The 208,820-nt window shown below is 66.6% G+C and carries 187 protein-coding genes, 2 tRNA genes and 5 pseudogenes; 84 read left to right on the top strand and 110 right to left on the bottom strand.

The genetic code is table 11. The features are described from left to right. From K309_RS42875 to K309_RS0108105, 4 genes and pseudogenes are all read left to right on the top strand, one after another. Nucleotides 1–290: pseudogene (locus K309_RS42875) on the top strand (IS4 family transposase); the annotation flags it as partial. A 27-nt stretch (nucleotides 291–317) separates the two neighbouring features. Continuing rightward, nucleotides 318–1,043: pseudogene (locus K309_RS36160) on the top strand (cyclase family protein); the annotation flags it as partial. A gap of 7 nt (nucleotides 1,044–1,050) precedes the next feature. Continuing rightward, a complete protein-coding gene (gene fahA / locus K309_RS0108110; protein ID WP_029045957.1) occupies nucleotides 1,051–2,364 on the top strand; it encodes a fumarylacetoacetase in 1,314 nt (437 codons plus the stop codon). A 61-nt stretch (nucleotides 2,365–2,425) separates the two neighbouring features. Beyond that, nucleotides 2,426–4,138, top strand: coding sequence for a CocE/NonD family hydrolase (locus K309_RS0108105; RefSeq protein WP_029045956.1), 1,713 nt, complete (start codon nucleotides 2,426–2,428; stop codon nucleotides 4,136–4,138). 18 nt (nucleotides 4,139–4,156) lie between these two features. On the opposite strand, the gene K309_RS0108100 is transcribed toward K309_RS0108105, so the two are convergent. Continuing rightward, nucleotides 4,157–4,402 carry a hypothetical protein gene (locus K309_RS0108100; protein WP_029045955.1) on the bottom strand — a complete coding sequence of 82 codons (246 nt, stop codon included), beginning with the start codon at nucleotides 4,400–4,402 and terminating at the stop codon, nucleotides 4,157–4,159. Nucleotides 4,403–4,492: 90 nt separating this feature from the next. Between K309_RS0108100 and K309_RS0108095 the strand changes: the two genes are divergently transcribed. Further along, nucleotides 4,493–5,362, top strand: a complete 870-nt coding sequence (locus tag K309_RS0108095) for a DUF72 domain-containing protein (RefSeq protein WP_029045954.1) — start codon at nucleotides 4,493–4,495, stop codon at nucleotides 5,360–5,362. Between the two features lie 16 nt (nucleotides 5,363–5,378). Here K309_RS0108095 and K309_RS0108090 read toward each other — a convergent pair whose 3' ends face one another. From K309_RS0108090 to K309_RS0108065, 6 genes are read right to left on the bottom strand one after another with little or no spacing between them, the layout of a single operon-like run. Further along, a complete protein-coding gene (locus K309_RS0108090; protein ID WP_029045953.1) occupies nucleotides 5,379–5,723 on the bottom strand; it encodes a Na+/H+ antiporter subunit G in 345 nt (114 codons plus the stop codon). A gap of 12 nt (nucleotides 5,724–5,735) precedes the next feature. Beyond that, on the bottom strand, nucleotides 5,736–6,008 hold the full coding sequence (locus tag K309_RS0108085; RefSeq protein WP_029045952.1) for a K+/H+ antiporter subunit F: 273 nt from the start codon (nucleotides 6,006–6,008) through the stop codon (nucleotides 5,736–5,738). Further along, nucleotides 5,993–6,496 carry a Na+/H+ antiporter subunit E gene (locus K309_RS0108080; protein ID WP_029045951.1) on the bottom strand — a complete coding sequence of 168 codons (504 nt, stop codon included), beginning with the start codon at nucleotides 6,494–6,496 and terminating at the stop codon, nucleotides 5,993–5,995. Before K309_RS0108080 ends, K309_RS0108085 begins: the two co-directional genes overlap by 16 nt. A gap of 3 nt (nucleotides 6,497–6,499) precedes the next feature. Continuing rightward, on the bottom strand, nucleotides 6,500–8,038 hold the full coding sequence (locus K309_RS0108075) for a monovalent cation/H+ antiporter subunit D (RefSeq protein WP_029045950.1): 1,539 nt from the start codon (nucleotides 8,036–8,038) through the stop codon (nucleotides 6,500–6,502). Then, nucleotides 8,035–8,418, bottom strand: coding sequence for a Na+/H+ antiporter subunit C (locus tag K309_RS36155; protein ID WP_051320382.1), 384 nt, complete (start codon nucleotides 8,416–8,418; stop codon nucleotides 8,035–8,037). Before K309_RS36155 ends, K309_RS0108075 begins: the two co-directional genes overlap by 4 nt. Beyond that, nucleotides 8,418–11,225 carry a monovalent cation/H+ antiporter subunit A gene (locus K309_RS0108065; protein ID WP_029045949.1) on the bottom strand — a complete coding sequence of 936 codons (2,808 nt, stop codon included), beginning with the start codon at nucleotides 11,223–11,225 and terminating at the stop codon, nucleotides 8,418–8,420. Before K309_RS0108065 ends, K309_RS36155 begins: the two co-directional genes overlap by 1 nt. 456 nt (nucleotides 11,226–11,681) lie before the next feature. On the opposite strand from K309_RS0108065, the gene K309_RS0108060 reads away from it, so the two are divergent. Further along, complete coding sequence (locus tag K309_RS0108060; RefSeq protein WP_029045948.1) at nucleotides 11,682–12,479, top strand: crotonase/enoyl-CoA hydratase family protein; 798 nt, start codon at nucleotides 11,682–11,684, stop codon at nucleotides 12,477–12,479. Here the strand turns inward: K309_RS0108060 and K309_RS42405 are convergent. Together K309_RS42405 and K309_RS0108050 are read right to left on the bottom strand one after the other, a co-directional pair. Then, nucleotides 12,466–12,912 carry an acyl-CoA-binding protein gene (locus tag K309_RS42405; protein WP_029045947.1) on the bottom strand — a complete coding sequence of 149 codons (447 nt, stop codon included), beginning with the start codon at nucleotides 12,910–12,912 and terminating at the stop codon, nucleotides 12,466–12,468. The genes K309_RS0108060 and K309_RS42405 overlap by 14 nt on opposite strands. A gap of 129 nt (nucleotides 12,913–13,041) precedes the next feature. Beyond that, nucleotides 13,042–13,857: an IclR family transcriptional regulator gene (locus K309_RS0108050; RefSeq protein WP_029045946.1), complete on the bottom strand. Its 816-nt coding sequence runs from the start codon at nucleotides 13,855–13,857 to the stop codon at nucleotides 13,042–13,044. Between the two features lie 217 nt (nucleotides 13,858–14,074). Between K309_RS0108050 and K309_RS0108045 the strand changes: the two genes are divergently transcribed. From K309_RS0108045 to K309_RS0108020, 6 genes are all read left to right on the top strand, one after another. Continuing rightward, entirely contained in the window at nucleotides 14,075–15,253 is a 1,179-nt protein-coding gene (locus tag K309_RS0108045) for a thiolase family protein (RefSeq protein WP_029045945.1), read from the top strand. Between the two features lie 72 nt (nucleotides 15,254–15,325). Continuing rightward, nucleotides 15,326–16,090: an SDR family NAD(P)-dependent oxidoreductase gene (locus tag K309_RS0108040; protein WP_029045944.1), complete on the top strand. Its 765-nt coding sequence runs from the start codon at nucleotides 15,326–15,328 to the stop codon at nucleotides 16,088–16,090. Nucleotides 16,091–16,147: 57 nt separating this feature from the next. Next, nucleotides 16,148–16,912, top strand: coding sequence for a crotonase/enoyl-CoA hydratase family protein (locus K309_RS0108035; protein ID WP_029045943.1), 765 nt, complete (start codon nucleotides 16,148–16,150; stop codon nucleotides 16,910–16,912). Nucleotides 16,913–17,023: 111 nt separating this feature from the next. Continuing rightward, complete coding sequence (locus K309_RS0108030; RefSeq protein ID WP_029045942.1) at nucleotides 17,024–18,028, top strand: Bug family tripartite tricarboxylate transporter substrate binding protein; 1,005 nt, start codon at nucleotides 17,024–17,026, stop codon at nucleotides 18,026–18,028. A 177-nt stretch (nucleotides 18,029–18,205) separates the two neighbouring features. After that, nucleotides 18,206–19,450: an MFS transporter gene (locus tag K309_RS0108025; protein ID WP_084402377.1), complete on the top strand. Its 1,245-nt coding sequence runs from the start codon at nucleotides 18,206–18,208 to the stop codon at nucleotides 19,448–19,450. A gap of 71 nt (nucleotides 19,451–19,521) precedes the next feature. After that, the gene (locus K309_RS0108020; RefSeq protein WP_029045940.1) at nucleotides 19,522–19,854 is read left to right on the top strand and encodes a YnfA family protein; all 333 of its coding nucleotides are present in this window, start codon (nucleotides 19,522–19,524) and stop codon (nucleotides 19,852–19,854) included. A 317-nt stretch (nucleotides 19,855–20,171) separates the two neighbouring features. Here K309_RS0108020 and K309_RS0108015 read toward each other — a convergent pair whose 3' ends face one another. After that, on the bottom strand, nucleotides 20,172–21,152 hold the full coding sequence (locus K309_RS0108015; protein ID WP_029045939.1) for an SDR family oxidoreductase: 981 nt from the start codon (nucleotides 21,150–21,152) through the stop codon (nucleotides 20,172–20,174). Between the two features lie 168 nt (nucleotides 21,153–21,320). Between K309_RS0108015 and K309_RS0108005 the strand changes: the two genes are divergently transcribed. Then, nucleotides 21,321–21,800, top strand: coding sequence for a hypothetical protein (locus K309_RS0108005; RefSeq protein ID WP_029045937.1), 480 nt, complete (start codon nucleotides 21,321–21,323; stop codon nucleotides 21,798–21,800). Nucleotides 21,801–21,871: 71 nt separating this feature from the next. After that, nucleotides 21,872–23,077 (top strand): formate-dependent phosphoribosylglycinamide formyltransferase, encoded by a 1,206-nt coding sequence (gene purT, locus K309_RS0108000; protein ID WP_029045936.1) that lies wholly within the window; start codon nucleotides 21,872–21,874, stop codon nucleotides 23,075–23,077. Nucleotides 23,078–23,089: 12 nt separating this feature from the next. Here purT and K309_RS0107995 read toward each other — a convergent pair whose 3' ends face one another. Together K309_RS0107995 and K309_RS0107990 are read right to left on the bottom strand one after the other, a co-directional pair. Next, on the bottom strand, nucleotides 23,090–24,415 hold the full coding sequence (locus tag K309_RS0107995) for a mechanosensitive ion channel family protein (protein ID WP_029045935.1): 1,326 nt from the start codon (nucleotides 24,413–24,415) through the stop codon (nucleotides 23,090–23,092). Between the two features lie 107 nt (nucleotides 24,416–24,522). Further along, nucleotides 24,523–24,840, bottom strand: a complete 318-nt coding sequence (locus K309_RS0107990; protein ID WP_029045934.1) for a DMT family transporter — start codon at nucleotides 24,838–24,840, stop codon at nucleotides 24,523–24,525. Nucleotides 24,841–24,955: 115 nt separating this feature from the next. Between K309_RS0107990 and K309_RS36145 the strand changes: the two genes are divergently transcribed. Continuing rightward, entirely contained in the window at nucleotides 24,956–25,915 is a 960-nt protein-coding gene (locus K309_RS36145; protein ID WP_064737430.1) for a LysR family transcriptional regulator, read from the top strand. Here the strand turns inward: K309_RS36145 and K309_RS0107980 are convergent. Then, nucleotides 25,910–27,133, bottom strand: a complete 1,224-nt coding sequence (locus tag K309_RS0107980; protein ID WP_029045933.1) for an HD-GYP domain-containing protein — start codon at nucleotides 27,131–27,133, stop codon at nucleotides 25,910–25,912. The genes K309_RS36145 and K309_RS0107980 overlap by 6 nt on opposite strands. Before the next feature lie 227 nt (nucleotides 27,134–27,360). Between K309_RS0107980 and K309_RS0107975 the strand changes: the two genes are divergently transcribed. Beyond that, complete coding sequence (locus K309_RS0107975; protein WP_029045932.1) at nucleotides 27,361–27,654, top strand: putative quinol monooxygenase; 294 nt, start codon at nucleotides 27,361–27,363, stop codon at nucleotides 27,652–27,654. 176 nt (nucleotides 27,655–27,830) lie between these two features. Continuing rightward, nucleotides 27,831–28,832 carry a cysteine synthase A gene (locus tag K309_RS0107970; protein ID WP_029045931.1) on the top strand — a complete coding sequence of 334 codons (1,002 nt, stop codon included), beginning with the start codon at nucleotides 27,831–27,833 and terminating at the stop codon, nucleotides 28,830–28,832. 13 nt (nucleotides 28,833–28,845) lie between these two features. On the opposite strand, the gene prpR is transcribed toward K309_RS0107970, so the two are convergent. Continuing rightward, entirely contained in the window at nucleotides 28,846–30,822 is a 1,977-nt protein-coding gene (gene prpR, locus K309_RS0107965; protein WP_084402376.1) for a propionate catabolism operon regulatory protein PrpR, read from the bottom strand. A 295-nt stretch (nucleotides 30,823–31,117) separates the two neighbouring features. Here prpR and prpB point away from each other — a divergent pair, with 295 nt between their 5' ends. The 6 genes from prpB (at nucleotide 31,118) to K309_RS0107935 (ending at nucleotide 40,244) form a co-directional block, all read left to right on the top strand. Then, a complete protein-coding gene (gene prpB / locus K309_RS0107960) occupies nucleotides 31,118–32,026 on the top strand; it encodes a methylisocitrate lyase (protein WP_029045929.1) in 909 nt (302 codons plus the stop codon). A 115-nt stretch (nucleotides 32,027–32,141) separates the two neighbouring features. After that, complete coding sequence (gene prpC, locus K309_RS0107955; protein WP_029045928.1) at nucleotides 32,142–33,299, top strand: bifunctional 2-methylcitrate synthase/citrate synthase; 1,158 nt, start codon at nucleotides 32,142–32,144, stop codon at nucleotides 33,297–33,299. Nucleotides 33,300–33,419: 120 nt separating this feature from the next. After that, nucleotides 33,420–36,032 carry a Fe/S-dependent 2-methylisocitrate dehydratase AcnD gene (gene acnD / locus K309_RS0107950; RefSeq protein WP_029045927.1) on the top strand — a complete coding sequence of 871 codons (2,613 nt, stop codon included), beginning with the start codon at nucleotides 33,420–33,422 and terminating at the stop codon, nucleotides 36,030–36,032. Between the two features lie 209 nt (nucleotides 36,033–36,241). Next, entirely contained in the window at nucleotides 36,242–37,432 is a 1,191-nt protein-coding gene (gene prpF, locus K309_RS0107945) for a 2-methylaconitate cis-trans isomerase PrpF (RefSeq protein WP_029045926.1), read from the top strand. A 25-nt stretch (nucleotides 37,433–37,457) separates the two neighbouring features. Then, nucleotides 37,458–38,912 carry a bifunctional 2-methylcitrate dehydratase/aconitate hydratase gene (locus K309_RS0107940; RefSeq protein WP_029045925.1) on the top strand — a complete coding sequence of 485 codons (1,455 nt, stop codon included), beginning with the start codon at nucleotides 37,458–37,460 and terminating at the stop codon, nucleotides 38,910–38,912. A gap of 207 nt (nucleotides 38,913–39,119) precedes the next feature. After that, nucleotides 39,120–40,244: an asparaginase gene (locus K309_RS0107935; RefSeq protein ID WP_029045924.1), complete on the top strand. Its 1,125-nt coding sequence runs from the start codon at nucleotides 39,120–39,122 to the stop codon at nucleotides 40,242–40,244. 243 nt (nucleotides 40,245–40,487) lie between these two features. Here the strand turns inward: K309_RS0107935 and K309_RS0107930 are convergent, their stop codons facing one another. Beyond that, on the bottom strand, nucleotides 40,488–40,955 hold the full coding sequence (locus K309_RS0107930; RefSeq protein WP_051320381.1) for a PaaI family thioesterase: 468 nt from the start codon (nucleotides 40,953–40,955) through the stop codon (nucleotides 40,488–40,490). Between the two features lie 172 nt (nucleotides 40,956–41,127). Between K309_RS0107930 and K309_RS0107925 the strand changes: the two genes are divergently transcribed. Next, nucleotides 41,128–41,379, top strand: a complete 252-nt coding sequence (locus K309_RS0107925; RefSeq protein WP_029045922.1) for a DUF1289 domain-containing protein — start codon at nucleotides 41,128–41,130, stop codon at nucleotides 41,377–41,379. A gap of 24 nt (nucleotides 41,380–41,403) precedes the next feature. Here K309_RS0107925 and K309_RS0107920 read toward each other — a convergent pair whose 3' ends face one another. From K309_RS0107920 to K309_RS0107905, 4 genes are all read right to left on the bottom strand, one after another. Continuing rightward, nucleotides 41,404–42,144: an MOSC domain-containing protein gene (locus tag K309_RS0107920; protein ID WP_369796399.1), complete on the bottom strand. Its 741-nt coding sequence runs from the start codon at nucleotides 42,142–42,144 to the stop codon at nucleotides 41,404–41,406. Then, on the bottom strand, nucleotides 42,141–42,848 hold the full coding sequence (locus K309_RS0107915; protein ID WP_029045920.1) for a glutamine amidotransferase: 708 nt from the start codon (nucleotides 42,846–42,848) through the stop codon (nucleotides 42,141–42,143). Before K309_RS0107915 ends, K309_RS0107920 begins: the two co-directional genes overlap by 4 nt. A gap of 122 nt (nucleotides 42,849–42,970) precedes the next feature. Next, nucleotides 42,971–45,418, bottom strand: a complete 2,448-nt coding sequence (locus tag K309_RS0107910) for a penicillin acylase family protein (protein WP_029045919.1) — start codon at nucleotides 45,416–45,418, stop codon at nucleotides 42,971–42,973. Nucleotides 45,419–45,533: 115 nt separating this feature from the next. Further along, entirely contained in the window at nucleotides 45,534–46,967 is a 1,434-nt protein-coding gene (locus K309_RS0107905; RefSeq protein ID WP_029045918.1) for an aldehyde dehydrogenase family protein, read from the bottom strand. Between the two features lie 216 nt (nucleotides 46,968–47,183). On the opposite strand from K309_RS0107905, the gene K309_RS0107900 reads away from it, so the two are divergent. Next, entirely contained in the window at nucleotides 47,184–47,795 is a 612-nt protein-coding gene (locus K309_RS0107900) for a hypothetical protein (protein WP_029045917.1), read from the top strand. A gap of 72 nt (nucleotides 47,796–47,867) precedes the next feature. Here K309_RS0107900 and K309_RS0107895 read toward each other — a convergent pair whose 3' ends face one another. The 5 genes from K309_RS0107895 to queE form a co-directional block, all read right to left on the bottom strand. After that, the gene (locus K309_RS0107895) at nucleotides 47,868–49,490 is read right to left on the bottom strand and encodes an ABC-F family ATPase (RefSeq protein WP_029045916.1); all 1,623 of its coding nucleotides are present in this window, start codon (nucleotides 49,488–49,490) and stop codon (nucleotides 47,868–47,870) included. 314 nt (nucleotides 49,491–49,804) lie between these two features. Beyond that, nucleotides 49,805–50,764: a muramoyltetrapeptide carboxypeptidase gene (gene ldcA / locus K309_RS0107885; RefSeq protein ID WP_029045915.1), complete on the bottom strand. Its 960-nt coding sequence runs from the start codon at nucleotides 50,762–50,764 to the stop codon at nucleotides 49,805–49,807. Next, a complete protein-coding gene (gene tadA, locus K309_RS36135; protein WP_232232334.1) occupies nucleotides 50,761–51,447 on the bottom strand; it encodes a tRNA adenosine(34) deaminase TadA in 687 nt (228 codons plus the stop codon). The genes ldcA and tadA overlap by 4 nt, the downstream gene beginning before the upstream one ends. An 8-nt stretch (nucleotides 51,448–51,455) precedes the next feature. Beyond that, the gene (locus tag K309_RS0107875; protein ID WP_010809539.1) at nucleotides 51,456–51,932 is read right to left on the bottom strand and encodes a 6-pyruvoyl trahydropterin synthase family protein; all 477 of its coding nucleotides are present in this window, start codon (nucleotides 51,930–51,932) and stop codon (nucleotides 51,456–51,458) included. A 117-nt stretch (nucleotides 51,933–52,049) separates the two neighbouring features. Beyond that, entirely contained in the window at nucleotides 52,050–52,685 is a 636-nt protein-coding gene (gene queE, locus K309_RS0107870; RefSeq protein ID WP_029045914.1) for a 7-carboxy-7-deazaguanine synthase, read from the bottom strand. A 430-nt stretch (nucleotides 52,686–53,115) separates the two neighbouring features. On the opposite strand from queE, the gene K309_RS0107865 reads away from it, so the two are divergent. Continuing rightward, complete coding sequence (locus K309_RS0107865) at nucleotides 53,116–53,517, top strand: hypothetical protein (protein ID WP_029045913.1); 402 nt, start codon at nucleotides 53,116–53,118, stop codon at nucleotides 53,515–53,517. A 78-nt stretch (nucleotides 53,518–53,595) separates the two neighbouring features. Here K309_RS0107865 and K309_RS0107860 read toward each other — a convergent pair whose 3' ends face one another. Together K309_RS0107860 and K309_RS0107855 are read right to left on the bottom strand one after the other, a co-directional pair. Next, nucleotides 53,596–54,345, bottom strand: a complete 750-nt coding sequence (locus K309_RS0107860; RefSeq protein ID WP_029045912.1) for a creatininase family protein — start codon at nucleotides 54,343–54,345, stop codon at nucleotides 53,596–53,598. 44 nt (nucleotides 54,346–54,389) lie between these two features. Continuing rightward, nucleotides 54,390–55,697 carry an MFS transporter gene (locus K309_RS0107855; protein ID WP_029045911.1) on the bottom strand — a complete coding sequence of 436 codons (1,308 nt, stop codon included), beginning with the start codon at nucleotides 55,695–55,697 and terminating at the stop codon, nucleotides 54,390–54,392. Nucleotides 55,698–55,912: 215 nt separating this feature from the next. Between K309_RS0107855 and K309_RS0107850 the strand changes: the two genes are divergently transcribed. From K309_RS0107850 to K309_RS0107840, 3 genes are all read left to right on the top strand, one after another. Beyond that, nucleotides 55,913–56,842 carry a LysR family transcriptional regulator gene (locus K309_RS0107850; RefSeq protein ID WP_029045910.1) on the top strand — a complete coding sequence of 310 codons (930 nt, stop codon included), beginning with the start codon at nucleotides 55,913–55,915 and terminating at the stop codon, nucleotides 56,840–56,842. Between the two features lie 398 nt (nucleotides 56,843–57,240). Beyond that, a complete protein-coding gene (locus tag K309_RS0107845) occupies nucleotides 57,241–57,654 on the top strand; it encodes an organic hydroperoxide resistance protein (protein ID WP_029045909.1) in 414 nt (137 codons plus the stop codon). Nucleotides 57,655–57,739: 85 nt separating this feature from the next. Further along, complete coding sequence (locus K309_RS0107840) at nucleotides 57,740–58,201, top strand: DUF6130 family protein (RefSeq protein ID WP_029045908.1); 462 nt, start codon at nucleotides 57,740–57,742, stop codon at nucleotides 58,199–58,201. Nucleotides 58,202–58,335: 134 nt separating this feature from the next. Here K309_RS0107840 and K309_RS0107835 read toward each other — a convergent pair whose 3' ends face one another. The 6 genes from K309_RS0107835 to K309_RS36130 form a co-directional block, all read right to left on the bottom strand. After that, complete coding sequence (locus K309_RS0107835; protein WP_029045907.1) at nucleotides 58,336–59,838, bottom strand: fumarate hydratase; 1,503 nt, start codon at nucleotides 59,836–59,838, stop codon at nucleotides 58,336–58,338. A 14-nt stretch (nucleotides 59,839–59,852) separates the two neighbouring features. Beyond that, nucleotides 59,853–60,896 carry a gentisate 1,2-dioxygenase gene (gene gtdA, locus K309_RS0107830; RefSeq protein WP_029045906.1) on the bottom strand — a complete coding sequence of 348 codons (1,044 nt, stop codon included), beginning with the start codon at nucleotides 60,894–60,896 and terminating at the stop codon, nucleotides 59,853–59,855. 24 nt (nucleotides 60,897–60,920) lie between these two features. Further along, nucleotides 60,921–61,559: a maleylacetoacetate isomerase gene (maiA, locus tag K309_RS0107825; RefSeq protein ID WP_029045905.1), complete on the bottom strand. Its 639-nt coding sequence runs from the start codon at nucleotides 61,557–61,559 to the stop codon at nucleotides 60,921–60,923. 13 nt (nucleotides 61,560–61,572) lie between these two features. After that, on the bottom strand, nucleotides 61,573–62,271 hold the full coding sequence (locus K309_RS0107820) for a fumarylacetoacetate hydrolase family protein (RefSeq protein WP_029045904.1): 699 nt from the start codon (nucleotides 62,269–62,271) through the stop codon (nucleotides 61,573–61,575). Nucleotides 62,272–62,340: 69 nt separating this feature from the next. Next, nucleotides 62,341–63,540, bottom strand: a complete 1,200-nt coding sequence (locus K309_RS0107815; protein ID WP_035877004.1) for a 3-hydroxybenzoate 6-monooxygenase — start codon at nucleotides 63,538–63,540, stop codon at nucleotides 62,341–62,343. A gap of 87 nt (nucleotides 63,541–63,627) precedes the next feature. Beyond that, the gene (locus K309_RS36130) at nucleotides 63,628–65,007 is read right to left on the bottom strand and encodes an MFS transporter (protein ID WP_051320380.1); all 1,380 of its coding nucleotides are present in this window, start codon (nucleotides 65,005–65,007) and stop codon (nucleotides 63,628–63,630) included. Between the two features lie 127 nt (nucleotides 65,008–65,134). Here K309_RS36130 and K309_RS43880 point away from each other — a divergent pair, with 127 nt between their 5' ends. After that, nucleotides 65,135–66,064 carry a LysR family transcriptional regulator gene (locus K309_RS43880; RefSeq protein ID WP_084402375.1) on the top strand — a complete coding sequence of 310 codons (930 nt, stop codon included), beginning with the start codon at nucleotides 65,135–65,137 and terminating at the stop codon, nucleotides 66,062–66,064. An 89-nt stretch (nucleotides 66,065–66,153) separates the two neighbouring features. On the opposite strand, the gene K309_RS0107800 is transcribed toward K309_RS43880, so the two are convergent. The 4 genes from K309_RS0107800 to K309_RS0107785 form a co-directional block, all read right to left on the bottom strand. Next, nucleotides 66,154–66,591: a carboxymuconolactone decarboxylase family protein gene (locus K309_RS0107800; protein WP_029045901.1), complete on the bottom strand. Its 438-nt coding sequence runs from the start codon at nucleotides 66,589–66,591 to the stop codon at nucleotides 66,154–66,156. Beyond that, a complete protein-coding gene (locus tag K309_RS0107795; protein ID WP_029045900.1) occupies nucleotides 66,588–67,013 on the bottom strand; it encodes a cupin domain-containing protein in 426 nt (141 codons plus the stop codon). The genes K309_RS0107800 and K309_RS0107795 overlap by 4 nt, the downstream gene beginning before the upstream one ends. A gap of 446 nt (nucleotides 67,014–67,459) precedes the next feature. Then, complete coding sequence (locus K309_RS0107790; RefSeq protein WP_035877003.1) at nucleotides 67,460–68,002, bottom strand: thioredoxin family protein; 543 nt, start codon at nucleotides 68,000–68,002, stop codon at nucleotides 67,460–67,462. A 130-nt stretch (nucleotides 68,003–68,132) separates the two neighbouring features. Beyond that, complete coding sequence (locus K309_RS0107785) at nucleotides 68,133–68,459, bottom strand: hypothetical protein (RefSeq protein WP_035877041.1); 327 nt, start codon at nucleotides 68,457–68,459, stop codon at nucleotides 68,133–68,135. A gap of 425 nt (nucleotides 68,460–68,884) precedes the next feature. Between K309_RS0107785 and K309_RS0107780 the strand changes: the two genes are divergently transcribed. Beyond that, complete coding sequence (locus K309_RS0107780; RefSeq protein WP_029045897.1) at nucleotides 68,885–70,678, top strand: cytochrome c biogenesis protein DipZ; 1,794 nt, start codon at nucleotides 68,885–68,887, stop codon at nucleotides 70,676–70,678. 26 nt (nucleotides 70,679–70,704) lie between these two features. Here K309_RS0107780 and K309_RS0107775 read toward each other — a convergent pair whose 3' ends face one another. Further along, complete coding sequence (locus tag K309_RS0107775) at nucleotides 70,705–72,075, bottom strand: FAD-containing oxidoreductase (protein ID WP_029045896.1); 1,371 nt, start codon at nucleotides 72,073–72,075, stop codon at nucleotides 70,705–70,707. Between the two features lie 255 nt (nucleotides 72,076–72,330). Then, nucleotides 72,331–74,466, bottom strand: a complete 2,136-nt coding sequence (gene ppk1 / locus K309_RS0107770; RefSeq protein WP_029045895.1) for a polyphosphate kinase 1 — start codon at nucleotides 74,464–74,466, stop codon at nucleotides 72,331–72,333. Between the two features lie 146 nt (nucleotides 74,467–74,612). Between ppk1 and K309_RS0107765 the strand changes: the two genes are divergently transcribed. After that, the gene (locus tag K309_RS0107765; protein ID WP_232232333.1) at nucleotides 74,613–74,936 is read left to right on the top strand and encodes a hypothetical protein; all 324 of its coding nucleotides are present in this window, start codon (nucleotides 74,613–74,615) and stop codon (nucleotides 74,934–74,936) included. A 93-nt stretch (nucleotides 74,937–75,029) separates the two neighbouring features. Here K309_RS0107765 and K309_RS0107760 read toward each other — a convergent pair whose 3' ends face one another. From K309_RS0107760 to K309_RS0107750, 3 genes are all read right to left on the bottom strand, one after another. Beyond that, nucleotides 75,030–75,494, bottom strand: a complete 465-nt coding sequence (locus K309_RS0107760) for a MaoC family dehydratase (protein WP_029045893.1) — start codon at nucleotides 75,492–75,494, stop codon at nucleotides 75,030–75,032. A 131-nt stretch (nucleotides 75,495–75,625) separates the two neighbouring features. Then, nucleotides 75,626–76,927 carry an ATP-binding protein gene (locus K309_RS0107755; protein ID WP_029045892.1) on the bottom strand — a complete coding sequence of 434 codons (1,302 nt, stop codon included), beginning with the start codon at nucleotides 76,925–76,927 and terminating at the stop codon, nucleotides 75,626–75,628. Beyond that, a complete protein-coding gene (locus tag K309_RS0107750; RefSeq protein ID WP_029045891.1) occupies nucleotides 76,924–77,667 on the bottom strand; it encodes a response regulator in 744 nt (247 codons plus the stop codon). Before K309_RS0107750 ends, K309_RS0107755 begins: the two co-directional genes overlap by 4 nt. Before the next feature lie 256 nt (nucleotides 77,668–77,923). Between K309_RS0107750 and K309_RS0107745 the strand changes: the two genes are divergently transcribed. Further along, complete coding sequence (locus K309_RS0107745; RefSeq protein ID WP_029045890.1) at nucleotides 77,924–78,727, top strand: SDR family NAD(P)-dependent oxidoreductase; 804 nt, start codon at nucleotides 77,924–77,926, stop codon at nucleotides 78,725–78,727. Nucleotides 78,728–78,858: 131 nt separating this feature from the next. On the opposite strand, the gene K309_RS0107740 is transcribed toward K309_RS0107745, so the two are convergent. The 5 genes from K309_RS0107740 to K309_RS0107725 form a co-directional block, all read right to left on the bottom strand. After that, complete coding sequence (locus K309_RS0107740) at nucleotides 78,859–79,260, bottom strand: cupin domain-containing protein (RefSeq protein ID WP_029045889.1); 402 nt, start codon at nucleotides 79,258–79,260, stop codon at nucleotides 78,859–78,861. A 403-nt stretch (nucleotides 79,261–79,663) separates the two neighbouring features. Continuing rightward, the gene (locus K309_RS0107735; RefSeq protein WP_029045888.1) at nucleotides 79,664–80,725 is read right to left on the bottom strand and encodes a VWA domain-containing protein; all 1,062 of its coding nucleotides are present in this window, start codon (nucleotides 80,723–80,725) and stop codon (nucleotides 79,664–79,666) included. Between the two features lie 304 nt (nucleotides 80,726–81,029). Further along, nucleotides 81,030–81,695, bottom strand: coding sequence for a hypothetical protein (locus K309_RS42855; protein ID WP_232232332.1), 666 nt, complete (start codon nucleotides 81,693–81,695; stop codon nucleotides 81,030–81,032). 11 nt (nucleotides 81,696–81,706) lie between these two features. After that, nucleotides 81,707–82,129 carry a metal-dependent hydrolase gene (locus tag K309_RS42850; RefSeq protein WP_232232331.1) on the bottom strand — a complete coding sequence of 141 codons (423 nt, stop codon included), beginning with the start codon at nucleotides 82,127–82,129 and terminating at the stop codon, nucleotides 81,707–81,709. Continuing rightward, nucleotides 82,105–82,737 (bottom strand): TetR/AcrR family transcriptional regulator, encoded by a 633-nt coding sequence (locus tag K309_RS0107725; protein ID WP_232232330.1) that lies wholly within the window; start codon nucleotides 82,735–82,737, stop codon nucleotides 82,105–82,107. The genes K309_RS42850 and K309_RS0107725 overlap by 25 nt, the downstream gene beginning before the upstream one ends. Before the next feature lie 182 nt (nucleotides 82,738–82,919). On the opposite strand from K309_RS0107725, the gene K309_RS0107720 reads away from it, so the two are divergent. Beyond that, nucleotides 82,920–83,996 carry an AI-2E family transporter gene (locus K309_RS0107720; protein WP_029045886.1) on the top strand — a complete coding sequence of 359 codons (1,077 nt, stop codon included), beginning with the start codon at nucleotides 82,920–82,922 and terminating at the stop codon, nucleotides 83,994–83,996. A 65-nt stretch (nucleotides 83,997–84,061) separates the two neighbouring features. On the opposite strand, the gene K309_RS0107715 is transcribed toward K309_RS0107720, so the two are convergent. The 4 genes from K309_RS0107715 to senA form a co-directional block, all read right to left on the bottom strand. Continuing rightward, nucleotides 84,062–84,388 (bottom strand): hypothetical protein, encoded by a 327-nt coding sequence (locus K309_RS0107715; protein WP_029045885.1) that lies wholly within the window; start codon nucleotides 84,386–84,388, stop codon nucleotides 84,062–84,064. Between the two features lie 210 nt (nucleotides 84,389–84,598). Beyond that, the gene (locus K309_RS36120) at nucleotides 84,599–85,039 is read right to left on the bottom strand and encodes a hypothetical protein (protein ID WP_035876998.1); all 441 of its coding nucleotides are present in this window, start codon (nucleotides 85,037–85,039) and stop codon (nucleotides 84,599–84,601) included. Between the two features lie 155 nt (nucleotides 85,040–85,194). After that, nucleotides 85,195–85,773, bottom strand: a complete 579-nt coding sequence (locus K309_RS0107705; protein ID WP_029045884.1) for an elongation factor P — start codon at nucleotides 85,771–85,773, stop codon at nucleotides 85,195–85,197. A 142-nt stretch (nucleotides 85,774–85,915) separates the two neighbouring features. Further along, nucleotides 85,916–87,121: a selenoneine synthase SenA gene (gene senA / locus K309_RS0107700; protein ID WP_029045883.1), complete on the bottom strand. Its 1,206-nt coding sequence runs from the start codon at nucleotides 87,119–87,121 to the stop codon at nucleotides 85,916–85,918. On the opposite strand from senA, the gene senB reads away from it, so the two are divergent. The 6 genes from senB to phnE are packed head-to-tail and all read left to right on the top strand — an operon-like array spanning nucleotide 87,120 to nucleotide 92,486. Beyond that, complete coding sequence (senB, locus tag K309_RS0107695; protein WP_029045882.1) at nucleotides 87,120–88,115, top strand: selenoneine biosynthesis selenosugar synthase SenB; 996 nt, start codon at nucleotides 87,120–87,122, stop codon at nucleotides 88,113–88,115. The genes senA and senB overlap by 2 nt on opposite strands. Continuing rightward, nucleotides 88,112–89,185 carry a selenide, water dikinase SelD gene (selD, locus tag K309_RS0107690; protein ID WP_198030799.1) on the top strand — a complete coding sequence of 358 codons (1,074 nt, stop codon included), beginning with the start codon at nucleotides 88,112–88,114 and terminating at the stop codon, nucleotides 89,183–89,185. The genes senB and selD overlap by 4 nt, the downstream gene beginning before the upstream one ends. Beyond that, on the top strand, nucleotides 89,169–90,020 hold the full coding sequence (locus tag K309_RS0107685) for a putative selenate ABC transporter substrate-binding protein (protein ID WP_029045880.1): 852 nt from the start codon (nucleotides 89,169–89,171) through the stop codon (nucleotides 90,018–90,020). Before selD ends, K309_RS0107685 begins: the two co-directional genes overlap by 17 nt. A gap of 10 nt (nucleotides 90,021–90,030) precedes the next feature. Beyond that, complete coding sequence (locus K309_RS0107680) at nucleotides 90,031–90,873, top strand: phosphonate ABC transporter ATP-binding protein (RefSeq protein ID WP_029045879.1); 843 nt, start codon at nucleotides 90,031–90,033, stop codon at nucleotides 90,871–90,873. Beyond that, nucleotides 90,870–91,691, top strand: a complete 822-nt coding sequence (locus K309_RS42845; protein ID WP_029045878.1) for a PhnE/PtxC family ABC transporter permease — start codon at nucleotides 90,870–90,872, stop codon at nucleotides 91,689–91,691. Before K309_RS0107680 ends, K309_RS42845 begins: the two co-directional genes overlap by 4 nt. Before the next feature lie 3 nt (nucleotides 91,692–91,694). Then, nucleotides 91,695–92,486, top strand: coding sequence for a phosphonate ABC transporter, permease protein PhnE (phnE, locus tag K309_RS42840; protein WP_051320379.1), 792 nt, complete (start codon nucleotides 91,695–91,697; stop codon nucleotides 92,484–92,486). A 215-nt stretch (nucleotides 92,487–92,701) separates the two neighbouring features. Here the strand turns inward: phnE and guaA are convergent, their stop codons facing one another. The 3 genes from guaA to guaB form a co-directional block, all read right to left on the bottom strand. After that, nucleotides 92,702–94,321 carry a glutamine-hydrolyzing GMP synthase gene (gene guaA / locus K309_RS0107665; RefSeq protein ID WP_029045876.1) on the bottom strand — a complete coding sequence of 540 codons (1,620 nt, stop codon included), beginning with the start codon at nucleotides 94,319–94,321 and terminating at the stop codon, nucleotides 92,702–92,704. Then, the gene (locus K309_RS0107660) at nucleotides 94,296–94,907 is read right to left on the bottom strand and encodes a hypothetical protein (RefSeq protein WP_029045875.1); all 612 of its coding nucleotides are present in this window, start codon (nucleotides 94,905–94,907) and stop codon (nucleotides 94,296–94,298) included. Before K309_RS0107660 ends, guaA begins: the two co-directional genes overlap by 26 nt. A gap of 213 nt (nucleotides 94,908–95,120) precedes the next feature. Then, nucleotides 95,121–96,584: an IMP dehydrogenase gene (gene guaB / locus K309_RS0107655; RefSeq protein WP_029045874.1), complete on the bottom strand. Its 1,464-nt coding sequence runs from the start codon at nucleotides 96,582–96,584 to the stop codon at nucleotides 95,121–95,123. Nucleotides 96,585–96,705: 121 nt separating this feature from the next. On the opposite strand from guaB, the gene K309_RS0107650 reads away from it, so the two are divergent. Both K309_RS0107650 and K309_RS0107645 read left to right on the top strand, forming a co-directional pair. Further along, nucleotides 96,706–97,665, top strand: a complete 960-nt coding sequence (locus K309_RS0107650; RefSeq protein ID WP_029045873.1) for a DMT family transporter — start codon at nucleotides 96,706–96,708, stop codon at nucleotides 97,663–97,665. A gap of 191 nt (nucleotides 97,666–97,856) precedes the next feature. Then, nucleotides 97,857–98,390, top strand: a complete 534-nt coding sequence (locus K309_RS0107645; RefSeq protein ID WP_029045872.1) for a DUF4124 domain-containing protein — start codon at nucleotides 97,857–97,859, stop codon at nucleotides 98,388–98,390. Nucleotides 98,391–98,450: 60 nt separating this feature from the next. On the opposite strand, the gene K309_RS0107640 is transcribed toward K309_RS0107645, so the two are convergent. Both K309_RS0107640 and K309_RS0107635 read right to left on the bottom strand, forming a co-directional pair. Further along, on the bottom strand, nucleotides 98,451–98,795 hold the full coding sequence (locus K309_RS0107640; RefSeq protein WP_029045871.1) for an RnfH family protein: 345 nt from the start codon (nucleotides 98,793–98,795) through the stop codon (nucleotides 98,451–98,453). After that, entirely contained in the window at nucleotides 98,782–99,219 is a 438-nt protein-coding gene (locus K309_RS0107635; RefSeq protein WP_029045870.1) for a type II toxin-antitoxin system RatA family toxin, read from the bottom strand. The genes K309_RS0107640 and K309_RS0107635 overlap by 14 nt, the downstream gene beginning before the upstream one ends. 177 nt (nucleotides 99,220–99,396) lie before the next feature. Here K309_RS0107635 and smpB point away from each other — a divergent pair, with 177 nt between their 5' ends. Beyond that, nucleotides 99,397–99,849 (top strand): SsrA-binding protein SmpB, encoded by a 453-nt coding sequence (gene smpB / locus K309_RS0107630; RefSeq protein ID WP_029045869.1) that lies wholly within the window; start codon nucleotides 99,397–99,399, stop codon nucleotides 99,847–99,849. Between the two features lie 24 nt (nucleotides 99,850–99,873). Here smpB and K309_RS0107625 read toward each other — a convergent pair whose 3' ends face one another. From K309_RS0107625 to ppsA, 3 genes are all read right to left on the bottom strand, one after another. After that, nucleotides 99,874–100,806 carry an SPFH domain-containing protein gene (locus K309_RS0107625; protein WP_029045868.1) on the bottom strand — a complete coding sequence of 311 codons (933 nt, stop codon included), beginning with the start codon at nucleotides 100,804–100,806 and terminating at the stop codon, nucleotides 99,874–99,876. 98 nt (nucleotides 100,807–100,904) lie between these two features. Continuing rightward, a complete protein-coding gene (locus K309_RS0107620; RefSeq protein ID WP_029045867.1) occupies nucleotides 100,905–101,327 on the bottom strand; it encodes an NfeD family protein in 423 nt (140 codons plus the stop codon). A gap of 150 nt (nucleotides 101,328–101,477) precedes the next feature. Next, nucleotides 101,478–103,862, bottom strand: coding sequence for a phosphoenolpyruvate synthase (gene ppsA / locus K309_RS0107615; RefSeq protein WP_029045866.1), 2,385 nt, complete (start codon nucleotides 103,860–103,862; stop codon nucleotides 101,478–101,480). Nucleotides 103,863–104,253: 391 nt separating this feature from the next. Here ppsA and ppsR point away from each other — a divergent pair, with 391 nt between their 5' ends. Then, nucleotides 104,254–105,093, top strand: a complete 840-nt coding sequence (gene ppsR, locus K309_RS0107610; protein WP_156914320.1) for a posphoenolpyruvate synthetase regulatory kinase/phosphorylase PpsR — start codon at nucleotides 104,254–104,256, stop codon at nucleotides 105,091–105,093. Nucleotides 105,094–105,119: 26 nt separating this feature from the next. Here ppsR and K309_RS0107605 read toward each other — a convergent pair whose 3' ends face one another. The 16 genes from K309_RS0107605 to rpsB form a co-directional block, all read right to left on the bottom strand. Continuing rightward, nucleotides 105,120–105,896 carry a TrmH family RNA methyltransferase gene (locus tag K309_RS0107605; protein ID WP_029045864.1) on the bottom strand — a complete coding sequence of 259 codons (777 nt, stop codon included), beginning with the start codon at nucleotides 105,894–105,896 and terminating at the stop codon, nucleotides 105,120–105,122. After that, nucleotides 105,893–106,669 carry a ribonuclease HII gene (rnhB, locus tag K309_RS0107600; RefSeq protein ID WP_029045863.1) on the bottom strand — a complete coding sequence of 259 codons (777 nt, stop codon included), beginning with the start codon at nucleotides 106,667–106,669 and terminating at the stop codon, nucleotides 105,893–105,895. Before rnhB ends, K309_RS0107605 begins: the two co-directional genes overlap by 4 nt. Further along, on the bottom strand, nucleotides 106,669–107,877 hold the full coding sequence (gene lpxB / locus K309_RS0107595; RefSeq protein ID WP_029045862.1) for a lipid-A-disaccharide synthase: 1,209 nt from the start codon (nucleotides 107,875–107,877) through the stop codon (nucleotides 106,669–106,671). The genes rnhB and lpxB overlap by 1 nt, the downstream gene beginning before the upstream one ends. A gap of 13 nt (nucleotides 107,878–107,890) precedes the next feature. Continuing rightward, complete coding sequence (gene lpxA, locus K309_RS0107590; RefSeq protein WP_029045861.1) at nucleotides 107,891–108,694, bottom strand: acyl-ACP--UDP-N-acetylglucosamine O-acyltransferase; 804 nt, start codon at nucleotides 108,692–108,694, stop codon at nucleotides 107,891–107,893. A 100-nt stretch (nucleotides 108,695–108,794) separates the two neighbouring features. Continuing rightward, nucleotides 108,795–109,244 (bottom strand): 3-hydroxyacyl-ACP dehydratase FabZ, encoded by a 450-nt coding sequence (gene fabZ / locus K309_RS0107585; protein WP_010809590.1) that lies wholly within the window; start codon nucleotides 109,242–109,244, stop codon nucleotides 108,795–108,797. Nucleotides 109,245–109,256: 12 nt separating this feature from the next. Then, nucleotides 109,257–110,348 carry a UDP-3-O-(3-hydroxymyristoyl)glucosamine N-acyltransferase gene (gene lpxD / locus K309_RS0107580; protein ID WP_029045860.1) on the bottom strand — a complete coding sequence of 364 codons (1,092 nt, stop codon included), beginning with the start codon at nucleotides 110,346–110,348 and terminating at the stop codon, nucleotides 109,257–109,259. A 55-nt stretch (nucleotides 110,349–110,403) separates the two neighbouring features. Beyond that, complete coding sequence (locus tag K309_RS0107575) at nucleotides 110,404–110,931, bottom strand: OmpH/Skp family outer membrane protein (protein ID WP_029045859.1); 528 nt, start codon at nucleotides 110,929–110,931, stop codon at nucleotides 110,404–110,406. Between the two features lie 22 nt (nucleotides 110,932–110,953). Further along, nucleotides 110,954–113,287: an outer membrane protein assembly factor BamA gene (gene bamA / locus K309_RS0107570; protein WP_232232328.1), complete on the bottom strand. Its 2,334-nt coding sequence runs from the start codon at nucleotides 113,285–113,287 to the stop codon at nucleotides 110,954–110,956. A gap of 96 nt (nucleotides 113,288–113,383) precedes the next feature. Further along, a complete protein-coding gene (rseP, locus tag K309_RS0107565) occupies nucleotides 113,384–114,787 on the bottom strand; it encodes an RIP metalloprotease RseP (RefSeq protein WP_029045857.1) in 1,404 nt (467 codons plus the stop codon). Between the two features lie 114 nt (nucleotides 114,788–114,901). Further along, the gene (gene ispC, locus K309_RS0107560) at nucleotides 114,902–116,083 is read right to left on the bottom strand and encodes a 1-deoxy-D-xylulose-5-phosphate reductoisomerase (protein ID WP_029045856.1); all 1,182 of its coding nucleotides are present in this window, start codon (nucleotides 116,081–116,083) and stop codon (nucleotides 114,902–114,904) included. A 23-nt stretch (nucleotides 116,084–116,106) separates the two neighbouring features. Then, complete coding sequence (locus tag K309_RS0107555) at nucleotides 116,107–116,928, bottom strand: phosphatidate cytidylyltransferase (protein ID WP_029045855.1); 822 nt, start codon at nucleotides 116,926–116,928, stop codon at nucleotides 116,107–116,109. Between the two features lie 53 nt (nucleotides 116,929–116,981). Further along, nucleotides 116,982–117,752, bottom strand: coding sequence for an undecaprenyl pyrophosphate synthase (gene uppS / locus K309_RS0107550; RefSeq protein ID WP_029045854.1), 771 nt, complete (start codon nucleotides 117,750–117,752; stop codon nucleotides 116,982–116,984). A gap of 45 nt (nucleotides 117,753–117,797) precedes the next feature. After that, nucleotides 117,798–118,358: a ribosome recycling factor gene (frr, locus tag K309_RS0107545; protein WP_029045853.1), complete on the bottom strand. Its 561-nt coding sequence runs from the start codon at nucleotides 118,356–118,358 to the stop codon at nucleotides 117,798–117,800. Between the two features lie 117 nt (nucleotides 118,359–118,475). Continuing rightward, complete coding sequence (gene pyrH, locus K309_RS0107540) at nucleotides 118,476–119,186, bottom strand: UMP kinase (RefSeq protein WP_029045852.1); 711 nt, start codon at nucleotides 119,184–119,186, stop codon at nucleotides 118,476–118,478. Nucleotides 119,187–119,478: 292 nt separating this feature from the next. Beyond that, nucleotides 119,479–120,357: a translation elongation factor Ts gene (gene tsf, locus K309_RS0107535; RefSeq protein WP_029045851.1), complete on the bottom strand. Its 879-nt coding sequence runs from the start codon at nucleotides 120,355–120,357 to the stop codon at nucleotides 119,479–119,481. Nucleotides 120,358–120,643: 286 nt separating this feature from the next. Next, nucleotides 120,644–121,387, bottom strand: coding sequence for a 30S ribosomal protein S2 (gene rpsB / locus K309_RS0107530; protein ID WP_029045850.1), 744 nt, complete (start codon nucleotides 121,385–121,387; stop codon nucleotides 120,644–120,646). Nucleotides 121,388–121,733: 346 nt separating this feature from the next. On the opposite strand from rpsB, the gene map reads away from it, so the two are divergent. From map to K309_RS0107515, 3 genes are all read left to right on the top strand, one after another. Beyond that, nucleotides 121,734–122,552, top strand: a complete 819-nt coding sequence (gene map / locus K309_RS0107525) for a type I methionyl aminopeptidase (protein ID WP_029045849.1) — start codon at nucleotides 121,734–121,736, stop codon at nucleotides 122,550–122,552. Between the two features lie 76 nt (nucleotides 122,553–122,628). Then, a complete protein-coding gene (locus K309_RS0107520) occupies nucleotides 122,629–125,220 on the top strand; it encodes a [protein-PII] uridylyltransferase (RefSeq protein ID WP_029045848.1) in 2,592 nt (863 codons plus the stop codon). Between the two features lie 21 nt (nucleotides 125,221–125,241). Next, nucleotides 125,242–126,843: a pseudouridine synthase gene (locus K309_RS0107515; protein ID WP_029045847.1), complete on the top strand. Its 1,602-nt coding sequence runs from the start codon at nucleotides 125,242–125,244 to the stop codon at nucleotides 126,841–126,843. A 122-nt stretch (nucleotides 126,844–126,965) separates the two neighbouring features. Here K309_RS0107515 and def read toward each other — a convergent pair whose 3' ends face one another. The 4 genes from def to smc form a co-directional block, all read right to left on the bottom strand. Beyond that, complete coding sequence (gene def / locus K309_RS0107510) at nucleotides 126,966–127,499, bottom strand: peptide deformylase (RefSeq protein WP_029045846.1); 534 nt, start codon at nucleotides 127,497–127,499, stop codon at nucleotides 126,966–126,968. Between the two features lie 16 nt (nucleotides 127,500–127,515). After that, nucleotides 127,516–129,645: an NAD-dependent DNA ligase LigA gene (gene ligA, locus K309_RS0107505; protein WP_035876990.1), complete on the bottom strand. Its 2,130-nt coding sequence runs from the start codon at nucleotides 129,643–129,645 to the stop codon at nucleotides 127,516–127,518. 12 nt (nucleotides 129,646–129,657) lie between these two features. After that, nucleotides 129,658–131,028 carry a cell division protein ZipA C-terminal FtsZ-binding domain-containing protein gene (locus K309_RS0107500; protein ID WP_029045844.1) on the bottom strand — a complete coding sequence of 457 codons (1,371 nt, stop codon included), beginning with the start codon at nucleotides 131,026–131,028 and terminating at the stop codon, nucleotides 129,658–129,660. A gap of 216 nt (nucleotides 131,029–131,244) precedes the next feature. Continuing rightward, nucleotides 131,245–134,760 (bottom strand): chromosome segregation protein SMC, encoded by a 3,516-nt coding sequence (smc, locus tag K309_RS0107495; protein ID WP_029045843.1) that lies wholly within the window; start codon nucleotides 134,758–134,760, stop codon nucleotides 131,245–131,247. Nucleotides 134,761–135,218: 458 nt separating this feature from the next. Here smc and K309_RS0107490 point away from each other — a divergent pair, with 458 nt between their 5' ends. Then, nucleotides 135,219–136,049 carry a ferritin family protein gene (locus K309_RS0107490; protein WP_029045842.1) on the top strand — a complete coding sequence of 277 codons (831 nt, stop codon included), beginning with the start codon at nucleotides 135,219–135,221 and terminating at the stop codon, nucleotides 136,047–136,049. A 16-nt stretch (nucleotides 136,050–136,065) separates the two neighbouring features. Here K309_RS0107490 and K309_RS39140 read toward each other — a convergent pair. After that, nucleotides 136,066–136,393, bottom strand: a pseudogene (locus K309_RS39140) (ketopantoate reductase C-terminal domain-containing protein); the annotation flags it as partial. A gap of 5 nt (nucleotides 136,394–136,398) precedes the next feature. Here K309_RS39140 and K309_RS39800 point away from each other — a divergent pair. The 3 genes from K309_RS39800 to K309_RS36100 are packed head-to-tail and all read left to right on the top strand — an operon-like array spanning nucleotide 136,399 to nucleotide 140,050. Beyond that, nucleotides 136,399–137,286, top strand: coding sequence for a cbb3-type cytochrome c oxidase subunit I (locus tag K309_RS39800; RefSeq protein ID WP_084402373.1), 888 nt, complete (start codon nucleotides 136,399–136,401; stop codon nucleotides 137,284–137,286). Between the two features lie 11 nt (nucleotides 137,287–137,297). After that, nucleotides 137,298–139,466 carry a heavy metal translocating P-type ATPase gene (locus K309_RS36105; RefSeq protein ID WP_051320378.1) on the top strand — a complete coding sequence of 723 codons (2,169 nt, stop codon included), beginning with the start codon at nucleotides 137,298–137,300 and terminating at the stop codon, nucleotides 139,464–139,466. After that, the gene (locus tag K309_RS36100; protein ID WP_035876988.1) at nucleotides 139,463–140,050 is read left to right on the top strand and encodes an SCO family protein; all 588 of its coding nucleotides are present in this window, start codon (nucleotides 139,463–139,465) and stop codon (nucleotides 140,048–140,050) included. The genes K309_RS36105 and K309_RS36100 overlap by 4 nt, the downstream gene beginning before the upstream one ends. Before the next feature lie 22 nt (nucleotides 140,051–140,072). Here the strand turns inward: K309_RS36100 and K309_RS0107470 are convergent, their stop codons facing one another. Further along, nucleotides 140,073–141,038 (bottom strand): DMT family transporter, encoded by a 966-nt coding sequence (locus K309_RS0107470; RefSeq protein WP_029045840.1) that lies wholly within the window; start codon nucleotides 141,036–141,038, stop codon nucleotides 140,073–140,075. 194 nt (nucleotides 141,039–141,232) lie between these two features. On the opposite strand from K309_RS0107470, the gene dapC reads away from it, so the two are divergent. The 10 genes from dapC to K309_RS0107420 all read left to right on the top strand — a co-directional run bounded on the left by dapC (nucleotide 141,233) and on the right by K309_RS0107420 (nucleotide 150,770). Further along, nucleotides 141,233–142,432 (top strand): succinyldiaminopimelate transaminase, encoded by a 1,200-nt coding sequence (gene dapC / locus K309_RS0107465; RefSeq protein ID WP_029045839.1) that lies wholly within the window; start codon nucleotides 141,233–141,235, stop codon nucleotides 142,430–142,432. A 65-nt stretch (nucleotides 142,433–142,497) separates the two neighbouring features. Next, nucleotides 142,498–143,322, top strand: coding sequence for a 2,3,4,5-tetrahydropyridine-2,6-dicarboxylate N-succinyltransferase (dapD, locus tag K309_RS0107460; RefSeq protein WP_029045838.1), 825 nt, complete (start codon nucleotides 142,498–142,500; stop codon nucleotides 143,320–143,322). 154 nt (nucleotides 143,323–143,476) lie between these two features. Further along, entirely contained in the window at nucleotides 143,477–143,836 is a 360-nt protein-coding gene (locus tag K309_RS0107455) for a hypothetical protein (protein ID WP_232232327.1), read from the top strand. A gap of 25 nt (nucleotides 143,837–143,861) precedes the next feature. Then, nucleotides 143,862–144,209, top strand: a complete 348-nt coding sequence (locus K309_RS0107450; RefSeq protein ID WP_029045836.1) for an ArsC family reductase — start codon at nucleotides 143,862–143,864, stop codon at nucleotides 144,207–144,209. A 38-nt stretch (nucleotides 144,210–144,247) separates the two neighbouring features. Then, nucleotides 144,248–145,399 carry a succinyl-diaminopimelate desuccinylase gene (gene dapE / locus K309_RS0107445; protein WP_029045835.1) on the top strand — a complete coding sequence of 384 codons (1,152 nt, stop codon included), beginning with the start codon at nucleotides 144,248–144,250 and terminating at the stop codon, nucleotides 145,397–145,399. 23 nt (nucleotides 145,400–145,422) lie between these two features. Then, nucleotides 145,423–146,316 carry a 50S ribosomal protein L3 N(5)-glutamine methyltransferase gene (gene prmB, locus K309_RS0107440; protein WP_029045834.1) on the top strand — a complete coding sequence of 298 codons (894 nt, stop codon included), beginning with the start codon at nucleotides 145,423–145,425 and terminating at the stop codon, nucleotides 146,314–146,316. 182 nt (nucleotides 146,317–146,498) lie between these two features. Further along, nucleotides 146,499–147,767: an MFS transporter gene (locus K309_RS0107435; protein WP_029045833.1), complete on the top strand. Its 1,269-nt coding sequence runs from the start codon at nucleotides 146,499–146,501 to the stop codon at nucleotides 147,765–147,767. Between the two features lie 186 nt (nucleotides 147,768–147,953). Continuing rightward, nucleotides 147,954–148,961 carry a tripartite tricarboxylate transporter substrate binding protein gene (locus tag K309_RS0107430; protein ID WP_029045832.1) on the top strand — a complete coding sequence of 336 codons (1,008 nt, stop codon included), beginning with the start codon at nucleotides 147,954–147,956 and terminating at the stop codon, nucleotides 148,959–148,961. A gap of 64 nt (nucleotides 148,962–149,025) precedes the next feature. Beyond that, nucleotides 149,026–150,588, top strand: a complete 1,563-nt coding sequence (locus tag K309_RS0107425; protein ID WP_029045831.1) for a class I adenylate-forming enzyme family protein — start codon at nucleotides 149,026–149,028, stop codon at nucleotides 150,586–150,588. Nucleotides 150,589–150,693: 105 nt separating this feature from the next. Next, nucleotides 150,694–150,770: transfer RNA gene (locus tag K309_RS0107420), tRNA-Val, on the top strand. 65 nt (nucleotides 150,771–150,835) lie between these two features. Here K309_RS0107420 and K309_RS0107415 read toward each other — a convergent pair. Genes K309_RS0107415 through K309_RS0107405 form a run of 3 tightly spaced genes read right to left on the bottom strand, consistent with a single transcriptional unit; the run spans nucleotide 150,836 to nucleotide 154,038 of the window. Beyond that, nucleotides 150,836–151,975 carry a CaiB/BaiF CoA transferase family protein gene (locus tag K309_RS0107415; RefSeq protein ID WP_029045830.1) on the bottom strand — a complete coding sequence of 380 codons (1,140 nt, stop codon included), beginning with the start codon at nucleotides 151,973–151,975 and terminating at the stop codon, nucleotides 150,836–150,838. Between the two features lie 15 nt (nucleotides 151,976–151,990). Next, on the bottom strand, nucleotides 151,991–153,004 hold the full coding sequence (locus K309_RS0107410; protein ID WP_029045829.1) for an NADPH:quinone oxidoreductase family protein: 1,014 nt from the start codon (nucleotides 153,002–153,004) through the stop codon (nucleotides 151,991–151,993). A gap of 11 nt (nucleotides 153,005–153,015) precedes the next feature. After that, nucleotides 153,016–154,038 (bottom strand): tripartite tricarboxylate transporter substrate binding protein, encoded by a 1,023-nt coding sequence (locus tag K309_RS0107405; RefSeq protein WP_029045828.1) that lies wholly within the window; start codon nucleotides 154,036–154,038, stop codon nucleotides 153,016–153,018. A gap of 244 nt (nucleotides 154,039–154,282) precedes the next feature. On the opposite strand from K309_RS0107405, the gene K309_RS0107400 reads away from it, so the two are divergent. Then, complete coding sequence (locus K309_RS0107400) at nucleotides 154,283–155,182, top strand: LysR family transcriptional regulator (protein ID WP_029045827.1); 900 nt, start codon at nucleotides 154,283–154,285, stop codon at nucleotides 155,180–155,182. 12 nt (nucleotides 155,183–155,194) lie between these two features. Here the strand turns inward: K309_RS0107400 and K309_RS0107395 are convergent, their stop codons facing one another. The 16 genes from K309_RS0107395 to K309_RS0107320 form a co-directional block, all read right to left on the bottom strand. Beyond that, nucleotides 155,195–156,166, bottom strand: a complete 972-nt coding sequence (locus K309_RS0107395; RefSeq protein ID WP_051320384.1) for a phosphatidate cytidylyltransferase — start codon at nucleotides 156,164–156,166, stop codon at nucleotides 155,195–155,197. A gap of 27 nt (nucleotides 156,167–156,193) precedes the next feature. After that, the gene (locus tag K309_RS0107390; RefSeq protein ID WP_029045825.1) at nucleotides 156,194–156,820 is read right to left on the bottom strand and encodes a lysophospholipid acyltransferase family protein; all 627 of its coding nucleotides are present in this window, start codon (nucleotides 156,818–156,820) and stop codon (nucleotides 156,194–156,196) included. Between the two features lie 8 nt (nucleotides 156,821–156,828). Next, nucleotides 156,829–157,269: a hypothetical protein gene (locus tag K309_RS0107385; RefSeq protein ID WP_029045824.1), complete on the bottom strand. Its 441-nt coding sequence runs from the start codon at nucleotides 157,267–157,269 to the stop codon at nucleotides 156,829–156,831. After that, nucleotides 157,259–158,638 carry a phosphatase PAP2/dual specificity phosphatase family protein gene (locus tag K309_RS0107380; protein ID WP_029045823.1) on the bottom strand — a complete coding sequence of 460 codons (1,380 nt, stop codon included), beginning with the start codon at nucleotides 158,636–158,638 and terminating at the stop codon, nucleotides 157,259–157,261. Before K309_RS0107380 ends, K309_RS0107385 begins: the two co-directional genes overlap by 11 nt. Beyond that, on the bottom strand, nucleotides 158,635–160,404 hold the full coding sequence (locus K309_RS0107375) for a bifunctional alpha/beta hydrolase/class I SAM-dependent methyltransferase (protein ID WP_029045822.1): 1,770 nt from the start codon (nucleotides 160,402–160,404) through the stop codon (nucleotides 158,635–158,637). The genes K309_RS0107380 and K309_RS0107375 overlap by 4 nt, the downstream gene beginning before the upstream one ends. Nucleotides 160,405–160,408: 4 nt before the next feature. Next, the gene (locus tag K309_RS0107370; RefSeq protein ID WP_029045821.1) at nucleotides 160,409–161,035 is read right to left on the bottom strand and encodes a CDP-alcohol phosphatidyltransferase family protein; all 627 of its coding nucleotides are present in this window, start codon (nucleotides 161,033–161,035) and stop codon (nucleotides 160,409–160,411) included. A 291-nt stretch (nucleotides 161,036–161,326) separates the two neighbouring features. After that, the gene (locus K309_RS0107365; RefSeq protein ID WP_029045820.1) at nucleotides 161,327–162,397 is read right to left on the bottom strand and encodes a M14 family metallopeptidase; all 1,071 of its coding nucleotides are present in this window, start codon (nucleotides 162,395–162,397) and stop codon (nucleotides 161,327–161,329) included. Between the two features lie 76 nt (nucleotides 162,398–162,473). Continuing rightward, nucleotides 162,474–163,265, bottom strand: coding sequence for a hypothetical protein (locus K309_RS0107360; RefSeq protein ID WP_029045819.1), 792 nt, complete (start codon nucleotides 163,263–163,265; stop codon nucleotides 162,474–162,476). Nucleotides 163,266–163,347: 82 nt separating this feature from the next. Next, nucleotides 163,348–164,166, bottom strand: coding sequence for a M55 family metallopeptidase (locus K309_RS0107355; protein WP_029045818.1), 819 nt, complete (start codon nucleotides 164,164–164,166; stop codon nucleotides 163,348–163,350). Then, nucleotides 164,166–165,221: a DmpA family aminopeptidase gene (locus K309_RS0107350; protein WP_029045817.1), complete on the bottom strand. Its 1,056-nt coding sequence runs from the start codon at nucleotides 165,219–165,221 to the stop codon at nucleotides 164,166–164,168. The genes K309_RS0107355 and K309_RS0107350 overlap by 1 nt, the downstream gene beginning before the upstream one ends. 3 nt (nucleotides 165,222–165,224) lie before the next feature. After that, nucleotides 165,225–166,139, bottom strand: coding sequence for a glutathione ABC transporter permease GsiD (gsiD, locus tag K309_RS0107345; protein WP_029045816.1), 915 nt, complete (start codon nucleotides 166,137–166,139; stop codon nucleotides 165,225–165,227). A gap of 7 nt (nucleotides 166,140–166,146) precedes the next feature. Beyond that, nucleotides 166,147–167,067 (bottom strand): glutathione ABC transporter permease GsiC, encoded by a 921-nt coding sequence (gsiC, locus tag K309_RS0107340; protein ID WP_029045815.1) that lies wholly within the window; start codon nucleotides 167,065–167,067, stop codon nucleotides 166,147–166,149. Nucleotides 167,068–167,368: 301 nt separating this feature from the next. After that, complete coding sequence (gene gsiB / locus K309_RS0107335) at nucleotides 167,369–168,925, bottom strand: glutathione ABC transporter substrate-binding protein GsiB (RefSeq protein WP_029045814.1); 1,557 nt, start codon at nucleotides 168,923–168,925, stop codon at nucleotides 167,369–167,371. Between the two features lie 28 nt (nucleotides 168,926–168,953). Continuing rightward, the gene (locus K309_RS0107330) at nucleotides 168,954–170,858 is read right to left on the bottom strand and encodes a dipeptide ABC transporter ATP-binding protein (RefSeq protein ID WP_198030798.1); all 1,905 of its coding nucleotides are present in this window, start codon (nucleotides 170,856–170,858) and stop codon (nucleotides 168,954–168,956) included. A gap of 49 nt (nucleotides 170,859–170,907) precedes the next feature. Beyond that, the gene (locus K309_RS0107325) at nucleotides 170,908–171,876 is read right to left on the bottom strand and encodes an isoaspartyl peptidase/L-asparaginase family protein (RefSeq protein WP_029045812.1); all 969 of its coding nucleotides are present in this window, start codon (nucleotides 171,874–171,876) and stop codon (nucleotides 170,908–170,910) included. 8 nt (nucleotides 171,877–171,884) lie between these two features. Then, entirely contained in the window at nucleotides 171,885–172,850 is a 966-nt protein-coding gene (locus K309_RS0107320) for a MurR/RpiR family transcriptional regulator (RefSeq protein WP_029045811.1), read from the bottom strand. Nucleotides 172,851–173,154: 304 nt separating this feature from the next. Here K309_RS0107320 and K309_RS0107315 point away from each other — a divergent pair, with 304 nt between their 5' ends. Then, nucleotides 173,155–175,086, top strand: a complete 1,932-nt coding sequence (locus K309_RS0107315) for an ATP-binding cassette domain-containing protein (RefSeq protein WP_029045810.1) — start codon at nucleotides 173,155–173,157, stop codon at nucleotides 175,084–175,086. Nucleotides 175,087–175,153: 67 nt separating this feature from the next. On the opposite strand, the gene K309_RS0107310 is transcribed toward K309_RS0107315, so the two are convergent. The 4 genes from K309_RS0107310 to alr all read right to left on the bottom strand — a co-directional run bounded on the left by K309_RS0107310 (nucleotide 175,154) and on the right by alr (nucleotide 178,957). Beyond that, nucleotides 175,154–175,639 (bottom strand): disulfide bond formation protein B, encoded by a 486-nt coding sequence (locus K309_RS0107310; protein WP_029045809.1) that lies wholly within the window; start codon nucleotides 175,637–175,639, stop codon nucleotides 175,154–175,156. A gap of 154 nt (nucleotides 175,640–175,793) precedes the next feature. Continuing rightward, the gene (locus tag K309_RS0107305; protein WP_029045808.1) at nucleotides 175,794–176,360 is read right to left on the bottom strand and encodes a GNAT family N-acetyltransferase; all 567 of its coding nucleotides are present in this window, start codon (nucleotides 176,358–176,360) and stop codon (nucleotides 175,794–175,796) included. A gap of 3 nt (nucleotides 176,361–176,363) precedes the next feature. After that, on the bottom strand, nucleotides 176,364–177,725 hold the full coding sequence (gene radA, locus K309_RS0107300) for a DNA repair protein RadA (protein ID WP_029045807.1): 1,362 nt from the start codon (nucleotides 177,723–177,725) through the stop codon (nucleotides 176,364–176,366). A 110-nt stretch (nucleotides 177,726–177,835) separates the two neighbouring features. Beyond that, the gene (gene alr / locus K309_RS0107295; protein ID WP_029045806.1) at nucleotides 177,836–178,957 is read right to left on the bottom strand and encodes an alanine racemase; all 1,122 of its coding nucleotides are present in this window, start codon (nucleotides 178,955–178,957) and stop codon (nucleotides 177,836–177,838) included. A 609-nt stretch (nucleotides 178,958–179,566) separates the two neighbouring features. On the opposite strand from alr, the gene lplT reads away from it, so the two are divergent. After that, nucleotides 179,567–180,886 carry a lysophospholipid transporter LplT gene (gene lplT / locus K309_RS0107290; RefSeq protein ID WP_029045805.1) on the top strand — a complete coding sequence of 440 codons (1,320 nt, stop codon included), beginning with the start codon at nucleotides 179,567–179,569 and terminating at the stop codon, nucleotides 180,884–180,886. Nucleotides 180,887–180,909: 23 nt separating this feature from the next. Here the strand turns inward: lplT and K309_RS0107285 are convergent, their stop codons facing one another. The 4 genes from K309_RS0107285 to tsaB are packed head-to-tail and all read right to left on the bottom strand — an operon-like array spanning nucleotide 180,910 to nucleotide 184,253. Then, nucleotides 180,910–182,055, bottom strand: coding sequence for a DUF1853 family protein (locus tag K309_RS0107285; protein WP_029045804.1), 1,146 nt, complete (start codon nucleotides 182,053–182,055; stop codon nucleotides 180,910–180,912). Then, nucleotides 182,030–182,926, bottom strand: a complete 897-nt coding sequence (locus K309_RS0107280) for a uracil-DNA glycosylase (RefSeq protein ID WP_029045803.1) — start codon at nucleotides 182,924–182,926, stop codon at nucleotides 182,030–182,032. The genes K309_RS0107285 and K309_RS0107280 overlap by 26 nt, the downstream gene beginning before the upstream one ends. Beyond that, the gene (gene rimI / locus K309_RS0107275; protein ID WP_029045802.1) at nucleotides 182,923–183,498 is read right to left on the bottom strand and encodes a ribosomal protein S18-alanine N-acetyltransferase; all 576 of its coding nucleotides are present in this window, start codon (nucleotides 183,496–183,498) and stop codon (nucleotides 182,923–182,925) included. Before rimI ends, K309_RS0107280 begins: the two co-directional genes overlap by 4 nt. Further along, a complete protein-coding gene (gene tsaB, locus K309_RS0107270; protein ID WP_029045801.1) occupies nucleotides 183,495–184,253 on the bottom strand; it encodes a tRNA (adenosine(37)-N6)-threonylcarbamoyltransferase complex dimerization subunit type 1 TsaB in 759 nt (252 codons plus the stop codon). The genes rimI and tsaB overlap by 4 nt, the downstream gene beginning before the upstream one ends. 119 nt (nucleotides 184,254–184,372) lie before the next feature. On the opposite strand from tsaB, the gene K309_RS0107265 reads away from it, so the two are divergent. Then, on the top strand, nucleotides 184,373–184,642 hold the full coding sequence (locus K309_RS0107265; RefSeq protein ID WP_029045800.1) for an acyl-CoA-binding protein: 270 nt from the start codon (nucleotides 184,373–184,375) through the stop codon (nucleotides 184,640–184,642). Nucleotides 184,643–184,669: 27 nt separating this feature from the next. Here K309_RS0107265 and K309_RS0107260 read toward each other — a convergent pair whose 3' ends face one another. Continuing rightward, entirely contained in the window at nucleotides 184,670–186,151 is a 1,482-nt protein-coding gene (locus tag K309_RS0107260; RefSeq protein ID WP_029045799.1) for a DHA2 family efflux MFS transporter permease subunit, read from the bottom strand. Continuing rightward, nucleotides 186,148–186,618, bottom strand: a complete 471-nt coding sequence (locus K309_RS0107255; protein WP_029045798.1) for an SRPBCC family protein — start codon at nucleotides 186,616–186,618, stop codon at nucleotides 186,148–186,150. The genes K309_RS0107260 and K309_RS0107255 overlap by 4 nt, the downstream gene beginning before the upstream one ends. A 142-nt stretch (nucleotides 186,619–186,760) precedes the next feature. Between K309_RS0107255 and K309_RS0107250 the strand changes: the two genes are divergently transcribed. The 12 genes from K309_RS0107250 to K309_RS0107200 all read left to right on the top strand — a co-directional run bounded on the left by K309_RS0107250 (nucleotide 186,761) and on the right by K309_RS0107200 (nucleotide 203,035). Then, nucleotides 186,761–187,435: an SGNH/GDSL hydrolase family protein gene (locus tag K309_RS0107250; protein WP_029045797.1), complete on the top strand. Its 675-nt coding sequence runs from the start codon at nucleotides 186,761–186,763 to the stop codon at nucleotides 187,433–187,435. A gap of 118 nt (nucleotides 187,436–187,553) precedes the next feature. Then, complete coding sequence (locus tag K309_RS0107245) at nucleotides 187,554–187,967, top strand: VOC family protein (RefSeq protein WP_029045796.1); 414 nt, start codon at nucleotides 187,554–187,556, stop codon at nucleotides 187,965–187,967. A 443-nt stretch (nucleotides 187,968–188,410) separates the two neighbouring features. Next, nucleotides 188,411–190,732 (top strand): type VI secretion system Vgr family protein, encoded by a 2,322-nt coding sequence (locus K309_RS36095; protein WP_051320377.1) that lies wholly within the window; start codon nucleotides 188,411–188,413, stop codon nucleotides 190,730–190,732. 8 nt (nucleotides 190,733–190,740) lie between these two features. Next, nucleotides 190,741–193,242: a glycoside hydrolase family 19 protein gene (locus K309_RS0107235; RefSeq protein WP_029045795.1), complete on the top strand. Its 2,502-nt coding sequence runs from the start codon at nucleotides 190,741–190,743 to the stop codon at nucleotides 193,240–193,242. Nucleotides 193,243–193,260: 18 nt separating this feature from the next. Then, nucleotides 193,261–193,446 (top strand): hypothetical protein, encoded by a 186-nt coding sequence (locus K309_RS41595; RefSeq protein ID WP_156914317.1) that lies wholly within the window; start codon nucleotides 193,261–193,263, stop codon nucleotides 193,444–193,446. Nucleotides 193,447–193,894: 448 nt separating this feature from the next. Next, nucleotides 193,895–194,152 (top strand): PAAR domain-containing protein, encoded by a 258-nt coding sequence (locus K309_RS0107230; protein ID WP_029045794.1) that lies wholly within the window; start codon nucleotides 193,895–193,897, stop codon nucleotides 194,150–194,152. Then, nucleotides 194,153–195,385, top strand: coding sequence for a KPHS_23130 family T6SS system protein (locus tag K309_RS41590; RefSeq protein ID WP_029045793.1), 1,233 nt, complete (start codon nucleotides 194,153–194,155; stop codon nucleotides 195,383–195,385). Next, nucleotides 195,382–198,876, top strand: coding sequence for an ImcF-related family protein (locus tag K309_RS36090; protein ID WP_084402371.1), 3,495 nt, complete (start codon nucleotides 195,382–195,384; stop codon nucleotides 198,874–198,876). Before K309_RS41590 ends, K309_RS36090 begins: the two co-directional genes overlap by 4 nt. A 253-nt stretch (nucleotides 198,877–199,129) precedes the next feature. Further along, nucleotides 199,130–199,942 (top strand): MetQ/NlpA family ABC transporter substrate-binding protein, encoded by an 813-nt coding sequence (locus tag K309_RS0107215; protein WP_029045792.1) that lies wholly within the window; start codon nucleotides 199,130–199,132, stop codon nucleotides 199,940–199,942. Between the two features lie 70 nt (nucleotides 199,943–200,012). Further along, nucleotides 200,013–200,099: transfer RNA gene (locus K309_RS0107210), tRNA-Leu, on the top strand. A 331-nt stretch (nucleotides 200,100–200,430) separates the two neighbouring features. After that, entirely contained in the window at nucleotides 200,431–201,978 is a 1,548-nt protein-coding gene (locus K309_RS0107205; protein WP_029045791.1) for a serine hydrolase, read from the top strand. A 181-nt stretch (nucleotides 201,979–202,159) separates the two neighbouring features. Next, complete coding sequence (locus tag K309_RS0107200) at nucleotides 202,160–203,035, top strand: metal-dependent hydrolase (RefSeq protein ID WP_029045790.1); 876 nt, start codon at nucleotides 202,160–202,162, stop codon at nucleotides 203,033–203,035. A 35-nt stretch (nucleotides 203,036–203,070) separates the two neighbouring features. Here K309_RS0107200 and K309_RS0107195 read toward each other — a convergent pair whose 3' ends face one another. Further along, nucleotides 203,071–204,162, bottom strand: coding sequence for a mechanosensitive ion channel family protein (locus K309_RS0107195; protein WP_029045789.1), 1,092 nt, complete (start codon nucleotides 204,160–204,162; stop codon nucleotides 203,071–203,073). Nucleotides 204,163–204,450: 288 nt separating this feature from the next. Between K309_RS0107195 and K309_RS36085 the strand changes: the two genes are divergently transcribed. The 7 genes and pseudogenes from K309_RS36085 to K309_RS0107170 form a co-directional block, all read left to right on the top strand. Next, entirely contained in the window at nucleotides 204,451–204,651 is a 201-nt protein-coding gene (locus K309_RS36085) for a hypothetical protein (RefSeq protein ID WP_035876984.1), read from the top strand. A 154-nt stretch (nucleotides 204,652–204,805) separates the two neighbouring features. Continuing rightward, nucleotides 204,806–205,513 (top strand): HAD-IA family hydrolase, encoded by a 708-nt coding sequence (locus K309_RS0107185; protein WP_029045788.1) that lies wholly within the window; start codon nucleotides 204,806–204,808, stop codon nucleotides 205,511–205,513. Between the two features lie 241 nt (nucleotides 205,514–205,754). After that, nucleotides 205,755–206,726 carry a Bug family tripartite tricarboxylate transporter substrate binding protein gene (locus K309_RS0107180; protein WP_029045787.1) on the top strand — a complete coding sequence of 324 codons (972 nt, stop codon included), beginning with the start codon at nucleotides 205,755–205,757 and terminating at the stop codon, nucleotides 206,724–206,726. Nucleotides 206,727–207,113: 387 nt separating this feature from the next. Further along, nucleotides 207,114–207,236 (top strand): annotated as a pseudogene (locus tag K309_RS44290) (NAD(P)-dependent alcohol dehydrogenase); the annotation flags it as partial. Continuing rightward, the gene (locus K309_RS36080) at nucleotides 207,219–207,875 is read left to right on the top strand and encodes a zinc-binding dehydrogenase (protein ID WP_500784370.1); all 657 of its coding nucleotides are present in this window, start codon (nucleotides 207,219–207,221) and stop codon (nucleotides 207,873–207,875) included. The pseudogene K309_RS44290 and the gene K309_RS36080, both read left to right, overlap by 18 nt. A 420-nt stretch (nucleotides 207,876–208,295) precedes the next feature. Then, on the top strand, nucleotides 208,296–208,583 hold the full coding sequence (locus K309_RS41585; RefSeq protein WP_156914316.1) for a hypothetical protein: 288 nt from the start codon (nucleotides 208,296–208,298) through the stop codon (nucleotides 208,581–208,583). Nucleotides 208,584–208,615: 32 nt separating this feature from the next. After that, a pseudogene (locus K309_RS0107170) lies at nucleotides 208,616–208,820 on the top strand (IS5/IS1182 family transposase); the annotation flags it as partial.

Here is a 208,820-nt window from a genome sequence, read left to right as displayed (position 1 = left end):
AGGACTTCGGCGCCAAAATCCTCAGCGACAACTTGCACGCCCTATGCTGCCTCAGCGCCGCGCAGGAACATGAGATTGACTCGGACCGTCGTATCAACCGAACCTTCGCCATCACGGCTCTCAAACCTGTCCTGTCAGCGGCGCTGCTCGGCTTGCGCTGGGCCAAGGCTGCCCTGAATGAGACCTTGGCTTTGATCGCAACACGTGCCCATCGCGTGCGACCGGATCGCAACAAACCTCGTCCGCCTCGCCCAAAGCCTCATCGACATGCCGCTTATAAGGCTTGTTGATGCTTACAGTAACTTGGGTGGATTGGGATCGAATACCTCTCGCACCGTGCCACCGCCGGGCAGGTCACGGCTTTCTTTCCGGGACTGAAGCCGTCCGACCTGCCGGACAGTGAAGGCTGGGCGATCGAGCGCGTCCAGCTCAATACGCACAATGGCACCCACCTGGATGCGCCCTATCACTTCCACAGCACCATGAACGAGTCATTGGGGCAGCGCGAGCGCGCCATCACCATTGACGAAGTGCCGCTGGAGTGGTGCTTCCAGCCAGGCGTGAAGCTCGACTTCACCGGGCTGGACGACGGCTATGTGGTGACCGCTAACGACGTTGATGCCGAACTCGACAGAATCGGGCACGTGCTCAAGCCGCTGGAGATCGTGGTGGTCAACACGCGTGCGGGCAAGCGCTACGGCCAGCCTGACTACGTCTCGTCCGGCTGCGGCATCGGGTTCGACGCCACCATGTACCTGCTTGAACGTGGCGTGCGGCTGACCGGTACCGACGCGTGGAGTTGGGACGCGCCGTTCGTGCACACGGCCCGCAAGTATGCCGAGACACAGGACGCCTCGCTGATCTGGGAAGGCCACAAGGCGGGCCGCAACATCGGCTACTGCCACCTGGAGAAGCTGCACAACCTGGAGGCGCTGCCGCCGGATGGCTTCTACATCTCCTGCTTCCCGCACAAGATTCGCGGGGCTTCGGCCGGCTGGACCCGCGCCGTTGCCATCTTCGACGATGCCCTGAATGCCGCCTGATCCCACCATGGAACTGAACCACACCCATGATGCCTGCCGCCGCAGCTGGCTGGACTCGGCCAATGCGTCAGGCTGCGATTTTCCGCTGCAGAATCTTCCGCTCGGAATATTCCGTCGGACTGGCAGCGGCGAGGCCTGGCGTGGCGGCGTAGCGATCGGCGACCAGATCCTCGACCTGGCCGCGTTGCATGACACAGGCTGCCTGCGAGACCTGGCCGCCGAGGCTACGCGGGCCGCCGCGGCGCCGACGCTGAATGCACTGCTGGACCTGGGTCCGAGCGCCTGGCGGGCATTGCGCCACGGCGTCTTTGCGCTGCTGGAGGCAGGAGGTGTGCATGAGCGTCAAGTACGCGGAACGCTGGTGCCGCAGGCGGCGGCCGAGTTTGCGGTCCCGGTACGCATCGGCGACTACACGGATTTCTATACTTCGCTCGACCATGCCGTGAACTGCTGTCGCCAGTTCGGGCTGGAGGTGAATCCCAACTTTGACTGGCTGCCGGTCGCGTATCACGGCCGCGTGTCTTCCATCGGCGTCAGCGGCCAGCAGGTCTATCGGCCGATGGGGCAGTACCGTCCCGATCCCGGCGGAGCACCCGTGCACGGACCGTGCCAGCGTCTCGACTACGAACTGGAAGTGGGCGCGGTGATTGGCATCGGCAATGAACGTGGCACGCCTATCCCGCTGGCAAGGGCACAGCAGCACATCTTCGGGCTCTGCCTGCTCAACGATTGGTCCGCGCGCGATATCCAGGCCTGGGAGATGCAACCGCTCGGGCCGTTTCTCGCCAAGAACTTCGCAACCACGCTATCGCCCTGGATCGTCACGCTCGAAGCGCTGCTGCCTTACCGCGCGAGCTGGACACGCGCCCCGGAGCGCCCACAGCCGCTTGACTACCTTCGTTCGGCGCAGAATGAGGCGGCCGGTGCCTTTGACATCCAGCTGGGGGTTTCGATACGCAGCGCGCGTCAGTTGGCACAGGACCTGCAACCACGCACGCTGACCCGCACCAGTTTTCGCCACCAGCACTGGACGCTGGGCCAGATGATTGCTCACCACACCATGGGAGGTTGCAATCTCCAGGGCGGCGACCTGCTGGGCAGCGGCACGATCTCGGGTCCCTCGCCTGGCGAGGCCGGCGCGCTGATCGAACTCACAGTATCCGGGACGCAACCGGTCGATATCGGCAACGGCGAGCAACGCGGCTTCCTTGAGGACGGCGACACCGTCGTATTCCGCGGCTGGTGTGAGCGCCAGGACTACGCCCGGATTGGTTTCGGCGTCAACCATGCGACCGTGCTGCCGGCCCCCACGTGTGCCTGACGGTCTCTTACCCATACCGGGGCGCGCCACTCTTGCAAGACAAACCGATCAGGAGACAGACATGCAAATCGATTGGGACGTTGAAATTCCCATGGACGATGGTTTGGTAGTTCGGGCCGACGTCTTTCGCCCGAAAGAGGAAGGACGCTACCCCGTGTTGATGTCCTACGGACCGTACGCCAAGGGCCTGCCATTCCAGGTGGGATTCGCTGCGCAATGGCAATCGCTCACGACCAGGCACCCGGAAGTCCTGAAGGGAAGCAGCGGCAAGCACGCAAACTGGGAAACCGCGGATCCGGAGAGATGGGTGCCGCTGGGTTATATCTGCATTCGCGTGGACTCGCGCGGCGCTGGCCGGTCGCCGGGCGTCATCGATTGCTTCTCCCCGCGTGAGGCACAGGACTTCTACGACTGCATTGAATGGGCAGCGAAACAACCGTGGAGCAACGGGAAGATCGGCCTGGCCGGCGTTTCCTACTACGGCGCCACCCAATGGCTGGTGGCGGCGAAGCGTCCTCCGCATCTGGCCGCGATCTGCCCGTTCGAGGGGTTTTCGGACTACTATCGCGACGCCTGCCGGCACGGCGGCATCCTCAATACGTTCATGCTAGCCTGGTATCCGAAGCAGGTGGAAGCCGTGCAGCACGGTCTGGGGCGGCGCGCGGGAGTGAACCCCAACAACGGGCTGCCGATCTCCGGACCGGCAGAGCTCAGCGACGGGGAATTGCTCGCCAATCGCGTCGATATCAACGCGATGCAGTCGAACGCCGAACTCATCACTGACAGCTACTTCGACGGCCGCCGTGCGGACCTGGCTGCGATCGACGTACCGGTGCTTTCCTGCGGCAACTGGGGTGGCCATGGCCTGCACCTGCGCGGCAATGTCCAAGGCTACCTGGAGGCCGGCTCGAAGCAGAAGTGGCTCGAGTTGCACGGACTCGAGCATTGGACGGAGTTCTATACGGATTACGGCGTTGCGCTTCAGAAGCGGTTCTTCGACCACTTCCTCAAGGGCGAGGACAACGGCTGGGATCGGCAACCGCCCATCAAGATGCAGGTGCGCCACGTCGATCGTTTCGTGGAACGCGACGAGCATGAATGGCCATTGGCGCGCACGGCCTGGACGCCCCTGTACCTGGACGCTGGCGCACAGGCCCTGCGCTCGGAGCCGGCCGGGACAGATTCTTGCCTCTCGTTTGACGGCATGGCAGGCAAGGTGAGCTTCAGCACCGTACCCTTCGAGCACGACACCGAGGTGACCGGCCCGCTGGCGGCCACGCTCTGGATCTCCACGACCGCCCGGGATGCGGACCTGTTCCTCACGCTGCGGGCTTTTGCTCCGGACGGGAAGGAGCACCTGATCGTGGGGGCGGTAGAACCCAACGCACCTCTCGGGCAAGGCTGGCTCAGAGCGTCGCACCGAACGCTGGATCTTCAAGCCTCCAGGCCGTATCAGCCCGTGCACACGCACGAGGAGATCCAGCTTCTCGAACCGAATGAGATCTACGAACTGCAGGTCGAGATCTGGCCGATGTGCTTCGTCTTCCCGAAGGGCTACCGGCTGGTGTTGACTGTCGGCAGCTCGGACTTCGAGCACGACCTGCCCGGTCCCTATCCGCAGATTTATGGCAAGTCGATGCGCGGGTCGTCAGTGTTGCTGCACGATCACCCGGAGGACCGCAGGCCTGAACGATTCGCCGGTCAGACCACCGTTTACACGGGCGCGGAGTACCCGTCGTTCCTGCTTCTGCCCGTCATTCCCGCAACACGCTGACCGAAGGCATGAGTGGCCTCAGGGCCGCCCCAGTGCCCGCGCCTCCTTCATCTGTGCGTTGGCAAATTCGAGCATACGCAGCACTTCGTCAAATACCCTCAGCGCCTGTTCCCGGTCAGGCACCTGCGGCATGCCAGCGCGGTCGGCGGCAACGCCGTCGATCAGGTCGTCCAGAAAGCCGGGCTGGCTGACTTCGACGCGCTGCAGCAGCAGGTGCAGCAGATAGGCGCAGGCGTCAAGGCGCGAAACTTGCATGGCGGTCATGGAGCTATCCCCCTGTAACGTTGGGCACGGAGCGTGCACCGCGCGTGGTGCGCGTCATTGCAAAAGTACAGGGCACACACGGGCAAGGCAATGATCCGGATCGGTATCTCGGGCTGGCGCTACGACGGGTGGCGCGGCGTGTTCTATCCCAAGGGGCTGGCGCAGCGGCGCGAGCTGGAGTTCGCCTCGCGGGCGGTCGATTCGATCGAGATCAACGGCTCCCACTATGCGCTGCAGACGCTGCGCAGCTATCGCGCGTGGTACGAGGCCACGCCCGAGGATTTTGTCTTCAGCGTCAAGGGATCGCGCTACCTGACGCACATGCTGCGCGTGCGTGACGACAAGACCCGCACGGCCATGGCCAACTTCCTGGCGTCCGGCGTGCTGGCGCTGGAGGAGAAGCTGGGCCCGCTGCTGTGGCAGTTCCCGCCAAACTTCGCCTTCGATCCCGAGCGGATGGAGCGCTTCCTCGCCCTGCTGCCGCACGACACCCACAGCGCGCGCGAACTGGCGCGCGAGCATGACAGCCGGGTCAAGCAGCCCTGGTGCGAGACGCGGCGCCGGCGCCGGATCCGGCACGCCGTGGAAATCCGGCACGACAGCTTCTGCACGCCGGATTTCCCCGCGCTGCTACGGCGCCATCGCGTCGCGCTGGTGATCTCCGACGCCGTGGCGGACTGGCCTTACGCCGAAGACGTCACCAGCGATTTCCTTTACTTGCGGCTGCATGGCAGCCAGACGCTGTACGGTGGCAGCTACTCCGACAAGGCGCTGCACCGCTGGGCGGCGCGGCTGGGCAAATGGGCGAGCGGCCACGAACCGGCCGATGCGCAGCGGATCTCGCCCCGGCGCCCGCGCAAGGCGGCGCACCGCGACGTCTACTGCTATTTCGATAACGACCAGAAGGTCAAGGCGCCGTTCGATGCGCAGCGCCTGATGCGCATGCTGCGGAAGGAATGAGGAATTGAGGCTGGCCTCAGTCGCGGATGCGCGGCATCCAGCCGCTGCCGCGCGTGCGCGGGTCCACCGGCAGCTGGCGCTGCAACGCGGCCTTGGACAGCATATGGGCACTGATCGGCGCGGTCAGGAACAGAAACGCGACCACCAGCAGCTCATGCAGGCTGGCATCGCCGCGGAAGCTGAAATACGCCACCGACGCCAGCACTACACCACCCACGCCCAGCGTGGTCGACTTGGTGGGCCCGTGCAGGCGCATGAAGAAATCCGGCAGGCGGAACAGCCCGATCGCCCCCACCAGCATGAATACGCTGCCGATCAAAAGCAACGCGCAGACAACGAATTCCGCGACGGGATGCAGCATGGCCGTGGCTCCCTAGTATTCGATGATGTCGCCGCGCTGCAGGTACTTGGACAGCGCCACCGTGCCGACAAAGCCCATTACGGCGATCAAGAGCGCAGCCTCGAAGAACATCGCCGAATCCAGGCTGATGCCCACCAGCACGATCAGCGCGATGGCGTTGATATTGAGCGTATCGAGCGCCACGATGCGGTCCGGCAGGCTGGGCCCGCGCAGCAGCCGGGCAAAGGTCAGCAGGAAGGCCAGCCCGAGGATGACCAGGCACACCGGTATCACGATGGCAAGCATTGGAAGATCTCCTTCAATGGGACTTCATAGCGCGACTTGATGCGTTCGACCAGGGCCGCCTCTTCTTCGAGGTCCAGCACGTGCACCAGCAGCGCGCGCCGGTCGTCGCTCAGTTCGGCGCACAGCGTGCCGGGGCTCAGCGAGACGATGCTGATCAGCGCGGTGGTGGCCAGTTCGTGCTCCACGTCCAGCGGCACCACGATAAAGGCCGGCCGCAGCCGCGCCGTGCGGCCCAGCACCAGGACGGCTACTTCGATATTGGCCATGACGATATCGACCAGCACATGGATGCCCAGGCGCAGGATCAGGTCGGGACGCGACAGCCGGAACGCGCCCAGCACGAGCCAGCGGTCGGCCAGGCGGCCAATGGCCCAGCCGAGCATCGCGCCCAGCAGCAAGTGGCCGGGCGCGATGCTGTTGGTCAGCATCAGCCACATGAGCAGCAGGATCAGGCTGAGCCAGGGATGCGGCAGCAGGCGATGCAGCATGGCCTACTCCTTCTGCGCGGGCAGCACGGCCCGCAGGTAGGCCGCGCGGTCCAGCAGTTGCGCGGCGGCGTCCGCCATATATTCGGTGGCCGGCCGCGCATACACGGTCAGCGCGACGTTGCCCGCCAGCAGCAGCGCGCAGCAGGCCAGCTTGCGCGGATCCGGCCGCATGCGGGAGCGCGCGGCAAAGGGATGGCCCTCGTCGAGATACTCGGCGCCTTCCGGTACTTGCGCTGCCTCGTGCGGCAGGCGCCACAGCAGCCGCGTGCCGGTGCGCGACGCCGCGATCAGCAGCAGCAGGCTCGACACCAGCACCACCGGCCACAGCGCAGGCATCCACGGCACCGGGGTCGCGCGCAGGATCATGGCCTTGCCCAGGAAGCCCGACAACGGCGGCAAGCCCACCGCCGCGAGCACGCCGACCAGGTACAGCACGCCGGCCAGCCGCGAGGCCACTGGCGGCGCGCCATCGCGCGCGGGATCCGGCTCCAGCGCATCGGCCAGCAGGAACAGCCCGGCCGTGCACAGCGTGGTGCTGGGCAGGTAGTACAGCGCGGCGGCCCAGCCGGCCTGCGTCTGCATCGCCACGCACGCCGACAGCAAGCCCACCGATGCCACCACCAGGTAGCTTGTCATCGCGCGCAGCGTGCGGGCGGCCACCGCGCCGATGCCGCCGATCGCCAGCGTCACCAGCGCCAGCGGAAACACCCAGTCATGCAGGAACGGCCCCAGCAAGCCCTGCTCGCCGCCGAACAGCAGCGCGGCACAGCGCAACATGGCGTAGATGCCGACCTTGGTCATGATGGCGAACAGCGCGGCGACCGGGCCGGTGGCACTGGCATAGGCGCGCGGCAGCCAGAAATACAGCGGGAACAGCGCCGCCTTGAGCCCGAACACCAGCATCAGCATGACGCCGGCGGCCACAACGAGCGGCAGGTCCTGCGCCGGCAGGCCGGCCAGCCGCAAGCCCAGGTGCGCCATGTTGAGCGTGCCGCTGAGCCCGTACAGTACCCCGATCGCCACCAGGAAGAACGACGACGCGACCAGGTTCAGGATCACGTAATGGAGCCCGGCGCCGATGCGCGCGCGGCCGGCGCCATGCACCAGCAGCGCATAGGACGCGATCAGCAGGATCTCGAAGAAGACGAACAGGTTGAACAGGTCGCCGGCCAGGAACGCGCCGTTCAGGCCCATCAACTGGAACTGGAACAGCGCATGGAAATGCCGCCCCTGGCGTGCGGTGCCATCACCTGCCGCGGCGAGCGCCGCGAGCGCCAGCACCGCGGCCAGCACCAGCATCATGGCGCCGGCGCGGTCCAGCTGCAGCACGATGCCGAACGGCGCGGCCCAGTTGCCCATCGCATAGACGTCGAGGGCGCCCGTTGCCGCATGCTGCATCAGCATGACGGCCACCGGCAGCAGTAACAGCGTCGCTACCGCGGACACTGCACGCTGCGCGCGCAGGGCCTGCGCCGGCATCGCCGTCAGCAGCGCGCCCGCGAACATCGGCAGCAGGATGGGAAGCAGCACGGCGTGGCTCATGGCCGTGGCCCTCGCGCTTCATCGTCGCCATCCGGGTCAGGCACCGTGGCGCCGTCCGGCTCGCCGGCGGCATCGACATGGTCGCTGCCGGTCAGTCCCAGCGAACGCAGCGCCAGCACCACGGCAAACGCCGTCATGCCGAACGCGATCACGATGGCGGTCAGCACCAGCGCCTGCGGCAGCGGATCGGCGTAGCTGGCGCCGGGCACGATCACCGGCGGCTTGCCGATCGACAGCCGGCCCATGCCGAGCAGGAACAGGCTGACCGCATACGACAGCAGCGTCAGGCCCAGCACCACGGTGAAGACGCGCTCGCGCAGCAGCAGGTAGATGCCGCAGGCAGCCAGGATGCCGATGGTCACGGCGTAGAGGGCGGCCATCAGTCGTCCTCCGTCGCGCGCGCCGGCGGCAGGTTGCGCACGCCAAGATGCGAGATGATGACCAGCGTGGTCCCGGTCACGGTGCAGAACACCCCGAGGTCAAAGATCATGGCCGTGGCCAGCTCGATTTCGCCGATGCCCGGCAGGTGGAAGTGCCCGAACGCCGTGGTCAGGAACGGGTAGCCGAAGGCCAGGCTGCCGAGACCGGTCAGTCCCGCCAGCAGGATGCCGGCGCCGGCAATGGCGCGGTAGTCCGGCGCGATGCGCGCCTCTGTCCAGCGCACGCCGTTGGCCACGTACTGCAGCAGCAGCGCCACCGACGTGATCAGCGCCGCGATAAAGCCGCCGCCGGGCAGGTTGTGCCCGCGCAGCAGGATATACACCGCCACCAGCAGCGTCAGCGGCAGCATCAGCCGCGCCAGCATGGCCAGCAGCAGCGGATGCGCCTGGCTGGTCCAAGGCAGCCCGTCCGGCGCGGCCGACGGCGTCGGCAGGCGCATGCCCTTGAGCAGCGCCTGCACCCCCAGGCCGGCGATCAGCAGCACGCAGATCTCGCCCATGGTGTCGAAGCCGCGGAAGTCGACCAGAAGCACGTTGACCACGTTGTGGCCGCCGCCGCCCGGCACCGCCTGCTCGATATAGAAGGCCGACACGGGCTCGTACGGGCGCGTCATTACCGCGTAGGCGGCCACAGCAAGCAGCGTGCCTCCGCCCAGCGCCAGCACCACATCGCGGGTGCGGCGCGCAGGCCTGCCTTGCCCGGCCATCTCGCGCGGCAGGTAGAACAGCGCCAGCACCAGCAGCAGCACCGTCACCACTTCCACCGACAGCTGAGTCAGCGCCAGGTCCGGTGCCGAGAAGCGCAGGAATACCAGCGACACCATCAGCCCGCAGCCGCTGAGCAGCACCAGCGCCGCCAGCCGTTGCCCGTGCGCGACCACCACCGCGATTGCCAGCACCGACAGCAGCACCAGAGCGGCAGTGCCCATCGGGTCGAGCGCGCCGGCCGGGACGGTGCCCGCGAGCGTATCGAGGTCTGCCAGGAACCAGGCCGGCAGCGCCAGCATTGCCAGCAGCATCCAGGCGATATAGCCCGGCAGCGAGCCGCGCTCCAGCGTGCGCGTGATCGCGGTGGCCATGCGCTCGAGCGCGCGCATGGCACTCTCGAACGAGCGGCGCGCATTCAGGTGCTCGAGCGACTGCTGCCAGCGGCGCAACGCATCGCGGCGCAGGAAGAACAGCGCCGCGCCGCCTGTCATGGACAGCAGGCTCATCACCAGCGGCAGGTTGACGCCATGCCACAGGTTCAGGCTGTATGGGGGCAGCGGCGCGCGCAGCGTGGCCAGCGACGCCGCCGCCAGCAGGGTGCCAACCGTGTAGGCAGGCACCAGCCCTACCACCAGGCAGATCACCACCAGGAATTCCACCGGCACCTTCATGAAGCGCGGCGGCTCGTGCGGCGGATAGTTGGGGACGTCGGGCTGCCTGCCGCCGAAGAACACGCCGTAGATGAAGCGCAGCGAATACGCCATCGTGAGCGCGCCGGCCATGGTTGCCGCCGCCGGGATGACCCAGTTGAAGTCGCCCAGCAGGCCCTGCGCCAGCGTCTCGCCAAAGAACATTTCCTTGCTGAGGAAGCCGTTGAACAGCGGCACGCCCGCCATCGACAGCGACGCCACGATCGCCAGTACCGCCGTATGCGGCATGTAGTGCGCCAGCCCGTGCAGGCGGTCCAGGTCGCGCGTGCCGGTCTCGTGGTCGATGATGCCGGCGGCCATGAACAGCGACGCCTTGAACACGGCGTGGTTGATGATGTGGAAGATCGCCGCCACCGTGCTGAGCTGGGTATCGAGCCCGAACAGCAGCGTGATCAGCCCCAGGTGGCTGATGGTGGAATACGCCAGCAGCCCCTTGAGGTCGCGCTGCAGCAGCGCCATCGCCGCGCCGAAGATCAGCGTGGCCAGCCCGGTCATGCTGACCAGGTAGAACCAGCCGTTGGTGCCGTCCAGCACCGGGTACAGCCGCGCCAGCAGGAACACGCCGGCCTTGACCATGGTGGCGGAGTGCAGGTACGCGGATACCGGCGTGGGTGCGGCCATCGCCTGCGGCAGCCAGAAGCTGAACGGGAACTGCGCCGACTTGGTAAACACCGCCAGCAGGATCAGCACCAGCATCGGCATGTAGAGCGGATGGTGCTGCACGCTGCCGGCCTGCGCCAGCACCGCCGACAGCTCGAAACTGCCGCAGATATGGCCCAGCAGCAGCACCCCGGCCAGCAGCGCCAGACCGCCGCCGCCGGTGACGGCCAGGGCCATGCGCGCGCCCTGGCGGGCATCGCCGCGCCACGACCAGAAGCCGATCAGCAGGAACGACAGGATGCTGGTCAGCTCCCAGAACACCGCCAGCAACAGCAGGTTGCCGGCCAGCACCACGCCCAGCATGGCCGCCATGAACAGCAGCAGCAGGCAGAAGAAACGCACGGCCGATTCATTGCGCGCGAGATAGTAGCGCGCGTACAGGATCACCAGCAGGCCCACGCCCACCACCAGCAGCGCAAACAGGTAGGCCAGGCCGTCCAGGCGCAGCGACAGGTCGAGTCCCAGCGCAGGCAGCCAGCTCACGCGCCAGGCCAGGCCGTCCCCGGGCTGGTCGAAGACCGCCCCACGCAACTGCAGCAGCAGCAGCAGCAGCGCGGCCAGCGGCAGGCCGACGATGACGGGCGCCACCAGCCGCGGCGCGCGCATGCCGATCACCCAGGTCAGTCCCGCGGCAAGCAGCGGCAACGCGAGCAGCAGCGGCAGTTCCATGGGCGCCGCCTCAGGCCGCGGCCGGCGCGCGCGGCGGGCCGGGTCTGCCCCGCACCGGCGAGGCATGGGCAACATGCACGGACACGGGCCGGGCCAGCGGCGGGCGACTGGCCTGGCGGCGGGCGGCGGCAACGCTGTCGGACGATCCGTCCATCGCGAGTACGGCGACTGTCATGGGCAAAGATCCAGGCTTGGCAATGCAGCGGGCAGGCGTGCCCCCTACTTTCCGGATTCCGGGGGTATTGCGCAAGTCATGCCTGCCCTGCCAGTGGCTGCACGAAAGAATTCATCGCCCTGCATAACTTGCTGAATGCGCACTGCCGAGCAAGAGAACCGGCCCGGCAATCGATACATGACCGCTATCGCCCGCCAACAAATGAATATTGGACGCGGCCGGCCCGCCTGCCTTAGCCTTGGCGCCAGCAACCGAACCCGATGCCCCCGGAGACCCCCATCATGAGCAACTTCCTCCTCTACGAGCAGGACGGCCACATCGTCACGCTGACGATGAACGAGCCCGAGCGCCGCAACCCGCTGACCGGCAACACCGCGGTGCCGGAGTTCCTGGCCGCGATCGAGCGCATCCATGCGGACCGCAGCGTGCGCGCCGTGGTCATCACCGGCGCCGGCACGGCGTTCTCGTCGGGCGGCAACATCAATGACATGGAACGCCAGGCCTCCGGCCAGGTGCCGGGCATGGAGATCCGGCAGGACTACCGCTGCGGCATCCAGCGCCTGCCGCTGGCGCTGTTCAACCTGGAAGTGCCGGTGATCGCCGCGGTCAACGGCGCCGCCATGGGCGCGGGGCTGGACCTGACCTGCATGTGCGATATCCGCATCGCCTCCGAGCGTGCGCAGTTTGCCGAGTCGTTCGTCAAGCTGGGCATCATCCCCGGCGATGGCGGCGCCTGGCTGCTGCCGCGCGTGATCGGACTGTCGCGAGCCGCCGAGATGACCTTTACCGGCCAGGCGATCGATGCGAAGACCGCGCTGGAATGGAACCTGGTGTCGCGCGTGGTGGCGCCCGAGGCACTGCTGCCGACCGCATACGAGCTGGCCGGGCGCATCGCCGCCAACCCGCCGCACGCGGTGCGGCTGGCCAAGCGGCTGATGCGCGAGGCCATGCACACCCGCCTCGACACGCTGCTGGAATTGTCGGCCGGCTTCCAGGCCCTGTCGCACCAGACCGCCGACCACCGCGAGGCGGTGCAGGCGTTCCTGGACAAGCGCGCGCCGGTGTTCAGCGGCAACTGACCCGACTGGCAGCCCAGCCAGCTTCAGGCGGATTGCGTTTCCGCCGCCTTGAGCTGGTTGACCAGCGCCACGTAATCGCGCATGGCCTGCTCGCGCGGCAGGCCACGCCGGGCAGCCCAGCGTCGTACTTGGCGCGCCCGACCATGTCCATCATGAGCGCATAGAGCGACAGCAAGGTATCGTTGTCGGGTGCCTGGCGCAGCGTCTTCGACAACGCGGCGGCCTCGAAGGCCTCAATCGTTTTCAAGGCCGGGCCCGGTCCCTGCACCGCCGGCGTGCCGCCGAAACGCGCATCTTCCAGCGCGACTTCGTCCGGGAACCACCGCGCCTCCAGCAGCTTGCCATCGCGCAGCGCAAAGGCCAGCACGCCCTGCGAGGCCAGCGTGCCGCTGCGCAAGGTCGCGGGCACCACGGCCATGCCGGTGTTGAGCACCGGCGCGCCGAGGGCGGCGAACGCCAGCCCCGCATCCGCCCACTCGCGCAGCCGCGCCAGGCCACGATCGCCACGGTAGACCCCGCTGGTCCGGTTGGCGCCCGCCGGCCAGGCCGGGGCTCCCGCACGTCAGCCGGATACTCCCAGCGCGCCCTCCACGTTGCGCACCAGGCTGACCAGGCGCGGACCGATGTCTTCCTCGATCTGCTTGCTCTGCGGGCTGAACACCGGCACCGACGCGGCAAAGATCCACGCTTCCCCATCGCGCCGCGCGCGCATCGGTACGGCAACGGATTCCACCTCGCGATGCAGGTCGCGATGGCCGCGGCAGAAGCCGTGCTCCTGCAGGTCGCGCGCGGCATCGGCCAGGCGCTGCTGCAGCCAGTCGGCGCGCGCGGGATCGGCGGCGCGCAGCTGGGCGAGGTACGCTTCGCGCTCGGGCTCCGGCATCAGCAACAGGTAGCCGCGGCCCGAGCCGGTGCGGGAGATCGATACCCGGGTGCCGACCTCTGGCCGGAACACGTGGCTGCCCACGCCCTGGGCGATTTCGACGTAGGTCATTGCATTGCCGTTGCCGACGATCAGTTCGACCTGTCCGGCGATATGGTCGGCAAGCTCCTGCATGGCCGGCCGCGCCAGCTGGCGCACCGTCATCCGCGCCAGTGCGGGCGCGGCGAGATTGACCAGCCCGACCCCCGGCACATAGCGCGACAGGCGCTCCGAGTAGTGCAGCAGGCCCAGCTCGCACAAGGTATCGAGCAGGCGGAACAGCGTCGGCTTGGCCAGCCCGGTGCGCTCCATCAGCTCGCGGCTGCTCAGCTCCTGCACCGTCGGCGAGAAGCAGTTGAGGATCGAAACGCCCCGCGCCAGCGCGCTGACAAGGCGCGACTCGCCATCGGCATCGGTGGACGGCGGGGTCAGGGAGGCACGTGCTTCATTCGTCATAAACGGCTCTTCATCTGGATTTTTTTGATACCAGCGTCTCAAAAGCCAGATGTTGCCCTTCGTTGATTCCGAAGTCAAACGTGGGATTTTGAGTTTACATAGCGAGTTTCCGACGCGAGAATTCCGATTCATCGTATTGGACGATCACTTTCTGAAACCGACGTCTCAATATCCCGAACCAACGACTCGCAACCGCTCAGCATCAGGAGACACCCCCATGCAACAAGCCGTCATCGTCGACGCCATCCGCAGCCCGATGGGCCGCTCCAAGCCGGGATCGGCCTTTACCGAGCTGCACGCCACCGAACTGCTGGCGCAGGTGCTCAAGGGCCTGTTCGAACGCAACAAGCTCGACCCCGGCCTGGTCGACGACGTCATCACCGGTTGCGTGACGCAGGCCGGCGAGCAGTCCGCGGGTCCTGGCCGCGTCGCCTGGCTGGCGGCAGGCTTTCCTGACCATGTCCCCGCCACCACCATCGACCGCAAGTGCGGTTCGAGCCAGCAGGCGGTGCACTTCGCCGCGCAGGGCATCATGGCCGGCGCCTACGACATCGTCATCGCCTGCGGCATCGAGTCGATGAGCCGCGTGCCGATGGGCTCGGCGCGCATCGGCCAGAACCCGTACGGCCCGTCGATGGAAGCGCGCTACGCGCCGGGGCTGGTGTCGCAGGGCGTGGCGGCCGAGCTGGTGGCGGCCAAATATGAGCTGTCGCGCCAGGACATGGACAGCTACTCGGCCCGCTCGCACGAGCTGGCCGCCGCGGCGCGCGAAAGCGGCGCCTTCCGCCGCGAAATCCTGCCGATCAGCACCCCCAACGGCGTGGTGGAGCAAGACGAAACCATTCGCCCCGGCACCTCGGTGGAAAAGCTGGGCACGCTGCAGGCCTCGTTCCGCAACGACGAACTGAGCGCGCGCTTCCCGCAGATCGGCTGGAACGTCACCGCCGGCAACGCCTCGCAGATCAGTGACGGCGCCTCGGCCATGCTGCTGATGAGCGAAGCCATGGCGCAGCGCCTGGGCCTGAAGCCGCGCGCGCGCTTTGTCGCGTTCGATGTCTGCGGCGACGATCCGGTGATGATGCTGACCGCCCCGATCGCGGCCAGCCAGCGCGCCATCAGGAAGAGCGGCCTGGCGCTGGAGCAGATCGACCACTACGAAATCAACGAAGCCTTTGCCTGCGTGCCGCTGGCATGGCAGAAGGCGCTGGGCGCAGACCCGGCGCGCCTGAACCCGCGCGGCGGCGCGATCGCGCTGGGCCATCCGCTGGGTGCGTCGGGCGTGCGCCTGATGACCACCATGCTGCATGCGCTGGAAGACAGCGGCCAGCGCTACGGCCTGCAGTCGATGTGCGAGGCCGGCGGCATGGCCAACGCCACCATCATCGAGCGCCTGTAAGCGCCTGTAGACAACACCTCTGCCATTCCCGCCGTCGCGGGAACCTGGCGATTCCTTTCCTAGGAGACACCCATGAAACTCGAAAACATGTCCGCCGTCGTCACCGGCGGTGCTTCCGGCCTGGGCCTGGCCTGCACGCGTCGCCTGGTGGAGCGCGGCGTCGGCGTGGTCATCGCCGACCTGAACGAAGAGCGCGGCAACGCGGTGGTGGACGAGTTCGGCGGCAAGGTCCGCTTCGTCAAGGCCGACGTCACCGATACCGACCAGATGAACGCCGTCTACGACGCCGCCGAGGCCATCGCCCCGCTGCGCGCGCTGATCCACTGCGCCGGCCTGGGCGCGCCGGTGCGCGTGGTCGAGAAGGACGGCTCGCCGGGTTCGCTGGAGAAGTACGAGTCGGTGGTGCGCATCAACCTGATCGGCACGTTCAACGCGCTGCGCCTGGGTGCGGCGCGCATGGCCAAGAACGAAATGGTGGACGGCGAACGCGGCGCCTGCGTGCTGACCGCCTCGGTGGCCGCCTACGAAGGCCAGATCGGCCAGATCCCCTACAGCTCGGCCAAGGCCGGCATCGTCGGCATGACGCTGGTGGCCGCGCGCGACCTGGCGCAGCGCGCCATCCGCGTGTGCACCATCGCCCCGGGCCTGTTCGACACGCCGCTGCTGGCAAAGCTGCCGGAGAACGTGCGCACCTCGCTGGGCGCCATGGTGCCGCACCCGGCGCGCCTGGGCGCGCCGGACGAGTACGCCTCGACCGCGCTGCACATCCTGGAGAACCCGATGCTCAACGGCGAGACCATCCGCCTGGACGGCGCCATCCGCATGGCCCCGCGCTGATCCGCCATCGATCAACATCCGGCAATCCCCTATGGCCTTCTTGACCAGGACTTCTGCATGAGCGACACGCTGCAACTAGAGACCCGCGGCAATACGCTGCTGATCACCATGAACCGGCCCCAGGCGCGCAACGCCATGGACTTCGAGACCGCGACCGCCCTGGCCGCCGCGATCGACCAGCTGGAAAGCCGCGACGACCTCGCTGTCGCCATCCTGACCGGCGCCGGCGGCACCTTCTGCTCCGGCATGGACCTGAAGGGCTTCCTGGAAGGCAAGCGCCCCAGCCTGCCCGGCCGTGGCTTCGGCGGGCTGACCGAGAAGCCGCCGCGCAAGGTGCTGATCGCCGCGGTGGAAGGCTATGCGCTGGCGGGCGGCTTTGAGCTGGCGCTGGCGTGCGACCTGATCGTCTCGTCAAAGGCGGCCAGGTTCGGCCTGCCCGAAGTCAAGCGCGGGCTGGTCGCCGCTGCCGGCGGCCTGATGCGCCTGCCGCGCCGCGTGCCCTACCACATCGCCATGGAATACGCGCTGACCGGCAATATGCTCGGTGCCGAGCAGGCCCATGCCTACGGCCTGATCAACCGCCTGACCGAACCGGGCGAAGCGCTGCAGGGCGCGCTGGCGCTGGCCGACGAGATCGGCGCCAACGGCCCGCTGGCGGTGGCGGTCAGCAAGCAGATCGTGGCCGAGTCCGCGGACTGGAGCAACGAGGAGATGTTCGAGCGCCAGCGCCCGCTGATGGCGCCGGTGTTCACCTCGGCCGATGCGCGCGAAGGCGCCGCGGCCTTTGCGGAAAAGCGCAAGCCGGTATGGACCGGCAAGTAAAGCGGGACAGGTAATGCCGTAGTCGCGCTTATTTTCGCCTGGACGGCCGGCCGCAAGCCGGCCGTTTGCACATGGAACCGCAGCACTGACATCACAACATGGAGGAGACCCATGCACACCAAGCTGCCGCAATCGCTGTGCCCTTCCCTTTCCCTTGGCGCCGCCAGCCTGATGGCCATCACCGCCGCCACGCTGCCGACAGTCGTTCACGCCGCCCCCGCATGGCCCGACAAGCCGATCACCATCATCGTCCCCGGCGCGCCCGGCGGCACCACCGACATCCCGACCCGCCTGGTCGCGCAGAAGCTGTCGGCCATCCTCGGCCAGCCCGTGGTGGTCGACAACAAGCCCGGCAGCGGCGGCATCATCGGGACGCAGGCACTGTTGCGCACCGCGCCTGACGGCTACACGCTGCTGGTCGGCAACACCGGCTCGCATGCCATCAACTACAGCGCCTACAAGCAGCTGGCCTACCAGCCGCAGGACTTCATGCCGCTGACAGACATGATTTCCTTCCCCAACGTGCTGGTGGTCAACGCGCAGGCGCCGGTGCGCAGCGTGGCCGAACTGGTGGCGCAGCTGAAGCAGTCGCCGGGCAAGTATTCGTATGCCTCGGCGGGCATCGGCCAGACCACGCACCTGACCGCCGAGCTGTTCCGGCTGCGCACCGCCACCGAGGTGCTGCACGTGCCGTACAAGGGCTCGACGCCGGCCACCACGTCGGTGCTTGCCGGCGAAACCACCTTCATGTTCGACAACCTGACGCAGGCGCTGCCGCATATCCGCGCCGGCAAGCTGCGCGCGCTGGCGGTGACCGGCGCCGAGCGGCTGCCGTCGCTGCCGGACGTGCCGACCATGGAGCAGGCCGGCGTGAAGGATTTCGTGGTGATGGGCTGGCTCGGGGTGTTCGCGCCCGCGAAGACGCCGCCAGCCGTCGCCGCCGTGCTGCAGGATGCGCTGTCCCGGGCCATGCGCGATCCCGACGTGGTGGCGAAATTCCGCGACATGGGCGGCATCCCCGGCGGCGAACCTCAGCCCCGCTTCGCCGCGCTGGTCAGCGGTGACATCAAGCGCTGGGGCGACACCATCCGCGCTTCCAGGGTCAGCCTGGACTAGCGCGCGCGCCGGCACCCGCCTTCGGCAAAGCGGAAGGCGGGCCGGCCCAAAGCCAAATTGACACGGTGCCGGCCACCGCTTACGCTCGCCCTACCCTGCGGTATATTCAGCGTGTGCTTAATATGCCAGGCGCCGCCGCGGGCACAACCACAACGACAATCCCGCGAGACGACCACCGTGCCGACCCCCACCGCGCCTTCCCGCCTGGAAGGCCTGCGCCCCGCCCTGCCGATCCTGCTTGGCGCCTCCCTGATGCTCAGCCTGGCCATGGGCCTGCGCCAGAGCCTGGGCATCTTCATGCCGCCGCTGACGCGGGACATCGGCATCTCGGTCTCCGACTTCACGGTGGCCATTGCCGTGCAAAACCTGGCCTGGGGCCTGCTGCAGCCGCTGGCGGGCGCGTGGGCGACGCGGATCGGCTTCCGCCCGCTGATGCTGGCCGGCTCGCTGTCGTATGTGGTTGGGCTGGTGCTGCTGGCGACCGCGCAAGGAATGATCGGCGTCACGCTGGGCGCTGGCGTGGCGATCGGTGCTTCGATGGCCTGCACCGGCAGCGCGCTGGCGATGGCGGTGGCGGCACGGCCGGTGCCGGCGGCGCTGCGTAGTACGGTGCTGGGGCTGGTGTCGGGAGCCGGCTCGCTCGGGGCGCTGCTGGCGGCGCCGATCGGGCAGATGGTGACGCAGACTTACGGCTGGCGCGCCGGGCTTGCCGCCTTCGTGCTGCTGGCGCTGGTGATGCTGCCGGCGGCATGGATGGCGGGGCGCGTGGACAAGCTGCCGTTGCCGGCATTCGTCGGTGCCGACCAGAGCAATGCGCGGCAGGCGCTGGGCACGGCATTGCGGCACGCGCCGTTCATCGTCATGGCGCTGGCGTATTTCGTCTGCGGCATGCAGCTGGTGTTCCTGACCACGCACCTGCCGTCGTACCTGGATATCTGCGGCATGGACCCGATGCTCAGCGCGCAGGCACTGGGCGTGATCGGCGGCTTCAATGTGCTCGGCAGCATCTTCTTCGGCTGGGCCGGCGGGCGCTTCAACAAGCTGATGCTGCTGGGCGGCATCTATACCGTGCGCTCGCTGGCGCTGACCTGGTATTTCTCGTCGGCGCCCACGCCGGACAGCACGCTGGTGTTTGCCGCGGTGATGGGCTTCCTGTGGCTGGGCGTGGCGCCGCTGGTGTCGGGCTGGATTGCCGAGACCTTCGGCCTGCGCTGGCAAGCCATGTTGGGCGGCGTGGCCTTCTTCAGCCACCAGATCGGCAGCTTTACCGGTGCCTTTGGCGGCGGCGTGGTCTATGACGCGCTGGGCTCGTACACCGTTGCCTGGCAGGCGGGCGTGGCGATGGGGCTGGCGGGGGGGCTGGCGCAGATCGTCTTCGCGATGGCGACGCAGCGCCGGCCGCCGCTGATGGCGACCTCCTGACGGCGCCGTGCCGTGTCAGAATCCGGGGTTCCTTCCAGGAACCCCTTTTTCATTTCCGCTGCCGCCAAACCTTGGATCTCGTTCGCATCGCCCTGCTGTTTGCCGTGACGGCGCTGGCCGAAATCGTCGGCTGCTATCTTCCCTGGCTGGTGCTGCGCCAGGGCAAGAGCGCGCTGTTGCTGCTGCCCGCCGCCGTCTCGCTGGGCCTGTTCGCCTGGCTGCTGACGCTGCATCCAGCCGCCGCCGGACGCACCTATGCCGCCTACGGCGGCATGTATATCGCCGTGGCGCTGCTATGGCTGCGTTTCGTCGATGGCCTGGCGCTGACGCGCTGGGATGTGGCCGGCGCCGCCATTGCGCTGGCCGGCATGGCCGTGATCGCGCTGCAGCCGGCGGCACGCTGATGCCGCGCTGTCAATGCCAGGCGCTGGCGAACTGGATGCAGAACCGAAGATTTCGTGGTGGCGTATTAAGCAGGTTGCCCCCCAACTTATCGACGCGGAATCACGCACGAATGCGGTCTGCCACCCCGAACGGGGGATGCGTGAGCGATGCCCGGCACTTAGGATAAATACTGAGCGGTCCTCTAGCGGATCCTCAGGCCTTTGCGGCCCGCGTCCGCGCGGGCCTTTTTTCTTGCGGCCGGCAGCCGCGCGCCGCAGGCAGGTAAGAATCGCCCGCTGTTGTAAATCTGCCCCTCGCTGTCCCTCGCCGCCTGCACTCAGCGGACGTGACGGCGCCAATGCCAGAGTGCCAGGCCGACCAGCCCCGCCGCCACCGCCGTGCCGGCAATCCGAACCAGGCGCATCCGTTCCGGTGAGCTCCAGTTGCCCTCGACATCCATATGCCCCAGCGAGGCATGGAAGAGGTTGCCGTCAGTGACCGGTATCTCGTGCGCGCCGCTGAAATGCCGATGCAGGATACGGCCGTACGCCTGCTGCAGCAGGCCCGGCGCCAGCAGGTTGGCAACGCGCGCCAGCCTTGCCACGACGCCTACCGTCACCGCCTGCGAGGTTGGCGCCGCCACCGCGCGCAGCACGGCACGAGCGACCGCGCCCGCCTCGACCAGCGGCCGCGGCGGACGCAGCGCCTTGCCGGTGTAGTTGGCACTGTGGCGCATGCCCGGCGTGTCGGCGGTAGCCGGGAAGATGTCGCAGATGCGGATCTGCGGATAGTCGACCAGCTCGGCGCGCAACGCCTCCGAGAAGCCGCGCAGGCCGAACTTGCTTGCCGTATACGACACGCCATATGGCGAAGGGGCCCATGCGCCCAGCGACACGATATTGACCAGCACGCCCTTGCGCGCCGCCTTGAAGAACGGCAGCACCGCATGCGCGCCGTGCAGGTAGCCCAGCAGGTTGATGCGGACCACTTGCTCATGCGCGGCCACCGGCGTTTCGTCAAACAGGCCCACCGCGCCGACACCGGCGTTGTTGACCCAGACATCGATGCCGCCATCGCCGAACTCCGCCGCACGCTCGGCCAGCCGGTGCATGGCCGCCGGCTGCGTGACGTCGCCGGGCACGGCCAGCGCCCGCGCGCCCAGTTCGCGGCAGGCCGCGGCGGCGCGCGCCAGCGGCGCCTCGCCGCGCGCGCACAGCACCACGCGTGCCTGGGCGCGTGCGAAGGCCAGCGCGGTGGCCAGCCCGATGCCGCTCGAGGCACCGGTGATGACAACGGTCAGCGGTCGGGTCGGGGGCATGGTGGACCTCTTGCGCGTTAACGGCGTATTCCCGGGCGTATTCCCGGCAGAGCAGCAGGTTCCGTTCCAGCGCGCGTCGCTGGAATGCAACTTGCCTGTTTCCATCCAGACGGACCGCGCCTCCGGTATGCCGCGCCGGCCCGCCTGGAACCTCACAGGAGCCCTGCCATGACCTCGACCGAACAGGAAATCCTGGTGTGCGGCCCGGAAAACGGCCGCTGGCACCTCGAAATGCGCACCGGCAACGGCGCACCGGAGCGGCTCGCCGGCGAGTTTGATTCACCCGACATGGCCATCGCCGGCGCCCAGCAGGTCTATCCGTCGATTCCGCTACGCGTGACCGATATCTCAGGCGCGCCGGCACCCTCGGCCCCCGCGCATGAAGGATCGCTGACCGACTACCACTACGGCGGCCACGGCGTGACCCAGGACGAAAAGCTGACCGGCCGCGCGCATCCGTCGAGCGACACCTCGCAGCCTCCGTCCGGCCCGCACCCCTACCAGGCCACCGATCTCGGCAACCTGCCGGCCGGCACGCCGCGCCATGGCATGTACGGCGTCGCGTCCACCCCGGCAGAGGCCGAGGCGGCAGACCGCAAGGATGAGGCGGCGCGCCGCCACCCCGGATCGCGCGACGCCGAAGACTAGGCCCGGCGGCGCCATGGCGGGCGGCAGCACGTACAATCTCGGTTTTCCCTTCGCCCCGACGCCTTGCCGCCATGACCACCCTCGGAACGCCCCTTTCCCCCTCTGCCACCAAAGTGATGCTGCTCGGCTCCGGCGAGCTGGGCAAGGAAGTGCTGATCGCGCTCCAGCGCCTGGGCGTGGAGACCATCGCCGTCGACCGCTATGAGAATGCGCCGGGCCAGCAGGTGGCCCACCACGCGCGCACCATTGCCATGAGCGACCCGGACCAGCTCAAGGCGCTGATCGAGGCCGAGAAGCCCCACCTGGTGGTGCCCGAGATCGAAGCCATCGCCACCCCCATGCTGGAAACGCTGGAAGCCGCGGGCACCGTGCGCGTGATCCCCACCGCGCGCGCCGCGCGCCTGACCATGGATCGCGAAGGCATCCGCCGCCTCGCGGCCGAGTCGCTCGGCCTGCCCACCAGCCCGTACAAGTTCTGCGATTCGCTCGACGAACTGCAGGCCGCCATCGATGGCGGCATCGGCTATCCGTGCGTGGTCAAGCCGGTGATGAGCAGCTCGGGCAAGGGCCAGAGCAAGATCGACGGCCCCGAGGGCGTGCAGGCCGCCTGGGACTACGCCATGGCCGGCGGCCGCGTCAGCCACGGCCGCGTGATCGTGGAAGGCTTTATCGACTTCGACTACGAGATCACGCTGCTGACCGTGCGCGCCATCGGCGCCAGCGGCCAGGTCGAGACGCAGTTCTGCGCGCCGATCGGCCACGTGCAGGTCAGTGGCGACTACGTCGAGAGCTGGCAGCCGCAGCCGATGCACCCGGCCGCGCTGCAGCAGGCCCGGCAGATCGCGCAGGCCGTCACCGCCGACCTGGGCGGCACGGGCCTCTTCGGCGTGGAACTGTTCGTCAAGGGCGAGCAGGTCTGGTTCAGCGAAGTCAGCCCGCGCCCGCACGACACCGGCATGGTGACCATGGCCACGCAGCACCAGAACGAGTTCGAGCTGCATGCGCGCGCCATCCTGGGCCTGCCGGTCGATACCTCGCTGCGCAGCCCCGGCGCCAGCGCGGTGATCTACGGCGGCGTGGACGCGCAGGGCGTGGTGTTCGACGGCGTGGATCAGGCGCTGAGCGTGCCGCAGACCGAGGTGCGCCTGTTCGGCAAGCCCGAGAGTTTCGTCAAACGCCGCATGGGCGTGGCGCTGGCCTATGCGGATGACGTCGACACCGCCCGCATCCGCGCCAAGGAAGCCGCAAGCCGCGTGCGTCCGCGCGCGGTGGGCTGAAAGCGGAAGGCCTCAGAACACGTGGCTGCCCGCCGCGGCGTGGCCGGGCGGGTGCGATGCTGCCACCTGTGCGGCAGCGTGCGCCGCGGCCAGCACCGGCGCCATGCGCACGCCGCTCAGGTCGGCGCCGGACGGGGCCTGGTACAGCCGCAGGCCCAGTTCCGGCAGGATCGCCAGGAGGTGGTCGAACACATCGCCCTGGATGCGCTCGTAGTCCATCCACGCCGTCAGCGCGGTAAAGCAGTAGATCTCCACCGGGATGCCCTGCGAATCGGGCTCCATCATGCGCACGTTCAGCAGCAGGTCGTGGTGGATTTCCGGATGCGCCTTCAGGTAGGCAATGCCATACGCGCGGAAGGTGCCGACATTGGTCAGCCGCCGCCTGTTCACCGGGTCATTGCCGGCGGCGATCAGCAGCCGGTTGGCCTCGTCGACCTTGGCCTGCTTCTCCGCCAGGTAGTCGTGCAGCAGCTGGAAGCGCATCAGCGCATGCACTTCGTCGTCTTCGAGGAAGCGCACGCTGCTCGCATCGATGCGCAGCGTCCGCTTGATGCGGCGCGCGCCTGACTCGAACATCTGCCGGTAGTTGCGGTAGCTCTCCGAGAACAGCTTGTAGGTCGGCACCGTGGTCACGGTGTTGTCCCAGTTCTGCACCTTGACCGTATGCAGCGCAATATCCTTGACGTAGCCATCGGCATTGCATTGCGGCATCTCGATCCAGTCGCCGATGCGCAGCATGTCGTTCGAGGTCAGCTGGGTGCTGGCCACCAGCGACAGCAGCGTGTCCTTGAACACCAGCAGCAGTACCGCCGACAGCGCGCCCAGGCCGGACAGCATCCACAGCGGCGAGCGGTTGATCAGGATCGACAGCACCAGCACCGCGCACACCAGTCCCAGCCCGAGCCGCCCCACCTGGATGTAGCCCTTGATCGAGCGCGTCTGCGCGCGCCGGCTGCTGGCGTAAACGTCCTGCCATGCGCCCAGCACGCCGCCCAGCATCAGGAAGAAGCACACCCACAGGCTGGAATGGGCCAGGCGCTCCACCAGCAGCGCGTAGCGGCCCATGTGCGGCACCTCGCCGATACCGACGGTGATCACCGCGAAGCCCACCGCATAGCCGAAACGCCGGTATGCGCGATGGCGCGTGAGCGCCTTGCTCCACGGCGCCTTGCCCCAGACCGTCAGCACGCGATGGGCGATGCGCGACATCACATGGCCGCACAGCCATTGCGCGAGCACCGCGATCAGCACCAGCACCACCAGGTACAGCGTGATCTGCGCCCAGGGATGGGCCGGAATACGTTGCTGGAACAGCTCCAGCAGGGCATCGAAACTCATAAGGGAGCGACGTCAAGCCAGTGATTCGGCCAGATAGTGTACAAAACGTGCGCCGCTCTTTCATAAAACTGCGATCCTTGGCTCGCATAAGCTCGCCCTGCCCTCGCTCAGGCAGGCAGCAGCTTCAGCCCTCCGATCCCGACGAAAATCAACGCGATCAACGCCAGCCGCATCGGCGCCGCGCTCTCCCCAAGGAACAGGATCCCGATCACGGTGACCCCGATCGCCCCGATCCCGGTCCATACCGCGTACGCCGTCCCCACCGGCAGGTGCCGCAAGGCCGCGCTGAGCAGGAAGATGCTGGCCAGTGCGGCCCCGATACCCAGCACCGTCGGCCCCGGCCGCGTCCACCCATCCGTGTATTTGAGGGCGAGCGCCATCACGATCTCGATCAGCCCCGCCAGCACCAGCAGCATCCACGCCATTGCCTCTTCCTTTCCGGTCTTGCCGCCCGGCGACCATTGCCGCGCCTGCCAGGCCAATGTAGGCTGTGCGAATCAGCACGGGAATTGGCAATTTTCGCAAAGGGGATATGCAAACATGCAGGAAGCGGACTGGGATGACCTGAAGTACTTCCTTGCCGTCAGCCAATCCGGCTCGCTGGCCGGCGCCGCGCGGACGCTGCACGTCAACCACTCCACCGTGCTGCGCCGGCTCGCCCGGCTGGAACAGGTGCTGGGCACCTTGCTCTTCGAGCGGCATCCGACGGGCTACGCCCTCACGGCTGCGGGAGAAGCGCTGACCCAACGGCTTGCCGGCGTCGGCGAACAGATCGATGCCGCGCAACGCCAGTTGTCCGGCCTGGACAGCCAGCTGAGCGGGCCGCTGCGGGTCACCACCACGGACACGCTGCTGACCGGGCTGCTGATGCCGCTGTTCGCCGAATTCCGCGCGCTGAACCCGGGGATCCAGTTGCAGATCGTGGTCAACAACAGTTTCCTGAGCCTGAGCCGGCGTGAGGCGGATGTGGCGATACGGCCGGCCGGTGCGCCGCCGGAGAATCTGGTGGGGCGCCAGGTCGGCATGCTGGAAACGGCGCCGTACGCATCGCGCGACTACCTGGCGCGGACTGGCAAGACCCCGGCCCGGGAAGCCACCGCGCCGGCCTGGGCCGACCACGACTGGGTGGTTCCGGACGACGCGCTTGCGCATCTCGCGCAGGCGCGCTGGGTGGCCGAACACGTGCCGCCGGCGCGCCGGCTGGTGAGCGTCGACAGCCTCCTGGCCATGGTCGATGCCGTGACGCATGGCATGGGTGTCGGCATGCTGCTTTGCCTGCTGGCCGAGCGCGATGCAAGGCTGGTCCGGCTCGCCCGGCCCGACGCTGCGCTCGGCACGCCGTTATGGATCCTGACCCATCCCGACCTGCGCCACAGCGCGCGGGTCCGTGCGTTCAACGATTTTCTTTACGCGAAGCTCAGCGCATCGCCGTGGTTGAAGCCGGCACCAGCACCAGCACCAGCACCAGCACCGGCACCGGCACCGGCACCGGCACTATGAAGCGCTTGTATTCGTGTACATCGCCATCAATTGCTCGTCCGTATAGCCCCATTCGGCGGCATTCTCGAATGCCACCACCGTTTCCTCGCTATGCCGCAGGTCGACCAGTTCCGTCGGCACCGGGCGTGACTGCGACACCGAATAGAACACCATCACCAGCGGCCGCAACGGGTCGGTTTCGTTTTGCCCGCACACTACCGCCAGCCGGTTGGAGCGCAGCCGCAGCACGGTGCCCAGCGGGTAGATGCCGACAGTGCGCGTGAAGGCCTTGAACACGCGCCGGTCGAACAGCGTGTCGACACGAACGGCCATGTATTCCATGGCACGCGCCGGCGACCATTGCCGGTGGCCGGGACGATCCGAGGTCAACGAGTCGTAGGCATCGCAGATTGCCGCAATCCTGGCGTGGATGCTGAGCTCGCGGCCGACCAGGCCGAAAGGATAGCCGCGCCCGTCCACGCGCTCGTGGTGGTGAACGCAGACATCGAGGGGGATATTGGAAACCAGCCGCGCCTCGTTGAGGATGCGGTAGCCCGCCGAGGGATGGCGGCGGTAGCTTTCCTCTTCTTCAGGCGTGCGCGCGGTGGCCTTGTGCTGCACGGACTCGGGCAGCGTCAGCTTGCCGATGTCGTGCACCAGGCCGGCGAGGCCGAGTTCGCGCACCTCGTCGTCCGGCAGGCCCAGCGTTCGCCCGACCGCGATCATCAGCGCGCAGACGGCGAAGGCATGCAGGTAGCTGTAGTCGTCGCGCGCCTTGAGCCGCGCCAGCGCCAGCAGCGCGTGCCCGTGGCGGGACAGGGAGCGCGAGGCTGCGTCGACCAGCGGCAGCGCGCGCCCGACTTCCAGCGCGCGGCCCATGCGGATGTCGGCGAACATGGACCCAATCACGGTCTTGCCGGACTGGAGCAACTCGCGCGCGCGGCCTAGCTCGGCTTCGAGCGACGCGACTGGCTGCGAGCCCGCGGACTCCCGCAGCTGTGGCGCCGGCTCCGCAACGGGCGCGGGCGGCGCCTCGGGCACGCCTGCTGCCGGCAAATTGCGGCCCTTGAGGATATCGATCCAGACTTCGCGGACGCCCGCGGACTGGATCTGCCGGATCTGCTCTTCGTGGCTGACCAGAAACCTTGCCCGCCAGAACGGGTGGCTGATCCACGGCCCGCCCAGCCTGGCGACAAACATCCCGACCTGCAATTGTTCCGACCCGATCCGTCTCAGCATGAGATGTCCCCCCGGACGTTGGTTTTCTTCTTGCCGGGATGACTATCGGCAAGCCGGCGCCAGACTTGAGGGCTGATTTTGCCTGCCGGAACCGGGCCGGTGGCCCTTGTCAAGGGGCGGCCAAATGCCCGGACGGCGCCGTCAGGCATTCCGGGCGGACCCGGAGCCGGCGCTACAATGGCGCGCCCAGTGCTCACCAGACGCCAGCCAGTCGCCCCCGTTCAACCATGTCCGGAACGTACACGCTAGTCGGCATCGCCCGTGCCAAGTCCCATCGCCGCGAGGCGCTGGTGTCCCAGCTCACCACCCTGCAGACGCGCGGGCTGAAGGAGCCGGGCTGCCTGGACTACCACGTCGGCCAGGATGCCGAGGATGCGCGGGTCTTCGTGATCTATATGGTCTGGGACTCGAAAGGCGCGCTGGAATCCCACTTGAACCGGCCGTACATGCGCGATTTCCACGCGTCGCGGCAGGAATTCGTCGAGGGCGACTTCAGCTTCCGCTGGCTCAACGCCGCCTGACGCCGCCTCATACGCCCCCCCCCATGGCTCCTTGCGCGCCCAGGGCGCCAGGCGTCAGGCGCGCCACTTCCACGCGGCCCGTCCGGCCACCTCCCCCGCTTGTCATTCCCGCCGCCCCGGTCTATCAATCAGATTGACCCTCATCTACGGCCGCCGCGGCCCGGCAGGAGTGCATCATGGAAGTCAGGGACGGATTTGCCGGCACCATCGGCCACACCCCGCTGATCCGGCTGGCGGGGCTGAGCGCCGAGACCGGCTGCGATATCTACGGCAAGGCCGAATTCCTGAACCCGGGCGGCTCGGTCAAGGACCGCGCCGCGCTCTACATCATCCGCGACGCCGAGCGCCGCGGCCTGCTGAAGCCCGGCGGCACCGTGATCGAAGGCACCGCAGGCAATACCGGCATCGGCCTGGCCCACCTGTGCGCGGCGCGCGGCTACCGCTGCATCGTGGTGATCCCGGACACGCAGTCGCCGGAGAAGATGGAGCGACTGCGCATGCTGGGCGCGGAGGTTCGCCCCGTTCCCGCCAAGCCCTATGCCGATCCCGGCAACTACCAGAAGATCGCCGGCCGGCTGGCCGAGGAAACCGACAACGCGATCTGGGCCAACCAGTTCGACAACCTCGCCAACCGGCAGGCCCACTACGAAACCACCGGCCCCGAGATCTGGCACGCCACGGCTGGCCGCATCGATGCCTTCACCTGCTCCACCGGCACCGGCGGGTCGCTGGCGGGCATCGCCCGCTGCCTTAAGGAACACAAGCTGGCCGTGCGCATCGTGCTGGCCGATCCGCACGGCAGCGGGCTGTACCACTATGTGAAGCACCGCGAGGTGAAGGCCGAGGGCAGCTCGATCACCGAGGGCATCGGCTCGAGCCGCGTCACCGCCAACCTGCAGGACACGCCGATCGACGATGCCGTGCGGATCGACGACCAAACCTGCGTCGACATGGTCTACCGGATGCTGCGCGAGGAAGGGCTGTTCCTGGGTGGCTCGTCAGGAATCAATGTCGGCGCCGCCGTAGCGCTGGCCCGCGAGATGGGGCCGGGCCATACCATTGTGACGCTGCTGTGCGATCGCGGCGACCTGTACATGGGGCGGCTCTTCAACGAGGCATGGCTGGCCGGCAAGGGCCTGCAGCCGATTCCGTTCCGGCGCGTCGGGCCGGGGGTGTAGGCACGACCAGCGGCTACGCCGCCTTCAGCCGCCGCCACAGCGTGGTCGGGCTGATTCCCAGGACATGGCACGCGGCGGTCCGGTCGCCGCCGCATTCGGCCAGCACGCGGCGGATATGCTCGACTTCGCTCGATTGCTTGACGCGCGCCAGCGAATGGCCGGGCTTGCCGGCCTGCGCGTTGCGTGCGGCGGCCACGGCCGGCGCTTGCGCGATGGCCATGGCACCGTCGCCACCGAACAGCTCCGGCACGGCAGCCTGCAGCTCGCGCACCAGCGCATCGGCTTCCAGCTTGCGGCCGGCCACCAGCACCGCGATGCGCTCGGTGACATTTTCCAGCTCGCGGATATTGCCCGGCCACGCATAGCGCGCCAGCCGCGACCGCGCCGCTGCCGGCAGCCGTTGCGGGCGCTCGGTGCCCAGGCGTTCCTGTGCGCGCCGGTACAGCAGTTCGGCGAGCTCGGCCAGGTCTTCGGCGCGCTCGCGCAACGGCGGCATCTCGATGCGCAGGATATTGAGGCGGTAGTACAGGTCCTGGCGGAAGGAGCCATCGCGCACCATCGCGGGCAGGTCGCGGTGGGTGGCGGCGATCACGCGCACGTTGACGGGCACGGCGTCGAGGCCGCCGATCGGGAGCACCTGTTTTTCCTGCAGCACGCGCAGCAGCCGGGTCTGCAGCGTGGGCGGCATGTCGCCCACCTCGTCAAGGAACAGCGTGCCGTTATGCGCCGACTCGAACAGGCCGGCCTTGCCGCCACGGCGCGCGCCGGTGAAGGCGCCCTCTTCGTAGCCGAACAGCTCGCTCTCCAGCAACGCTTCCGGAAACGCGGCGCAATTGACCGCCACGAACGGGAACGCGCGGCGTGGGCTGGCGTCGTGCATGCCCTGCGCCAGCACTTCCTTGCCGGTGCCGCTCTCGCCGCCGATCAGCACGGTGGAATCGACCACGGCGTAGCGCCGCGCCAGCGTGCGCAGTTCGGTCATCACCGCGGAGGTGCCAGCCAGGTCGTCGAGGCTGTAGCGCACGCCCGCGGGCCGGGCGCGGCTGCGCGAGCGCAGGTTGCGGTCGACGCGCTGGATCGCGCTGGCATCCTGGATGGTCAGCACCGCGCCGGTGGTGCCCGCATCGCTGGAGATCGGGATGCGGTTGACCACCACCATCTTGTCGCCGAGCTTGTGGATCGCCTCCAGTTCCTTGTCGCCGCTCTGCATCACGCCTTCGAGCGACAGGTTGGGCGCCAGCGTCTGCAGCTTGCGGCCCACCGCGGCCGCGGCGGAGGTGCCGAGGAAACGCTCCATGGCAGGGTTGAACGACTGGATCCGCCCTTCCGCGTCGACGGCCGCCACGCCCTCGTTCAGGTGCGCCAGGATGGCATTGACATAGTCGCGCCGGGTGGATTCGATGCGGCGCAGCCGTGCGGCCTCGATGGCGTCTTCCAGTGCCATGCGCACCGAATTGCCGGAATACAGGAATACTCCGGTCAGGCCGTAGCGATCGGCCAGGTCCGTGACCAGCCCGGGGCCGACCACGACCTGGATGCCCTCCTGCTTGAGCGCCTTGACCCGCGCCACCGCATCGTCCTCGGTCAGGTAGGTATAGGCCGGGATCGCCAGCGAGAATGCGCGCACGAATTCATCCACCTCGGCATAAGTGGAGGCATGCGTGACCAGCGCCACCTTGGGCGAGATGCGGCGCGCGGTGGCGAGCGCGCTCATGACGTCGAAGCCCGTCACCTTGACCAGCACAACCGGCACGTCGACGTGCTGCCGCAGGTAGGCGCCATTCGAGCCGCCGGCCACCACCACGTCGAGGCGGCCCTCGCGCACTTCACGCGATACGGCGCTGGCGGCGGCTTCGAAGCCCTTGCCGACGATGCGGAATTCCGCGCGCGCGGCATAGGACGGAATCAGGTCGGCAAAGGCGCGCGCAAGGCGGCTGATACCGATGGCCCAGATGCGCGGGCGGGCGGGCTTGGAGACGGGAGGACTCATGGTGCGGCGCGGCGTGAGGAGCGGGTGAAACCCCGCCGGAACAGGCGTACAGTGCTGGCACATTGTCCGTCATGCCGGCCCCGATTTCAACTTTGAATTCTCGATTTGCGAATGTGAAATGCAAATGTGCTGAAATGATGACATCTGGCTTCCGCGAAAATTCTCCCTGCTGCCCGCCAGCCTAGTCCTGGCAAGGTTTTCCGGGGTTTCCCCGAGACCCGCCGCGAGGGCTGGCACGGCCCTTGCGCTTATGGCTCCGTCTTGTTCACCTCAACGCAAACGCCAAGCAAACGCCATGACCTACTCCGCTTCCGACCTCGCGCGCTCCGCTGGCGCCCGTTTCCGCCAGGCGCTTGCCGAAGAGCATCCGCTTCAGGTGGTCGGCGCCATCAACGCCAACCACGCCCTGCTGGCCAAGCGCGCCGGCTACCGTGCCATCTACCTGTCCGGCGGCGGTGTCGCGGCCGGCTCGCTGGGGCTGCCCGACCTGGGCATCTCCAACCTGGACGACGTGCTGACCGACGTCCGCCGCATCACCGACGTGTGCGACACGCCGCTGCTGGTCGACGTCGATACCGGCTTCGGCGCCTCGGCCTTCAACGTGGCCCGCACCACCAAGTCGCTGATCAAGTTCGGCGCCGCTGCCATGCACATCGAGGACCAGGTCGGCGCCAAGCGCTGCGGCCACCGTCCCAACAAGGAAATCGTCACCCAGGGTGAAATGGTCGATCGCATCAAGGCCGCCGTCGACGCCCGCACCGACGAGAACTTCGTCATCATGGCCCGCACCGACGCGCTGGCCGTGGAAGGCCTGGACAAGGCCATCGAGCGCGCCGTGGCGTGCGTGGAAGCCGGCGCCGACGCCATCTTCCCGGAAGCCATGACCGACCTGGCCATGTATCGCAAGTTCGTTGACGCGGTAAAGGTGCCGGTGCTGGCCAACATCACCGAGTTCGGCGCCACGCCGCTGTTCACCACGGAAGAACTGGGCAGCGCCGGCGTGTCGATGGTGCTGTACCCGCTGTCCGCCTTCCGCGCCATGAACAAGGCCGCGGAGAATGTCTACGCAGCCATCCGCCGCGACGGCACGCAGAAGAACGTGGTCGATACCATGCAGACCCGCTCGGAACTCTACGAGAGCATCGGCTACCATGACTTCGAGCAGAAGCTCGACGCCCTGTTCGCACAAGGCAAGGGCAAGTAAGACACCATAGAGGCAGGCGCGGCCGGGCCGGGTATATCCCCTCCCGGCCGTTCGGTCGCACAGATCCGGCCGATCACTAACAGGCAACACCAGGCATCACATCAAGGAGACCCAGATGTCCGAAGCGCAACCGCTCGTCACTCCCAAGCCCAAGAAATCCGTCGCGCTGTCCGGCGTCACCGCCGGCAATACCGCACTGTGCACGGTCGGCCGTACCGGCAACGACCTGCACTACCGCGGCTACGACATCCTCGACATCGCCGAGACCTGCGAATTCGAAGAAATCGCCCACCTGCTGGTGCACGGCAAGCTGCCAACCAAATCCGAGCTGACCGCCTACAAGGCCAAGCTGAAGTCGCTGCGCGGCCTGCCCGCCAACGTCAAGGCCGCGCTGGAATGGGTTCCGGCCAGCGCCCACCCGATGGACGTGATGCGCACCGGCGTGTCGGTGCTGGGCACCGTGCTGCCGGAGAAGGAGGACCACAACACCCCGGGCGCGCGCGATATTGCCGACCGCCTGATGGCCAGCCTGGGTTCGATGCTGCTGTACTGGTACCACTACAGCCACAACGGCAAGCGTATCGAGGTGGAAACCGACGATGACTCCATCGGCGGCCACTTCCTGCACCTGCTGCATGGCAAGAAACCGTCGGCGCTGTGGGAAAGCGCCATGAACACGTCGCTCAACCTGTACGCCGAGCACGAGTTCAACGCCTCGACCTTCACCGCCCGCGTGATCGCTGGCACGGGTTCGGACATGTATTCGTCGATCGCCGGCGCGATCGGTGCGCTGCGCGGCCCGAAGCACGGCGGCGCCAACGAAGTCGCTTTTGAGATCCAGAAGCGCTATGACAACGCGGACGAGGCCCAGGCCGACATCACCCGCCGCGTCGAGAACAAGGAAGTCGTGATCGGCTTTGGCCACCCGGTGTACACCATCAGCGACCCGCGCAACCAGGTGATCAAGGAAGTGGCGAAGAAGCTGTCGAAGGATGCCGGCTCGATGAAGATGTTCGATATCGCCGAGCGCCTGGAAACCGTGATGTGGGACATCAAGAAGATGTTCCCGAACCTGGACTGGTTCAGCGCGGTGAGCTACCACATGATGGGCGTGCCGACGGCGATGTTCACGCCGCTGTTCGTGATCGCGCGTACGTCCGGCTGGGCCGCGCACATCATCGAGCAACGCATCGACAACAAGATCATCCGCCCGAGCGCCAACTACACCGGTCCGGAGAACCTGAAGTTCGTGCCGATCAAGGATCGCAAGTAAGACCGGCTGCCGGATTGCCCTTTGTCGGGTTGCATTGATCCGCCTGAGGGCAAAGGGGTAGTTGGTCGCTGACACGGGACCACTACCCCTTTTTCATACTTATATAGATTTCCCTACACCATGAATTCTGCAAACCGCAAACCGCTACCGGGCACCAAGCTGGATTACTTCGACGCGCGCGCCGCCGTTGAGGCCATCCAGCCGGGTGCCTACGACAAGCTGCCGTACACGTCGCGCGTGCTGGCAGAAAACCTGGTGCGCCGCTGCGAGCCCGCCACGCTGACGGATTCGCTGAAGCAGCTGATCGAGCGCAAGCGCGACCTCGACTTCCCGTGGTTCCCCGCGCGCGTGGTGTGCCACGACATCCTGGGCCAGACCGCGCTGGTGGACCTGGCCGGCCTGCGCGACGCCATTGCCGACCAGGGCGGCGACCCCGCCAAGGTCAACCCGGTGGTGCCGGTGCAGCTGATCGTCGACCACTCGCTGGCGGTGGAATGCGGTGGCTTCGACCCGCAGGCGTTCGAGAAAAACCGCGCCATCGAAGACCGCCGCAACGAAGACCGTTTCCATTTCATCGACTGGACCAAGAAGGCGTTCAAGAACGTCGATGTGATCCCGCCGGGCAACGGCATCATGCACCAGATCAACCTGGAAAAGATGTCGCCCGTGATCCACGCTGACCATGGCGTGGCCTACCCCGATACCTGCGTCGGTACCGACAGCCACACCCCGCACGTCGATGCGCTGGGCGTGATCGCCATCGGCGTGGGCGGCCTGGAAGCCGAGAACGTGATGCTCGGCCGCGCCTCGTGGATGCGCCTGCCGGATATCGTCGGCGTCGAGCTGACCGGCAAGCGCCAGCCCGGCATCACCGCCACCGACATCGTGCTGGCCCTGACCGAATTCCTGCGCAAGGAAAAAGTGGTCGGCGCCTACCTGGAGTTCCGCGGCGAAGGCGCGTCGAGCCTGACGCTCGGCGACCGCGCCACCATCTCCAACATGGCCCCGGAATACGGCGCCACCGCGGCGATGTTCTTCATCGACGAGCAGACCATCGAATACCTGCGCCTGACCGGCCGCACCGACGAGCAGCTCAAGCTGGTCGAAACGTACGCCAAGACCGCGGGCCTGTGGGCGGATTCGCTGCAGAACGCCGAATACGAGCGCGTGCTGAAGTTCGACCTGTCGAGCGTGGTGCGCAACATGGCCGGCCCGTCGAACCCGCACAAGCGCCTGCCGACCTCGGCGCTGGCCGAGCGTGGCATCGCCGTGGACCTGGACAAGGCCCGCGCGCAGGAGGCCGAAGGCCTGATGCCCGATGGCGCCGTGATCATCGCCGCCATTACCAGCTGCACCAACACCAGCAACCCGCGCAACGTGATCGCCGCCGCGCTGCTGGCCCGCAACGCCAACGCGCGCGGCCTGACGCGCAAGCCGTGGGTCAAGTCGTCGCTGGCGCCCGGCTCCAAGGCGGTCGAGCTGTACCTGGAAGAAGCGAACCTGCTGCCTGACCTGGAAAAGCTCGGCTTCGGCATCGTCGCGTTCGCGTGCACTACCTGCAATGGCATGTCCGGCGCGCTCGATCCGAAGATCCAGCAGGAAATCATCGACCGCGACCTGTACGCCACCGCCGTGCTGTCCGGCAACCGCAACTTCGACGGCCGCATCCACCCGTACGCCAAGCAGGCTTTCCTGGCCTCGCCGCCGCTGGTTGTCGCCTACGCCATTGCCGGCACCATCCGCTTCGATATCGAAAAGGATGTGCTGGGCACGGACCAGGACGGCAAGCCGGTCTACCTGAAGGACATCTGGCCGACCGATGAAGAGATCGACGCCATCGTCAGGCAAAGCGTGAAGCCCGAGCAGTTCCGCAAGGTCTACGAGCCGATGTTCGCGCTGACCGCGGAGACCGGCGAGAGCGCCGCGCCGCTGTACGACTGGCGCCCGCAGAGCACCTATATCCGCCGTCCGCCGTACTGGGAAGGCGCGCTGGCCGGCGAGCGCACGCTCCAGGGCCTGCGTCCGCTGGCGGTGCTGGGCGACAACATCACCACCGACCACCTGTCGCCGTCCAACGCGATCCTGCTGAACAGCGCGGCCGGCGAGTACCTGGCCAAGATGGGCCTGCCGGAAGAGGACTTCAATTCGTACGCGACGCACCGGGGCGACCACCTGACGGCGCAGCGCGCCACCTTCGCCAACCCCACGCTCATCAATGAAATGGCCGTGGTCGACGGCCAGGTAAAGAAGGGTTCGCTGGCGCGCATCGAGCCGGAAGGCAAGGTCGTGCGCATGTGGGAAGCGATCGAGACCTACATGGACCGCAAGCAGCCGCTGATCATCATCGCCGGCGCGGACTATGGCCAGGGCTCGTCGCGCGACTGGGCCGCCAAGGGTGTGCGCCTGGCCGGCGTGGAAGTGATCGTTGCCGAAGGCTTCGAGCGCATCCACCGCACCAACCTGATCGGCATGGGCGTGCTGCCGCTGGAGTTCAAGCCGGGCGTGAACCGCCTGACGCTGGGGCTGGACGGCACCGAGACCTATGACGTGATCGGCGAACGCCAGCCGCGCGCCACGCTGACGCTGGTGGTGCATCGCAAGAATGGCGAGCGCGTGGAAGTGCCGGTGACTTGCCGCCTCGACAGCGATGAGGAAGTTTCGATCTATGAGGCTGGCGGGGTGCTGCAGCGGTTTGCGCAGGACTTCCTGGAGTCGAGCAAGGCGGCGGCATAACAAGTTGCCGGGTGTTTGCTCCCCTCTCCCGCGCGCGGGAGAGGGGCCGGGGGTGAGGGCCGGCGCGTGCAGCACCGAAGCGCTTCACTTCGTGGGTGCTCCCGCCCTCACCCCCACCCCTCTCCCACTTCGCGGGAGAGGGGAGCGTCCGCCAGGGGTGCCGGCTACGATCGGCTCCCTTCGCATACCTAACCACGACATTCATTCCCATGGCCCACGTACCCCAGATCAAGATCCCCGCCACCTACATCCGTGGCGGCACCAGCAAGGGCGTGTTCTTCCGCCTGCAAGACCTGCCCGAGACCGCGCAGGCCCCCGGCCCCGCCCGCGACGCACTGCTGATGCGCGTGATCGGCAGCCCCGACCCGTACGGCAAGCAGATCGACGGCATGGGCGGCGCCACCTCCAGCACCAGCAAGACCGTAATCGTGTCGAAGAGCACGCGTGCGGACCACGATGTCGACTACCTGTTCGGCCAGGTCTCGATCGACCAGTCGTTCGTGGACTGGAGCGGCAACTGCGGCAACCTGTCCGCAGCGGTCGGCCCGTTCGCCATCAGCGCCGGCCTGCTCGACCCGAGCCGTATCCCGCAGAACGGCGTTGCCACCGTGCGCATCTGGCAAGCCAATATCGGCAAGACCATCATCGGCCACGTGCCCATCACCAACGGTGAAGTGCAGGAAACCGGTGACTTCGAACTCGACGGCGTGACGTTCCCGGCCGCCGAAGTGCAGCTCGAGTTCATGGACCCGGCCGCCGAGGAAGAAGGCGCCGGCGGCGCGATGTTCCCGACCGGCAACGTGGTCGACGACCTGGAAGTGCCGGGCGTCGGCACGCTCAAGGCGACCATGATCAACGCCGGCATCCCGACCATCTTCGTCAATGCGGAGAGCATCGGCTATACGGGCACCGAACTGCAGGACGCCATCAACAGCGATACCAAGGCGCTGGCGATGTTCGAGACCATCCGCGCCTATGGCGCGCTGCGCATGGGCCTGATCAAGGACGTGGACGAGGCCGCCAAGCGCCAGCACACGCCCAAGGTCGCATTCGTGGCCAAGCCGGCCGACTACACCGCCTCCAGCGGCAAGAAGGTGGCTGCGGCCGACGTCGACCTGCTGGTGCGTGCGCTCTCGATGGGCAAGCTGCACCACGCGATGATGGGCACGGCGGCCGTTGCCATCGGCACCGCGGCGGCCATCCCCGGCACGCTGGTCAACCTGGCTGCCGGCGGCGGCGAACGCAATGCAGTGCGTTTCGGGCACCCCTCCGGCACGCTGCGCGTGGGCGCCGAGGCGCAGCAGGTCAATGGCGAATGGGCCGTCAAGAAGGCCATCATGAGCCGCAGCGCGCGCGTGCTGATGGAAGGCTGGGTGCGCGTGCCGGGCGACGCGTTCTGACCCTTGCCCTCCCGCGAGGCCGCTCATGTCCACCGGCACGCCGTCCACGCAACGCCCCGATCCGGACCAGGTGCTGGTCGACATCGTCGACTATGTCACCGGCTACGAGATCAGGAGCGGCCTCGCCTACGATACCGCCCGCAACTGCCTGATCGACACACTCGGCTGCGGGCTCGAAGCCCTGTCCTACCCGGCCTGCACCAAGCTGCTCGGCCCCGTCGTCCCGGGCACGATCGTGCCCAACGGCGCGCGCGTGCCGGGCACCCAGTTCCAGCTCGACCCGGTCCAGGCCGCGTTCAACATCGGCGCGATGATCCGCTGGCTGGATTTCAACGACACCTGGCTGGCCGCCGAATGGGGCCACCCGTCCGACAACCTCGGCGGCATCCTCGCCACCGCGGATTGGATCTCGCGCAACGACATTGCCGCCGGCCGCAAGCCACTGACGATGAGGGCCGTGCTCACGGCCATGATCAAGGCGCATGAGATCCAGGGCTGCATTGCGCTGGAAAACTCGTTCAACAAGGTGGGCCTGGACCACGTGGTGCTGGTCAAGGTGGCGTCCACCGCCGTGGTCGCGCAAATGCTGGGGCTGACGCGCGACGAGATCATCAACGCGGTGTCGCTGGCTTGGGTCGACGGCCAGAGCCTGCGCACCTATCGCCATGCGCCCAACACCGGCAGCCGCAAGAGCTGGGCCGCCGGCGATGCCACCAGCCGCGCGGTGCGGCTGGCTCTGATCGCGCGCACCGGTGAAATGGGCTACCCGTCGGTGCTGACAGCGAAGACGTGGGGCTTCTATGACGTGCTGTTCAAGGGACAGCCGTTCAAATTCCAGCGGCCGTACGGTACATACGTGATGGAGAACGTGCTGTTCAAGGTCGCGTTCCCGGCCGAGTTCCATGCGCAGACCGCGGTGGAAGCGGCCATGCAGCTGCATGGCGCGCTCGCGCTCGCCGGGCACGGGGCCGCGGATATTGCATCCATCACCATCCGCACCCATGAGGCGTGCCTGCGCATCATCGACAAGAAAGGCCCGCTCAGCAATCCCGCTGACCGCGACCATTGCATCCAGTACATGGTGGCGGTGCCATTGCTGTTCGGGCGCCTGACCGCCGCGGACTATGAGGATGATGTTGCGGCCGACCCGCGCATCGACGCGCTGCGCGCCAGGATCACCTGCGTGGAAGATCCGGCGCTGACGCGCGACTACCACGATCCCGACAAGCGCTCGATCGCCAATGCGCTGACCGTGACGCTGGATGACGGCACCGTGCTCGACGAAGTGCTGGTCGAGTATCCCCTCGGCCACATGCGCCGCCGCGCCGAGGGCATCCCGCTGCTGGTGGAGAAATTTCGCGCCAACCTGGCGCGGCGCTTCCCGCCGAAGCAGCAGCAGGCCATCCTGGCGGTATCGCTGGACCAGGCGCGCCTGGAGGCGATCGCGGTCAATGAATATCTCGATATGTATGCGATTTAGTTTATCGCCCGGCGGTGTTCATGCCGAATCGGCATAACCCCTCAAGATTCTCCTAACGTATAGTCTCTGCCGCTGCCCGCCACGCAGCCTGAACACAGGCCTGGTGGACAGCCGACGCCTGCATGTGGCCGGCACCATTCCACCCAAAAGGTATGTGCCGCCACGTCTATACGCGCCTACACGTTCGTATATATACCGAGGAGAATCATGAACCGTTTTGCCCGCGTCACCACGCTGGCTGCCGCCCTGCTGTCGGCCAGCCTCATCAGCGGCACCGCCAGTGCGCAACTGGCAACGGCCGCCCAGCCGTCCGCCGCGCCCGCCACGGCTCCCGCTCAAGCCCGCAAGGCCAATATCGTCATCATCGGTACCGGCGGCACGATTGCCGGCGCCGGCGCATCGGCCATCAATACCGCGGCCTACCAGTCCGCCGTGGTGCCGGTCGACAAGATCATCGCGTCGGTCCCGGAAGTCTCCAAGGTTGCCAACGTCAAGGGCGAGCAGATCTTCCAGATCGGCTCGGAAAGCTTCAACAACGAACGCCTGCTGAAACTGGGCAAGCGCGTGTCGGAACTGCTCAAGCAGCCCGATGTCGACGGCATCGTCATCACGCACGGCACCGACACCATTGAGGAAACCGCGTACTTCCTCAACCTGACGCTGAAGAGCGACAAGCCGGTGGTGGTGGTCGGCTCGATGCGCCCGGGCACGGCGCTGGGCGCGGACGGCGCACTGAACCTGTATGACGCGGTGCTGGTAGCCTCCAATCCCGCTTCGAAAGGCAAGGGCACGCTGGTGGTGCTGAACGACGAGATCCACACCGGCCGCGACGTCACCAAGAGCAATACCTTCAAGGCGGAGACTTTCCGCTCGCAGTTCGGCCCGCTGGGCTACGTGGTGGAAGGCCGCTCGCTGTTCTACCGCCTGCCGGCGCGCCCGCACACGCTGCAGACCGAGTGGGATATCGACAAGATCGACAAGCTGCCTGAAGTGGCCGTGGTCTACGCCTATGGCAACGTCAATCCGGCCAGCATCGACGCCGCGGTGAAGAACGGCGCCAAGGCCATCATCTACGCCGCCACCGGCAACGGCAGCGTCGGCGACTACATGGTCGAGCCGCTCAAGGCAGCGCGCGCCAAGGGCGTGCAGATCGTGCGTGCCTCGCGCACTGGCAGCGGCGTGGTGGTCCGCAATGCGGAGCAGCCGGACGACAAGTACGACTGGATCGTCACCGATGACCAGCTGCCGCAGAAGGCGCGCATCCTGATGGCGCTGGCACTGACCCAGACCAGCGACCCGAAGGCGCTGCAGCAGGTTTTCTGGAAGTACTGATGCCGTACTGATGGCGGCGCGGGCGTGTCGGCGCCGATGCCAGACGCGCCCGCCTTCTCTTCTGGGCCCCTCCCAATTGTGGGAGAGGGAAAAAGCCCGCTTCACCCGGAAACCGGCTGACCACCTTATTGGAAGCGCATTCGCGCCAGTTTACTGGCGCGCAACGGTGTGGAGCGCAAGTTTCTGGCGGTTAATTGCATTTTAAAACGGAAGCCAGCGCGCATGCGCTGGCCCTCCAGCGACTCAGAACATGGCGCTGCTCATCAACGCCTTTGCCACCAGCACGCCTTCGTCGGCGGCCTCGGCGTAGACCGACACCTCGGTCGCCACCTGCCGCCGGCCACGCCGCACCACTGTCGCCACGGCGCGCAACGCCGCCCCTTGCGCCGGCGCAAGGTACTGGACGGACAGCGAACTGGTCGCCCCTCCCTTCACTTCGTCGGCGCTGGCTCCGGACGCTGCGGCCGCGGCGCCGGCAATATCGATCAGGGTGGCGATCACCCCACCGTGCACGGTGCTGCCATGGGTCACATTGGTCGGCAGGAACGGCATTTCGAGTTCGACATGCTCGGGGGCGAGGCTCGCCAGCCGCACGCCAAGCGCCCGCGCGACTGGCGAGCCCAGCAGGATGTTGTCGATCATCGCGTGCATGCGGGGGTCGACGGCGGCATCGCGGCGCGAGGGGGCGAGAGTGGCAATGGCTTGCAGCATGGGGCGGCTCCAGGGTGTGGTCCTTGCGGGTATGGCTGGAGGGTAGTGGCTGCGATGACCCGGCTCAATTACGTGCAACGTAGTTGGCTTGCGGCCCGCCCGCGCCCGGCGGGCCACCACCCGGACCCCGTATAATGTCCCCCCGTTTCACCCCAACCCCGCTCCCGACACCATGCCGCAGTCTTTCGAATCCGCCCCGCTCCGCCCCGAAACGGACACCGGCAATACGGATTCCACGCTGTCCGACCGTCCGGACAGCCCCTGTGTCGGCATCTGCTCCACGCTGTTCGATGAAATCTGCCAGGGCTGCGGCCGCACCGCAGCCGAGGTCAGCAACTGGGTATTCTTCAGCGATGAGGAAAAGCAGGTGGTGTGGGAGCGCATCAGGCGCGAGGGCACGGCCCGACGCTTCCGGCAGGGCTGATATCCACCTTCGCCGACCGGCCGCTCAGCCGCCCGCCAGGCGCCGCTCCATGTCTTCGACTTCGCGCCGCTCCAGGCGCTGCCGTGCAAGCTTGCGCCAGCTTTCCGCCAGCGGAACCAGCCCGGCCATGTCGCAGAGCGCGGCGTAGTCGAGCCGGTCGACATACAGTACGCGCAGCAGCCGCTGCAACGGCCATTGCGGGTATGGACGCGCCACCAGCGCCAGCGTATCGCCCGCGCCTGCCTCGCCATCTTCCAGCACGCGGTAGTACCACCCGGTGCGCAGACTCTGCTGCACCGCCCGCGACATGCCGGGATAGCCGAAACGGTGGTTGAGCTTGAAGCACGGCTGGCGTGCCTGCGAGACCTCGACCAGCGCGGTGCCGAGCCGGAAACGGTCGCCGATGCAGATATCGGCCTCGGTCAGCCCCTGCGTGCTCAGGTTCTCGCCGAATGCACCGGGAGCGTCGAGCACGGCAATGCCGGCCGCGCCCTGTTCCGCCAGTTCGGCACGCCAGCCGGGGTAGTGGTCGCGCGGATAGTGGTGCAGCGCCTTTTCCGGGCCGCCGTGATGGCGGGGATCGCCCTGCTGGTCGCCTTCCAGCCCGAGCGAGCCGATGCGCACACGCCCGCTGGCGGCTGACTTGGCGATGCCGCTGGGTACACCCCTGGGCCCGAACGGCCGCACTTCGCCAACAAGCACGGCGTCGATCACGGCCCGCACATGCGACGCCGGCCGCGGCACCGGCAATGCTGAGGTGCTCACAGCCCCGCCTGCTCCAGCCAGCGGGCAAACATGCGTTCGCCTGCCGCCGCCACGCTCGCGCCGACTTCCGCCGTGCGCGCCCGGATGGTGCGCGGGTCGATGCCGGCCTTGCCGAGTTCGACGGTATGGCCGATCAGCCAGGCCTCGATGTCGCCGGGCAGCACTTCGGGATGGAATTGCAGCGCCAGCACCTGGTTGCCGATGGCGTACGCCTGGTTCGTCACCGCCGCCGTGGACGCCAGCAGTTCGGCGCCGGGCGGCAGGTCGAAGGTATCGCCATGCCAGTGCAGCACTTCCCAGCCGGCCGCGCCGAGTTCACCAAGCGCCGAATCTAGTCCTGCCGGCGTCGGCACGATCGGCGCCCAGCCGATCTCGCGCGTACCGGGATACACGCGCGCGCCGGCGGCACGGGCGATCAGCTGCGCGCCCAGGCAAACCCCGATCATCTTGCCGCCGGCGGCCAGCCGCTGGCGGATCAGCGCGATTTCGCCTTCCAGCCACGGATAGGCATCGGTCTCGTAGACGCCGATCGGGCCGCCCAGGATCAGCAGCAGGTCGGCCGGGTCATCGACGATGGGGCGCAGGTCGTCGACGCCCGCCTGGAATGCCCGCAGCGCATGGCCGCGCGCGCGCAGCGCGTTGCCGATCACGCCCGCATGCTCGAATGCGAGGTGCTGGATGACATGGGTGGTGCGTGTGGCCATGGGCGACTCCTGCCGATCGGAAAGGGTCCTCATGGTAGCGCCAACGGCCATGCGGCGAGAAAACCACGGAGGGATATCACCTATTGCGGCGGCATCCCGGCACGGAATGCCGCCATGGTGCGCTATTTTGCCGCAGCCGGAACCAGGATCAGGGCTTCGGCCTGCGCGGGTGCCAAGGGCATGGTCACGTACTCCACCGCCGCCCATTTGCCGGTCCAGTCGCGATAGCGCGGCAACAAGGCGTTGCCGGACTGCCCCGTCGAATCCATGAAGCGCGAACCCGGCAGGTCGGCCAGGTCATACAGCGCCCGCACGCTGGCGGCATGGGTATTCTCGAACGGCGCCTTCTCGTCGCGCAGGTTGTGGCGGCCGACGTTGACCGTATACGTGTCGCCGCCGGTCGGCACGCGCAGGTTGAACAGCGGCGACAGGTACGCGACCTTGCCGAACGGCTTGTGCTCGGAACGGGCCGCATGCGCTTCGCCCCAGCGCCAGCGTGTCGGGTCGTCGCCATAGCGGCGCGACAGGTCGGCCATGGCCTGGGTCCAGGCATCGGCGATCGCGTCGTTGCAGCTTTCTGCGGGGCGCGTGTGCGGACGGTCGCACCAGAATGCCCCCAGCTTGCCGGGATCGCGCAGGATATTCAGCATCGGCTGCTGCACGTTGCGCTGGTCCCACAGCCGCACAAAGATCGCCTCGCCGACCTTTTCCTCGAACAGCCGCCGCGACAGCTCGCGCAGCCAGGCGGTGACCACCAGCGGCTCGGCGCGATTGGCGTCCATGGTGCCGTCCCACTCGCGCAGCGCATCGAGCAGCGCGCGCTCGCGCTGCGGCCGTGCGCCGTCGTGGCTGACCGGTGCGGCCAGCAGCAGCGGCAAGGCGTCGCGCACGGCCAGCGACAGCACGTCTTTCTGGATCGCGGCGAAGGTGTCGAAGGTGTGTCTGGGCGTGGCCGCCAGCAGCGCATGGATGCGGTCATGGCGATACGGCACCGTCCATTCGCTGGTGATGAAGTGCGGGTAGTCCGGCGGCACGATGCGCTGGTTGGCGGTCACGATCACGCCTTCCGCCGGGTTGTAGCGCTGCGGCAAGGCCTCGAACGGGATAAAGCCGGCCCAGTCATAGCGCGCATCCCAGCCCGGTGCGGGCGCCAGGCCCTTCAGGTCGTTGTCGGCGCGGCGCAGCGGCACCCGGCCCGGCGCGAAGAAGCCGATATTGCCGTCGACATCGGCGTAGACGATGTTCTGCTGCGGAGAATGGAAGTCGCGCAGCGCGGCGGTAAAGCTGGCCCAGTCGCGCGCCTCGTTCATCTTCATGCCGGCCTGGAAGGTACGGTCGTCCGGACGCAGCGCGGTCCACTGGAACGCGACCACGTATTGCGCGCCAAGCGGCCCGGCCGCGGCGGACAGCGGCTCGGACACGTCCGAGACCACCGGCCCGTGGCGCGTGCTGCGGACCTTCAGCGTCACGTCGGGCGCGCCCTTGACCCGGATGGTCTCGGTGCGGGTCTCGAAGGTGGCCCACCCGTCCGGCGTCTGGTACTGGGTTTCGCTGCCGGGCCGCAGCCGTTCGATAAACAGGTCCTGCACATCCGGCGCGGTATTGGTCAGGCCCCATGCAATGCGGTCGTTGTGCCCGAGCACCACCACCGGAATGCCGGGCAGCGTGGCGCCGGCCACGTCGAGTCCCGGGGCCGTCATGCGCGCGAAGTACCACAGCGCCGGCGCCTGCAAACCCAGGTGCGGGTCGTTGGCCAGCATCGGCTTGCCCGATCGCGTGTGCGCGCCGGAAACCACCCAGTTGTTCGAGCCCATGCCCTCGACATAGCCCGGCGGCGCCTTGTCGCCGACGCTGGCCATCGCATTCGCCAGCGGCGCCAACTGCTTGTACAGGTGGCCGTAATCCATGGTGCGCAGCGGCTGCTCGCCCGGGTACGGCGCCAGCAGTTCGCTGATGCGCGCCACCGGCAGCACCTGCGCCAGGCGCATGCGCAGCGTTTCCTGGTTCCAGTTGCCGCCCAGGTCCCAGGCCATCATGGTCTGCCAGCCCAGCGTATCGGCCGGCTCCCAGCGCTCCGGCTGCGTGCGCAGCAGCAGGAATTCAGGCGGCAGCGGTCCCTGCCGGTGGTCGATCCACGCATTGACGCCGTCGGCGTATGCCTGCAGTGCGGCCCGCGTCTGCGGCGAGGCCTGCGCAAGGATCGCTTCGGCGTTGCGCCGCACGCCCAGCGTGCGCAGGAACTTGTCGGTATCGAGCGCGGAGGGGCCCAGGATCTCGGCGAGCCGTCCGGCCACCACGCGCTTGTTCATCTGCATCTGCCACAGCCGGTCCTGCGCGTGGACATAACCGAGCGCAAACCAGGCGTCGGCCTTGCTGGCGGCACGGATCTGCGGCACGCCGTTGCCGTCGCGCACGATGGTGACCTGGCCGTGCAGGCCTGGCAGCGCAACGGTACCCGATGCAGGCGGCTGCGCCGCCTGGCGATACCAGATGAAGGCCCCTGCCGTGCCGGCTATCGCCAGCACCAGCAGCCATCCCACAAGCCTGGCCAGATGACCGAACCAGCGCATCGTTGCTCCCCTCTTATCCTTGTCGTAGTGCGGTCCTGGCGACTGCCGCCGCTTCGTCGGCGGCGATGCAAAAAATGCCCGGACCAGCCGGGCATTTTCCCATGTCGCGCAGGCCTCAGGCGGCCGGTTTCTTCATTTGCAGTGACTTGTATTCGAGGAATTCCTCCAGCCCGTACTTGCCGGCCTCGCGCCCGTTGCCCGACTGCTTGTAGCCGCCGAACGGCGCGGCCATGTTGAACGGCCCGCCGTTGATGTCGACCTGGCCGGTGCGGATGCGCCGCGCCACGCGGATCGCGCGCGCCTCGTCGCCGGACCAGACGCCGCCGCCCAGCCCATAGATGCTGTCGTTGGCGATGCGCACCGCGTCTTCCTCGGTGTCATAGCAGATGATCGACAGCACCGGCCCGAAGATCTCCTCCTGCGCCACGGTGGCGCGCGGCTCGACATTGCCGAGCACGGTCGGCTTGACGAAGAAGCCCTGGTCCAGTCCTTCCGGCGCCTCGGGGCCGCCGGCCACCAGTTCAGCGCCCTCTTCCAGCCCGCGGCGGATATAGCCGGTGACGCGCTCCTTCTGCACCGCGGAGATCAGCGGTCCGAGCCTGGTGGTTTCCTGCTGCGGATCGCCCACGGTAAAGCCGGCCACGACCTTCTGCGCGATCGCCTTCACTTCGTCGTAGCGGGCACGCGGCACCAGCATGCGGGTATGCGCCGAGCAGGTCTGGCCCGAATTCAGGAAGCAGGCGCTGATCGTGCCCTTGACCGCCGCCGGCAGGTCGGCATCGTCGAGCACCACCGAGGCAGACTTGCCGCCCAGTTCCAGTGCCACGCGCTTGACCGTCTGCGAGGCCAGCTCGGACACGCGCTTGCCGGCCCGGGTCGAACCGGTGAATGACACCATGTCGACCTCCGGATGGCTCGCCAGCACCTCGCCAACCACCGGGCCGAATCCCGTCACCAGGTTGAACACCCCCGGCGGCAAGCCCGCGGCCTCGATCACCTCGGCCAGCACGAAAGCGTTCAGCGGCGCCACTTCAGACGGCTTGAGCACCACCGTGCAGCCCGCTGCCAGCGCCGGCGCGACCTTCAGCGTGATCTGGTTGAGCGGGTAGTTCCACGGCGTGATCGCCGCCACCACGCCCACCGGCTCGCGCACCACCAGCGAATTGCCCACTTCTTCCTCGAAGCGGAAGGTATCGAGCAGCTTCGCGGTCTGTCCCCAGTTGTAGACCGGGCCGCCCACCTGGATCGCGCGCGCCAGCTTGATCGGCATGCCGACTTCGCCGGCGATCATCTGCGCCAGTTCTTCGCTGCGCGCCTTCAGTCCTTCGGCGACCTTGGCGATATAGCCGGCGCGCACCGACGCGGGCGTCGCCGCCCAGCCGTCAAAGGCAGCGCGCGCGGCCTGGATGGCGTCTTCGGCGTCGCGCGGCGAGCCTTCGGGAATGGTCCCCATCACTGCTTCGGTGCTGGAATGGATGACGTCGATGGTGCCGGTACCGTGGGGGGCGACCCACTTGCCGTTGATAAACAGTTTGTCTCGTTGTTGCATGGCCACAGTTCTCGGTTGGTGCTGAGTTTGACGGATGGGCAACCGCAATTTTTTGTTACTTTTATGGTGCACGCACATTGTAGAGCGGTTTGGAGACTATGTTTCCAGCCCTGGCAGCCCCCGCGCCGGCCGCTCCTTGTCAAATGGCGATAATCGGCCGCACCCACAAAACGGGATGCTCGCACGGACGGCCGGCATAACAAGGGAGCGAGACACATGGTCGATCCGATCTACCGCAAGACGGATGCGGGACAGGACGAGATCAGGACGCGCGCGCGCAAGCTGGACCACAAGCTGCGCGCGCTGCTGTTGATGGTCAACGGCGAGCGCCGCGGGGAAGACCTGCTGGCGCAGGTGGCAGGCATGGGCGTCGGGCCCGATGCCCTGGACATGCTGGCCGCCCAGGGGCTGGTCGAGCCAGTGCAGGAGGCGGCACCGGCGATGTCGGCTGCCGTTGGGGATGCCCCTGCACGCGCTTCGGCCGCCGCGGCGGATACCAACCTGTTCTCGGTGTACGCCATGCGGCACGCGTCTGCAGCCGAGCCGGAGGCGACTCCTGCCCCGGCACAGCCGACGCACTCTGCCGCCGAGATCGACGCGTTCCAGCACCTCTACCACTTCTATACCGAAGTCATCGGCCAGCACCTGGGCCTGCGCGGCTACATGCTGCAGGTCAAGGTGGAAAAGGCGCAGGACTTGCCTGCGCTGCTGATCCTGCGCGAGCCGCTGCACGCGGCGCTGCTCAGGGCCAAGGGCGAAATCACGGCGCATGCGATCCTGCGTGAACTGGACACCATCGCGCAAGACCTACGGGCAGCAGCCGGATGAGCGCCCACCGGCGCACCAGATAACAAAAAGGCCGCCTCGGAAGGCGGCCTTTTCCATGGGCATGAGGCTAGCTCAGCCGTCGATTCCCTGCGACTGCAGGTACTCGTCATACGTACCCAGGTAGTCGGTCAGCGTACCGTCGGTGCGCACTTCGATCACGCGCGTGGCCAGGCCGCTGACGAACTCGCGGTCGTGCGACACGAAGATCAGCGTGCCCTGGAACTTGTCCAGCGCGATCTGCATCGACTCGATCGATTCCATGTCCATGTGGTTGGTCGGCTCGTCCAGCGCCAGCACGTTATGGCGGCCCAGCATCAGCTTGCCCCAGATCATGCGGCCCTTCTCGCCCCCGGACAGCACCTTGACGTTCTTCTTGATATCGTCGGCCGAGAACAGCAGGCGGCCCAGCGTGCCGCGCAGCGACGTCTCGTCATCGCCGGCCTGCGTCCACTGGCTCATCCAGTCCATCACGTCGCGGTCCGCGGGGAATTCCTCGTAGGTGTCCTGCGGCATGTAGCCCACGTTGGCGTTTTCCGCCCACTTGATCTCGCCGCGGTCCACTTCGACGCCGCGCTGCACGCCGGTCTGCACCGCGCCGTTCAGCAGGCTGCGCAGCAGCGTGGTCTTGCCCGCGCCGTTCTCGCCGATGATCGCCACGCGCTCGCCGGCCTGGATGGCCATCGACAGGTTATTGATGATCTTGCGGTCGTAGCTCTTGGTGACGCCTTCCACCTCGACCGCCAGGTTGTGCAGCTTCTTCTCGAACTCGAAGCGGATGAACGGGTTCTGGCGCGACGACGGCTTGATGTCCTCCACCTTGATCTTCTCGATCTGCTTGGCGCGCGAGGTGGCCTGGCGTGCCTTGGACTTGTTGGCCGAGAAGCGGCGCACAAAGTCCTGTAGTTCGCTGATGCGCTCCTTGGCGCGCGCGTTGGCGGCCATCTGGCGCTCGCGGGCCTGCATCGACGCTTCCATGTAGTCGTCGTAGTTGCCCGGGTAGACCTTGAGCGTGCCGTAGTCCATGTCGGCCATATGGGTGCAGACCGAGTTCAGGAAGTGGCGATCGTGGGAGATGATGATCATGGTGGAGTTGCGCTCGTTGAGCACGGTCTCCAGCCAGCGGATCGTGTTGATGTCCAGGTTGTTGGTCGGCTCGTCCAGCAGCAGCACGTCCGGGTTCGAGAACAGTGCCTGCGCCAGCAGCACGCGCAGCTTCCAGCCCGGCGCGACGTCGCTCATCGGGCCCTGGTGCTGCGCGGTGGGAATGCCCACGCCCAGCAGCAGTTCGCCGGCGCGCGCCTCGGCGGTGTAGCCGTCGTATTCGGCGTACTTGGCCTCCAGCTCGGCGGCCTTCATGTAGTCTTCGTCGGTCGCTTCCGGGTTGGCGTAGATGGCGTCGCGCTCCTGCGCGGCGGCCCACATCTCGGTGTGGCCCATCATCACCACGTCCAGCACGCGCATGTCTTCATAGGCGAACTGGTCCTGGCGCAGCTTGCCCAGGCGGATGCCCGGCTCCAGCATGACGTTGCCGGACGACGGCTCGAGGTCGCCGCCCAGGATCTTCATGAAGGTGGACTTGCCGCAGCCGTTCGCGCCGATCAGGCCGTAGCGGTTGCCCTCGCCGAACTTGACCGAGATATTCTCGAACAACGGCTTGGGGCCGAACTGCATGGTGATGTTTGCGGTAGAAAGCACGTCTGGAACCTTGTCTGGAGAATGTGGCGCCGCGGCACGGGCCGCATTGCGCAGGTTGTAGCACCGGGGTGCACCCCATGCCGTTCAGGGGCCGGCCTTGCCGGGAAGCATCGCGCCGTCCGGAGCATTCCGGAGCCATGGCTGGCGATGCGGCACGGGCCGCGCCCGGTTCTTGCGAGAACCCGGCAGGAAGTCAGGAAATAACCGCATATTCTACCATCCTGATGCATTCCTTGCACCCGGATGGCGGCATGATGGTGGCTTGATGGCGGCATGGCGGCCAGCACGTGGCGGCCACGCTTCGCGCGCTGCGCTCAGGCCACCGGCGGCAGCACCGGATAGCCGGAAAACGCCATCGAGAACCCGTCGGCACGTGCGGCCAGCCGCACCTGCGCACCGACCGGCAGCGTCAGCTTGCGCGCGCAATGGCCGAACGGCAGGCCGGTCAGCACCGGCACTGGCAGCTGGTCGCGCAGGTAGGCCACCACGGCCTCCATGTCGTAGCCGTTGTCGTAGTCGGTGACACGATAGTTGGAGAAGTCGCCCAGCACGATGGCGCGCTGGGTGTCGAGCACGCCGGCCTGCTGCAGCTGGACCAGCATCCGTTCGACCCGGTACGGCGGCTCGTTGATGTCTTCCAGGAACAGCACCCCGCCCTCGACCCGAGGCATGTAGGGCGTGCCGAGCAGGCTGCACAGCATCGCCAGGTTGCCGCCCCACAGCGTGCCGGACACTTCGCCGCTGAACGGCCGCCCGCCGGACTGGGGCGCCGCCACGTCGACCTGATAGGCCGGATTGCGCAGGATGCCCTCGAAGTGCTCCCACATATACGGCTCGACGCGGTCCGCACCAAAGTCCGCCAGCAGCATCGGTCCGGAGAAACTGATGCCGCCGGTCGCAGCGAGGTAAGCGAGCTGGAAGGCAGTGAAGTCGCTGTGGCCGACGATGGGCGTGGCGCTGGCACGCGCCTGTTCGGCGATGCGGGCAAAGTCGACTTGCGCCAGCAGCCGGGCAATACCGTAGCCGCCGCGCACCGCCAGCGTCAGCTCATGCGGCGCGCCGGTGCCGATGGCATGCAGGTCGGCCAGCCGCTCGGCGTCGGTGCCGCCGAAGCGCAGGTAGCGCCGGGCCAGTACGTCCGGGTTGGTGGTGTGGTAGCCGTGCTGCTTGAGCCAGGCAACGCCGCGCGCGGCGACGGCGACGTCGTGCGGATAGCCGGACGAGGCGATCAGTCGGACTTCGGTATGCGGCGGCCTGTTGTTCGGCGTACTCATGCGTTGTTGGCGTTGTTGGCGTTGTTGGCGTTGTTGGCGTTGTTGGCGTTGTTGGCGTTGTTGGCGTTGTTGGCGTTGTTGGCGTTGTTGGCGTTGTTCTGGTCGGGAGGGGTTGGGCAGATGCAGCCCGCTTCAGTTCCGGCAGCATCGCGCGCGGCCTTTTGTGCGCGCCGGCGGGCGCCGAAGAAATCCTTCAGCATCTGCCCGCAGGTGTCGGCCAGCACGCCGCCCGCGATGGTGGTCTGGTGGTTGAGCTGCGCGTGCTCGAACAGGTTGAGCACGCTGCCCGCGGCACCGGTCTTGGGATCGGTGGCGCCGAACACCACGTGGCGCAGCCGCGCGTGCAGGATCGCGCCACTGCACATCGCGCACGGTTCCAGCGTCACGTACAGCTCGCACTCGGGCATGCGGTAGTTGCCGATCACCTGCGCGGCGGCGCGCAGTGCCTGCATCTCGGCATGCGCGGAAGGATCGACCGCGCGGATCGGCAGGTTGTGGCCGCGCGCGATGATGGTGTCGTTCCAGACCACCACCGCGCCGACCGGGACTTCGCCGGCAGCCTCGGCCAGGCGCGCTTCTTCCAGCGCGGCGCGCATGTAGCGGGCATCGCGCGCGGCGGCCTCGGCCGGATCGTCCGGCAGCGCGCGCGGGGCGCGCAGCGGCAGCGGCGGCGTCTCTGGCATCGGCTGGCTCAGTCTTGCGCCGGCAGCACTGCCGGGGCGCTGACTTCGGCCCAGCAATTGGGGGTTTCGAACAGCACCAGCCTGGTCAGCTGCAGGTGGTGGCCGAAACAGTCCTTGAACACCGGCGCCAGGATGTCGAAGGCGACCTGGGCCAGGTTCTCGACGGTGGGGATGGCATCCAGCACCACGGTCTTGTGCCCTTCCATCGATTGCAGGAAGTTCAGCAGCGCGGTGTCGCCGCGATAGATCAGGAAGGCATGGTCCCACTTGTTGACCAGGTGCTCGTTGGCGAGCGCCTTGATATCGCCGAAGTCCAGGATCATGCCGTCATCCGAGGCACCTTCGCGATGCAGCACCTCGCCCGACAGCGTCAGGTCGAGCCGGTAGCGGTGGCCGTGGATATTGCGGCACTGGCCGCAGTGGTTCGGGATGCGGTGGCCGGAGTCGAACTCCAGCCGGCGGGTAATGGAAACTTGTTTGCTCATGTGTAGCGGCGCCCTTTCCGTGGTCAAGGCCACCTGCGTTGGACGGGCGCCGCGCGTGCGCCCGAAGCCTCTATTGTGTACGTTTGCCGCGGGTTGGGCAAAACTCCGGCCCTGTACTCAGCGGATCCCCAGCAGCTTGTGGGTCTGCAGCGACAGCCGCCAGCGCGGATGGCGCTGGCAGAAGTCCACCGCGGCGGCCGTATTCTCGCGCTGCAGCGGGCCGTCCATGGGCTGCACCAGGAAATGCTCGAAATCAAGCTGCTCGTATGCGGCAAAGTCCTGGCCCGCCTGCGGGATCACGACCTTGAGCTCGTCGCCGCGCCTGACCACCAGCTCGGAACCCATCTTGGGACTCACGCAAACCCAGTCGATGCCGGGCGGCACGGCGATGGTGCCGTTGGTCTCGATGGCGATCTCGAAGCCCTGCGCATGCAGCGCATCGATCAGCGGCGCATCGAGCTGCAGCAACGGCTCGCCCCCGGTGCACACCACCAGCGGCTTGCCGCCCGCGCCCTGTGGCCATTCCGAGGCGACCACCGCGGCCAGTTCCCCGGCAGTACGGTACTTGCCGCCGCGGGTGCCATCGGTGCCGACGAAATCCGTGTCGCAGAACTGGCATACCGCACTGGCGCGATCCTCTTCACGGCCGCTCCACAGGTTGCAGCCGGCGAAGCGGCAGAACACCGCGGCGCGGCCGGCGTTGGCGCCCTCGCCCTGCAGCGTATAGAAGATTTCCTTGACGGCGTATGTCATGCGTGGGGTCTCTCTGGGACCGTAAACGGATTAACGGCAGCGGATTATCGGCAGCCTTCGGGCTGGCCGGGTGTCTTGGTATGGTTGGGCTCGGCCAGGGGCCAGTCATGGCGGATCGATCGGCGGGACCGATGCCACCCCAGGCGGCGCACGATCGTGGCAATCGCCGGCAGCGTGGGCGGGGGGCACCGGGTTTCCCGTGCAGGGCTCCGGGCACTGCCGGAGTATCCGCCCTGTGGCCTGTCGCAGGCTGCGTCCGGCCGCTCCGGACGCGGTTCGGACAACGAATAAGTATACCAGAGGGCTAAGGGTTTTCGCTTAGGGCCGGCGTGAAGGCAAGGGTGACGCGTGCGTCGCCCGCCAGCAGGCAACCTGATTTAACATATCCTGCCATCGCCCCGGAATCCGGCGGAGCCACCGCCGCGCCCCCATGAACGCGCCGTTCCCCCTTCGCACGGAGTGCCCGCCTGGCGCCTGCATCTGCGGGCGTGAAGCGCTGTTGAGTGACCCCGACGCCGACCTGCGCGTGCTGCGGTTCACCCGCGTCGAAGAAAAGCGCCTGGTCGAACGGCTCGAGAACCTGACCAGCCTGGCCGAATTGCGCCGCATGGAGGGCCTGATGCAGGCCCAGCTGAACATTGTGCTGTCCATCACGCCCAGCGCGCGCGGGGTCAAGACCGTGCGCGGCATCAATATCCAGGTGCAGGAACAACCGGGGCTGTGCCGCAAGATCCGCCAGTCTATTCCCGCAGCCATCCGGCGCAGCATGGAGCAGCATCCGGAGATCGCCTATGCGATCGTCGATGCGCACGACCTGCTGGGCGGGAGCTGATGCGCACCCGGGACGCCCTGCTCGCACGAATTCCTCGATGATCGGCGATACATGGCTGCGGCCATCGCCGTGCGCGGATCAGGCGGGCATGGGCTCGCGGCTGAACGCTTCCAGTTCGCGCGCGAGGCTCTGCGCCGCCAGCCTGACCAGCGCGGCGCCTTTCTCCGGCGTCGCCAGTCCCGGATCGGAGCCGATGCGGCCATCCGGATAGCGCCCGCGGAAGTCCAGCGCCTCCCGGATCGGGCCCGACGGTGCAATCTTCGGCGCATAGTCGGCAACCTTCACAGAGTCTGGAAATGCCCACTGGGTGATGGCGATTTCGGACGGCGTGGCGTGCGAGCCATGGCCGGCCGGGAACTGCTCACGCGCCAGCTCGCCGACACCCTCCAGGTCCCACCAGTTGCAGAGCTTCAGCGCATATCCCGCGCGGCGCCTGGCGAAGCTGGCTTCAGCGTAGAGCTCGGAGAACGCCGCCTCGATCGACGCCACGTTGCCGCCGTGGCCGTTCAGGAACAGGATCTTCTCGAAGCCATGCCCCGCCAGCGAGCGGACCCAATCCCCGATCGCGGCGATAAAGGTCGACGGGCGCAGCGAAATGGTTCCCGGGAAGGCAAGGTGATGCTGCGCCATGCCGATATTGAACGTCGGCGCCACCAGGATATCGGCGCCCTTCTCCGCTTCATTGGCGATGATCTCCGGGCACAGCCAGTCCGTGCCCAGCAGCCCGGTCGGCCCATGCTGCTCGTTCGAGCCGATCGGGACGACGATAGTGCGGCTGCGCGCCAGGTACTGCTCGATTTCAGACCAGGTTGAAAGATGCAAGCGCATTGCTACTCCTTTTCTGTCCGGTGCTGCCGGACGTGATGGCTATGTTAATGCCATGCCGTGCTGGCTCGGCGTTTCGCCGGCAGCTTGTTGGCAAGGACGATGATGGCGGCGAGCAACGGCAGCGAGGCCATTAGCAATACGCCGAGATAGAGGCTGCCGGTCGCGGTCTTGGTCCAGCCGATGACGGCTGGCCCCCAGAAGCCGCCCGACAAGCCAATGGTGTTGATCAGCGCAATGCCGCCCGCCGCCGCCGGGCCCTTGATGTACTCGGCAGGCATCGCCCAGAACACCGTGTAGGCCATCCACAGTCCCATCGTGGCCAGTGTCAGCAGGGCCAGCGTCACGAGCAGGTGCCCATCCGTTGCGAACGACGCGGCCAGCAGCACGGCCGCACCCAGCGCCGGTACCGCGCAGTGGAAATGCCGTTCTCCCAGGCGATCCGACCTGCGGCCCATGTAGACCATGCCAAAGGCGGCAGCCACGTAGGGGATGGCCGAATACCAGCCAAGTTGCACGGTATCTTCGACGCCCTGTGCCTTGATGAGGGTCGGAAGCCAGAAGCTGATGGCGTAGATGGTCGCGATGATGCAGAAGTAAGCGAGGGCGAGCACGTAGACCCGTACATCCTTCGCCACCGCCTTGAAGGAATGCTTGTGCGCCGCAGCAGGACTCAGTTCGGCTTCAAGCAGGCGCCGTTCCTGATCGCTGAGCCAGGCAGCCTGTGCCGGCCGGTCCGGCACCAGCGACAACGCCAGCACGCCGAGCAGGATGCAAGGCAAGCCCTCGACCAGGAACATCCACTGCCAGCCTGCGAGGCCGGCCTGCCCTGCGAGCGTGGTCATCAGCCACGCCGAGACCGGGCCGCCGACGATGCCCCCGATCGGGCCCGCCAGGAATACGATCGCGATGGCGCGGGCCATGCGTTGCGGGCCGTACCAGCATGACAGGTAATAGATCATGCCGGGGGCGAAGCCCGCTTCGAACACGCCAAGCAGGAAGCGCATCGCATAGAACATCGGCACATTGCGCACGAACAGCATGCAGGCGGAGGTGATGCCCCATAGGACGAGGATGCGGCTGAACGTCTTGCGCGCGCCGACCCGCGGGAGCATCAGGTTGCTGGGCAGTTCGAAGAGTACATAGCCAATAAAGAAGATACCGGCGCCCACGCCGTATGCCGCATCGGAGAAACCCAGGTCACTCTGCATCTGCAGCTTGGCAAAGCCGACATTGACCCGGTCCAGGTAGGCAAACAGGTAACAGATCAGCAAAAAGGGCAGCAGGCGCCAGTTAATCTTTCTGTATAGCGCGGAAGCGTCGTCGACGGCGCTCGAAGTGGGGATTGCTAGCATGCTGCCTGTCTCCAGTGGGGGTTGCATGTCGTTTGGATCTTCTGTGGCGTTGAGTCTGGCAGCCGGCAAGGCGCCGGCAAAGAGCAACTAAGTCCACGCTCCGTTCCCTTTTGGGCAACAGGTGGCCTCCTCCGTCAACGCGCGGCAATCGCCGCGCAAGGGCATCCGGGTTCATGTATCGTTACCGGTCGGATAGCGAAGGCGAGCGTTTTGAGATGCGAGAGATCAACCAGCAGCGTTTGCGGTATTTCCGCGAAGTCCTGGCGCACGGCACCATCCGCGGGGCCGCGGACAGCCTCAATACCTCGCCGTCCGTGATCACCCGGCAGATCAGGTTGCTCGAGGAAGAACTTGGCGCGACGCTGTTCGAGCGCGAGCCGCGTGGCCTCAGGCCGACCGCGGCGGCCGCGCACCTGCTCGAGTTCTGGCGGGGCTACCGCTCGCACCAGGAAAAACTCGAAGACCAGTTGCACTCACTGAAGGGGCTGCAGCAAGGGGAGGTCCGGCTGGTCCTGAGCGAAGGCTACGTGGATTTCCTGGTCAACGAAGTCCTCGCACGGTTCTGCGCACGGTATCCCAGGCTCGATATCCGCATGGACATCCTGGCGGTGGACGGCGTGCTGCAGGAAGTCGCCGAAAGCCGCGCACATATCGGCCTGGCTTACAATCCGCCACCCCACCCGCGCATCGAATACCGCGCGAGCGCCACGCAGCCCGTGGTGCTGCTGGTCCGCCCTGATCATCCGCTGGCGCTGCGCGGCGGAGCGGCCAGCATCCAGGACCTGCAGGCTTATCCGCTCGCGGTCATGCCGGCATCGTTCGGCGTCGGGCATGCACTGAGCATGGTCGAGTTTGCCGAGAACATCTCGATTCGGGCAACGCTCGTCAGCAACTCACTGACGGCCCTGAAGCAGTTCGTCGGCTACGACAATTTCATGACGCTGATCGGAGAGTTTGCCGCTTACCGTGAGATCGCGGCAGGCACCCTCGCCATCGTGCCGATCGATCATCCGCTGTTCATGGGCACCCAGGCCAGGCTGCTGGTGAAGGCCGGCCGGCCGTTGCCGGCGGCTGCGCTCGAACTGCTGGACCATATCACGCGGCACATGTCGATGTTTGCCAGCGCCGCGCACGGCCAGGCATAGCCGGGGCCGTCGTGACGCTGGCGGCGAGGCTGCCCTGTTTGGGAACTATCCCACGGGAGGTCTTACAGGCTTGCTACCACGATCGAATGGGCGGACCTCAACTGCTCCTGCGCGGATTTGAGCGCGTGGCCGCAGGCCTTTCGCCGCGCCGGTTTGCCGCACGATCCGACAGCCATTGGACAACCCGGGCACCGCAAGGCAAGGACACATCGTTTCCATGCGGCAGACAGGCTTTGTATTCGTTTGTATCTCCATAGCGGCCCGGATACCCAGACATACGCTTTCCAGACTGGAAGTTACACGCCAGATACATTGATCGAATCTAATGCCTTCCAAGCAGCAGGAGCCCTACTTCCGCTTCTGCGCTTTCTTCTGAACGCAAATCTTGGAGCATCGTAATGTCTCGACTGGAAAAGGTTATTTACACTGGAAAGACCCGAACGACGGGTGGACGGGACGGAGCAGCACGCAGCTCTGATGGTCACCTGGACATCAAACTGTCTCCTCTGGGCACCGGCACCGGGACGAACCCTGAGCAGTTGCTCGCGGCCGGCTGGTCGGCGTGCTTTATTGGTGCCCTTGGCAAGGCTGCGCAGACGAAGGGAATCGCCCTACCCCAAGACACTGCCATTGACGCGGAGATTGATCTGGGCATGAATGACGACGGCTATTTGCTGCAGGCTCGGCTTCACGTGAACCTGCCGGGCCTCGACCGTGAGCTGGCGGAGGCGCTGATTGCGACAGCGCACCAGACGTGCCCATATTCAAAGGCCACACGCGGCAATATTGACGTCGTAACGCTGCTTGCGTAGTCGGGCTGGCCGGCCGGCGCTTCGTGCGCAAGAACCTGCACGAAGCGCCGGCCCGGTGCAAGATTGGCGCGCTCAAAGGAACATCATGCTAAATTCGTTCAGGCTGTTTGCAACAATCGTATCGTTCACCGTATGCGTTCCCGCATTGGCCCAGCAGCGACCGGATGCCGGGCAGCCCCCTGCGATTCTTCCGCTCGAGTCTGAAGCGGCGCCGAGGCTCGTCGCCTACCCTCCGCTAGCCGAACCATTGGCGCGCGGCGTGGTGATCATTCAATTCAGGACGGAGAACTTTCGTGTGATGCCGGTCTTCGGCCAAGGCGCCGTCAAGGTATCTCCGCGAATCGGCCATCTTCACGTGACCATCGACGATTGGCGCGGTACATGGGCACATACCAGTCTTGATCCGATTATCGTGGTCGGTCTTACTCCCGGGGATCACAAGATCCGCCTGGAGCTTGCCGACCCCACCCACAAGATCCTCGCAACCGAGTCCGTGGCAGTCACGGTGCCAGACGTGAAGGCATCATCAAGCTCCCACCGCCATTGAGAGTCAGGGCAGGTCCAGCCAGGACATTCAGGCTCATCAGCCTGCCGCTTCACGCGCGCCGGCAGGGTTGGAACTGTTGCGGCCGCCGCCTTGGCCACGCCGACGCGGGCCGGCAACTCCTATCGCGGTCGGGATCAGGCCGCGGCGATTCGCCACCTGCGCGGTCCGCTATCGTGGGCGTTGTTGCCGCTGCTATCCACGGCGACGACCACCGGCAGATTCTCCACATCGAACTCGTAGATGGCTTCCATGCCGAGATCGGCAAACGCAAGCACGCGTGAGGATCGGACCGCCTTGGAGATCAGGTAGGCGGCGCCCCCGGTCGCCGCCAGATAAACACAACCGTTCCTCACGATCGCGCTGATCGCGGCCGGCCCGCGCTCGGCCTTGCCGATCATGCCGAGCAGGCCCGTGGATACGAGCATACGGTCCGCAAACTTGTCCATCCGTGTTGACGTGGTCGGGCCGCAGGGGCCCACCACCTCGTCACGCACGGGATCGACGGGCCCGACGTAGTAGATCATGCGATCGCGGAAATCCACCGGCAAGGGCTCGCCACGCAACAGCATGTCGTCGATGCGCTTGTGTGCGGCATCGCGTCCGGTCAGCATGCGTCCCGACAGAAGCAGGGTCTCGCCGGCGCGCCAGGTGGCGGTTTCCGCCCGGGTCAGCGTATCCAGGTCGACCCGTCGGCTCGCCGTGCTGCCGGGCAATGGCAGATCCGGCCAGAGGTCGGGCGACGGTGCCGTCAGCATGACTGGGCCGCTGCCATCGAGCTCGAAGCGGGCATGCCGCGTTGCCGCGCAGTTCGGCACGACGGCAACAGGCATGCTTGCCGCATGCGTGGGATAGGTCGCGATCTTGACATCGAGCACGGTGGTCAGTCCGCCGAGGCCCTGTGCCCCGATGCCAAGCGCATTGATGCGGTCATGGATGTCGATACGCAGCGCTTCCAACGCATTCCGCGGGCCGCGTGCCTTCAGGTCGAGCATGTCGAGCGGCGCCGTCAGGCTCTGCTTGGCCAGCAGCATGGCCTTCTCCACCGTGCCGCCGACGCCGATGCCAAGCATGCCCGGCGGACACCAGCCGGCCCCCATGGACGGCACCATGCCGACGATCCAGTCAGCGACCGAATCGCTGGGCATCAGGACAGCGAACTTGCTCTTGTTCTCGCTGCCCCCGCCCTTTGCCATCACATCGACCACAATGGTGTTGCCTGGCACCAGTTCGACGTGGACGACCGCCGGGGTGTTGTCGCCGGTATTGCGCCGCGTGAACAGCGGGTCTTCGACGATACTGGCGCGCAGCGTATTGTCCGGGTCGAGGTAGGCACGGCGCACGCCCGCATTGGCCGCTTCAACGATGCACGACGGAAATCCGTCGAGCCGGACGCCCATGCCGACGCGTATGAAGATATTGACGATGCCCGTATCCTGACAGATCGGGCGCCTGCCCTCCGCGCACATCCGTGAGTTGACCAGGATCTGTGCAATGGCCTGTTTCGCCGGCTCGCTGGCCTCGCGCTCGTAGGCGGCGGCGAGGTGCCGGATATAGTCGGGAGGGTGATGGTGACTGACGAACTGCAGGGCCGCAGCGATGCTGTCGACAAAGTCCCCATAGCAAACGACGGTGGTCATGATGCCGTCCCCCCTCAGAAGCGCTGCTCGCGGAACAGGCCGAGCTTCTCCTGCGCGACGCGATCCGAGTACGAGAACAGCACAAGGTCCTCGCTGGCATGCAGCGTGTACTGGCTCCAGCCCGGCACCACGACGAGATCGTGCGGCGCCAACTCCAGCCGCCGGTCGCCGATCATCACATGGCCACGGCCTTCCACACAGATGAAGACGGCGCTGTCGGTCGAGCGGTACGGCAATGTCGCAAAGCCGGATGGGAGCAGCCGGATCATGGTGGCAATGGTCGGCATGGCCCAGCCGCCGTCCACCGGATTGGTGTAGCGCATGAGATAGCCGGCGTGCGGATCGGGCGCGCCGGCGTGTGGCAACGCGAACAGGGCCTCGCGCGTGCGCGCATAAGGATAGTTGAAGACCGGCGAATTCAACGTGGACGGCTGGTAGCCTACCGGCATCAGGCCTGTGCCGTAGCGGGCAAGCGCATCGCCGGCGGGGCGCGTGACCGGTGCCTCGTCGGAATCGAACTCCTCGCGGAAGCCTCCGTTGAAGAACGACACGATGGGAATGTCCAGGCCATCCACCCAGACCATGGGGGCGCTGCCCTCGTGGCCATGATGGTGCCAGGTCCATGCCGGCGTGATGACAAAATCGCCAGCTTCCATATAGGTCTTCTCGCCGTCCACCGCCGTGTAGGCGCCCGATCCTTCGACGATGAAGCGCAGTGCCGACTGGCTATGGCGGTGCGCGGGTGCGACCTCACCGGGCAGGATCAGCTGAAGGCCGGCATACATCGTGCTGGTGATGCATGAGGTGCCTGGCAGGCCCGGGTTCTCCATCAGCAGCACGCGCCGTTCGGCTTCCTCGGCCGAAATCAGCGTCGCCGATTCCATCAGGTACGGACGGGCCGCGGCATACGGCCAGCGGTGCGCCACGCCAGCCGGCGTGGGTTCCGAGGGGATCAGCTTGCGCAGCCGGGTCCAGAGGGCGGCCATCGCATGCGGTTCCAGTTCGCGGTAGAACGCATCGCGCCGGGTCGGCAGGTCGGGGGTGGAATTGGTGGTCATGCTCGGATGCCTCCTGCATCGATATCAGTGGGCGGCTACGTAATCGGGTTGGGCACTCGGCGCCGCGACGCGGAAGGCCTCGTGGCGCATGCAGTGCTCGTAAGCCCGCCGCACGCGGGGGAAAGGTTCCAGGCTGAAACCCGCACGCAGCGCGTTGGCGACCTGCGGCACCAGGCAGCAGTCGGCCAGGGTAGGCGCGTCGCCGACGCACCAGCCGCCGTCCGCGGACAGCCAGGGCTCCAAGGCGCTGAATCCGGCGGTGAGCCAGTGTGCGACCCATTCGGCTTTGTCAGCGTCGGCAAAGCCAAGGCAGACGCCAAGGTATTTCTGCACGCGCAGATTGTTCAACGGGTGCATGTCGCAGGCGATGGTCAGGGCCACCTCCAGCACCCGTGTACGGGCCGGACCGTCGGCGGGAATCAGCCGCGGCACCGGCCACTTGCGATCGAGATGGTCGATGATTGCCAGCGATTGCGTGACGGTCTGCCCGCCGTCGTGCAGCGTCGGAACCAGCCGGTTCGGATTGCGTGCAAGATACTCAGGGCGGTCCTGCTCTCCGGCGCGCAGGTTCACGCCGATGTGGTTCCAGCGGACGTTCTTCAGCGCCATGGCGATGCGCACGCGATACGCCGCGGAACTGTTGAAGAAGTTGTACAGATCCATGGTTGACCCGCCTTCAGGCTACCCGCACTTCGACATCGGTCAACCCGGCGACGCCGCCACGCATGACCTCGCCGCTGCGCACCGGCCCGACACCTTCGGGCGTGCCGGTGAAGACGAGATCGCCGGGCTGCAGTGCAAAGAGCGTCGACAGGTTTGCGATGATCTCCGGCACCGACCAGATCAGCTTGTCCAGGTCGCTGCGCTGGCGGTCCTGCCCATCGACCTGCAGCCAGATCTCTCCGGTGGCGGGATGGCCGGTTTCGCTGGCAGGATGCAGCAGCGAGACCGGCGCGGACTGGTCGAAACCCTTGCCGGGTTCCCAGGGGCGGCCGCGATCGCGCGCCGCGATCTGCAGGTCGCGCCGCGTCATGTCGATGCCGACCGCATAGCCCCAGATGTGCTCATGGGCCTGCTCGACCGGTATGTTCCGTCCCGCGCGGCCGATCGCGGCCACGAGTTCGATCTCAAAGTGAAACTGTCCGGTCGCCGGCGGATAGGAAATCTGCGCACCGGCACCCGCCGGTGCCGCCACAATCGCATCGGTGGGCTTGCAGAAGAAGAACGGCGGCTCGCGGCTCGGGTCCATGCCCATCTCGCGCACGTGCGCGGCGTAGTTGCGGCCGACACAGTAGATGCGGCGCACGGGAAACTGTCCATTGCCACCGGCCACGGGAATCGTGACGGCGGGAATGGGGGGGATGACAAAGGACATGCGGGACTCCAGGAGTCGGATCTGCAAGGTCGAGATCCAGTTCGAAATCGGGGATGCGGGACGTGGCCGTCAGGCGGACAGGCAGGTCTCTGCCTTCCAGCCGTAGAGCCACTCCAGCGAGTCGTAGAAGCGCTCCGGCGAGTGGCTCTTCCACAGGGAATTGCGCACCAGGCGCTCGACGCCGGATGCATGGCACAGGCGGCCAAACTCGCGGGTGGACAGCACCACGCGAGCGGTGCGGGTGATGCGGGCGTCCTGATACAAGGAAAAGGCGCGCGGCAGATCTCCGTCGCAGGCGCGGACCGCGGCACCGAGCGTGACGGCGTCCTCCACGGCCATGCATGCACCCTGCGCGAGGTACTGCAGCAGCGGATGCGCGGCGTCACCGAGCAGCGTGATCCGGCCGTGCGTCCATTGCCCGACAGGCTCGCGGTCCGCCGTGGCCCAGCGCCGCCAGGTCGGCGGCAGCGAAAGCAGGCCAAGCGGACGGGCATCGATGCCCTGGAAGTACGAAAGCACCTCCTCCTGGCTGCCCTCGCTGACGCCCCAGGTCTCCTGCTTGCGGCTGTGGAACGTCACCACGAGGTTGTACTGCTCGCCGGCGCGGACCGGGTAATGCACGACATGGCAGTTCGGCCCCACCCAGAGCACCGGTGCGTTCCATTGCATGTCACGCGGGAACTGCCCCGCATCGATCACCGCGCGGTACACCACGTGCCCCGATACGCGCGGCGGATCGCCGACCAGTTGCTGACGGATGGCGGACTTCACGCCGTCGGCGCCAATCAGGGCACAGCCATGGTAGCTGTTTCCCTGCTCGTCGAAGGCGGTGACGCCGTCCGCTGACTGCCGCACCTCGACGATGCGCGTCGCGGTGACAAATTCAATCCGGTCGGTCTCGCGCACGCCCTCCAGCAGCGAGTTGTGGACGTCAGCACGGTGCGTGACCGCATACGGATTGCCAAAGCGCTTGCGAAAGGCTTCGCCGACGGGAATATCGGCAACGGTCTTGCCGTCGATCGCATCGATCATCATCATGTGATCGGTGTAGACGGCATGGCTGCGCGCGCGCTCGCCCACGCCAAGCGCATCAAAGGCGGCAAAGGCATTGGGGCCGAACTGCACGCCAGCGCCGATTTCGCCGATGACGCTGGCCTGCTCCAGCACTTTGACATGGCAGCCCTCGCGCGCCAGCGCGAGCGCCGCCGCAAGGCCTCCGATGCCGCCGCCGACGACGAGCACCGGGGCTGACTGAATGGTAGTACGCATGACACTCCTTATAGGTCCGGGCGACATCCGCCACGAGGCTGCGTGACCGACGTCGCGTACAACGATTGCGATAGATGAAGCCGGCGGCTATTGGCCGTCCAGCGCCGCGGGCAGCGCGGCGCCCGCGGCCGTGTCGCCTTGTGTCGTCGCCGCGGCGCGCACTAGCCGCAACGTGAAGATCGCGGCGGCGGCGATGGCGGCCGGAACGGCGCTGCACAGGAAAATGGTCTTGATGCTGAAGCCGCTCGCAAGCAAGGCACCGACGATGAGCGGTCCGGTAACCTGGCCCATACGGCCAAGCGCCATGGCCCAGCCCACGCCGGTGGCACGCATCCCGCTCGGGTAGCTCAGCACGGCCAGGCTCAGCAGCCCGGAACTGCCGGCGCCCATGAAGAAGCCGGACAGCGTGGCGGCGATGGCAAGCGAGGTCAGCGATTGCGTGACATAACCGAGCGGCGACACGCTCAACGCACCGAGCATGAACAGCATCGGCAGCGTCAGGTACGGACCGAAACGGTCCACGAGGCGGCCGCCGGCGGCAGTGCCCGCCACACTGCCCAGATTGATCAAGGCGACCACGAGCGCGGCATCGTGCTCTGCGACGCCCTCGCCGCGCAGCAGCGCAGGCGTCCACAGCACCAGCACGATCAGCAGCACGAAGCACATGAAGAAACCGGCCCACAGCAGCAGCGTGGCAACGAGCCGCCCCCCTGAGAGCAGCTGCCGGAAAGGCAGGCCACGCACGCGTTCCTCGGCATCGACATAGGTGACATGGCGATCGGACCCGGGCGCACGACCCGCAATGCGCGCGGCGATGGCGCGCACCGCACCCTGGCCGTCCTTGCGCCGGAGCAGGAACGGCAGCGATTCGGGCAGGCCCACGATCACCAGCAGCGCAAGGCCCAGCGGCAGCACGCCACCGAGATAGAACAGTGCCGGCCAGCCGTAGTGCGGCACGATGTGCGAACTGGCGAGCGCACCCACGGCACCGCCCAGCGGGAAGCCGGCATAGAGCACGCCGGTCATCATGCCGCGCATGGGCCGCGGCGTGTATTCGGCAGACAGCGCCAGCAGGTTCGGAATGGCGCCGCCAAGGCCGAGGCCTGCGAGGAACCGCACCAACAGCAGTTCCGGCAGCGTGGGCGCATGCGGCGTGAGCAGAGAGAAGACCGAGAAGATCAGGATCGAGGTGGCCAGCAGCCAGCGGCGGCCAAAGCGGTCAGCCAGCGGGCCGAGCAGGAAGGCGCCAAGCATGGCCCCCAGCAGGCCCGCGGAGAAGACCTGCCCGAACAGCGCGATGGGAATATCGAGGGATGAAGACATGGCCTTGGCCGCAAAGCCGATGGCCTGGGTATCGAAGCCGTCCATCAGCACGACGAGGAAGCAGACGATAAAGATGCGAAGCCGGTAGGCGCCAAGCGGCCGTGCGTCGATGACCGACGCAATGCTGATAGGGGGCGGGTACATGTGTCTCCTTGGATGCGCGACATGTTCTGTGTTGGGTCCTGCTCCGGTCGGCCTTGTCGCGCTGCGGGCCAATCCGGATGACGGAAGTCTCGTTCCTTGCTTATCATTCGGCAATCAAATGACAGGAATGATGGTCATGAACGAAATGGATAACTTCGACATGAACCTGCTGCGGGTGTTTGACGCGCTGTGGCGGCACGGACACCTGGGCCGGGCGGCCGAGGAAATCGGCGTGAGCCAGCCGGCGATGTCGCATGCGTTGCAGCGGATGCGCGACCAGCTCGGCGATCCGCTGTTCCTGAAGGTCCGCACGGGCATGCAGCCGTCGCCGCGCGCGGTGGCGCTGGCGCCGGTCGTGCAGGGGGTGTTATCGCAGGTGCGTGAGCACCTGTTGACGGCGCCGCGCTTCGAGCCGGCGCAGGCGCGCAGGACGTTTACGCTGGCCCTGTCGGACGTGGGTGAAGCTGCCTTCCTGCCGCGCCTGCTGGCGCGGCTCATGCAGGAGGCGCCTCATGTGGACGTGCGCACGGTCTCGGGCCGGCACACGGACATCATGGACCAGCTCGAACGCGGCAGGATCGACCTGGCCATCGGCTACTATCCGGATCTCGGCGGCTCGGACGTGTTCCAGCAGCGCCTGTTCCGGCACGGGTTCGTATGCCTGGCGCGCAAGGACCATCCGATCGCACGGGGGCGCCTGACGGCGGCACAGTTCCGGACGCTGTCCCATGCCGTGATCCAGAGCGAAAGCCGTAGCCAGGAGCTGGTCGAGGCGTATCTGCGCCAGCACGACATTGTGCGGCGCGAGCTGCTGCGTTCTCCGCATTTCCTCAGCATCCCGCTCGTGATTGCATCGACCGATCTCGTCGTCACGGTGCCGCTGCCAGTAGGCGAACTGTTCGCGCGCATTGCCGACGTACAGGTGCTCAAGCCGCCGTTTCCGATTCCCGCTTTCGATCTCCGGCAACACTGGCATCGCTGTCAGCATGACGATCCGGGCAATCGCTGGCTGCGGGCGCTCACGCAGGAGTTGTTCGGCGAATCCACGGGCGAGTAAAGAGTGCCCTGGCCAGCCAGGCTTGTAGTCATGAACAGGGCGGCGAGCTGACCCTGTCCAATGATGGCCGCCTGGTCCTCGCCCAAGCATCACACTTGTGGCTGGCGGCGGAAACTGATCGCGAGCCGGTTGAATGCATTCATCAGGCTGATCGCCATCGTCAGGTCGGCGAGCTCCTTTTCGCTGAAGACTGCCGCGGCCGCGTCGAAGGCCTCATCCGGGACGTGCGTTTCGGAGACGCGGGTCACAGACTCAGCCCAGGCAAGTGCAGCCTTCTCGCGTTCACTGAAGAGAGCGCCCGCCTCCTGCCAGACTTGCACCAGCGCGAGCTTTGCTCCCGATACGCCCTTCTTCCCCAGCTCGCGCGTGTGCATGTCCAGGCAGTATGCGCAGCCATTGATCTGGCTGACGCGCAGGTAGACCAGCTCCACGAGAACCGCATCCAGCCCTGATTGCATGATGTATCCGTAGACACTGCCGAACGCCTTCACGCCGCCCGGCGACGCTTTTGTATAGTCGAGCCTCATTTCGCGCTCCTTTCCAACGTCGTCAGTTCCTTGTCATCGCTGTCCACCACAAACACGGCCAGCAGTTTGGCGGGCTTTGACTTGCTCGCGTTGCGGCTGACTGCGTGGTGCGATCCTGGCTCTTCATGGAAGCTCTCGCCCGCCTTGTAGATGCGTTCCGGCCCATCGTCAACCTTGCTCGCAATGCTGCCCGAGACGACATAGGCATAGATGAACGCCGACCTGGCGTGGAAATGCGGCGCGGAGGCGGCCCCCGGCGGATAAAGCACCTCTACCGCGACGAGTGACTTGCTGGGGATGTTGGTGATGGCTCGGGCGAAGTTCTCCTTCACCGTCTCACTGGTTCCATGCGCGGCTGCGGCGCCACAGAATGCCATCGTCGTGGCGGCCATGAGGGACAAAAGAAGGCGTTTGGGTTTCATGTCTATTTCCTTGATTGGAACCTGGGTGAGAAGTCCGGTAGTGCCGGGATGCATCCAACCAGTTCCTCCAGTTCGAACCGGTGCTTCGTTACAGAGATCAGGTCCCTGGCGTTCCGCGCATTAAACTACGATTATAGTAGTCGTAGTAAAGATAATGGATTGCTCGCCGATGTGCAAGCGACGCGAGTGGGCCGTCGGGTAGCAGTCGGCAAAAAAACCTTGTGGCGCAAACGAGAGCTCGCTGTTTCGATCGGGCGCGCCACGCCGCAGCGGAGTCGGCCTGTTACTTGAGAGTTGGTTCAGGAGAGTGGATCTATCCCCCGCGCGCGAATCGTGCAGAAGCACTTGCCTTTCAGGCGCCCGCCGATGTGGCCCTCAACCAGCGCGGCCTGTTGTCATCCACTGGCGCGGCCTTCGCCGCGTCCGTGAGAGCCAGCGCGAGGCGCCTACTTGCGTTCCTCCAGCAGCTTGCGGATGGCGGCTTCGGTTTCGGCGTAGCTGCCCTCGCCATAGTGCTTGTACACGATGCGGCCATTGGCATCGATCAGGTAGAGGGCGGGCCAGTACTGGTTGCTAAAGGCTGACCACGTGGCGTAGGCATTGTCCTGGGCAACCGGATAGCGGATATCGAAGCGCCTGATCGCCGCCTGCACGTTGGCGGTCGATTTCTCGAACGGGAATTCCGGCGTGTGGACGCCCACCACGACCAGGCCCTGATCCTTGTACTTGTCGTGCCACCGCTTCACGTATGGCAGCGTGTTGATGCAGTTGCCGCAGGCATAGGTCCAGAAGTCGACCAGCACGACTTTGCCGCGCAGGCCCTCCATGGTCAGCGGCGGCGAGTTCAGCCACTGATGGATCCCTGCGAACTCGGGCGCGTGGCCCTGGTCGCCAACGGTCGGGGCGAAGCCTCGCTGGCCGAAGGCAACAATGCCGGCTGCCGCGATCAGCAGCCCTATCGGTACGAGGCGGGATAACGTCGTGCGCATGATGCTGGCCCTGCAGGATTGTGATGGAAGCGGGTGCACCTGGGGCCCGTCCGCTCCGGCCTCCGCCGGCGCGCGGCGGATCGGCTCGGTAAGCGCCGTATGCGGCCCCGGCCACTCAGGTTGCATGGCGTCAGGCGTAGGCACCGTCCAGATACGGGTCGGCGCTGCGCGACGGCTCCGCCGATACGCCGGTGCGATCCATGCCGGCCAGCGAACGTGCGCCGTCCGCGAACGGATCGACATAGCGAGCGCCGTCGCTGTATGGGCTGCGCGGCGACTGTACCGAGCGTGCGCCCTCGTTGAACGGATCGCGCGCATCATGCACGGCACGGGCGCCGTCGGTGTACGGGTCGCGCGCACCGATGCCTGACGACGCGGCCTGTGCGCCAGCGGCAGCGGCCAGCAGGGCGACGGCGAAGACAAGACGCTTGGCAATATTGACAGTATTGGCGGTCATGATCAGCTCCCAGGAAATGGTCATCGGGGTTGCGGCTCACCGGGATTGCTTGCGTTGCAGTTCACCGCCGTGCCACGGATTGCATTGAAGGCGACCGATGTATCTGGCCCTTAACGGGTGGACGGAACTTTTGTCGCCGGACGTGTCGGGACGTCGTCTTGATACAAAGGCGTACAAAGTCGGTACGTCGCCCGACCCGTCCCTGACAGCCAGAGCGGGCCAGTACGGCACTCTCGACGCTCAGCGCAGACCGGGCGGGCCGCTTTCGCCCCGCCCGGTGCGGGCCGCGGCGGGCTTTTGTATGGCAATGTATCTGGCGGCACAGGCTCGACAATCCGGTACACAAGCGCCGATCCACGACACAATCCGGCTACGCAGACGGTGTCTGATACGGGGAAGCCAAGCCCTGTGAGAGCACACTGATCATGAGCCTGCTGATACTCGCCTACCTCGGGGGTGTACTGACCATCCTGAGCCCCTGCATACTGCCGGTCCTGCCGTTCGTGCTAAGCCGCACCGGCCAGCCGTTCCTGCGCGGCAAGCTGCCGATGCTGGCCGGCATGGCGCTGACTTTTGCCGCCGTCGCCACGCTGGCGTCGGCCGGCGGCACCTGGGCTGTGCAAGCCAACGCCTATGGGCGCGTGGCCGCCCTGTCGCTGCTGGCGCTGTTCGGGCTCTCCCTGCTCCTGCCAGGAGTGGCGGATAGGCTGGCCCGGCCCCTGGTGGCGCTTGGCAACCGCCTGGCCGGCAACGGCGCGGCTGCCTCGGCCCTGGCGGGGCCACCTTCGCCATGGGGATCGCTGCTGCTCGGCATCGCCACCGGGATGCTATGGGTACCCTGCGCGGGGCCAATCCTCGGCATTGTGCTGACCGGTGCGGCGCTACAGGGTGCGAGCGTCTCGACCTCCCTGGCGCTCGCCGCCTATGCCGCGGGCGCGGCCACCTCGCTGGCGGCCGCGCTCGGCATCGGCGCACACGTGTTTGCTGCCATGAAGCGGTCGATGGGTGCCAGCGAATGGGTGCGCCGAGGGCTGGGCGCCGGCGTGCTTGGCGGCGTGCTTGCCATCGGGCTGGGCGCCGAAACCGGCCTGCTGGCCCCCCTGTCCGCGAGCGGACCGGTGCGGATCGAACAGGCGCTGGTCGACGTGCTGCACAAGGCGCGCCCTGCGCCGCAGGCCGCGCATGCGGCGGCGCAGCCCGGCACCGGCATGCTGCTGGCCGCCAATGACACGCCGGTGGCCATGCCGAGCCGCCTGCCGGTGGAGGGCCGCATGCCGGCACTCGACGGCGCCGTGCAATGGATCAACTCGGCACCGCTCGCGCGCGATCACTTGCGGGGCAACGTCACGCTGGTCTACTTCTGGACATACTCCTGCATCAACTGCATCCGCACCCTGCCCTATTTGCGCGCGTGGGCGGACAAGTACAAGGACCAGGGCCTGACGGTGATCGGCGTGCACACGCCCGAGTTCGCTTTCGAGAAGTCAACGGACAACGTGCAGCGCGCGGTCAGGAACTTTCGCATCGGCTTCCCTGTCGCCGTCGACAGCGACTACCGCATCTGGCGCGCCTTCCAGAACAGCTACTGGCCCGCCGCGTATTTTGTCGATGCCCACGGCAATATCCGCCACCACCAGTTCGGCGAGGGTGACTACGCCAACTCGGAGCGCGTGATCCAGGCGCTGCTGGCAGAAGCCGGCCGGCCGTCCACGGCGCGCGATGTCGTCGCCCCGCTAGCCGAGGGCGCCCAGGCCGCACCAGACCTGTCCAACCTCCGCTCCGGCGAAACCTACCTGGGCTATCTGCAAGCCGCCAACTTCGCCTCACCGGGTGGCATGCGGCAGGATGCTCCGCAGCGGTACAGCGTCGGCAAGCTCCGGCTCAACCAGTGGGGCCTGGCCGGTCAATGGACCGTAGGCGCCGAGCGGGCTACCCTCGACAAGGCCGATGGCAGCGTCGCCTATCGCTTCCATGCACGCGACCTTCACCTGGTGCTGGGTCCGGCGCCCGACGGCCGGGCGGTGCGTTTCCTGGTGACGATCGACGGCAAGCCGCCTGGCGACAGCCACGGCGCCGACATCGATGCCGCCGGCAACGGCGCGGTCACGCAGACGCGGCTATATCAGCTGGTGCGCCAGGCCGGCAAGGTGGGCGAGCACACCTTCGAAATCCGCTTCCTGGATCCCGGTGCGCAGGCCTATGCCTTCACTTTCGGCTGACGCCGGCTTCCATCCACGCATTCCTCTTATGCCAGCTCCTGCAGCATCGTCGGCACCAGCTCGGACACGGTCGGATGGATGTGCATGGCGCGGCTGATGGTGGTATAGGGCGCCCCGGCATACATCACGTCGAGCAGCGAGTGAATCACCTCGTCGCCGTTCAGGCCCAGGATTGCCGCACCCAGGATCAAGCGGGTCTCGGCGTCGACCACCACCTTCATGAAGCCCTGGCTTTCGCCCTTTTCCACGGCGCGCCCGACGCGGCTCATGGGGCGCCTGCCGACCAGCACCTTGCGTCCGGTCTGGCGGGCCTGCGTTTCCGTCATGCCGGCGCGCCCGAGCGGGGGATCGGTAAACAAGGCATAGGCCGTGATGCGGTCCGCAACCGTGCGGGGATCATTGTCGAGCAGGTTGGCGGCGACGATCTCGTGGTCGTGATACGACGTATGCGTGAACGCCCCGCGGCCGTTGCAGTCACCCAGCGCCCAGATGCCCGGGACGCTGGTGCGCAACTGCTCATCCACCTTGATATAGCCGCGCTCGTCGGTTTCGACGCCTGCCTTGTCCAGTCCCAGGTCTTCCGTGTTGGGCACCCTCCCCACCGCCAACAGCAGATGCGAGCCGTGCACATCGCGCGAACCAGTCGCGCAATCGAGCCCGACGGAGACGCCCTCTGCCGCCCGGCGAGCGGTCAGGCAGTTGGCATCGAGGCGGATTTCCACCCCCTCGCGCTCCAGGATCTCCCGTACCGCCTCCGACACGTCTTCGTCTTCGCGCTGGATCAGGCGCTGGCCTTTTTCGACCACGGTCACCCTGGCGCCAAAGCGCCGGTACATCTGCGCAAACTCCAGGCCGATGTAGCTGCCGCCAATGACGACCAGATGCTCCGGCAGGTAGTCCACGTCCATCATGCCCGAATTGGTCAGGTATGCCACCGTGTCGAGCCCGGGCATCGGCGGAACGAGGGCCCGGCCGCCGACGTTGATAAAGATGCGATCGGCTTGCAGCAATTCGCCATTGACGCGCACGCCGTGCGCGCTTTCAAAGCGGGCGTGCCCCTGGTAGACCACGCCGTTGGCCAGGCCGCGCATCCACTGTTCCACGCCACTGGCGGAACGTCCGCGGATTTCATCCTTGCGCGCCTTCACCTGCCTCATGTCGACAGCGACCGGCCCGCCAATCGTCACGCCATAGTCGCTCGCCCGCCGCGCAAGGTGAGCCGCATACGCGCTTGCGATCAGGGTCTTGGTAGGAATGCAGCCGGTGTTCACGCAGGTGCCGCCAAAATGCGCGCGCTCGATGACTGCCACTTTCATGCCCGCGCCGGACAGCCGCGCGGCAAGCGCGGGGCCGGCTTGTCCGGTGCCGATGATGATCGCGTCGAATCCCTGGGCCATCACGCTCCTCCTTGCCTTGTGCCGCGCCCGCCGCACTCACCATGCGCAGCGGGGCATCCGCGCTGAGGATCGGGCAGCAATCGTGGCTGGCTCATGCCCAAGCATAGGCAACCGCCTGGAATTTGGCGATGTCACAGATGCGAGATCCCATCCGCCGTACCGCCGAAGCGGCTGCGCTACGCTTCATTGCGAGGCCCTCCCGCCAGGACTGTCATGTTTCTGACATCAGGGCGTTAGATCCCATTGCCGATGCACTCACGTCAGTGCGGACAGCAATATGTTCTGCGCTGCCTCGCCGTCACGCGCAAGCTGGCGCTGATAGGTACCGCCAGGCGTCATCACCCATGTGTCGCGCCGGTCGGAAAGGTACGCCTTCAGGCCTTCAGAAATGACACGTTCCTTCAGCCGGGGATCCAGGATGGGAAAACAGATCTCGATCCGCCGGGACAGGCTTCGTTCCATCCATTCCCCGCTGGACAGCATGACCTTCTCTGCCCCGCCGTTGTGAAAATAGAAGATGCGCGAGTGCTCAAGAAATCGGCCCATGACCGATTTCACTGCGATGTGTTCCGACAGGCCAGCCACGCCTGGCCGCAGCGCACAGGCGCCCCTGACGATCAGGTCGATACGCACGCCTTCACGCGAGGCATCGTATAGCGCCTGGATCAACTCCGGCTCCAGCAGCGCATTCATCTTGGCGATAATCCGTCCCTTGCGCCCGGCCCTGGCGTGCTCGGCTTCGCCTCGGATCGCCGCCAGCAACTGCTTCTTCAACGTAAACGGCGATTGCCAGATATGGGTCATGCTCTGCGTCTGCCCGCGGCCGGTCAGCTGGCTGAAGACTTGTGCCACGTCCTGCGTCAACGATTCATCGCATGTCAGCAACCCAAAATCCGTATACGTGCGCGATGTCTCGTGGTGATAGTTCCCCGTGCCGAGGTGGACATAGCGCCTGAGCTTTCCACCCTCCCGCCGCAGCACCATGACCATCTTTGCATGGGCCTTGAAACCGACGACTCCATAGATGACATGCGCGCCAACTGCCTCCAGTTGCGCCGCCCAGCCGATGTTCGCCTCTTCATCGAAGCGGGCCAGCAACTCCACCACGGCGGTGACCTCCTTGCCGTTGCGCGCAGCCTCGATGAGTGCCGACAACAGGACCGAGTCGTGTCCGGCTCGATACACGGTCTGACTGATTGCCACGACATCGGGATCCCGTGCCGCCTGCCTGACGAAATCGACGACCGGTGCAAATGACTGGAATGGATGGTGCAGCAGGATGTCGCCATCGCGCATGGCGCGAAAGACATCGGAATGTTCCAGCAGGATCTTTGGCAAGCCTGGCCGGAAAGGCATGTACTTCAGTTCCGGCCTGTCGACCTGATCCGGCACCTGCATCAGGCGAACCAGGTTGACCGGCCCGTTTACCGAAAACACTTCACCTGGTGCCAGCCCGAACTGTTCCTGCAGGAAGGTCGTCATTGCCGGCGTGCAGTTGTCCGCGACTTCCAGCCGGACCGCGTCGCCAAGATGGCGGTGCGGCAGTTCGCCTTGCAGCGCCTCGCGCAGGTTCTTGATCTCCTCCTCGTCCACGAACAATTCACTGTTCCGGGTCACACGGAACTGATAGCAGCCCCGTACCGACATGCCACTGAACAGTTCGCCGACATGGGCATGCAGGATAGACGAGAGAAAGACAAAGCCATGCTCGCACCCCGAAATGTCAGCGGGCAGAGCGATGACACGTGGCAGCGCTCGTGGCGCCTGCACGATTGCATTGCCGGAGTTGCGGCCGAACGCATCCTTGCCCTCGAGCTCAACCGCAAAGTTCAGGCTCTTGTTGAGCACGCGTGGGAACGGATGCGCGGGATCGAGCGCGATGGGTGTCAGGACCGGCATCAGCTCGGCGAAGAAGAATTCGCGAATCCATGCCTTCTGCTCGGCATTCCACGATGGCCGCCGCAGGAAGCAAATCTGCTGCTCCGCCATGGCCGGAATCAACACCTCATTGAACAGGCGATACTGCTGATCTATCAGTTCGCGCACCCGCTGGTTGACCGTGGCATAGACGACCTGCGGCGTAAGCCCGTCCGGGCCGCCAACCGGCGACTGAAGCGCGCACTGCTCCCTCAGGCCCGCTACGCGAATTTCATAGAACTCATCCAGGTTGCTGCTGAAGGTGCACAGGGCACGCAGCCGCTCGAGCAGCGGAATGGCGGGATCGGCTGCCTGCTGCAGGACGCGGCCGAAGAACTCCAGCTGGCTGAGCTCGCGGTTGATGTAGAACTCATTGCCATTGGACAAGCTCGCCTCATCCGCCAGGTCGCCCGGGCGCCCCGCCCCCCGAGCACCCGGCAACCCGTTCTGCATGGAGCTGGATTCGCGTTTCATGATTCCGTGCCAAGGGGAAACCTTTCCAGATTCTAGCTGGCGTATTGCGCATAGCGACGCGATTCTGGCTCCGGTATTCGCGAAAGACGCACTCCCCCCGAACATCGGCGACCTAGAATGATCCGACTTGCCCCATGGAGTCGCCAATGACAATGACACAGGAAATGCCATATGCCAGCGAAACCACGTCCGAGGGCCTGGCGAGATTGATCGAGCACATCCGGCATGCTGCAGTGCAAGGCGATCTTGACCCCGAGTTTGTCCGCAAGCTGGCCAAGCGCATCAGCAAGGAGTTTCAGGAGATGAAAGCTGGAAGGCCGGGAGATGCCGGGCTTGCTGGTCTCGAATCCTGCATCGAAGCACTGCTGCTGGCCGCCGACAGCGGACATGGCGCCAGGTTGACCAAATCCCTGCAAAGGCTGCGGGAGAATGAGGCCGCTGGCGGCGGAGCGAGTTCGGCTTCTCACTAGCGGCCGTAACGACGGTCCGTCACGACGCTGATGCCGGGGGCTTTTTCATTACGTCGTTAATTCATTCCCCCGAAGCCGAGGGTCTTCAGACGCCTACGCCTGCACATCTGTTGCAGGGCGCCGTTGCACGATCAGGTTGCCGGTGAGGATCTGCACTGGCTCCTCATCCTGGTTGAAGGTGGTGGTGCGCACTTTCACGATGCCCTGGTCGGGGCGCGACTTCGAGATCCGCACCTCCAGTATTTCGCTCGCGATGTGCAACGTATCGCCGGGCCGTACCGGCCTTGGCCAGCGCAGCTCCTCGAAGCCGGCGCCGATGATGCCGCCCGCCGGCCGGAACTCGCCGTCGACCAGCAGGCGCATGGTCAGCGCCGCCGTGTGCCAGCCGCTGGCGGCCAGGCCACGGAACAGCGTGTCGCCGGCAGCGGCTTCATCGAGATGGAAAGGCTGCGGGTCGAACTCGGCAGCAAAGGACTTGATCCGCTCTGGCTCGACGGTCAGCCGCCCTGAACCGTATTTCTGGCCCGCGGCGAGATCCTCGATGTATTGGACGTTCATGGTTTGCTTCTCCAGATGGTTGTGGCGCGGTCCCGATGACCAGCGCGTGCGGCGTGCGCGCCGGGCGGCGGCTGGCAGCGACCTCGGCGCTTCGCGGGACAATCCGCGCGGCCCGAGCGAGGCTAGTTCCCTCAGCCAAGCCTGAGCTGCGCCTCCAGCCCACCCCCTTCCCGGTTGCGCAGCGTCAGCGAACCCCCGATCGCCAGCGCCAGCTGCTGCGCGATGGCCAGGCCCAGGCCGGTGCCGCCGGTTTCGCGGTTGCGCGACGCCTCCAGCCGGACAAACGGCTGCATCACGGATTCGAGCTTCTCCGCCGGGATGCCGGGGCCGCGATCGAGCACGCCGATCACCACCGCGCCCCCGTCGCGCCGCACGCTCAGCTCCGCCGCCCCGCCGAACTTGATGGCGTTGTCGGTCAGGTTGGTCAGGATACGGCGCAGGGCATGCGGGCGCGTCATGATGGCGCCGCCGATGTTCTGCAGGATCGTGACGGCCTTGCCGGTGTCCTGGTAATCGTAGACCAGGCTCTCGATGAAAGACCCGACGTCGATCCGCGATGCCTTCTCGCCATCGTCATGCATGGCGCGCGCATAGGCCAGTCCCTCCTTGACCAGCGTCTCGATCTCGGTGAGGTCGTGCACCAGCTTGCGCTTGTCTTCCGAGTCCTCCGCCATCTCGGCGCGCAGCTTCATGCGCGTGATCGGCGTCTGCAGGTCGTGCGAGATCGCCGCCAGGATCTGCACGCGTTCCTCGACAAAGCGGGCGATGCGCTCCCGCATGGCGTTGAACGCGCGCGCGGCACGCACCAGCTCCGTCGGACCGGACTCGGCCAGCGGCTCGCTCGCGGCGTTCGGGTCGAGCGCGTCGGCGGCATTGGCCAGCGCCACCACCGGGCGCAGCGACAGCCGTACGGCCAGCCAGCAGCACAGCACCAGCAGCAGCAGCTGCAGCACCAGCACATAGGGCAGCCATTGCGCGATCTGGGGCGGCTTCGGATGCACATCGATGGTCAGCGGGCTGCCATCGCTGAGGGTCAGGTGCGCCTGCAGGCGTTTGCCTTGCCCCGGGATCGATTCGACCCTGACGGGGAAACGGCCGCCGCTCGCCTCGGTAATGCGGTCCGCGATCTCCTGGGCCTGCTCGCTCATCTCCGGCATGCCCGGCAGACCCGGCCCCAACACATACTGGTAATTGCCGCGATTCACGTACCGTAGCCACTGCGGCCGCTCCGCTGCGGGTAAACGGTCGAGGATGGCGATCGACGTCGACACGTCGGTTTCCAGCGTGCCGAGCATCACCTGACGCGCGCTGATGTAGCGCTCCGCAAACAGCACGCCGAAAGACAAGCCATGGGCCACCACGAGCCCGGCCAGCAGGATCAGGAACAGGCGCGAGCCCAGCGTGCGGGGCCACGGCAAGGCTCGGAATTTCACTGCCGGGCCTCCCGGATCTCGACCGGCATCGAGAACACGTAGCCCTCGCTGCGCACGGTCTTGATGTAGCGGGGCTCGCGTGCATCGTCCTTGAGATGCTGGCGCAGGCGGCTGACCAGCAAGTCGACCGACCGCTCGAACATCTCCGCCTCGCGGCCTTGCGTGAGGCTGAGCAGCTGGTCGCGGTTGAGCACGCGCTGCGGATGGTCGACGAACACGCGCAACAAGCGGTACTCCGCGCCACTCAGCGCCACGATGATGCCATCGCGGTCGATCAGGTGCCGCGCCGTGGTGTCCAGCTGCCAGTCGCCGAACGCCAGCAACTGGCCCGCTTCCGTGATCTGCAGGTTGGGCGGCAGCATGCGCGTCCTGCGCAGCACCGCCTTGATGCGAGCCAGCAGCTCGCGCGCCGCGAAAGGCTTGGGGAGGTAGTCGTCGGCACCCATTTCGAGGCCGAGGATGCGGTCGGTCTCGTCGCTGCGCGCGGTCAGCATCAGGATCGGCGTGGTCTTGTGCTTGCCGGCTCGCAGTTCACGACAAAGCACCAGGCCATCGTCGCCCGGCATCATCACGTCCAGCACGATCAGGTCAACGGCATTGGCCTCCAGGATCGACCGCATTTGCCTGCCATCCTGCGCCACGGTCACACGCAGGCCATTCTTGGTCAGGTAGGTCGATACCAGTTCCCGGATTTCCCGGTCGTCATCGACAACCAGGATATGGTCGACGTGTGCATCCATCTTTATCCCCTCAGAAAAATCAGGTGAACCACCAGTCTGTGCCGTCGCCATTGTATGGGTGCCGGCGATTCTCCGTGTATCTCACTGTATCTGCCGCAGCAAGCGCCACAATCCGGTACATATCCGGGCTCTCCGGGCGGCGATGGCAGAAAACGTTGCATCTATGACATTGGCGCCATGCGCTCGTGCCCCTACTCTTCAGCTCACGCAGCCGGCCAGTCCGGCGGCTTCCCCCCCTGAACCCCGGAGCATTGACATGACGACCCACATCCACGCCGGCACCGCCCTTATCACCGGCGCATCTTCCGGCATCGGCGCGATCTATGCGGATCGCCTCGCGCGCCGCGGCCACGACCTGATCCTGGTGGCGCGCAATCGCTCCCGGCTCGAAGCGTTGGCCCGCCGCATCAGCGACGACACCGGCCGCTCGGTCGAGATCGTGACCGCGGACCTTGGCCAGGCTGCCGATGTCCGGCGCATCGAAGCGCTGTTGCGCAGCGATGCCAGCATCACCACGCTGGTCAACAACGCCGGCATTGGCGCCGCGGCACCATTGCTGGTGTCGGACGTCGACAAGATGCAGGCGATGATCGAGCTCAACGTCACGGCCCTGACTCGCCTGACTTATGCCGCTGCGCCGGCATTCGTGGCACGCGGCGAAGGCACCATCATCAATATCGCGTCGATCGTCGCGGTGGCGCCCGAGATCCTGAACGGCGTCTATGGCGGCTCGAAAGCGTTCGTGCTGGCCTTTACCCAGTCGTTGCAGCATGAGCTTGCCGGCAAGGGCGTGCGCGTGCAGGCCGTGCTTCCCGGCGCAACGCGAACCGAGTTCTGGGACATCGCGGGCCAGCCGGTCGAGAACCTGCCGCAAGCCATCGTGATGAGCGGCGACGATCTGGTCGATGCCGCGCTGGCCGGCCTTGACCTGGGTGAAGTGATTACCGTGCCATCATTGCCTGACGACGCGGACTGGAAGGCGCTTGAGGCCGCACGCGCTGCGCTCGGCCCCAATCTGTCGCGTGACCAGCCCGCGGCCCGGTACGGCGTGGCGCGGTAGTCAGAGCGATAGCCATTGCAAAGCGGCGGGCGAAGTTGGTAGTCATGATTGATTGCCTGGAGAGTTGGCGTTGAACATCGAGCGCCCGGTGCCCGCTTTCGCTGATTTCGTCGCCGGGCCACGGGACGTACTCATTTGGCGGGCACCACCAGCGGCGCACCCTTCTTCACTATGTAGGTTGCCAGCTCCGATGCCGTGCCGCTGCCAACATTCCTCGCCGAGTGGAGGGTCCCCGCCGGGATGAAGAGGGCCTCCCCAGCCTTGAGCGTGACGGGCGGGTTGCTGCCAAGCTGGTATTCCAGCGTTCCCTGCAGGACATACGCGATCTCCTCGCCCGGATGCGAATGCATCGGCGCGAACGCGCCGGGATCGAAGTCAACCCGGACCTGGATGCCTTCGCGATCTGGCGCGCTGAGATCGTGCCGAACAAGATCCGTGCGATGGACGCCTGCCGTGTGGGCGTGAGCCGCCTGCACCGCCAGGCCGCTGCCGACGAAGAGCATGGCCGCAGCCAGCATGCGAGTCGATTTCATCTGTTGTTCCTCTGCCAAAGTTGGAAATGTGGGAATTCCCCCGGACCGGGCACGTATGAACAACGTATGGGCCGAGAGAAGAGAGGGAAGACTGTTCCCCTCAGCGGTCGACTCCCGGGTCGTGGATGAAGACACCATACCGACACGAATCCTCCGCATAGGCAGCATTGAATGACAGGCATGTATCTCGACTATGGCGAGCGAAGCGCGCCAACGTATCCCCATGTATCCAGGGCTTGAATCGATACATTCGAAGACAACAACAAGGCAGGGAGCGTTGCGCCTGGAACGGCGCGGCAGCAACGGCGAAAGCGGAATCAGGACCAGGCCCCCGGGGTCGGCCACGCCCCCCGGACAGCGGCCGCTGTCCAGCTGAACGCGACCAGGTCGCCGGCGCTTCAGTTCACCGCCGGAACCACAGCAGCGACAGCCCGCACGCCGCCACCAGCAGCAGGGCCGAGGCCGCCGCCAGCAAGGCGCTGACCTCGATTTCCCTGCGCTCGAGCGCGAAACGGGCGCTCAGCCGGCGGTATACCTGCGTCAGGTCCGCGGCCGAGCCAGCCTGGAAGTACTCGCCGTCAGTGAGCGTCGCGACCGCGCGCAAGGTGGGTTCGTCCAGCTGCATGTAGAAAGACAGGCCAGACACCGCCGAAACCGCATCCTGCGGCGTACCGAAACCCACCGTATAGACGCGCACGCCGCGCTGGGCGGCCATGCGCGCGGCGTCCAGAGGGTCCGGGCCGGTGGTGCGGCGGCCATCGCTGAGCAGGATCACCGCACCGTGCCGGTAAGAGCCGGGTTGCGCCGCAGGCTGCTCCTGATCGCGCTTGCGGACGGCGTCGGCCGCGGCGGCCTCGGCCAGCGATCTGCCACCTGGCCCGGGTGCGAGCGACTCGCCACTGAAGAGGATCGCTTCCAGGTCGATGCCATCGTCGGGGAACAACACCGCCAGCGCCTGGATCAGTCCGCTGCCTGTCGCCGTGCCTCGCTGGAGCTGGAAGCGATCGATCGCGTCGAGCATGTACTGCCGGTTGTCGGTGGGAGGCAGCACCACGGTCGCCGTGGCGGCAAAAGACACAATGCCCAGGCGCACGCTAGCCGGCAGCCCGACGATCAGATCCCGCGCGGCCTGCTGGGCCGCGCTGATCCGGGTGGGCGCGACGTCGGTCGCCTCCATGCTGAGGGAGGTGTCCATGGCCAGTACCAGGGTGATGGTGTCGGACGGCAGCGTGACGGTCGCCGTAGGACGGGCACAAGCCAGCAGGGCCGCGCCCAGCGCAAGCAGGAAAAGCAGCGGCGGGATGTGACGCCGCAGTCGGTTGCGGCCCAGCACGGCACGCGGCAGCGCAAGGCTGGCATACAAGAAGGCAATCTTCTTGCGCCGCGCAATCAGGTACAGGTAAGCGGCTGCCAGCAAGGGGAGCGAGAGCAGCAGCCAGAGCATCTGCGGCCAGAGAAACTGCATGTCCTGCTCCTTTTGGCACGTGGGTAGGACGATGGTATTAGTGTATGTCCCCCGACAGAGAGGACCTCGCGGCAAACACGCCGAGATCCGGCCATAGCCCCGTCGAACGTTCAGGGGCTTGCTAACGACCCCGCCCGCAAAAACACGATCGAGTAGTTCCGCCCCGGTCTCATGGACTTCGACCGGCAGGCTGCATGCGACTGCAAATGCCGGATAGCGGACCAGATGCTGGCCGTTTCGAAAGGACACCGCGCCTTCGCTGGCCATGCCAATCAGTCCGGACGGCGTTGCCGGTAGCGCCATGCTAGTCGAGGCGCTGGCGCTGGTCCTGGCTGAAATAGGCAAGCCGGTATAGCCGCCATGGCGCCTGCCCACTGGCCCGGCAATAGCCATAGCGGAAGATGTCTTCCACGGCAGGCAGGTCATAGCGCAGGTCGGTGAACCAGACGCAGGCGGCCGCTTCACCCGGCGGCAGCGGTGTTGCCCGCATCGCCGTGATGGCGGAAAGGGCCGGATAGACTGCGAATCGCCTGAAATCGGCAAAGTCCGGGCGCGCCCAGAGCTGCCATGCGAGCGCCCGCTCCGCGCGCGCCTGCGGCAGCCGCGGCCGCTGTGTCCAGGCCATGCGCGCGGGCGGCACATACGCCCTGGCCATGGCGGGCAGGCGCCCCAGCACCTGCCATGGCGGCACCCAGGCAGGATGCCCGGCCAGGTTGACGTGCGCGACATGGTAGTCCGTCTCTGCGCGGGCGATCAGTTTCCAGTTGAACGGAGAAAACGGCTGGGGGAGCGCGTCCACGCCCTGCGCCTGGATGCCGGCGGCATGCAACGATTCATTGCCGAGTTCCAGCGCACGGTGCCTGAGGACACCCTGGACGCCAACATAGGCGCACAGCAGCCCCAGGCCCGCCAGCGCTGCCCGTGCACGCCGCCGAGGTGGCCGGCACAGTGCCAGGCCCAGGCCGGACACGACGATACCGCTCAGCAGCGGATCGACCAGGAAGGTGGTGCCGAGGCTGAACGCCGTTCGGAGCCGGGATAGAAGATGCGGGTGCCATAGACGGTGATCAGGTCCAGCGCGATGTGGCTGGCCACGCCAAGGCAACTGACGCCGAGCGCTTCGCGCCAGGCCTGGCGCCGGCGCGTCGCCAGGCAGAACAATCCGGCAAGCAATGCGCCCCAGGCTGGAAGCAGCAGCAGTGAATGCGTCGGTCCCTGATGCCAGTGGGCCAGGAAACGCAGCGGATCGACCAGGAAGCCCAGGAAATCGATATCCGGAAAGGCTCCGGCGGCGGCGCCAAGCAGCAGTCGCTCGCAAGTGCCGAGGCGCCGGCCGGAAGCCTCGCCCATGGGGACGGCCAGCGCAACCTGCGCACCCATCAAGGCGTGGGTGATCGTGTCCATCCGGGCCGGGCTCCGGTATCGCCAGGCCGGCGCCGGACCAGGCGCTCGGCGCATCGCAGTTGCCGATCGAGCCAGGCCCGCGTACGGCCGGCGCCCGGTGAACCGTCGCACAGCCAGCGGCCGAAGGTGGAGAGGAAAATGCCGGTCAGCACGACCTCCCCCACTTCGCGGCGCCAGCCGGCTTCTGGCAGGCGTGCAGCTTCCCGCAGCCATTGCACGGTGCGGCTGATATGCAGCAGGCCCTGCACCTGCAGATGCACGTGCTCCGGCTGCAGCTTGTAGCGCAGCATCTGGGCAGTGAGTTGCCGGTGCGGCGCCAGCGCCCCCAGCCAGGCAAGGATGGCCTGCTCCAGCCGCTCGCGGTGGGACAGCGCGCCCCAGCCTTCGCGCGCGGACACGCGCACCAGTGCAAGGTCGGCGCGCTCGAACCAGGCTTCGGCCAGGTCGTCCTTCTGCTGGTAATGCCGGTGAATCTCGTCCAGGCCGATGCCCATGTCGTCGGCGACGTCATACAGATGCAGGGCGTCCCAGCCGCTGCGTTCGCCGAGCATCAGGGCGACCTCCAGGATCCGGCCGGCCAGGGCTGCATTGTCGTTCATCGCGTTCATGGCATTGCCATCCAGAGATACGTCTCCACGCTGCTTTCCAGCATACAAAGGCAGCCCGCACCAAGCGCCGATTTCTTGGCCATGTGCGCGATGCTGCCATTGCCTCCTTTGCGGCGAGATACGTCGCGGTTAGCATAGTGGCAACGTGCATCGCCCCGGATGCCGTGCCTACGTGCCCTTCCATGACCGATTTCCAAGCAGCCGTATGGGTACGCCGGACTCTCCTGGTGTGCCTGCTCGGCGGGCTGCTCGCCCTTTCCTTCGTCATAGTGCGGCCGTTCCTTGTGCCGCTTGCCTGGGCCGGAATCCTCACCTATGTCACCTGGCCGCTCAACGCGTGGCTGCGCCGCGTGCTGCGCCGGCAGCGAACCTGGGCTGCGCTGATCTCCACGCTGGTACTTGCCGCGTTGCTGGGCGTGCCGCTCATCGGTCTCACCATCCTCCTGCGTGCCGAGATGGTCGCCGCCTACCGCGAGGCGGCGGATATCCTGAACGCGGGCGTCGCACTGCCGGATTCGCTCGCACGCGTGCCATGGGTCGGCGAATGGTTGCAGGAATGGTTGTCAGTGCTGTTGGGCGACCGCGCAGCCCTGCGTGCCCAGGTCGCGGCGCTGATCGAACGGTGGGGCGGCGCCCTTGCAAGGCTGGCCGGCGGGGTGGGACTCAACGCGGGGCTCATCGGCCTGACACTGCTCACGGCATTCTTCTTCTTTCGCGACGGCGAGCAATTGCTCGCGCAGTTGCGCCTGGTCCTGCAAGGGGTTCTAGGGCCGCGCGCGCACGGGTACGTCATTGCAATGGGCGACACGGCGCGGGCCGTGGTGTTCGGCCTCTTCCTCGCCGCAGTCGCCCAGGGGTCATTTGCCGGGATCGGCTACTGGGCGGCAGGCGTCAACGCGCCAGTGTTCTGGGGCATTGCCACTGCCATCTTTGCCCTGATTCCCTTTGGGGCGCTTGCGATCTGGGTTCCCATTGGCGCATGGCTGCTCATCACCGGCCACACCGTGGCCGGGATAGGGCTCCTGCTGTGGGGCGCTACGGCCGTGAGCTGGGTCGATAACGTCGTTCGTCCGCTGGTCATCAGCGGGGCCACCAAGGTTCCGTTCCTGCTGGTGATGTTCGGTGTCTTGGGCGGACTCGCGGCATTTGGCCTGATAGGCCTGTTCGTCGGGCCTGTGATCCTCGCCGTGCTGCTCGCCGTATGGCGCGAATGGCTGGAAAGCCAGGCGGAGCAGCGGGTGGAGCCACCGCCGGGGTAACGGGCGCGACACCTGTCGCGCAATGCAATCAGCCCCGGCGGGTTGGACCGGGGCTGTCAGGTTTGTTAGTGCAGTTGGCGCTTCAGGTCAGCGAGCTCGGAATGCATCGAACTGACTGCATCCTTGACCTTCTCATCGAGACCGCCGGCCTGCTGGCAAGCGCGGTCTGCACGATCGCCGATCCGTTCGAGGTCATCGACCCACTGCCGGATCCGGTCCTCATCCTTGGACGACATGACCTTCGATGCCGATTTGCATTCCTTGTCGAGTTCATCCACCCAGTTCATCAAGTCCTGTGGAATTCCCGCATCGGCATGACAAGTCCGTGAGGTGTCGCTGATGGTTTGCTGCAGATGACTAAAGCGTTGCTGCATTTCACTGGCTTGCAACATGATGTCCCCTTCGTGAATATCAATCCACATGCATTCAGGCAGCAGATGACAGTGTGTTGCCCGTGCCATTGTCATTCGCCCGCAAGCGGCCAACAGTGAAGCTGCATTGCGCCAAAGCGCCCGCCAAGCGCGCGAAGGGCACTTTTTTAGTCTAGGTCAAGATCGGCCGCCCGCGCTTGCGCCACGAAAACCTGTTGTCGCCGTAGAGGGTTATCGCTTGCCCGCCTTCCTGGCCTGCCGCGCACCGTACTTGCGGTCGGGGAGCAGATCCTGGTCCACGATGTCATCGATGCTTGGCGGCATCGGCGGGTGCTCTTCCCGTACTGCGCTATGGTCCGCCCTGTCTGCCGGGCTGTCCGAGGGAATATTCTCTACAGCACGGGTGATCTCATTCTGGCCTTCCTCCGGCGCATCGTCTTCATCCGGATGGTGGCCACGAGGAAAATCGACCGGCTCCACCACCCGTTCGACGATCTGCTCGACGGCCCGCTCGACGTCTTCCCACACTTCTTCCGGTTCGATCGGATCCAGGACGCTGGGCATGGCGCGATTGGTGTGCGACCGATGCGGTGATCCGCTTCGCCGCGTCCCGCCCAAATCCACTTTGGGTGGCTTGTGCATGATCGACTCCTGAGCGACCACGATGGTCATGCGTCATGCATGACATTCGCATACTTGCATAATATGCAGACACGAGGCTCAAAGTGAAGAACAGGTACCGGATACGGTACTGCCGCCGCTGCCGGCCCGTCCCCGGCGGGACTGTAAGCGGCGCGGCGCGCGCAGGGAGCGATGGCGCACGGGAATCACGATTTTCGCGTCCCGCGCCTTACCCGCTCCAGATATTTTCCCGAAGCAGCCTCGATTCGCACCGTGTCCCCTTCCTTGATGAACTGAGGAACGAGAACTTCCATGCCGTTGTCCAGCGTCGCAGCCTTGAAGGTAGACGTTTCATGTTCATGCAGGCCCGGTGGCGTGGACACGATGGTTAACTCGACCGCAGGGGGAAATGCGATGGTGACCGGCTCGCCCTCATAAAGCTGCACCGGGATTCGCATACTGGGGCGAAGAAATTTTTGATATGCCCCGATGGTGTCCGCGGGAAAACTGATCTGCTCGAAGGTGACGGGATTCATGAAATAAAAGGCGCCACCATCGGTGTACAGATATTCCATCTCCTGGTGATCGAGCGCGACTTCTTCGAGCTTGTCGCTCGGGCGTAACCGCAGCTCCTTGATGTGACCAGTCTTCAGGTTCTTGAACTTGGCGAAAACTGCGCTTCCCTGCTGGCCACTGCCGGCGTGGTACCCGGCGCTGGCAACGCTATGAAGTTCCCCCTCAAGCATGATGACCATGCCCGACTTCAGTTCGGAAGCTTCGACCATCGGTGTCTCCGCCTGGGGGCGGCAAGGTTCGCCTTCAGCCTAGCACTACAACACTCCTTCAACAAACCCATTGGCGCCGCGTGCGCGCCGCGGCCAGTGCCAGCGCTGGCGCCTCCGCCATGGAAAGCAGGCGCGCTACCCCTCAACCGCAGCAGCGGAATCCGACGAAGAGGTCGCTGCGGTGCGGCAGGTAGAAGTTCCGGTAGCGGGGATGCTGCATGCGGGCATGGGTGACGAACGAACCGCCGCGAACCGAGCGATGCGTGTGAAACCAGGGGGCGGAATATTCCTGGTAGGGGTCGGGCGAGAAACCCGGATATGGCGCGAAAGGATCAGCCATCCATTCCCACACGGCCCCGCCCCAGCGGATCAGGTCATGGATTGCCGCATACTCCCATTCGGCTTCCGTGGGCAGGCGCCTGCCGGCCCAGCGGCAATAGGCTTCCGCCTCGTAGGCATTGACATGGCACACCGGCTGTTCGGGCGGCAGCGGCACCCACTGGCCGAACCAGCGCAACGCCCATTGCCCCGGGGGGCTGGCGCCGGGTGTCCGGCGCCAGCGCACCGGATGCACCAGCTTGCTTTGTTGCAGCCATGCGCGTCCGTCGTCGGACCACCATTGAGGGTCGCGGTAGCCGCCGGCGGCCACGAATTCCGCAAATGCGGCATTGCTGACGCAAGCGCGATCGATATGGAACGGGGCGATGTGAACCGGGTGGGCCCACTTCTCGTTGTCGAAGACGAACCCGTCATCCCGGGCGGGCACCCCCATCAGGAACGTGTCGCCGCCTGCGGTTGCCGAGCCGGCACCCGGCGCAATGGCAGGCATGTCGCGCGGCGCATGCAGCGGATAGTCGAGCGTCTGGCGCATGTAGGTCAGCGCCTCGGCGTGCATGTCTTCGTGGAATAAGGCGAGGCGGAAAAAATACAGCGCCGCGTCGGTATCGTCAGATGCGGCGAGCCTGGCGCGCGCGTGCTCCAGCACGGCGGCTGCGTAGTCGCGGATCTCGGGAAGCCGGGGCAGCGCAAGATGCCAACGATCCCGGTGGGCGACGCGCATGGAATCGAAGAGACGGTCGGCGTCCGGCAGCATCGACGGGAGGCTGGCCCTCCAGCGGCCGTCCTGGCCGGCACGCGGCTCCCGCAGTATCCAATGCTCCGTGAACCAGGCAAGATGGCCATACTCCCACAAGGGCGGATTGATTCCCGCATCATAAGGAACCTGCCATTGGGACGGCGATAGGTCCTGAAGCACGCCCCAGGTGCGCCGGTGCGCATCCGCAAACGCCGCATCCAGCCCGGACTTGTTTATCCTTCTTGCTGCCGCCCCCTCAGAACCTATCGTCATGCGTCCTCCCAAGGCCACCGTCGCGATTATCAGCCCGGCGCTGCGCAAAGCCAACAATGGCAACTGGCAAACCGCAAATCGCTGGTTCCGGTTCCTGCAGGAAGACTACGATGTCACGCTGGCCGCCGAGTGGTCGACGGCCAGCCGGGGCGGCGCCCTGCCCGACTGCCTGATCGCCCTGCACGCCCGACGCTCGGCAGAGTCCATCGCCAGGTTCGCCGAGGCTTGTCCGGATCGTCCGCTGATCGTCGTGCTGACCGGCACCGATCTGTACCGGGACATCCGCACCGATGCATCGGCCCGGCGCTCGCTCGACCTCGCCACCCACCTGGTGGTGCTGCAGGAGGAAGGGCTGGCCGAACTGGAGGCCACCCATCGCGCCAAGTGCCGGGTGATCTACCAGTCTGCCTTGGCATGCGCGCCCGCGGCACCCGACCAGGATCACTTCGACGTCGTGCTGGTCGGCCACATGCGGGCGGAAAAAGACCCGCTGACGCCCATGCGCGCCCTCTCGCTGCTTCCCGACGATTCGCGGGTGCGCCTGATCCACATCGGTGGCGCGCTGGATGACGCATATGAGCGGGCGGCCCTGGCGCTGGAAGCACAAGCCTGGCCCGGCGTGCGGCGCTATGTCTGGCTCAGGAACCTGCCCCATGAGGAAACCTTGCAGCGCATCCGACAAGCGCAGGCCATGGTGATCTCCAGCATCATGGAAGGCGGCGCCAACGTGATCATCGAGGCTATCGCCAGCGGCGTGCCGGTGTTGGCCAGCCGCATCCCGGGCAACGTCGGCATGCTGGGCCGGGACTACGAAGGCTATTTTCCGCTGGGCGATGCCACGCAACTGGCGCTGGTGCTGGAACGCGCCAGCCAGGATGCCGTGTACCTGAACCGCCTGCGGCAGCAATGCGCTGTTCGCGCACCGCTGTTTGCGCCGGCGCGGGAACGGTTGGAAGTGAGTAAACTTGTCGCCGACGCCTTGAAACCAGAATGACGCGGAGTTCCCCTGTGGATCAGCCAGACAACGCAAAGATCAAGCTCACCGCCTTCTCCCACGGCGGCGGGTGCGGGTGCAAGATCGCCCCCGGTGTACTTTCCGAAATCCTCAGGAACTCGGTCGGCTTTCCTGCTCCGGCAGCCCTGCTGGTCGGCAAGGAAACCTGCGACGACGCGGCGGTCTACAAGCTCAATGACAGCCAGGCCCTGATCGCCACCACGGATTTCTTCATGCCGGTGGTGGACGATCCGTACGATTTCGGGCGTATCGCCGCCACCAACGCCATCTCCGACGTATATGCCATGGGCGGAACCCCGATCATGGCGCTGGCGCTGGTTGGCATGCCCATCGAGAAGCTGCCGCCCGAGGTCATCGGCAAGATCCTCGAAGGCGGCGAATCGATCTGCGCCGAGGCGGGCGTCCCGGTCGCTGGCGGCCACACCATCGATTCCCTTGAGCCGATCTACGGGCTGGTGGTCCTTGGTCTGGTGCACCCGGATCGGGTCAAGAAGAACAGCGGCGCCGAGGCGGGCGACAAGCTGATCCTCGGCAAGCCCTTAGGCGTGGGCATATTGTCCGCCGCGGTGAAGAAGGACAAGCTCGACGCGGCCGGCTATCAGGAACTGATTGCCTGCACCACCAGGCTCAACACGCCCGGCCGACTGCTGGCCGAACTGCCGGGGGTCCACGCGCTGACCGACGTGACAGGCTTCGGCCTGCTCGGCCATCTGCTGGAGCTGTGCCGTGGCGCGGGCGTCGGCGCCCGGCTGGAGATGGCGCGGATTCCGCTGCTGCCGCGTGTCGAGCGCATGGCCGCCGAAGGGCTGGTGACCGGCGCATCGGGGCGCAACTGGGTCAGCTACGGCACCGAGGTGGACCTGTCCAGGTCGGTCACGCCAAGCCAGCAGGCACTGCTGACCGATCCCCAGACCAGCGGCGGCTTGCTGGTGTCATGCGCGCCGGAATCAGTCGACGAGATCCTGGAGATCTTTCGCCGGGAAGGCTTTGCAGACGCTGCCGTGATCGGAGAAATGACGCAAGGAGCCGCCCGTGTTGCCATTGCTTAAGCACCTTGCCGCGCTGACCCTGCTTGGCTTTGCCGGCCTCGCCTGTGCCCAGGACGTCCTGAAGGTCTCGGCCATTCCCGACGAGGCCCCCACCGAGCTGCAGCGCAAGTTCGCGCCGCTCGGCAGCTACCTGGAGAAGGAAACCGGCATGAAGGTGAAGTTCGTGCCCGTCACGGACTATGCTGCGGTGGTCGAATCGCTGGCCACCGGCAAGATCGACATGGCATGGCTGGGCGGCTTTACCTATGTGCAGAGCAAGATCCGCACGAAGGGAGCCACCATCCCCATCGTCCAGCGCCAGGAAGATGCCGCGTTCACCAGCAAGTTCATCACGGCCAACCCTGCGATCAAGTCGCTGGCCGACCTCAAGGGCCACACCTTCGCCTTCGGCGCGCCGTCCTCGACCTCCGGCCACCTGATGCCGCGGCACTTCCTGCTGCAGGCCGGTATCGACCCGGACAAGGCCTTCAAGACGGTCGCCTATTCGGGCGCCCACGATGCGACGGTGGCTTTCGTGCAGGCGGGCAAGGCCGACGCCGGCGTGCTCAATGCCTCGGTGTGGGACAAGCTGGTGGAACAGCATAAGGTGAACCCCGCCAAGGTCAGGGTATTTGCCGTCACACCGCCCTACTACGACTACAACTGGACCGTGCGCGGCGGGCTCGATCCGGCCTTGCGCAAGAAGCTGACTGAAGCGTTCCTGCGACTTGACCCGGCCAATCCCGAGCACCGGGAGATCATGGCATTGCAGCGGACCGCCAGGTACATTCCCACCCGGCCCGAAAACTACGCCGGCATCGAGGCCGCAGCCCGCGCCGCGGGCCTCATCCAGTGATGCAGGCCTGATGAGCTTCCGCCTGGACGCCGCCAGCGTCAGTTACGCCAACGGTCAGCGCGCGCTCAGCCAGGTCACGCTGGCGGCCAGCCGCGGCGAGCCCATCGCCGTCATCGGCCCGTCGGGAGCCGGCAAGACCTCTTTGCTGCGCTTGCTGGCGACGTCGCTGCGGCCAAGCGAGGGCCGCGTGGAGGTGCTGGAGCAAAGCCCCTGGGCGCTGTCCGCCGCACGCCTGCGGCAATTGCGCTGCCGCATCGGCATGGTGCACCAGGTGCCGCCAATGCCGCCACGCCAGCGCGTGATCACCGCCATCCTTGCCGGCCGCCTGGGCATCTGGCCGGGCTGGAAATCCTTGCTGTCGCTGGTCTATCCGGCCGACATCGATGGGGCCGGCGAACAGCTCGCCCGCCTTGAGCTGGCCGACCGCCTGTTCGACCGGTGCGACCAGCTCTCGGGCGGCCAACTGCAGCGCGTGGGCGTCGCCCGTGTGCTTTACCAGCGCCCGGAATTGATCCTGGCTGACGAACCGGTCTCGGCGATGGACCCGGTGCTGGCGGACCTCACCCTGCGCGAGCTGCGCAAGGAAGCGGATACACGCGCGGTGCACCTGATCGCCAGCCTTCACGCAGTGGATCTGGCGCTGCGCTGGTTTCCCCGCATCGTCGGCCTGAAGGCGGGCGAGATCGCCTTCGACTTGCCGGCCGAACGCGTGACCGACGCGCTGCTGCGCGAGCTATATGCCTCTGAAAGCACATCGCCACCGGTGCAAGGCAGCCAGCACCTGATGAGCATCGCGACAGGCGCGAGCGCCGCCATCGCTGGCGGTACCCCGGCCAGGTCGGCGTGCCGATGACCACCCACCCGCGCGATCCTCAGGCGCTGCGGCGCGCAAGCGGCCTGGTGCTCGCGCTGCTTCTGCTGTGGCCATTGTTGCGGCTGTCCCGGTTCAGCCCGTCAGCCCTGTTCGACACCGGAAACCTCAAGGTGGTGGGCGCCTTCGTGCGCAACTTCCTCCCTCCCGAGGTTTCGGGCGAATTCCTCGGGCTCGTGGTCAAGGCCACGCTGGAAACACTGGCGATCGCCACCGCGGGCATTGCGCTCGCCTTTGTGGTCGCAGCTCCCCTGGCCGTGGCCATGACGGGCAGCCTGTCGGTGTCGCGCATTGGCCCCGGCCAGGGACGCAAGCCGCGCATGGCGGTGCGCGCTGGCGTGCGCGCCCTGGTGCTGCTGCTGCGCGGGGTGCCGGAGCTGGTGTGGGCGCTGGTCTTCGTGCGTGCCCTCGGCCTGGGGGCGGCGGCGGGCGTGTTCGCTCTGGCCATCACCTATGGCGGCATGCTGGCAAAGGTCTATGCGGAAATCCTCGAATCCAGCGATAAACGCGCCGTGGATGCCCTGTTTGGCAGCGGCAGCGGGCGCCTCGCGGCACTGTTCTATGGGCTGATACCCCATGCCGCGCAGGAGCTGGTCTCGTACACCGTCTACCGTTGGGAATGTGCCATCCGGGCTTCCGTGGTCATGGGTTTCGTTGGCGCCGGCGGGCTTGGACAGTTGATGGACCAGGCCATGAAACTACTAAACGGCGGGGAAGCCGCGACCATCCTGCTAGTGTTCCTGCTGCTGGTCCTGCTGGCGGACGCGCTCAGCGCGCGGCTGCGCAAGCTGATCGACTGAATCATGGCGCACAAGGCCAAGGCCGCCCAATTCTGCATACGCTGCCTGCTCACCCTGATCGCGGTGGCCGCCGCGGCTTCGGGCAGCTTCGCGTACCTGTCGCTCGATCTGAGCCAGCTCTTTTCCGCGGACGCCGCAGCCGAGATGGGGCGCTTCCTGCTGGAGTTCTTCCCGCCGGACCTGTCCCCGGCCTTTCTGGCCAGCACCGCTGGCAGCATGCTCGAAACCCTCGCGGTTTCCGCGGTGGGCACGCTGTGTGCAGCGGTACTGGGTTTTAGCCTGGCACTACCGGCTTGCGGGCTCTACGGCGATGCGCTGCGCGCGTTGTCGCGCTTGCTACTGAATCTGTTGCGCTCTGTTCCCGAGCTGGTATGGGCCGCCCTGACCGTGCTCGCAGTCGGCCTTGGACCGTTTGCCGGCACCCTCGCCCTGGCACTGCATACCACGGGCGTGCTCGGTCGCCTGTTCGCCGAGGCGCTCGAGAATGCGCCGCGCGCCCCCGCGCGCGCGCTGATGGAAAAGGGCAGCCCTGCCGCGCTGGTCTTCGTGTACGGTACGCTGCCCTGTGTATGGCCCCAGTTCCTGGCCTACACCCTGTACCGCTGGGAAACGAATATCCGCGCGGCGGCGATCCTTGGCTTTGTCGGTGCCGGCGGGCTTGGGCAGATGCTGTATTTCGAGCTGTCCCTGTTCCATCTGCCCCAGGCTTGCACGGTGATCATCGCCATGCTTGCCCTTGCGGCCGTGGTCGACACAGCCAGCGCGATCATGAGGGTTGGCCGGGAATCGAGATGAGGCACGTCCCGCGGATCAGCGGTCGTCCTGGCGTCCTGGCGTCCTGGCGTCCTGACGTCCGGATCGGGCGTGTCGCACAGGGCCGCAATCCAGGTTCACGACGCGACATGCCATCCACCATGTGATAAGCGCCACGCGGCCTTGGAGCCGTAGTGCGACAATGCCGAGCGTGTTGTTGCTGGCGCCGTTACCGTCCAGGGGTCAGGAGAGCTGTTTCACTCCCACTCGATCGTCGCCGGCGGCTTGCCCGACACGTCGTACACCACCCGGTTCAGGCCGCGCACTTCGTTGATGATCCGGTTCGAGCAGCGGCCCAGCAGCGCATACGGCAGGTGCGCCCAATGCGCCGTCATGAAGTCGGTGGTCTGCACGGCGCGCAGCGCGACGACATAGTCGTAGGTACGGCCGTCGCCCATCACGCCCACCGACTTGACCGGCAGGAACACGGCGAATGCCTGGCTGGTCAGGTCATACCAGCTCTTGCCGACCTGGTCCGGCTCGCACAGGCCCGCGGCGGCGTCCTGTTCGGTGGCGATGGTCTTGCGCAGCTCTTCGATGAAGATGGCATCGGCACGGCGCAGCAGGTCGGCGTAGTCGCGCTTGACTTCACCGAGGATGCGCACGCCCAGGCCGGGGCCCGGGAACGGATGGCGGTAGACCATTTCCGGCGGCAGCCCCAATTCGACGCCCAGCTCGCGCACTTCGTCCTTGAACAGGTCGCGCAGCGGCTCGAGCAGCTTCAGGCCCAGCGTTTCGGGCAGGCCGCCGACGTTGTGGTGGCTCTTGATGGTGGTGGCCTTCTTGGTCTTGGTGCCGCCCGATTCCACCACGTCGGGGTAGATCGTGCCCTGCGCCAGCCACTTGGCCTTGCTCAGCTTCTTCGCCTCGGCCTGGAACACCTCGACGAACTCGCGGCCGATGATCTTGCGCTTCTGCTCGGGGTCGGTCACGCCCGCCAGGTGGCCGAGGAACTGCTCGGACGCGTCGATGTGCACGACCTTGGCGTGCAGGCGGCCGGCGAACATCTCCATCACCATCTTGCCTTCGTCCAGGCGCAGCAGGCCATGGTCGACGAACACGCAGGTGAGCTGGTCGCCGATGGCGCGGTGGATCAGCGCCGCGGCCACGGACGAATCGACACCGCCCGACAGGCCCAGGATCACCTCTTCGTCGCCGACCTGTTCGCGGATCCTGGCGACGGCTTCTTCGATGTGGTCGCGCATGACCCAGTCAGCCTTGCAGCCGGCGATCCCGAGCACGAAGCGCTCGAGCATCTGGCGGCCCTTGACGGTATGCGTGACCTCCGGGTGGAACTGCACGGCATAGTAGCCGCGCGCTTCGTCGGCCATGCCGGCGATCGGGCAGCTCGGGGTGGATGCCATCAGCTTGAAGCCCGGCGGCAGGCCGGTAACCTTGTCGCCGTGGCTCATCCAGACCTTGAGCATGCCGTGGCCTTCCGGCGTGCGGAAATCCTCGATGTCCTTGAGCAGCGCGGTATGACCGTGGGCGCGCATCTCGGCATAGCCGAACTCGCGCTGGTCGCTCCACTCGACCTTGCCGCCAAGCTGCACGGCCATGGTCTGCATGCCGTAGCAGATGCCCAGCACCGGCACGCCCAGGTCCCAGACGGCCTGCGGCGCGCGCAGCTGATGGTCTTCGTAGGTGCTGGCGTGGCTGCCCGACAGGATGACGGCCTTGGGCGCGTATTCGCGCACGAAGTCGTCGGAGACGTCGTTCGGGTGGATTTCGCAGTAGACGTGCGCCTCGCGGACGCGGCGGGCGATCAGCTGCGTGACCTGCGAGCCGAAATCAAGAATGAGGATTTTGTCGTGCATGATGGGCCGATGGCGTGTCTTCCGGTGCGGGCTCGGTCACGACTTCCGTGCCGGGACCATAGCCCGGCGGCGGCGTGATGACCGGCTCGCGCCGGTATTCTGGGGTATTCGTTGGGCGCGCCGCGGGGGCGACGCCGGGTTCCTTCCTGGTTTCCTGTTCCTTCAGCGCGCGTTCCATCTTCAGCTGCTGCTCGCGCACGCGCACGCGTTTCGCCGCGGGAATCTGCACTGCGGCGAAAAACAGCAGCACCACGGCCATGGTCGGCAGCCAGATCTTGCCGGCGCCTTCGAGCGGCAGCTCCAGGAACACCATCCAGGCAATGATCAGCATCGCGCTGGCCAGGTTCACATAGCCGGCCGTGCGTGCCACCGGTACCGTCAGCTGGCCGTTGAACGCGGCCTGCCACAGCAGCACCGACAGGCCGACCAGCGCCACGCCCAGCAGTTGCCCGAACAGCGCGGGCTGCGGTTGCGGCAATTGCAGCGCCGCGTACAGCGTGGTGAACGGAGACATCAACAGCAGGACGCCCAGCAGCAAATCCACCAGGGCATCGAAAAACAGCACGGCTCGCAGCAACACCTTCATTGGCGCTCCTCGTCTGGGCCCCGCCGGTGATGCGGCTAGCGTCAAGGCAACGCCGGCGTGGCGCGCGGCCGGGGCCATGGTCGGGGCCGGGTTGGATTCCGGTCAGACCAGGGCGGCGCTGCGCACCTGGCACCAGACCTTGCACGCCCTCGTCCCGATGATCGCGGTCAGCGCACCGCCGCCGCGGCGGACGGCGGGCGCAACCGCTGCGCGTCAGTCGATATGGTAGTTCGGCGCTTCCTTGGTGATCTGCACGTCGTGCACGTGCGATTCACGCATGCCGGCTGCCGTGATCTGGACGAACTGGGCATTCTCGTGCCAGTCGGCGATCGACTTGCTGCCGCAGTAGCCCATCGAGGCACGCACGCCGCCGGTCAGCTGGTGGATGATGGCCATCACCGAGCCCTTGTACGGCACGCGGCCTTCAATCCCCTCGGGGACCAGCTTGTCGACGTTGGCGGTATTGTCTTCCTGGAAGTAGCGGTCAGCCGCGCCGTCCTTCATCGCGCCCACCGAACCCATGCCGCGGTAGCTCTTGAACGAGCGGCCCTGGTACAGGAACACTTCGCCCGGCGCCTCTTCGGTACCGGAGAACATGCCGCCCATCATCACGGTGTGGGCGCCGGCCGCCAGGGCCTTGGCCACGTCACCCGAGTAGCGGATACCGCCGTCAGCGATCAGCGGCACGCCGGTGCCCTTGAGCGCCTCGGCCACATTGGACACAGCGGTGATCTGGGGCACGCCGACACCAGCCACGATACGGGTGGTGCAGATCGAGCCGGGGCCGATGCCGACCTTGACGCCGTCGGCGCCATGCTCGAGCAGTGCGCGGGCGGCGTCGCCGGTGGCAATATTGCCGCCGATCACCTGCACTTGCGGGAAGTTCTGCTTGACCCAGCGCACGCGGTCCAGCACGCCCTGGCTGTGACCGTGCGCCGTATCCACCACAATCACGTCGACGCCGGCCTTGACCAGCAACTCGACACGTTCGTCGTTGTCCGGACCCACGCCGACTGCGGCGCCTACGCGCAGCTGGCCATGGTCGTCCTTGCTCGCCAGCGGGTTCTCGACCGCCTTCTGGATGTCCTTCACCGTGATCAGGCCACGCAGCTCGAAGGCCTGGTTGACCACCAGCACGCGCTCCAGGCGGTGGCGGTTCATCAGGCGCTTGGCTTCTTCCAGCGGCGCGCCTTCGGCCACGGTCACCAGCTTCTCGCGCGGGGTCATCTTGGCGCGCACCGGGGCGTCGAGTTCTTCCTCGAAGCGCAGATCGCGGTTGGTGATGATGCCGACGACGGTCTTGCCTTCCAGCACCGGGAAGCCCGAAATGCCATGCTGCTGCGACAGCGCGATCACATCGCGGATCTTCATTTCCGGCGAAATGGTGATCGGATCACGCAGCACGCCCGATTCGTAGCGCTTGACGCGCGACACTTCGCGGGCCTGGTCGGCGGGCTTCAGGTTCTTGTGGACGATACCGATGCCACCGGCTTGCGCCATGGAGATCGCCAGGCGGGCCTCCGTCACCGTGTCCATGGCAGCGGACACCAGCGGAATGTTCAGTTCGATCGAACGGGACAGGCGAGTGCGGAGGGAAACATCCCGGGGAAGGACGGCCGAATAGGCCGGGACGAGCAGCACGTCATCGAATGTGAGTGCTTTCTGGACAAGACGCATAGCAAATCCTCTAGGCGCAAAAGCGAATTATACAGGAATGCGCGCTGACTGATGCACGGCAACCGGTTTTCCAGCGAGCGTCTGCTATGCTCGTCGTCCTTTTAACCGGGCGTTGAAAAGCATGGGAATCGGCGTATTGTGCGGGCTGCTGGCAGGCGCGTTCTGGGGCATGGTTTTTATCGCGCCCAAGCTGCTGCCGGTGTTCTCGCCATGGGAGCTGGCCATCGGGCGCTACCTGGCGTATGGCCTGGTGGCGCTGGTTGCCGCCCTGCCGCTGATGAAGCGCATCGCCCGCAAGCTGACCCGCGCCGACTGCGTCGCGCTGCTGCGCCAGGCCTTTACCGGCAACCTGCTCTACTACGTGCTGCTGGCCTTCGGCGTGCAGCTTGCCGGGGTAGGACCGACCTCGCTGATCATCGGCATCCTGCCGATCACGGTCACCATCATGGGCCGGCGCGACCACGGCGCGGTGCCCCTGTCGCGGCTGCTGTGGCCGCTGCTAATGGTGGCCGCGGGCATCGCCTGCATCAACATCGACCTGTTCGGCGGCGGCCAGGGCGCACATGCCGCCGCGGCTGGCGACGCCGTGCGTCCGGTCTGGCAGAAGATTGCCGGCGTCTGCTGCGCCGCCGGCGCACTGGTCTGCTGGACGCTCTACGCGGTCGACAACGCGCGCTACCTGCAGCGCAACCCGCACTACAGCGGCAATGAATGGTCGGCGCTCTATGGGCTGTCGACCGGCGCGGTATCTGCCGTGCTGGCCGTGATCGGCTGGCTGGTGGCGGGCGACGCCCTTACTTCCGGCGACAGCGGCCGCGACTGGCGGTGGTTCTGGATGGTCAACGCCGCGGTGGCGCTAGGCGCGTCGCTGATCGGCAACAACCTGTGGAATATCGCCAGCCGGCGCCTGCCGCTGACACTGTCAGGCCAGATGATCGTGTTCGAGACGCTGTTCGCGCTGGCGTACGGCTTTGTCTTCGACCACCGCTGGCCGCGGCCGCTGGAAATCGCCGCCATCGTGTTGCTGATGGTCGGCGTGGCGTGGTCGGTGCGCTTGCACGCCAACGACAAGTCTGCGTAGACTAGCGGACGATGGCGCGGGGGTCACACGCGCCACATCAGAACGGAAGTACCAGGGTCAAACCGGCGCCATGCCTCGGCGCCAAGCCATCGCCCGCGGCAGGCCTGCCGCGGCATTGCCTCGCGCAGCCGGCGGCCCAGCAACCTTCCAGCCGCACCCGTTCCTTACCAGCCACTTTGAGACGCCTCGCCATGAAACGATCGTCCGTGCTGTGCCTGCTTGCCGCCGCCGTCACCGTTAGCGCCTCTGCCAACGCCCATGCCTACTGGCAATGGCGCGATGCCAACGGCCGCATGGTCTACAGCGACGTGCCGCCGTCCGGCGCGGCCGCCAGGGTGCTGCGCGCCCCCGGCCGCCTCGCCGGCGAGTACCAGCCGGTAGCGGCGGCCAGCGCGGAAAGCGCCAATGCCCCCGCAGCCGCGCCAGCGCCGGCCAAGGCCGGAAGCAAGCCCAAGGAGGTCGCCCCGCCGCCTACGGCCGAAGAGGCCTTCCAGAAGCGTCGCGAATCCCGCCTGAAAGCCGCGGCGGAAGAGGCGCGCAAGGAAACCGAGGCCGCCGAACGCGAGGCCCGCTGCGCCCAGCTGCGCAACTACGCCACCGGCCTGCAGCAAGGGATGCGCGCGGCGGTAGCGGGTCCGGACGGCTCGCTGCAGCACCTGAACAGCGATCAGCGCCAGGCCGAACTGGTCAAGACCAGCGCCAGCCTCGAGAAGAACTGCCGCTGAACGGAAGCAAAAACGGGGCGTCACGCCCCGTTTTGCTGTCAGCGGCGCAAGCCTCCCGGCTCAGCCATTGCCGCGCAGCCATTTCTGGCCTTCCCGCGCCCCGCCCTCGCGTAGCTTCTGCACGCGCTTGCGCCGCGCCTGCTTGGGGTCGGCCGTCAGCGGCCGGTACACCTCCACCCGGTCGCCCTCGCGCACCACGGTATCGGGCGTCTTGAGCTTGCCGAAGATGCCCACTCGCATGGTCGACGGATCCACTTCAGGACACGCCTGCTGCAGCCCCGAGCCGACGATGGCCGCGGCGATCGTGGTACCCGCGGGCACGTCGATCTCCTTCAGGAATACCGCATCGGGCCGCGCGTAGCACACCGCGACATGCACCGTGCCCGCACCTTCAGCTGGCGCCATATACCACCTCGGCGCGCTTGACGAAGGCATCGACGAAGGTATTCGCGATCATGCTGAACACCGGGCCGATGAGCTTTTCCAGCAGCAGGCTCGAAAACTCATAATGCAGGTGGAATTCGATCTTGCAGGCATCCTCGCGCAGCGGCGTAAAGCGCCACGCACCGTTGAAGGTCTTGAAGGGGCCGTCGGCGAAGGTCATGTCGATGCGGGTCGGGCGCTCCTGCGTATTGCGGGTGTGGAAGAACTGCTGGATGCCCTTGAAATGGATATGGATCTTGGCATCGAGCGTGGTTTCAGTCTGCTCGAACACCTCCACGCCGCCGCACCATGGCAGGAACTTGGGATAGTCCTCCACGCGCGTGACCAGGTCGTACATCTGCGCGGCGGAATAGCCGAGCAGCACGGATTTATGGACGTCTGCCATGTATTGGGAAATCTGGCTCCCGGCCATGCCGCGCCTATCGCGCCAGGACATCAGCCGGTGCCGGGGCTGGTTTGCTAGAATCCCGATTTTAGCCGACGCTGGTCGCTGGCGGCACTTCGCCATGCGGCACTGCAGCGATCCGGCCTGCATTCACCCATTGCTCCCCTACCCGCACGCATGACCATCGCAGACAACAAGAAGGCCTTTTTCGACTACTTCATCGAAGAGCGATATGAGGCCGGGATCGTGCTGGAAGGCTGGGAAGTCAAGGCGATCCGCGCGAACCGCGTACAGATCAAGGAAGGATACGTGGTCGTGCGCGACGCCGAGATGTTCCTGATCGGCGCCCATATCAGCCCGCTGCAGAGCGCCTCCACCCACGTCAAGCCCGATCCGGTGCGCACGCGCAAGCTGCTGCTCAAGGCCGACGAGATCAAGAAGCTGATCGGCAAGGTCGAGCAGCGCGGCTACACGCTGGTGCCGCTGAACCTGCACTACACGCGCGGACGCGTGAAATGCGAGATCGGCCTGGCCAAGGGCAAGAAGCAGTTCGACAAGCGCGAGACCGAAAAGCAGCGCGACTGGCAGCGCGAGAAGGCGCGCATCATGAAGGGCGGCGCCAAGGAGTAACGCCGCCCGCCCGCGCCTGCATGTTCAGGCGCCGGCCTTCTGTCCCTTCACGATTTGCAGCGCTGACGCAATCATGCTGCTCATCTCGCTCATATTCCCGGGCACGATCAGCGTATTGCCCTGCTTGGCCAGGTTGCCGAACGCGGCAACGTATTCCTCGGCCACCTTCAGGTTGACCGCGTCCATGCCGCCTTCGGTGCGGATCGCGTTGCCCACCTTCTGGATCGCCTGGGCATTGGCGTCCGCCACCGCCAGGATCGCCGCCGCTTCGCCCTGCGCCTTGTTGATGGCGGCCTGCTTCTCGCCTTCCGACTTCTGGATTGCCGCTTCCCGCGCACCCGTGGCCAGGTTGATCTGCTCCTGGCGCTTGCCCTCGGACGCGGCGATCAGCGCCCGCTTCTCGCGCTCGGCGGTGATCTGCGCTTGCATGGCATGCAAGATTTCCTTCGGCGGGGTCAGGTCCTTGATCTCGTAGCGCAGCACCTTGACGCCCCAGTTGGCGGCGGCTTCATCGAGAGCGTTGACCACGCTGTGGTTGATGAACTCGCGCTCCTCGAAGGTCTTGTCCAGCTCCAGCTTGCCGATCACCGAGCGCAGCGTGGTCTGCGACAGCTGCGTGATCGCCACCACGAAATTGCTCGAGCCGTAGGACGCCTTCATCGGGTCGGTCACCTGGAAGTACAGCACGCCGTCCACCTGCAACTGCGTATTGTCCTTGGTGATACAGACCTGGCTGGGCACGTCCAGCGGGATTTCCTTGAGCACATGCTTGTAGGCAACGCGGTCGACGAACGGCACCACGATCGACAGCCCCGGCGTCAGCGTCGCATGGTAGCGACCCAGGCGCTCAAGCACCCAGGCGTGCTGCTGCGGCACGATCTTGATGCCCCTGGCGATCAGCACGATCACGGCAATAAGGATGATCAGCGGCAGCAGGCCAAGCTGAAAAGCGAGCATGTAACAACCCTCCAGTCAGGAAACAACGGTACGGCGCCGCCGGAACGGCGGCAGGCGGATGGCTGCACGGCCGGCACCGCGCAACCCTTGGATATGGCTCAGCGCGGCGAAACGACCAGCGTGCTGCCGCGGACTTCGACGATACGGTAGCGGCCCGGTGTTGCAGCGCAGTTCGGCGCGAGTTCGACGGTCCAGTCGGCGCCCCGGTACGGGACGCGTGCGCGCCCGTTGGCGTCCCAGGCGGGGACGTCGAGTTCCTGGCCGATATCGAGATTGACGTTGGGATCGGCGGCGGCATTGCCGCGCCGCAGCTTGCCGAAACGGGTACGACGCAGTCCGGCGATCAGCACCGCGGCGACCAGCGCTGCGGTCACGGTCTGCGCGGCGGGCGACAGGTCCAGCAAGGCGCCGACGCCGCCAGCGGCCAGCCCCACGGCCACCATCAGCAGGTAAAACGTGCCGGTATTCAGCTCGACGATCACCAGCGCGACCGCCGCCACGAACCAGAGGTAGTACGCCATCCGAACTCCCGTCCAATCGATTCCCGAAAAACAAAAACCCCGCAGCGCCAGGAGCGCCTGCGGGGCCGATGCAACACCTGACGCAGGGGCCGGTGCCAGCCGGCCGCCCGAAGGCGGCCGGCGAGTATCGTTATTGTGACGTCAAAAGCCTCAGGATGCCAGCTTCTGCCAGGTGTCGACCACCGAATCCGGGTTCAGCGAGATCGACTTGATGCCTTCCTTGGCCAGCCACGCGGCAAAATCGGGATGGTCCGAAGGACCCTGGCCGCAGATGCCGACGTACTTGTCCAGGCGGATGCATGCGGCGATGGCGCGCGACAGCATGAAGCGCACCGCCGGATCCCGTTCGTCGAAGTCCTTGGCCAGCAGTTCCATGCCGGAATCGCGGTCCAGGCCCAGCGTCAGCTGGGTCAGGTCGTTCGAGCCGATCGAGAAGCCGTCGAAGTACTGCAGGAACTCCTCGGCCAGGATCGCGTTGGACGGCACTTCGCACATCATGATGATGCGCAGGCCGTTCTCGCCGCGCTTCAGGCCGTGCTTGGCCAGCAGCCCGATGACCTTCTCGGCCTGGCCCAGCGTACGCACGAACGGCACCATGATCTCGACGTTGGTCAGGCCCATTTCATCGCGTACGCGCTTCATGGCCTTGCATTCCATCTCGAACGCTTCGGCGAAGTCCTCGGCGATGTAGCGCGACGCGCCGCGGAAGCCCAGCATCGGGTTTTCCTCGTCCGGCTCGTAGCGCGAGCCGCCGATCAGCTTCTTGTACTCGTTCGACTTGAAGTCCGACAGGCGCACGATCACGGACTTCGGATAGAAGGCCGCGCCGATGGTGGCGATGCCCTCGGCAAGCTTGTCGACGTAGAACGCACGCGGGCTGGCATGGCCGCGGGCCACGCTTTCCACGGCCTTCTTCAGGTCGGCATCGACCTGCGGGTAGTCGAGGATGGCCTTCGGGTGGACGCCGATGTTGTTGTTGATGATGAATTCCAGGCGCGCCAGGCCGACGCCGCAGTTCGGGATCTGGGCGAAATCGAAGGCCAGCTGCGGGTTGCCCACGTTCATCATCAGCTTCACGTCGATTTCCGGCATCTCGCCACGCTGGACCTCGGTCACTTCGGTTTCCAGCAGGCCGTCGTAGATGCGGCCTTCGTCGCCCTCGGCGCACGACACGGTCACCAGCGTGCCATCCTTCAGGATGTCGGTGGCATCGCCACAGCCGACCACGGCGGGCACGCCCAGCTCACGCGCGATGATGGCCGCGTGGCAGGTACGGCCGCCACGGTTGGTGACGATCGCCGAGGCGCGCTTCATCACCGGCTCCCAGTTCGGGTCGGTCATGTCGGCCACCAGCACGTCGCCGGGCTGCACGCGTTCCATCTCGGACGGGTCGTTGATGACGCGGACGGGGCCGGTACCGATCTTCTGGCCGATGGCGCGGCCGCTGGTCAGCACCGGGGCGGTGCCCTTGAGCTTGAAGCGCTGCTCGGCCTTGCCGGCCGACTGGCTCTTCACCGTTTCCGGCCGGGCCTGCAGGATGTAGATCTTGCCGTCCTTGCCGTCCTTGCCCCACTCGATATCCATCGGGCGGCCATAGTGCTTCTCGATGATCATCGCGTAGCGGGCCAGTTCGGTCACGTCCTCGTCGGTGATCGAGTAGCGGTTGCGCAGTTCGGCCGGCACGTCGACGGTCTTCACGCGGCCGGCTTCGCCTGGCTTGGTGAATTCCATCTTGATCAGCTTGGAGCCGATCGAGCGGCGGATGATCGGGTACTTGCCGGCCTGCAGCGTCGGCTTGAAGACGTAGAACTCGTCCGGGTTGACCGCGCCCTGCACCACCGTTTCGCCCAGGCCGTAGCTGGAGGTGATGAAGACCACGTCGGGGAAGCCCGATTCGGTATCGATGGTGAACATCACGCCGGAAGCGGCCAGGTCCGAGCGGACCATGCGCTGGATACCGGCGGACAGCGCCACCACGTCGTGGGCAAAGCCCTTGTGCACGCGGTAGGAAATGGCGCGGTCATTGTACAGCGACGCGAACACGTGCTTGATCTTGTCCAGCACGTCCTCGATGCCGCTGACGTTCAGGTAGGACTCCTGCTGGCCGGCGAACGAGGCGTCGGGCAGGTCTTCGGCCGTGGCCGACGAACGCACCGCGAACGAGGCCTCGGCGCCTTCGCGCTCGGACACGCGGGCATAGAACTCACGGATTTCCTGTTCCAGGCGCGGCTGGAACGGAGCGGTGGCGACCCAGCCGCGGATCTCGGCACCGGCCTCGGCCAGGGCCTTCACGTCGTCGACGTCGAGCGTCTTCAGGCGCTGGGAGATGCGCTCGGTCAGGTTGTTGTGGGCGAGGAAGTCGCGGAAGGCAAGCGCGGTGGTGGCAAAACCGCCGGGAACGCGCACGCCGGCTTCCGCCAGCTGGGAGATCATCTCGCCCAGCGACGAATTCTTGCCGCCGACGATTTCCACGTCAGCCATGCGCAACTGCTCGAACGGCAGCACATAGGCGCCGTTATTTGCCTGGTTAGTCATGAGAGCCTCAAAACAAAGTAGAAAACTTGTTGCGCATGCCCGGTATGTTGTTGGCGTTCTGGTCCCGGACCGATCGCTTGGCTAAGCAACCCCATGCTCGTGGTGCTGCAAAATTGTGGACGCGGCGCTGCGGCTCTCATCGCGCAGCGCACATTGTCGACAATTCCGGGCCTGAATTGATGCAAAGCGGGCCCCTCGCGGAATTGCTTAGCGAAAAGATCGCCGCTATTCTACCGTGCTGCGCCGCACTTTTCTGCGGAAGATTGAATCTATTTATTTGCGCAACCCCATGTCCCAGCCAGAAGCGCCCGGTACAGCGGATTCCGGGACCCAGCCTGGAACGCAGCCTGCCTCCCCGCCCACCCAAGTGACCGCAGCGACGCCCGCCGCCATGGCCCAGACCGGCGACCGCCCGCCTGTGCGGACGGTCTTTATCGTCTCGGATGGCACCGGGATCACCGCGGAAACCTTCAGCCACTCGATCCTGGCCCAGTTTGAAATGCGCTTCCGCAAGGTGCGGATGCCGTTCGTCGATACCCCGGAAAAGGCACATATCGCGGTCGGCAAGATCAACGAGGCTTTCTTTAACGAGGGCGTGCCGCCCATCGTCTTCACCACGCTGGTCAACCAGGAAGCGAACAAGGCACTGCGCCGCGCCAAGGCGATGATCCTGGACATGTTCCAGACGTTCATCGAACCCCTCGAGAAGGAACTGGGGCTGAAGTCCACCCACGCCATCGGCCGCTTCCACCAGAACGCCGATACCGAGGCGTACAAGAACCGGATCGAGGCGATCAACTTCTCGCTGGCGCACGATGACGGACAGTCCCACAAGAATCTCGAGGAAGCCGATGTGATCCTGGTGGGTGTGTCGCGCAGCGGGAAGACCCCGACCAGCCTCTACCTGGCGATGCAATACGGGCTGAAGGCGGCCAATTACCCGCTGATCCCGGACGATTTCGAGCGCGGCAAGCTGCCGTCGGCGCTGTACGCCTTCAAGAGCAAGGTCTTCGGCCTGTCGATCGACCCGCAGCGCCTGACCGAGATCCGCAACGAGCGCCGCCCCGGCAGCAAGTACGCGGCGGTGGAAAACTGCCGCTACGAAGTCAATGAGGCCGAGGCAATGATGCGGCGCGAAGGCATCAAGTGGCTGTCGTCGACACACAAGTCGATCGAAGAAATCGCGACCACGATCCTGCAGGAGATCAAGGTCGATCGCGACAACTACTAACAAAAGCGGCCACCCGGCCGCTTTTTTTATCGCCGCTGCCGCACCGCCTCGAACAGGCAGATCGCGGTGGCAGCCGCCACGTTCAGCGATTCCAGGCCGCCCGGTTGGGGAATGCCCACCTTGCGCTTGACGTGCTGCATCCACGCGTCGCTGACGCCGGCGCCTTCATTGCCGACCACCCAGGCCACCGGCGCGCGCAGGTCGGTATCGAACACCGCGGCGTCGGCATGGGAGGACGTCGCCAGCAATGGCAGCGCCAGCCGCGGCGCCAGCGACTCGACGGTGCAGTGCTCAACGATGTTCAGGTGAAAATTGGCGCCCATGCTGGCGCGCAGCGTCTTCACCGACCAGGCGAACGCGCATCCCGTCGCCAGGAATGCATGGCGGATGCCCGCCGCGGCAGCGCTGCGCAGGATCGAGCCGACATTGCCGGCATCCTGCACGCCGTCGAGGATGATGCAGTCCTCTTCGATGCGCGCGGGCAGGTGGCCGGCAGGCGTCTCGATCACCAGCATCAGGTCGATGCCGTTGACCACGCCGGAAATCTGGGTGAACAGCGTATCGGCCAGCACTACCAGCCGATCCGCGTCGATGCGCGCCAGCAAAGGCGCAACCTCGGCATGGTCGTAGTGACGCTCGGACACCACGCAGGTGACTGGCTGGCCCAGCGCGTCCACGTAAGCCTCGGCCAGATGCACGCCGTCGAGCAGCGACTGCCCGGCCTTGCGGCGCTGGTGGGTGGAGGTGGCCAGCGCCTTCAGGTGCTTGAACAGCGCGTTGTCGCGCGAGGTGACGTGCTTCACGGTGCGTCGGTTTGCAGGGTGCCTGACGGCGCGGCCTGGATCGGGGTGGTGAGTTCGCTGGCTTCGGTACTTTCGATGCCTTCGATGACCTCGGCAACTGGCGTCACCGCGGCAAACATCGGACGCTGCGCCAGCGCCTCGCGCACCGGCGCGAACGAGCGGCGGTGATGCTGCGTGGCACCGAATTCGGCCAGTGCGGCCAGATGCTGCGGCGTGCCATAGCCGACATGCGAATCGAAGCCGTATTGCGGATAGCGTTCGTGCAGGGCCATCAGCTCGCGGTCGCGCGCCACCTTGGCCAGGATCGACGCGGCCGAGATCGCCCTGACCAGCGCGTCCCCCTTGACGATGGCTTCCACCGGGAACGGCACCTGCGGGCAGCGGTTGCCATCGACCTGCACTAGGTCCGGCACCACGCCGCTGGCGGCCAGCCCCTGCACCGCGCGCTGCATCGCCAGCATGCTGGCGTGCAGGATGTTGATCGTATCGATTTCCTCGACCGTGGCGAAGGCGATATGCCAGCCCAGCGCACGTTCGCAGATCTTCTCGTACAGCGCCTCGCGCCTGGCGGCGGTCAGGATCTTGGAGTCGGCCAGGCCGCGGATCGGGCGTTTCGGATCCAGCACCACCGCGGCGGCATACACCGGCCCCGCCAGCGGGCCCCGGCCCGCCTCATCGACGCCGCATAGCCGCTGGATCGCAGCGGCGGCCGGCGCCAGGTCCAGGCCCATCTGCGGCGAGGCCTGCGCAGCCTGGGCATTGCGACGCGCCATCAGACGGTCCCCCGGCTGCGCATCAGGTCCACCACCACATCGGCGGCCAGTTGCGCGGTGTTGCACTTGAGGGTCTCGTGCATGCGGGTGAAATGCTCGTACAGGAAGGCAATATTGCCCTCGTCGTTGAGCTGCAGCAACGTTTCGCGGGCCAGCGCCTCGGGCGTGGCGTCGTCCTGCAGCAGCTCGGGCACGACAAAGCGCCCTGAAAGGATATTAGGCAATCCCACGTACGGCAGGTAACCCTGCCGCTTCATGATCTGCGCGGTCAGCCAGGGCACCTTGTACGAGATCACCATCGGCTTCTTGTACAGCGCCGCCTCCAGCGTCGCGGTACCGCTGGCCAGCAGCACCACGTCAGCGGCTTCCATGGCCTGGTGCGACTTGCCGTCGACAATGGTCAGGCGCAGTTCCGGATACTGCTGGTGCAGGTCTTCGACGATGGCGCGCAGCGGCGCGCTTGCCGCCGGCAGCACGAACGCCAGGTTCGGGTCCATGCGCTGCATCTGCGCCATCGCGGCAAAGAAGGTGGCGCCAAGGTTGCGCACTTCGGACTGCCGGCTGCCGGGCAGCACCGCGACCACGCGGTGGCCGGCAGGCAGCCCCAGCTCGGCGCGCGCGCCGGCGACGTCAGGCACCATCGGGATCACGTCGGCGAGCGGGTGACCCACGTAGGTGGCGGCAATGCCGGCCTTGGCGTAGATCTCGGGCTCGAACGGGAACAGGCACAGGATGTGGTCCACCGCGCGCGCGATGGTGCGGATGCGCCCGCCCCGCCAGGCCCAGATCGACGGGCTGACGAAATGCACCACCGGGATGCCGGCGCGGCGCAGCGGCACTTCCAGGCCGAAATTGAAATCCGGGGCATCGACCCCGATAAAGCACTGCGGCGGCTCGGCCAGCAGCCAGTCGCGCACCGCGCGCCGGGTGCGCAGGATCTCGCGCAGCGAACCCAGCACCTCGACATAGCCGTTGACCGACAGCGTTTCCATCGGCCAGCGCGAGACGAAGCCCTGCGCCATCATGCGCTTGCCGCCGATGCCGGCGTACGCCATGGTATCGCCCAGGCGGGCCTTGAGCCCGCCCATCATCAGCGATGCCAGCAGGTCGCCGGAGGCCTCCCCGGCCACCATGGCGATGGTGCCGCGCCTGGCGGCGGCAGAACCGTTGCCCGTGGGCAAGCCACCCCGAATCGCGGCGTCGACCATGTGCGGCCCGGGCTCAGCGCACGATGCCGCGCTGGGTGGCGGCAAGGAAGTCGACAAATGCCTGCAGCGGCGGCGCGGTGCCGGCATCTGACTGGGCCAGCAAGGCGGAGATCTCGTTGCGGGCCTCGTCAAAGCTGAGGTCGGACTTGTAGAGCAGCTTGTAGGCCTGGCGCAGCGCGGCGATCTGCCCCGCGTCGAATCCGCGGCGGCGCAGTCCCTCGACGTTGACGCCGTGCGGCGTCGCCTTGTTGCCGCCCTTGTCGCTGGCGGCGATCACGAATGGCGGCACGTCCTGCACCAGCGCCGAGGCACCGCCCAGCATCGCGTGGGCGCCGATGCGCACGAACTGGTGCACGCCGCTCATGCCGCCCAGGATGGCCCAGTCGCCCACGTCGACGTGGCCGGCGATCTGCGCGTTGCTGGAAAACACGGTGTGGTTGCCGACCGAGCAGTCATGCGCGATATGCACGTAGGCCATGATCCAGTTGTCGCTGCCGATGCTGGTCAGGCCGCGGTCCTGCACCGTGCCGGTGTGGATCGTGGTGAATTCGCGGATGGTGTTGCGGTCGCCGATCTCGAGCCGGGTCGGCTCGTTGCGGTACTTCATGTCCTGCGGCACGCCGCCGACCGAGGCATAGGGGCCGATGTTGTTGCCCTCGCCGATCGTGGTATGGCCCTCGACCGTCGTATGCGAGCCGATCCGGGTGCCGCTGCCGACGCGCACGTTGGGGCCGACGATGGAGAACGGACCGACGGTCACGTCGGATGCCAGTTCTGCCTTCGGGTCAACCAGGGCGGTGGGGTGGATTTGCGTCATACGTCCTGTCCTGTGGTGTGTCTGGTGAAGAGTGGGCCCATGCGCGCGGCAAAGGTTCCCGTCCGCGCCGCGCACCCGTGCGGGAGCGCGGCAGCCGGCCTTACTCGGCCTGCTTCACGGTGCACATCAGTTCCGCCTCGCAGGCGACCTTGTCGTCCACCGTAGCGAACGCCTTGAACTTCCAGATGCCGCGGATATAGCGTTCGACCGTCACGTTCATGTGCAACTGGTCGCCCGGGTACACCACCTGCTTGAAGCGGGCGCCGTCGATGCCGACGAAGTAGTACAACGCGCCTTCCTTGCGCTCCATGTCGGCGCCGAAGGTCAGCAGGCCGGCCGACTGAGCCAGCGCCTCCAGGATCATCACGCCCGGCATCACCGGCTGCTCCGGGAAATGGCCCTGGAAGTACGGCTCGTTGATGGTGACGTTCTTCAGGGTCTTGATCCGCTTCTGCGCCTCGAACTCCAGCACGCGGTCGACCAGCAGGAACGGGTACCGGTGCGGCAGCAGCTTGAGGATCTTGCGGATATCGATTTCGGCCGCGCTCATGATGATTTCTCTTTAGTCTTGTGAGGTTTGGGACCCGGCGGACTGGCCGCGCAGGCGACGTTCCAGCGCCACCACGCGTTCGCGCAGCTTGCTCAGGCCGCGCACGATGGCTGCGTTGCGTTCCCACTCGCCGTGCGGCAGGAACGGGAAGACGCTGGTGAAATGGCCCCCGGGCTTGGTAATGGATTTGGTGATCGAGGTACCGCCGGACACTGTGGTCCGGTCGGCAATGGTCAGGTGGCCGGCAAAGTTGGCCGCGCCCCCGATCACGCAGAAGCGGCCAATGCGCGTGCTGCCCGATACCGCGGCGCAGCCGGCGATCACCGTATGGGCCCCGACTCGCACGTTGTGCGCGATCTGGACCTGGTTGTCGATCTTGCAACCGTCCTCGACCACGGTGTCGGCCATGGCGCCGCGGTCGATCGCCGTATTGGCGCCGACCTCCACGTCATGGCCCAGCACTGCACGCCCCGTTTGCGGGATCTTCACGTATTCAACGCCGGTGGCGCTGATATCGGGCGCGAAACCGAAGCCATCGGCGCCGATCACCACGCCGCTGTGCAGGATGGCGCGCGCGCCGATCACGCAGTGATGGTAGACCGAAACGTTCGCGTACAGCAGCGAATCGTCGCCGATCTCCGCCTCCGCACCGACGTAGCCGTTGGCCAGGATGCGGACGCGCTCGCCCAGCCGGGCGCCGCGCTCGATGACCACGTTCGGACCGATGTAGCACGACGCGGGCACCACCGCATCGGGCGAAACGCTCGCGCGCGGATCGATGCCGACGCGCGGGTCCGCATTGGCTTCGCGGTCGAAGCGCTGCGCCACGCGGGCAAAGCAGACGTAGGGATTGCGCGCCACCAGCCAGTTGCGGCCGTCGGCACGTCCCCCGGCGCGGATGCGCTCGAGGTCGGCCTGCGACACGATCACGGCGCCGGCTTGCGAATCCAGCGCCTGCTGCAGGTAGAGCGGATTGGACAGGAACGAGAGTTCGCCCGCCGAGGCCTGGTCGAGGGGAGCCAGGCCAATGATCGCCAGGTCGGGATCACCCACAACCTGCGCGCCGTTCTCGGTGGCGAGCTGACCCAGTGTGGGTGTCTGCATGGCGGTACTTCCTGAAAATAAAGCTACGAATCGAACAGCCGCGAACAGCCGCGGCTTAGCGGGCGCCGGCGTTCAGCGCCTTCATCACGTCGTCGGTGATGTCGATGCGCGGGTTCACGTAGACCGCTTCCTGGACGATCAGGTCGTACTTGCGCTGCTCGGCCAGTTGGCGGATCACGCGGTTGGCGCGCTCCAGCACCTGCGCCAGCTCTTCATTGCGGCGCTGGTTCAGGTCCTCGCGGAATTCGCGCTGCTTGCGCTGGAATTCGCGATCGAGGTCGGCCACCTCGCGCTGGCGGCGCTGGCGGTCGGAATCGGCCAGCACGGCCGTGTCCTTGTCGAGCTTGTCGGCCATGCCCTTGATCTTCTGGGCCATGTCCTGCAGCTCGCGGTCGCGCTTGGAGAATTCCTGCTCCAGCTTCACCTGGGCCTGCTTGGCCGGCTGCGAATCGCGCAGGATGCGCTCGGAATTGACGGCGGCAATGCGCGCCTCCTGGGCCATGGCCGGCATCGCGGCGCAGAGCGCGGCGGTGGCGAATGCGGCGGCGCCCAGGGATTTGACCAGTTTGGATGTTGTCATCATGAAAACAGATCCTTTTACAGAATCAGAATGCCGTCCCGATCTGGAACTGGAAGCGCTGGACCTTGTCGGTCTCTTCCCGGTTGAGCGGGAAGCCCATGCTGATCTTCAGCGGGCCGATCGGCGACAGCCACGACATGCCGAAGCCGGTCGAGTATTTGAGATCACTGAACGAAATCGGCGCGCCTTCCTGGTAGACGTTACCGAAGTCGAAGAACGTGAACAGGCGCAGCGTGCGGTCGACGCCCGAGCCCGGCAGCGGGAAGATGAATTCCACGTTACCGATCATCTTGGACGCACCACCCACCGGGTTGCCGTTCTGGTCCTTCGGGCCCAGCGTGCTGGTCTGGTAGCCGCGCACCGAGCCGATACCACCGGCGTAGAAGTACTTGAACACCGGGAACGGCGTGTTGCCATAGCCGTGGCCGTAGGCGACTTCACCGTTCAGCGCCAGCGTGAACGACTTCGAGATCGGATAGAAGTACTGCTGCTGCACGCTCGCGCGGTAGTACTGCGTATCGCCGCCCGGCAGGCCCACTTCCAGGTTGGCCTGCGTGTATGGGCCCTTGGTCGGGACCAGCGCGCTGTCGCGGCGGTCGCGTGCCCAGCCGATCGTGAACGGGAAGTTGTTGATGCCGTCGCCGCTGTTCTTGCCGATCGCGTTCAGCCACGCCGTGTACTGGCTCGGCGTGTTGACCGAGGTATAGACCTGGGTCCGCTCATAACCGATACCGAAGAAGACGGTGTCGACTTCCGAGAACGGCACGCCGAACTTGAAGCCGCCGCCTGCGGAGACGATCTTGTAGTCCTGGTCGCCGGTGTAGTACAGCGGACGCGAGGTACGGTAGTAGATATCGGTCGAGCGGCTGATGCCGTCCACCGTGAAGTATGGATCGTACTGCGTCAGCGCAATGGTACGGAACGACTTGGCGGTGTTCACGTCCAGGCCCAGGCTGGTACCGGAACCGAACACGTTGTCCTGGCGCAGGCCGGCCTGCAGCACCAGCTTGTCGGTGGACGAGAAGCCCACGCCCAGGCTGATCTGGCCGGTCGGCTTTTCGGTCACGTTGACGTTCACATCGACCTGGTCGGGCGCGCCGGCGACGTCCTCGGTGGTGATGTTGGTGTCGGTGAAGTAGCCGGTCCGGTTGATACGCGCCTGCGACTGCTGCAGCTTCTCGCTGTCGAACCACGAGCTTTCCATCTGGCGCATTTCGCGGCGCACCACTTCGTCGCGGGTCTTGCTGTTGCCCACCACGTTGACGCGGCGCACGTAGACGCGCCGCCCCGGGTCGACCATCAGCGTCAGCGCGACCTCGCGCTTTTCCTGGTCGATGTTCGGCTGCGGGTTGATCGTGGTGAAGGCGTAGCCGTAGGTGCCCAGCAGGTCGGTAATGGCCTTGGTGCTGGCGGTCAGCTTTTCGGACGAGAAAATATCTCCCTTCTTCAGCTGCAGCAGCTTTTCCATTTCCTCCTGCTTGCCCAGCAGTTCGCCGGCCAGGCGGATGTCGGACACCTTGTACTGCTCGCCTTCCTTGATGTTCAAGGTCAGGTAGATGTCCTTCTTGTCCGGCGTGATCGATACCTGGGTCGATTCGATCGCGAACTCGAGGTAGCCGCGGTTCAGGTAGTAGGAACGCAGCGCCTCCAGGTCAGCCGTCAGCTTCTGCTTCGAGTACAGGTCATTCTTGGTGTACCACGACAGCCAGTTCGGCGTGGACAGCTGCATTTCGTCGCGCAGCGTGCTTTCCTTGAACGCCTTGTTGCCGACGATATTGATCTGGCGGATCTTGGCGACCGGGCCTTCCTCGACGTTGAACACGACCGAAACGCGGTTGCGGTCCACCGGCGTGACCGTGGTCTGCACGTCGGCGGCATAGTAGCCACGGGCGACGTACTGGCGCTTGAGTTCCTGCTCCGCCTTGTCGATCAGCGCCTTGTCGTAGTAACGCGCTTCGGCGACGCCGACCGCGCGCAGCGAACGGCGCAGCGTGTCCTTGTCGAATTCCTTGATGCCGACAAATTCCAGCTGCGAGATCGCCGGGCGTTCTTCCACCTGCACGACCAGCACGCCGTCTTCGGCGCGGATCTGCACGTCCTTGAAGAAGCCGGTATTGTAGAGGGCACGGATCGCATCGGCGCCCTTGTCGTCGGTGAAGGTTTCGCCGACACGCACGGGGAGATAGCCAAACACCGTACCCGGTTCGACGCGCTGCAGGCCCTCAACGCGGATGTCCCTGACGACGAACGGATCGGCAGCCCAGCCCGTCGGGCTCCAGGCTGCAATAACGGCACTCGCCAGCAAGCCTAGCGAAATGCGCTTATGTCTGATCAATGTTGATCCCCTCTTTGATTCCATCCAGGATTTTCCATGCCTCGTGGGACTGCGCATGGCAATGGCGCCCCCTGGCGACGGTGTCCGACGACACGACCGCCCCCTTGCCGACATGCGTTTCTAGCCGTTCGCCAGAAACATTCGGCTGACGTCATTGAACAAAGCGAGCGAGGTCAGGAGCAAGATACAGGCGATGCCAACCTTCTGCAGCATTGCCTGCCAGTGGTCTGGGACGGGCCGGCCAGTCAAAAATTCCACGCAATAATACAGCAAATGCCCCCCATCCAGAACCGGAATAGGTAACAAATTCAGTACACCGAGGCTAACGCTGACCAGCGCCAGGAAGCTGACAAAGGCCTGTACGCCGAGGTTTGCGGCACGCCCGGCGTAGTCGGCCACGGTCAGCGGACCGCTCAGGTTCTGCAGCGACGCCTGCCCCACCAGCATCTTGCCGAGCAGCTTCAGCGACAGCGCGCTGGTGTCCCACACCTGGCCGAACGCGCGCGCCAGCGCTTCGTCCGGACGGTAGCGCACCATCTCCATCTCCACCGCCTGGCTGAGCGCCGCGCCCAGCTTGCCCGCCGGCGGCGCGGGCGCGCCGCTGGCATCCTTTTCGCCGTCTCGCGGGGCCGTGGCGTCCAGCGTCACCGGCACGTCCAGGCGCTTGCCGTCGCGCTCGATGCCGAGCGTCACGGTCTGCCCGGGCTGGCTGCGTACCGCCTTGATCAGTGCGCTGGCCTGGGTCAGCGGGGTACCCTGCCAGGCGACGACGCGGTCGCCCTTCTTCAGCCCCGCGCGCTCGGCGGCCGAATCCGCCAATACCTCGGTGATCGTGACCGGCCCGCCCTTCAGATGCAGGCCAAGCGTGCTGAGCGGGTCCTGCTCCGGGTTGCCCCCTGTATTAGGCAGGCGCGCCAGCGTGACGTCCCGCTCGGCGCCGTCGGCGGCGCGCACGCGCAGCACGGCGCGCGCATCGCCGAAGCCCTCGGCGAAGACCGCCATGCGCAGGTCATTCCAGGAACGCACCGCTTCGGTATGGCCGTTGGCGGTCAGCGACAGCACCCGGTCGCCTTCGCGCACGCCGGCCTGCTGCGCCATGGTGCCGGCCGCCGGTGCGGCGACGATCGGCGCGGGTTCGCGCATGCCGCCGGCGAACAGCACAAAGTAGAGCACGATCGCCAGCAGGAAATTGGCCAACGGCCCGGCCGCGACAATGATGAAGCGCTTGCCGACCGGCTGGCGGTTGAACGCGCGCGGCAGGTCAGCCGGATCGATCCGGGCGTCGCGTTCGGGATCAAACTCGCGCTCGTCGAGCATCTTGACGTAGCCACCCAGCGGGATGGCCGCCACCGTCCATTCGGTGCGGTCGCGGCTCTTCGAGGTCCAGCGCAGCAATGGCCGCCCGAAACCGATCGAAAAGCGCAACACCTTCACGCCGCAGGCGCGCGCGGCGAGGTAATGCCCCATCTCGTGCACGTAGATGAGTACGCACAGGGCAACAATGAAAGCGAGTACGGTTTGCATGGCGTCGGGACGTCAGTAACAGTGGCTGGACTGGCGCGCCGGATCCGGGGTTCCGGCATGTCCGGGGCCGCCGCATCCGCTATTGTCGCAGATGCGGCAGGCTGGCCCGTCGGATCAGTGGCGGAGCGCCAGTCCGGCGACGGCCGCGCGCGCTGCCTCGCGCGCCATGCGGTCCGCGTCAAGGATGGCGTCAAGCGTGTCCGCTGCGCCGGCCGGTGCTGCCTGGAGCACCTGAGCCACCAACCGCGCGATGTCAGTAAAGCGCACTTTTCCGCCCAGGAATGCCTCGACCGCTACCTCGTTGGCCGCATTGAGCACGGTCGGCGCCACGCCACCGGCGCGCAGGGCGTCGAAGGCCAGCCCCAGGCACGGGAAGCGCTGCAAGTCAGGCTTCTCGAAATGCAACCCGCCTGCCAGCGTCAGGTCGAGCGGCGTCACGCCGGCATCGATGCGCTCGGGATAGGCCAGGCCGTAGGCAATCGGCGTGCGCATGTCCGGGTTGCCCAACTGCGCCAGCACCGAGCCGTCGTGGTAGGCCACCATCGAATGCACGATGCTCTGCGGGTGGATCAGCACCTCGATGCGCTCGGCCGGCGCGCCGAACAACCAGTGCGCCTCGATCACCTCGAGGCCCTTGTTCATCATGGTGGCCGAGTCGACCGAGATCTTGCGCCCCATGACCCAGTTCGGGTGAGCGCAGGCCTCGTCGGGAGAAATGTCGTGGAGGGTGTCGGGATCGCGCGTGCGGAACGGCCCGCCCGACGCGGTCAGCAGCACCCTGGCCACGCCGCGGCCGTAGCGCGGATCGTCTGCCGGCAGGCACTGGAAGATGGCGTTGTGCTCGCTGTCGATCGGCAGCAGCGTGGCGCCATGCTCGCGCACCGCGTCCATGAAGATGCGGCCGGACATTACCAGCGCTTCCTTGTTGGCGAGCAGCACGCGCTTGCCGGCACGGGCAGCCGCCAGCGTCGGGCGCAGACCGGCAGCGCCGACGATCGCGGCCATGACGGCGTCGGTCTGCGCATCGGCTGCGACCGATTCCAGCTCGGCCTCGCCATGGCTGACTTCGGTATCTACACCGGCATCGCGCAACAGCGCCTGCAGTTCCCCGGCCGCCTCGGCGCTACCCACCACGGCGCGGGCCGGGCGGAACGCAATGCATTGCTCGGCCAGCTTGCGCACTTGCCGATGCGCCGTCAGCGCGTGCACGGTATAGCGGTCGGGATGGCGGCGGACGACATCGAGCGTGCTTTCGCCGATCGAGCCGGTGGCCCCCAGGATAGTAATGCGCTGCATATCAGACCGCTTCAGAGAAGGCTTCAGAAAAAAATCAGCATCAGTGCCGCCAGCGGGAACACCGGCAGCAAGGCATCGATCCGGTCCAGCACGCCGCCATGGCCCGGCAGCAGCCGGCTGCTGTCCTTCATGCCGACCTGGCGCTTGAGCAGCGACTCGAACAGGTCGCCGATCACACTCGCCGCCACCAGCAGCGTGGTCAGCCCGGCCACGTAGCCCAGGCCGCCGCGGTCCCCGAGCACGGAGAACCACGTGGGCGCGAAGGCATGAGTGGCGGCCAGCACCAGGCCGATGACGAGCGCCAGCAGCCAGCCGCCGATGGCGCCCTCCCAGGACTTGCCCGGGCTGATGGACGGTGCCAGCTTGCGCCGCCCGATGGCCTTGCCGGTGAAATAGGCGCCGATGTCGGCCGCCCACACCAGCACGGCCGCGGTCAGCAGCACGCCGATGCCGGCGCCGCGCAGGATCATCGTGGCATGAGCAAACGCAGGCAGGATAACCAGGCCGAGTATGGCCCCCAGCACGGCGAAGCCCGGCGTCGCGGTGCGCACGCCGCGCGCCAGCAGCACCAGCGCCACGCCCCAGCACACCACCGCCGCTTCCAGCAGCCAGGTGGTGGCGTGCCGCAGCGGCATGTCATGCCAGGTAATGGTGGCGATCAGGCAGGCCAGCGCATAGACATAAGGCCAGGGCCCGCGCAGCCCGATCAGGCGTCCGAATTCCCAGCCCGCCAGCAGCACGATCACCCCGAGCAGACCCGCCAGGCCGGCCGGCGGCGCCAGGAACAGGATCGGGAGGATCAGCAGCAACAGGCACAGGGCGGTGATGACGCGGGTTAGGAGCATGCGCTGCGGTCCCGTGGGAGTTGTTGTTGGAGTAGCCTGGATCGGCCAGGGTGTCAGGCCGTGCCCGATAGTCCCGGCGCAACCAGTTGCGCGCTCGTGCGGCCAAAACGGCGTTCGCGCTGGCGGTACGAGGCAAAGGCCTTGTCCAGCTCGGCGGCGTCGAAATCCGGCCAGTACACGTCGGTGAAATACAGCTCCGAATACGCGAGCTGCCACAACAGGAAATTGCTGATGCGCTGTTCGCCACCGGTGCGGATGAACAGATCGGGCTCCGGCGCGTAGGCCATGGCCAGGTGCGGCGCGAGCATGGATTCGTCGATCGACTCCGGATCGAGCATCGGCGAGCGCTCCAGCATCTTGCGCATGGCCTGCAGCAGGTCCCAGCGGCCGCCGTAGTTGGCGGCGATGGTCACGGTCAGGCCGGTGTTGCCGGCGGTGCGCGCCTCGGCATCCTTGATCAGTTGCTGGATGCGCGGGCTGAAGCGGCCCAGGTCGCCAACCACCCGCAGGCGGATGTTGTTGGCGTGCATCTTCACCACTTCGCGCCGCAGCGACATCATGAACAGCCGCATCAGGAACGATACCTCGTCTGCGGGCCGGCGCCAGTTCTCGGAACTGAACGCGAACAGTGTCAGGTACTGCACGCCCCGCGCGGCGCTGGCTTCCACGACCGCACGCACAGCGTCCAGACCCCGGGAGTGCCCGGCAACACGCGGCAGGTGCCGCTGGGTCGCCCAGCGGCCGTTGCCGTCCATGATGATGGCAACGTGGCGGGGCACGTAAGAGGTATCGGGTACGGCGAGCGTTGAACTGATGTGCTGCATGATGGCAGACGGTCGCGGGCAGCCCCGGCAGGTGCCGGGACGGCGTCAGACCGTCATGATCTCCTTCTCTTTTTCGGCGACCATCTTGTCGATTTCGGCGACGTACTTGTCGGTCAGCTTCTGCACCTCGTCCTGGCCGCGGCGCTCGTCGTCCTCGGAAATGGCCTTGTCCTTGACCAGCTTCTTGAATTGCTCATTGGCATCGCGGCGCAGGTTGCGCACCGCGATCTTGGCACCCTCAGCCTCGCCCTTGACGACCTTGGTCAGCTCCTTGCGGCGCTCTTCGGTCAGCGCGGGCATCGGCACGCGGATCACGTCGCCCATGGTGGCCGGGTTCAGGCCCAGGTCGCAGTCGCGGATGGCCTTCTCGACCGCGCCCACCATCTTCTTCTCCCACGGCTGCACCGTGATGGTGCGCGCATCGGCCAGACCGACGCTGGCGACCTGGCTGATCGGCACCATCGAACCGTAGTAATCCACCTGAACGTGGTCGAGCAGGCCGGTGTGGGCACGGCCAGTGCGGATCTTCGCCAGATCGGCCTTGAAGGCTTCGATCGACTTCTGCATTTTCTGCTCGGCGCTCTTCTTTGTGTCGGCGACGCTCATGTTTACCTCCGGAAATCAGCCAACCATGATCCCGTGACCGGGATCGGAAAATGAATCATTCTACCCTTTGCCCGGCCAGACACCAGCGCCGTGGCGCGGCGTCGTGGGGCGCCGGACTCAGACGTGGACCAGGGTACCCTCGTCTTCGCCCAGGATCACGCGCTTGAGCGCGCCCGGCTTGGTAATAGAGAACACCCGGATCGGCAGCTTCTGGTCGCGGCACAGCGCGAAGGCGGTGGCATCCATCACCTGCAGGTTGCGCGAGATGGCCTCGTCGAAGGTGATGGTGCTGTAGCGCGTGGCGCTGGGATCCTTCTTGGGGTCGGCGGTGTAGACACCGTCCACCTTGGTCGCCTTGAGCACGACCTCGGCCCCGATTTCCGCGCCGCGCAGCGCGGCGGCGGTATCCGTGGTGAAGAACGGGTTGCCGGTGCCGGCGGCGAAAATCACCACCTTGCCCTCCTCCAGCTGGCGAATGGCGCGCGGGCGGATGTACGGTTCGACCACCTGGTCCATGCGCAGCGCGGACTGCACGCGGCCTTCGATATTGGCGTGGCGCATCGCATCCTGCAGGGCCAGCGCGTTCATCATGGTGGCCAGCATGCCCATGTAGTCAGCCGTGGCGCGATCCATGCCGGCCGCGCCGCCCGCGACGCCGCGGAAGATATTGCCGCCGCCGATGACCACCGCGACCTGGACGCCGAGCCTCACGATCTCGGCAATGTCGTTCACCATCGCCTCGATGGTGGAGCGGTTGATGCCAAAGGCATCGTCGCCCATCAGGGCTTCACCGGACAGTTTCAGAAGGACGCGCTTGTAGGCTGGCATGTTTACCCTCGGGCAGGAGCAAGTCGCTCGTTTGGGACTCAACACAAATGAGACGATTGATTTTTGACACCGGCGGCGCGGATCGGCGCGCCGCCAGCGGAAGAAAGCCGGTTTTCGGGGTCGCCCCACCTTGCCGGCAGGCAACGGGAAGACGACCGCGAAAACTGACTGCTGCAGTGCAACGTGCAATATACATCACTGCACTACTTATGCAGAGGGGCACCTTGCGGCGCCCCTGCGGCATTATATGCGCCCGGCCCCGCCCGCAAGGGCCGGCCGGCGCGCCCTGACATCAGGCCTTCTGGGCAGCGGCCACCTGGGCGGCCACTTCAGCGGCGAAGTCGTCCTGCTTCTTCTCGATGCCTTCGCCCACGACATACAGGGTGAAGCCCTTCACGGTCGTGTTGGCAGCCTTGAGCATCTGCTCGACAGTCTGCTTGTCGTTCTTCACGAACGGCTGGTTGAACAGCGACACTTCCTTCAGGTACTTCTGCACCGAGCCTTCGACCATCTTGGCCGCGATCTCGGCCGGCTTGCCCGACTCGGCAGCCTTCTGCTCGGCGATGCTGCGCTCCTTGGCGATCAGGTCGGCGGGGACCTGCTCGGCCGACAGCGACACCGGCTTCATGGCGGCCACGTGCATGGCGACGTCCTTGGCGGCGGCTTCTTCGCCGTCAAACTCGACCATCACGCCGATACGGGTGCCGTGCAGGTACGAAACCAGCTTGCCGCCATTGGCGTAGCGGACAAAGCGGCGGATCGTCAGGTTTTCGCCGATCTTGCCGATCAGGGCCGTGCGGGTGGCTTCAACGCTCGCGCCGTCGAGGTCCAGCGCCGACAGGGCAGCCACGTCGGCCGGGTTCTGCTTGGCGATCAGTTCAGCGACCTTGGCCGAGAAAGCCAGGAAGTCATCGTTCTTGGAGACGAAATCGGTCTCGCAGTTCAGTTCGACCAGCACGCCGGTGGTGCCGTCGATAAACGAAGCGACCACGCCTTCGGCAGTCACGCGCGATGCGGCCTTGCTGGCCTTGTTGCCCAGCTTGACGCGCAGCAGCTCTTCGGCCTTGTTCAGGTCGCCGTCGGCCTCGGTCAGGGCCTTCTTGCACTCCATCATCGGCGCGTCGGTCTTCGCGCGCAGTTCTGCAACCATGCTTGCGGTAATTGCCGCCATTTGTCACTCCTTGAATGGTTCGCGCCGGGCCCCGGCAGTCTTGCCCGCGGCACCCGGTCGGTGGGTCTACAGCGCACCCGCGGCAGATATTGCCTGCGGCGGATGACAACAATTCAAATTCGAAAAAAGGGGGCGCCAGATGTGCCCCCTTTCTTTGCCCTGCTGCCGACGTACCCCGGCTTGCGCCCTGCGCGCTGCCCGGCGTGCCGGGCGGCAGGCGATGCCTGCCTGTCGTGTGTTGACGTGCGCGCTATCGGGTTCCTTTCAGGCAGCGGGCCGGAGACTATCAGCCTTCCTGCACTTCGACGAATTCGTCGTCGCCGCGGGCGGCTTCAACGACTTCCTGCACCGCGTTGGCACGGCCTTCCAGGATCGCGTCAGCCACGCCGCGCACGTACAGGGCCACGGCCTTGCTCGAGTCGTCGTTGCCCGGGATCACGTAGTCGATGCCGTCCGGCGAGTGGTTGGTATCGACCACGCCGATCACGGGGATGCCCAGCTTGTTGGCTTCGGTCACGGCAATCTTGTGGTAGCCGACGTCAACCACGAAGATGGCGTCAGGCACGCCGCCCATGTCCTTGATGCCGCCGATCGACTTTTCCAGCTTGATCATCTCGCGCTCGAACATCAGCGCTTCCTTCTTGCTCATGGTTTCCAGCGCGCCGGCTTCCTTGGCGGCCTCCATGTCCTTCAGGCGCTTGATCGAGGTCTTGACCGTCTTGAAGTTGGTCAGCATGCCGCCGAGCCAGCGGGCATCGACGTAAGGCATGCCGGCGCGGCCTGCTTCTTCAGCCAGGATTTCGCGCGACTGGCGCTTGGTGCCCACGAAAAGGATGGTGCCGCGATTTGCTGCCAGCTGACGCACGTACTTCATGGCGTCCTGGAACATCGGCAACGTCTTTTCGAGGTTGATGATGTGGATCTTGTTGCGATGGCCGAAGATGAAGGGGGCCATCTTCGGGTTCCAGAAGCGGGTCTGGTGGCCGAAGTGGCAACCGGCTTCCAGCATTTCGCGCATGGTAACGGACATGTGTTTCTCCAAAGGGTTAGGTCTGAAGCCCGCCCCGACATTCCTGAAAAGGAACACCCCGGATAGGCGGGCCAGCGATTTCCAAAAAACATCGCAGCAGATGCTGCAAAATACCGGCCTGGCGGGTGCAATATTGCGCCGCAACCAAGTCAGCCCGCTATTCTAGCAAGAAAAGCACCGAGCGCTCAAGCGACCCAGATCCGGAAACACTGCAGGCATTGGAGGAGCGCCGTCCGAAAGCGCCCGGGCACAGGCTGCGATCAGGCTCCGAAGGTGCGATAATCCCACATTGACCTTTCGAATTCGGCGCGGCCAGTGGCCCCGCCCTCACTTTTGGCGACGCAGCATGAGCATTTACCTGAATACCGCCGAAGACATCGCCCAGATGCGCGTGGCTTGCCGCCTTGCCTCCGAAGTCCTCGACTACATCACGCCCTTCGTCCAGCCGGGCGTCACCACGGGCGAACTGGACCGCCTGTGCCACACCTATATGCGTGACGTGCAGGGCACCGTGCCGGCGCCGCTGAACTACGCGCCCCCCGGCTACCCGCCCTTCCCCGGCGCGATCTGCACCTCGGTCAACGACGTGATCTGCCACGGCATCCCCGGCGACCGCGTGCTTAAGAGCGGCGACGCGGTCAACCTGGACATCACCGTCATCACCAAGGAAGGCTATTACGGCGACACCAGCCGCATGTTCATCGCCGGCGAGGGCTCGATCCTGGCCAAGCGCCTGGCGCAGGTGACGTACGAATGCATGTGGAAGGGCATCGCGCAGGTGCGCCACGGCGCGCGCCTGGGCGATATCGGCCATGCCATCCAGATGCACGCCGAAGCCGCTGGCTACAGCGTGGTGCGCGAATACTGCGGCCACGGCATCGGCAAGAACTTCCACGAAGACCCGCAGATCCTGCACTACGGCCGCGCCGGCACCGGGGCCGAGATCAAGGCCGGCATGATCTTCACCGTGGAACCGATGATCAACGCCGGCAAGCGCGATATCCGCACCATGCCCGACCAGTGGACGGTCAAGACCCGCGACCGCAGCCTGTCGGCGCAGTGGGAGCACACCGTGCTGGTCACCGAAACCGGATATGAGGTGCTGACGGTATCCGCCGGCACCCCGGCGCCGCCGGCCTTCATTACGGAATCCGTCGCGGCATGAGGTCGCACACCAGCCAGGGCGCCTGACCGGCGCCCTTATTTTTCCAGCCGTGCCCACGAACCATCCCGCCCTCCCCATGGACACCACGCCGGAACTGCTGCTGGCCACGCGCGTGCGCGACCAGCTCAAAGTCGACAAGCAAGTGCTGTTTGCCGACTTCAACACCAGCACCAACGTCGGCACGCTGATCACGCGGCTGCGCCGCGCCGTCGACGCCGCGCTGGTGGAGGCCTGGCGCGGCCTGGGGATGCCCGCGGGTGCGGCGCTGGTGGCGGTGGGCGGCTACGGCCGTGGCGAGCTGCTGCCCTATTCGGATGTCGACGTGCTGCTGCTGCTGCCCGCCGAGCCCGACCAGGACACCACTGGGCGGCTGGAGCGCTTTATCGGCCTGTGCTGGGACCTGGGACTGGAAATCGGCTCGTCGGTACGCACCGTGGACGATTGCATCCGCGAGTCGCGCCAGGACGTCACCATCCAGACCTCGCTGCTCGAGGCGCGGCTGGTGACCGGCAGCCGCAAGCTGTTCGAGTCGATGCGCACGCGCTACCTCGCCGACCTGGACCCGGCCGCGTTCTTCCAGGCCAAGCTCCTGGAAATGCGCCAGCGCCACGCCAAGTACCAGGACACGCCCTACGCGCTCGAGCCCAACTGCAAGGAAAGCCCGGGCGGCCTGCGCGACCTGCAGGTGATCCTGTGGATGACCAAGGCCGCGGGCCTGGGCGACAGCTGGAAAGAACTGTTCGAGCGCGGCCTGCTGACGCAGCGCGAAGCACAGGAGCTGGCGCGCAACGAGCGCCTGCTCAAGACCATCCGCGCGCGCCTGCACCTGGTGGCGGGCCGGCGCCAGGACGTGCTGGTATTCGACCTGCAGACCGCGCTGGCGGAATCCTTCGGCTACCGCCAGACCAACAACAAGCGCGCCAGCGAGCAGCTGATGCGGCGCTATTACTGGGCGGCAAAGGCGGTCACGCAGCTCAACAGCGTACTGCTGCTGAACATCGAGGCAATGCTGTTCCCGAGCGAGTCGCAGGTCACGCGGGTGCTCAACGAACGCTTTGTTGAGCGCCAGGGCATGCTGGAAATCACCAGCGACGACGTCTACGAGCGCGACCCGCACGCGATCCTGGAAACCTTCCTGCTCTACCAGCGCACGCCCGGCGTGAAGGGCCTGTCGCCACGCACGCTGCGCGGGCTGTACAACGCGCGCACCGTGATGAACGCGGGCTGGCGCAACGACCCGGAAAACCGCCGCCTGTTCCTCGCCATCATGCAGGAACCGCAGGGCATCACCCACGCGCTGCGGCTGATGAACCAGACCAGCGTGCTGGGCCGCTACCTGATCAACTTCCGCCGCATCGTCGGGCAGATGCAGCACGACCTGTTCCACGTGTACACCGTGGACCAGCACATCCTGATGGTGGTGCGCAACATGCGCCGCTTCGCCATCGTCGAGCACACCCACGAGTTCCCGTTCTGCAGCCAGCTGATGGCGAGCTTCGACAAGCCGTGGGTACTGTGGGTGGCGGCGCTGTTCCATGACATCGCCAAGGGCCGCGGCGGCGACCATTCCAAGCTCGGCACGCACGACGCGCGCCGCTTCTGCAAGCAGCATGGCATCGCGCGCGAAGATGCCGACCTGATCAGCTGGCTGGTCGAGCACCACCTGACCATGAGCCATGTGGCGCAGAAGCAGGACCTGACCGATCCGGAAGTGGTGCATGCCTTCGCGCGCGTGGTCGGCAGCGAACGCTACCTGACCGCGCTGTACCTGCTGACGGTGGCCGATATCCGCGGCACCAGCCCCAAGGTCTGGAATGCGTGGAAGGGCAAGCTGCTGGAAGACCTGTACCGGATCACGCTGCGCGTGCTCGGCGGCGCCAGGGTCGATTCTCACTCGCTATGGTCGCAGCGCAAGGAAGAAACCATTTCGACGCTGCGGCTCAAGGCGTTCGACCCGGAGCTGGGCAAGCCGCTATGGGCGCAGCTCGACGTGGCCTTCTTCCTGCGCCACGATGCGCGCGATATCGCCTGGCTCACGCGGCATCTGTACGACAAGGTCGACAGCCCCGCGCCGGTGGTGAAGGCGCGCATCTCGCCTGCGGGCGAAGGCCTGCAGGTGGCGGTCTATGTGCAGGACCAGCCCGACCTGTTCGCGCGCATCTGCGGCTATTTCGAGCGCAAGGCGTTCTCGATCCAGGACGCCAAGATCCACACCACCCGGCACGGCTATGCGCTTGACACGTTCCAGGTCACCGACCCCGGCATGGCAGGCAACGGCAACTACCGCGGCAACTACCGCGACATCATCGCGCTGGTGGAACACGAGCTTTGCGAGAAGCTGCGCCAGCAGGGCGCGCTGGCCGAGCCCACGCAGGGACGCCTGTCGCGCCAGTCGCGCAGCTTCCCGATCAAGCCGCGCGTGGACCTGCGCGCGGACGAGCGCGGCCAGTATTACCTGCTGTCGCTGTCCGCCAACGACCGCACCGGCCTGCTGTACGCCATCGCCCGCGTACTGGCACGGCATCGCGTGTCCGTGCATTCGGCACGCATCAACACCCTGGGCGAACGCGTCGAAGACGTGTTCCTGGTAGACGGCAGCCGCCTGGCCGCCGACAACCGATTGCAGATTCAGCTTGAACAGGACTTGCTCGCCGCCCTCGCGATCTGAGGGGCGGACAGCATCAACGATATGACCGACAGCAATTCGCCGAAGCGCAAGACGCTAGGCATCAAGGCCGCAAGCGATACCGGCACGGCCGCGCGCAAGACCGGCAACCGCCCGGTGCGGGTTTCGGACCTGAACCGTAACCGCGTGCGGGCCGTGACCGAAGGCATCAAGCGCGCGCAGCAGAGTGACGGTGGCAAGGGTGCCGGCCGCCGCGCGCCAGGCGAAGCGCAAGCCGGCGGCGAGGTGCGCAAGCCGCGTCCGCCGCGCCCCGCTGACGGCGAGCGCCAGGCACGGCCACGACGCCCCGAGGGCGAAGCGCGTGCGCCGCGGCGCTTTGGTGACGACGAAAGCCGTCCGCGCCGCTATGGCGACGATCGCGGCGAAGCACGTCCGCGCCGCTTCGAAGGCAATGAATCGCGGCCCCCACGGCGCTTTGGCGATGACGACAACCGCCCCCGCCGCCATGGCGACGATCGTGGCGAAGCGCGCCCGCGCCGCTTCGAAGGCAATGAATCGCGGCCCCCACGGCGCTTTGGCGATGACGACAACCGCCCCCGCCGCTATGGCGACGATCGCGGCGAAGCGCGCCCGCGCCGCTTCGAAGGCGAATCGCGTCCGCCGCGGGGCTTTGGCGACGACGACAACCGTCCGCGGCGTTACGGCGACGACGAAAGCCGTCCCCGTCGCCCTGCCCCCACCGGCGAACGCCGCCGCGAGGGCTCGGCGCCGGCGCGCCGCTTCAGCGACGCCGCCGACCGCATCCGCACCGCCGGCACATCCCGGCCGCAGGCACCGTCCCCGCGCCCGCAGCAGCCCGCGCGCGACGATGCCGCGCCCGAGGCTACCCATGACGACGGCCTGGTGCGCCTGTCCAAGCGCATGTCCGAACTCGGCCTGTGCTCGCGCCGCGAAGCCGACGAATGGATTCCGCGCGGCTGGGTGCTGGTCGACGGCAAGCCGGTGACCGAACTGGGCAGCCGCATCCGCCCGGATGCCGAGATCGAGATCCTGCAGGAAGCGCGCTCCGAACAGGGCGAGCGCGTCACCGTGCTGCTGCACAAGCCGGTGGGATACGTCTCCGGCCAGGCCGAAGACGGCTACGAGCCGGCCGCGGTGCTGTTCACCGCCGAGAACCAGTGGGAAGGCGACCCCTCGCGCAAGCGCTTCGCGCCGTGGCAACGCAAGAGCCTGGCGCCCGCCGGCCGCCTCGATATCGACTCCACCGGCCTGCTGGTGCTGACGCAGGATGGCCGCGTCGCGCGCGCGCTGATCGGCGAGGATTCGAACGTGGAGAAGGAATACCTGGTGCGGGTGGTCTGGCATGGCCCGCAAGGCGCGGTCGAGCGCAATATCAGCGAGGTGTTCCCCGCCGACCAGCTCGAACTGCTGCGCCACGGCCTGTCGCTGGATGGCGTGCTGCTAAAACCGGCCAAGGTCAGCTGGCAGAACGAAGAGCAACTGCGTTTCGTGCTGCGCGAGGGCCGCAAGCGCCAGATCCGCCGGATGTGCGAGCAGGTCGGGCTGGAGGTCGTTGGCCTGAAGCGCGTGCGCATGGGCCGCGTGGTGCTGGGCGACCTGCCACCGGGCAAATGGCGGTTCCTGGGGCAGTTTGAGAAGTTCTGATGAAAAAAGCGGCCGGGATGGCCGCTTTTTTTGATCCTGGCAGCTTGCCGCAACCCTTCTTCAACCGCTTGCCTGCTCCCTCTCCCGCGTGCGGGAGAGGGGAGCAAACCAGCAGCAGGCGATCAATCATCGCCATTGGCCGGCAAATCCGGAAACAGGACCTCGGTAAACCCGAACCTCGAAAAATCCTTGATCCGCATCGGATAAAGAATGCCCCGCAGGTGGTCGCACTCATGCTGCACCACGCGCGCATGGAAGCCCTCTGCAACCCGCTCGAGCCGGTTGCCCATCAGGTCATGGCCGCTGTACTTCAACCGCACATGCCGCGGCACCACCCCACGCAGGCCCGGCACCGACAGGCACCCTTCCCAGCCGTCTTCCAGCTCGTCCGACAGCATCTCCAGCACGGGGTTCACCAGCACTGTCTTGGGCACCATCGGCGCATCCGGATAGCGCGGGTTGCGGTCGAAGCCGAAGATCACCACCTGCAGGTCCACGCCGATCTGCGGCGCGGCCAGCCCCGCACCGTTGGCGTGATCCATGGTGTCGAACATGTCTTCGATCAGCGTGCGCAGTTCCGGCGTATTGAAACGCTCCACCTTCCGCGCCACCTGCAGCAGGCGCGGATCGCCCATCTTTAAAATCTCGCGGATCATGGCTGTTTCCCCCGGTTTATTCCTGCGCGGGCGCGGCGCCCGCTTCAGCCAGCAACGCGAGCATGCCTGCTTCGTCCAGCACCGGCACGCCCAGCGCCTCGGCCTTGTCGAGCTTGCTGCCGGCTTCGGCCCCCGCCACCACGTAGTCGGTCTTCTTCGACACCGAGCCCGCCACCTTGGCGCCCGCGGCTTCAAGCAATTCCTTGGCGTCCTCGCGCGACATCGTCGGCAGCGTGCCGGTCAGCACGAAGGTCTTGCCCGACAGCGGCGCCGGCGCCCTGGCGGCTGGTTCGCTCTCCGGCCAGTGTACGCCTGCGGCGCGAAGCTGTTCGATGACCTCGACGTTATGCGGTTCGCCAAAGAAGTGCGCGATCGACTGCGCCACCACCGGGCCGACGTCATTGACCTCCAGCAGCGCGGCTTCGTCGGCGGCCATCAGCCCGTCGAGCTTGCCGAAATGCCTGGCGAGATCCTTGGCGGTGGCCTCGCCCACGTGGCGGATGCCGAGCGCGAAGATAAAGCGGTTCATGGTCGTCTCGCGCGACTTTTCGATCGCCGCGACGAGGTTGTTCGCCGACTTGTCGGCCATGCGCTCCAGCGCCGCCAGCTTGGCCACACCTAGTTTGTACAGATCCGCCGGCGTGCGCACGATGCCCTGGTCGACCAGTTGCTCGACGACCTTGTCGCCCAGCCCTTCGATATCCATGGCACGGCGCTGCGCAAAGTGCAGCAGCGCCTGCTTGCGCTGCGCGGCGCAGATCAGGCCGCCGGTGCAGCGCGCGATCGCCTCGTCTTCCAGCCGCTCGATATGCGAACCGCACACCGGGCAAGCCGTCGGCATCACGAAGGCGCGCGCATCCGCCGGCCGGCGCTCGGCCACCACCGCCACCACCTCCGGGATCACGTCGCCGGCGCGGCGTACGATCACGGTGTCGCCGATATGGACGTCCTTGCGGCGGATTTCGTCCTCGTTATGCAGCGTGGCATTGGTCACCGTCACGCCGCCAACGAACACCGGCTGCAGCCGCGCCACCGGTGTGATCGCGCCGGTACGGCCAACCTGCACCTCGATGTCCTCGACGATCGTGGTCATTTCCTGCGCCGGGAACTTGTGCGCCAGCGCAAAACGCGGCGCGCGCGAGACGAAACCCAGCCGGTCCTGCTCGGCCAGCGCATTGACCTTGTAGACCACGCCGTCGATGTCGTAAGGCAGGTCGTCGCGGCGCTTGCCGATATCGCGGTAGAAATCGAGCAATCCATGCGCACCCTTGACCACGGCGCGTTCCTTGCACACCGGCAGGCCCAGCGCATCGAAACCGTCGAGCATGGCGCTGTGCGTGGGCGGGCGATCCACGCCCTGCAGTTCGCCCAGGCCATAGGCAAAGAACGACAACGGCCGCTTCGCCGTGATGCGCGGATCGAGCTGGCGCAGGCTGCCGGCGGCGGCATTGCGCGGATTGACGAAGGTCTTTTCGCCGGCTTCCGCCTGGCGTGCGTTGAGCTTGTCGAAGTCGCGGCGATACATGAAGACTTCGCCGCGCACTTCCAGCACCGCGGGCGCCTGGCCGCGCAGCTTCAGGGGGATCGCCTTGATGGTGCGCACGTTGACGGTCACGTCCTCGCCGGTCTCGCCGTCGCCGCGGGTGGCGGCCTGCACCAGCCGCCCGTCTTCATAGCGCAGCGACATGGCCAGTCCGTCGAACTTCAGCTCGCAGGAATACTCGACCGCGTCAGCCGCGCTGAACAGGTCGGCCTCGCCCGCCGCGGGTGCGGTGCGGCCCAGGCCCTGCGCGCAGCGGCGATCGAAGTTGAGCACGTCGTCGTCGGCGAAGCCGTTGTTCAGCGACAGCATCGGCACGCGGTGGCGCACCGTGTCGAAGGCGGCCAGCGCCTCGCCGCCGACGCGCTGCGTGGGCGAATCCGGCGACTGCAGCTCGGGATGCTCGAGCTCGAGCGCCATCAGTTCGCTGAACAGCGCGTCGTACTCGGCATCAGGGATGGTGGGCGCATCCAGCACGTAGTACTGGTAGCTGTGGCGGTTAAGCTCATCGTGCAGCCAGGCGACGCGCCTGGCTGCGGCTTCGGGCGGCAAGCCGCCGGCGGGCGCGGAGGCTTCAGCCTGCGCGCCGCGTGGTTTTGCGGTCATGGCAGGCTCCGGCTAGACGCTGAACAAGCGCAGAGCCACCGGCGAGCCGGCCGGCATACCGCGCGCTTCCAGCTTCTGGTACAGCGTTTCCAGCTGGCTGAAGATGGCAATGAACGAGGCCTCGGTCAGCGGACGCATGTTGTCGTCGACCAGCTGCGCGCCCATGCGCTGGGCCAGCGTGTTGCCATACTCGCACACCGTCTTGAACGGCCTGGCGCCCTGGTCCGCCAGCGGCACGTCGAGCAGCAGCGTGATCTGGCGCCCGGACTTGACCGTCAGGTCGTCGCGCAGGAAATTGGTATCGCCGAACTGCAACGTGAACAGCGGGCGCTGCACGCCTTCGGCATTGGCCTGGTAGCGGATGAAGCGCGTGCCGTCGCGCGACAGCACCAGCCCGTCCTGCGTGGCCACGTTCTGCACGTAGGCGGCCGACCACGGCGCGCCGTCGGAAATCACGTTGACACCCAGCTGCACGTCGCTGCCGGCGGCAAAGCCATCGAGCTCGCGCGCATTGGCCACGGTCTCGCTCATGTCGGGCAGGTCGGCTGAGGCGTCGAGCGCCTCGGCCAGCGATTCCACCGCCGTGATGAACTCGGAAAACTCCAGCGCATTGAGCGGGCCGGCGCGGTTGGCCAGCTGCACGCCAACCTGCAGGTCTTCGTACTGGTGGCCGGCGGTGACCGGCTCCCACGCATTGGCTTCGGCGCGCAAACCCTCGATGTGGACCTGCTTGGTGCCGGCACGGCGCAGCCTGCCGGTCAGCGGCAGGATGCGGTCACCGGAAGCCTTGCGCTCCAGGTGCAGCGGCACGATGCAGTCGATCAACGGATCGACCACGGCCGGCGCGGGCTGGCCGTCGGGAACGGCGGCGACCGGGGCGGGCACCGGTGCTGGCGCGGGCGCCGCAGCGGGCACCGGCGCAGCGGCGGCCGCGGGGGTCGGCACGGGAGTCGGCGCCGGGGCGGATACAGCCTCGGCTTCGTCGGCTTCATCGCCTTCGGCGCCGGGCGCGGCCTGCACCACGCCGGCAGCCGCCGCGACTTCTTCCGCCACGGCCTCGTCGGCATCGGCGGTACTGGCTGCGGCCGCGGCAGCGGCGGCCACGTGGTTGGGCTGCGACGGTGCCGCCGGCGTGCCCGGCGCCAGCGTCGGCTCGCGCCGCTGCACCGACTCCGGGCTGGCCTCGTGCAGCCGCGCCGCGGTTTCGGGCGAAGTAGCCTGGCCGACCACCGGCTCGCGCATCGGCGGCAGGTCGTCCTCGGGACTCAGCTCGCGGGGACGGCGCGCCTTGCGGATCTGCCACTGGTTGTAGCCAAACAGCAGCACCAGGAATACCAAGCCCGCGACGATCAGCGCGGTCTGCAGGTCCATGTTCAGCTTCATGCTGCAATCTCCAAAGCGCCCATATTGGTCACAGCACTGTGGTGTCGGTTGCGCGCAGCATTCGCGGACGTGCGCCTCCCCGCTGCACGGGATCCCTGCTTACCGCTCATGCTGCAATCTCCAAAGCGTCCATGTTGATCACAGCATGGTGGTGTCGGTTGCGCGCAGCATTCGCGGACGTGCGCCGCCCCGCTGCGCGGGGCGCCTGCTTACTGCTCATGCTGCCTCCGCCATCGAAACCGCCGCGTCCATATCCACGGCCACGATCCGCGAAACGCCCTGCTCCTGCATGGTTACGCCAATGAGTTGATGAGCCATTTCCATGGCGATCTTGTTATGTGAGATGAAAACGAATTGAGTCTTGTCCGACATGCGTGCCACCATGTTGGCATAGCGTTCGGTGTTGGCATCGTCCAGCGGCGCGTCCACCTCGTCCAGCAGGCAGAACGGCGCGGGGTTGAGCTGGAACATCGCAAACACCAGCGCGATCGCGGTCAGCGCCTTCTCGCCGCCCGACAGCAGGTGGATGGTCGAGTTCTTCTTGCCCGGGGGCTGCGCCATCACCTGCACGCCGGCGTCGAGGATTTCTTCGCCGGTCATGATCAGGCGCGCCTGGCCACCGCCGAACAGCGACGGGAACAGCTCGCCGAAATGGTGGTTGACCTGGTCGAAAGTGCCTTGCAGCAGCGCACGGGTTTCCTGGTCGATCTTGGCGATCGCGTCTTCCAGCGTGTTGATGGCGTCGTTCAGGTCGGCCGACTGCGCATCGAGGAAGGTCTTGCGCTCGCGCGCCGCTGCCAGTTCGTCGAGCGCGGCCATGTTGACCGGGCCCAGCGCGTTGATGGCGTTGTTGATGCGCGTGACTTCGCCCTGCAGGTACGACGGCTTCAGGTCGCCGGTGAGCTTGTGCGCCAGCCCTTCCTCGTCGACCTGTGCCGCAGTCAGCTGCTCGCTGAACTGCTCCTGGTTCAGGCGCGCGGCCTGCTCCTTGAGTTGCAGCTCGGTGATGCGGTCGCGCAGAGGCTGCAGGCTGCGCTCGGCGGCCAGCCGCTGTTCGTCGAACTGGCGCAGCTGCGCCGACAGCGCATCGAGTTCGGTGCGCGCGGCGGTGAGCTTTTCTTCCTTCTCGGCGCGCAGTTCCAGCGCGTCCTGCAGGCCGGTATGCGCGGTCTGCTCGTTGATGGTTTCCAGCTCGGCGCGGGCGTTCTCCAGCGATTCGGCGATGCGCTCGGCCTGGTCGGCCGCCACCTGGATATTGCGGCGCAGTTCGTCGATGCGGCTGGACAGGTTGCGCTCGGCAAAGAGCGCTTCCTGCGCGGCGCGCTCAAAGTCGCGCAGCTGGTGGCGCGCGCCCGAGAGCTTGCTGTCCAGCGCCTCGAAGGCCATCTGCTGGTCTTCGTGCGAGGCCTGCATCTCGGCCAGCGCGGCGTCGTGCTGCTCGAAGCTGGCTTCGGATTCCGCGCGGATCGCGCGTTGTTCATCGATCTGCGCGTGGATTTCTTCCAGCTCCTCGCGGATCTGGCCGCTGCGGGCGGAGTAGCGCTCCATCGCCTGCGACAGCTTGAGCACGTCCATCTGCAGCGCATGCACGCGGCGCGTGGCCTGCTCGGCGCGCGCGCGGGCCTCGCCCAGCGCCTGGCTGGCCTGCGTGTACGCGGCCTCGGCGCGCACCGCCTGGGTCCTGGCTTCGTCCGACAGCAGCGCCTGCGCGCGCGCCTGCTTCTGCAGGTTTTCGATTTCCTGCTCGCGCGCCAGCATGCCGGCCTGCTCGGAATCGGCGGCGTAGATCTGGATCGCGTTGCGGCCAACGACGTGGCCCTCGGCCACCACGAACGACGCGCCTTCGGGCAGCGTGCCGCGCGCGGCCAAGGCCTGCGCCATGTCGGTGGCAACAAAGATATCCGCCAGCCAGTCCTGCATCACCGCGCGGATGCCCGGCTCGGTGATCTGTACCAGCGACATCAGCGGGCGCAGCCCCGCCGGCGTTTCCAGCGGACGGGCGGCGGCCGGGGGCGAGTAGAACGCCAGCTTGGCCGGCGGCGCGTCCGTCAGGAAGGCCTTGACCCAGTCCAGGTTCGACACTTCCAGCGCGTTCAGCTTCTCGCGCAGCACGGATTCGAGCGCGTTTTCCCAGCCTGGCTCGATATGGACCTTCTTCCACAGGCGTGGCAGCTCGGCCAGCTCGTGCTTCGCCAGCCAGGGCTGCACCTTGCCGTCGGTCTGCACGTTCTCCTGCAACTGGCGCAGCGCATGCAGGCGCGCTTCGAGCGAGGCAATCGCAGCGGCTTCGCTGTGCACGCGCGCCTGTGCGGCGCGGCGCTCTTCATCGAGGCGCGGCACGCTTTCTTCAGCATCGGCCAGCACGGCCTGGGCTTCCTCGACCAGCGCCTCTTGCTCGGCCAGCTCGGCGCGGCCCTGTTCCAGCCGGGTTTCGTCCGGGCGGTCCAGGCCCTTTTCCTCTGCTGACAGGCGTTCGCGGCGCTGTTCCAGCTGCTGCAGCATCTGGTCGGCGCTGCGCTGCTGCGCTGCCTCCAGCTTGAGCGCCTGCTCGGCCTGCATGATGCCGGCACGCTGCTCGTTGAGCAGTTGCTGGGCATCGCGCCACTGCGCTTCCAGCGTCGGCAGCTCGTCGTTCTTGTGCGCGACGGCCTCCTGCGCCTCGACCGTGCGGCCTTCGGCCACCGCCAGGTCTTCCTCGGCCTGCGCGAGTTCGTCGGTGGCCTGTTCAGCCTTGCCCTGCCATTGTTCGCGTTGCGCGGTCAGCGCGGCAATCTGGGCCTGCACGCGGTTGCGCGACTCCACCACGTAGCGGATCTCGGCCTCGAGCTTGCTGACCTGGGCGTTGGCTTCGTACAGCGCACCCTGCGCCGCGTGCATGCCATCCGACGCGGCATAGTGCGCGGCGCGCATGGTCTCCAGCTCGGCCTCGACATGGCGCAACTGCGCGGTCTGTGCTTCCAGGTCGATCTGGGCCTGCCCGATCGCGCGCTGGTGGCGCTCCTGCTCGACCTGCGCCTCGCGCTTGCGCAGCAGCCACAGCAGGTGCTGCTTTTCTTCGCCATCGGACTGCAGCGTCTTGAAACGCTGGGCGACTTCGGCCTGGCCTTCCAGCTTTTCCAGGTTGGTGCCGAGTTCGCGCAGGATGTCCTCGACGCGGGTCAGGTTCTCGCGCGTGTCGGACAGGCGGTTCTCCGTCTCGCGGCGGCGTTCCTTGTACTTGGACACCCCCGCGGCCTCTTCCAGGAAGATGCGCATGTCATCGGGCTTGGCCTCGATGATGCGCGAGATCATGCCCTGCCCGATGATGGCGTAGGCGCGCGGACCCAGACCCGTGCCCAGGAAGATGTCCTGGATGTCGCGCCGGCGTACCGGCTGGTTGTTGATGTAGTAGGACGAGGTGCCGTCGCGGGTCAGCACGCGCTTGACCGCCACTTCGGCGTACTGGCTCCACTGGCCGGCGGCGCGGCCTTCGGCATTGTCGAACACGAGTTCGACGCTGGCCCGGCCGGCCTGCTTGCGCGCCGTGGAACCGTTGAAGATCACGTCCTGCATGGACTCGCCGCGCAGCTCGGAAGCGCGTGACTCGCCCAGCACCCAGCGCACCGCGTCGATGATGTTGGATTTGCCGCAGCCGTTGGGTCCGACGATGCCGACCAACTGGCCCGGCACCTGGAAATTGGTGGGATCGACAAATGACTTGAAGCCCGCCAGCTTGATCGAGGATAGTCGCACGGTTTCTCGTGTGGTATCGGCCACCAGCGGTCCGTCTTGGGGTACCGCCCGCGGCCTGGTATCGGGGCTATGGCAATGTTCAGAAGCCGGGCTGCGCGGGAGCCGGCGCGGCGTGCCGCCTGCGCCTCAAAATACCCCCCGGGCCCGAGAATTGGGGCTAATCATACCATCGCAGATGCCTTCGCCGGCCCGTTTGGCGGTTGCCCCGGCGTCATATCCCTCTGCTGTTTTCCTTTGCTTTTCCGTCCCTTACAGGCGATTCCGCATGCACTTTGGCATCCGTCCGCTGCGCGCGAGCCGGCGCGCATGGGTAGCGGCCCGGAAACTAATTAGGGTAAATGCTAGTCTCTGCTCTGTCGGCGTGATCCCGGATTCGCTCAGGGAGACACGCGCCATGAAAGCCCCCGAAGCCCTACCCCGAAGCCCTGCCCTTGCGGCAGTTTCCAGGAGGACCCAGCATGCGTGAACCGTCGGCGGCCGCCCGGCCGTGGTCTGTCAGCGACATCAATTTCCAGGCAATCGAGTCAGAGCGTGTCCGCAGCGACCGCGACTTGTTCTACTTGCTGGTGTCGGCATCGTTTATCGAAAGCGGCTCCGACACCTATGCCGGCAATCTCGCCACTTACTACGCCCGCGTACCGGACGCCGCCGGCTGGCTTTCCGAGCACTGGGAGGCCGAGGAATTGCAGCACGGCCTGGCGCTGCGCCGCTATATCGAGCAAGTCTGGCCGGAATTTGATTGGGAAGCCGGCTATGCGCGCTTTTTCGACGAGTACAGCGAAACCTGCTCGATCGACCAGTTCGAGCCAACCGAGGCACTGGAAATGGCCGCCCGCTGCGTGGTCGAAACCGGCACTGCCGCCTATTACCGCGCGCTGGAGCAGGCCAGCGACGAGCCAGTGCTGCGAGACCTGGCCCGCCGCATCGCCAACGACGAGGTGCGGCATTACAAGCACTTCTACCAGTTCTACAACCGCTTCGCCGGGTCGGAACGGCTGGGCCGGATGCGCGTGTTCCGCGCGCTGGCGCGCCGGCTGCTGGAAATCAAGAACGAGGATGCCGCCATCGCGCTGCGCAATGTGCTGCGTATGGAACGCGGCGTCGAAGAGATCCCCGACCAGGAAGTGAAGGCGCTGAATTCCCGTGTCAGCGCCTTGATCCGCAAGAACCTGCCGATCAAGATGACGGTGAAAATGCTGCTGCGCCCGCTACACCTGCACAGCGGCGTGGAACGGGCGGTCCGCAAGCCGCTGGTGGCGGTGGTGTCGCGGGTGATGATGCTGCACTGAGCGGACGCCCCGGCCGTCAGCCGCCGCGTGCCTGCCGGGCCTCGTAGGCTTTCAGGTGGCTGTACGCGACTTGCAGCAACGACAATGGGCCGCCCTGCTGCGCCGCCCCGCGCGCGATCAGGTCACCGAGGATGTGGTCGGCCTCCGTCCGGGAGCGGTTTTCGACGTCACGCAGCATCGAGGCAGTCAGCGGCGACGGGGTCAGCAGCATCTGCCAGGCGCGCGCGTTGAAATCCGGGGACATCGCGAAGCGGTTCTACCGCACCACGGGACGGCACGGCACGGCAGTCAGCCAGAATGCCTTCAATGACGCGCCTGCCGTCCGGCGTGCCAAGGATGTCTCCACAGAATGTCCGCTGCGCTTTGCATTGGGCGCGTCCCCACCTTTGCCTACGAAGTCGCCCCGGTCAGCGGCGGCGGCAAGATCGAAGGCAAGGTCACCTTCCAGGGCACCGTCCCGATCCGCAAGATCATCCCCACCAAGGACCGCGAAGTCTGCGGCGGCCCGCGCGATGAACCACAGATCCGCGTAGGCGCCGGCAAGGGCGTGCAGGATGCGGTCGTGTACCTGAAGGAAGTGCCCCCGGCAAGCGTGCAGAACCCGGTCTACAGCCACAAGCTGTCGCTGGTGGGGTTCTGGTCGCTTGCGCTCTTCTACCCCTTCGTCGGCATCCACCATTACCTGTACAGCCCCATTGCCGACTGGGCCGAGACGCTGGCGATCATCACCTCGATGCTGCTGATCGTGCCGGTGTGGACGGTATTGCAGAACTTCTTCGGCACCATGGTGGGCCGCAGGCATACCTTTACCCAGAACCTGACCGCCAAATTCCTGATCATGGGTTCGCTGATGTATCTGGCGGGGTGTTTCCAGGGCTCGACCGAAGCCCTGCGCGCGATCCAGCAACCTACGCATTTCAGCGACTTCGTCATCTCGCACTCGCACCTGACGGTGTTCGGCACCTTCGTGGTGTGGGCCATCGGCGGCACGGTCTATGTAATACCCAGACTGGTGGCGCGGCCGCTGTGGTCGCCGGGGCTCGGCAACTGGTCGTTCTGGCTGATCACCTTCGGCATCAGCCTGATGGGACTGGACCTTACCATGGCCGGCCTGCAGCAGGGCTACATGCTGATGGCGGGCGTGGCAAGGCCGCCGCACCATCGAGAACACGCCGTCCTGCTCGGACTGATCACGCTCGCGCGCGGCGTGGTGCCCTTCAGCGCCCACCTGCATTAGCCAGGCCTCCCATGTCCACCGAAACCACGCACGCCTGCAGTCACTGCCAGTTGCCGGTCGGACGGCTGGGCCAGCAGCGCGAGTTCGACGGCGCAACGCACTGGTTCTGTTGCTATGGCTGCTGCCTGGCCTATCAGGTGCGCCATGGCGAGCACGAGGAGCCGCAGGCCGCTGCCGCGCTGATCCGGCTCGGCGTCGGCGGGTTTCTCGCAATGAATGTCATGTTGTTCAGCTGGCTGCTCTACGCCGATGCGTTTGCCGGCGACGAAGCGTGGCTGCGTGGCCCGGTTCACTGGTTGCTGTGGGCGCTGGCGACGCTGCTGGTCCTGCTGCTCGGGCGGCCATTCGCCGAGGGCGCGTGGCAGGCCGCGCGGCAGGGACGGCTGTCCACCGACACGCTGGTCTGCATCGGCGTGCTCGCTGCCTACGGCTATTCGGGCTGGCAGGTGCTGCGCGGCTCCGGCCTGGTCTATTTCGACACCGCCGCCATGGTGCTGCTGCTGTTTACGCTGGGCCGCCTGCTTGAGGCGCAGGTGCGCGCACGCACCGCGCGCCGCCTCGCGCCGATGCTGGCGGCTGAACGCGCCGAGGCGCGCGTGGTCGATGGCGGCACGGAATGCTGGCGCGCCGTCGTCGACATCCGGCCGGGCGAACGGGTACGGATACTTCCCGGAGAGCGCGTGCCAGTCGACGGCATCGTCGTCGATGGCCGCTCGGAGTGCGACGAAGCCGTCCTGACCGGGCAGAGCGAGCCGCAGTTCAAGCCGCCGGGCGCGCTGGTGCACGCCGGCAGCATCAACGGCAGCCGCCCGCTGCTGGTCCGTGCCACGGTGGCCGGCTCGCAAACCCGGTGGCAGCAGATCGGCCGGCAGGTGCGTGAAGCGCTGGCGCGCAAATCGCTGGCGGGCGACACCGTCGACCGCATCATTGCCGTGTTCATCCCCGGCGTACTGGCGCTGGCCGCGGCCAGCGCGTGGTTCTGGGGCAGCCGGGCAGGCGCTCCGGCGCAGGCGGCGGATGCCGCGATGCTGGCCGGACTGGCCGTGCTGGTCGTGGCATGCCCGTGCGCGCTGGGCCTGGCGGCCCCGCTCACGCATGCATTGGCGATCGGACTGGCGGCGCAGCGCGGCATTCTCGTACGCGGCGGCGACGTGCTCGAAAGGCTGGCACGGCTCAAGGGTATCGCTTTCGACAAGACCGGCACCCTGACGGCGGACACGCTGCACCCCGTCGGCATGCAGACCGGAGGCGCCAGCCACGCGAAAGTCCTGCGCGTGGCGGCTGCGCTGGCGCAGGCTTCGGATCATCCGATAGCCCGCTCGATTGCCGCCATGGCGCGCGCTGCGGCATCGCCGTCGACAGCCTCCAACGAAGTCGAGGCCAATGCCGGCGAGGGCCTGTCCGGTCGATGCGACGGCATGCATTGTGCGCTGGGATCGCCTGCGTTCTTCGGCGCGCTCGGGTGGCACGTGCCACCCGACCTGCTGGCTACGGCGCCACTGGGATGCACGCTGGTACTGGTTGGCTGGGAGGGCCAGGCGCACGGACTGATCGCGCTGCGCACGCTGCCGATGCCGCATGTTGGCGATGTGATCGCGCAGATGCAGCGCCAGGGCCTGCGCACGCTGCTGCTGAGCGGCGACAATCCGCACGCGGTGGCGGCAATGGCGGGCGGCTTGCATATCGATGCGTGGCAGGCCAGGCTGCTGCCGCAAGACAAGGTGCGTGCCCTGCGCGACTGGGCCGCCGGCACAGGGCTGGTCGCCATGGTCGGCGATGGCCTCAACGACGGCCCGGTGCTGGCGGCTGCCTCGGTCGGCATCGCCGTGGGCAATGCCTCAGACCTGGCGCGCGAAAGCGCGGATGTCGTGCTGCCGCGCTCGGGCCTGGCCAGCTTGCCGTGGCTGTTGCAGCAGGCGCGCCAGGTGCGCCGCACGGTCCGGGCTAATCTGGCCTGGGCCTTCGGCTACAACGCCATTGCGCTGGCGCTGGCCGCCAGCGGGCTGCTGCAGCCGGTGCTCGCGGCGGTGCTGATGGCCGGTTCCAGTGTGCTCGTGGCGATGCGCTCGTGGCGCGCCAGCGCAACTGCCGAAGCGAATGCCGACCCCGCCGAACGGGCAGGCGCCACGGCGCCGGGCCATCCCGCTACATTGCGATCTGGGCACGGAGTATCACCATGAACCGATGGCTGGCCAGGCTGGCCGCCTGCCTCTTCGCCGTCGCGCTGCCGGGCCTTGCGCCGGCCACGCACAACGAGACCCAGCACACCGACCTGTCTTCGCGCGGCTGGCCGGTGGGCGATTTCAGCCTCACCGACCAGAACGGCCGCGCATTTACCCAGGCGCAGCTGCAAGACCGCTGGACCCTTGTGCTGTTGGGCGACACCCATTGCGGAGCGCCGTGCGGCGCTGCGCTGACGGCCCTGACGGGCTTGTACCTGCGCATCAGCACGACGCAGAAGCTTGCCACCACGCAGGTGCTGTTCATCTCGCTGGACCCGCAGCGCGATACGCCGGACGCGCTGCGGCGCTACCTTGCCCCATACGACGCCCGCTTCATGGGCGCCACCGGCAACCCGGAGACGCTGGCGCGAATGATCGACGATCTCGGCGCCAGACCGGGCGTGCCACCCGCCCCCAACGCAGCCTATCCTGGCTCGCTGATCCTGGTCGGGCCCGATGCCACGGTCCGCGGGCAGTTCCTGCCGCCGTTCGACGTGCCGCTGCTGACTGCGGCCTATCTGAAGGCACGCGTGCGCAAGTGACCCACGCACCGCAGGCGACGGCTTAGGCTGCCAGCCCGGCGTCAGCCACTGCCGAAGCACGCGCCGGCTGAGTCCGGTGCACCAGCCCCGACAACGCCCCGGCCGCGACAATGCACAGCCCGCCGGCAGCTTCCTTCCAGCTCAGCACCTCGGTCGCCAGCCACCACGCCGATACCGCCGCGATCACGATCTCGAACAGCATCAGCAGCGACACCCGGTTGGCCGGCAGCCGCTGCAGGCCGTACTGCACCACCGAATTGCTGACCACCAGCACCGCGGCCAGGCCCAGCACCAGCATGGCGACGCTGACCTGCGCGCCCGGCACGACCGCCACCGCGGCGCCATCCAGCAGCAGTGCCGCCGGCACGCCGACCACGGTGCAGCCGAGGTACACCACCACGGTACGCACGCGCGCATCCATGTCCGGAAAGCGCTGGCCGGCCCGGCGCGACAGCACGTTGTTGACGGCAAAGCCCATGCCGCCGACCAGCCCCGACCATTCGGCGGCGTTGCCCGGCAGCGGCACGCCGACTTCTGGCGTCCACAGCATCAGCCCGGCACCAGACAAGGCCAGCGCCACCAGGCCCAGCCCCGCTGGCGACAGCCGCTCGCCCAGGAACAGCCGGGCGAACAGCGCCGTCCAGACTGGCGTCAGGTAGAACAGCAACAGTACGCGCATGACATGGCCATTGACGCTGCCCCAGACAAAGCCGGCATTGGTCACCCCGGCAGCCAGCCCGATCGCGACGAACAGCCAGTGCGGGCGCATGCCGGCCAGCTGGCGGCGAAACACCAGCAGCGACAGCACCGCGGCGACCGCGCTGACCAGCGCGGCGGCGTGCATGCCGCCCAGCCCCCAGCCGGCCAGCAGGCGGTACGGAAACCAGGCGATGCCCCAGACCGAGGCCCCCAGCAATATGGAAAGAGACGCCTTGACCGCATGGCGGTCGGCCGGCGCAGCCTGCGCCGTAACGGGTTTCGTGCTCATGAAGGGAATCTGTCCGAGGGAAGCCGGCACTTGTTGCCAGGGGTGGCCGGCAAGTCCGGACGGCGCCGGCGGCATCACTGCGATGTGATGCCCGCCATCCGTGCCCCGGCCGGCCGCCCAGGGCGGCTCCGGTGCACGGTAACCCGCGCCGTTCCTCTATAATGCGTCGTTTTAACCGGCCCCCGACTGCTACCGTGAATCCGCGCCTCGACCTGCTCCAGCCCTACCCGTTCGAGAAACTGCGGGTACTCTTTTCGCAGGTCAAGCCTGCCGACAAGCCTGCGATCAGCTTCGGCATCGGCGAGCCCAAGCACCCGACGCCCGGGTTCATCAAGCAAGCGCTGGCCGAGTCGCTTTCGGGACTGGCGAATTATCCCACAACCGCTGGTTCCGATGCACTGCGACAGTGCATTGCCGGCTGGCTGGAACGCCGCTACGGGCTGCCCAAGGTCAATGCCGCCACCGAAGTGCTGCCGGTGACGGGGTCGCGCGAGGCGCTGTTCGCCTTCGCCCAGACCGTGGTCGACGGCACCAGGCCCGGCGCGCTGGTGATGTGCCCGAACCCGTTCTACCAGATCTATGAAGGCGGCGCGCTGCTGGCCGGCGCCACGCCCGTGTTCGCCAACAGCGACCCGGCGCGCAACTTCGCCCCGGCATTCGACCGTATCGGCGAAGAGGTCTGGCAGAACGTCCAGCTGCTGTTCGTCTGCACCCCGGGCAACCCGACCGGCGCGGTGCTGTCGCTGGACGACTGGAAGCAGTTGTTCGCGCTGTCGGACCGCTACGGCTTCGTGATCGCGTCGGACGAGTGCTACTCGGAAATCTATTTCGACGAAGGCCGCGCGCCGCTGGGTGCGCTGGAAGCCGCGCACAAGCTCGGCCGCGGCTTTGAACGGCTGGTCATGTTCTCCAGCCTGTCCAAGCGCTCCAACGTGCCGGGCCTGCGCTCCGGCTTTGTCGCCGGCGACGCCGCGCTGCTGAAGAAATTCCTGCTATACCGTACCTACCATGGCGGCGCGATGAACCCGGCGGTGCAGAGCGCCAGCATTGCCGCCTGGAACGATGAGGACCACGTGCGCGAGAACCGCGCCGCCTATGTGCGCAAGTTCAGCGAAGTGACGCCGATGCTGGCCGAGGTGCTGGACGTGGCGCTGCCCGACGCCGGCTTCTACCTGTGGGCCGATGTCTCGCGCACCGGCCTGAGCGATATCGAGTTCGCCGCCCGCCTGCTGGCCGGGCAGAACGTGACCGTGCTGCCCGGCAGCTACCTGGCGCGCGAGGCCGACGGCATCAACCCGGGCGCCAACCGCGTGCGCATGGCGCTGGTGGCGACGCCGGAGGAATGCCTGGAAGGGGCGCGCCGCATCGTCGAATTCTGCAAATCGCTGGGCTGAGGCGCTGCCTCGCCCACCGGATTGGCCAGACCCAAGCATCAATATTCAACCCTGAGAAAACGAACATGACGCAAGCACTGCAAGCCCTGATCGACCAGGCCTGGGAAGACCGCACCAGCCTGTCGCCCAAGTCCGCCCCCAACGACATCCGCGAAGCCGTGGCCAACGTCATCGGCCAGCTGGATGCCGGCACGCTGCGCGTGGCCGAGAAGCAAGGCAAGGACTGGATCGTCAACCAGTGGGTCAAGAAGGCCGTGCTGCTGTCGTTCCGCCTGGAAGACAACGCGCCGATGAGCGCCGGCGGCTTCGCCCAGTTCTACGACAAGGTGCCGACCAAGTTCGCCAACTGGAGCGGCGACGACTTCGCCAAGGCTGGCTTCCGCGTGGTGCCGCCCGCTGTGGCCCGCCGCGGCTCGTTCATCGCCAAGAACGCCGTGCTGATGCCCTCGTACGTCAACATCGGCGCCTATGTCGATGAAGGCACCATGGTCGACACCTGGGCCACCGTCGGTTCGTGCGCGCAGATCGGCAAGAACGTGCACCTGTCGGGTGGCGTGGGCATCGGCGGCGTGCTGGAGCCGCTGCAGGCCAACCCGGTCATCATCGAAGACAACTGCTTCATCGGCGCCCGTTCGGAAGTTGTGGAAGGCGTGATCGTGGAAGAGAACTCGGTGATCTCGATGGGTGTGTACCTGGGCCAGTCGACCAAGATCTACGACCGCGAAACCGGCGAGATCCACTATGGCCGCGTGCCGGCCGGTTCGGTGGTGGTGGCGGGCAACCTGCCGTCCAAGGATGGCAAGTACAGCCTGTACTGCGCCGTGATCGTGAAGAAGGTCGACGCGCAGACCCGCGCCAAGACCAGCCTGAATGACCTGCTGCGTGACTGATCGCGTCTGATCGCGTCTGATCGCGCTGGCGCGGCCCCGCTGCGCCAGCCCGTCCCGGGGCCGGTCCCCGGGACAGCATTACCGCTGTCACCGCTGCTCCGCTGTCACCTCCCGCCTGGCCAGGCTGAACATGCCTTCCCTCCGCAAGCGACTCATGGCCCTGGATCCCGCCACCGTCAGTACCGTGCTCTCCCTGCTGCCCACCATTCTCGAGCAGGCCAACAAGACCATCGAGAAGATCAAGAAAGGCAAGCGCAAGGACGATGCGCCGGAAGGCGCCGTGGCCGAAACACGCGATCCCGCCGCCCGCATTGCCGAACTGGAAGCCGCCGCCGTCCAGCAGGCCGAGGCGGTCAAGCTCCTGGCCGAGCAGCACGCCATCACCATCGAGGCGCTGCGCAAGGAAGCCGCGCGGCTGGACCGCCGCATGCGCCTGATGACCGCCGTTGCCATGGGTGGCGTGGCGCTGGGGCTGGGCAGCCTGGTGATTGCGCTGAACCTGCTGTTCCGCTGAGCCCGAATTTCACAAAGAACAAGCCATGACCGTCCTGCTCTACGGCATTCCCAACTGCGACACCGTCAAGAAAGCCCGCACCTGGCTGGATGCCAACGGCGTGGCCTACACCTTCCACGACTTCAAGAAGCAAGGCGTGGACGAAGCCATGCTGCGCGGCTGGCTCGGGCACGTGCCGCTGGCCACGCTGCTGAACCGCAAGGGCACCACCTGGCGCGCGCTGTCGGACGCCGACAAGGCCCGCGCCGAGGAAGAAACCGGCGCGATCGCGCTGATGCAGCAGAGCCCGTCGCTGATCAAGCGCCCGGTGCTGGCCCACGCAGGCAAGGTGATGGTGGGCTTCTCCGCCGACCAGTACGCCAGCCAGTTCTGATTTCCCTGCTGATTCCCCCTGATTTAAGCCGCCGTCACATGACCGCCACCCTCTCCCTCACCGAAGATCTGATCCGCCGCCGCTCCGTCACGCCCGCCGACGAAGGCTGCCAGGCCATCCTGGAAACCCGCCTGAAGGCGCTCGGCTTCGACTGCGAAGCCATTGTCAGCGGTCCGGACGATTTCCGCGTGACCAACCTGTGGGCGGTCAGGCGCGGCACGCAGGGCACGGCGGGCAAGCTGCTGGTGTTCGCCGGCCATACCGACGTGGTGCCGACCGGCCCGCTGGAGCAGTGGCACTCCGACCCGTTCGAGCCGACCCATCGCGACGGCAAGCTGTACGGCCGCGGCGCGGCCGACATGAAGACCTCGATCGCCGGCTTCGTGGTGGCGGTCGAGGAATTCGTCAAGGCGCATCCCGCGCATGCCGGCTCGATCGGTTTCCTGATCACCAGTGACGAAGAAGGCCCCGCACATGACGGCACCATCAAGGTCGTCGAAGCGCTGACCGCGCGCGGCGAGCGCCTGGACTACTGCGTGATCGGCGAGCCGACCTCGGTCAACGCGCTCGGCGACATGGTCAAGAACGGCCGCCGCGGCTCGCTGTCGGGCAAGCTGACGGTCAAGGGCATCCAGTGCCATATCGCGTATCCGCACCTGGGCCGCAACCCGATCCATGACGCCGCCCCGGCGCTGGCCGCACTGGCGGCCGAGGTCTGGGACGAAGGCAACGAATACTTCCCGCCGACCAGCTGGCAGATGTCGAATATCCACGGCGGCACCGGCGCCACCAACGTGATCCCGGGCCACGTCACCATCGATTTCAATTTCCGCTTCTCGACCGCCAGCACGCCCGAAGGCCTGAAGGCGCGAGTGCATGCGATCCTGGACCAACACAGCCTCGAATACACGCTGGACTGGACCCTGGGCGGCGAGCCCTTCCTGACGCCGCGCGGCGACCTGTCCGACGCGCTGTCGTCCGCGATCAAGGCCGAAACCGGCTTCGACACCGAGCTGTCGACCACCGGCGGCACCTCCGACGGCCGCTTCATCGCCAAGATCTGTCCGCAGGTGATCGAGTTCGGCCCGCCCAACGCCAGCATCCACAAGATCGACGAGCACGTCGAGGTGCGCTTCATCGACCCGCTGAAAAACGTTTACCGCGGCGTGCTTGAACGCCTGATCGCTTGATTTTTTCGCCGAAAGACACCTTCATGGCAACACCTTCTCCCCTGCGCACCGTGCGCGACCTGCTGCGTCTAGCAGTCTCGCGCTTTACCGCCGCGCGCCTGTCCTTTGGCCATGGCAGCGCCAACGCCTATGACGAGGCGGCCTACCTGGTGCTGCACACGCTGAACCTGCCGCTCGACACCCTCGACCCGTTCCTCGATGCGCGCCTGCTGCCCGAGGAAATCGACGCCGTGCTGAAGGTGATCGACCGCCGCGTCAACGAGCGCGTGCCGGCCGCCTACATCACGCACGAGGCCTATATGCATGGCCTGCGCTTCTACGTGGACTCGCGCGTGATCGTGCCGCGCAGCTTCATTGGCGAACTGCTGCAGGAAGGGCTGGAGCCGTGGGTCGGCGAGACCGAACAGATCGGCCCGGTGCTGGAGCTGTGCACCGGCTCGGGCTGCCTGCCGATCCTGGCCGCGCATGTGTGGCCGAACGCGAAGATCGACACGGTCGACATCTCGCCCGACGCGCTGGCCGTGGCGCGCCGCAACGTCGCCGACTACAAGATGGACGACCGCATCCGTCTCTACGAAGGCGACCTGTACGCGCCGCTGCCGCATGGCGCGACCTACGATGTGATCCTGACCAACCCGCCATACGTCAATGAGGCCTCGATGCAGGCACTGCCGGCGGAATACCAGGCCGAACCGCGCATCGCGCTGGCCGGCGGGGACGATGGCATGGACGTGGTGCGGCGGATCATTGCCGGCGCCAAGGCGCGATTGAATCCGGGTGGCGTGCTGGTGGTCGAGATCGGCAACGAGCATGCCAATGTGGAGGCTGCCTTCCCCGACCTGGAGATCGTCTGGCTGCCGGTCAGCGCGGGCGAGGAGCAGGTGTTCCTGCTGACGTACGACGCCCTGCCGGGCTGATGCGCCAAACCCACCGACGGTTTGCTCCCCTCTTTCGCCTGCGGGAGAGGGGCCGGGGGAGAGGGCGCAAACAATCATCACTGGCGCAATCTGGGCGAACACCGGCCAACCGTTGATCTGGCAACGCGCGCAGGCTCTACACTCGCTGCAGATATAGCGCCACTGATAGCGCCACTAATGCCGTGACCGCCAGCAACTCCCCCCTCCCCGGATCCCCTCCCGGTTCCAACGCCCTGCCCGCCCGAGCCGCAACCACGCGCGCCGTGCGCGGCATCGCCATCCTGACCTTCGCCTTCGCGCTCAGCCAGTTCTTCCGCTCCTGCCTGGCAGTGATGGCGCCGGAGCTGCAGCACGATTTCGGCCTGTCGCCGGCAGGGTATGGCGCGCTCTCTTCGTCATTCTTCCTGGCCTTTGCCGTGGCGCAGATCCCCGTGGGCATTGCGTTCGACCGCTACGGTGTCGGCCGCCCGACCGCGCTGCTGCTGGCCGTGGGCGCGCTGTCGTCGATCATATTCGTGCTGGCACCCAACGGCGCCGCGGCCACGCTGGCGCAGGTGGGGCTGGGGCTGGCGTGCGCGCCCGTGTTCATGGGCCTGCTGCATTTCGCCTCGGAACAACTCTCCGAACGCGACTACACCCGCGTGGTCAGCCGCTCCAACGCCACCGGCATGATCGGCTCGCTGTGCGCCACCGCGCCGCTGGGCTGGGCCATCTCGCTGGTCGGCTGGCGGCCATCGATGGCGGTATCGGCGCTGGGCATGGTGGCGGCCTGCTATGGCGTGTGGCGCTTCGTGCGCGATCATGGCCATGCCGAGGCCCGCAGCGCCTCGTGGCCGGCGATGCTGTCGGAAAGCGCGCAGCTGCTGAAGCTGGCGCCACTGTGGACGCTGATCCCGCTGTGCGTGGCCATGGCTGCCGGCACCGCCTTCCGCAACGCCTGGAGCGGCCCCTACCTGGCCGAGGTATTCGGCCTGGGCTCGGCGCCGCGCGGCGTGGCGCTGACGCTGCTGAGCCTGGCCGGCTTCCTGACGGCCTTCCTGCTGCCGGTGCTGGTCCGGCGCAGCACGCTCAAGACCGCCATCGCCGGCTGGTCGTGCTTTGCCATGTCGGGGGCGATCCTGCTGGCACTATGGCCGGACACCGGCATCGGCTACGCCGTGGCGATGATGGCGCTGCTGTCGACCATCGGCATGCTCCATCCGCTGGTGATGGCGCAGGGCCGTGGCCTGATCCCGCCTTCGCAGCGCGGCCGCGGCCTGGGCCTGCTCAATACCTTCGTGTTCCTCGGGTCGGCGCTGACGTCGTGGGCGTTCGGCCTGATCGCGAACGCGGGGCATGTGCGGCAGTGGCCGGTGGCGTCGACCTATGCGGCGATTTTTGTGTCGGCGGCAGTGCTGGTCGCGGTGTCGCTGATCCCGTATTTCTTCAGTCCGCCGCATCCGACCAACTGAGCACTATACCGGTCGGAGCCCGCCATGAAAGAGGACCGTTCTGGGCTTCGCCTGCAAAAAGCCAGACTTATCAATTTAAGAATTCCGCTGCCGCGCATCCCGTTTTACCGTTTGTGACATCCACGTCCCAGCCCGCTACATGGGACGGCGGCCGCGCCCGCGGCCGCATAACCAGGAGACACATCGATGGCATCATCCCTGCGCCCCGCCCGGGGCCGCCGCGCATGGCTCGTGCGCGGCCTGGCCGGCATGCTGGCCGCCGGCTCGCTGGCCGTACCACTCACTGCCGGCGCCGAGACCTGGCCGGCGCGGCCGATCCAGCTGCTGATTCCCTACCCGCCTGGCGGCAGCGCCGACCTGCTGGCGCGCCCGGTGGCCGCCAAGCTGCAGGAGAAGCTGGGCCAGCCGGTGGTGCTCGACTACCGGCCCGGCGCCGGCGGCACCATCGCCACGCAGGCGCTGGCGCGCGCCAAGCCGGACGGGTACACGCTGATCATGGTGCTGGCCGCGCATGCCATCAATGCGAGCCTCTATCCCAAGCTGCCGTACGACACCCGCAAGGACTTCGCGCCGGTGTCGCTGGTGGCCAACCTGCCGATGATCCTGGCCGGCAGCTCGTCGCTGCGCGCGAACAACGTGCAAGAGCTGATCGCGGAGGCCAGGGCCAATCCCGGCAAGCTGACCTTCGCCTCGGCCGGCAACGGCAACACCGGCCACCTGGCGGGCGAGTTGTTCGATTCCGTGGCCGGCATCAAGATGACCCATGTCCCGTACAAGGGAAGCGCGCAGGTGGTGACGGCGATGCTGTCGGGCGAGGTCCAGCTGACCTTCGACAGCATCTCCACCACGCTGCCGCACGTGAAGAGCGGCAAGCTGCGCGCGCTGGCGGTGACCGGCAGCCAGCGCGCCGCGGTCGCGCCCGACGTGCCGACGCTGGCCGAAGCCGGCGTGCCGGGCATCAGCATCACCGGCTGGTATGCGGTGCTGGCGCCGGCCGGCACGCCGCAGCCGGTGGTCGACCGCCTCAGCACCGAGATCGCCACGGTGCTGCGCCAGCCCGACCTGAAGGCCACGCTGGCAACCAACGGCTATGAACCGGTCGGCTCCACGCCCGCCGCGCTGCGCACGCATATCGATGCCGAGATCAACCGCTGGAACAAGGTCGTGAAGGACTCCGGCGCGCAGATACAGTAACCGCTTCCCGGCGGGCGCCGCCATGCCGGTGCCCGCTCCGTTTTTGCGAGATGAACTTGCCAACATGACCCAGACGACCACCCAGCCCGCCGCGCTCACCCGCCCTTTCACCACCATGTCCGTGCTCGTGCGCGAGCATGCCACCGAACGGCCCACACAGCACGCGCTGATGCATGACGGCCGCGTGCTCGACTATGCCGGGCTGGACGCCGCCATGGACCGCATCGCCGCGGCGCTGGCGCGCGACAACGTGAGCCCGGGCGAGGCCATCGCGATCTGCGCGAACTCGTCGATCGAGTATGCGGCGGTCTACCTGGGCGCGGTGCGCGCGGGCGTGGTGGTGGCGCCGCTGGCACCGTCGTCGACACCGGAAAGCCTGGCCGGCATGGCCGCCGACGCGGGCGCGCGCATCCTCTTTACCGATGCGGCGGTCGCTGCCGCATTGCAGCCGGTGCGCGCGCAGCTTGCAGGCACGCCCATCGTCACGCTCGATGGCAGCGACGCTGGGCAGCCCTATGCTGACTGGCTCGCCCCCGCCGGCACGCCGGTGCAGGAGCCCGAAATCCTCCCGGAAATGCCGCTGAACATCATCTATTCGTCCGGCACCACCGGCAAGCCCAAGGGCATCGTGCAGTCGCACGGCATGCGCTGGGCGCACGTGTCGCGCGGCGCGGCCACGGGCTACGGCACCGACGCGGTCACGCTGCTGTCGACGCCGCTGTACTCCAACACCACACTGGCCAGCTTCTTCCCGACCATCGGCCTGGGCGGCACGGCGATCCTGATGGCCAAGTTCGATGCGGGCAAGTACCTGGCGCTGGCGCAGCAGCACCGCGTCACGCACACCATGCTGGTGCCGGTGCAATACCAGCGCCTGCTGGCGCATCCGGACTTCGATAGTCATGACCTGTCGTCCTTCCGGCAGAAGTTCTGCACCAGCGCGCCGTTCAGCCCGGCACTGAAGGCCGAGGTGCTGCGCCGCTGGCCGGGCGGGCTGACCGAGCTGTACGGCATGACCGAAGGCGGCGGCAGTTGCCTGCTCCACGCGCACCAGTTCCCCGACAAGCTGCACACCGTGGGCCGTCCCGCGCCGAACGCCGACATCCGCATCATCGACGACGAAGGCCGCGAGTTGCCGCCGGGCAGCACCGGCGAAGTGGTCGGCCGTTCGCCGGCCATGATGAACGGCTACCACAACCAGCCGGAGAAGACCGCCGAGACCGAATGGTTCGATGCGCAGGGCAACCGCTTCATCCGCACCGGCGATATCGGCCGTTTCGATGAAGACGGCTTCCTGGTGCTGGTCGACCGCAAGAAGGACATGATCATCTCGGGCGGCTTCAATATCTATCCGAGCGATATCGAGGCGGTGGTGCGCGAGCACCCCGCGGTCGCCGAGGTGTCGGTGGTCGGCGTGCCGTCGGAGCGTTGGGGCGAGACGCCGGTGGGCTTCGTCGCGCTGCGCGCGGGTAGCGGCGCCACGGCACAGGACGTGCTCGCCTGGGCCAACGAGCGCCTGGGCAAGACCCAGCGGCTGGCGGAGTTGCATGTGGTCGACAGCCTGCCGCGCAGCGCCATCGGCAAGGTGCTCAAGCGCGAATTGCGCGACCGGCTGACGCAGGCATAAGCGCCATCCAAAGCATGCTGACGCGGTGCGCGCAGCACAATCGCAGAAAGTTTGCGAAGGTGCTTGCGCAATCGCGGAGGCATCCCTATAATTCGCGGCTTCGCTAGGCTCGTAGCTCAGCTGGTTAGAGCACCACCTTGACATGGTGGGGGTCGTTGGTTCGAGTCCAATCGAGCCTACCAACGCACAAAGGAAACGGACGGTACGCAATCGCGCACCGTCCGTTTTTCTTTTCCGAGCGGCAATGTCAGGCGCTGATGCCGAACTCCGCCAGCACCGCTTCGGTGTGCTGACCCAGCGTGGGCGCATCGCCCTCGGGCCGCGTCATGCCTGCCATGCCCGGCAGGTTGGCCCACGGCACCTCGCCAATCCCGTCCAGCCTCAAGCGGCCGAAAACCCCCGCCTGCCGGCATTGCGCGCTCCGCAGGAACTCGCTTGCGTGGCTGACGCGGCCAAACAGCACGTCATGCTCGGTCAGCAGCGCTTCCCAATGTGCGAGCGGCTGCGCGGCCACCGCCTGCGCCACGCGCCGGTTCAGTTCCGCCGCGCGCGGCAGCCGGCCGGCACTGGTGCGCAGCGCGGCATCGTCGAGCCAGTCGTCAAAGCCCAGCACGCGCGCCAGCCGCACGAACATCGCGTCGTTGAGCATGCTGATGTAGAGCATGCCGTCCGCCGCCGAGAACAATCCCGTCGGCGCATTGGCCGCCGCCATTTCGGCGTCGGGAAACATGGCATCGTCCACCAGCAGGTATGACTGCAGCGCCGCGCTGGTTTCCAGCAGCGACAGCTTCACGTGGCGCCCCTTGCCATGGCGCGCGGCCTTGAACAACGCCGCGCATGCATGCTGGGCGGCATACAGCCCGGTGCTCAGATCGATCAGGAAGAACGGGATACGCCGCGGCTGGCCCGCGCCGTCGCGGTTCAGGTGCATCAGCCCGCTGACCGCCTGGACCGTGGTATCGACCGCCGGCAGTGCCGCCATCGGGCCGGCATGGCCGTAGCCGGAGATCGACACATAGACCAGCGCCGGGTTGCGCGCCGCCAGCGCCTCGTAGCCCACGCCCATGCGCTCGGCCACGCCGGGGCGGAAGTTCTGGATCACCACGTCGGCACGCTCCGCCAGGCGTGCAATGGCGGCGCGGCCGCTGTCGGTGCGCGCATCCAGCAGCACGCTCTCCTTGCCGGCGTTGCACGCGACCGCGATCGCGGTCTGGCCGGCGCGGATGCGGCCCATGTTGCGCGACCAGTCGCCGCCGGGCGGCTCCACCTTGATCACGCGCGCGCCCTGCTGGCGCAGCACCAGTCCGCAGTAGGGGCCGGCGATCCCCTGGCTCAGGTCGAGCACCGTCAGGCCGTCGAGCAGCGCGGCGTCTTGTTCGGCTTTCATGTCGTCCTCCGCATTTCAGATATCCAGCATGACCTTGCCGATCGCCCGGCGCGACATCGTGGTGTCGACCGCCGCCAGCCAGTCGCGCAGCGGGAAGTGCTGCAGCACGGGCGGCGCCAGCTTGCCGCTCGCCACCGCCTGCATGATCTGCTCGACCACCTGCTGCACGCGCGGCGCCAAGCGCTGGCGTTCATCGGTCAGTCCCCAGCCGATGTAGTAGCCGTAGTTGAAGCCGATCATCGACAGGTTCTTGACCAGCAGCAGGTTGGCCGGCACTTCCGGGATACGCCCACTGGCGTAGCCGATCGACAGCAGCCGCGCGCCCGGCGCCGCGCAGCGCAGCGAGGCATCGAACAGGTCGCCGCCGACCGGATCGAACACCACGTCGACCCCGCCCGCCGGGCACAGCGCCTTCACCGAGGCCGCCAGCGTGGCCGCGTCGGCAGGCAGCGCATGCGCCGCGCCATTGCCCAGTGCCGCCTCGCGCTTGGCGTCGGTGCTGGCGGTGGCGATCACGCGCGCGCCCATCAGCTTGCCCACCTGCACGGCCGCCGTGCCGAGCGCGCCGCTGGCGCCGTGCACCAGCATGGTCTCGCCGGGTTGCAGCGCGGCGCGCCACGCTAACGCGGCCCACACGGTGCCGTAGGTAACCGGAAGTGCCGCGGCGTGCGCCAGTGCAAGACCATCCGGCACCGGATAGACCGTGTCGGCGGTCGTCACGACTTCTTCGGCAAAACCGCCCCAGTCCAGCGCCGCCGCCACGCGCTGCCCAACGCGCAGCCGCGTCACGTCCGGCGCGACCTCAAGGATCTCCCCGGCCGCTTCCGTGCCGGGCGTGAACGGCAGCGGCGGCTTGCGCTGGTACTTGCCCGACACGAACAGGCTCAGCGCAAAGCCGACGCCGGCGTGCCGCACGCGGATGCGCACCTGTCCCGGCCCGAGCGGCTGGCGCGGGATGCGTTGCAGTTCCAGTTCGCTCCAGTGGCACCAGCGCGAACAGACCAGCCCCAGGTAATCGTCCTCTTGCATCGTCAGTCCAGTCATTCCAGCGTGATGCCGACATCGCGGATGATGCGGCTCCATTTGTCGCGGTCGCTCTTCAGCACCGCGGCGAAGGCTTCCGGTGTGTTGCCCACCGGCACCAGGTTCAGGTCCTGCATCTTCTTTGCGATCTCCGGCATGCGCACAATGCGAGCGACTTCGCGCGACAGTGCCTCGATCCGCGCCTTCGGCACGCCGGCCGGGAACAGCAGGCCCATCCACGCATCCGGCTCGAAGCCCTGGTAGCCCGCCTCGCGGAAGGTTGGCACCCTGGGCAGCAGCGCCGAGCGCTCGGCGCCGGCCATCGCCACCGGGATCAGCTTGCCGCCCTGCAGCAGCGGCATCGCCGTTCCCACCGCGATGAAGCCGATCTTCACGTGGCCGGCGGCCAGGTCGGTCGCCAGCGGCGCACCGCCCTTGTAGGCCACGTGCTCCATCTGCAGGCCGGCCTCGCGCTTGAGCAGTTCGCCGAGGATGTGGCCGGTCGTGCCGGCGCCATAGGAACCATACGGGTACTTGCCGGGATTGGCCTTGACCAGCGCCACCAGCTCAGGCAGCGTGCGCGCCGGAAAGTCCGGCGACACGGCCAGGATGGTCGACGAGATCGCGACCTCGCTGACCGGCGCGAAATCGGCGATCGGGTCGTAGCCGATGCGCGGGTACAGCGACGGGTTCTGCACGTGCGCGGTAAAGGTCAGCAGCGCGGTATAGCCATCCTTCGCGGCGCGCGCGACGTGCTTGGTGCCGGTGGTGGTCCCTGCGCCGGGCTTGTTGTCGACGATGACCGGCTGGCCCCAGGCCCTGGTCAGTTCCTGCCCGATCAGCCGGGCGACCGCGTCGTTGACATTGCCTGCCACCGACGGCACCACGATGGTCAGCGGGCGCGATGGATACGGTTCGGCGCCGGGGGCGGCATCGGCGGCGTGCGCCGTGGCTGCGGTTGTGGCCACGGTTGTGGCTGCAAGGGCGCCCAGCATGATGGCGGGCATGGCGGCGCGCAGCCGCGAGCGGAGGGTCGGCATGGTTGGTGTCTCCTGTCCTGGCTCCCTTCTGTGATGCCCGCCAGCCGCTGGCGATGCGAGGGATGCCAGCGCAGTCTATGGCATCGGCCGCGCCCCGCCGATTCCCGCTCGGCGCAAGGCGAGTCCTGCCAGGCATGGCGCGGCCGGAACCTGGGGTGCGGTGACGCAGCGCATGGGCATACCGGCGCTACAATGGCCCGCTCCGCCCCCAGCGCGCCCCATTACCCGGTACCCGGTACGTCCCATGCGATTCGAGGATCTTGAAGCCTTCCTGGTAGTCAGCGAACATGGCAACCTGCATCGCGCGGCCGACACGCTCGGCATGACCCAGTCCGGCCTGTCCAAGACGCTGGCGCGGCTGGAGGGCGAGGCCGGCATGCCGCTGTTCGAGCGCACCCCGCGCGGGCTGGTGCCGACCAGCGTCGGCAAGACGCTGCTGGCGCATGCGCGCAGGATCTCGCTGGCGGCAGCCGACCTGCGCAATGAACTGGCCGAGCAGCGGCTGGCGCGCGCCGGCACGGTACGGCTCGGCGCCATTCCTTACCTGGTGCCGTCGCTGCTGTCGCCGCTGCTGGCGCAGTTCTTCGTCAGCCGCCCGCTGGCCGTGTTCTCGATCGAGACGCACCTGAGCGCGCGCCTGATGGCGATGCTGCAGAACGGCGACGCCGACCTGATCCTTGCGGCGCGCCCGGCCAGCGTGCCGGAAGACATCGACTGGCTGCCGCTGGGGCCGCTGACCATGCAGATCGTCTGCCGCAGCGCACATCCGCGCCGCGGCAGCTTCCGCACGCTGGCCGACCTGACCGAAGAGCGCTGGGCGGTGCCGGCCAGCTCGCTGTACCTGCGCCAATGGCTGGAGGAACGATTCACCTCGGTGGGGCTGCCGCCGCCGCGCGTGGCGGTGGAAAGCACGGCCTCGCCGGTCGCGTTCGGCGAGTTGCTGCGGCACTCGGACCTGCTCGGCATCATGCCGCCGCGCATCCTGAAGCAGGCGGAGGGACAGGGATTGCAGGCGATCGCCGGGCCCGGCATGTCGTGGCAGCACGAACTGGCGGTGCTGTGGCGCGCCGGCGGCTACCTGTCGCCGATCTGCCAGGACTTCCGTGATGCGGTGGTCAAGTGGTGCGAGGAGACCGAAATCTGAGCGTCGCCCGGCTCAGGGTACCCACCAGTAGCGGGTGATATGGAAGAACACCGGCGCGGCGAACACCACCGAGTCGAGCCGGTCCAGCATGCCGCCGTGGCCCTGGATCATGTGGCCCCAGTCCTTGATGCCGCGGTCGCGCTTGATCGCCGACATCACCAGCCCGCCCAGGAAGCCCATCAGCGCGATGGCCAGCGCAATCAGTCCGGCCTGCCACGGCGTGAACGGCGTGATCCACCACAGCGCCGCACCCAGCGCAGTGGCACTTGCCACGCCGCCGACAAACCCTTCCACCGTCTTCGACGGCGACAGCAGCGGCGCGATCTTGCGCTTGCCGCACAGCTTGCCCCATACGTACTGCAGCACGTCGCTGCCCTGCACCACGATCACCAGGAAGGCGATCAGCAGCAGGTTGCGGCCTTCGAAGCCCGGGATCGGCAACGTCAGCAGCGCCGGCACGTGCGAGATGCAGAACACGCAGATCATCACCGCCCATTGCACCCCGGCGCAGCGCTCCAGGAAGCGCGTGGTCTCGGACGACAGCGCCGCCAGGATCGGCAGGAACAGGAAGGCGTAGACCGGGATCAGGATCGAGAACATGCCGTACCAGCCGATGTAGACCAGCACATACTGCAGCGGCAGGAATACGAAAAAGGCGGCGACGATGGCGCGATGGTCGCCGCGGCGCGTGGTGGTGATGGTGACGAACTCGCGCAGCGCGAAGAACGACAGCAGGTAGAACAGCACGATCACCGCGGTGCGGCCCAGCGCGAAGGCCACGCCCATGACGCCGATCATCCACCACCAGGCGTTGACGCGCTGCGCGAGGTTGTCGATTACCGCATGCTGCCCGCCCCCGGCCACGCGCCAGCGCAGCAGCACGGTCACGGTGGACGCCAGCAACAGCACGGCAAACAGGCCGCCGAACAGCAGTCCGGTCTCATGGTCCCAGTGCACCGCAGGCAGGGTCGGGATGGTTGGCATGGTCATCTTTCCGCTATCGGTCCGCCATCAGTCCAGTTCGGGGGCCAGCGCGAGCAGGCCCCCGCGGCAGCGGGACAGGAAGCTCTCCTTGTCCTCGCCGTCGGCCACCAGCACGGGCTGGCCGAAGGTCACGGTGCATAGCAGCGGCACCGGCACGACCTCGCCCTTGGGCATGACGCGGTTGAGGTTGTCGATCCAGACCGGCACGAACTCCACCTCCGGACAAGCGCGCGCCAGGTGGTAGATGCCGCTCTTGAACGGCAGCAGCCGCGCATCGGTGGTGTTACGGGTGCCCTCGGGGAACAGGATCAGCGAATCGCCGCCTTCCAGCGCGCCACGCATCAGTGCCACCGGGTCATTGCCCGGATCGCTGCGCGTGCGGTCGATCAGCAACGCGCGGAATACGTCGCGGCCGATAAAGCGCCGCAGCGGCGAGCGGTCCCAGTAATCGGCGCCGGCCACCGGGCGCGTGCCGGTGCGCAGGTCGGGCGGCAGGCAGCCCCAGATCAGCACGAAGTCGCCATGGCTGCTGTGGTTGGCAAAGTACACGCGCTGCACCGCGGCCGGGATGCAGCCCTGCCAGTTGGCGCGCATGCCGGTCAGCAGGCGGGCGAAAGCGATGATGGCGCGCGCGGTGGCACGGGCGATCCACATGGTGTTGTTTACCTCAGCAGCAAGATCAGCAGGGACAGGCACAGCTGGACTGCGGCCAGTACCAGGCTGGCGCGCACCAGCCGCATCGCGCCGCGTGCGCGTTCGGGCAGCGGGCGGCCAGTGCGCTCGGATGCGATCCAGCCCAGTCCGGTCAGCGCGCCGTCGAGTCCGGCCAGGTCCGCCTGGCCTGTCTGGACGTTGGGGTCGGCCGAAGCGGCCAGCGCGTCGAACAGGCGCCGGTCAATCGCCACGCGCAGCAGCAGCCAGAGCTGGGCCAGCGCCACCAGCAACGGCAGTGCAGACAGTGCCGGGCTGGCGGACATCCAGACGGATGCCAGCGCGAAGGCCAGTCCGACCACGCCGATCCAGAGCGCACCGGACAGCGCGCCGGTGACGGCGTGCGCGATCCAGGCCTCCGAGGAACTGCTGCGTGCGCCATCAGCGGCCATCGGCAGCCTCCGCTGTCGGATACTGGTCCAGCCATGCCTGCAGCGCGGCGGCGTGCTCATGCCCCAGCACCACCGCGGGCCGGTGCGCGCGCAAAGCGGCCAGTGCCGCCGGCGCGTCGCGCAGTCCCTGCCTGCGCGCCATCCATGCGGCAGCCACCAGCGCGCTGCGCGAATATCCCAGCGCGCAGCTCACCATTATCCGGCGTCCTTGCGCGTGCCATGCGTCGAGTTGCGCCACGGCCTGCTCCAGTTGCCGCGCGGTCGGCACGGTCAGATCCAGCACCGGCACGCAGCGATAGGCCAGCCCGGGACCAGAGGCGGCGCGCGGCAGTTCGGCGCTAAGGTCGACCACAGCATCGGCGCCCAATGCGCGCAGTTCGGCACCGGTCGGGAAGCGGCCGACCCAGACGCCGTCGGCGATGCGGCTGGCCTGCGGCGCGCGCCGGGTCCACCAGCGCGAATTCAGGAACGCGCCGAGCAGGTATGGCGCCAGCACCCAGCGTGCCGCCCGCGCCATCGTGCCGTCTGCATGCTTCAGGAACCAGGCCGGCGCGGCCAGCGCGTAGATGCGCGCAACGCAGGCCAGCGCCAGCGCGGCCCACAGCAGCAGGAACGCCAGCGTCACGGACAATGCCACCGCCAGTACCGCACACAGCAGTGCCACGACCGCGCCAACCGCATAGCGCCGCGAAAGCTGGCGCGTGCGCGCATCGGGCAAGCCCGCCGCAACCTCCGGCAGCCGCATCGGGAACAGGTAAACGCACAGCCAGCCAACCAGCGCCCCGGTCGGCACGTCGATCAGGTGATGCTGCCATGTGGTCAGCACCGACACGCCGATCAGCGCGAACCAGCCATGCAGCAGCCAGCGCCATCCGCCGCGCAGGTGCGCCGCGTACGCGACCCACAGGATCACCAGCAGGCTGATATGCAGCGACGGCGCCTGGTTGAACGGCAGGTCGAAGCCACCCAGCAGCGCGAACAGCCGCCCCGGCAGCCCCTCCGCCTGCGGCCGCTCGAAGCTGAAGCGCAGCGGGAAGGCGATAAAGCACGCCACCGAGACCAGCTGCGCCAGCACCAGCCGCCTGACGTGCGTGACCAGTGCCGCCCGCGTTTGCCACAGGAAGAAGGAGATGCCGTACAGCAGGTCGATCGACCAGTACGGGATGATGGTCCACGGCAGGAACGGGATGCCGCGTTCCCAGCCGAAATAGACCGTTGGCACCTGCGCGCGCTGGCTCGCGAGCCAGTTGGCGAAGCCGTAGCTGGAAAAGAAAAACGCGCCGGCCAGCGCCAGCAGCAGGCAGGCCAAACCCCAGGGACGTTCACCCGTGGGGGCCGCGGCAGCCGCGTCGGCGGGCAGCGTGCTCATGCTTCGCGCCTGCGCGCCAGGCTGACGGTGAAGATGCCCCACGGGTCGATGCGCTGGGTCACCTTGTCGAAGCCGGCGGCGCGCACCAGTTCGTCCATCTCGGCCTGCGAACGGCGCCGCATCACCCAGGCGGCGCCGCCGCGGTGGCTGGTCAGCGCGCGGGCGATGAATTCGAGCTGCGGATGCCAGGGCTGGCCGGTGTAGACCAGGTAGCCCCCAGGCGGCACCGCGCGCGCCAGCCCTTCCAGCGAGCGGCGCACCATCGCATTTTCCGGGAACAGCTCGTACAGGCCCGATACCACGGCCAGCGTCGGCGCCGGGGCCAGCGCTGCCAGGCTGTCACCGTCGAAGGCATCGCCCTGTTCGAAGCGGGCGACTCCCTGCAGTCCCTTGGCGGCGATCAGCGCCCTGCCCTGTTCGACATTGAGCTGGCTGTAGTCGCGCAGCAGGATCGATTCGACCGCCCCGGCGCCGCCGTCCAGCGCACCCAGCGCCTCCAGCACATAGCGCCCGTGCCCGGCGGCGATATCGACCATGCGCACCGGCATGCCGGCCGCACGCAGCCGCCGCACGGCCTCGGCGATCAGCGCTTCGGCGTGGACCTTGCGCTGGCGGATGCCGCGCCAGCCGATGGCGCCGAGGTATTGCGCGTCAGCCATCCGGCCCAGCGGGCCGCGTCCCGACGGCATATTGCGGTAGACGTAGTCGAGCGTCGAGCCCGAGTCGAAACCGGTCTCATGCCCGAGCCGCACGCCGTCCGACAGCATCCCGCCGAGCTTCAGGTTGGCACGCGCCGCGCGCCAGTACCAGGCCGCCAGCCCGCCCGGCGCGGACGCCAGCCGGTCCGACTCTTCCCGGAACGGGCCGATCAGGTCGGCCTCCAGCAGCGAGCGCGGCGGCGACGGCGTGTCGAACTCGCGCACGATAAAGCGCCGCGCCGCGTCCACGGCCAGCTTGCGGTCGCGCTCGCCCAGCGTGTCGTGGAAAAACCCCTCCAGCACGATGCGTTCCTTGGTGCGCGCGCCCAGCCGCTCGTAGAAGCGGTCCTGCGGCCCGCGGTGCACGACCCAGTCGGCGCCGGAGATCAGCAGCTGCGTCGGCACCGTGATTGCGGCGGCATCGGCGACGATGCGTTCCGCGGTCTCGTACAGGTCGAGCAGGATATTGACCGCGATCGGCCGCGTGATCAGCGGATCGGTGTCATAACTGGCGATGCGCCCGGGATCGTGCGTCAGGAACTTCGCCTTGACGTAGCTGTTGACGAAGAACCTGCCGCGCAGCCGGTGCATCAGCTTCAGTCCCGGCCGCGCGAACGGCACGTACAGCTTGACCTTGAAGGCCGGCGAGGCGAGCACCAGCGCGCGGAGCGGCGGCGCGTAGTCGTGCACCCACGTGGCGGCCAGCACCGCCCCGACGCTTTGCGCAATGACCGCGGTATGCTCAAGCGGGATGCCGTGCGCCTCGGCGATATGCTGGGTAAACGTCTGGATATCGCGCACCGAATCCGCCAGGCAGGGGCTGTAGCCACGCTCGCCGGGCGAGCGGCCGTGGCCACGCGCGTCCCAGGCGAAGATGTCGTAGCCCGGCAGGTTCAGTTCGTCGGCCAGGTGGGCGACACGCCCGGAATGCTCGTGGCCGCGGTGGAACAGCACCACGGCGCCACGCGCCGGGCCCTCCACCGCAGGCCAGTGGCGGTAGAACAGCGCCTGGCCGTCATGGGTCTGGAAATGCCGCTCCTGCGGCTGGCGGATAGCGGCTCGGTCCATGGCTTCAGCCTGCGGTGCGGGCACGCGCCTCGGCAACGCCGCGGCGCACGCGATTGGCAATGGTGTAAAGCGACAGCAAGGACAGCGCCAGCCACAACCAGGAAGCGGCAGCGCCGAAGCCCAGCCCCAGCCCCGCCCACAGTGCGATGGCCCCGACCGCGAAAGCACGGTCGCTCTTGCCAAGCGGGCCGTCGTAGCGCCGGCTGGCGCCGGCAAGGGGCCCGACCAGGCCGGCGGCCTCGGCCATCACCGCCAGCAGCGCAAAGGTGCCGACCTGCGCCAGCCCGAAATCCGGCAGCGCCGCCAGCGGCAGGATCAGCGCCAAGTCCGAGACGATGTCGCCAAGTTCGTTGAGGTAGGCGCCGAGCGCGCTCTGCTGGCCGTGCTCGCGCGCGAGCATGCCGTCGATGGCATTGAGCGCCATGCGCAGGAACAGCCAGAGGGGAAACAGCAGGAACAGCGCCGGGCTCTCGGTCACCAGCATGCCGATGGCAGCCAGCACGCCGACCGCGAGAGAGCCGGCAGCCGCGGCGATCGTGACCTGGTTGGCGGTGGCGCCGCGATGGGCCAGGTCCTGCACCACCGGGCGCAGCCATGCCTGGAACCTGGGCTTGAGTTCGTAGAGCGTCATCGCGCCGGCCTCCCGCCGAGCTGATGCCGGAAGCGGCGCCGCGCGCCTTGCCGGTGCCGGCGCTTGCGCTGCGCCGCTGGCCGGCCGGGGACCCCCTTCCGTCTTGTTCTTGGTGGCGTTTCTTGTAACGTTTCGTTGTGACTGCCCGGCCCGCACTGACGCCCAGACCAGCGGTGCCTTTGACGGCACTCTACAGCCAAGTCCGAGACATTACCAGAAGCGGCTTGCGCCCTGTACTGAACGATTTCGAATGCGAGATACGGTCCCGCTACGGCCAAAACCAGGCCGAGCTCAGGCCGCGGCCAGCGTGCTGCGCACGGCGTCGGTCACTTGCGTCACCACGCCGTCGCGCCAGTCGTCGGCGTCGCCATAGAAGGCCCGCCACATCGCCTGGCGCACCAGCGCGCGCTGGTTCTCGTCCGCTTCGGGATGCCGGTGCAGCCAGTGGTCGCCACGCAGCGCGTCCAGCACCTCGCCCACTGGCAGCGTGCCGAATTCCAGCGCGATGCCGGCATAGTCGATCCCCGGCAGTGTCTGGGGCACCGCACGCCAGGCCAGCCCGGTCAGGTTGGCCGAGGTCGACGAGCCGTCATAGATCGACGTCACGCGGCTGCCCCAGATGGCGCGCGTGCGCGTCAGCGACTCGGGCGTGTCCGGGCCCATGTGGATCGGCTCGCCATAGCCCCACGGCCCCAGGCCGGTGTGCACGTCGATCCAGCGCAGCGTCTCGCGCCCGGCGCCGAAGCGCGCCAGGATGCGGCATAGCGTGTAGTTGCTCCAGGTCGCCTTGGTGCCGCCGAAGAACATGCCGTCCGGGTCCTGGTACTGGCCGCCGCTCAGCGCGGCCTGGTACCACGCCATGCCGCGCTCGGCCACGGTCTTCATCAGCTGAGCCTGGTCGGCGTCGGATGGCGGCCACTGCGCCGGCAGCAGCAGCGGCGCAATCTCCGCATAGGGCCCGTTGTACGGCAGCGGCTGCGAGAAGTCCATGAAGTTGCGGTTCAGGTCGACGTTGTCTTCGTTGACCCGGCGCAGATGCGAGAAACCGTAGGGATTGATGGCATGGACCAGCAGCAGGCTGGTGCCCGCGGCGGCGCAATCTGCGAGCAGCGCGGTGTCGTTCAGCATCGCAATCTGCACGCCGGAGCCCGCGAAGCCCTCGGCGCCATGGGTGCCGGAAGTCACCATCAGGCACTGCCGCGCGCCGGGCGGGCCCACCTGCGCCACGTCGATCGCCAGGTCCTCGCCGGCGCTGCCGCGGCGGGTCGGATGCGGGAACTGCGCCAGGTCTGCCCCGGCCGCGCGCGCGGCATCGAGGAACTTCTGGCGGGCTTCGGCGTAGCTGCGCGAAAAAGGACTCATGGCGTCACCGGCGGATGGCGATGCAGGCCATTAGACGCCATTTCCACCGGTTCTGCCAGTTGCGCCGAATGGGTAGCTAGAACAGCGAGCCGTTCGGATCGGGTGGCGCCGAAGCGGCCGGGACCGCCCGGCTTGCCGCTTCCGCCGCGGCGCCCCAGATGCCGGGCGAGGTAAAGGCCTGCGGATGCATCTCGATCCCTGCCGCGGCCAACTGGCTGGCAGTCAGCACCAGGTGGCGCGCCAGCCAGTCATGCAGGCCTCGCAGGAAGCGGATGTTGTCGACGCTGTTGGAGGCGGCGATCAGCCGCTCCAGCTTGACATGGGCCGTATAGACGTCGAGCAGGTTGGTGGCGCGCAGCCGCGGCGGCGTGCTGGGCGCGCGCTCGATCGCCAGGATGCGGCGCACCTGCGCAGTGGCCACGTCGCCGGTACGCAGGTATTGCTCGTAGACCGGGTCAAGCGCGGGAAAGCGCACGGTGGGCTGCACGCGCGGCACGGCGGCCACTTTTTCCATGCGCAGCACCAGGTAACGGATAGCGGCAAGGCGCTCGGCCGCCGCGTTCTCCGCCGCGCTGCGCCGTCCGCGCCGGACGCCGGCGGGGATGGGATCGGGCAAGGCCGAGCGCGGCACCACGTCGCGCCCGGTGTAGTCCGGCACCTGCAGAAGCAACCCGGGATGCGCCACCGCGGCGCGGGCGCAGTCTTCGCCGAACGGATACTCATGCCCGGCGGCGTCGCGCAGGATATAGGCCTGTCCGTGCGGGAAACCGTGGTGCCGGCGGCTGTTGCCGCGCGCATGGCAACGGGTGTCCAAGTCGACGAAGTCCTTGCGTACGGGGATCCAGCCCCCGTCGTGTGCCTGGGTCATGCGAATGCGTAGTGCCGGGTTGGCTGGGTTGGCTGCGGACCCGCTATTGTCGCCGATCCGGAGGATCCGCTGCCGGCAGGCGCTACTTCAGCATGAACGACATCGCCGACAGGCAGTTGAGCATGCGTACCGCGGCCTGCACGGAGTCGGCCTGGAAGCCCAGGGTCACGCCGTCCAGGCGCTCCAGCGTCGGCCACTGGCAGAACAGGTCGGCATGGGCCGGCGTCAGGGTCTGCAGCCTGGTGCTCACCGGCGCTTCGAGCCGCAGGCATTGCGCCTGCGCCGCGCCGCGCACGCCCTCGGCCACGGCCGCCTGGATCGCCTCGCGCGCCGCCGCCGGCGACAGCGTGGTGCCGCTGCCGAAGCCGCCGGCACGCTTGGTCTCGGCAAAGCGCGCCCACGGCATCAGCGGCCGGGTTTCCTGCACGAAGACGTCGTCACCGCTGGCCATCAGCACCGGCACGCCCAGTTCCCCGGCCAGCGCGCCGTAGAGACCGGCCTCGCCAAGTTCCATGCCGTTAAGCCAGACCCGGGCGAAGGCGCCGCTGTTGATGGTGTGCGCCAGCACGCCGCGGCTCTGCGCGCGGCCGTGGTAGCCGATCATCAGCACGCCGTCGGCACCGTCCTCGATGCCGGCCATCATGCCGAGGTAGCGCGGCTTGCCGAGCACCAGCCGCGCGCGCGGGTCGATCTGGTCCGGCAGCAGGTTGCGGAAGCCGCCATGCGAGTCGTTGACCAGCACTTCGGTGGCGCCGCCGGCAAAGGCGCCGGCGACGGCGGCATTGGCCTCGGCGCTCATCCAGGCGCGGGCGCGTTCATATTCGCCGCTGCCGGGGCGGGTCTGCTCGGCGTGGAAGACGCCGGCGACGCCCTCGATATCGGTGGAAATCAGGATCTTCATCAGGCGGATTGGCGCAGTTCTGGCATGACCTCCAGCAAGGCGCGGCGGGCATGGCCGTCGCGGCCCTGCACCGTCGCCGCATGCCAGAGCGCATGGACGATGGCCTGCTCGACACTGTCCGCGGCGGCGCGGAACAGCGGGTCGAGCAGCGTTTCGTGGAGCATGGCGACCGCAGGCATCGCGCGGTCGGCCTGGTGCGGGACGGTATAGGCGGTCGAGAAGGCGAGCGCGATATCGCCCGAGCCGTGCCCGAACACCGAGCCGGTGCGCGCCAGCCCCGCACCCGCGCGCAGCGACATCCGGCGCAGCTGGCGTGCGTCCAGCGGCGCGTCGGTGGCCACGACCATGATGATCGAGCCTTTTTCAGGCAGCGGCGGCTGCGCCACCGCGTCGGGCTGCGCCAGGCGCTGCGCCAGCTGCGGCCCGACCAGCCTGCCCGCCAGCGTCAGCGACTCCGGCGTGCCGAAATTTGCCAGCACCAGCGCGCCGACACGATAGCCCTGCGCGATGCGCGATGCCGTGCCGATGCCGCCCTTGACGCCGAACGACGACATGCCGCGCCCGGCGCCGATCGCGCCCTGCGCGACGTCCTGGCCGGCAGCGGCCAGCGCCGCGTCATAGTGGCTACCGTCCACTGCCATGCGCTGGATATCGTTCAGGTAGCCGTCATTGCATTCGAACACCAGCGGATTGACCGTCGGCCATGCGCGTCCGATCTCCGGGTTGGCGGCGACGGCGGCACGGATCTGCGCCTGCGCCATGGCGCCGACCGAGAAGGTGTTGGTCAGCGCAACCGGCGTCTCCAGCACGCCCAGTTCGTCCAGCTGCACCAGCCCCACGCTCTTGCCGAAGCCGTTAAGCACGGTGGCCGCCGCGGGCACCTTGTCGCGATACAGGTCACCGCCGTGCGGGCGGATCACGGTGACGCCGGTCTGCACCGCATCCTGCGCCAGCGTGCAGTGGCCCACGGTCACCCCTGGCACGTCGGCGATGCTGTCGCGCTGCCCGGCCGGCAGGCTGCCGATACGCGGCACGCCCTGCGTCGATGTCTGCATGGCTCACCGGCGGTCGATCTTGGGATCCAGCGCGTCGCGCAGGCCGTCGCCAAGCAGGTTGAACGCCAGAACCGTCAGGAAGATCGCCAGGCTCGGGAAGATCGCCACGTGCGGCGCGGTCACCATGTCGGCGCGCGCCTCGTTCAGCATCGCGCCCCACTCCGGCGTGGGCGGCTGCGCGCCCAGCCCCAGGAACGACAGGCTGGCCGCGGTGATGATCGACGTGCCGATCCGCATCGAGAAATACACCACGATCGACGACACCGTGCCCGGCAGGATATGGCGCATCAGGATGGTCCAGTCCGACGCGCCGATGCTGCGCGCGGCCTCGACATAAGTCAGCCGCTTCAGCATCAGCGTATTGCCGCGCACCAGCCGCGCGAAGGCCGGAATGCTGAAGATCGCCACGGCAAAGATCACGTTAGTCATGCCATTGCCGAGGATGGCAACGATGCCGATCGCCAGCAGGATGCCCGGGAAGGCGAAGAGCACGTCGGAGATCCGCATCACGATGCGGTCCCACCAGCCCTCGTAGTAGCCGGCCAGCAGGCCCAGCACGGTGCCGATCACCGCGCCGATGATCACTGACAGGAAGCCCGCCGCCAGCGAGATGCGCGTGCCGGCCAGGATGCGGCTGAAGATATCGCGCCCGAGCGAATCGACGCCCATCCAGTGCGCGGCCGACGGGCCGGCGTTGAGCGCGTCGTAGTCGAAGAAATTCTCGGGGTCGTACGGCACGATATGCGGCGCCAGGATGGCGACCAGCACCAGCAGCAGCACGAACACGCCGGCGCCCAGCGCCAGGTGCTGCTTGCGGAATTTGCGCCAGAACTCGGTCCAGGGCGTGCGCACGGCTTCCGGCACGGGAGCGGTGGCGGGTGCCGCTTCGCTTGCGGCGGGCGTGGAAAGCTCAGTCATGCCGGCCTCACTTGTAGCGGATGGTTGGGTTGATCACGGTGTAGAGCATGTCCACCACCAGGTTGATCAGGATGAATTCGAGCGAGAACAGCAGCACCTCGGCCTGGATCACCGGGTAGTCGCGCATCTCGACGGCATCGACCAGCAGGCGGCCGAGACCCGGCCAGTTGAACACTTTCTCGACCACGATCGAGCCACCCAGCAGGAAGCCGAACTGCAGGCCCATCATCGTCACCACCGGGATCATGGCGTTGCGCAGGCCATGCTTGGCCACCACCACCGTCTCGCGCACGCCCTTGGCGCGGGCGGTGCGGATAAAGTCTTCCTGCAGCACCTCGACGAACGAGGCGCGGGTAAAGCGCGCCATGACCGCCGCCACCGCGGCGCCGAGCGTGATCGACGGCAGCACGTAATGCTTCCAGCTGTCGGCGCCGATCGAGGGCAGCCAGCCCAGCTGCACGGAGAACACCTCCATCAGCAGCATGCCCAGCGCAAAGGCGGGGAACGAAATCCCCGATACGGCCAGCGTCATGCCGAAGCGGTCCGGCCAGCGGTTGCGCCACACCGCCGAGCCGATGCCAATCGCCATGCCGAACACCACCGCCCACGCCATCGACGCCACCGTCAGCAGCAGCGTCGGCATGAAGCGGTCGCCAATCTCCTCGCTCACCGGGCGCTTGGTACGCAGCGAATGGCCGAATTCGCCGCGCAGCGCGTTGGAGAAGAAGTTGACGAACTGCTCGTGCATGGGCCGGTCCAGGCCCAGATCCTTGCGCACCAGTTCGACCGTGGCCGAGTCGGCCTCGGGGCCCGCCGCGAGCCGCGCGGGATCGCCCGGCAGCAGGTGGACGAACAGGAACACCAGCACTGCCACGATCAGCAGCGTGGGGATCACGCCCAGCACTCGTTTGAGGAAGTAGTTCAGCATGAAGCACCAGAATGAATGACAGCAAGCGAGGCCGCGGGCCGCCCGCCTGCGAACCCCGCGTCGCGGGCCGGCGGCCTTGTGTCGGCTTGCTGCTTTGCTGCTCGTTGGGTCAGGGTCCTTGAGGCGGCTGGAGTACTGCCCGCGCCCGCCCTCACCCCCGGGCCCCTCTCCCGCATGCGGGAGAGGGGAGCAAATCGCCGGAGCTGGAACGACCCGTTGTGTTCTCCCCTCTCCCGCGCGCGGGAGAGGGGCGGGGGTGAGGGCCGGCACCTCAACGAAGTCCCGCCCTTCGCTTCACCCCTCACTGCTTGATATCAATCTCATCAAAATTAAACGACCCGTCCGGCATCACATACGCCCCAGCCAGCCGCTTGCTGCGCGCGAACAGCACCTTCTCCGTCACCAGGAAGGCCCACGGGGCATCCTTCCAGATGCGTTCCTGGGCGTCCTTGTACAGGCGGGCCTTCTCGCCGCGGTCCGTGGTACGCAGCGCGCCGGCGATATCCGCATCGACCTGGTCGTTCTTGTAGTAGGCGGTGTTCAGCAGCTTGGGCGGCATCGACTCAGAAGCCAGCAGCGGACGCAGCGCCCAGTCCGATTCACCGGTCGACGACGACCAGCCGATGTAGTAGATGCGCACACCGGCGTCTTCCGGCTTCTGCACGCTTTCAACCTTCTCCACGCGCTGCCCGGCTTCCAGCGCCTGCACCTGCGCCTTGATGCCGACCTGCTGCAGCTGCTGCTGCACGAACTGGATCACCTTCTGCGCGGTGGTGTGGTTGTAGGCCGACCACAGCGTGGTCTCGAAGCCGTTCGGGTAGCCGGCTTCCTTCAGCAGCGCGCGCGCCCTGGCCGGGTCATACGGCCACGGGCCGAGCTTCTCGGCATAGTCCACGCCCGGCGGCACCACGCCCTCGGCCGGCACCGCGTAGCCAGCAAACGCCACCTTGGCCAGTGCATCCTTGTTGATCGCGTAGTTGATGGCCTGGCGCACCTTGGGGTCGTTGAATGGCTTGACCATGGTGTTCAGGCTCAGGTAGCGCTGGATGATCGACGACGACGCGATCAGCTCGACCTTGGCGCTGTTCTTCAGCACCGCGGCCTGCTCGAACGGGATGCTGAAGGCAAAGTCCGCCTCGCCGGTCTGCATCACGGCGGCGCGCGTGTTGTTGTCGACCACCGGCTTCCAGGTGATGGTGTCGATCTTCGGGTAGCCGGTCTTCCAGTAGCCGGCGAACTTCTTGCCCTTCAGGTGATCGGGCTGCTTCCACTCGACGAACTCGAACGGGCCGGTGCCGACCGGATGGAAGGCAATCTCCTTGCCGTACTTTTGCAGCGCGGCCGGCGAGATCATCACCGCAGACGGATGCGCCAGCACGTTGATGAACGGCGAGAACGGCTCCTTCAGCGTGACCTTGACGGTATTGGCATCGACCACGTCGGTCCTGGCGACGCGGTTGAACAGCGTATAGCGCTTGAGCTTGTTGGCCGGGTTGGTCACGCGGTCCAGGTTGGCCTTGACCGCGGCGGCGTCGAACGCGCTGCCATCGTGGAACTTGACGCCCTTTTTCAGCTTGATGGTATAGGCGAGGCCGTCCTTGCTGACGTCATAGCTCTCGGCCAGCACGTTGACCAGTTTCATGTCCTTGTCCATGCCGAACAAGCCTTGGTAGAAGCTCTTGGACACGGCCTGCGACAGCGTGTCGTTGGCGTCGTACGGGTCCAGCGTGGTGAACGTGGAAGCGACAGCCATCACCGCGTCCTTGGCGGCAAAGGCGGACACCGGCGCCAGCGCGCCCATCGCGCCAGCCATGAGCAGCCCGGCCAGCAGCCTGGGCGAAACCATCCGTGCAGACATCTCGATTCTCCTTGGATTGACTTCCGTTTCAGTAGGCGCCGCCAACGGCGTGCCGCGCAACAAAATGGCCGGCCCCGGCGCTGCCGGCGACCTGCACCAGCGGCTGCACCACCGGTTCGTCGCCGACCGCTCGGATCGGGCTGGGAATCTCATCGTTCAGCGGCTCGCGCCGCAGGTGGCGCCGCGCCGGGTCGGCGATCGGCACCGCCGACATCAGCTTCTTCGTGTACGGGTGCTGCGGGTTCTCGAAGATCGCGCGGCGCGGGCCGATCTCGACGATCTGGCCCAGGTACATCACCGCCACGCGGTGGCTGACGCGCTCCACCACCGCCATGTCGTGCGAGATAAACAGGAAGGCGATGCCCAGCTCGCGCTGCAGGTCCAGCATCAGGTTGACGATCTGCGCCTGGATCGACACGTCCAGCGCGGACACCGACTCGTCGGCCACCACCACCTTGGGGTTCAGCGCCAGCGCGCGCGCAATGCAGATGCGCTGGCGCTGGCCGCCGGAGAACTCGTGCGGATAGCGCGCCGCGTGCGACGGGTCCAGCCCCACCTTGTCGAGCAGCCAGGCTACGCGCTGCTCGGCCTCCTTGCCGCTGGCGGCCTTGTGCACCAGCAGCGGCTCCATGATCGAATAGCCGACCGGCACGCGCGGGTCGAGCGACGCGAACGGGTCCTGGAAGATGAACTGGATATTGCGGCGCAGGGTCTGCAGAGCCGGGCCTTCCAGCTTGCTGATGTTCTGCCCGTTGAATTCGATAGTGCCGCTCTGGCTTTCCACCAGCCGCAGCAGCGAACGGCCCGTGGTGGACTTGCCGCAGCCGGACTCGCCCACCAGTGCCAGCGTTTCGCCGGGATAGAGATCGAAGCTGACTTTCTCCACCGCATGCACGCGGCGCGTGACGCGGCCGAACAGGCCGCCGGGCACGTCGAATCGCGTGACCAGGTCCTGCACGCGCAGGATCGGGGCGACACCGGGCTGCACCGTGTCCTGCGGCGCAGCCTGCTCCGCCCTGGCGCTATCCAGGCGCAGCAGCGGGAACTTGGCCGGCAGGTCGGTCCCGCTCATGGCGCCCAGGCGCGGCACGGCCGACAGCAGTGCGCGCGTGTACGGATGCGCAGGCGCGCGGAACACGTCGTCGGAGCTGCCCTCCTCCACCTTCTCGCCGCGGTACATCACCAGCACGCGATCGGCCACCTCGGCCACCACGCCCATGTCGTGGGTGATGAAGACCACGCCCATGTGCATTTCGGCCTGCAAGCCGCGGATCAGCTGCAGGATCTCGGCCTGGATGGTCACGTCCAGCGCGGTGGTGGGCTCGTCGGCGATCAGCAACGCCGGCTTGCACGACAGCGCCATCGCGATCATCACGCGCTGGCGCATGCCGCCGGAAAGCTGGTGCGGATAGCGCTCCAGCACGCGGCGCGCCTCGGGGATGCGCACCAGCTCCAGCATGCGCAGCGCCTCGGCACGCGCCGCGGCGCGGCTCTTGCCCTGGTGCAGCCGGATCGATTCGGCGATCTGCTCGCCCACCGGGAACACCGGGTTGAGCGAGGTCATCGGCTCCTGGAAGATCATCGCCACGTCGGCGCCGCGCACGCTGCGCAGCGTCGCGTTATCCGCGCGCGCCAGGTCGATCACCTCGCCGCCGCGCCGGCGCAGCAGCATGCTGCCGCTGACGATCTTGCCGCCTCCATGCTCGACCAGCCGCATCAGCGCCAGCGACGTGACCGACTTGCCCGAGCCCGACTCGCCCACCACCGCCAGCGTCTCGCCGCGGTCGACATGGAACGACAGGTTGCGCACTGCCTCGACGGTGCGTTCGGACGTGGCAAAGCGCACGCTCAGGCCATCGACCGAGACGACGCGCTCGGGCGGCAGGACGATGCCGGAGGCGGAAGCGTGCGCTTGCGCTGGAATATTGGCCACTGGAACTCCTTGTTTGCTGCGTGATGCTCAGGACTGGCGGATGCGGGGATCAGCCGTAGATCGAGACGCTGACCGCCTCGCCCACGCGGGCAAAGCCGCGGTACATGCCTTCGGTGTTGAACGGCAGCGTGACGTTGCCGGCGCGGTCTACCGCGATCAGTCCGCCCCGGCCTTCGATGGCGACCAGTTTTTCCATCACCACGCGCCGTGCCGATTCTTCCAGCGACAGGCCGGCATAGCGCATCTGCGCCGAGACATCGTGAGCGGCCACGGTGCGGATAAACATCTCGCCAGTGCCGGTGGCGGACACTGCCACCACGTCGTCGGCATAGCAGCCCGCACCAATGACCGGGGTATCGCCGACGCGCCCCACCTTCTTGTTGGTCACGCCGCCGGTAGAGGTCGCCGCGGCGAGGTTGCCGCGGCTGTCGCACGCCACCGCGCCAACGGTGCCGAACTTGCTGTCCGGATCGATCGGGTCGGCCGGCACGTTCCGTGCCCCCAGTGCGGCGGCATCATGGTCGAGCAGCGCCATGCCGGCGGTACCGCGTGCGCGCTGCCATTGTTCGTGGCGTGCCTGCGTGAAGTAGTATTCCTGCTCCACCAGTTCCAGCCCTTGTGCGGCGGCGAAGGCCTCCGCGCCGGCGCCGGCAAACAGCACATGCTCGCTGTGATCGAGCACCGCGCGCGCGGCCAGCACCGGGTTGCGCAGGCGCGTGACGCAGGCCACCGCGCCGGCATCGCGGGTGGCGCCGTCCATCACCGCCGCGTCGAGTTCATAGGTGCCGGCATGGGTCAGCACGGCGCCCTTGCCCGCATTGAACAGCGGGCATTCCTCCAGCAGGCGCACGGCCTCGGTCACGGCATCGAGCGCGTTGCCGCCGTCGGCCAGGATGCGCTGGCCGGCCCGCAGCACGTGTTCCAGCGCCTCGGTGTATTCGCGTTCGCGCGCGGGATCCATCGCCTCGCGGGTGATGGTGCCGGCGCCGCCGTGGATGGCAATGACTGCTTGCTGCATGGGATGGTTCAGGACTTCTTCAGGTTGGACGCGCGGCGGCGCGTGGTGCCCGCCGCCTGCGCTTCGGTCGGCTGCGGTCCGGCTGGCCCGGCACGGCCGGCGCGTTCGGCGCCCGGCGTGCCATAGAGCCACGGCAGCAGGAATTCGGTCATTTCGGCGGCGGCCTTGACCGGCCGCTCGGCGCGGTGCGCGACCGCCCCGCACAGCGCTTCGATCAGCGCCAGCACGGTCGCATCGGAGTTGGCAGAGAGCCGGTTGGCGGCCTGCGCGTACAGCGCGATATCGGCCAGCGGCGCCAGCGGCGAGGTCGGCCCGTCGGTCAGCGCCAGCACGCGGCCGCCGTGCGCCCTGACGCGCTGCGCCAGTTCGATGGTGTCGGTCACATAGCGCGGGAAGGCGATCACGATCAGCAAGTCGCTCGGCTGCAGCTTGAACAGTTGGCGCGCCGCGTGCGAGGCACCGCCGGCGCCGGCGACCGAGGTAACCATGCGGCAATACATTTCCAGCCCGTGCTGCAGCAGGCCGGCCAGAAAGCCGCTGGCGCCGAAGCCCGCCACGTAGACGCGCTGCGCCCCCAGGATCGCCGAGACCGCACGCTCGCATGCCTGCGCGTCAATGCCGCGCCGCGTGGCTTCGGCATTGGCCGCCGCATCCTCGAGCGAGGCGGCGAACACTTCAGCCACGGTCGCGGGCCGTTCCAGTTCGCTGCGCAGCCGCTCGACCGGCGCGAGCGTGGCCTCGAAGCCGCGCACCAGCTCGGTACGGAACTGCGGATAGCCGTCGAATCCCAGCGCCCGCGCGAAGCGGTTGGCGGTGGCCACCGACACGTCCACCGCCGCGGCAAATTCGTCGATGCGCATCGTAGCCGCGCGGAACAGGTTGGCCAGCACGTATTCCGCCATGCGGCGGTGCGCCGGCGTCAGCGTGGGCAGGCTGCGCGCGATGCGGTCGGAGATCGAATGGCCTTGGGTCATGTCGGGTCGGGATGGCGTTCGCGTGGGCGACGCTGCCGGTTACATTCTGAAAAACTTGTGAAAATGAATTTACACTCAACCCACCCACAAAGAAAATAGAGTTTTGGATATTCGAGGGTAATCCCTAGCGCCGACCGCCATGCGGCGCACCGGGGCGGTGCGCAATGCCGCGGCATTTCTGGCATTTCGCCATTCGCGGGCATGCCCCGCACCGGAAACGCTACAATGCCGGCCAGCGCCGCCAACCCGCCTTGGCCGGCTTTTCCGCGTAGTTGCCCGTTCCCGTTCAGAAGTTTCCCCGCACGTGATCCGAATCGACCAGCTTGTCCTCCAGCGCGGCACCAAGGTGCTGTTCGACCACACCAGCGTGACGCTCAACCCGGGCGAGCGCGTGGGCCTTGTCGGCGCCAACGGCAGCGGCAAGTCGACGCTGTTCGCGCTGCTGCGGGGCGAGCTGCATCCGGACGGCGGCGATGTCAGCGTTCCGGCGCAATGGCGCGTCGCGCATGTGGCGCAGGAAACGCCGGCGGTCAGCCGCAGCGCGGTCGAGTACGTGATCGACGGCGACACCCGCTTGCGCGAGATCGAAGCCGCCATCGCGGCCGCACAGGCCAGCGGCGACGGCACCGCCGAAGGCGAAGCCCACGCCGCCTATGCCGATGCCGACGGCTACACGGCTCCCGCGCGCGCCGAAGCGCTGCTGCTGGGCCTCGGCTTTACGCTGCCCCAGGTAACGCAGCCGGTATCGTCGTTCTCCGGCGGCTGGCGCATGCGTCTGAACCTGGCGCAGGCGCTGATGTGCCCGTCCGACCTGCTGCTGCTCGACGAACCGACCAACCACCTGGACCTGGACGCCATCGTCTGGCTGGAAGACTGGCTGGCACGCTACCCGGGCACGCTGGTGATGATTTCGCACGACCGCGAATTCCTCGACGCGATCTGCAACGTCACCGTGCATATCGAGAACCAGCAGCTGCGCCGCTATGGCGGCAACTACACGCTGTTCGAGACCCTGCGGCTGCAGCAGATGGCACAGCAGCAGGCCGCCTACGCGCGCCAGCAGAAGGAAATCGCGCACCTGGAGTCGTTCATCACGCGCTTCAAGGCCAAGGCGACCAAGGCGCGCCAGGCGCAGAGCCGGGTCAAGGCGCTGGAGAAGATGGAGCGGCTCGCGCCGGTGCACGTCGCCGCCGGCTTTGCCTTCGAGTTCCGCGAGCCCGATGCCGCGCCCAACCCGATGATGGTGCTCGACGGCGTCGATTGCGGCTACGCCGAGGCCGAGCCGCCGGTCACCATCCTGCACAACCTGGCGCTGTCGATCCAGAATGGCCAGCGCATCGGCCTGCTTGGCGCCAACGGCCAGGGCAAGTCGACGCTGGTCAAGACGCTGGCCGGCACGCAGGATCCGATGACCGGCACGCTGCGCCTGGGCAAGGGACTGCAGATCGGCTACTTCGCGCAGCACCAGCTCGAGACACTGCGCGACCACGACTCGCCGCTGCAGCACCTGGCACGCCTGGCACCTGACGTGCGCGAGCAGGAGCTGCGCGACTTCCTCGGCAGCTTCAATTTCCGCGGCGACATGGCCACGTCACCGATCGAGCCGTTCTCCGGCGGCGAAAAGGCACGCCTGGCGCTGTCGCTGATCGTCTGGCAGAAGCCCAACCTGCTGCTGCTCGACGAACCGACCAACCACCTCGACCTCGATACCCGCGAGGCGCTGACCATGGCGCTGGCGCAGTTTGAAGGCACGCTGATCCTGGTCTCGCACGACCGCCACCTGCTGCGCGCCACCGCCGACCAGTTCATGCTGGTCGCGGACGGCACCATCAAGCCCTTCGACGGCGACCTGGACGACTACCGCGACTGGCTGCTGCAGCAGGCCGCCGCCAAGCGCAATGCCGCCACGGCCGCGCACCTGGCTGAGAACAGTGGCGATGCCGCCACGGTCAACCGCAAGGACCAGCGCCGCGCCGAGGCGGATGAGCGCCAGCGCCTGTCGGCGTTGCGCAAGCCGCTGACGAAGGAGCTGGAAAAGGTCGAGAAGCGGATGGCGGTGCTGCAATCCGCCAAGGAAGAGATCGACCGGTTCATGGCCGATGAATCGAGCTATGCCGAAGCCAACAAGGCGAAGCTGATGGAGATGCTGAAGCGCCAGGGCGAGGTCAATGGCGAGCTGGAGACGCTGGAAGAGAAGTGGCTGGAGCTGCAGGAGCAGATCGAGCAGATTGCGTGAAGGATAGTTCCCTCAATAAAAAACCGGCGCACACTGCGCCGGTTTCTCTTTCCGACTCCGTCATCCTTCAACGGAAATTCTTCTCCCGCCGGATCAACCCCACCGCCAATGTCAGCGTCAGGATAAACAACCAGATCAGCGACCACGCCGGCACCGACAGGCCCAGCACCGGCGGCAGCGGCGCCGCGCACAGGCCATCGGCATAGAACACCTGCGGCAGCACCTTGGCGGTCGGCAGCGCGTTGACCCAGTTCTCCAGCGGATCGATGCCGCAGGTCGCCTTCGGGTTCAGCAGCAGCGACACGTGGTAAACCGCCACGGCAATGCCGGCGATACCCGACAGCATGCCCAGGCCCTGCCACAACGAACGCGTGTTCTGTGCCACCACGGCGAGCAGCGAGAAGATGCCGATGCCGATAAATGCAAAGCGCTGCATCACGCAAAGCGGACAGGGCTGGTAGCCCTTTTCAAACTGCAGGTAGAGCGCAACGCCGACCAGGCCGAAGGAAACGAGGGCGATCAGCAAGAAATAGGCGCGGGAATTGGCTTGCATAGTGGTGATAGAGGGTGATCCGGTAAGCAGTGCCGTCAAGTGACTTCAGTTCGGGGCGCGGCATTGCTGCGCATTATTACCGATTTTTCCGCGCCCGCCTTGGGCATCACATCGGCTGCGCATCCCCTGCCCTGTGGCGGATTGACGCAGGGCACTATGCCGCGCCCGCCCGCCATGTCGCGCGCGGCAAACGGTACAGGCAATGGGAACGCAGCGGATGCCCCGGCGGCAGCGCAGGATGTTCGAACCCCAGCGCATCCTCGCGCATGCCCAGCCGTTCCATCACCGCGCGCGAGCGGCGGTTGTCCAGCGTGGTGAAGGAAACGATCTCGTCCAGGCCAAGCGTGCCGAAGCCATAGGCCAGCGCAGCGCGGGCCGCTTCGGTGGCAAGGCCGCTGCCCCACGCATCGCGCGCCAGGCGCCAGGCGACCTCGACACAAGGCGAGAACGGCAGCGCGGCAGCCGGTTCGTGCAAGCCGACAAAGCCCACGAAGACGCCGTCCAGCTTGCGCTCGACGGCCCACGGCCCCCACCCGCGCCCAGCGATCAGTGCCCGGCAACGATCCGCCATCGCGTCGCTTTCGGCCCGCGTCAGCGGCGCGGGGAAATAGCGCATCACCTCCGCGTCGGCATTCAGCGCGGCGAATGGCGCATAGTCGGCATCGCGCCACTGGCGCAGCCGCAGCCGCGGGGTTTCGATGCGCAAGCTGCCGTCGTCCATGCCTCAGTCCAGGTGGCGCACGCGATCGATCGCCTGCTCGATGCGCTCCACCGCGATCACTTCAAGGCCGTCGATCTTCTGCTTGGGCGCATTGGCCTTGGGGATCACGGCCAGCGTGAAACCCAGCTTGGCGGCTTCCTTCAGGCGCTCCTGGCCCCGCGGGCTGGGCCGGATCTCGCCGGCCAGGCCGACTTCGCCAAACACGACCAGCCCGCGCGGCAGCGGCTTGTTGCGCATCGACGAATGGATCGACAGCAGCACCGCCAGGTCGGCGGCCGGCTCGGTGATCTTGACCCCGCCCACCGCGTTCAGGAACACATCCTGGTCGAAGCAGGCAATGCCCGCGTGCCGGTGCAGCACCGCCAGCAGCAGCGCCAGCCGGTTCTGCTCCAGGCCCACCGCCAGCCGGCGCGGGTTGGGCACGTGCGCGGTATCGACCAGCGCCTGGATCTCCACCAGCAGCGGGCGCGTGCCCTCCTGCGTCACCAGCACGCACGAGCCTGGCACGGTCTCTTCATGCTGCGACAGGAACAGCGCCGACGGGTTGCTGATGCCGCGCAGCCCGCGCTCGGTCATGGCGAACACGCCCAGCTCGTTGACCGCGCCGAAGCGGTTCTTGAAGGCGCGGATCAGCCGGTGCGAAGAATGCGTATCGCCCTCGAAGTACAGCACCGTGTCGACAATATGCTCCAGCACGCGCGGCCCGGCCAGGCTGCCTTCCTTGGTCACGTGGCCGACCAGGATGATGGTGATGCCGCTGCTCTTGGCGATGCGCGTCAGCTGCGCCGCGCACTCGCGCACCTGCGCGACCGAGCCCGGCGCCGAGGTCAGCGCCTCCGAGTACAGCGTCTGGATCGAGTCGATCACCGCCACTTCCGGCTTCTCGGCCTCGAGCGTGGCCTGGATCTTCTCGAGCTGGATTTCGGCCAGCAGCCCCAGCGCCGGGCTTTCCACGCCCAGCCGCTGCGCGCGCAGGGCGATCTGCGCGCCCGATTCTTCGCCGCTGACATAGAGCACGCGGCGCTGCCCGGCCAGGTTGGCCAGCGCCTGCAGCAGCAGCGTGGATTTGCCGATGCCGGGATCGCCGCCGATCAGCACCACGCCGCCCGACACCAGCCCGCCGCCCAGCACGCGGTCGAACTCGTCGATGCCGCTGGAAAAACGCGGCACGTCGGCGGCCTCGATCTCGGACAGCTTGCGCACCATGGCCGATGCCGCCAGCGGCTGGAAGCGCTTGGACGCGGCCGTCTCGGCCACCGTTTCCACCAGCGTGTTCCATTGCTGGCAATGCGGGCACTGGCCGGCCCAGCGCGGCGCGGTGCCGCCGCATTCGGTACAGGTGTAGACGGTCTTGGTCTTGGCCAACGGAAAATCCTTGCGGGAAAGAACGAGCCGGGCGCAAATGCGGCCCGGCCATCACACTACATCACGCTAACCGGCGGCATTCGCTGCCGCCACGTCTCGCTTGCAACCTTTTACACCACGGCCGGCGCGGCGCTGTCCGACGCCGTGATGGTCGCCACCGTGGTCGGCACGCGCGGCGCCAGCGCGCACATCAGCTCGTAGCCGACCGTGCCGCTGGCCTGTGCCACCTCGTCGATCGGCAGGCCCTGGCCCCACAGCGTCACCGGGCTGCCGACCCGCGCCTTCGGGCACGGCGTCAGGTCCACGCACAGCATGTCCATCGAGACACGGCCGACCAGCTCGGTACGCACGCCGTCGACCAGCACCGGCGCGCGCTGCTCGCCCCAGCCGGCGGCATGGCGCGGGTAGCCGTCGGCATAGCCGCAGGCAACCACGCCGATGCGCATCGGGCGCTCGGCGGTAAACAAGGAGCCATAACCCACCGTCTCGCCCGGCCGCAGGTCCTGCACCGAGATCAGCTCGCTGTGCAGCGACATGGCCGGCTGCAGGCCGCTGCCCGCGATATCGGCATCGCGCCCGGTCGGCGAGGCGCCGTACAGGATGATGCCGGGACGCACCCACGCGCGGTGCGCCTGCGGATGCCACAGCACCGCGGCCGAGTTCGACAGGCTGGCCTCGCCCGGCAGGTTGGCGGTGGCGGCGTCGAAGGCCTTGATCTGGTGGGCAATGCCTCGGGGACTATCCGCATCGGAAAAATGCGTCATATGGACGATACTCCCCACACAGGGCATGGCGCGGGCGCGCTCCCACGCGGCGCGGTACTGGGCGGGGTGGAAGCCCAGCCGGTTCATGCCGGTGTTCAGCTTGAGCTGGATCGCCAGCGGCCCCTTGGGACGCGCGCTTTCCAGCATGCGCAACTGTTCGTCGCAGTGGATTGCGGTGGTGAGCCGATACTGTTCGATCAGGGCAACGTCCTGCGGCTGGAAAAAACCCTCCAGCAGCAGGATCGGGCCCTGCCAGCCCAGGTCGCGCAGCAGCACGGCTTCATTCAGGTCCAGCAGGCCAAAGCCGTCGGTGCCGCGCAGCGCGGCAAAGACGCGGCGGATGCCGTGGCCGTAGGCATTGGCCTTGACGACGGCCCAGATGCGCGAAGCAGGGGCGCTGCGGCGGACCACGTCGAGGTTGTTGGCCAGGGCGGGTTGGTGGATGACGGCGTGAATGGGTCTTGGCATGGAGTCACATCTCGGAAATCAGGCAGCGCCGTGGCGCATCGCGCACGTCACTGCGGGAACTGGAAGGACGGCTCTGTCTCAGTTTCAATGGCGCGAGCGTCACCTGTCAGCGGGCGACGGTATGTGGATGCATGCGAAGTGCTTCATATTGCGGGCATGTCGCGCTAAGGTGAGCGGCCATGGGAAATTTGCGTTTGCCTGGTCACTTGGGGCGTCCGGCTGCGATATCGTCTTGCCACTGCACCAGTCAGGCCAGTCAGGGTAGCTCCGGTCGTCCGGCCGGGATCGCAGCCGTTATTTGAACACATCCGGAAGCCGCTGCCGGGGGTCATCGGGGAATCGGCGCGGCAATTTGCAGTCAAAAAGGCACCTTGCCGGGGTTCGGAAATGCCATGTTTTCGTGATATAAAGCCGGACGCTCCGGCCATGTTCTAAAAGCGAAGCATTATGTCAATGACTGTCAGGCAAGCCTCACGACGCCGCAGCGCAGTGCAACCGAGACAATTCGACACGGCCGCCGCGCAAGGTTCCCTGCAAACCATAGCCTCCCCAGCCGGTGCCGCCCTGACCGACGTGACGGAAGTCCGCGATGGAGACAAAGTCGAAAGCATGAAGAAGGGTTTTTACACCATCATGGCCGCGCAATTTTTTTCGTCGCTGGCCGACAATGCGTTACTGATCGCCGCCATCGCCCTTCTCACCGAATTGCATTCCCCGCAGTGGATGACCCCGCTGCTCAAGCTGTTCTTCGTTCTCTCCTACGTCATCCTCGCCGCCTTCGTCGGTGCCTTTGCCGACTCGATGCCCAAGGGGCGGGTGATGCTCATCACCAATGCCATCAAGGTGGTCGGCTGCGCGATCATGATGTTCGGCTTGCACCCGCTGCTGGCCTATGGCGTGGTGGGCTTCGGCGCGGCGGCGTACTCGCCGGCCAAGTACGGCATCCTGACCGAGCTGCTGCCGCCGGAGAAGCTGGTGCTGGCCAATGGCTGGATCGAGGGGCTGACGGTGGGCTCGATCATCCTGGGCACCGTGGTGGGGGGCGCGCTGATTTCGGTGCACGTGTCGGACATCCTGATGCGGCTCGACCTGCCCTGGATCAACACCGGCATCGACACCCCGGCCGAGGCCGCGATGGTCGTGATCATGCTGTTCTACGTGATCGCGTCGGTGTTCAACCTGTTCATTCCCGATACCGGCGCCCGCTACCCGCAGCAGGAAAAGAACCCGATCAAGCTGATCGCCGAGTTCGGCGACTGCTTCCTGGCGCTGTGGCGCGACAAGCTGGGCCAGATCTCGCTGGCGGTGACGACGCTGTTCTGGGGCGTGGGCGCGACGCTGCAGTTCATCGTGCTGAAGTGGGCGGAGAAGTCCCTCGGCCTGAACCTGTCGCAGGGTGCGCTGCTGCAGGCGGTAGTGGCCGTGGGCGTGGCCGTGGGCGCAATCGCCGCCGCCGCGCGCATTCCGCTGCGCAAGTCGCTGTCGGTGCTGCCCTTCGGCGTGGCGATGGGCGCGACCGTGATGATCATGGCCTTCTATACCAAGGACGCCATGCCCCAGGTGACGCTGCACATCCTGGGGCTGCACATGCCGCTGTACATGGCCATCGCCTACGTGTTCCTGATGCTGGTGGGCGCGATGTCGGGCTACTTCGTGGTGCCGATGAACGCACTGCTGCAGCACCGCGGGCACGTGCTGCTGTCGGCTGGCCACTCGATCGCGGTACAGAATTTCAATGAAAACGTATCGGTGCTGCTGATGTTGTGCCTGTACGCGCTGCTGATCAAGCTCAACGTGCCGATCGGCATCGTCATCATCGCGCTGGGCCTGTTCATCTGCCTGACCATGATGCTGGTGATCAAGCTGCACAAGTACAACATGAACACCTTCAACTCGCTGGCGATGATCGGCGAGGACAAGCACCACTGACCTCCCCCTGGCCGGCGCCCCGCTCAGGGGCCGTCGGCCAGCGTCTGCACACCCTGCCGCGCCGGCTCCGCCGCCCGCGCCATGGCCCGCGCCTCCCATCCCGGCGGCACCACGAAACCGCGCGAGCATTCGCGCCACCAGCCGTGGCCGGCCGGCTCCAGCTCGCACAGCATCACCGGCGCTTCGCGGCGCCAGCCGTGGTCGTGGCGCGGATCGGCAAAGCGCAGCGCCAGCGCGGCGTACAGGGCATCGACCTCCTCCGTGCCGCTGGCAGGCACCAGCGCCCCCGACAACCATCCCGAACGCGGCAGCCGGCACCAGCGCAGGCCCGGCCGCGCCGCCGCGCGCGCGCGCCAGCCGTCCAGCGTCGACCACCAGCCTTGCAGATGGTCCGGGGCGATGCCCAGCCCGTCGAGTCCCGCCGGCACTTGCCCGTCCCGGTAGAACAGCCAACCCAGCAGGTAAACCTCGCTGCGGTCGACGACATGGCCGAGCAGCGTGCGCGCTTCCGGCGTGCGCCCCAGCGGCAGCTGGCGCCCAACCACATGCCCGAGCTTGTCACCCAGCCGGTCGACCATGTTTGGCCCGACGAAATCATGCAGGGTCGGCGCCGCAACGGCGCCGGGCATCAGGTAAAACTTGGCGGCCATTTCCCAGTGGACCACGTCGCCGGAGGCCTGCTCGCGCCAGACGAAGTCCAGCTCGCCCAGCGTGCGGATGCCATGCGCGCCGGCGCGCCGCACCGGGACGTTGGCCGCCAGCAGCGTCAGCCCCTCCATATGGCGCAGAGCGAAATGCAGCAGCCGTTCGGCATGGCGTCCCAGCCGCAGGCTGCGGCTGGCGGGATCCTGCGCATGCGGCGCGCCCGGGCCGGGAACGGGATCGGGGGGAAAGGCGACATGGCCACCGGCCAGCTCGTCGATGGTGGCTGGCAATGCCGCCGGGTCGGCGGCTTCCAGCCAGTGCCGCCACGCCGCCAGCGTACCGGCGGGCCAGTGCGCCGGCGCGGCACCCGCTACCGCGGACAGCAGCGGCGGCGACAGCGTGGCCCAGGCCAGGTCGCGCGTGCGCGGCGACAAGGCGCGGCGCCACAGCGGCGGCTCCGGCGGCAGGTTGCCGTCGCCGCCGCGATGCAGCGAGAGGTCAGGCCCCAGCTCCCGCACGGTCATGTACCTCGCGGGCCAGGCACAGGTCTTCCCATGCGCGCGCCTTGTCGGTCAGCGTGCGCAGCAGGTAGGCCGGGTGGTAGGTCACCACCACGGGGATGCCTTCATAAGCATGCACGGTGCCGCGCAGCTTGCCGATCGGCGTGGTGGTGCGCAGCAGCGACTGCGCGGCGAAGCGGCCCAGCACCACGATCACCCTGGGGCGCACCAGCGCGATCTGGCGGCGCAGGAACGGCTCGCACTGCGCCACCTCGGCCGGCTCGGGATTGCGGTTGCCCGGCGGGCGGCACTTGAGCACGTTGGCGATAAAGACGTTGCGCCCGCGCGCCAGGCCGAGCGCGCCCAGCATGTTGTCGAGCAGCTTGCCGGCCTGGCCGACGAAGGGCTCGCCCTGCAGGTCTTCGTTCTCGCCCGGGGCCTCGCCGACCAGCATCCATTCCGCCTGCCGGTCGCCGACGCCGAAGACGGCATTGGTGCGTGTCTGGCACAGTCCGCAAGCGGTGCATCCGGCCACGGCGGCATCCAGCGCGGGCCATGCCATGGCGGCGATGGCAGCCTCGCGCCCGGCCTGCGCCGAGTCGGGTTCGGGGCCGGCCGGTACCAGCGAGGGCTCGGCTGGCGCACGCGAGACAGGCGCCGCCACCGGGGCGACAGGCACCAGCGGGATCGCCGTTTCGATCGCCGGCGCGGCTTCCACGACTGGCGCAGCGGCCTGCGCGGCCACCGTGACGGGCCCGGCAACGGGCGTGGCAACGGGCGCGGCAACAGCAACGGCTTCGGACACCACCTCCGCCTGCGGCGCGTCATCGCGTGCCCGCGGCACCCATTCGGCCGTGATGCCCAGCGCCTCGAGGAATCGCGCGCGGCGGCTCATGCCCGGCCCTCCCCGCCTTCCCTGCTTTCCATTCTTTCCCGGGCGACATCGTCAGGCCAGCTCCGGCGCAACACCAGCGCGTCTTCGCGGAGTCGGCCCGCCGCCGGATAATAGCCCTTGCGGCGGCCGATCTCGGCAAACCCGGCGGCCTGGTACAGCGCGATCGCGCCGGTATTGGACGGACGCACCTCCAGCAGCATGGTATGGATGCGATGCGCGTGCGAGGTCGCCAGCACGATCGACAGCATCAGCCGCCCCAGTCCCTGGCGCTGGCGCGGCGGGTCGACGGTGATATTGAGCAGGTGCATCTCGTCGACCACCGGCATCAGCACGGCATAGGCCACCAGCGTGCCGGCGGAATCACGCAGGGTCAGGCCGAGATGCCCTGCCTTGACAGAGTTCTCGAAATTGCCGCGCGTCCACGGATGGCTGTATGCGCGTGCCTCGATGCCGGCTACCGCTTCCAGGTCGAGCGCGCTCATCCTGCCCAGCGCAAAGCCCGGGGGCAGCGGCGGCATGGCGGGCACGGCCGGCCAGTCGGCGCGCTCTTCCAGCGGATAGGCTGCGCTCACGATGCGCTCCCGGCCGTGGCCGCGGCGCGCGCGGCGGCGGCGGCTTCGCGTTCGGCGATGGTTTGCGCCACCTTGTCGCGCAGGTAGATCGGCATGGCGCGGTCGGCGTCGATGGCCTCGCCACGCGCCAGCGCGCGCAGTGCGATGGCGACCATCGGCTGCGCATGGGGCATCGCCTCCGGCAGCACGCGTTGCGCGCGCGCCAGGCCGGCGAGGCGTTCACCGAAGACCGTGACGGCATTGCCCGCCAGCCAGAATTTGCCGCCGGGAAGCTGCACGGTTTCCGGCGCGCCGACGTGCATCGGCGTGCGCTCCACCCACTCCTGCGCGGCGGTATCCCAGCCGAAGGCTCCCGCATAGGCTTCGTCCATGCGCGCGTCGAGCGCGACCAGCACCGCGGTGTCCGCGGGCAGCTCTGGCTCGGCGGCGCGTACGCGCTCGGCGCAAGCTGCCAGGGTATTGACCGGCACCACCGGCAGTCCGGCACCGAAGGCCAGCCCCTGGGCCACGCCACAGGCGGTACGCAGGCCGGTGAACGAACCGGGACCGGCGCCGAAGGCGATCGCGGCGCAATCGGCCAGTGCGATGCCGGCCTCGGCCAGCAACTCGCCGGCGGCGGGCAGCACGCGCGCAGAGGAGCGCGCACCGGTGTGCTCATGGCGCACCAGGCACTCGATGCCGGCGCCGGCCGCCGCACGTCCGAGCGCGACCGAGCACCACTCCGTAGAAGTTTCAACAGCAAGAATCCAGGACATGGCGCGATTGTAGCCGCTGGCGCCCGGAACCGAGGGCTTCTTCGGTTTTAGACGCGCGGTCTGGCGCACTGGCGCGGCTATCATCGGCTGCACTTTCACAAATTCCCACGGAGGAACCCATGAGCGACCTGCAGGCACGCTTCGACCAGGCCCAGATCGACGTCAAGCAACTGAGCGAGCGTCCCAGCAATATGACCCTGCTGCGCCTGTACGCGCTGTTCAAGCAAGGCAGCGAAGGCGACGCCCACGGCGACAAGCCGGGCATGACCGACTTTGTCGGCCGCTACAAGTTCGAAGCCTGGGAAGCGCTGCGCGGCACCGCGCGCGAGCAGGCGATGGAGCAGTACATCGCGCTGGTGGCAGAACTGCGCAGCGGCGCGGCCAGCTAAACCCCGCCGCCACGCCAGCCGGCGGCATCAGCCCGCCGGCAGCGGCCTTGGCCGGATGCGCCAGGCCGCGAAGATGGCACTGGCGATCAACACCCCGACCGCCAGGAAGGTCTCATCGAAGGCGCGGATGCGCGCCGCCTGCAGCGCGGCGTCGCCCGCCTGGCCCAGCACCGCGCCGTGCTGCGTCAGCCGCCACTGCAGGCCCACCCCGGCCAGGCTCACGCCGATCGCGCCACCCAGCTGGCGGATAAAGTTGATGCAGCTCGATCCCTGCGCGATCAGCGAAAAATCCACGCCTCGCATCGACCCCAGCGTCAGCGACGGCAGAATGCAGCCGAGCCCGATCCGTCCCAGCACCGCCAGCGCGACCAGCAGCAGGTACGGCGTGGAGGGCGACCCCAACGCCATCAGCAGGAACGACAGCGCCAGCAGCGCCAGCCCGAACGACACCTGCACATGCGGCGCGATCCGGTGTGTGAAGCGGCCCGCCACGGCGATCGTCAGTGCCAGCATCACGCCCGCCGGCAGCAGCACCAGGCCCGCGCGCGAGGGCGTGTACTCCAGCGCCATCTGCATGTAGACCGGCAGCAGGTAGGTCGAGCCGAACAGGCCCGCACCGTAGATAAATGCCACCACCGCGCCCGCGGAGAACTGCCGGTAGCTGTACAGCCGCATGTTCATCAGCGGATGCGGCGCGCGCAGCTGCCACAGCACGAACGCCGCCAGCATCAGCACGCCGAAGCCGGCCAGCGCCATGCCCGCGCCAACGCTTTCGCGCATTTCGACCACGCCATTGAGCAGGCTCACGGTGGCCACGCCGGCCAGTGCCAGGCCGCGCCAGTCCAGCGGCTCGCGCGCGCCCATCATGATCGAATCCACCGCCATGAAACGCCGCGCCATGAACGCGCCTAGCAGCGTCAGCGGCACCACCACGAAGAAGATCGAGCGCCAGCCGAACGCCTCGACCAGGAAGCCGCCAAGGCTGGGCCCCAGCGCCGGTGCGAGCACCACGCCGAAGCCGAACATGCTGATGGCCTTGCCCTGCTCGCGCTCCTCGAACACGCGCAGGATCAGGATATTGGGCAGCGGCTGCATGATGCCGGCGGCGGCGCCTTCGGCCACGCGCATGGCGATCATCACGCCATAAGTCGGCGAGAACCCGCCGAACAGCCCGCCGGCGCCCAGCAGCAGCAGCGACCCCAGGAAAGTACGGCGCAGCCCGTAGCGGTTGAGCAGCCACGGCGTCAGCAGCATCGACAGCGTCATCGCGATCATGAAGCTGGCCGCGACCCATTGCGCGCGCTCCTGCCCCAGCAGGAAATGCCGGCTCAGGTCGGGGATGGCAACGTTGATGATGGTGGACGAGACGATCGACGAGACCGTGCCCAGCATCAGCGTCATCAGCACCATCCAGCGCAGGCGGTCGCCGTAGCGGGCACGCAGCGTTGCCCGGGTCGGCCCGCCCGGCAGCTTGCCGGAAGTCTCCGGCGCGACGGGGCCCTCGCTCACCCCAGCCGCCCGGTGTCGGCGATCTCGCGGATCTTGCGGACGGTGTCGATGTCGGCCTCGTGGTACGCGGACTTGACGATCTCGGCGTAGCGGTCGTCGCCGCTGGCATCGACGGCTGGCATGGTAGTGTCGTAGGTGAAGCGCAGCAGCAGCGCATCCGGGCCGGGCGTCTCGATCACCATGGTCAGCGTACCGCCGGCGTGCTCGGCAGTGGCGGCGGTTTCATAGCGCACCTGGCGGCGCGGCGCGAACACCACGCGGTCATGGATGGACGCCTCGCCGAAATGCAGCACGCGGTCGATCCAGTTGTCGCCTCGCGCGACTACTTCGGCGCTGTCCAGGCCCAGCACGAACAACTCTGGCGACTCGGCGCGCAACACCAGGCCTTGCCAAAGCTGGTCGGGTGTCAGCGGATCCAGCTGGGGATTGCCGGGATCATTGATCTCCACCAAGTGCTCGAAACGCAACTTCTTTCTCCCTATCTTCAATAAGTCGATATTATGAAGTCTCCGCGTGTTCGGAAGACGTTTTTGTCTGCGCGGTGCAACATTGCTGTGACAGCCTCCCGTCGGATATCGACCAACCATCACGTTGACTGGAGTTCCGCGCATGCCCGCCGCGCTGCTGGCCGAAGCCGATCCGCTGCAAGTTCTTGTCTACTCCGATTCACTGTCCTGGGGGATCGTCCCCGGCACGCGTCAACGGCTGCCGTTCCCGGTGCGCTGGCCGGGCCGCCTGGAACTGGCACTGAATGCCGACGGCGGCACGCCGGTGCGCCTCATCGAAGACTGCCTGAACGGCCGCCGAACGGTCTGGGACGATCCCTTCAAGCCGGGGCGCAACGGGCTGCAGGGCCTGGCGCAGCGTATCGAGATCCACTCGCCGCTGGCACTGGTGGTCTTGATGCTCGGCAACAACGATTTCCAGTCGATGCATCTTCACAATGCCTGGCACGCCGCCCAGGGCATCGGCACCCTGGTGCAGGCGATCCGCATTGCGCCGATCGAACCGGGCATGCCGGTGCCGCCGGTGCTGGTGGTGACGCCGCCGCCGATTCACACGCCGCGGGGGCCGCTGGCGCCCAAGTTTGCCGGTGGCGAACATAAATGGACCGGCCTGCCGCAGGCCGTTGCCGAGGTCTGCGCGCAGCTGGACTGCCCGATGTTCGACGCCGGCGCGGTCATCCAGAGCAGCGCCGTCGACGGCGTGCATCTTGACGCGGACGCCCATGTGACGCTTGGCGATGCGTTGCGCCCGGTGGTTCGCGAACTGCTGCCACGCTGACACACGCGTATCGGCACGCCTCCGGCCGCTGGCTGAAACATCACTCCTGACAGCAGTTGTCAGGAGGGCCGGCGCACAATGCGGTCGCTCTCACACAGAACGCCGCAAGGAGGCTGTCATGGAGTTGCTGATCAATATCGATGTCGACGACCTCGCGCGCGGCATCGCCTTCTACGAGCAAGGCCTGGGGCTGAAGCTGCAGCGCCGCCTGTTCGACGGCACCGTCGCCGAAATGCTGGGCGGCAATACACCGATCTATCTGCTCGCCAAGCCCGCTGGCACCCGCCCCACCAGCCGTTCCGATACCCGGCGCGATTACCGTCGGCACTGGACGCCGGTACACCTCGATTTTGTCGTCGCCGACCTCGAGGCCGCGATTGAACGGGCGCTGGAAGCCGGGGCCGAGATCGAGGACTGGCCGCAGGATTTCGACTGGGGCAGGCAGGCCACGTTGTCGGATCCGTTCGGGCATGGGCTTTGTTTTATTGAGTGGAAGGGTCAGGGGTATGCGTTGGTGACGGGCTGGCGATAACCTGCTGGGGCCATCTGGGCCGGCGGTCCAACGGCCAGGCATGCGCGCGATTTCGCCCAAGTCCAATTCCCGGCAGTGAGTGCTGACGGTGGCGTGCCATCGCTGGCATTGGCATGCTCACGGCCCCCGCGCAAGCTTGGACTATTGGGGATGTCCTGAGCCGCCTCTCGGAGTGCCGTTTGCATTGACGGCATGCCGGGCAACCTCGCCCGGCACCCCCTTGTATTAAACATTTTCTAGATCGTATTTTCGATAAATCGAAATTTGATTCCGATTTGTCCTATGTTTTCCGTAGCCACGTTTGCGATGCTTCTTCAAAGCTAGACGGATGGGTTCTCGGGGGCGATTGGCGGTTACGCCATGCGCCGCGATGCCATCCGCCTGGGGCTCATTGATACCGGCGCGCCGTTCATGCGGCGCGCCAGCAACGAGGAAGATCCACGATGGCGGAAGGATGGGATGTCGCCGCGAAGGCGGCAACGGGAAGGCAGTCGTGCTTCCTGGAGGTACCTGGCGCGGCCACTGCCGCCGCGCTTTCGGTGGTGTCGTTCGAAGCCGCGGAGCGCCTGGGCGAACCCTATGAAGTGACGGTTCAGCTCACGCATCCGCCGGAACTGGATCGGACCGGCTACCTTGGCCGCGACGCGGTGTTCGTGATCGATCCCCCCGATGGCAGCGAGCCGCGCCGGTTCGCCGGCTGTATCACCCGCTTCACCAAGACCGGGCAAACCCACGACTTCCATGCCTACGAGATGGTGGTGGAACCGCATGTCGCACGCCTGCGGCTCACGCATGCCAGCCGCATCTACCAGCACAAGACCGTCCCGCAGATCATCGAGGCCATCCTGCGCCGGCACGGCATGACGGGCCACCATTTCGCCTTCAAGACGCGCCGGCAATACCCCCAGCACAAATTCCGCTTCCAGTACCAGATGTCCGACTGGGACTACATCCGGCTGCTGATGCAGCAGGAAGGCCTGTACTGCTACTTCGGCCCGGGGAAGTTCGGCCATGACCTCCTGACCTTCTGCGACGATATCGACCACTACCTATACCTGCCGCAGCGGTTGGTGCCGTACCGCGAGACGGCGGGCCTGGAATCGGGCATCGAGACGGTCTTCGCCATCAGGACCGTTGCGAAGACGGTGGCGGCATCGTTCCTGGCCGCCGAGCGCAACCCGGAGCAGGCCTACGAGCGCTTCCGCGCCGAGGCCAATATCGCGCGCAAGGACCGGACGACCTACGGCCAGTCCTACGTCTACGGCACGCACCATCCGGACCAGGACGGCGCCAGGTGGGAGGCGCAACTGCGCCACGAGGCGGCCATCGCCGCGCAGGTGGTCTACGAGGGCGAGAGCAACGTCCTGGAGCTGCGCCCGGCGCGCATCCTGCGCATGGACCTGGCGCTGCCCGATGCGCCCAGCGGCCAGGTCATCACCGAAGTCACGCACAGCAGCGCGCGCGACCAGGCCTATCGCAACCGCTACAAGGCGATTCCGGCGGACCGTCGCTTCCGCCTGCCACTGGACGAGGCAAACTGGCCGCGCATCGCCGGCACGCTCAGTGCCCGGGTCTCCTCGCCGAGCCGCTACAAGTATGCCTACCTGACGCAGGACGGGCATTACACGGTCCGCTTCGACCTGGATTTCGATGAATGGCCAGCTGGCGGCGAGAGCGTGCCGCTACGCCTGGCCAAGCCGTTCGCGGGCGGCCTGCAGACCGGCTTCCACTTCCCGCTGCTCGATGGCACCGAGGTGGCGATTGCCTTCACCGACGGCAATCCGAACAAGCCGTATATCGCGCACGCCCACCACAACAGCCAGCAAGCCGACCATATCACCAGCCAGGACCGCTGGATCTCGCGCAACGTGATCCGCACGCAGGCGAACAACAAGCTGCGCATGGAGGACTGGGAGGGACAGGAAGGTATCAAGCTGTCCACCGACTATGGCGGCAAGACCCAGCTCAACCTGGGTTACCTCGTCGATAGCAAAAGGCAGAAGCGTGGTGAGGGGTTCGAGTTGCGGACGTCCGGCCATGGCGCGATGCGTGGCGGCAAGGGCATGCTCATTTCGGCGCAAGACCAGCCGAATGCCAGCGGCCAGCAACTCGACATGCAGGATGCAGAAGCCACGCTGCGGCAAGCAGTGGATCTGCTGCATTCGCTCAATGCTTCGGCCAATGCGGCAAAGGCCTGGCTGGCGGAAATCAACCAGCAACGTGCGCTGGTCGAGCAGTGTCTCGTGGGGCTGAAGAAGCCAGCCGTTCTCGCCACTGCGCCGGATGGCGTAGGCATTGCAAGCGGCAAGGATATGCAGCTGGCCGCGCGCCAGCAGATGTTCGTGACCGCAGGCGGCGGCCTGGACATCGGGGTGTTCAAGCGCTTGACCGCAGCGGCCGGCGAAGCGATATCGCTCTTTGCCGCGAAGCTCGGCATCCGCATCTTCGCCGCGAAAGGCAAGGTCGAAGTCCAGGCCCAGGGCGGCGGGCTGGAACTCCTGGCGCTGAAGAACGTCGTGATCAGCTCATCCTCGGGTGAAACCCTCATCACCGCTTCGAAGGGCATCACCCTCGGCGACGGATCGGGCGCCTACATCAAGATCGCCAACGGCACGATCGGGTTGGCAAGCCCGAGCGGCAAGATCGACGTCAAGGGCAACCTGAATGTGGAAGGTCCGGCTGGTGGCAGTTTCACATTTCCCGACTGGTCCAATCTGCCCGTCAAGGACATCAAGGGCGACCTGAACTTTGGGTTCTCTGATTAAGCGCAATCATGGCCACTTCGACACCGACGAATCCGCCCAAGACCCCTGTGAAGCAACTGGGCTACGCGTATCCCTTTTGCAAGAAGGCGCAAGGCAATGGAGCGCCCGCCAACTTTACCGACGAGCACGAATTCCACAAGCTGCTGAAGAAGGAACCGTCGGGCTCCTACGCTGCCAGCGGCAATGGCCTGTGGCACGGCGGCTTTCATATATCCGCAGCCGGCGCGGGTTCCGCGCTCGACCTGAAGCACGGCGTGCGGTGCATGGCCGATGGCGAAGTGGTGGCCTGGCGCGTAAATCGCAAGTACCTGGTCAGCGAACTGCCCGCGCACGGCGACAGGCCCGCCATCCAGGCGTCATACAGCACCGGCTTTGCCCTGGTGCGCCATTCGATGGAATTCCCCAAGGACAACAAGCTGACGTTCTTCAGCCTGTACATGCACCTGCAGGACCTCGCAAGTTACGAGCGCGACTTAACGCTGCCCAGGCCGCCCTACTGGTCGCCGGACTTCAAGGTCACCCAGTTTCCGCAGGACAAGCCCACCCCTGGCCCGGCAGGCGCGCCCTTACCGGGTCAGGTAGGACTGCGGGTACGCGCCACCCATCCGCATGGCACCCCACTGTGCATCCTGCCGCACGGCGCACAGGTCACCATCAGCAAGCGCGAAGGCAACTGGGGGCAGATCGCGGACACGCACGGCGCGCAATTGATTCCCGCAAGGACGGGCGGCTTCGTTGAGGCAACCGCCGCGATCAATGGCTGGCTCTTCCTCGGCAAGGAGAGCGGCCATGCCGTTGTCGAGGAAATCATGCCGGATGCTTTGCTCGACCGGGTGGTTGTGCCAGCCAGGCCCTTCCCGATCAAGGCAGGCGATCTGATTGGCCATCTCGGCCGCTACGACTCCTTGAGCACGGCAGCCGAGAACCGGATGGTGCATATCGAGATGTTCTGCAGCGACGGCATCAAGGCATTCATCGAGAATGGCCGGTCCTGGGTCAGGGAAAACGGCCACAAGCCGAAATCCTGGGAGCAAATGGGGCTGCCCAGCGAACCCACGATCTTGCGCATCGGCAAGAACACCAGGCTGTACAAGGAAGCATTCCACGAAGGGCGCGATGCGCCAGTCACCGACGTAATACAAGTCCTTTCGTTTGCCGAGCTGGCAAAGCATCCCGAAAACAAGCGTATTGAAAACACTCCTGGCGACGGCGAGAAGCTGCCCTGGTGGCGTATCGACAGCGCGGACGTACACGGCCACGACATCAGCGGCTGGGTGCGGCAGGAAAACTTTGCCGGAGGCCGGGTAACGCGCGAGATCGCGCAGTCCTGGATCGACTTCGACGCATCGTTCGAGGACGCGCACGACCCGGCGCATTCGATGTTCGCCACCACGAAGGCATACGTCGACTACCACATTGGGGCAGATGTCCCTGAACACGAAGCCCTTGCCAAACTCAGCCCGTTGATGGGAAAGGTCTACCGCGCGATCTATCCAAGAGGGGATGGCAGCCAGGCAGCCGACCAAATGCGTGTCGCGGACGACGACCCGTGGCGGGCGCTGCGGCTGTCCCGGCTGATCATCAAGCATGACAGCGAATGGGCTAACCCGGCGAAGTGGAAGCAGCTCATCGAGGCAATTGAAAGGGAGACAGGGCCGAAACCCCAGCATGAGGGAGAGCAGAAGCGGATCGAGAAGCTCGTGTGGTGGGATGACGTGAAGGCTGGCGTGAGCGATCTGCCGGGGTCGGATGTTTTTCATATTCATCCGATTGGGTTGCTGGGGAATTTCTTTGGCGAACTCCAGCTAATTACTCTTGAAATGCTCGCAGCCGCTGAGCCAGGAAATTCTGAATCGTATAATAATAGCATTATTCCATATTTAAATAAGTACGCCAAATCTTACGAAGTAAATACAAAAAAAAGAATTGCTCACTTCCTTTCGCAAGCAGCTCATGAGAGTGGATTTCGAATTCGCGAGGAAGGGCTTAACTATAGCGCCACGCAGATGCGAAAAACGTTTGGATGCAAAGGCGGACCAAAGAATTACGATGCGAAGTGTGATGACTGCACCAAAGGAAGAATAAGAGATAAATTGTGGAGCCAGGAATCTTACTATGCCCACAACCCGGATCATCTTGCCAGTTATGTCTACGCCAACAGAATGGGAAATGGCGATGAATCCAGCGGAGATGGGTTCAAATACCGCGGGCGCGGAATTCTCCAAGTTACAGGAAAGAATGGTTATCAATCATTTCAAGATGAACACAACCTTCGCTTCCCGGAAGATCAGCAGGATTTTATTTCGCACCCGGAATCAATATCCACAAACATTGGGTATGGAATTGAATCTGGTTTCGTATTTTGGTCTAGAAATCACTTAAATTCAGTTGCGGAATCTGGCAGTGTTCAAGATGTTACACAAATTGTGAATGGCGGGCAGAATGGATATGCTGACAGACTCAAACGATTTAATAGGTTGGCTCCAATTCTGGGGCTACCCAAGGAGTAATTTGTGAGAAACCTTCCCATGGCAATCTTTCTCTCATCGGCTTTTATCTTTCAGACTACCGTCTTTGCCGAAGGACTTTGCCCTAATGATGAACTGGAGGTGTTTAACTGCCAGCACACACAAAAATTTGCATCGCTCTGCAAAAAAAAGAAACCGGTATTTTTACGTATCGCCACGGAACAAAAGATAATATTGACCTCATAATATCCGACGAAGATAATCACAAGGGGAGCGTTTTCTATTTTAGCAACACCACTTATGCTGGCGGCGGGGAGGCACATATCAGGTTTTCAAAGGGAAAATTTACTTATTTTCTCTATGACAAAACCATAAAAACAGACGATGGCCCCGAGTTTTCAGCTGGAATTGCGGTATATCGAGGGGCATCAAAGATTTCCAATTCGCTTTGCCTAAACGATGCATCAATACATCAGGACGCATATATAGATATCACCAAGGAAACATACAAAGACATAAAATCGGAATAGCAACTCCGGCGTCGAGAGCACCTTGACTCTCTTCGGATGACAAATTGGGAATCTTTAAAGGACGATTTTTCGCATCCTGATCGGGGCGGCTGTGCGCACCCCAAGAATACGGGTACGGAGCGCAAAAGTAATATTGAAAAGTAAATGCACTTAGAGATATTTTAATGACAAACTTGGCATACGAAGGCGATAGTACGAGCCACGGCGGAAAGATCCTCACGGGTTCCGACCGCATCAAGGTCAACGGCCGCCGCGCTGCCCGACAGGGCGACCTCGTGTCGTGTCCGATCCACGGCGAAAACCGCATCATCGGCGGCAGCACCAGGCTGACGGACGGCAGCGTGCCGCTGGCATGCGGTGGCCACGAGACCGAATGCGGCAGCGTCCTGATTGCCACTTCGCCTGGCGCGACGGTTCGCTAAATGCCCATCGACTTTGAACGGGTACCGCCACGGGTGCCAGTGCCAGCACCGCCGCGCCCGTTGGTCGTGCTATGGGCCACCCTGCTCGCCGTGATGATGGGAACCGGCGCCGGGCTGACCGTCCTGCTGTGGCCGACCGGCCAGCCATCGAACACGCTCTGGTTCTGGTGCTGCGCCATTGTCTACCCGATCCTCGCCTGGGCATTTCTACTGTGCTGCTCACGCGGTATTGCGTATGCGAGGCGCAGCGAGGCCACGGCTATCAATCACGTCAGCAATAGGATTGAACAAGAACGTCATGCGCTCTCCAGTGAACCGCTTGTTGTGCTCGGGCATGCATGGTGCTTTTCTTCCCAGGACACCGAGAACGATGCCGAAGGCGTTGTTAATGGCAGTCTGCAGTTGGACGCCCGCCCAAGCGCCGCAGAACCCGGTACCGATGTCAGTGCACGCTGGCTCGAGATTCCCGGCATGCCGTTCTATCCTGGCAATGAGCTGATTGAGCACAAGCGGCATCGCGCCATAGGCAACTGGCTCCTGACCCGTATGGTCGAGCGCGTTGGCGGCGGCCTGGCAGCACTGCCCGCACATACGGTCCTGCACGTGGATGTGTGTGTCCATTCCCTGGCGGAATCTGCCGAGATGCAGGCCCGCCTGCAGGAAGTCCTTCTGGCGAAGGCCCCCACCCTTCAGGTTCGGATCAACGCGAGCAGAAATCACTTCTTGCTGTTCCGAGCGGATGATTGGCATGACCAGACCAAGCCTCGAGAGGCCCACCTGCTGCTCGCGATTCAGCTACGCAAGGCCATCAGCGAGCTGCTGCAGGATGGCGTTGCCGAAACCGGCGTGGCCCTGCTGGTCGCGCAGCCTGGCAGCCTGCGCAATGCGCCAGCATTGCACCTCCATCGTCCGGCGAAGGGTAAGGCAGACGGCAAGCACGAGGCTTTCGAGTTGGCCGTGCGCTGGTGCGGGGCCGATGCATCGCAGGTCCGCACGATCGTGAGCCATGCCCTGTCCGAGGAACTGACGCACTCGGTCAAATCCTCGTCCCAGTTCAGCCAGGACGTGCGCTGGGTGGATGTCGGCACATCCGTCGGCAATTGCGATGGTGCGGGCGCCTGGCTCGCCACCGCACTCGCCTTGGAACATGCGCGGCATACCGGCAGCCCCCAGCTTGTCCTCGCCGAGCAAGGCAATGAGCTGATCGCCCTTATGTGCAAGACATCAACATGAACGAATACAAGTCCCGGCCCGTCGCACTCTGGTTCGGCGTAGGCATCAGCACTATTTTCATCGGTCTGATGATGGCCGCTTTCGCCAAGGGGCCGGTATTAGGATGGACAGGCTATCAGTTGTCGGCCATCGAGTTAGGCCTGTTGTCTACCTGCCTGCTACTGCTTCTCTTCGTGCGGTTCTTCGAGGCCGTTTTGCTTAAGATCGCCTCGATGAAAGCCGACCGGTGGACGTTGTTTTACGACAAGAACAAGGCGGCGCAAGGTGGTGCAACGCAAAGCGCAGAATCACGGGAGCATGCCCGTGTCCAGGGGCAGGCTTTGCGCGATGCCCTGCGCACACTGCATGGCTGGCGCTGGCGCGATCGGCAACCCTGGCTGCTGCTGACGGGGAATGACAACGTGATCGGCCGGCTGCTGCCCGAGATTGCCGAATCCGGCTGGCAGATGACGCCCGATGCCGTCCTGCTATGGGGCAAGTCCAGTGCCGGCGGCCAGCTCGATGCGGGATGGCTCAGGCAAATCTACCAGCTACGGCGCCGCCGCCCGGTGGATGCGGTGCTTCTTGTCATCGACGGCGCCACGGGCCTGACGGCAGACCGTAGTGGCTTCCATGAGGGTAGCCAGCTCACGCGCATTTCGGATATCTTGCGGTGGTCCGCCCCCGTTTATGCGCTTGACGTTGCGCAATCGGACCAGGTTTCCGGTAGCGATACGCCGGTGATCGCCTGTGAAGTCGCCCGACAGGCAGACACGGCAGGGATTGGGGCGCAGTTGTTAAACTTGCGTAACCACCTCGCGCAACACAGCCTGGCGCGGCTGCCGCAACAAGGCCGCGAACAGTATCTGGGGCAACTGTCCCGACAACTCGAGACTCGTAGCGAGGCACTGGCGGCTTGGCTTGCCAGGCTCATTGCCGGTCAACGCAGACGCGCCACGATTCGAGGCATTCTTTTTGCTCCCTGGCACGGCCAATCGAATGCCGCTTCTGCCGCAGACCTGCCGCTATGGCATTACGTAGCAGAGGCAGTGAAACGCGTGCCCGGGCGCCGGACAGTGTGGCATCCGATTACTATCCTTGCGGCTTTCGTCCTGACCAGCGTCGCGCTATGGTCCGCCGGCATGCTGGTGTCCGGTGTGCTGAATCAACGCGACATCCACGCCGCGCGACAAGCGGCGCACGACATCCAGGCAGCGCCCAACGCGGCGGCAAGGCTGAAGGCGCTGCTGGCCCTGCAGCAGCAGATCGAGCGCTATGAGTACCGCACCCAGCATCACGCGCCGCTGCTGACCCGCTTCGGACTGAACCGTGACGCGGAGGTGCTCGCCGCGCTGTGGAAGCCCTACGCCCAAGCCAGACGCGATCTCCTCGTCACGCCGGTGCAGCAGGACCTGGAGGCCTCGCTGGTTGATCTTGCGCAGATGCGCACTGCGGACCTGAATGAACAGACCGCGCGCTGGGCGTTGGCCGGGCATGGCGCGCTCAAGGCCTACCTGATGCTGGCCAATCCGGAGAAGGCGGATGCCGCCTTCCTCGCCCCGCAACTGGCGCAGCACTGGACGACGGAGGCCCGCGTCTCCCCCGGAGAGAAACAGGACCTGGCCGAGCGGCTGTTCCGGTTCTACGCCACGCACCTGAAGACCAGGCCAGACTGGCGCATCGAGCCGCGCCCGGAACTGGTCGCGGGCGCGCGGCAGACCCTGCTGGCGGTGATCGGGGAGCGCAATGCGCAGGACACGGTTTTCCAGGGCATCCTCGACGGTGCGGGCAGCAAGTACCCTGACCAGACCCTGGCATCGCTGACCGCCGGCACCGACCCTCGCGGTCTGCTGCGCGCTTCGCCCATCGTGCCCGGCGTCTTTACGCGCCAGGCCTATGACGGCTATGTGGCGGCCGCCATCGAGGAAGCGGCCAGGCGCAAGCAGGTGGACAACGACTGGGTGCTCACGGGCGGCAGGCCGCAGCAGCCCGCGCCTGACGAAGGTTCCGGCAGGGATCTCCAGTTCGCCTTGACCGAGCAGTATTTCGCCGAGTACGCCGAGCACTGGCAGCAGTTCATGAACAGCATGCAATGGGAGCCGGCCTCGACGCTGCCTGCCGTCATCGACCAGCTCAAGCTGTTGGCCGACGCACGCCAGTCGCCAGTGATCGCGCTGATGAAGTCGCTGGAATACCAGGGCGGCGCCGGTGCACGCAAGGACTCGCTGTCGGACAGGCTGGTGAACAAGGCCAAGGACTTGCTCGGCAAGAAGAGCGACGCACCCGAAGTCGCCAAGGCCGACCCGGCCGGCCCGCTCGGCGCGGCGTTCGGGCCGGTGCTGCGACTGGTGGGTCATCAGGCCGGACAAGGCACGCAAGGGGGCGGCGAATTGAGCCTGCAGCGCTATCTGGACCGGGCCACGGCCCTGCGGCTGCGCTTGCAGCAGATCGGCAACAGTGCCGATGCCGATGCGCAGGCCCGCCAAATGGCCCAAGCCCTGTTCCAGGGCAAGGGCTCGGAACTGGCGGACACCCAGAGCTACGCACAATTGATGGCCGCCAGCCTCGGCGCCGAATGGGCCGGCATGGGAGAAACCTTGTTCGTGCGCCCGATAGCGCTGGCCATGCAGACTGTGATGGCACCCGCCCAGGCCAGCCTGAACGACGACTGGCAGCAAGGCATTGCGATGGAATGGAACCGGTCGTTCGCGGGGCGCTATCCGTTTGCCGATACCGCCAATGACGCCTCGTTGGCGGAACTGGCGCGATTCCTGCGTCCGCAGGGAGGGTTGATCAATGCCTTCCTCGGCTCCCAGCTTGCCGGCGTCCTCGAACGAAAGGGAGATCAATGGGTGCCGGTGGCGAGCAGCGCGCAAGCGCTATCGTTGGACGCAGGTTTCCTCAAGGTCATCAATACCTTGCAGCGCATTGGCGTCCACCTGCTGGCGCAAGGCGATCCGATGTACCGCTTCCAGCTCAAGCCCATTCCCACACCCGGGCTGACCGACACGCTGCTGACCGTGGACAACCAGAAGCTGCACTACTTCAACCAGCGCGAGTCCTGGCAGTCCATGACCTGGCCCGCGAACAACCTGCAGGAACCGCGCACCCTGCTGCAATGGCAGACAGAAAAAGCGGGCACCAGCAAGAACTATGAATTTGATGGACGCTGGGGCTGGGTTCGCATGCTGGAGCGTGCCCACGTCGTGCCGCTCGACAGCGCGACCTTCCAGCTTACGTGGCAGGGTGCCCCCGACACTGCGGCGCCTAGGGCAGGCTTGACGGAGAACGAGCCCGAAGCCAGACAGCCCTCGCGTTCCGGCAACCCCGACAGCCTGACGGCGCGCGAGGCAAGCGTGCCGGCACCCGCTGACATGAGCTATCCGATCCGCTACCAGCTTCGTACGGAGGTCGGCCAGGGGCCGCTGGAGATGCTTGCGCTGCGTGACTTGAAGATGCCGGAGCGGATCTTTGTTGTAGACAGGGCGAGTTTGCCAACGGCACCCCGATGAGCGCCAGCAACACTGGGCCGCGCGCCGGCCCTAATGCAGCTGGACCTCACCCTCGACTCACGACATTTAATGCCGATATTTCTCTTAGGCTCGGATTCATAAGCATATGAAAAAGAAGTAGACGCCAGATCTGCCCATATTGCGCAGTTTGGACGCAATTGCGTTAATCTGTGACCTCGCACCGCGCAGGCGATCCCTGCCAGGGCGCAACTGTCTCACTCGCCACATAACCAAAAAACACTACAGAACTCCCATGCGCAGCATGTCCCTTATCAAACGCCTGGCGGTAGCCGTCTCCGCAATCGGCTTTATCGCCGCCGGCAGCGCCTCGGCCCAGGAACAGACCATCCGCGTCGGCACCGTCAGCGGTCCGGACGCCGAAGTCTGGCAAGTCGTCCAGAAGGTTGCCAAGCGCAACGGCCTGAACGTCAAGGTCGTGGAATTCAACGACTACGTGCAGCCCAACGCCGCGCTGGATGCCGGCGACCTGGATGCCAACAGCTTCCAGCACCAGCCCTACCTGGACAGCCAGGTCAAGCAGCGTGGCTACAAGATGCAGAGCGTCGGCTACACCTATATCTCGCCGCTGGGCATCTACTCGAAAAACCTGAAGTCGCCCAAGGACCTGCCGCAGGGCGCCAAGGTGGCCGTGCCCAACGACCCGTCCAATGAGAACCGCGCGCTGCTCTTGCTGCAGTCGCAGGGCGTGATCAAGCTCAAGGCCGGGGCCGGCACCAATGGCAACAACGCCACGCCGCTGGACGTGGCCGAGAACCCCAGGAAGCTGAAGATCGTGGAACTGGACGCTGCGCAACTGGCGCGCGCCCTGCCCGATGTCGGCGCCGCCGTGATCAACACCAACTACGCGCTGGCCGCCGGCCTGCAGCCGAGCAGGGATGCGATCGCACTGGAAGACATCCACAGCCCGTACGCCAACATCATCGTGGTGCGCACGCAGGACAAGGACAAGCCATGGGTCAAGAAGCTGGTCGCCGCGTACCAGTCGGAAGACGTGCGCCAGTTCATGAAGGCGCAGTTCAAGGGCGCGATGGTGCCGTCGTTCTGATCGGACCCGCTTTCCTGCCAATTCGTGCTTGCAAATTCCGCCGCCTTATGTAGAATGCGGCGCTCACCTTGCCCAGGTGGCGGAATTGGTAGACGCACTAGGTTCAGGTCCTAGCGGTGGCAACACTGTGGAGGTTCGAGTCCTCTCCTGGGCACCAGCATTCAAAGAAGGCCTGCGCGAGCAGGCCTTCTTCATTTTCCGCCCAGGAAGAAAAGCGCTTGAGCGCTTTTCGTGAGGACGAGAAGGGCTGCGCTTGCCAGCGCAGCCGGGGTCGCGCCGGCGTGACCGAGTCCTCTCCTCGCGCAATTCATACCAAACTCCATCAATTCGTTCGGGTTGTCACGCCCGCTCACCGAACCCCTCGGTGAGGCCTCAAGTCTCCCGCCCCGATGCCAGGGCGTACATGAGACGCTTCGCATTCATTGCCCGTGCCCATCGCCTACAGTAAATCCCAAAGGCGCCGTAGCGCCGCCGTCGGGAGACCTGTCGTGGGCAAACTGCAAGAGCGTCGCCGTTTCCTTGGAGCCGCGCTGAGCGGCCTCCTCGTTCCGACCCTGCCCGCCTGCGGCGGCGATGACGATCCGGAGCCGCCGCCGAACCCGGTGTCCGAAGCGCAGATCACCGCCGCCATCGCCCAGGTTGACACGCTGGCCGCCAACCTGATGGCAAGCTCCGGAGTACCCGGCATGGCCATCGCCGTGGTGCGTGGCAATCAAACCGCTTACGCCAGGGGCTTCGGCCGCCGGCTGGTGACTGATCCCGCACCGGTCGACGCCGATACCGTGTTCCAGCTGGCCTCGGTTTCAAAGTCCATCGGCGCCACGGTGGTAGCGCGGCAGGTGGGGCGCGGCAGCATCGGCTGGGACACCCCGGCGATCCAGCACCTGCCATGGTTCGCGCTGTCCGATGCGGAAGCGACCGAAGCCGTCACCATCGGCGACCTCTACGCGCATCGGTCCGGCCTGCCCGACCACGCCGGCGACCGGCTCGAAGACATGGGCTACGATCGCCGCGAGGTGCTGACGCGACTGCGCTTCCTGCCGTTGCATCCGTTGCGCGCGGTCTATGAGTACACCAACTTCGGCATGACCGCCGCCGCCGAGGCGGTGGCGAACGCCGCCGGCATCGACTGGGCCACGCTGTCCGAGCAGGCCATCTACCAGCCGCTGGGCATGACCCGCACCAGCTCGCGCTACGCCGACTTTGCCGCGCGCGACAACCGCGCACTCGGCCATGTCAAGGTCAATGGCAGCTGGGTGCAAGGCATGGGCACCATGCCCGATGCGCAGTCGCCCGCCGGCGGGGTCAGCGCCTCGGTCAACGACCTGGCGAAATGGCTGATCATGGTGCTGGCCAAAGGCGAGTTTGCCGGCCAGCGCATCGTCGACGCCGCGGCGCTCGCGCCCGCGCTGTCCCAGCAGATGCAAAGCAGCCCGCCTGTCCAGGGCCGCCCGGCGAGCTACTACGGCTACGGCTTCAATGTCGGCACGACCGAGCTGGGGCTGACCAACTACAACCATTCCGGCGCGTTCGCGGTCGGCGCGGCCACCAGCTTTACAGCGGTGCCGTCGCTGAACCTGGCCATCGTCACCCTGACCAACGGCTATCCCATCGGCATCCCGGAAACGATGAATGCGCAGTTCTTCGACCTGGTCCAGTACGGCGCCTTCCGCCGCGACTGGGGCGCGATCTTTGCCGATGCCCTCGCGCCCTTGCTGCTGCCCGAAGGCAGGCTGGTCGGCCAGTCGCCGCCGGCAAACGCCTTGCCCGCGCGGGCGTTGTCCACCTATGCCGGCACCTACAACAACGACTACTACGGCCCGCTTCTGGTCGCCGAACAGGGTGGCGCGCTGGTGATGACGCTCGGCGCGAAGCCGCTGGTCTTGCCGCTGACGCACTGGGATGGAGATGTCTTTACATTCACGCTCCATAACGAGAACGCCACCCCCGGCACGATCTCCCGGGCGGCATTTGCCAGCGACCGGGTATGGCTGGAGTACTACGATCATGAAGGGCTTGGCGTCTTCGCCCGCTAAGCCGCGCCGCAGCGGCAGAGGCTGGGCCGTGCCGCATTGACACTCACCACCCTCGTGCCGATACTGCGACAGGCACCCCGCCCTCGCCTGTCACGCGCCGCGCTTGCGGCACCAACGCTGCCGACTGCACACCTCAGGGTGGAACGGTTCGACCCATGACTCAGCCACGGAAGGAATGACCATGATCAGATTCCGCGCAGTCGCACTCACCGCCGCCGTCGCCACGCTCGCCGCCTGCGGCACGTCCACGCCGACACCCACCGCGGTCACGCAGGCGCCCACCGCCACCACCCCTGCCGCCGCCGGCAAGACCGAAGTCCTGTGGCTCGGCCAGGCCGCGATCCGCATCACCTCGCCGGGTGGCAAGGTCATCGTCATCGATCCGTGGCTGACCACCAACCCGAAGACGCCTGCAGGCTTCAAGCAGCTGTCCTCGCTGGGCAAGGTCGACCTGATCCTGGTGACCCACGCACATAGCGACCACCTCGGCGACGCCCCGGCACTGGCGCAGCTCAATAACGCGCCGATCTACAACGCAGGCGGCATGGGCCAGGCACTGATCAGCCTCGGCATGGTCCCGGCCACGCTGGTGCAGCGCTTTGGCAAGAGCGGCACCGTGATGCCATTCGGCCCGACCGGACCCAGGATCACCGCGGTACATGCCGAGCACTCGTCGGAACTGGTGATGAAGAACCCGGCCACCGGCAAGGACGAGACACACTATGGCGGAGAACCGGTCGGCTACATCGTCGAGATGGAGAACGGCTTCCGCGTCTGGCACATGGGCGATACCGGCCTGTTCGGCGACATGCGGCTGATCGGTGACCGCTACAAGCCCGATCTGGTGCTGATCCCGATCGGCGGCCACTTCACCATGGGGCCGCAGGACGCGGCGATCGCGATGCGCGACATGGTCCGGCCGCGCTTTGCGATCCCCATCCACTACCTGACTTCACCGCAGCTGCGCGGCACGCCGGAAGAATTCACCACCGCGCTGGGCGCGGGCGCGGCCACGCGCGTGATCGTGCCGCAGCCGGGAGAGAAGGTGGACTTCTGATCCGCGCGGCAAGGGGCGATGCCGGGCACACCGCTTCACGCCATGTGCACGGCGGCGCCGCGAACCGCGGCATCGCCCTTGCCCTCACCCTCCCCTTCAATGCGAAGGCGAGGCAAGAACTGCGGATACTCGCGCTGCATGAAGTCGATCAGTCCCTCGCGCACCACACAGCGCAGGTCCCACGCCAGTCCGGACGACGCCGCGGTGCACAGCACGCGCAGCTGCATGGTGCGTTCGGTGGCGTCGGTCACCACCAGGTTGAAGAAGCGCCGGTCCCATTGGGGCGCCGCATGGACGATGCGCTCCAGCTCCTTGCGCAGCGGTGCCAGCGGCATGCCGTAGTCCACGTGGAAGAACACCGAGCCCATCAGCTGCGCGCTGCTGCGGGTCCAGTTCTGGAACGGCTTCTCAATGAAATACTGCAGCGGGATGATGAGGCGGCGCTCATCCCAGATCCGCAGCACCACGTAAGTGCCGGTGATCTCCTCCACGCGGCCCCACTCGCCCTCGACGATCAGCACATCGTCCAGCCGGATCGGCTGGGTCAGCGCCAGCTGCAAGCCGGCAATCATGTTGCTGAACACCGGCTTGGCGGCAAAGCCCGCGATCAGGCCGACCACGCCCGCCGAGGCCAGCAGGCTGGCGCCGACCTGCCGCGCACCCGGGAAGGTCATCAGCACCATCGACGCGCCAATCACGATCACCAGCGACATGGCGATGCGCGACAGCACCCGCGTTTGCGTGTGGATGCGCCGCGCACCCATGTTGTCCTCCACGTCGACCGGGTGCCGTTCCAGCACGCCTTGCGCAAAGCCCGCGATGATGCGCGCCGCCAGCCAGGTCGTGGCAATGATCATCAGCAGTCCGTTGAGATGCCGCACGTTGTCGATCCAGCGCAGGTCGTCCGGCGCCGCCTGCCACACCGTCTGCAATGCCAGCAGCGGCAGCACCGCCTTGGCCGGCGCGCGCGCCTTGATCACGATGGCATGCAGCACCGGCGTGGCGCGGGCAATGCGCAACAGCAGCAGGCCGCCAAGGCGATGCGCGATCAGCGCGACAATGACGGCGACCAGCGCGGCGGTCCACGTGCCGAACCAGGGATGATCGAGGAGGAGGTCAAGATTCATGCGTCGTCCTGTTCGTTGCGGGTTGAAGCTATGTAGCTAACGACACCCCGTCCGTGCGGAAGTTCGCCTCGCGCCACTCCGTGGGAGCGCGGGGAAAAGAGATGTTAGAACACGCCATTTACCTGATCGTCCATTTCTACAACGGGCGGCAAGATGTTCAGATGAAAGCACGAAACGCTGGGCGCAACCCCCTCCGGCACAGCGCCGCCAGAGTCCGCGGCGCGCCCTGCCCGTCACGGCATGGATGTTGCAGCTCCTACGGTTCCGGCCAACCCACTGGAGAGCGATATGGCAACGCAAAAGGAACAGCGGAATGCGCCTGGGGCCCAGCCCAACCCGGGCGTCAGGACCGACCGCGATGCGAGCGACATCAAGAGCCGCAGCGACGATCCGGGCCAGAGCAGCTATGGCGGCTTCAAGAACCAGGACCCACGCAGGCAACACCAGGGCGATGCAAGCCGCAAGCCGGATCAGCGGCAGGGCAAGTAGCCAGCGCTTGCCTGGAAGGCAGCCACGCATGCGCGCACGGCCATGGCGGGCGCGCGCCGGCCGGCACATGGACCGTTGGCGGATCCGAAACCGGGCCTGCGCGGTGGTAAGCTACCAGACCCATCCCCCGCGCCAATCCGCAGCGTTCCGCCCCATGCACCTGTCCAAGGTCTCCGCCATCTCCTTCGATCTCGACGACACCCTGTGGCCGTTCGGCCCCGCCGTGGCCCGCGCCGAGGCGACGCTGCTGGCCTGGCTGCTGCAGCACGCGCCGAAGACGGCCGGGGTGCTGACCTCGCCCGCGGTGCTGCGCGACCTGCGCGCGAGCTATGAAGGCGGGAACCCGCATCTTGCGCATGACTACCGCGCGCTGCGCATCGGCTCGATCCTGCTGGCACTGGAGATGGCCGGAGAAGATGCCAGCCTGGCCGAAGACGCGTACGACGCCTTCTTTGCCGCGCGGCAGCAGGTCGAATTTTTCGAGGATGCGCTGCCCGCGCTGGAATGGCTCAGCGCACGCTTCCCGCTGGTGGCTGTGTCAAATGGCAACGCCGACCTGAAGGTGACCGGCGGCCATCACTTCTTCCGCGCGGCGCTCAGCGCCGGGACGTTCGGCACGGCCAAGCCCGCGGCGGCGATCTTCCATGCGGCGGCCGCGGCGGTCGATACACCGCCGGAAGAAATGCTGCATGTGGGCGACGATCCCGATCTCGACGTCGTTGGCGCACTCGATGCGGGACTGCAGGCCGCCTGGCTGGTACGCCCGGACAGCCCCCACACCGCGCAATGGCAACGCGGCGGCGCACGCCCTCACCTGATCCTCAGCGACCTGCAATCGCTCTGCCGCGCGCTGGCCGGCTGAGCGCGCCGACGCGACAGCCCTGCTCCCCGCAGGCGATATCGGGCCAACGCATACCTAATATGCGAAAATGTGCCTTCGCGACCAGGTCCGACACCCTGCGCTTGCCTCGCCACCGCACGATCCAGACGTTCCCCGCCATCCGTTCCGGGCCGTTCCAGTGCCCGACACCGCCGCAATCCGCCAGGTTCACAGGCAGCAAGCCAGGGTCCGCCCTGCAAGATTTCGATCGAGGAGAAACAAGATGTTGAAGGCCCTCTTTGCCGCCCTGCTGGTGGCATGCGGACTGACGAGCGCCCACGCGCAAACCCCGGCCACCTTTCCGACCAAGCCGATCCGGCTGGTGATTCCGTTCCCGCCCGGCGGTGGCACGGACATCCTGTCCCGCCTGGTGGCGACGCAGGTCGGCCAGGCCACCAAGTGGAATTTCGTGCCGGACAACAAGCCCGGCGCGGGCGGCACGCTCGGCATCGCCGAGGCGGTCCGGGCAGCACCGACCGGCTACGAGCTGGTGATGGGCCAGAAGGACAACCTGGTGGTCGCGCCGTGGCTGTACAAGTCGGTCAACTATGTGCCGAACCGCGACCTGGTCGCGATCAGCCATGTCGCCTACACGCCGATTGTGATCGTCACGTCGGCCAGTTCGCGCTTCAAGACGCTGGCCGATGTGGTCACCGCCGCGCGCAGCGCGCCGGGCGCGGTCAAGTATGGCTCGCCGGGCAACGGCACCACCATCCACCTGGCCGCCGAGATCTTCAGCCATGCGGCGGGGATCAAGCTGCTGCACGTGCCCTACAAGGGCTCCAACGCGGCGATGATGGACGCGCTGGCCGGCAACGTGGACCTGATGGTGGCCTCGGTGCCGTCGGCGCTGGCACAGGTCAAGGCGGGCAAGCTGCGCGCGCTGGCCGTGACCTCGGCCACGCGCAGCACATCGCTGCCCGACGTGCCCACCGTGGCGGAAAGCGGCTACAAGCAGGTGGACGTCAGCACCTGGTACGGCCTGTTCGCCCCGGCCAGGACACCGCCCGAAGTGGTCAAACGCATCCATGCCGAAGTGAACAAGGTCCTCGCCACGCCGGCGATGATCCAGGCGATCCAGGAGCAAGGCGCCGAAGCCAAGCTGATGACGACCAGGGAGTTCTCCGAACTGGTGCAGGCTGACTACAGGAAGTGGAAGGATATCGTCGAGCGCTCGGGGGCGAAGCTGGAATAACCCCGGCGCGTCGCCACCGCTTTCGTTGCCAGGAAATGCCCGCCGTTAATCACGGCGGGCATTTTTTTGGTTCATCGCCGAATTCCGATGATTTGCTTAGGAAGGAATAAGGCCTTCGGCCATTCAGCAATAAGGCGGCTTCTGCGCGAATCGGGCACGGTGACAACGCTCGAACGTCAGCGAACCCTCAATATTCAACCCTATCAGCGGGCGAGGCACTACGAACGCCCCCTGGAGCGGCGCTCAATATGCGCGCGCTGGATCTTGATTCGTCCGCGCGACAGAGCAATGACTCCCATTGCCTCTAGTCGGTTCAATTCAAGACCCACGCGGTAGCGTGAACCACCGACGGATCTTGCCAGGTCCGCCTGCGCCTGGGGCTGCGGCGTTTGCCGCACCTGCCAGACCTCGGCCGAAAACTACTGCGAAGGCCATGCGAGGAGCCCTGCAGTAGGTGGAGGCCTGGGCCTCGATGGCGGCATGGCCGAATACATGATCGTTCCGTCCGCGCGCCTGCTGGTGCCGCTGGGCACGCTCGATCCGGCAGAAGCTGCGCCGCTCAGCGATGCGGCGCTCACTCCCTATCATGCGATCAAGGCGGCACTGCCCCTGTTGACACCAGATGCGAGCATCCTGGTCCTCGGCATTGGTGGACTCGGCCACATGGCATTGCAGATCCTGCGGGCCATGGCAGCAGTGAAGATCATTGCCGGTGACATCGACGACGCCAGGCTGGCTCATGCGCGCGCGCTGGGAGCCACACACACGATCAACACCCGGGATGGGCACCGCGCTGCCGAAGAGATTCTCGACCTGGTCGGCGGGCGTGGCGTAGCCGTGGCCCTCGATTTCGTCGGCGCACAGTCGACCATCGATCTTTGCTGCCGCGTCGTCGGCCGCGCGAGCCGAATCACCGTGGTAGGACTCGCCGGCGGGACGCTTCACTATTCTCCCAACCGCCCGCCTTATGGCTGTCAGGTGAGCATTCCGTATTGGGGATCACGAAGCGAGCTGATGGAAGTGATTGCTCTCGCCGAAACCGGCAGAATCCACGCCGATGTGGAGACCTGCCCCCTCGAGAGCGCCGTCGACGTATATCAGCGACTGCGGGAAGGACGCATCAAGGGACGGGCTGTCTTGTTACCTTGAAGAGTGGCAGGAGTTCGGCTGCGGATTCAACCGGTGGTTGCAACGTATTGATGGAATCGCGCGCGCCGGTTGAATCCGCACCGGACTTTCGCCGTTTACCGCGTTGCCTCGAATGCCTCTTTGGGTCGACAACAGCTTCCGGACTGTATCCTGAACGAAACAGGTTGCACCGATTTCACCAGCGCGTCGAATCTATAGGTCTGCCAGAACATAATAAAAACAACACATCCGGCAGTGTTGGTATCTTTGTTGCAGCTTAATTGAGGTGACGACCTCGCGCGCCAAGCCTGCCGACAGCAGGGCATTTTGCATGGGTTGCGGGTATGGAAAGATTGCGGTTTGCGCCATGTCCTACCCGTTCCGCCGGGTCGCATGCCAAGACAAGTTTCGAATCCGGGACACTTCGGCGAGGAGACTGCGATGTCCAAGAGATTCCTTCTTGTGCTTGCAATTTCATTCTTTCTCGGCGGTTGCGGCGGCGGGGGCGACGACAACGCCAGCAACGAGGCAGCAAGCACGCCGGCGCAGCCTCTGACGGTGCCACTCAGCACAGCCATGGCAGGTCTGGCGGCGAATGGACTGACCGCAAATTTCTCGATTTCCGGCACGGTAGAGAGTCCGGCCTGCAGAATGTTGAAGGGTAAGGCGCAGCAAGGCGTCGGAAGAATTGTGCTGCGTGCAGAACTCCCAGATCGAATAGGAATCTGATTTAAATCCTGGGAGATTTGAGGGCCTTGCTGATGAGCACACCGGACTTCTTTCGCAGCCGCTTGGACGGGATGATTGATCTACGGCATCCGCTCGCAGTGCTGGCGACCCGGATGCCATGGAACAACATTGAGGCGGCCCTGGCGCCGGTGCTTGCGCGCAAGGGGAAGGATGGACGCACTGTGGTCGGCGAGGACTTGTTTGGTCCGACACTGGCAGTGGCCGGTGCCGGCGTCA

Origin of the sequence: Cupriavidus phytohabitans (assembly GCF_000426345.1) — a bacterium.
In the GTDB taxonomy this organism is placed as follows: Bacteria; Pseudomonadota; Gammaproteobacteria; order Burkholderiales; family Burkholderiaceae; genus Cupriavidus.
This window is presented reverse-complemented; position numbering and strand designations above follow the sequence as displayed.

Coding starts and splice junctions, on each gene's coding strand:
- K309_RS42850 (WP_232232331.1), bottom strand. CDS start 82,129: ATGGACACGATCACCCACGCCTTGATGGGTGCGCAGGTTGCGCTGGCC.
- K309_RS0107425 (WP_029045831.1), top strand. CDS start 149,026: ATGACCCAGACGACCACCCAGCCCGCCGCGCTCACCCGCCCTTTCACC.
- K309_RS0107620 (WP_029045867.1), bottom strand. CDS start 101,327: ATGGCGTACTACCTCTGGTTCGTGGCGGCGGTCGCGCTGGTGATCGTC.
- K309_RS36085 (WP_035876984.1), top strand. CDS start 204,451: ATGGCAACGCAAAAGGAACAGCGGAATGCGCCTGGGGCCCAGCCCAAC.
- K309_RS0107385 (WP_029045824.1), bottom strand. CDS start 157,269: ATGGCCGCTGATGGCGCACGCAGCAGTTCCTCGGAGGCCTGGATCGCG.
- K309_RS0107285 (WP_029045804.1), bottom strand. CDS start 182,055: ATGACCGTGCGGGAGCTGGGGCCTGACCTCTCGCTGCATCGCGGCGGC.
- map (WP_029045849.1), top strand. CDS start 121,734: ATGAGCATTTACCTGAATACCGCCGAAGACATCGCCCAGATGCGCGTG.
- purT (WP_029045936.1), top strand. CDS start 21,872: ATGACCACCCTCGGAACGCCCCTTTCCCCCTCTGCCACCAAAGTGATG.
- lplT (WP_029045805.1), top strand. CDS start 179,567: ATGAAGAAGGGTTTTTACACCATCATGGCCGCGCAATTTTTTTCGTCG.
- gtdA (WP_029045906.1), bottom strand. CDS start 60,896: ATGACCACCAATTCCACCCCCGACCTGCCGACCCGGCGCGATGCGTTC.
- fahA (WP_029045957.1), top strand. CDS start 1,051: ATGGAACTGAACCACACCCATGATGCCTGCCGCCGCAGCTGGCTGGAC.
- lpxD (WP_029045860.1), bottom strand. CDS start 110,348: ATGCAGACACCCACACTGGGTCAGCTCGCCACCGAGAACGGCGCGCAG.
- queE (WP_029045914.1), bottom strand. CDS start 52,685: ATGACATACGCCGTCAAGGAAATCTTCTATACGCTGCAGGGCGAGGGC.
- K309_RS0108065 (WP_029045949.1), bottom strand. CDS start 11,225: ATGGAACTGCCGCTGCTGCTCGCGTTGCCGCTGCTTGCCGCGGGACTG.
- K309_RS0107850 (WP_029045910.1), top strand. CDS start 55,913: ATGCGAGAGATCAACCAGCAGCGTTTGCGGTATTTCCGCGAAGTCCTG.
- K309_RS0107395 (WP_051320384.1), bottom strand. CDS start 156,166: ATGCCAACCATCCCGACCCTGCCTGCGGTGCACTGGGACCATGAGACC.
- K309_RS0107410 (WP_029045829.1), bottom strand. CDS start 153,004: ATGCAAGAGGACGATTACCTGGGGCTGGTCTGTTCGCGCTGGTGCCAC.
- K309_RS36090 (WP_084402371.1), top strand. CDS start 195,382: ATGAACGAATACAAGTCCCGGCCCGTCGCACTCTGGTTCGGCGTAGGC.
- K309_RS0107360 (WP_029045819.1), bottom strand. CDS start 163,265: ATGACCCAGGCACACGACGGGGGCTGGATCCCCGTACGCAAGGACTTC.
- K309_RS0107840 (WP_029045908.1), top strand. CDS start 57,740: ATGCTAAATTCGTTCAGGCTGTTTGCAACAATCGTATCGTTCACCGTA.
- K309_RS0107760 (WP_029045893.1), bottom strand. CDS start 75,494: ATGAACGTCCAATACATCGAGGATCTCGCCGCGGGCCAGAAATACGGT.
- K309_RS0107910 (WP_029045919.1), bottom strand. CDS start 45,418: ATGCGCTGGTTCGGTCATCTGGCCAGGCTTGTGGGATGGCTGCTGGTG.
- pyrH (WP_029045852.1), bottom strand. CDS start 119,186: ATGCCAGCCTACAAGCGCGTCCTTCTGAAACTGTCCGGTGAAGCCCTG.
- K309_RS0107305 (WP_029045808.1), bottom strand. CDS start 176,360: ATGGACGACGGCAGCTTGCGCATCGAAACCCCGCGGCTGCGGCTGCGC.
- K309_RS0107515 (WP_029045847.1), top strand. CDS start 125,242: ATGACCGACAGCAATTCGCCGAAGCGCAAGACGCTAGGCATCAAGGCC.
- K309_RS0108105 (WP_029045956.1), top strand. CDS start 2,426: ATGCAAATCGATTGGGACGTTGAAATTCCCATGGACGATGGTTTGGTA.
- K309_RS0108060 (WP_029045948.1), top strand. CDS start 11,682: ATGAGCAACTTCCTCCTCTACGAGCAGGACGGCCACATCGTCACGCTG.
- rnhB (WP_029045863.1), bottom strand. CDS start 106,669: ATGGCGCGTCGCAATGCCCAGGCTGCGCAGGCCTCGCCGCAGATGGGC.
- K309_RS0108100 (WP_029045955.1), bottom strand. CDS start 4,402: ATGACCGCCATGCAAGTTTCGCGCCTTGACGCCTGCGCCTATCTGCTG.
- K309_RS0107370 (WP_029045821.1), bottom strand. CDS start 161,035: ATGACGCTCTACGAACTCAAGCCCAGGTTCCAGGCATGGCTGCGCCCG.
- K309_RS0107725 (WP_232232330.1), bottom strand. CDS start 82,737: ATGAACGCGATGAACGACAATGCAGCCCTGGCCGGCCGGATCCTGGAG.
- K309_RS0107215 (WP_029045792.1), top strand. CDS start 199,130: ATGCGCAGCATGTCCCTTATCAAACGCCTGGCGGTAGCCGTCTCCGCA.
- maiA (WP_029045905.1), bottom strand. CDS start 61,559: ATGGATCTGTACAACTTCTTCAACAGTTCCGCGGCGTATCGCGTGCGC.
- K309_RS41585 (WP_156914316.1), top strand. CDS start 208,296: ATGTCCAAGAGATTCCTTCTTGTGCTTGCAATTTCATTCTTTCTCGGC.
- K309_RS0107775 (WP_029045896.1), bottom strand. CDS start 72,075: ATGGCCCAGGGATTCGACGCGATCATCATCGGCACCGGACAAGCCGGC.
- K309_RS0107780 (WP_029045897.1), top strand. CDS start 68,885: ATGAGCCTGCTGATACTCGCCTACCTCGGGGGTGTACTGACCATCCTG.
- ppsA (WP_029045866.1), bottom strand. CDS start 103,862: ATGACTAACCAGGCAAATAACGGCGCCTATGTGCTGCCGTTCGAGCAG.
- K309_RS0108035 (WP_029045943.1), top strand. CDS start 16,148: ATGAGCGACACGCTGCAACTAGAGACCCGCGGCAATACGCTGCTGATC.
- uppS (WP_029045854.1), bottom strand. CDS start 117,752: ATGCAGCACATCAGTTCAACGCTCGCCGTACCCGATACCTCTTACGTG.
- K309_RS0107800 (WP_029045901.1), bottom strand. CDS start 66,591: ATGAGGCTCGACTATACAAAAGCGTCGCCGGGCGGCGTGAAGGCGTTC.
- K309_RS0107875 (WP_010809539.1), bottom strand. CDS start 51,932: ATGAGCAAACAAGTTTCCATTACCCGCCGGCTGGAGTTCGACTCCGGC.
- K309_RS0108095 (WP_029045954.1), top strand. CDS start 4,493: ATGATCCGGATCGGTATCTCGGGCTGGCGCTACGACGGGTGGCGCGGC.
- ispC (WP_029045856.1), bottom strand. CDS start 116,083: ATGCAGCGCATTACTATCCTGGGGGCCACCGGCTCGATCGGCGAAAGC.
- K309_RS0107915 (WP_029045920.1), bottom strand. CDS start 42,848: ATGGCCACACGCACCACCCATGTCATCCAGCACCTCGCATTCGAGCAT.
- K309_RS0107490 (WP_029045842.1), top strand. CDS start 135,219: ATGCGTGAACCGTCGGCGGCCGCCCGGCCGTGGTCTGTCAGCGACATC.
- prpB (WP_029045929.1), top strand. CDS start 31,118: ATGACCTACTCCGCTTCCGACCTCGCGCGCTCCGCTGGCGCCCGTTTC.
- K309_RS0107185 (WP_029045788.1), top strand. CDS start 204,806: ATGCACCTGTCCAAGGTCTCCGCCATCTCCTTCGATCTCGACGACACC.
- K309_RS0108075 (WP_029045950.1), bottom strand. CDS start 8,038: ATGAGCCACGCCGTGCTGCTTCCCATCCTGCTGCCGATGTTCGCGGGC.
- K309_RS0107980 (WP_029045933.1), bottom strand. CDS start 27,133: ATGCTGAGACGGATCGGGTCGGAACAATTGCAGGTCGGGATGTTTGTC.
- K309_RS0107680 (WP_029045879.1), top strand. CDS start 90,031: ATGAGCTTCCGCCTGGACGCCGCCAGCGTCAGTTACGCCAACGGTCAG.
- ppsR (WP_156914320.1), top strand. CDS start 104,254: ATGGCCCAGACCGGCGACCGCCCGCCTGTGCGGACGGTCTTTATCGTC.
- K309_RS0108045 (WP_029045945.1), top strand. CDS start 14,075: ATGCAACAAGCCGTCATCGTCGACGCCATCCGCAGCCCGATGGGCCGC.
- K309_RS0107735 (WP_029045888.1), bottom strand. CDS start 80,725: ATGCAGTTTCTCTGGCCGCAGATGCTCTGGCTGCTGCTCTCGCTCCCC.
- K309_RS0107380 (WP_029045823.1), bottom strand. CDS start 158,638: ATGAGCACGCTGCCCGCCGACGCGGCTGCCGCGGCCCCCACGGGTGAA.
- K309_RS0107995 (WP_029045935.1), bottom strand. CDS start 24,415: ATGAGTTTCGATGCCCTGCTGGAGCTGTTCCAGCAACGTATTCCGGCC.
- K309_RS0107625 (WP_029045868.1), bottom strand. CDS start 100,806: ATGCTCGCTTTTCAGCTTGGCCTGCTGCCGCTGATCATCCTTATTGCC.
- rpsB (WP_029045850.1), bottom strand. CDS start 121,387: ATGTCCGTTACCATGCGCGAAATGCTGGAAGCCGGTTGCCACTTCGGC.
- K309_RS36120 (WP_035876998.1), bottom strand. CDS start 85,039: ATGACCATCGTGGTCGCTCAGGAGTCGATCATGCACAAGCCACCCAAA.
- ppk1 (WP_029045895.1), bottom strand. CDS start 74,466: ATGAAACGCGAATCCAGCTCCATGCAGAACGGGTTGCCGGGTGCTCGG.
- K309_RS0107245 (WP_029045796.1), top strand. CDS start 187,554: ATGGAGTTGCTGATCAATATCGATGTCGACGACCTCGCGCGCGGCATC.
- K309_RS0107845 (WP_029045909.1), top strand. CDS start 57,241: ATGTCTCGACTGGAAAAGGTTATTTACACTGGAAAGACCCGAACGACG.
- K309_RS36095 (WP_051320377.1), top strand. CDS start 188,411: ATGGCGGAAGGATGGGATGTCGCCGCGAAGGCGGCAACGGGAAGGCAG.
- gsiD (WP_029045816.1), bottom strand. CDS start 166,139: ATGACTGAGCTTTCCACGCCCGCCGCAAGCGAAGCGGCACCCGCCACC.
- K309_RS43880 (WP_084402375.1), top strand. CDS start 65,135: ATGATGGTCATGAACGAAATGGATAACTTCGACATGAACCTGCTGCGG.
- tadA (WP_232232334.1), bottom strand. CDS start 51,447: ATGCCAGAGACGCCGCCGCTGCCGCTGCGCGCCCCGCGCGCGCTGCCG.
- K309_RS0107375 (WP_029045822.1), bottom strand. CDS start 160,404: ATGGACCGAGCCGCTATCCGCCAGCCGCAGGAGCGGCATTTCCAGACC.
- bamA (WP_232232328.1), bottom strand. CDS start 113,287: ATGGAATCAAAGAGGGGATCAACATTGATCAGACATAAGCGCATTTCG.
- K309_RS0107715 (WP_029045885.1), bottom strand. CDS start 84,388: ATGTTGCAAGCCAGTGAAATGCAGCAACGCTTTAGTCATCTGCAGCAA.
- K309_RS36145 (WP_064737430.1), top strand. CDS start 24,956: ATGCAGGAAGCGGACTGGGATGACCTGAAGTACTTCCTTGCCGTCAGC.
- K309_RS0107790 (WP_035877003.1), bottom strand. CDS start 68,002: ATGCGCACGACGTTATCCCGCCTCGTACCGATAGGGCTGCTGATCGCG.
- K309_RS0107520 (WP_029045848.1), top strand. CDS start 122,629: ATGGACACCACGCCGGAACTGCTGCTGGCCACGCGCGTGCGCGACCAG.
- K309_RS36130 (WP_051320380.1), bottom strand. CDS start 65,007: ATGTACCCGCCCCCTATCAGCATTGCGTCGGTCATCGACGCACGGCCG.
- K309_RS0107415 (WP_029045830.1), bottom strand. CDS start 151,975: ATGAAAGCCGAACAAGACGCCGCGCTGCTCGACGGCCTGACGGTGCTC.
- K309_RS0107750 (WP_029045891.1), bottom strand. CDS start 77,667: ATGGATGCACACGTCGACCATATCCTGGTTGTCGATGACGACCGGGAA.
- K309_RS0107745 (WP_029045890.1), top strand. CDS start 77,924: ATGACGACCCACATCCACGCCGGCACCGCCCTTATCACCGGCGCATCT.
- K309_RS0107180 (WP_029045787.1), top strand. CDS start 205,755: ATGTTGAAGGCCCTCTTTGCCGCCCTGCTGGTGGCATGCGGACTGACG.
- K309_RS0107975 (WP_029045932.1), top strand. CDS start 27,361: ATGTCCGGAACGTACACGCTAGTCGGCATCGCCCGTGCCAAGTCCCAT.
- K309_RS0107405 (WP_029045828.1), bottom strand. CDS start 154,038: ATGCCGACCCTCCGCTCGCGGCTGCGCGCCGCCATGCCCGCCATCATG.
- smpB (WP_029045869.1), top strand. CDS start 99,397: ATGACCATCGCAGACAACAAGAAGGCCTTTTTCGACTACTTCATCGAA.
- prpR (WP_084402376.1), bottom strand. CDS start 30,822: ATGAGTCCTCCCGTCTCCAAGCCCGCCCGCCCGCGCATCTGGGCCATC.
- guaA (WP_029045876.1), bottom strand. CDS start 94,321: ATGCACGACAAAATCCTCATTCTTGATTTCGGCTCGCAGGTCACGCAG.
- K309_RS0107820 (WP_029045904.1), bottom strand. CDS start 62,271: ATGTCCTTTGTCATCCCCCCCATTCCCGCCGTCACGATTCCCGTGGCC.
- K309_RS0108085 (WP_029045952.1), bottom strand. CDS start 6,008: ATGCTTGCCATCGTGATACCGGTGTGCCTGGTCATCCTCGGGCTGGCC.
- K309_RS0107390 (WP_029045825.1), bottom strand. CDS start 156,820: ATGTGGATCGCCCGTGCCACCGCGCGCGCCATCATCGCTTTCGCCCGC.
- K309_RS0107855 (WP_029045911.1), bottom strand. CDS start 55,697: ATGCTAGCAATCCCCACTTCGAGCGCCGTCGACGACGCTTCCGCGCTA.
- K309_RS0108050 (WP_029045946.1), bottom strand. CDS start 13,857: ATGACGAATGAAGCACGTGCCTCCCTGACCCCGCCGTCCACCGATGCC.
- K309_RS0107900 (WP_029045917.1), top strand. CDS start 47,184: ATGGTCGATCCGATCTACCGCAAGACGGATGCGGGACAGGACGAGATC.
- K309_RS0107940 (WP_029045925.1), top strand. CDS start 37,458: ATGTCCACCGGCACGCCGTCCACGCAACGCCCCGATCCGGACCAGGTG.
- K309_RS0107320 (WP_029045811.1), bottom strand. CDS start 172,850: ATGACCCAAGGCCATTCGATCTCCGACCGCATCGCGCGCAGCCTGCCC.
- K309_RS0108080 (WP_029045951.1), bottom strand. CDS start 6,496: ATGCTGCATCGCCTGCTGCCGCATCCCTGGCTCAGCCTGATCCTGCTG.
- K309_RS0107660 (WP_029045875.1), bottom strand. CDS start 94,907: ATGAAGGTGTTGCTGCGAGCCGTGCTGTTTTTCGATGCCCTGGTGGAT.
- K309_RS0107640 (WP_029045871.1), bottom strand. CDS start 98,795: ATGGCGCCAGCTGAAGGTGCGGGCACGGTGCATGTCGCGGTGTGCTAC.
- guaB (WP_029045874.1), bottom strand. CDS start 96,584: ATGCGTCTTGTCCAGAAAGCACTCACATTCGATGACGTGCTGCTCGTC.
- K309_RS0107365 (WP_029045820.1), bottom strand. CDS start 162,397: ATGAGTCCTTTTTCGCGCAGCTACGCCGAAGCCCGCCAGAAGTTCCTC.
- phnE (WP_051320379.1), top strand. CDS start 91,695: ATGGCGCACAAGGCCAAGGCCGCCCAATTCTGCATACGCTGCCTGCTC.
- dapD (WP_029045838.1), top strand. CDS start 142,498: ATGACGCAAGCACTGCAAGCCCTGATCGACCAGGCCTGGGAAGACCGC.
- K309_RS0107935 (WP_029045924.1), top strand. CDS start 39,120: ATGAACCGTTTTGCCCGCGTCACCACGCTGGCTGCCGCCCTGCTGTCG.
- K309_RS0107645 (WP_029045872.1), top strand. CDS start 97,857: ATGAAACGATCGTCCGTGCTGTGCCTGCTTGCCGCCGCCGTCACCGTT.
- K309_RS41590 (WP_029045793.1), top strand. CDS start 194,153: ATGCCCATCGACTTTGAACGGGTACCGCCACGGGTGCCAGTGCCAGCA.
- K309_RS0107450 (WP_029045836.1), top strand. CDS start 143,862: ATGACCGTCCTGCTCTACGGCATTCCCAACTGCGACACCGTCAAGAAA.
- K309_RS0107250 (WP_029045797.1), top strand. CDS start 186,761: ATGCCCGCCGCGCTGCTGGCCGAAGCCGATCCGCTGCAAGTTCTTGTC.
- frr (WP_029045853.1), bottom strand. CDS start 118,358: ATGAGCGTCGCCGACACAAAGAAGAGCGCCGAGCAGAAAATGCAGAAG.
- K309_RS0107280 (WP_029045803.1), bottom strand. CDS start 182,926: ATGAGCCGCCGCGCGCGATTCCTCGAGGCGCTGGGCATCACGGCCGAA.
- K309_RS0107765 (WP_232232333.1), top strand. CDS start 74,613: ATGACAATGACACAGGAAATGCCATATGCCAGCGAAACCACGTCCGAG.
- K309_RS0107650 (WP_029045873.1), top strand. CDS start 96,706: ATGGGAATCGGCGTATTGTGCGGGCTGCTGGCAGGCGCGTTCTGGGGC.
- prpF (WP_029045926.1), top strand. CDS start 36,242: ATGGCCCACGTACCCCAGATCAAGATCCCCGCCACCTACATCCGTGGC.
- senA (WP_029045883.1), bottom strand. CDS start 87,121: ATGACGATAGGTTCTGAGGGGGCGGCAGCAAGAAGGATAAACAAGTCC.
- K309_RS0107970 (WP_029045931.1), top strand. CDS start 27,831: ATGGAAGTCAGGGACGGATTTGCCGGCACCATCGGCCACACCCCGCTG.
- K309_RS0107310 (WP_029045809.1), bottom strand. CDS start 175,639: ATGCAAGCCAATTCCCGCGCCTATTTCTTGCTGATCGCCCTCGTTTCC.
- K309_RS0107230 (WP_029045794.1), top strand. CDS start 193,895: ATGACAAACTTGGCATACGAAGGCGATAGTACGAGCCACGGCGGAAAG.
- acnD (WP_029045927.1), top strand. CDS start 33,420: ATGAATTCTGCAAACCGCAAACCGCTACCGGGCACCAAGCTGGATTAC.
- senB (WP_029045882.1), top strand. CDS start 87,120: ATGCGTCCTCCCAAGGCCACCGTCGCGATTATCAGCCCGGCGCTGCGC.
- K309_RS0108090 (WP_029045953.1), bottom strand. CDS start 5,723: ATGCTGCATCCCGTCGCGGAATTCGTTGTCTGCGCGTTGCTTTTGATC.
- K309_RS0107400 (WP_029045827.1), top strand. CDS start 154,283: ATGCGATTCGAGGATCTTGAAGCCTTCCTGGTAGTCAGCGAACATGGC.
- prmB (WP_029045834.1), top strand. CDS start 145,423: ATGGCAACACCTTCTCCCCTGCGCACCGTGCGCGACCTGCTGCGTCTA.
- fabZ (WP_010809590.1), bottom strand. CDS start 109,244: ATGAGCGCGGCCGAAATCGATATCCGCAAGATCCTCAAGCTGCTGCCG.
- K309_RS0107350 (WP_029045817.1), bottom strand. CDS start 165,221: ATGCAGACATCGACGCAGGGCGTGCCGCGTATCGGCAGCCTGCCGGCC.
- K309_RS0107785 (WP_035877041.1), bottom strand. CDS start 68,459: ATGACCGCCAATACTGTCAATATTGCCAAGCGTCTTGTCTTCGCCGTC.
- lpxB (WP_029045862.1), bottom strand. CDS start 107,877: ATGGTCGACGCCGCGATTCGGGGTGGCTTGCCCACGGGCAACGGTTCT.
- gsiC (WP_029045815.1), bottom strand. CDS start 167,067: ATGCTGAACTACTTCCTCAAACGAGTGCTGGGCGTGATCCCCACGCTG.
- K309_RS0107470 (WP_029045840.1), bottom strand. CDS start 141,038: ATGAGCACGAAACCCGTTACGGCGCAGGCTGCGCCGGCCGACCGCCAT.
- K309_RS0107795 (WP_029045900.1), bottom strand. CDS start 67,013: ATGAAACCCAAACGCCTTCTTTTGTCCCTCATGGCCGCCACGACGATG.
- K309_RS42845 (WP_029045878.1), top strand. CDS start 90,870: ATGACCACCCACCCGCGCGATCCTCAGGCGCTGCGGCGCGCAAGCGGC.
- K309_RS0107500 (WP_029045844.1), bottom strand. CDS start 131,028: ATGAAGCTGAACATGGACCTGCAGACCGCGCTGATCGTCGCGGGCTTG.
- K309_RS0107705 (WP_029045884.1), bottom strand. CDS start 85,773: ATGGTCGAAGCTTCCGAACTGAAGTCGGGCATGGTCATCATGCTTGAG.
- K309_RS36105 (WP_051320378.1), top strand. CDS start 137,298: ATGTCCACCGAAACCACGCACGCCTGCAGTCACTGCCAGTTGCCGGTC.
- K309_RS0107235 (WP_029045795.1), top strand. CDS start 190,741: ATGGCCACTTCGACACCGACGAATCCGCCCAAGACCCCTGTGAAGCAA.
- K309_RS0107835 (WP_029045907.1), bottom strand. CDS start 59,838: ATGACCACCGTCGTTTGCTATGGGGACTTTGTCGACAGCATCGCTGCG.
- K309_RS36100 (WP_035876988.1), top strand. CDS start 139,463: ATGAACCGATGGCTGGCCAGGCTGGCCGCCTGCCTCTTCGCCGTCGCG.
- K309_RS0108005 (WP_029045937.1), top strand. CDS start 21,321: ATGACCTCGACCGAACAGGAAATCCTGGTGTGCGGCCCGGAAAACGGC.
- tsf (WP_029045851.1), bottom strand. CDS start 120,357: ATGGCGGCAATTACCGCAAGCATGGTTGCAGAACTGCGCGCGAAGACC.
- lpxA (WP_029045861.1), bottom strand. CDS start 108,694: ATGACGCAAATCCACCCCACCGCCCTGGTTGACCCGAAGGCAGAACTG.
- K309_RS0107865 (WP_029045913.1), top strand. CDS start 53,116: ATGAACGCGCCGTTCCCCCTTCGCACGGAGTGCCCGCCTGGCGCCTGC.
- K309_RS0107355 (WP_029045818.1), bottom strand. CDS start 164,166: ATGAAGATCCTGATTTCCACCGATATCGAGGGCGTCGCCGGCGTCTTC.
- K309_RS0107265 (WP_029045800.1), top strand. CDS start 184,373: ATGAGCGACCTGCAGGCACGCTTCGACCAGGCCCAGATCGACGTCAAG.
- K309_RS0107195 (WP_029045789.1), bottom strand. CDS start 204,162: ATGAATCTTGACCTCCTCCTCGATCATCCCTGGTTCGGCACGTGGACC.
- ligA (WP_035876990.1), bottom strand. CDS start 129,645: ATGACCGCAAAACCACGCGGCGCGCAGGCTGAAGCCTCCGCGCCCGCC.
- K309_RS0107635 (WP_029045870.1), bottom strand. CDS start 99,219: ATGGCAGACGTCCATAAATCCGTGCTGCTCGGCTATTCCGCCGCGCAG.
- K309_RS0107325 (WP_029045812.1), bottom strand. CDS start 171,876: ATGCAGCAAGCAGTCATTGCCATCCACGGCGGCGCCGGCACCATCACC.
- alr (WP_029045806.1), bottom strand. CDS start 178,957: ATGCCAAGACCCATTCACGCCGTCATCCACCAACCCGCCCTGGCCAAC.
- K309_RS0108040 (WP_029045944.1), top strand. CDS start 15,326: ATGAAACTCGAAAACATGTCCGCCGTCGTCACCGGCGGTGCTTCCGGC.
- K309_RS0107720 (WP_029045886.1), top strand. CDS start 82,920: ATGACCGATTTCCAAGCAGCCGTATGGGTACGCCGGACTCTCCTGGTG.
- gsiB (WP_029045814.1), bottom strand. CDS start 168,925: ATGTCTGCACGGATGGTTTCGCCCAGGCTGCTGGCCGGGCTGCTCATG.
- K309_RS0107430 (WP_029045832.1), top strand. CDS start 147,954: ATGGCATCATCCCTGCGCCCCGCCCGGGGCCGCCGCGCATGGCTCGTG.
- K309_RS41595 (WP_156914317.1), top strand. CDS start 193,261: ATGGCAATCTTTCTCTCATCGGCTTTTATCTTTCAGACTACCGTCTTT.
- K309_RS39800 (WP_084402373.1), top strand. CDS start 136,399: ATGTCCGCTGCGCTTTGCATTGGGCGCGTCCCCACCTTTGCCTACGAA.
- K309_RS0107455 (WP_232232327.1), top strand. CDS start 143,477: ATGGCCCTGGATCCCGCCACCGTCAGTACCGTGCTCTCCCTGCTGCCC.
- K309_RS0107930 (WP_051320381.1), bottom strand. CDS start 40,955: ATGCTGCAAGCCATTGCCACTCTCGCCCCCTCGCGCCGCGATGCCGCC.
- def (WP_029045846.1), bottom strand. CDS start 127,499: ATGATCCGCGAGATTTTAAAGATGGGCGATCCGCGCCTGCTGCAGGTG.
- ldcA (WP_029045915.1), bottom strand. CDS start 50,764: ATGAGTACGCCGAACAACAGGCCGCCGCATACCGAAGTCCGACTGATC.
- K309_RS0107555 (WP_029045855.1), bottom strand. CDS start 116,928: ATGCTCCTAACCCGCGTCATCACCGCCCTGTGCCTGTTGCTGCTGATC.
- rseP (WP_029045857.1), bottom strand. CDS start 114,787: ATGCAAACCGTACTCGCTTTCATTGTTGCCCTGTGCGTACTCATCTAC.
- K309_RS0107925 (WP_029045922.1), top strand. CDS start 41,128: ATGCCGCAGTCTTTCGAATCCGCCCCGCTCCGCCCCGAAACGGACACC.
- prpC (WP_029045928.1), top strand. CDS start 32,142: ATGTCCGAAGCGCAACCGCTCGTCACTCCCAAGCCCAAGAAATCCGTC.
- selD (WP_198030799.1), top strand. CDS start 88,112: ATGACGCGGAGTTCCCCTGTGGATCAGCCAGACAACGCAAAGATCAAG.
- K309_RS0107905 (WP_029045918.1), bottom strand. CDS start 46,967: ATGCAACAACGAGACAAACTGTTTATCAACGGCAAGTGGGTCGCCCCC.
- K309_RS0107740 (WP_029045889.1), bottom strand. CDS start 79,260: ATGAAATCGACTCGCATGCTGGCTGCGGCCATGCTCTTCGTCGGCAGC.
- K309_RS0107200 (WP_029045790.1), top strand. CDS start 202,160: ATGATCAGATTCCGCGCAGTCGCACTCACCGCCGCCGTCGCCACGCTC.
- tsaB (WP_029045801.1), bottom strand. CDS start 184,253: ATGTCCTGGATTCTTGCTGTTGAAACTTCTACGGAGTGGTGCTCGGTC.
- K309_RS36155 (WP_051320382.1), bottom strand. CDS start 8,418: ATGGCCGCCCTCTACGCCGTGACCATCGGCATCCTGGCTGCCTGCGGC.
- K309_RS0107815 (WP_035877004.1), bottom strand. CDS start 63,540: ATGCGTACTACCATTCAGTCAGCCCCGGTGCTCGTCGTCGGCGGCGGC.
- K309_RS0107575 (WP_029045859.1), bottom strand. CDS start 110,931: ATGATGACAACATCCAAACTGGTCAAATCCCTGGGCGCCGCCGCATTC.
- K309_RS36080 (WP_500784370.1), top strand. CDS start 207,219: ATGATCGTTCCGTCCGCGCGCCTGCTGGTGCCGCTGGGCACGCTCGAT.
- K309_RS0107990 (WP_029045934.1), bottom strand. CDS start 24,840: ATGGCGTGGATGCTGCTGGTGCTGGCGGGGCTGATCGAGATCGTGATG.
- dapE (WP_029045835.1), top strand. CDS start 144,248: ATGACCGCCACCCTCTCCCTCACCGAAGATCTGATCCGCCGCCGCTCC.
- K309_RS0108030 (WP_029045942.1), top strand. CDS start 17,024: ATGCACACCAAGCTGCCGCAATCGCTGTGCCCTTCCCTTTCCCTTGGC.
- K309_RS0108015 (WP_029045939.1), bottom strand. CDS start 21,152: ATGCCCCCGACCCGACCGCTGACCGTTGTCATCACCGGTGCCTCGAGC.
- K309_RS0107860 (WP_029045912.1), bottom strand. CDS start 54,345: ATGCGCTTGCATCTTTCAACCTGGTCTGAAATCGAGCAGTACCTGGCG.